The organism is Pseudomonas sp. H1_A03 (assembly GCF_054685145.1).
The window spans coordinates 1946714-2177399 of the sequence record NZ_CP162829.1 but is presented as its reverse complement, the minus strand read 5'-3'; the positions used below and the strand labels follow the sequence as shown (position 1 = coordinate 2177399).

The window sequence follows — 230686 nt, the reverse complement described above, 5'->3', positions numbered from 1 at the left end:
CGGTCCAAAGGCTCGCCGCCCTGGCGACGCAGCAAGGCAACTGCCACGGCAATCGCACCGCAACTGACAAACAAAGCCACTTCGGCCAGTGCCCAGAGCGGCTGGTGGGCCAGCGTCGATGACACCAGGCCCAGCCCAATAATCAGCGCCAGGCCCAGGGTGGTGGGCCGGTCTACCAACCGTTCAACGGGGGCGACCGACAGCCCATACAGCACCGCACAAGCCCCGATGGCAATCTGCATCGCCCGCTGTAGATCATGCCCACTGAACGGTGCACAAATCCCGACAACCAGCAGACACACCACTGCTACCAGAAAAATACTGCCACGCTGCTGTATGGATAAATACATCGGCCACCTCAACTTCCCTGTGGAGGGTCTAGCAGTTATGCACCGTCGGCGCCGCAGCCCTTGGCGATATATTTCGCGTCAGCAGTGGTGGTGCATTTCCAACCACTGGTGGCGTTGCGCGTCAGGCTGATGGTCTTGCCCAGTACCGGCGCGGGAGCGTCGAGTATTTCGCAACGGATGGAACCCGCGCCCGTCGCCACATCCCCTGCCACATCGATCTTGCAATTGGCGGTCGGGCTGGCGCCACCGATCAACGCCAGCGTGGGTACGGTGCCTTGGTTGAGGGTGTCTTCATACCCAGGCTTCAACGCGGTGATTTCAGCCAGGCCGGCGGTGAACTTGGCCTTGGCCTGGTGGGTGGTGTACATGGGCAAGCCGATGGTGGCCAAGATGCCGATGATTGCCACGACGATCAACAACTCGATCAAAGTAAAACCTTTCTGACGCATCACTTTCACTCTCCAGAATAGAACTCATGACAAGGCGCTTCCTGCGCCCCGTGTTGTGCAGCGGCGCCAGTGTACTCATCCGCAAGCGCTCAATCGCGCACTGGACGCACATTCTGACATTTTATCCTGCGTTGCCTGCCTGCCCGAATCCGTCACCTGACTAAGCTATAAATCTTCGACGACCTCTCTGCGGAACCCTGTCATGGATAACGCTTCAACGCTGTACGCCTGGGAAGGCATCAACCGTAAAGGACGTAAGGTGTTCGGGCAAACCGCAGGGCACAACCCCGCCTTGGTCAAGGCTCAGTTGCGCCGGCAAGGCATCAGCCCAGGCGTGGTACGCAAGCAATCTGCCGTGCTGCCAAGCTTGGCACCGTCGATCAGATCGACGGACATCACCCTACTCACTCGCCAACTGGCCACGCTGCTGAAGGCCGGCATTCCCCTTCTGCAAGCCTTCGACATCATCGGCGAAGGCTTCGACAACCGAGCTGTGCGTGAGCAGGTGCAAGGGTTGAAACAGGCGATCGCCGCCGGCTCCAGCCTGGCCGAAGCGTTGCGCAAACAACCGCGCTATTTCGATGAGCTGTATTGCAACCTGGTGGCAGCCGGCGAACAGGCCGGGGCACTGGAAACACTGCTGGAGCGCGTGGCAATCCATCGGGAAAAGAACGAGCAATTAAAGGCCAGGATCAAAAAGGCCATGACCTACCCGATCGCCGTGCTGGTAGTGGCCAGCGTTGTCACCAGCGTTCTATTGATCCACGTCGTGCCGCAGTTCCAGAACCTGTTTGCCGGGGTCGACGGCACGTTGCCCGGTTTTACCTTGCAGGTTATCGCGCTCTCCGAGTTCATGCAGAAAGCCTGGTGGATCATGGCGCTGGGCGCTCTTGCGGGGGCTCTGGGATTGCGCCACGCCTATCGTGCCTTGCCTGCTTTTCGTCTATGGCTGGACACCGGTTTGTTGAAAATGCCTCTGGCAGGCAAACTGCTGAGCAAATCAGCCGTGGCTCGCTATGCCCGCACGCTTTCCACCACCTTTGCCGCCGGTGTTCCGTTGGTACAGGCACTGGAGATCGGTGGCTGGTGCTGCCGGTTCAGGACCGTTCAAACAGGCAATCGAACATATGCGACACGATGTATCCACTGGCATGCAACTGAACCAATCCATGGTCGCCAGCGGACTGTTTCCCGCAATGGCAATCCAGATGACGGCCATCGGCGAAGAGTCGGGCACACTGGACCGCATGCTGGAAAAGGTCGCCAGCCATTACGAGGCCGATGTGGACAACTTGGTCGACAACCTCACCAGCCTGATGGAACCGCTGATCATGGTGGTGTTGGGGGGTATCGTTGGCGCGTTGGTGATCGCCATGTACCTGCCGGTATTCCAGTTGGGGAGTGCATTTTGAACCTGGTGCTGGGTGAACACCCATTGGCTTTTGTCGTGATGGCATGGGTATTGGGGCTGGTGATTGGCAGTTTTCTCAATGTGGTGGTGTGGCGCCTGCCGAAAATGCTCGAACGTGAATGGCGCGCCCAGGCCCACGAAGTGCTCGGTTTGCCCGCTGAACCTGCCGGGCCGACTTACAATTTGATGCATCCCAACTCCTGCTGTCCGCACTGCAATCATCCGATACGTCCCTGGGAAAACATTCCTCTACTCAGTTATCTGTTTCTCAGAGGCCGTTGCGCCCATTGCCAGGGCGCGATCAGCGCCCGCTATCCACTTACAGAACTGGGGTGCGGGCTGATCTCGGCCTGGGTGGCCTGGCATTTCGGTGTTGGCTGGCAGGCGGGAGCGGTGATGGTGCTGAGTTGGGGCTTGTTGGCGATGAGCCTGATCGATGCAGACCATCAACTGCTGCCCGATGTGCTGGTGATGCCGTTGTTATGGCTGGGTCTGATCGTCAACGGGTTGGGCCTGTTGACGACATTGCCGGACGCCCTGTTGGGCGCGGTGATCGGGTATATGAGCCTGTGGAGCGTGTTCTGGCTGTTCAAGTGGGTCACTGGCAAGGACGGCATGGGCCACGGCGACTTCAAGTTACTGGCGCTGCTCGGCGCCTGGGGTGGCTGGCAGATCCTGCCGATGACGCTGTTGATGTCGTCCCTGCTTGGGGTGTGCGTAGGCTTGATCCTGATGCGTCTGCGCAAGACCCAGGCATCGGCGCCCATGCCGTTTGGTCCGTATCTGGCAATTGCCGGCTGGATTGCATTGCTCTGGGGTGGTCAAATAACCGACTTCTATTTGCAGTCTGTCGGTTTCAGATGACCACTTCTGTTGCAGCACCTTGGATTCTCGGCCTCACCGGCGGTATCGGCAGCGGCAAAAGTGCGGCTGCCCAGCACTTTATCAACCTGGGTATTGACCTGGTGGACGCCGACCACGCCGCCCGTTGGGTGGTCGAGCCTGGCCGGCCGGCACTGGCACGCATCGCCGAGCACTTCGGTGCCGGCGTGCTGCAGCCTGACGGCCAGCTGGACCGCGCCGCATTGCGCAAGCTGATCTTTGAGGTACCCGAAGAGCGCCGCTGGCTTGAAGCCTTGCTACACCCGTTGATTGGCGAGGAGATTCGCAACCACCTGGCGCGCGCGCAGTCGCCTTACGCAATCCTGGTATCGCCGCTGCTGATTGAGTCAGGCCAGAACAGCATGACCCAACGCATCCTGGTGATCGACGTGCCGCAATCGCTGCAGATTCAGCGTACCCTGCAGCGCGACGGCATCACCGAACAACAGGTACAGGCAATCCTCAAGGCGCAGTCAAGCCGTGAAGACCGCCTGAACCATGCCGATGACATACTGGTCAACGACAAGGACCTCGCCTGGCTGCACAGCGAGGTCGAGCGACTGCACCACTTTTACCTTACTTTGCGTGGAGGCCGAACATGAGCCAACCCTTGACCGTCGATTGCCCAACCTGCGGCGCACCCGTGGAATGGAAAGCGACCAACCTCAACCGGCCGTTCTGCTCGGACCGTTGCAAGCTCATCGACCTCGGCGCCTGGGCGGCCGAGGAACACAAAATCCCGGTGGCTCCGGATGCCGAAGACGAGCTGTTTTCCGAAGACCTGCCGCCGCGCCATTAAGGGCGCATAAAGGCATATTCCTGCTGGTCGTCGAGGTTCTCTGCAAGGTATTGCAGCTCGTCGGCCAGGTCTTCAAAACTGCGCACACCCTTGCTCTGCTGCACCACCGCACTGAGCATGGCGCGCAGGGTCAAGCCTGGGTCAAAACCGATTTCCTGTGCCGCATCCTGGCTTCTGCGCAACTCCTGCCGTGCCCACTCATACACACTCATGATCGTGCCCCCGCCTTGCCCAGGACAATTTCGCAGAGCATGGGCCTGCTCGGCTACGCGGGATTTGATCTGGGTCAACGCTGTGAATCGTCGTCCTTCCAGGGCGCCGAGAGGTAGCGAGTACGGTTGAAGGTCTCCAGCCATTCCGGGCAAAACACCACCAAAGCGCTGATAACCATGCCGTTGATAAAGGCCTCTGGGAAGATGATCAACCACAGATAGCCGACGAAATCCTCCAGCCATTCCGGCATGGCAAAAAGACCGTCGAACCACAACAGCCCGAGCCCGAACAACAGGCAGAGCAACGCCGACAGCGCGGCGGCAAAAAAGCCGGAACAGAAGATATACACAAACGGATTGCGTGGTTGCGCACGCTCGACCAGCAGTGCGCAACCCTCGGTAACCAGCACTGGCAGCCCGACAAGCAGCAAGCCGTTGACACCAAGGGCAGCCAAGTCCTGGCGCCCCAACAACATCAGGCCCACCTGGGCAGCAAAGCCGCCGACGATCGCCAGTGGCCAATCCAGCAGCAGGGTGACGGCAGTCATGCCGATAAAGTGGTACGAGACCCCGGTATCGAAATCCCGCCGTACCAACCACAGCATGAACAACGCGAACACCGTGCCGAACAGCAAATGCTGACGCCGCCGGTCGGCAAACAACTCGACCCATGGCGAACGCAAGATTGCCCACAGCACCACCGGCGCGTACAACAGCCAGCCGATGCCAAGGGTTTGCGGCGCCAACACGGCCGCACTGATCACGGCTTCACCTGCTCCAGGGCTTGGCGCAGCTCAGCGCCAGAGCTGTATTCGCGTTGCGCGACCAGCTTGCCGTTATCCAGTTGCAGCCACAGCACCTTATCCACAGGACCCGGATAACGCGGCGCAACGCGCGCGTCACGGTCCAGCATAACCCGGTAGTTATAGGACTGCATGGCCGGCACTGCGAACAGTTTGGCGATCAGTCGGGGCATGCGCTGGATATCGGCGACAAACACCCCGCGCCGTGACTCCAGATACCCCTTAGGCTGCCCTTGCAATGCCGTATCCACCCATTTGGCGGCGTCCATGCTGCGCGCCACCAGCAAGATCTGCGCTTGGTCATCCAGGGTGTAGGCCTGGTCGAATTGATCCAGCAACGTCCAGGGCGCCAGGCGTTCACCCACTTCAACGGCCTGGGACCACACGGGTAAAAGGCTGAGCATCAGCACCGCTAAAAACTTCACTACGCACTCCTCAAGTCCGGCTTGATGATCGAGTGACCAGTCTACACCGAGCTTTTACAGCGGGACTTCCTGCGGTCATGATTTGAGCGCTAAGCTGCTACCTATGGATGACTCAGATTACTTGCGCCTGCTCACCGTGGCGGCCGAGCAAGCCAACGCTTTCCTGTCCAATGCCCGCAAGTGGGAGCGTGAGCGTTGGGTCTGCCAGCGCCTGCTGCAAGGCTTGAACGTGCCTTACCGTGCCGAAGAGTTTCACGCCGCCGGGCAAGAACCGCCGGACGTGCTGTTCCGCGATGCCAGCTTCGAAGTGTTTTTCGTACTGGATGAAGGCCGTCGCCTGAACGACGAATGGCGTGACGAGTTGCTGCGCCGTCGCAGCGCCTTCTCCCTTAGCCAACTGGTACGACGTGAAGCCAAGCCGCGACGTATCCCGGCCCATGAATTTTTAATGCGCCTGGCGCCCACATTGCGCAAAAAGGCCCACAACTATAAAGAGCGCGGCATGGACCTGGGGGAGCTGGATATCGTCGCTTTCTCCAGCCTCAAGCGCGAAGTGCTAGACCTCAACAGCCACTTCCCGCCACCGACGGAATACCTGCGCCAAGGCTGGCGCTCGCTGTCACTGGTGGGGCCGACTTTTGCACGGGTGCTGTTCGCACACCCGGACGCGCCGGATTTCTTGCGCAACAACCTGGGCCGCAGCATAGTGTTCGACGTGGGCATCAGCCTCTGAGCCCCCGGACTGTAACGTGGCGCCCTTTTGCAACGTCTACCTGACGAGGCCTTTATGACCAGCCGCCTGAACCCCGATGACCAACAGCATGTCGAAGAGTACCTGCAACTCTCCCAACACCGAGTCGAGCGCAAGCCTTTCCGGCCGTGGCTGCTCCTCGGTGTGGTGCTTGTAGTGGTGATCGGCCTCGGCCTGTTGAGTCGCCTTTTGAGTTACCTGACGCTATGAGCTGCCTGGCGCTCGCGGGGGTAACTGCTCCGATTTCTTTTAGCCTTGCGAGATATCCCCATGACCCATCGTATTATTATCGTCGGCGGCGGCGCCGGCGGCCTGGAGTTGGCTACCCGCCTGGGTAAGACTCTGGGCAAGCGCGGCACCGCCAGCATCACGCTGGTGGACGCCAACCTGACCCATATCTGGAAGCCCTTGCTGCACGAAGTGGCCGCAGGTTCGCTGAACTCTTCGGAGGACGAACTCAATTATGTCGCCCAGGCCAAATGGAACCACTTCGAGTTCCAACTGGGGCGCATGAGCGGGCTTGACCGTGAACAAAAGAAGATCCAGCTCGCCGCCACGCTTGATGAAGAAGGCCGTGAGCTGGTGCCTGCGCGCGTGCTGGACTATGACAGCCTGGTCATCGCGGTCGGCAGCACCACCAACGATTTCGGCACCGAAGGCGCGGCGCAACACTGCCTGTTCCTCGACACCCGCAAGCAAGCCGAGCGCTTCCACCAGCAATTGCTCAACCACTATCTGCGCGCTCATGCCGGGCAGACCGACGTGGTGGAAAAAATCAGCGTCGCCATCGTCGGCGCCGGTGCAACCGGCGTCGAACTGGCCGCCGAGCTGCATAACGCCGCCCATGAGTTGGCCGCCTATGGCCTGGACCGCATCAAGCCGGAAAACATGCACATCACCCTGATCGAAGCCGGGCCACGGGTGTTGCCTGCCCTGCCGGAGCGTATCGGCGGGCCTGTGCATAAAACCCTGGAAAAGCTCGGAGTGACGGTGCTGACCAACTCGGCGGTCAGTGAAGTGACGGCCGACGCCCTGATCACCAGCAGCGGCCAAGTGATTCCAGCCAGCCTCAAGGTGTGGGCCGCCGGCATTCGCGCACCAGGTTTCCTCAAGGACATCGACGGCCTGGAAACCAACCGTATCAATCAGCTGCAGGTGTTGCCAACGCTGCAAACCACCCGCGACGAAAACATCTTCGCCTTTGGTGACTGCGCTGCTTGCCCACAAGTGGGCACCGACCGCAACGTACCGCCACGGGCCCAGGCGGCTCACCAACAGGCGTCGCTGCTGGCAAAATCGCTGAAGCTGCGTATTGAAGGCAAGGACCTGCCGTCGTACAAGTACACCGACTATGGATCGCTGATTTCGCTATCGCGGTTCTCGGCGGTGGGTAACTTGATGGGTAACCTCACTGGCAGCGTGATGCTGGAAGGCTGGTTGGCGCGGATGTTTTACGTGTCGCTGTACCGGATGCACCAGGTGGCGCTGTATGGGTTTTTCCGTACGGCGATGCTGATGCTGGGGAGCAAGATCGGCCGAGGCACCGAGCCGCGTCTGAAATTGCACTAACAACGCTTATTAATGTGGGAGCGGGCTTGCCCGCGATAGCGGTGGAACAGCAGCACATAGGCTGGCTGACAATCCGCTATCGCAGGCAAGCCCGCTCCCACATTTTTTTGCGTTGCATTTGAGATTTTCAGCACAAAAAAAATCCCCGTATCTTTCGATACGAGGATTTTTAATATGGTCGGGGTAAGGGGATTCGAACTCCTGACATCCTGCTCCCAAAGCAGGCGCGCTACCGGACTGCGCTATACCCCGGTAATAAAAAGGCGACCTTTCAGTCGCCTTCTTCGATCAGTGCTTTTGGCCTCTGATCTTAAGATCTGATTCCAGCGTTAACTGGTCTCAAAAATGGTGGGTCGTGTGGGATTCGAACCTACGACCAATTGGTTAAAAGCCAACTGCTCTACCAACTGAGCTAACGACCCAAATATGGTCGGGGTAAGGGGATTCGAACTCCTGACATCCTGCTCCCAAAGCAGGCGCGCTACCGGACTGCGCTATACCCCGGTTTTGAAATTGGCTCCGTGACCAGGACTCGAACCTGGGACCCAATGATTAACAGTCATTTGCTCTACCGACTGAGCTATCACGGAACTACATATTTCAAATGTACAACTTTTACTGCTGTGTAACCCTCTCTTCTACTTGCCCGTATCGCTACGTTCATGTGTCTGAGGCGCGCTATTCTACAATCTTAAAAACCCCTGTCAACCCTTTAAATTGCTTTTAAGACAATGATTTGCGCTTGTTTCTGATTTCTTCTTGGGGAGAAGAAACCCGTGGGCTGACGTTGCTGCGGGGCGCACTTTACAAGCCTTTGCCTTACAGTTCAACGCCCTATCGAAAAAAAAGGCCCCGTAATGCGGGGCCTTGTCTTATCCGCCTACAGCCTGGGCTCAGTGGAAGACGATTTCGTCGTTTTCCACGGTCGCCGTGACGCTGGTGCCCGGCATGAAACTGCCCGACAAAATCAACTGGGCCAGCGGGTTTTCGATCCAGCGCTGGATCGCACGTTTCAACGGCCGTGCGCCATACACCGGGTCATAACCGACCGCGATCAATTTCTCCAACGCGTCACTGCCCAGCTCCAGCGACAGTTCGCGTTCGGCCAGACGACTGCGCAGACGGCCCAGCTGGATCTCGGTGATACCCGCGATCTGGTCACGTGCCAGAGGCTCAAAGATCACCACTTCGTCGACCCGGTTAATGAATTCTGGACGGAAGTGCGTGGTCAACGCATCCATTACAGCAGCACGCTGGCCCTCACGATCACCTACCAGCTCCTGGATCTGCGCCGAGCCCAGGTTGGAGGTCATCACGATCACCGTGTTGCGGAAGTCCACGGTGCGCCCGTGACTGTCCGTCAGGCGGCCATCTTCCAGCACTTGCAACAGGATGTTGAACACATCCGGATGCGCCTTCTCGACCTCATCCAGCAAGATCACCGAGTAAGGCTTACGCCGCACGGCTTCGGTCAGGTAACCGCCCTCCTCGTAGCCCACATAGCCTGGTGGCGCGCCGATCAAGCGAGCCACCGAGTGTTTCTCCATGAATTCGGACATATCGATCCGCACCATGGCCTCTTCAGTATCAAAGAGGAACTCGGCCAAGGCTTTGCACAGCTCGGTCTTACCCACTCCGGTCGGGCCGAGGAACATGAACGAACCACTTGGGCGATTCGGGTCGGACAAACCGGCACGGGAACGCCGTACTGCGTTGGACACCGCCACCACAGCCTCTTCTTGGCCAATGACGCGCTGGTGCAACAGGCTTTCCATCTTCAGCAGCTTGTCGCGCTCACCTTCGAGCATTTTCGACACCGGAATGCCGGTCCACTTGGAAACAACTTCGGCAATTTCTTCCTCGGTCACTTTGCTGCGCAACAACTGGTTCTCGCTTTTACCGTGCTGATCGACCATCTGCAGGCTGCGCTCCAAGTCCGGGATCACCCCGTATTGCAACTCGGCCATGCGGTTCAGGTCGCCTTTGCGGCGTGCGGCTTCCAGTTCCTGGCGGGACTGCTCGATCTTTTGCTGGATCTGCGCAGAACCCTGCACTTCAGCTTTCTCCGAGGTCCAGATTTCTTCCAGGTCGGAATACTCGCGCTCCAGACGGACGATTTCTTCCTGGAGTTTTTCCAGACGTTTCTTCGCCGCTTCGTCTTCTTCTTTCTTAAGGGCCTGGGACTCAACTTTCAGTTGAATCAGGCGCCGATCCAGACGGTCGAGTACTTCCGGCTTGGAATCGATTTCCATGCGGATACGGCTGGCCGCTTCGTCGATCAAGTCGATGGCCTTGTCCGGCAACTGACGGTCAGTGATATAGCGATGGCTCAACTTGGCCGCCGCAATGATCGCACCGTCGGTGATCGCCACCTTGTGGTGGACCTCATAACGTTCTTTCAAGCCTCGCAGGATCGCGATGGTGTCTTCTTCGCTCGGCTCCTCCACCAGCACTTTCTGGAAGCGACGCTCAAGGGCGGCGTCTTTTTCGATGTACTGGCGATATTCGTTGAGCGTGGTAGCACCGACGCAGTGCAACTCACCCCGCGCCAAGGCTGGCTTGAGCATGTTGCCGGCGTCCATGGAGCCCTCGCCTTTGCCGGCGCCTACCATGGTGTGCAGTTCGTCGATAAACAGAATGATCTGCCCTTCCTGCTTGGACAATTCATTCAGCAGGGATTTCAGACGCTCTTCGAACTCACCGCGGAACTTGGCACCTGCAATCAACGAGCCCATGTCCAGGGAGAGCAGACGCTTGCCCTTCAGGCCGTCCGGCACCTCACCATTGATGATGCGTTGGGCCAGGCCTTCGGCAATCGCGGTTTTACCCACACCAGGCTCACCGATCAGCACCGGGTTGTTCTTGGTGCGACGTTGCAGCACCTGAATCGTGCGACGAATTTCATCGTCACGGCCGATCACCGGGTCAAGCTTGCCCTCTTCGGCGCGCTTGGTCAGGTCGACCGTGTATTTATCCAGTGCTTGACGCGACTCCTCATGGTTGGGGTCGTTTACCGCGTCACCGCCACGCAGGTTGTTGATGGCGTTTTCCAGGGCTTTCTTGCTCACGCCCTGGCCCAGCAACAATTTGCCAAGCTTACTGTTCTCGTCCATCGCGGCGAGCAGTACCAGTTCACTGGAAATGAACTGGTCACCCTTCTGCTGGGCCAGACGGTCAGCCTGATTCAGCAGGCGCGCCAAATCCTGCGACATATTCACGTCGCCGGTCGGGTTTTGGATTTTCGGCAGTTGGTCGAGCTCTTTGCTCAACTCCTTGCGCAGGCTGTTGACGTCAAAGCCCACCTGCATCAGCAAGGGTTTGATAGAACCACCTTGCTGTTCCAGGAGCGCCTGCATCAAGTGCGCAGGCTCGATGGCCGGGTGGTCAAGGCCCACCGCCAAGGATTGGGAGTCCGATAAGGCCAACTGCAACTTGCTGGTTAAACGATCAATACGCATTAGTCACCTTCCTTTTGAGCAGGCCGGAGCTATAAAACATCCTGAATGAAGAAACCTGCCAGATACCCCTATAGATGTGGTCAATTCTGGGAGATTCAAGCTACGGATAGTTGACGCAGATCAGAAGAGTCTAGCGCTCGAGCCAGATAAGGGAGGCGAACCGACCGGTGCGAGAGCTGCGGCGGTAAGAAAAGAAGCGTGGATCGGTCACGGTGCAGAAACCGCCACCATAAACAGCCGTGACACCCCGCGCGGCAAGGCGCAAACGGGCCAACTGATAGATGTCGGCCATGAACTTGCCGGGATTGCGGCTGGGCACAAAGGCTTCGGCAGTAATCGGCAGTTGCTGCATGAAGGCTTCACGCACCTCCGGGCCGACTTCGAAGGCCTGTGGGCCAATGGCCGGGCCGAGCCAGACCAGCACATCGGCAGGTTCAGCGTTGAGGCTTTCGAAAGCGGCTTCCAACACACCTGCCGCCAGCCCGCGCCAACCGGCATGGGCGGCGGCCACACGGGTGCCGGCGCGGTTGCAGAACAACACGGGTAGGCAATCGGCGGTCATTGAGGTACAGGCAATGCCTGGAGTGCTGGTCCAACTGCCATCGGCTTCGACAGTCTGGCCAGGATCGGCCTCGACCACCTTGATACCGTGGACTTGGCGCAGCCAGGCCGGCTGAATAACGAAGGCATCGGTAAGCCGACGGCGATTTTCCAGGACGGCGTCCAGGCTGTCCTCGACATGATCGCCCAGGTTGAGGCTGTCGAACGGCGCCAGACTGACGCCGCCCGCACGGGTGGTGACGCAGGCTTTCACCTGAGCCGGCGCAGGCCAGTCAGGAATCAGCCAGTCACTCATCCGATAAATGCCTCGCGATCCTGCTTGAGCAGCGACAACAACCAGACCAAATCGTCTGGAAGAGGCGATTCCCAGCTCATCCGCTTACCGCTCGTCGGATGATCCAGCTCCAGGAAGCGTGCATGCAGTGCCTGGCGCGGGAAGGATTTCAGCGATTCAACCATGGTCACACTGGCCGCCGGCGGAATACGGAAGCGACCGCCGTAGGCCGGATCTCCGACCAACGGGAAGTTAATGTGCGCCATGTGCACGCGAATCTGGTGCGTACGGCCGGTTTCCAGCTTGACCCGCACATGCGTGTGGGAGCGGAAACGCTCGAGTACACGGTAGTGGCTGACGGCTTGCTTACCGCCCTCCATCACCGCCATACGCTGGCGCTGCTGGCCGTGACGACCGATCGGGGCGTTGATCTTGCCACCTGCCACCACCACGCCAATCACGATGCATTCGTAGATCCGGCTGACGCTGCGGCTTTGCAATTGTGTGACCAACTGCGTCTGCGCCTGAATGGTCTTGGCCACCACCATCAAGCCGGTGGTGTCCTTGTCCAGACGGTGCACGATGCCGCAGCGCGGGACGTTGATGATGTCCGGCACGTGGTGCAGCAAGGCATTAAGCAAAGTGCCATCAGCGTGCCCGGCGGCCGGGTGAACCACCAGGCCTGCGGGTTTGTTGATGACCAGGATGTCGTCGTCTTCATAGACGATGTCCAGCTCAATGTCCTGGGCAACCCATTCTCCCTGGGCTTCCTGCTCGGCAGTCAGCTCAAGAATCGCACCGCCATGGACTGTGTCTCGCGGGCGGATAACCGCTCCATCCACAGTCAGGCGGCCGTCTTTGATCCAGGCGGAAAGGCGCGAGCGCGAGTGCTCAGCGAATAATTGTGCGGCGACTTGATCGAGGCGTTGGCCGCCCAATTCGGACGGCACCTCTGCGCGAAGTTCAATTTTATCGGACATGCTCAGACTAGGCGTGGCACAGCCTTTGGTTTCGGCTGCGCGCTTGTGGTTAAATACGGCGTCTTTTGCCCCGAGGCTTTCAACGGGGCGCTCATCATAACAGGACGGCCCCGCCCAAGACAGCGGCCGTCATAGGGACGCAAGCCGCCATGCAAGTGAAACACCTGCTGCTGATCGCCATCCTCGCCATGACTGCTGCTTGCTCGTCAACAAAGGAAGTCGTCGACGAAAACCTGAGCGAAGTCGAGTTGTACCAGCTGGCTCAGAAAGACTTGGACAATAATAGCTACACCAGCGCCACAGCGAAGCTGAAGGCACTGGAGTCGCGTTATCCGTTCGGGCGCTACGCCGACCAGGCCCAGCTCGAGCTGATCTACGCCAACTACAAGAACGCCGAACCGGAAGCTGCCAAGTCCGCCGCCGAGCGTTTCATCCGCCTGCATCCGCAGCACCCGAACGTCGACTACGCCTACTACATGAAGGGCCTGACCTCGTTCGACCAGGACGTTGGCCTGTTGGCGCGCTTCCTGCCGCTGGACATGACCAAGCGTGACCCGGGCGCTGCCCGCGACTCCTACAACGAGTTCGCGCAACTGACCAGCCGCTATCCCAACAGCCGCTACGCGCCGGACGCCAAGCAGCGCATGATCTACCTGCGCAACCTGCTGGCGTCCTACGAGATCCACGTGGCTCACTACTACCTGACCCGTCAGGCCTATGTAGCGGCCGCCAACCGTGGCCGTTATGTCGTCGAGAACTTCCAGGAAACCCCTTCCGTGGGTGACGGCCTGGCAGTGATGACCGAGGCTTACCAGCGTCTGCACCTGGACGACCTGGCCAGCACCAGCCTGGAAACCCTGAAGCTCAACTACCCTGACCACCCTAGCCTGAAAGATGGCCAGTTCGTGCCTCAGGTTGCCGAAGCCGACAACCGTTCGTGGCTGAGCAAGTACACCCTGGGCCTGATCGAGTCCCGTCCACCGCTGCCGCCGGGCGAAACCCGCGCCAACCAGGACGTGATCAAGCAGTACCAGGACGCCAAGGACGCTATCCCTTCGGACCTCAAGCCGCATGACGAGAACGGCGACGTGATCGAAGAGGAAGAGCCACAGGCCCTGGGCAACAACCAGGACCGTTCGTGGTTCAGCTACATGACCTTTGGTGTGTTTGACTGATTGCACCCTGCGTCATCAAGAAGGAGCCTTTCGAGGCTCCTTTTTTGTGAGCGGTATTATTGCGCTGTGCGCCTGGCACGTCCTTGGCTAAACTGGCGCATTCCTTGTCGAGAAACTGCCCATCATGCTTCGTCTACTGTTCTGGATTGCCGTCATTGCCGCTGCAGTATGGTTCTGGCGCAAATTCAAAAGCCCGGCCGCCAAACAGCAACGCGCCAGTGAGCCCGACGCCGCCTTGATGGTGCGTTGCGCCCACTGCGGCGTGCACCTACCGCAGGATCGTGCCTTGGGCTCGCGCCAGGAGTGGTATTGCACCCAGGCGCATCTGGAGCAGGGGCCGAAGTCTATCCAGCGTTGATCCGACCCTCGGGCGCATAAGGCGCCGGGTCGATAATTGGCGTACGCGCCAGCAGCAAGTCGGTAAATAATTGGCAGGACGCCGGCGCAAGCACCAGGCCATTGCGGTAATGCCCGCAATTGAGCCACAACCCTTTGAATCCCGGCACGCGGCCGATGTAAGGGATACCTTCCGGCGAACCTGGGCGCAATCCGGCCCAGTGCCCAACAACCTCGGCGTCCGCCAAGGCAGGAATCAACTCCACCGCTGACGCCTTGAGGCTTTCCAACGCTGTTTCAGTGGGAGTCTTGTCGAAGCCTTCATGCTCCAGCGTACTGCCGACCAGGATGTGCCCGTCACGCCGAGGGATCGCATAGCGCCCCTTGGCCAGGACCATGCTCGACAGGAAGTCAGAGGCGCATTTGTACAGGATCATCTGGCCTTTGACCGGCTCCACCGGTAGCGCCAAGCCGAGTGTGCCAAGCAACTCACCGCTCCAGGCGCCCGCCGCAAGAACGACATGATCGCCGTAGATCGGGCCGTCGGCCGTCTTCACGCCCACCACATTGCCAGCGTCCAGGGCAAACCCGGTCACTTCGCACTGTTCATGAATGGTCACACCGGGCAGCGCCAGCAGTGCAGCCTTGAGGGATTTGACCAAGCGCGGGTTGCGCACATTGGCGACGTTGGCCATATAGATCGCCTGGGAGTACCCACTGCCCAGCACCGGAACGGCATCATGGGCGGCTGACACGTCCACTTTGCTCAATGGCCGGCCTTCACGCACAGCCCAAGCCAGGGCTTCGACTTCGTCGTCCAGGTCCAGCCAGTACAGCCCTGTGGTGTGCACCTCAGGGTCGACACCCGTCGCAGCAAACAAGCGCTCTGCCAGCTGCGGATAAAAATCCTGGGACCAATGCGCCAGCGCGGTGACTGCCGGGCTATAGCGCCACGGATACAGCGGCGAAACAATCCCGCCGCCCGCCCAGGAAGACTCCTGCCCCAACCCCGCGCGCTCCAGCAGTACCACCGCTTGCCCTTGGGTCGCCAGGTTGAACGCCGTCAACAAACCGATGACCCCGCCACCGACTATCACTACCTGCTGTTGCTCTGCCATCATTTGATCCAGCCGATAAATAGGAACAAGCGCACCCGGCGCCCAATCATCCAGCACCCTCATTATTGCCCCCAGCACAGCTTGCGCGACATGTCTGGCGCCGCGCCCGGATTGGACCGCGCAGCGGTGCTGGTCAGGCTGAAGTCGCCGCAAGGGTCGCCGACCATTATCGAATCGACAGCAGGCGTAGCCACCAGCTGGAAATCCTGAGGGTTCAATGCAGCGCTGATTCTATAGCGATCATTGCCCGCACTGACGCCGCTTGCGTCAATAAAAGTGCCGTTCCTCGTATAAAAGCGCTCCAGGTGTTGAGCTTGCTCGGTCAACAACGCGACGATTTCAGCGCGATACACTTTTTTCATATGGCCGGTGTATCCGGGATAAGCGATCCCAGCGAGAACCGCGATAAGCGCTACAGCGATCAGTAACTCGATCAGGGTGAAACCCTGGCTATCCATGCCCATTACATTGCTCCTTATTGAAGTTGCCGCCATGCGACACGCCGAAAACGCGAGCCTCCCTCCTCGTCCACCCGTGCGTAAACGCTCTCCATCACCGTGCGCAGTTGGCCGCTCAGCCCGACAGCTGTCACTCGGTACAACGCAGCGTGGGTTTGCGGGGGTAAATGGGCCACCCCTACTGCGGGGCCCAGGAATTGAATGCCGTATACCCCGCCCTTAAGCACAACCCAGGTGACGCCAGAAACGGGGTCCACTCCCGCTCCGACCACTGAAAATGCTGCTTGCGGCGGCGCACAGGCAACCATCGACTGGCACAACGGCAACGTCGCGAATGACCGCTGTATGGCCTGTTCACCGCGCCTCAAGCCACTCTCGGCACTTTGCAGCGACTGATTGCGCTGCCAGAGACTACCGGCGATCTTTTGCTGGATGACTGCGCCTTGCATCGACGACAAACCGATCAGCGACACCAGCAACAGGAACACCAGGCTGATCAGCAGAACCAAGCCCGCCTGGCGCAAACGAATACCCTCCGTGAGCATCATGGCGGCTTATCCCAGACGGTTTCGCAGCGCCGCCACGACGCTGTAGGTTTGATCTTTAACCCGCTCGGTCGGATCTCGCAGCGTCATCAGAATGCGTACACTGCGTATCAGGGACACATCGGCGGGACTCGAGTCGTAGCGCACGACCTCTGTTGATGCGGCTTTGGCAGCCACGCCAAAGCTGATATCGAATGCCTGCACGTTATCCACCAGCACTGCCTTGGCAGGGGCCGCAGGCGTGCTGACCTTCAATTGGCCCGCTTCGAAGATGTACGTGAGTTGGCGCAGTGCAAAACGGATCTGTCCGGGTGCAGGCACAGGGGAATTTCCGGCATACGCTTGGGCGCTGCCTGTGCAGTCAGACAGCACCGTCCAATCGGGTTTGCCACTCTCATTGCCGACATCCGCGGTCACCAGCGTGAGCGACCTTGCACCCGCCCCAGCACTCCAACTGACAGGCCGATCAAAGGCCGGAGGAGCGTTGTCGATAAACTCCGTGGCCAAACAGCCAAACATGCCCGCCTGACGGATATCCTGGCTCATCTTGCCCAGCACGAACCGCGCATCATCCTGCAGCATCATGGCGGCCTGCTGGCTGTCGTGGGTGGTCCTGGAATTGACCGCCACCTGGCTGACCCCTAGCACCAGCACCAAGCCCATCGCCAAAGCCAACAGCAATTCCACCAAGCTGAAACCCCGAGTGCGACGCCTCATTGCGTCACCCCCGGCTCATCACTGACGCGACTGGTCAGAATGAATGTTTCCCGAGCACCCGGGCTGTTAGCGCCTCGACTGTCATCCCAACTGATACTGACAGTGGCTTCGTTTGCACTGATCGACACCGCGCCTTTGGCGCTCTCCCCGGCGAAGCCGAGAATATTCGCCTCGAAATCATGCAGGTCCTGGTCGCGCACGCTGCCGGTAGCGCTGCCCGCCGGGGCACGCTCGGACCGCTCCCATGCGTAGTCGGCAGCGGAATTGGCGCGGATTCGGTCGAGCATGTCGTAGGCAATGAAACTGGCCTGGCTGGTCATCCTGGCACTGTCGGTGTACTTCAGCGCATTGAGCTGGATCACCGCCGCACCCAACAGCCCGATGGCGAGAATAAGCACCGCGACCAACACCTCGATCAGCGTCATGCCGCGTTGGTGCCGGAGTAAGGCGTGGGGAGAACTGGTGTTGGGACAGGCAAGCATTACCGTCGTCATCCGTGTCGAAGGCCGAAAAGAAAGCAGCTGAAATCTGCTGTACGGCCCAAGACTAGCGTCGGTTTTTCGCCCGCGCTGCTCCCGGAACAAAGCGAAATACTTTGGACATAAAGGCCACCATCCAGCGCCACAGCACGGGCGCTATACCTATGGCTGTACTCAAATCCATGGAGGGATGGCATATGCAACAACGAGGTTTCACCCTGATTGAACTGCTACTCGGACTGATCGTGAGCAGCATCCTGGCTAACCTGGCAGTGCCCAGTTTCAAGAGCCTGCTGGAATCACAGCAACGACATAGCGCAGCGCAGTCCTTGGCGGGAGGGCTGCGCTACGCACGCACCGAAGCCGTCGCACGCAACCGGGCGGTGGTCATTCACGCGCTGGACGAAGACTGGAGCCGGGGTTGGCGGGTGATCGTGGATGAGAGCGGACGCGGCCACTTGGACGATAAAAACCCGGTATTGATGGAGCACCAGGACAGTGGGAAGGTCCCGATCGTGGGCAATGGGCCGCTCAAGAACCAGGTGCGCTTCAGCGGGCTGGGCGAGCCGATATTCTCAGGGGGAGGGTTTCGTGCCGGCACTGTGCATGTGTGTGCCTCGGACCAGGCACAGAGCCTGTATCAGGTCGTACTGGCGCCCAGCGGGCGCATCAGCCTGCGCAGCGACCGTGCCGAGCAGGCGTTGTGCCGGAGCTACTCCGGCACCCGGGCAATCAGAGCAGCGAGCGAACTCGCAGCTCCTTGGGCATGGAGAACGTGATGTTTTCTTCGCGACCCGCCAGTTCATCCGCACCGGTGGCGCCCCAGGCGTGCAACTGCTGGATAACGCCGCGCACCAGCACTTCCGGAGCCGAAGCACCCGCCGTGATACCAATGCGCTCGACGCCATCGAACCAGCTGCGCTGCATATCTTCGGCGCCATCGATCAGGTACGCCGGCGTTGCCATGCGCTCCGCCAATTCACGCAGGCGGTTGGAGTTGGAGCTGTTAGGGCTGCCGACCACCAGGACCACATCGCATTCATTCGCCAGTTGCTTGACCGCGTCCTGTCGGTTTTGGGTGGCGTAGCAGATGTCGTCCTTGCGCGGACCGCCGATGGCCGGAAAGCGACTGCGCAGCGCGTCGATAACGCGGCTGGTGTCGTCCATGGACAAGGTGGTTTGGGTCACGAACGCCAGGCGCTCAGGGTTTTGCACCTGAAGATTGGCAACGTCCTTTTCGTCTTCGACCAGGTAGATGGCCCCGCCATTGCTGGCGTCGTACTGGCCCATGGTGCCTTCGACTTCCGGGTGGCCGGCATGGCCGATCAGGATGCACTCTCGACCGTCACGGCTGTAGCGCGCGACTTCGATGTGCACCTTGGTAACCAACGGGCAGGTGGCATCGAAGACTTTCAGGCCACGGCCTGCCGCTTCGGTACGCACGGCCTGGGAAACACCGTGGGCGCTGAAGATGACGATGACGTCGTCCGGCACCTGGTCCAGCTCTTCGACAAAGATGGCACCGCGCGCGCGCAGGTCCTCGACCACGAATTTGTTGTGGACGACTTCATGGCGCACGTAAATCGGCGGCCCGAAGACTTCCAGGGCGCGATTGACGATTTCGATCGCCCGGTCCACACCGGCGCAGAAGCCACGGGGGTTGGCGAGTTTGATTTGCATGCTGTGCCTCGTGTCTTGCCCTGCAAGAAATTAGATCAACACAGCCCTTGGGGAAACCGACTCCTGTGGGAGCTGGCTTGCCTGCGATAGCATCACCGCGGTGTAGTCGATACACCGAGTCGTCTGCATCGCAGGCAAGCCAGCTCCCACACAAGCCAGCTCACACAGGAACCGCTTCTGTCAGTTTAAAGCGCTTTAACGCTGAAGATTTCAACGTCAAAGGTCAAGGTTTTACCGGACAGCGGGTGGTTGAAGTCGATGGTCACTTGCGCGTCATCAAAGGTTTTCACCACGCCGGGCAGCTCGGTATTCGCCGCATCGTTGAAGATCACCAGCAGGCCTTCCGACAGGTCCATGTCCTGGAACTGCGAACGCGGGATGATTTGCACGTTTTGCGGGTTGGGCTGGCCAAAGGCGTTTTCCGGCAGGATCTGCAGGGTACGCTTGTCACCCGCCTTGAAGCCGAACAGGGCCGCTTCGAAACCCGGTAGCAGGTTGCCGTCGCCCACCTTGAAGGTAGCCGGGGCTTTGTCGAACGTGCTGTCGACCGTGTCGCCGTTCTCAAGGCGCAGTGCGAAATGCAAGGTGACTTCCGTGTTCTGGCCGATGCGTTGCTCAGCCAATACCTGATCAGTCATTGACGGTCTCTCCGGTTTTCTTACTTTTGAACATGTCCAACGCCAGCATGATTGCACCGACGGTGATGGCACTGTCGGCAAAATTGAACGCCGGGAAATACCAACGGTTCTGCCAATGCACCAGAATGAAGTCGATCACATGGCCCAAGGCAATGCGGTCGTACAGGTTGCCCAGCGCGCCACCCAACACCAGAGCCAAGGCAATCGCCAACCAGGTGTCATCGCGACCCAGACGCTTGAGCCACACGACCAGCACTGCACTGACCACCAACGCGATCACGGCGAACAGCCAGCGCTGCCAGCCGCCACCATCAGCGAGGAAGCTGAAGGCGGCGCCAGTGTTGTAGGCCAGGGTCCAGCTGAAGTAATCCGGGATGACTACGATCTGCTGGAACATTTCCAGGGTACCCTCGAAATGAGCCTTGCTGACCTGGTCAATGACCAGCACCAGCAAGCTCAGTACGAGCCAACCCAGACGTCCGAAACGGCCGGTTGCGTTAGGCATAGTGGCGAACCTCACCAGCACCGCTGATGTTGTCGACACAACGACCGCAGATTTCCGGATGCTCAGGATTCACGCCAACGTCTTCACGGCAGTGCCAGCAACGGGCGCACTTCGCGAAAGCCGACTTGACCACTTTGAGCTTGAGGCCCGGGACTTCGGTGGCAACCGCGTCTGCCGGAGCCTGGGCAAACGGTGCCAGGCTCGCGGTGGAGGTGATCAGCACGAAGCGCAGTTCGTTGCTCAGCTTGGCCAGGTCGGCGGTCAAGCCTTCCTCGGCAAACAGGGTGACTTCGGCTTGCAGGTTGCCACCGACGGCCTTGGCCGCACGTTGCACTTCCAGCTCCTTGTTCACCGCAACTTTGACGGCCATTACGCCTTCCCAGTACTCGCGGCCCAGTTCGAAGTCGGCCGGCAGTTCGGTCAGGCCTTCGTACCAGGTGTTGAGCATCACGGACTCGTTACGCTCGCCCGGCAGGTATTCCCACAGTTCGTCGGCGGTGAACGCCAGGATCGGCGCGATCCAGCGCACCAGCGCTTCGCTGATGTGGTACAGCGCAGTCTGCGCCGAGCGGCGTGCCTTGCTGTTGGCGCCGGTGGTGTACTGGCGATCCTTGATGATGTCGAGGTAGAAACCACCCAGCTCCTGCACGCAGAAGTTGTGGATCTTCGAGTAGACGTTCCAGAAGCGGTATTCGCCGTAGCTCTCCTGCAACTCACGCTGCAGCAACAGGGTACGGTCCACAGCCCAACGGTCCAGGGCGAGCATGTCCTCGGCCGGCAGGATGTCGGTGGCCGGGTTGAAGCCGGTCAGGTTCGACAGCAGGAAGCGTGCGGTATTTCGGATACGGCGGTAGGCATCGGCGCTACGAGCCAGGATCTGGTCCGACACAGCGATCTCGCCCGAATAATCGGTCGACGCTACCCACAGGCGCATGATGTCGGCGCCCAAGGTGTCGTTGATCTTTTTCGGTTCGATCACGTTTTTCAGCGACTTGGACATCTTGCGGCCCGTCTCATCGACGGTGAAGCCGTGGGTCAGCAGTTCGCGGTACGGCGCGTGGTCGTCGATGGCGCAACCGGTCAGCAGCGACGAGTGGAACCAGCCACGGTGTTGGTCCGAACCTTCCAGGTACAAGTCGGCACGCGGGCCGGTCTCGTGGCCCATCGGGTGCGAACCGCGCAGGACGTGCCAATGGGTGGTGCCGGAGTCGAACCACACGTCGAGGGTGTCGCTGATCTTGTCGTACTGCGGCGCTTCATCGCCCAGCAGTTCGGCGGCGTCCATTTTGAACCAGGCTTCGATGCCTTCCTGTTCAACGCGCTGGGCAACGATTTCCATCAGTTCAACGGTACGTGGGTGCAGCTCGCCGCTTTCCTTGTTCAGGAAGAACGGGATTGGCACGCCCCAGTTACGCTGGCGGGAGATGCACCAGTCCGGACGATTGGCGATCATCGAGTGCAGGCGCGCCTGGCCCCAGGCCGGGACGAACTTGGTTTCTTCGATAGCCTTGATCGCGCGATTACGCAGGGTGTCGCCGCGGGTCGGCTCTTTGTCCATGCCGATGAACCACTGCGCGGTGGCGCGGTAGATCAGCGGAGTCTTGTGGCGCCAGCAATGCATATAGCTGTGCTGGATGGTGGCGGTTTGCATCAGCGCACCGACTTCACGCAGCTTTTCGATGATCGCTTGGTCGGCCTTGAAGATAAACTGGCCGCCGAAGAACTCCAGCGACGGCACGTAGACGCCGTTGCTTTGCACCGGGTTGATGATGTCGTCGTTGACCAGGCCGTACTTCTTGCAGATCACGAAGTCGTCCACGCCGTAGGCAGGCGAGCAGTGAACAACGCCCGTACCCGAACCCAGTTCGACGTAGTCAGCCAGGTACACCGGCGACAGGCGGTCATAGAACGGGTGACGGAAGTTGATCAGTTCCAGCGCTGCGCCGGTGGTGGTGGCGATCACCGAACCTTGCAGTTCGTAACGCGCCAGGCAGGCTTCGACCATTTCTTCAGCCAGCACGAGCAGGCGGTCACCGACATCTACCAGGGCGTAGGTAAATTCCGGGTGCACGTTCAGCGCCTGGTTAGCCGGGATGGTCCACGGGGTGGTGGTCCAGATCACGATGGCAGCCGGCTTGCTCAGGCTTGCCAGGCCGAAAGCCTGGGCCAACTTGGCGTCGTCGGCGATCGGGAAGGCCACGTCGATGGTCGAGGACTTCTTGTCTTCGTACTCGACTTCCGCCTCAGCCAGGGCCGAACCGCAATCGAAGCACCAGTTCACGGGCTTGAGGCCCTTGAACACGAAACCGCCCTTGACGATTTCGGCCAAGGCGCGGATTTCACCGGCCTCGTTCTTGAAGTTCATGGTCTTGTACGGGTTGTCCCACTCGCCCAACACGCCCAGGCGGATGAATTCGGACTTCTGCCCTTCGATCTGCTCGGTGGCGTAGGCACGGCACAGTTCACGGGTTTTATCCGCGCCCAGGTTCTTGCCGTAGGTCACTTCGACTTTGTGTTCGATCGGCAGGCCGTGGCAGTCCCAACCCGGAACATACGGCGCATCGAAGCCCGACAGGGTCTTCGAGCGCAGGATCATGTCCTTGAGAATTTTGTTCAGCGCATGACCGATGTGAATCGTGCCGTTGGCATAAGGAGGGCCGTCGTGCAGGACGAACTTCGGACGATCCTTGCCAATTTCGCGCAACTTTCCGTACAGGCCAATACTGTCCCAGCGCTGCAGGATCTGCGGTTCGCGCTGTGGCAGGCCGGCCTTCATTGGGAAGGCGGTGTCCGGAAGGTTTAGCGTGGCTTTATAGTCGGTCATTTAAGGCTCTTCGGTTAGCGATGGGCGCTAGGTGCGGCTAGTGCACGGGCGGCGGCGACATCCGCATTGATCGCCGTTTTCAACGCCTCAAGGGAGGCGAAACGCTGCTCTTCACGCAGCTTCTGGTGGAAAACCACCGTCAAACGCCGGTCATACAGATCACCGGCAAAATCCAGCAGGTGTACTTCCAGGTGGGCCTTGCCATCACCTGCAACCGTGGGCCTGACGCCTATGTTGGCGACTCCCGGCCACGCTTGGCCATCAATGTCGACACTCACCAGATACACCCCGGTCAGTGGCACACGACGACGCTTGAGTTGCACGTTGGCGGTTGGCGTGCCCAATTGGCGCGCCAGCTTCTGGCCGTGCAGGACCCGTCCGGCAATGCGGAACGGACGGCCGAGCAAACGCTCGGCCAAGGCGAAGTCGGCAGCAGCCAGGGCGTTACGCACCTGGGTGCTGCTCACGCGCAGGCCGTCCAGTTCGACGGTTTGCGCGGCTTCGACGGTAAACCCCTGGTTGGCACCGGCCTGTAGCAGGAAATCGAAATCCCCGACGCGGTCGCAACCAAAGCGGAAGTCGTCACCGACCTCCAAATGCTGCACACCCAGGCCATCGACGAGGATGCGGTCGACGAACTCGGCAGCGCTCAGGCTTTGCAAGCGCTGGTTGAAAGCCAGGCAGAGGACGCGGTCTACACCCTCTTCCGCCAGCAGTTGCAGCTTGTCCCGCAGGCGGGCAAGACGCGCCGGCGCTGTCTCGGGCGTGAAGTATTCCCGCGGCTGCGGTTCGAAAATCACCACGCAGCTGGGCACGCCCAACTCGACTGCGCGCTCGCGCAGCCGGGCCAGGATAGCCTGGTGGCCACGGTGAACACCGTCAAAGTTGCCAATAGTGGCGACGCAGCCCCGATGTTCAGGGCGCAGGTTGTGGAGACCTCGAACCAGCTGCATAACGCGCTTCTTGCTCATAAAGTGGTCGATTATAACCACACCCGGCCCCGGACGACAGGCAACAGCACAGGCCAAATGGATCGAATCGATAAAACAACCGTTTTATCGCGGCAAACTCTCTAGCTCAATGACTTGCGATTGAAATCCCGCAAGCGGAAGCCTTGCAGCAGCAACATCCCGAAGTACACCACCACGCCGGCGACTACCAGCACGCCAAGGCGCATAAAGCGCTGCAGCATGTGGCCCTCGTCCCAGGCGGGCATATAGTGCATCAAGCCCAGCAGCACGGCCGACATCACCGCCACCGCTACCAGCAGCTTGAGGGCAAACAGGCCCCAACCGGGCTGCGGCTGAAACATTTGCTGCTTGCGCAACTGGTAAAACAACAGTCCGGCGTTGATGCACGCACCGACGCTGATCGCCAGCGCCAGGCCGGCATGGGCCAACGGGCCGATAAACACCAAGTTGAGCAGTTGCGTGACGACCAAGGTGAAAATGGCGATTTTCACCGGTGTACGAATGTTTTGCTGGGCGTAGAAGCCTGGTGCCAGCACCTTGATCACGATAATGCCAAGCAACCCGACGGAATAGGCGACCAGTGCGTACTGCGTCATCAATGCATCATGGGCGTCGAATTGGCCGTATTGAAACAGCGACACGGTCAACGGCTCGGCCAGGATCCCCAAGGCCAGGGCACACGGCAGCACCAGCACAAAGCACAGGCGCAGGCCCCAATCGAGGATGCGCGAGTACTCCTGACGGTCCTTGCTGGCATAAGTGCGCGCCAGGGTCGGCAACAAAATCGTGCCCAGCGCCACACCCAGCACGCCGGACGGCAATTCCATCAAGCGATCGGCGTAGTACATCCACGACACCGAACCGGACACCAGCAGCGAAGCGAACGCCGTGTTGATAATCAGGGAAATCTGGCTGACCGACACACCGAGAATCGCCGGCAACATATTGCGCATCACACGCCAGACGCCGGTGTCCCTGAGGTTCAGGCGTGGCAATACGAGCATGCCGATCTTTTTCAGGTGCGGCAGCTGGTAGAGCAATTGCACCAGGCCGCCGGCCAGTACTGCCCAACCCAGTGCCATTACCGGAGGATCGAAGTACGGCGTGAGGAACAGCGCAAAGATGATCATGCTGACATTCAGCAGGGTCGGCACGAAGGCCGGCACCGAGAAGCGGTTCCAGGTATTGAGGATCGCCCCGGCCAGCGATGAAAGGGAGATCAGCAATATATAAGGAAAGGTCACCCGCAGCAGGTCAGTGGTCAGCGCGAATTTTTCTGGTGTATTGGCGAAACCCGGGGCTGTGGCCCAGATGACCCAGGGAGCAGCAAGCATGCCGAGCACGGTCACCAGCATCAGCACCAGGGTCAACAGGCCCGAGACATAGGCGATAAAAGTGCGCGTCGCTTCCTCACCCTGCTGGGTCTTGTATTCCGCCAGGATGGGCACGAACGCTTGGGAAAACGCGCCCTCGGCGAAGATCCGCCGCAGCAGGTTGGGCAATTTAAAGGCAATAAAGAAGGCATCCGTGGCCATGCTGGCGCCGAAAATGCGCGCCAGCAGGGTGTCACGCACAAACCCCAAAACCCGGGAGATCATTGTGATAGAGCTGACGGCGGCCAGCGATTTGAGCAGATTCATTGAAAGAGTTTGCGCCTATAGATAAACAGCAGGCGAAAGAAGCGCCCACTTATGCGATACTGCGCGCCTGCAACAGCACAGAGCCAAAGCTCGCGAGTTTACAGGTCAAGCGCCGGAAATAAATCACCCGCCTCTTCAGATCGACCACTCAGCAGTTCGCATCAGCCGCTCTTGACAACACATCAAGTCATCGGCATGATTCGCGGCCTATTTTGTTTGCTATTTCCTAAAAAGTCTTTCGAGGAGCTCGACGGTGGCCAACACACCTTCCGCCAAAAAACGTGCAAAACAGGCTGAGAAGCGTCGCAGCCACAACGCCAGCCTGCGTTCCATGGTTCGTACCTACATCAAGAATGTAGTTAAGGCCATCGACACCAAAGACGCTGAAAAAGCCCAAGCTGCTTACGTTCTGGCTGTGCCAGTTATCGACCGTATGGCCGATAAAGGCATCATCCACAAGAACAAGGCCGCTCGTCATAAGAGCCGCCTGAATGGCCACATCAAGGCTCTGAGCGTTCCTGCTGCAGCCTAAGTGGTAACAACTGCAACGCAACCCAGGTTGTGAAACAGTTAAGAAATGCCCCGTACCGAAAGGTCCGGGGCATTTTTGTTTGCGCCCGATATGTGGAGTGCGCAGATCAAAATGTGGGAGCAGTGTATTTTCGAGCACAAAAAAAACGCCCCGAACCAGTCGGGGCGTTTTTGCTACCAGCTGATCAATGCATCAATCAGTGGTGATGACCACCTTCACCGTGGACATGGCCGTGAGCCACTTCTTCCTGGGAAGCGTCGCGGATGGCAACGATCTTCACTTGGAAGTTCAGGCGCTGGCCAGCCAGAGGGTGGTTGCCGTCGACGGTAACGTCGTCGCCGTCCAGGTCACGGATGGTGACGATCTGCATTTGGCCGTCCGGCGCGGAGGCGTGGAACTGCATGCCTACTTCCAGTTCGTCAACGCCTTCGAACATGCTGCGGCTCAGCGTGCTGACCAACTCGGCCGAGTATTCGCCGTAGGCATCTTCAGGTTCTACGGCAACGGTCAGCTCATCACCAACTTGTTTGCCTTCCAGGGCCTTTTCCAGGCCTGGGATGATGTTACCTGCGCCTTGCAGGTAGACCAGCGGCGCGCCGCCGGCGGAGCTGTCGATGACCTCACCAGCGTCGTTGGTCAGGGTATAGTCGATGGAGACAGCCTTGTTAGCGGCGATCGTCATGGGGCGAGACCTTTTGCATAAGAATGAAGAACGGACAAGTCTAAACAAGGATTTGCCCGAAAGCGAACAGAACCCGGACGGACGGGGTCAGACAAGCCACTCGACGATCACCGGTTTTCATCAGGATGAAGACCGGCACTGGGTTGCCGAGCTGTCCTGCGGCCACACCCAGCACCTGCGCCACCAGCCGCCCTGGCAGTCGCGCGCGTGGGTGCTTGACCGCGCGCAACGTATTGAAAAAATAGGCCAGCCCTTTGCCTGCGGCTGGTGTGCGCAAGCGCACGAATAACGATAACCTTGGCATCTGATTCCCGGTAGACGCTCAGCCATAGAGCGCCACCCAAGCCATGCAACTCCAGAGAATTCGCATGCAAACTTTTTTTATCGCGCCCACCGATTTTGGTGTGGGTCTGACCTCCATCAGCCTTGGGCTGGTGCGCACCCTTGAGCGAGCCGGGCTGAAAGTCGGCTTTTTCAAACCGATTGCCCAACCACACCCGGGCGACACTGGCCCTGAGCGCTCCACCGAACTGATAGCGCGCACCCACGGCCTCAAGCCACCACAACCCCTGGGCCTGGCCCATGTCGAGCGGATGCTCGGCGACGGCCAGCTCGACGAGTTGCTGGAAGAAATCATCACGCTGTACCAACAGGCCGCAGTGGGCAAGGACGTGCTGATCGTCGAAGGCATGGTGCCGACCCGCAGCGCCAGCTATGCCGCGCGGGTCAACCTGCACCTGGCCAAGAGCCTGGATGCGGAAGTGATCCTGGTCTCCGCCCCGGAAAACGAAGTGCTCACCGAACTCTCCGGCCGCGTGGAATTGCAGGCCCAACTGTTCGGCGGCCCGAAAGACCCGAAAGTACTCGGCGTGATCCTTAACAAGGTGCGCACCGACGAAAGCATGCAAGCCTTCTCCGCGCGCCTCAAGGAACATTCGCCCCTGCTGCGCAGCGGTGATTTCCGCCTGCTCGGCTGCATCCCCTACCAGCCGGAACTCAACGCCCCACGCACCCGCGACGTGGCCGACCTGATGGGCGCGCAGATCCTCAACGCCGGCGACTACGAAACCCGCCGCATGACCAAGATCATCATCTGCGCCCGCACCATGCGAAATACCGTGGAGCTGCTCAAGCCCGGCGTGCTGGTGGTAACCCCCGGCGACCGCGACGACATCATCCTCGCCGTCAGCCTGGCCGCAATCAACGGCGTGCCGCTGGCCGGCCTGTTGCTCACCAGCGACACCCTGCCCGACCCGCGCATCATGGATTTATGCCGAGGCGCGTTCCAGGCCGGCCTGCCGGTGCTGTCGGTGAGCACCGGCTCCTACGACACTGCCAACCAGCTCAACAGCCTCAATAAAGAAATCCCCATCGATGACCGCGAGCGCGCGGAAATCATCACCGATTTCGTCGCCAGCCACCTCGATGCGCGCTGGCTGCACCAGCGTTGCGGCACGCCGCGGGAGATGCGCCTGTCGCCGGCGGTGTTCCGCTACCAGTTGATCCAGCGCGCCCAGGCCGCCAACAAACGCATTGTGTTGCCGGAAGGCAGCGAACCGCTGACCGTACAAGCCGCCGCTATCTGCCAGGCACGCGGCATTGCTCGCTGCGTGTTGCTGGCCAAGCCGGCGGATGTGGAAGCGGTCGCCCGCGCCCAAGGCATCGAATTGCCCGAAGGCCTGGAGATTCTCGACCCGGACCTGATCCGCCAGCGCTACGTGGAACCGATGGTCGCGCTACGCAAGAGCAAGAGCCTCAACGCGCCGATGGCCGAGCAGCAACTGGAAGACACCGTGGTGATCGCTACCATGATGCTCGCTCTGGATGAAGTGGACGGCCTGGTTTCCGGCGTTATCCACTCCACCGCCAATACCATCCGCCCTGCCCTGCAGTTGATCAAGACCGCACCGGGTTGCACGCTGGTGTCGTCGGTGTTTTTCATGCTGTTCCCTGAGCAGGTGCTGGTGTACGGCGACTGTGTGATGAACCCGCACCCGAGCGCTGCCGAACTGGCGGAGATCGCCCTGCAAAGCGCTGATTCGGCCGCTGCTTTTGGCATCACGCCGCGCGTGGCGATGATCAGCTATTCCAGCGGCGACTCCGCCAGCGGCGAGGAAGTGGAGAAAGTCCGTGAAGCCACCCTGCTCGCCCATGAGCAACAAAGCTCGCTGCTGATCGACGGCCCACTGCAATACGATGCCGCGGCTAACGAAACCGTGGCCCGCCAACTGGCCCCCGACAGCCTGGTTGCCGGCAAGGCCACGGTGTTCGTGTTCCCCGACCTGAACACCGGCAACACCACCCACAAAGCGGTACAACGCAGCGCCGATTGCGTGAGCCTGGGGCCGATGCTCCAAGGCCTGCGCAAACCGGTCAACGACCTGCCGCGTGGCGCTCAGGTGGACGACATTGTGTACACCATCGCGCTCACCGCGATCCAAGCCGCCAACCGACCTATGGATATCTAAATGCTGGATTTTCTACCTGCCGCCGTGCGCGGGGTGATCGCATCGCTGTTGCTGGCGCTGAACACGATCCTGCTGTGCTCGTTCTTGTTTATCGTCGCGCTGTTCAAGGCGCTGCCGTTTGCCAAGGGTTTCAGCGAATGGCTGATGAACCACACGCATGAGGCCTGGGTCACCAACAACAAGGGCTGGATGAACCTGGTCCGGCGCACGCGCTGGCACCTTAAAGGCCTGGAAAGCTTGGATTACCAGCACTCGTACCTGGTGACCAGCAACCACCAGAGCTGGGTCGACATCATGGTGCTGCAATATGTGCTGAACCGTCGGATCCGCCCGCTGAAGTTCTTCCTCAAGCAGGAGCTGATCTGGGTGCCGGTAATCGGCCTGGCGTGGTGGGCGCTGGGCTTTCCGTTCATGAAGCGCTACACCAAGGCTTATCTGGAAAAACACCCGGAGAAAAAGGGCAAGGACCTGGAAACTACGCGCAAGACCTGTGCGAAGTTTCGCGACAACTCGGTGGGAATTTTCAACTTTGCCGAAGGCACGCGGTTTACCCCCGGCAAGCATGCGCAGCAGAACTCGCCGTTTCGCTACCTGCTCAAACCCAAGGCCGGTGGTATCGCGTTTGTGCTGGATGCGATGGGTGAGCAGTTGAAGTCATTGGTCAACGTGACCATTCACTACCCTGCCGGACGCCCTGGGTATTGGGATTTGCTGTGCGGGAATGTGAAGGACGTGGTGGTGCAGTTTGAAGAGGTGCAGATCCCGGCTGAGTTCATTGGAAAGAATTATGAGCAGGATGGGGAGTATCGGTTGGCGTTCCAGGGGTGGATCAATCGGTTGTGGGAAGAGAAGGATCAGTTGCTCGCTAAATTGCACACAGATTTCCCAGACAACCGATGATCAAAATGTGGGAGCGGGCTTGCTCGCGAAGGCGGTGGATCAGTTACCTATGTATTGGCTGACACTCCGCATTCGCGAGCAAGCCCGCTCCCACATTTTTGACCGCACTCCGACTGAAGAATGTAAAAAGCCCGCCACCGATTGCTCGGTGGCGGGCTTTTTTGTGGCGGCGAGGCTTAGATCGCGCCGCGCTGACGCAACAACTCCAGCACTTGCTTGACGCTGTCTTCCAGCGACAGGGCCTGGGTGTCGATGACCAGATCGGCATTCAACGGCACGTCATACGGGAACGACTCGCCAGGGATGTTATCCCCGCCCGCCGCGTACAAGCCTTGCGGGTCACGCTCGGCGCACACCAGCGGTGACGCTTGCACGTAGACCGTCAGCAGACGGTCGCCGCCGATCAGCGCCTTGGCCTGTTCACGGCCTTCGGCATCCGGTGCCACAAACGCGGCCAGGGTCAGCAGGCCCGCTTCGTTGAACTGACGCGCCACGTGAGCGGCACGACGCCAGTTCTCGGTGCGCCCGGCACGGTCCTGCGGCAAGCCCTTGTTCAGGTCGTGACGCAGGTTCTGGCCGTCCAGTACAAACACCGCACGGCCCATGTCGAACAGCTTGCGCTCAACCGCGTAGGCCAAGGTGCTCTTGCCTGCGCCGGACAGGCCGCTGAACAACACGGTGGCCGGCTGCTGGCCGAAGCGCAGGGCACGCTCTTCGGTGGCCACGTGGGCCAGCTTGCCGTGCTGCGACGCGCTGCCGTGAGTGACTGGCGGTGCGATGATCATGCCCGCGGCCACAGTGCCGTTGGTCAAGCGGTCGATGACGATGAACGCACCGGTCGTGCGGTTGCTGTCGTAACCGTCCAGGGCGATGGCCGCGTCGAGGCTGACCTTGACCCGGCCAATCTCGTTCAACTGCAGCGAACTCGCCGGGCCTTCGGCCAGGGTGTTCACATCCACACGGTGCACGATGCTGGTGATGGAACCCGGCACGTAGCTGGTGGCGCGCTTGATGTCGTATTTCTTGCCCGGCAGCATCGGTTCTTCGGCCATCCACACCAGCATGGCGTCGAAAGCGTCGGTCACTTGCGGCACGTTGTCGGCATGTACCAGCAGGTCGCCACGGGAGATATCGATCTCGTCTTCCATGGTCAGCGTCACCGCTTGACCAGGGCCGGCGTGTTCCAGCTCACCTTCAAAGGTGACGATGGATTTGACGCGGCTGCTCTTGCCCGACGGCAACACCACGACTTCGTCGCCCTTGTGCACGATGCCGCTGGCCAGGGTGCCGGCGAAACCACGGAAGTTCAGGTTCGGCCGGTTGACGTACTGCACCGGGAAACGCAGGTCGGTGTAGTTGCGGTCGTTGGCGATCTCGACGGTTTCGAGGATCTCCATCAGCGACTGCCCGGTGTACCAGGGCGAACGCTCGCTCTTGTTGACCACGTTATCGCCCTTGAGCGCCGACATCGGCACGAAGGCCATGGTGCTCGGCTTGAAGGCGATGCCATCGGCAAACTTCAGGTAATCGGCCTTGATCGACTCGAATACGCTTTGGTCAAAGCCATTGATGTCCATCTTGTTGACGGCGATCACGATGTGCTTGATGCCCAGCAACGAGGCGATATAGCTATGGCGACGGGTCTGGGTCTGCACGCCGTAGCGGGCGTCGATCAGGATGATCGCCAAGTCACAGGTGGACGCACCGGTGGCCATGTTGCGGGTGTACTGCTCATGGCCGGGGGTGTCGGCGATGATGAATTTGCGCTTGGCGGTAGAGAAGTAGCGGTAGGCGACATCAATGGTGATGCCTTGCTCACGCTCAGCCTGCAGGCCGTCGACCAGCAACGCCAGGTCGACGTCGTCACCGGTGGTGCCGGACTTCTTCGAATCGCGGGTGATGGCTTCCAGGTGATCTTCGTAGATCATCTTGGAGTCGTGCAGCAGGCGCCCGATCAGGGTGCTCTTGCCGTCGTCGACGTTGCCGCAGGTCAGGAAGCGCAACATTTCCTTGCGCTCGTGCTGGCCCAGGTAAGCGAGGATGTCCTCGCTGATCAAATCAGATTGATGCGACATGACAGCCCCTTAGAAATAGCCTTGACGTTTTTTATCTTCCATCGAGCCTGCGCCATCGTGGTCGATGACACGGCCCTGGCGCTCGGAAGTTCGCGTCAGGAGCATTTCCTGAATGATGTCCGTCAGCGTCTCGGCTTCGGATTCCACCGCGCCCGTCAACGGGTAGCAGCCAAGGGTACGGAAACGGACTTTCTTTTTGACGATTCGGGCTTTGTCTTCGTCGGACAGGTGCTCGAGGATGCGGTCGTCGTCGATCATGATCAACGTGCCGTTCTTCTCGATCACGTCGCGCTCGGCGGCGAAGTACAGCGGTACGATCGGGATGCCTTCCAGGTAGATGTACTGCCAGATGTCCAGCTCGGTCCAGTTGGACAGCGGGAACACGCGGATGGACTCGCCCTTGTTGACGTTGCCGTTGTAGACGTTCCACAGCTCCGGGCGCTGGTTTTTCGGGTCCCAGCGGTGCTTGCTGTCGCGGAACGAGTACACGCGCTCTTTGGCACGGGATTTCTCTTCATCGCGACGGGCACCGCCGAACGCTGCGTCGAAACCATGCTTGTCCAGGGCCTGCTTGAGGCCTTCGGTCTTCATGATGTCGGTGTGCTTGGCGCTGCCGTGGGTGAACGGGTTGATGCCCTGCGCCACGCCATCCGGGTTGATGTGGGTGATCAGGTCCAGGCCAAGCTCTTCGACCATTTTGTCGCGGAACGTGTACATTTCCTGGAATTTCCAGCGGGTGTCGACGTGCATCACTGGGAATGGCAGTTTGCCCGGGAAGAAGGCCTTGCGTGCCAGGTGCAGCATCACGGCGGAGTCTTTACCGATCGAGTAGAGCATCACCGGGTTGTCGAACTCGGCGGCGACCTCGCGGATGATGTGGATGCTTTCCGCCTCCAGCTGTTTCAGATGCGTCAGTTTGTCGACCATGGTTACTCACGGAAAAACGATCTTGTGGACGGCCAGCGGGCCGTGTTCGAGCGGGGCATGCTAGCACAGCACCTGCTTCTATTCAGGGCGCCAGCTAGATCGAAACGGTATATGAATATGCCCCATAGTTTGGCTTGGAATGCGGCCAAGTGTGGGAGCTGGCTTGCCTGCGATGCGGGCACCGCGGTCAGTCAGGTAAACCGCAGCGATGCTATCGCAGGCCCGCCAGCTCCCACATTTGTTTAGCGGCATTCTTCAGATCGGATTGGGGCAATCGATGAAGAGATGTTCCAACGCGAAGCGCCGCGCCAGGTAATCGCCCAGCGCCTGTACACCATAGCGCTCAGTCGCATGGTGGCCCGCGGCGATGAAGCTGATGTCGTTTTCGCGGGCGCTGTGGAAGGTTTGTTCCGAGGCCTCGCCGCTCAGGAACAGATCGACGCCGACAGCAATCGCGTTGTCGATATAGCCCTGGCCACCACCGGTGCACCAGCCGACGCGGCGGATCATTTCGCTGCCTTCGATCAACAGCGGCTCGCGCCCCATGACTTCTTGCACCCGGCGGGCAAAGTCGCGGGCCGACAGGGGCTCGGCAAGGGAGCCGACCAGGCCGACGACTTTGGGGTTGTTCGGGTCCAGTGGGCCTTCGACGGTGATGTCGAGCTGACGCGCCAACTGCACGTTGTTGCCGACGTCGGGGTGCAGGTCCAGTGGCAGGTGGTAGGCCAACAGGCTGATATCGTGCTTGAGCAGCGTCTTCAAGCGGCGCTGTTTCATGCCGGTGATACAAGGGTTTTCGCCTTTCCAGAAATAGCCGTGATGCACCAGGATCAGGTCGGCTTGGGCTTCGACCGCCGCGTCCAGCAGGGCTTGGCTTGCGGTCACGCCGCTGACGATGCGCATCACCTGCGGGCGGCCCTCGACCTGGAGGCCATTGGGGCAATAATCGGCAATTTTTGCGCTGCCGAGGTAGCGGTCTGCTTCCTCGACGAGGGTGGTAAGGGGGACGGCCATAAAAGACTCCTAAATATCCCGTTCGAAGGCGCTCGCAGCCTCGTATAATGCGCGACATTATGGGCGCTCTCCCGCCCCCTGCAACCTGTCAGGACTTACTTGATGCTCAAGGCGCTGCGTTTTTTTGGATGGCCATTGTTGGCTGGCGTGCTGATCGCGATGCTGATTATTCAGCGTTTCCCCGAGCTGGTGGGTCTACCCAGCCTTGATGTGAACCTGCAACAGGCGCCGCAAACCAACGCGGTTGTGCAAGGTCCGGTGACTTATGCCGATGCGGTGGTTATTGCCGCCCCTGCCGTGGTTAACCTGTACACCACCAAGGTCATCAACAAACCGGCGCATCCACTGTTTGAAGACCCACAGTTCCGCCGCTATTTCGGTGACAACGGGCCCAAGCAACGCCGCATGGAATCCAGCCTGGGTTCCGGGGTGATCATGAGCCCGGAAGGCTACATCCTCACCAACAACCACGTGACCACCGGCGCCGACCAGATCGTCGTGGCCCTGCGTGACGGCCGTGAAACCCTGGCGCGCGTGGTGGGCAGCGACCCGGAAACCGACCTCGCGGTCCTGAAGATCGATTTGAAAAGCCTGCCCTCCATCACCCTCGGCCGTTCCGACGGCTTGCGGGTAGGTGACGTGGCGCTGGCCATCGGCAACCCGTTCGGGGTGGGCCAGACCGTGACCATGGGCATTATCAGCGCCACCGGGCGAAACCAGTTGGGGCTTAACAGTTACGAAGACTTCATCCAGACCGACGCCGCGATCAACCCGGGCAACTCCGGCGGTGCACTGGTGGATGCCAATGGCAACCTGACCGGCATCAACACGGCGATTTTCTCCAAGTCTGGCGGTTCACAGGGCATCGGGTTTGCGATCCCGGTGAAGCTGGCGATGGAAGTGATGAAGTCAATCATCGAACACGGCCAAGTGATTCGCGGGTGGTTGGGCATTGAAGTACAGCCATTGACCAAGGAACTGGCCGAGTCGTTTGGCTTGACCGGGCGCCCAGGCATCGTGGTCGCGGGGATCTTCCGCGATGGCCCGGCGCAGAAAGCCGGCCTGCAGCTGGGCGATGTGATCCTCAGCATCAACGGCGAACCGGCAGGCGATGGCCGCAAGTCGATGAACCAGGTCGCGCGGATCAAACCGACCGACAAGGTGGCGATCCAGGTGATGCGCAACGGCAAAGAGATCAAGCTGCTGGCAGAAATAGGCCTGCGCCCACCGCCCGCGCCGGTTAAAGAAGAGGAATAAGCCGACTCATCCGGGTGTCCGTTCGCGGGCACCTGTAAGCTTATGTTTCAAAGCAATCCATTCTCATTGGTCATGTTATATTGTTTCAATATCGCTATTGGAACGCTCTATCATGCCGTCTCGAAAAATCGTGCCCTTGGCTGGCCTGGCCTTAGGCTTGCTGCTCGACCCCGCTTTCGCTGAAGAAAACACCCTGGAACTCGACACCATCAGTGTCACCACCGACGCCTATGAATCCGCCACCGGCCCGGTCAAAGGCTACCGCGCCACCCGCTCCGCCAGCGCGACAAAAACCGACACTGCCATTCGTGACATCCCACAATCCATCAGTGTGATTCCCGCCACAGTGCTCAAGGACCTGGGCAGTAACAACGTGGAACGCGCCTTGGAATTCGCCGGCGGCGTGTCCAAGCAAAACAACTTCGGCGGCCTCACCCTCTACGAATACAGCGTGCGCGGCTTCACCACGTCAGAGTTCTACCAGGACGGCTTCAGCGCCAATCGCGGCTACCCGAGCACACCGGATACGGCCAATATCGAACGCATTGAAGTGCTCAAGGGTCCCGCCGCCAGCCTGTATGGGCGTGGCGACCCCGGCGGCACAGTGAATATCGTCACCAAGAAGCCCCAACCGGAAGCCTTCACCACCGTGCAAACCAGCGCCGGCAGTTGGGACCGCTACCGCACCGCCGTGGATGTGAACACCCCGCTGGACAGCGAAGCCAACGTGCTATCGCGGGTCAACCTGGCCGTGGAAGACAACCACAGCTTCCGCGATCACGTGCAGAGCAAGCGGGTATTCGTCGCGCCCTCGTTCAGTTGGCAACTGGACCCGGACACGAGCTTGCTGGTGGAAAGCGAATTCGTCCGCCACAGCTCTACCTTCGACCGCGGCATCGTCGACGCCAGTGGCGTATCACGCTCCACCTTCCTCGGCGAGCCCAACGATGGCGACATCGACAACCACAACAACCGCATCCAGGCCACGCTGGAACATCACCTCAGCGATGCCTGGAAACTGCGCCTGGCCAGCCACTACAAACAAGGCAGCCTGTGGGGCGACGCTTCGGAAAACCGCACACTGAATCCCGACGGCCACACTATCAACCGCCGCTATCGCGAACGCTCCATGGGTTGGCACGACAGCATTACCCAGCTTGAACTGCGTGGGTTGTTCGACATTGGCAGCTGGCAGCATGAGCTGCTGGTCGGCACTGAATACGAGGACTACCGCAAGAAGGAGCGCGTGACGGCTATCGGCGGCAGCGACTATGCCATCGATATCTATAACCCGGTCTACGGCAAGGCCAAACCCAACGGCGTGCGCTCCGGCACCGACTTCTTCGAGCAGACCAAAAGCCAGGCATTGAACCTGCAAGATCAGATCATCTTCACCGATCGCTTGCGCGGTATGGTTGGCGCGCGCTTCGAGCATTTCGAACAAAGCACCGACGACTTCACACGCAATCACGCCAAGAGCCGGCAAACCCACGACGCATTTACCCAACGCGCTGGCCTGCTCTACCAGCTAACGCCCGAAGTCGGCGTGTTCGCCAACGCCTCTACCTCGTTCAAACCCAACAGCGGCCTGGATGCCAACGGCAGAACCTTCAAGCCGGAAGAAGGCGTGGGTTATGAAGTGGGGATCAAGAGCGAGCTGTTCGACGACCGCCTCAGCGCCACCCTCGCCGCGTTCCATATCGAAAAGGAAAACGTGCTGGCCCTGGACCCTGCCACCAACCTGAATCGCGCCATGGGCAAAGCGCGCAGCCAGGGCCTTGACCTGCAACTGACCGGGCAGGTGACCGATGCCGTACGCGTGATCGGCGCCTTTGCCTACATCGACGCCGAAGTCACCAAGGGCGACAAAGCCATTCCAGCCGGCAGCCGGATTCTCGGCGTGGCCAAGCGCAGCGGCAGTTTGTTGGGGGTGTATGAGTTTCAGGATGGCGCGTTGCGGGGTTCGGACCTTGGTGCGGCGTTCACTTATGTAGGGGATCGCTCTGGTGAGGCAGGTACGCGTTTCGAGCTACCCGCCTACCACACCGTCGATTTGCTGGCCCATTACAAGGCTACGAAGAACGTCACCGTGGGCTTGAACCTCAACAACTTGTTTGATGAAAAGTACTACGAGCGGTCCTACAGCAGCTATTGGATCAACCCCGGTGAACCGCGCAATCTCACGGTTAGCCTGACCCTTAACCTGTAAACACGGTAAAAAATGTGGGAGCGGCGGTGCGACGATTCGACTTGCTCGCGAATGCGGTGTGTCAGTCAACACATCTGTAACTGAAGCACAGCATTCGCGAGCAAGTCGAATCGTCGCACCGCCGCTCCCACACTTAGACCGCGTCAGGTTCAGTTACAGCGCAACCGGGGCTCTTTCACACAAGGTATTGAGCGCCTTCGCCCACCGCGGATCATCATTCAAGCACGGTACCAGCACCAACTCCTCGCCCCCGGCCTCGCGGAACTGCTCCAGCCCGCGATCGCCGATCTCTTCCAGCGTCTCGATGCAATCGGCGACAAACGCTGGGCACATCACCAGCAGCTTTTTCACACCTTGCTGGGCCAAGGCTTCCAGGCGCGCTTCGGTGTAGGGTTCGATCCACTTCGCCCGGCCCAGGCGCGATTGGAAGGCCACCGACCATTTGCCCTCCGGCAAGCCCAGCCGTTCGGCGAAATCGCGGGCGACGCTGAAGCATTGCGCGCGGTAGCACGTCTTCAGCACCTCAGCCGATGCGTTCTTGCAGCAATCGGCGTCCTTGAAGCAATGCTGGCCCGTCGGGTCGAGCTTGGTCAGATGGCGCTCAGGCAGGCCGTGGAAACTCAGCAGCAGGTGATCGTAATCCTGCTCCACATAGGAGCGGACGCTCGCCGCGAGAGCATCAAGGTATTCCGGCTGATCGTAGAACGGCGGCAAGATCGAGAATTGCACGTCCAACTTTTTATCGCGCACAACCCGCTTGGCCTCTTCAATCACCGTGGTCACGGTGCTGTCGGCAAACTGCGGATACAACGGCGCCAAGGTCACTTTGCGGATGCCTTGGGCGGCGAGGCGCGTCAGCACCGTTTCAATGGACGGCTCGCCGTAGCGCATCGCCAACTCCACCGGGCCTTGGGTCCACTGCGTGGTCATCTGCTGTTGCAGACGGCGGCTGAGCACCACCAGCGGCGAGCCCTCGTCCCACCAGATGGAGGCGTAGGCGTGCGCCGACTGCTCGGGGCGCTTGATCAGGATCAGCGACACCAGCAAGCGCCGCACCGGCCACGGCAGGTCGATCACATAAGGGTCCATCAGGAACTGATTGAGGTAGCTGCGCACATCGGCCACCGAAGTGGACTTTGGCGAGCCCAGATTGACCAGTAACAACGCGTGATCCGTCATGCAACATCCTATCTCTAGAGGCGGCTGGACAAGTCGTCCAAAGCCGCGCGCAACTCAGTGAACTGGAAAGTGAAACCAGCGGCCAGTAACCGTTCGGGCACCGCCTTCTGCCCACCCAGCAACAGGCCGGACAACTCGCCCAGGCCCACCTTCAACGCAAAGGCCGGCATCGGCATGAACGCCGGGCGGTGCAGCACCTGGCCCAGGGTTTTCGCAAACTCGCGATTGCGCACCGGGTGTGGCGCGCAGGCATTATAAGGACCGCTCGCGTCAGGCTTGTGCAGAAGAAAATCAATCAGGGCGATTTGATCCTTTATATGGACCCACGGCATCCACTGCCGACCATTACCGATAGGCCCGCCCAGCGCCAGTTTGAACGGCAGCAACAGCCGCGACAAAAAGCCGCCCTCAGCCGCCAGCACCAGCCCGGTACGCACCAGCACTACGCGAATGCCCAAGGCTTCAGCGCGCTGGGCGGTTTCTTCCCAGGCGATGCACAGCTGGCTGGGGAAATCGTCCTGCACCGGGCCGCTGGCTTCGGTCAATTCGCGTTCACCGCCATCGCCATACCAGCCCACCGCCGAACCGGAAATCAACACCGCTGGTTTTTGCGCCAGGCCTTCAAGCCACGCCAGCAAGGTTTCGGTGAGGCTGATACGACTGCTCCACAGCAACGCCTTGCGCTTGTGGGTCCAGGGGCGATCGGCGATGGCGGCGCCGGCGAGATTAATGACCGCATCCACCGGGCCGATAACCTCTTGCAGGCGACCAACCCCAGACACTTGGTCGCCACATAACTTGGCGACCTGGTCCGGATGACGACTCCACACGGTCAGGCGATGGCCCTGTGCAAGCCAGTGTTGGCAGAGTTGGCGGCCGATCAGGCCAGTACCGCCGGTCAGCAAAATATGCATGGGACGCTCCTCATGTAACGTTCGCCGCCGATCACTGGTCTATTTTATAAGCAGGGATCAATTTGAACGGGCGTAACGTTGGATTAAGCCTCTGGTTTAACCATAGGTCACGCCGTAAGAACAGGTAAGCCAAAACTTATACCAAAAAACAATATTGTACAGCTATTGGTGTCGGCGTAGTCTGTACCCAACGGTAAAACGAGGCCTCCCATGACTGTTCCCATCGCGATCATCGGCACCGGCATCGCCGGTCTCTCCGCCGCCCGAGCGTTACAAGACGCGGGGCACGTTGTGCAACTCTTCGATAAAAGCCGCGGCAGCGGTGGCCGCATGTCCAGCAAGCGCAGCGATGCCGGTGCCCTGGACATGGGTGCGCAGTACTTCACCGCCCGCGACCGGCGCTTCGTCAACGAAGTCCAGCGCTGGCAAAGTAACGGTTGGGCCGAGCAATGGAAGCCCCAGCTGTACAACTTCAAGTCCGGCCAACTCACACCCTCCCCCGATGAACAGATCCGCTGGGTCGGCACACCCCGCATGAGCGCGATCACCCGCGCGCTGCTCGACGACCTGCCGGTGGAGTTTGGTTGCCGCATCACCGAAGTGTTCCAGGGCAAACAACACTGGAACCTGTTGGACGCCGACGGCGAGAACCACGGCCCGTTCAGCCACGTGATCATCGCCACCCCGGCTCCGCAAGCCACCGCGCTGCTGGCCGCCGCTCCCAAGCTGGCGAGCGCCGCCGCCGGGGTGAAAATGGACCCGACCTGGGCCATCGCCCTGGCGTTCGACAAACCCCTGGATACGCCCATGGAAGGCTGCTTTGTACAAGACAGCCCCCTCGATTGGCTGGCGCGCAACCGCAGCAAACCAGGGCGCGACGCCACACTCGACACCTGGGTACTGCACGCCACCAGTGCCTGGAGCAAGGCCCACCTGGACCTGTCCAAAGAGGACGTGATCGAGCACCTGCACGGTGCTTTCGCCGAACTGTTGCACAGTGCCATGCCCGCGCCGTCGTTCAGCCTGGCGCACCGCTGGCTCTACGCACGACCGTCCAGCAGCCACGAATTCGGCGTGCTGGCGGATGCAGACCTGGGCCTGTATGTGTGTGGCGACTGGTGCCTGTCGGGCCGCGTCGAGGGCGCATGGCTCAGCGGCCAGGAAGCCGCGCGACGCTTGATCGAACACCTGCAATGAACCGTATCAATCCCGCCAAATTGCTGCTGTCGAAGTGGACAGCAGCGCGCCCCCGAAACAAAGAAAAACACTTTCTGGTCACCGAGTTGTTTCGCGACGATGAGGGCACCGTACTGGAAATCGAACTGCAAGCCGTCATGACCCGGCGCAGCGAACGCCTGCCCTGGCAAACCCTGCAAGATATCGACGCCTGGAAAATCGGCTGGAAATAGACCGCACGCGAAACTTGTACAAATAATTTGTACTTGTACAGCATCGAACCTATGATGAAATTTAGTTGTACAAGATTTATATCTTGTACAGGAATCTTGCAGAGGGTTGGTTTATGTCCAGCACCACCAAACCGAAGATCGCCATCAGCGCCTGCCTGTTGGGCGAAAACGTGCGCTTCAACGGCGGCCATAAACAATCGCTGCTGTGCAGTCAGACCCTCGCTGACTATTTCGACTTTGTGCCGTTGTGCCCTGAAGTGGCGATCGGCCTGGGGATCCCCCGCGAACCGATCCGCCTGGTGGGCGACCCGGCCCATCCGGAAGCCGTCGGCACCGTTAATCGCGCACTGAACGTGACCCAACCGCTGGACGACTACGGCCAGCAAATGGCCGCGGAACACACCGACCTGTGTGGCTACATCTTTATGCAGAAGTCGCCGTCCTGTGGCCTGGAGCGGGTCAAGGTGTACCGCGACAACGGCACCCCGGTGGACGGCGGCGGGCGTGGCATCTACGCACAGGCATTTTGTGCACGCCACCCCGACCTGCCGGTGGAAGAAGACGGTCGGCTGAATGATCCCGTGCTGCGGGAAAATTTCCTGGCCCGTGTGTTCGTCTACGCCAGTTGGCAACAACTGCTGGCCGAAGGTCTGACCCGCCACCGTTTGCTGGCCTTCCATTCGCGCTATAAATACTTGTTGATGGCCCACAGCCCGGCGCATTACAAAAGCCTTGGGCACCTGCTGGGCAGCATGACCAAGGGCGCCAACCTCGACGAATTGGCCAGCTGTTACTTCAGCGACCTGATGACCGGCCTGAGCAAATGCGCGACCCGTGGCACCCACACCAATGTGTTGCAACACATCAGCGGCTACCTCAAGCAGGCCATCAGCGCCGATGACAAACAGGAAATGCAAACCGTCATCGGCCAATACCGCCACGGCATCGTACCGTTGGTGGTGCCGTTGACCCTGCTAAAGCACCACTTTCGCCAACACCCGGACCGCTACATCGCTCAGCAGGCCTACCTGCAACCGCACCCGGAAAACCTCAGCCTGCGAAATGCGATCTAGACCATGAGAGCTGCCCTGCTAGACGAACCCGGCGAAGACATCGCCCAAGCCCTCCAGGACGGCTGGCTGCCGATCCGCGAAGTGGCGCGCCAGACCGGCGTCAATGCCGTGACCCTTCGCGCCTGGGAGCGCCGCTACGGCCTGATCGTGCCTCAGCGCACGCCCAAGGGCCACCGGCTGTTCAGCGCCGAGCATGTGCAACGCATCCACACCATTCTCACCTGGCTCAATCGTGGCGTGCCGGTCAGCCAAGTCAAAGGCCTGATCGACTCCGCCCAGGCCAGTCCCGATGCCGTGGAAAATGAATGGCAAACCCTGCGCCAGAACCTGGTGCACGCAATCAGTGAATTGACTGAGCGCCGGGTCGACGACGCCTTCAACCAGGCCATGGCACTGTACCCGCCACGCACCTTGTGCGAGCAACTGCTGTTACCGCTGTTGCAGGAGCTGGAACAGCGTTGGCAAGGTCAATTCGGCGCGCAGATGGAACGGGTATTTTTCTTGTCCTGGCTGCGCAGCAAGTTTGGTGCGCGCATCTACCACAACAATCGCCAATTGCAGGGTGCGCCATTGCTGCTGGTCAACCAGTCCGCCCTGCCGCTGGAACCGCATTTGTGGCTCAGCGCCTGGCTGGCCAGCAGTGCCGACTGCCCGGTGGAAGTGTTCGATTGGCCACTGCCCGTCGGCGAGCTGGCCCTGGCGGTGGAACACCTGCGACCGCGCGCCGTGTTGCTGTATTCGAGCAAGGCGCTGCAGTTGTCGACGTTCGCGAAGCTGCTGGGCGGCATCAGTTGCCCTAAGTTGATCGTCGGACCAACGGTGTGCATCCACCAGGCGGAGTTGGCGGTATTAACCCATGACATCCCTGAGTTGCTCGTCGCCGAAGAGCCGTTGTCGGCCCATCAGCTACTGATCCAGCGTGGACTTCTTTAAATGCATCTGATCTGGCTGCGCACCGACTTGCGCCTACACGACAACACCGCCCTGACCGCCGCGAGCCAGCGGGGTCCGATGGCGGCCGTGTATCTGATTACACCCGAGCAGTGGCTGGCCCACGACGATGCGCCGTGCAAAGTGGATTTCTGGCTGCGCAACCTGCAGGCGCTTAGTAAAACGCTGGGCGAGTTGAACATTCCCCTGCTGATTCGCACCGCAGCCACCTGGGACCAGGCGCCCAGCGTGCTGAGCATGCTGTGCCGCGAACTCTCGGTGGAGTCGGTGCACGTCAACGAGGAATACGGCATTCATGAAAGCCGTCGCGATGCGGCAGTGTCCAAGGCATTGCAAGCGGCAGGCGTCACTTTCCACAGCTATCTGGATCAACTGTTCTTCCAGCCTGGCAGTGTGCTCACCAAGACCGGCACTTACTTTCAGGTCTACAGCCAGTTCCGCAAGGTCTGCTACACCCGCCTGCACAGCGCGTTACCGCAGATGGTGGCAGCGCCAAAGGCCCAGGCTGCGCTCAAGCTGAAAAGCGACCCCATCCCGAAGACGGTCGAAGGTTTCGAGCCGCCCAGCGACACGCTGCGCGCCCTCTGGCCCGCCTGTGAAGACGAAGCCCGGCGCCGCCTCGACGCCTTCGCCGACCAGCAGATCAGCTACTACAAGGACGAGCGTGACTTCCCGGCCAAGCCCGGCACCAGCCAGCTCTCTGCCTACCTCGCGGCGGGGGTCATTTCGCCGCGCCAATGCCTGCACGCCGCGTTACAAACCAACGGTGGCGAGTTCGAGAGTGGCGACATGGGCGCCATCACCTGGATCAATGAATTGCTGTGGCGCGAGTTCTACAAGCACATCCTGGTGGGTTACCCACGGGTGTCGCGCCACCGTGCGTTCCGCCCCGAAACCGAAGCCGTGGCCTGGCGCAACGCGCCCAAGGATCTCGCCGCGTGGCAGGAAGCGCGCACCGGCCTGCCGATCATCGACGCCGCCATGCGCCAACTGCTGGAGACCGGCTGGATGCACAACCGCCTGCGTATGGTCGTGGCGATGTTCCTGACCAAGAACCTGCTGATCGACTGGCGTGAAGGCGAGCGCTTCTTCATGCGTCACCTGATCGATGGCGACCTGGCCGCCAACAACGGCGGCTGGCAGTGGAGCTCATCCACCGGCACCGACTCGGCGCCGTACTTCCGGATTTTCAGCCCTCTGAGCCAGTCGGAAAAATTCGACAGCGAAGGCGTCTTTATCAAGCACTGGCTGCCGGAACTCGCCACGCTGAATAAAAAGGATGTGCACAACCCCGAAGCCGCCGGTGGTTTGTTCGGCGTGGCCGACTACCCACGCTCGATTGTCGACCTGAAGAAATCCCGCGAACGCGCCCTGGCCGCTTTCCGCAGCCTGCCCTCGCGACAAGCCGCAGGGGGTGAATATGAGTGACTTCCTGCGACGCTTCGCCCAGGCCTTCGCCACGCTGGACAAGCACAACCTGCACCTGCTCGACAGCTTGTACAGCAAGGACATCGCCTTTACCGACCCGCTCCACGAAGTGCATGGGCTGCCCGCCCTGCACCGCTACTTCGGCGAGTTGTACAGCAACGTCAGCCAGCTACGCTTCGACTTCCACGGTTTCGACCAAGTGGCCGAAGGCGAAGGTTACCTGCGCTGGAAGATGAGTTTCAGCCACCCGCGCCTGGCCAACGGCAAGGTGATTCGCGTGGAAGGCTGCTCGCACTTGATGTGGCGTGACAAGGTGTACCGCCACCGTGACTATTTCGATGCCGGCGCCATGCTGTACGAACACGTGCCCGTGCTGGGCAGCGTCGTGAGTTGGCTGAAAAGGAGAGTGGGATGAACGCAGTACCGCCCCGTCGTTATTGGCTGACCGGCGCCAGCAGTGGTATCGGTGCCGCGCTGGCCGTGGAGTTGCTCAACAGCGGCGCCCACGTCGCACTCAGCTCCCGCACCAAGGGGCCTTTGGAAGCGCTCGCGCAACGTTACCCCGGCCAAGTGCTGGTGGTGGCCGGCGACCTGACCAACAGCCAGACCGTGCGCGAGATCGGCGAGCACATCGGCGTGGTCTGGGGTTCCCTGGACACGGTGATCCTCAATGCCGGCACCTGTGAATATGTGGACGCCAAGCAGTTTGATTCATCGATCATCGAGCACGTGGTGCGCACCAACCTGCTGGCGAGCAGCTATTGCATCGAAGCAGCCCTGCCGCTTTTGCGGGCCGGGCGCACCCCCCACTTGGTGGGTGTCGCCAGCGCCGTGACTTATCTGCCGATGCCTCGCGCCGAAGCCTATGGCGCGTCCAAGGCCGGCTTGCGCTACCTGTTCGAGGCCCTGCGCATCAGCCTTTCGCCGGAAAACATCGACGTTACCGTGATCAGCCCAGGCTTTGTCGACACGCCGCTGACCGAACGCAACGACTTCCCCATGCCCCTCAGTTGGTCGGCGGACAAAGCCGCGCGGCACATCTTCGCCAAGCTGGAAAAACGCCCGCTGGAAATCGCCTTTCCTGCACTGTTTATCGCCACCCTCTGGCCGCTGTCGAAACTGCCAAACCGCGCGCAGCTGATCATCGGTAAACGCATGTTGCGCAGCCCGCCGCCGAAAAAGGACGACCTGTGAAGATCGCCATCATCGGCAGCGGCATCGCGGGACTGACCAGTGCTTACCTGCTCAGCCGCCAGCATGAAATTACGCTGTTCGAAGCGAGTGACCGTATTGGCGGGCATACCCACACGGTCAACGTGACCGTCGAGGGCAAAAGCTACGCGGTAGACACCGGCTTCATCGTGTTTAACGACTGGACCTACCCCAACTTCATCCGCCTGCTGGGGCAGATAGGAGTAACGTTCAAGCCCACCGAGATGAGCTTTTCGGTGTGCGATGAGCAGACGGGGTTCGAGTACAACGGCAACAACCTCAACAGCCTGTTTGCCCAGCGTCGCAATATCCTTTCGCCGGGCTTCTGGGGCATGTTGCGCGACATCTTGCGCTTCAATCGCCAGGCACCGCTGGACCTGCAAGACCAACGCATCAGCGCCGAAATGACCCTGGGTGACTATCTCAACGCCGGTCACTACGGCGAGCGGTTTATCCGGCACTACATCGTGCCCATGGGCGCGGCGATCTGGTCGATGTCCCTGGCCGACATGCTTGGCTTCCCGTTGCAGTTCTTTGTGCGCTTCTTCAAGAATCACGGCTTGCTCTCGGTGAGTAACCGCCCGCAATGGTGCGTGATCGAGGGAGGCTCCAGCCGTTATATCGAACCGCTGACCCGCAGCTTCCGCGAACAGATCCGCCTCAATTGCCCTGTGCATAACGTTGAGCGTACCGACGACGGCGTGGTTATCCACAGCCCGGCCGGCAGCGAGGCATTTGATCGGGTGGTCTTCGCCTGCCACAGCGACCAGGCCCTGGCGCTGCTGGCCGATCCAAGCCCAGCCGAACAAGCGGTCCTCGGCGCCCTGCCTTATGCCGATAACGAAGTGGTACTGCACACCGACACCCGCCTGCTTCCCGACCGCAAACTGGCCTGGGCCAGCTGGAATTATCGGCTGACCGGCAATGGGCAGGCGCCGGCGGCGGTGACTTATGACATGAACATCCTGCAAGGCATCGACAGCGCCACGACCTTTTGCGTGAGCCTGAACCAGACGTCGATGATCAACCCGCTGAAGGTGCTGGCCCGCTACACCTACGCCCATCCGCAATACAGCCTGGCAGCGGTCGCGGCCCAAGGCCGTTGGGAAGAAGTGTCTGGCGTGCGTAACACCTTCTATTGCGGTGCCTACTGGGCCAACGGTTTCCACGAAGACGGCGTGGTCAGCGCCTTGCGCGTGGCCCAAGCGTTTGGGGAAACCCTGTGAACAGCGCCCTGTACAGCGGCTGGATTGCCCATCGCCGATTTGCGCCCAAGGCCCACGCCTTTCGCTACCGCATCGGCCTGTTGTACCTGGATCTGAGCGAAGAACACGAAGTGCTAGGGCTGTCGCCCTTGGCCGGGCGCAGCTGGCTGGCGCCCTTTGGTTTTCGCCAACAGGATTACCTGCGTGAATTGACGCGTACCGGCATGAGCTTGAGCGATGCCGTGCGCCAGGAAGTCGGCAAGGCGCTGGGGCGTACGCCCCAGGGCGTTATCTGCCTACTGACCCAGGCCCGCAGTTGGGGCCTGGCTTTTAACCCTGTGAGTTTCTTCTACTGCTTCGAGGCCGACGGACGTCTGGCCGCGATCCTGTGTGAAGTGACCAACACCCCATGGCGCGAGCGCTATCACTACGTGCTGCCCGCCCAGGCCCTCGGCGCGGATGAACACCAGCACTTCGCCGTGGCCAAGGCCTTCCATGTGTCGCCGTTTTTGCCGCGCGACCTGGAATACCGCATGAGCTTCAGCCCACCCGCCGACAAACTCGGCGTGCACATGGCCGACTGGCAGGGCGAGTTGAAAGTGTTCGACGCCACCTTGAGCCTGCACAAGGAAACGCTGAACCGCACCAGTTTGCATCGATACCTATGGCGCTTCCCCTGGATGACTGCCAAGACTTGCTTGGCGATCTACTGGCAAGCCATGCGCCTGTTGCTCAAACGCACACCGATTTTTCCCCACCGGGCCGCCGATGGCGCCTCCCGCACCGCAGTCGGTTATTCCAAGGATCGCCGCCATGAAATCCCCTAACGTATCGGTCAAGGCCAACCGCCTGAACGTCAACGGCATGACCACCGCACTGTTGCGCAAAGGCGTGCTGCGCCAACTCAGCCAATTGCGCCATGGCCAATTGGTGGTGATCGAGGATGGCGAGCGGCAAGTATTCGGCGCACGCGAAGCGCACTTGTTGGGGGAGATCCAGATCCTCGACCCCGCCGTGTGGGGCCTGGTGGCGGCCAGCGGTTCTATTGGCGCTGGCGAGGCATTTATTCACGGTTACTGGAGCAGCCCGGACCTGACCGCCGTGGTGCGCGTGATGGTCAGCAACCTGGATGTGCTGGATGCGATGGAAGGCGGCCTGGCACGCTTGGCCCGGCCGTTCACCCAGGGCCTGCACTGGCTCAATCGCAACACACGCAAGGGTTCGCAAAAAAACATCGCCGCCCATTACGACCTCGGCAACGACCTGTTCGAAGAATTCCTCGACCCCACCATGATGTACTCGGCGGCGCAATTCCTGACCCCCGACGACACCCTGGAGCAAGCACAACTGAACAAGCTTGAGCGCATCTGCCAGAAGCTTGCGCTCAAACCCAGCGACCACCTGCTAGAAATCGGCACCGGCTGGGGCAGCATGGCGCTGTATGCGGCGCAGCATTACGGTTGCAAGGTCACCACCACGACCTTGTCCAAGGAACAGTTTGCCTACACCGAAAAACGCATAGAGGCCCTGGGGCTGCAAAGCCAGGTCACCCTGTTGCTGAAGGACTACCGCGACCTGACCGGCCAGTACGACAAGCTGGTGTCCATCGAGATGATCGAAGCAGTGGGCCATCGTTTTCTGCCGACCTACTTCAAACAGTGCGCGCACCTGCTCAAAAGTGACGGCCTGATGTTGCTGCAAGCCATCACCATTCGTGAGCAACGCTTTGAACAGGCCAAGCGCAGCGTGGATTTCATCCAGCGCTATATCTTCCCCGGCGGCGCTTTGCCCAGTGTGCAAAACATGCTGCACATCGTCAGCCGAGACACCGATATGAACCTGCTGCACATGGAGGATTTCGGCCTGCACTACGCGCGAACCTTGCGCCTGTGGCATGAGAATTTTCGCCGCGCCCATGGCCGCCTCGCCGAATTGGGCTACGACGAATACTTCCTGCGGCTGTGGGAGTTTTACCTGTGTTACTGCGAAGGCGGCTTTATGGAGCGCACCATTGGCACGGCGCAATTGCTGCTGGCCAAACCGTCAGCGATTAACCCGCCGCTGCTCGGACGCTTCAGTGCTTAAGACATTGGCCAATGCCGTGCTTTTTCAGTGCGGCTGGTTCGCCTGCGTGCTCGGCGGTGACAGCTTATGGTTACTGGTAGGGCTGGCTGTATTGGGCATTCATCTGCTGTGGATAAGTTCATGGGCCAGTGAGGGCAAGCTGATCCTCAGCGTTACAATCCTGGGCACACTACTGGATACCGCGTTGCGCGCGCTGGGGGTATTTCAGTTTACTGAGCCTGGCCCGCTGATTCCCCTCTGGCTAATCATGCTATGGGCCCTGCTGGCCACCACATTGCGCCACTGCCTGGCCTGGAGTGCACGCCCCTGGTGGCGGGCGGCCGTGCTCGGTGCAGGGGGCGGGCCGCTCTCTTATTACGCAGGCAGCCAATTGGCGGGCGTGCAGTTTGGTTTTAGTGTGGCGCCCACCCTGATTGCGTTGGCGCTGTTGTGGGCCTTGGTTTTCGTGGGGTTACACCGTTTGGCGCGTTGACGTCCGTCAGCCGTTTCACATCTGCGTGACCCGCTTGCCTTACACTGCGCACCTATGACCAACATCCCCCACACCCAAATCGCTGAACCCGCCGTCACCTGCTCGACGTGCGCGGCCTGCTGCTGCCAGCTGGAAGTCATGCTGATTACCGACACCGGCGTGCCGGAGCGCTATATCGATACCGACGATTGGGGCGGCGAAGTGATGCTGCGCCTGGACGACGGCTGGTGCGCAGCGCTGGATCGGGACACGATGATGTGCACGATCTATGAGCGACGGCCGTTGATTTGCCGGGAGTTCGAGATGGGCGCTCCGGAGTGCTTGACCGAACGCGAAGGGATTGCGACGGCGTATCGCTGATCGTGAAATGAGTGGGGATCTAAATGTGGGAGCGGGCTTGCTCGCTCCCACAGGGGATATCTTCAGCGGCCTGAAGACTACAGCGGCATGGTGTAATGCAGCGAGTAGCTCTCTACCCCATCGTTATTGCTGCTGATCCCGGCGTTGGAATAGTGCGTGGCACGAATGCCCACTTCATGCCCACCGGTAAACCGCAGACCAAAACCCAGGCGGTCTTCGAACTGAAAGGCCTGGCCAATGTTGTTGTCTTCCAACTTGGTACGGGAGAACACCGCTACGCCGATCCCGGCTTCGATGTAGGGTTTGACCGACTGCCCGGCAAACTCATACACAAACACGGGCGAGAACGACAGGCTACTGGCGCCAGCGCGATCGTCACCTTCCCAGTAAGTGTAAGCGCCGCTCCAATAGCCCGTCAGGCGACCGGTATCGCTCTGCATCCAGCTCTTGTCCCAATCCGACGTCAACCCCAACCGATAGGTCAGCGTTGAATCACTGGTTGCCCCCAGACCAAACTCCAACCCGGCGGCTTGCGCCGAAAAAGAGTGCCCCATTACCGCGGCCGCAAGCGCAGCCAAACAGAGAAAACGCTTCATATGAAACATCCCTTCAAACGACGTTGTAAGATTTTATGTACAGGCTAACGTGCTATAGAAGTCGCCATTAATGCAGAAGTTCAGTCAAAAACCGTGATTTTTTCACGATTTTTTCACAAACTGAAATTACTCACATTTCCGGAAGATTTCCATAGTGTAGGTAGGATGTTTCTGAAATGTTGCAGATCGCCACTGGTCCAGAACTGTGCAGGTGCAGGTTCAGGGTCGCCGACGGCCAGAAGATCGCGCTCACTCAGTAAACGCTTGAGCTGGCGGGCCACGGCGGCACCGGTGTCGATAAGGATGATGCTGGGGGGCAGCATCTGCGCCAGGAGCGGCTTGAGGAAGGGATAGTGGGTGCAGCCGAGGATGATGGTGTCGCAACCGGCGCTGAGCAGCGGTTCGATGTAACCCTGCAATAACTGGCGCAGGGCGGGGCTGTTCAGGTCGCCGGTTTCAATCAGCTCCACCAGGCCCGGGCAGGGTTGGGTGATGACCCGAACATCAGTGGCGAAGCGGTCCAGCAGCGCAGCGAACTTGGCGCTTTGCAGCGTGCCGGTGGTGGCAAGCACACCGACCACGCCGCTGCGGGTGGCGGCGGCAGCAGGTTTGACAGCGGGCTCCATGCCCACCAGTGGCCAGTCGGGATAGTCCTGGCGCAAGTCGGCGACGGCCGCGACGGTCGCGGTGTTGCAGGCAATCACAAATGCCTTGGCGCCCTTGTCGCGGAGAAACGCCGCGACCTGCCGCGAGCGCTCACGAATAAACGCCGGGGTTTTCTCGCCATAGGGGATATGCCCGCAGTCGGCCACGTACAGCAGCGACTCATGGGGCAGCAATTGCTGGATTTCGGCCAGTACCGACAAGCCGCCAACACCGGAATCGAACACACCGATTGGCGCGCCCTTAACCATGTTGGGTCCCGCACACGCTGCAGCCAGGGTCACGCTTGACGCGTAGCTCGCGAAAACGCGTGGTCAAGGCATCGATAAGCAACAGGCGGCCTACCAAGGGTTCGCCGAAACCGGCCAGCAGCTTCAAGGCCTCCAGCGCCTGCAGGCTGCCCACCACCCCCACCAGCGGGCCGGCCACGCCGGCTTCGCTGCAGGTAAGTTCGGTGTCGCTGCCGTGCCCATATAAACAGTGGTAACACGGGCTTTCGGCGCGACGCGGGTCGAACACAGACAATTGGCCTTCAAGGCGAATCGCCGCGCCGCTGATCAATGGCTTTCCGGCGGCAACGCAAGCAGCGTTGACCGCCTCGCGCGTGGAGAAGTTGTCGCTGCAATCGAGCACAACATCGACCGCACCTACCGCGGCAGCCAAGGAGTCGGCATCCAGCGCCGTGCGGTGGGCAATCAGCTTGATTTCGGGGTTGATGGCGCTCAGGCGGCGCAGGGCTGAATCGACCTTGGTCTGCCCGACGCTGTCGGTGTCATGGATAATCTGGCGTTGCAGGTTGGTCAGGTCGACCGTGTCGAAGTCCGCCAGATGCAACTCGCCCACGCCCGCGGCCGCCAGGTAAAGCGCAACGGGTGCGCCCAGGCCACCAAGCCCCACGATCAATGCACGGCCGTTTTTCAGGCGCAACTGGCCGTCGATGTCGACATGTTGCAACAGAATCTGTCGGCTATAGCGCAACAGCTCCTGATCGGTCAGCACGGCCGGCGTCCCAGCGTGATGCGCTCGTGTCCGCCGAGATCGATACGGCTGTGTACCTCTTCAAAGCCTTCACTCAGCAGCAGATCGCGCACAGCCGGGGCCTGGTCGTAACCGTGCTCCAGCAACAGCCGGCCACCGACGTTCAGGTGAGCGGGGGCTTCTTTGATGATCAAGCGCAGGTCGTCCAAGCCATCATGACCGGCCACCAATGCGCTGGCCGGCTCGAAGCGCACGTCACCGGCCACCAGGTGTGGATCATTGTCGGCAATATACGGCGGGTTACTGATGATCAGGTCATAGGTATGACCCTGCAACGCGCTGAACCAGTGGCTGTTCAGCACCGCTGCGTTATCGAGGTGCAGGCGCTGGCGATTGCGCTCGGCCAGGGCCACAGCTTCCAATACACGGTCGACAGCGGTGATCTGCCAGGCTGGGCGCTCGCTGGCCAGGGCTAACGCGATGGCCCCGCTGCCGGTCCCCAGGTCGAGGACCTTGGCGGGCGTGGCTGGCAACAATTCCAGGGCGGCTTCCACCAGCAGTTCGGTGTCCGGACGCGGGATCAGCGTGTGCGGCGCGACCTCCAGGTCCAGCTTCCAGAAGCCTTGCTGGCCGAGGATATACGCCACCGGCTCACCGCCGCGACGGCGTTGCAGGTAGCCGGCAAAGGTCAACGCGTCTTCACTGCTGACAATTTTTTCCGGCCAGGTGTGCAGGTAGCTGCGGGACTTGCCCAGCGCAGCCGCCAGCAGCAATTCGGCATCCAGGCGCGCGGTGGGCGAGTCGGGCAGATCAGCGGCGCGCAGCAGGCTGGCAATGATGGTCATTTATTCACCTATCGCCGCTAATTGATCGGCCTGATACTCGGCGAGTAACGGCTCGATCACCGCGTCGACGCCACCCGCGAGAATTTCGTCAAGGGAATAAAGGGTGAGGTTAACCCGGTGGTCGGTGACCCGGCCCTGGGCAAAGTTGTAGGTACGGATACGCTCGGAACGGTCGCCCGAACCCACGAGCAACTTGCGCTCGCTGGCAATCGCGTTCGCGGCGGCGCTGGTCTGCTGGTCATTGAGCTTGGCCGACAGCCACGACATCGCCCGCGCACGGTTTTTATGCTGGGAACGCTCTTCCTGGCACTCAACCACGATACCCGACGGCAAGTGGGTGATACGGATCGCCGAATCAGTCTTGTTGACGTGCTGACCACCGGCGCCCGACGAGCGGTAAGTATCGACACGCAAGTCAGCCGGGTTGATCTCGATGGCTTCCTGCTCGTCCGGCTCAGGCAACACGGCGACGGTGCACGCCGAGGTGTGGATGCGGCCTTGGGATTCAGTCGCCGGAACGCGCTGCACGCGGTGTGCACCGGACTCAAACTTGAGCTTTCCGTAGACGTTATCGCCTTCAACCCGCGCGATGACTTCTTTATAGCCGCCGTGTTCACCTTCGTTCTCGGAGAGGATTTCGACCCGCCAGCCGCGACGCTCGGCATAACGCGAATACATGCGGAACAGGTCGCCGGAAAAGATCGCCGCCTCGTCACCGCCAGTGCCGGCACGGATTTCAAGGAACACGTTGCGCCCATCGTTCGGGTCCTTGGGCAGCAACATGCGCTGCAGGTCGACTTCCAGCTCGGCCAGCTTTTCCTTGGCCTCGCGGACCTCCTCCACGGCCATTTCACGCATGTCCGGGTCGCTGTCCTTGAGCAGCGCCTGGGCGCCTTCAAGATCGGCCTGCACTTTCAGCAAGTTTTTATAGGTGGCCACAACCGGCTCAACTTCGGCGTATTCCTTGGAATAGGCGCGGAACTTGGTCTGATCGGAAATGACCTCGCCATCGCCGAGCAAGGCGGTCAGTTCTTCGAAACGGTCCTGGAGCACGTCCAGTTTATTGAGCAGTGACGCTTTCATTGCGGTTTTTTATCCGAAGAGCTTTCTGACGCGCCCTCACCGAGGGCAAAGAGTTCCTGGGCCATGGCCAGCGCATCGAGGCGGCCTTCGGCAGTAAGCTTTTTTAATTGTACGCTGGGGGCGTGGAGCAACTTGTTGGTGAGGCCCCGGGCCAGTTGCATCAGCACCTCTTCAGCGCTGCTGCCATTGGCCAGCAAGCGCTGGGCTTTGACCAGCTCCTCGTCGCGCAGGCGTTCGCCTTGCTGACGATACGCCTTGAGCACATCCACCGCCGCCAATTCACGCAGGCGCACCATGAAATCTTCGGCGCCGGTGCTGACCATTTCCTCAGCAGCCTGGGCTGCACCCTGGCGGCTCTTGAGATTTTCGGCGACCACTTCGTGCAGATCGTCAACGCTATAGAGGTAAACGTCGTCCAACTCGCCGACTTCGGGTTCGATATCGCGGGGAACGGCGATATCCACCATAAAGATCGGTTTGTGCTTGCGCAGCTTCAATGCGCTTTCGACCGCGCCCTTGCCAAGGATCGGCAACTGGCTGGCGGTAGAGCTGATGACGATATCGCTGCGCACCAGTTCGGCCGGGATGTCAGACAGCAACACGGCATGCGCGCCGAACTGTTCGGCGAGGATGCTGGCGCGCTCAAGCGTGCGGTTGGCGACCACGATCCGCTTGACCCCCAGGTCATGCAGGTGACGGGCGACCAGGGTAATGGTCTCCCCCGCGCCGATCAACAAGGCCTGGCTGCGTTGCAAATCACTGAAAATCTGCTTGGCCAGGCTGACCGCAGCAAACGCCACGGACACCGGGTTTTCACCAATGGCGGTGTCGGTGCGTACCTGCTTGGCGGAATTGAACGTGGCCTGGAACAAGCGCCCCAGCAGCGGGCCGACGGTTCCGGCCTCGCGCGCTACGGCGTAGGCGGACTTCATCTGGCCGAGGATCTGCGGTTCACCCAACACCAGCGAATCGAGACCGGACGCCACACGCATCATGTGACGAACTGCCGCATCCTCTTCATGCACATAAGCGCAGGCACGCAGGTCATCGAGGCTCAAATGGTGAAAATCGGCCAGCCAGCGCAGCACTACATCCGCTGAAAGATGTTCCTGCTCTATATAAAGCTCGGTGCGATTGCAGGTTGAAAGGATCGCAGCTTCGCGACTGTCGGTGAGCCGGCAGAGCTGCTGCAAGGCCTCAACCAACTGCTCTGGCGTAAACGCCACGCGCTCGCGCACGTCTACGGAGGCAGTCTTGTGGTTAATACCGAGTGCGAGGAAGGCCATTCAAGATCGCTGATGATGTCGGGAAGCCGACAATTGTCCTACTTCGAAAGATTCAGAACAACCACCGTCGTCTATTGTCCCTATATGTTGTGCCTATGAAAGGCGTCCGCTGAGTCTCGGTTATGTTTGGCCGAAGGCTTGTGTCATGATGATCCGACCGCAGGTTAGTCGTCCTCTTCCTATATGAATAGATCTTCCGCGTTGCTCCTTGCTTTTGTCTTCCTCAGCGGCTGCCAGGCCATGGCACCCGTGTCGCCGGACGGTACACCGCCCGTAGAAGACAGCACCCCCGCCCCTGAAAAGCCCAAGGTTTATTCCTCGTTCAGTGAAGAAACGGTGTTCAGCCTGCTGAGCGCGGAGCTGGCCGGCCAGCGCAATCGCTTCGATATTGCGCTGGACAATTACGTGACCCAGGCCATCAACACCCAGGATCCGGGGATTTCCGAGCGGGCGTTTCGCATCGCCGAGTACCTGGGCGCCGACCAGGCTGCGCTGGACACGTCGCTGATCTGGGCGAAAAACGCACCGGACGATCTGGAAGCACAGCGAGCCGCGGCGATCCAACTGGCGCGCGCCGGGCGCTATGACGACTCCATGGTCTACATGGAGAAAGTCCTGCAGGGCAAAGGCGACACCCATTTCGACTTCCTCGCGCTGTCAGCTGCCGACACCGACCAGGACACGCGCAATGGCCTGATGAAGAGTTTCGACCGCCTGCTGCAAAAACATCCAAAGAACAGCCAGCTGGTTTTCGGCAAGGCCTTGTTGCTGCAACAGGATGACGAAGCCGACGCAGCGCTGAAGCTGCTGGAGCAGAACCCGCCGGAAGAAGGCGAAATCGCCCCGATCCTGCTGCGCGCACGCCTGCTGCAGAACCTCAATCGCGGCAAGGAAGCCATTCCTCTGCTGGAAAAAAGTATCAAGAAGTATCCGGATGACAAGCGCCTGCGCCTGACCTACGCACGCATGCTGGTCGAACAGGACCGCATGGAAGACGCCAAGGTGCAGTTCGCCAACCTGGTGCAGCAATACCCGGACGACGACGAGCTGCGTTACTCCCTGGCGCTGGTATGCCTGGAAGCCAAGGCGTGGGACGAGGCCAAGGGTTATCTGGAAGAGCTGATCCAGCGCGAAAGCCATGTGGATTCGGCGCACCTGAACCTCGGCCGTATCGCCGAAGAACGCAACGACCCACAGGCCGCCTTGCTCGAATATGCCCAGGTCGGCCCCGGCAATGACTACCTGCCAGCCCAATTGCGCCAGGCCGATATCCTGATGAGCAACGGCCGCACCGATGAGGCGGAAAAACGCCTGACCGCCGCCCGCGATGCCGAGCCGGACTATGCGATCCAGCTGTACCTGATCCAGGCCGAGACTTTGTCGGCCAACAATCAGGGTGAGCGCGCCTGGAAATTGCTGCAACAAGCGTTGCTGCAATTCCCTGACGATTTGAACCTGCTGTACACCCGCGCCATGCAAGCGGAAAAACGCAATGACTTGGCGCAGATGGAAAAAGACCTGCGCCTGATCATCAAGCGCGACCCGGACAATGCGATGGCCCTCAATGCCTTGGGCTACACCTTGTCCGACCGTACTACGCGTTACGACGAAGCCAAGGCACTGATCGAACAAGCCCACAAGCTCAACCCGGAAGACCCGGCCGTACTCGACAGCCTGGGCTGGGTGAATTACCGCCTGGGCAACCTGGACGAAGCCGAACGCTTGCTGCGCCTGGCGCTGGAACGCTTCCCCGACCAGGAAGTCGCCGCGCACCTGGGCGAAGTGCTGTGGGCCAATGGCAAACAGCGCGAAGCACGTCAAATCTGGGAAAAATTCCTCAAGGAACAACCCGAAAGCCCCATCCTGCGCAGCACCATCAAGCGCCTGACCGGTTCCGAGACCCTTTAAGCTTATGTTCTTGCGCCACATCGTAGTGTTCAGTTTTATCGCCCTGCTCGCCGGTTGCGCGGGTTTCGGTGCCCGTGAATCCGTTGAGGGCCAGGGCAACCCGGCGCAATGGAAACAACACAAAGACCAGCTCAGCAGCATCGATGGCTGGCAGATCGAAGGCAAAGTCGGGGTTCGCGCCCCCAAAGATTCCGGCAGCGGCACGTTGTTCTGGCTGCAACGCCAGGATTACTACGACATTCGTCTCTCCGGCCCGCTGGGCCGGGGTGCCGCACGCCTGACCGGCAGACCGGGGCAAGTCAGCCTTGAAGTGGCCAACCAGGGGCGCTATGAGGCGACCTCGCCGGAAGTACTGCTTGAAGAACAGATTGGCTGGAAGCTGCCGGTTTCCCACCTGGTATGGTGGGTACGCGGCCTGCCAGCGCCTGACAGCAAAAGCCGTCTGAGCCTGAATGGCGACAGCCGCCTGGCTACCCTGGAACAGGATGGCTGGCAAGTCGAATACCTAAGCTACGTAGAACAAAGCGGTTACTGGTTGCCCGAGCGCATCAAACTGCACGGTACCGACCTTGACGTCACGCTGGTGATCAAGGACTGGCAACCGCGCAAGCTGGGGCAATAACGTGACCGTACAAACGCTGACCTTGCCCTCCCCGGCCAAACTCAATTTGATGCTGCATATTCTGGGTCGCCGCGAAGACGGTTATCACGAGTTGCAGACGCTGTTTCAATTTCTCGACTACGGCGATGAGCTGACTTTTGCCGTGCGCGACGACGGCGTGATCCAGTTGCACACCGAGTTCGACGGCGTTCCTCACGACAGCAACCTGATTGTGAAGGCCGCCAAAAAAATAAAGGAACAATCCGGCTGCCCGCTCGGCATCGATATCTGGATCGATAAAATCCTGCCCATGGGCGGTGGTATCGGTGGCGGCAGCTCGAATGCCGCAACCACATTGCTGGGCCTGAATCATTTGTGGCAACTGGGTTGGGACCATGATCGCCTGGCTGCGCTGGGTTTGACGCTGGGTGCTGATGTCCCGGTTTTCGTGCGCGGGCACGCGGCTTTCGCCGAGGGTGTGGGGGAGAAACTCAGCCCGGAATACCCCGAAGAGCCGTGGTACGTTGTGCTTGTTCCGCAAGTATCTGTAAGTACAGCAGAAATTTTTTCAGATCCGCTGTTGACACGTAACTCTCCTCCCATTAAAGTGCGCCCCGTTCCCAAGGGAAACAGTCGAAATGACTGCTTACCGGTTGTAGCAAGGCGTTATCCAGAGGTACGTAACGCTTTGAATTTGTTAGGTAAATTTACCGAAGCAAAATTAACCGGAACTGGAAGTTGTGTGTTTGGGGGCTTCCCAAGCAAAGCTGAAGCTGATAAAGTCTCGGCCCTTCTTACAGAGACCCTTACAGGGTTTGTAGCAAAAGGAAGCAACGTTTCGATGTTGCATCGCAAGCTGCAAAGTCTGCTCTAAAAGGAATCGAGTGTTAGGCACTCGTTGCAACAGATACAGGGGCGTCGCCAAGCGGTAAGGCAGCAGGTTTTGATCCTGCCATGCGTTGGTTCGAATCCAGCCGCCCCTGCCATTTTCCTATACTCATCCAGGTTACCCTCAGCCTCTAGGTACTGCGCGTGTCCAAGATGATGGTCTTTACGGGGAACGCCAACCCCGATCTGGCTCGACGTGTCGTACGTCAGCTGCATATCCCTCTCGGTGACATCTCTGTCGGTAAATTCTCCGACGGCGAAATTACAGCCGAGATCAATGAAAATGTCCGCGGTAAAGACGTCTTCATTATTCAGCCGACCTGCGCTCCGACCAACGATAACCTGATGGAACTCGTCGTGATGGCTGATGCCTTCCGCCGCTCCTCAGCGACTCGAATCACAGCTGTAATCCCTTACTTTGGTTATGCCCGTCAGGATCGCCGTCCGCGTTCCGCACGTGTGGCTATCAGCGCGAAAGTCGTTGCTGACATGCTGACCGTGGTAGGTATCGACCGTGTTCTCACGGTTGACCTGCACGCTGACCAAATCCAGGGGTTCTTCGATATTCCGGTAGATAACATCTACGGCTCCCCAGTATTGGTGGATGACATTGAAGACCAGCGCTTTGAAAACCTGATGATCGTGTCCCCGGACATTGGTGGCGTCGTGCGCGCACGGGCTGTTGCCAAATCCCTGGGCGTTGACCTCGGGATCATCGACAAACGCCGCGAGAAAGCCAATCACTCTGAAGTGATGCATATCATCGGTGATGTCGAAGGGCGTACCTGTATTCTGGTTGATGACATGGTCGACACCGCCGGCACCCTGTGCCACGCGGCCAAAGCCTTGAAAGAGCACGGTGCAGCTAAAGTCTTCGCCTACTGCACACACCCTGTGCTGTCGGGCCGAGCGATCGAGAACATCGAGAATTCCATGCTGGACGAACTGGTGGTGACTAACACCATCCCGTTGTCCGCTGCTGCTCAAGCCTGTTCGCGTATCCGTCAACTGGATATCGCACCGGTAGTTGCCGAAGCGGTTCGCCGTATCAGCAACGAAGAATCGATCAGCGCGATGTTCCGTTAAGGGTCAAACCTTCGGTACACCTCACTGACGAAAAGCGCCCCGCCCCAGCATACTGTTGGGGCGGGGCTTTTTTTGCCCATATCGCCTTTAGCGCTGGTCGCAAACGCTGGGGCGAATGTGGTTATTTTGGAGATACAACATGAACGATTTTACTCTGAATGCTGAAGTGCGTTCCGACCTGGGGAAAGGTGCGAGCCGCCGCCTGCGTCGTCTCGCAAGCCTGGTTCCAGCTGTAGTTTACGGTGGCGAAAAAGCCCCTGAATCCATCAGCATGTTGGCTAAAGAAATTGCCAAACTGCTCGAAAACGATGCGGCCTACAGCCACATCATCGAGCTGAACGTCGGTGGCAAAAAGCAGAACGTCATCATCAAGGCTCTGCAACGCCACCCAGCCAAAGGCCACGTGCTGCACGCTGACTTCATCCGCGTTGTAGCCGGTCAAAAGCTGACCGCTATCGTGCCTGTGCACTTCATCGGTGAAGAAGCTCCAGTCAAGAAAGGCGGCGTTGTTTCCCACACCGCCACCGAGCTGGAAGTAAGCTGCCTGCCGAAAGACCTGCCTGAGTTCATCGAAGTCGACCTGTCGGCTGCTGAAATCGGCACCATCATCCACCTGTCCGACCTCAAAGCCCCTAAAGGCGTTGAGTTCGTAGCACTGGCTCACGACGACGACAAGGCTGTTGCCAACGTCCACGCGCCACGTGTAGTAGCAGAAGATGAAGAAGGCGAAACCGCTGCAGAGTAATTTGCTCTGTAACGTCGGAGCTTGAGGAAACATCGCGGACCGAAACGTAGCGAGAAAGCGGGCGATAACGCGAAGTTTATCTCTGGATAAGTTAGCTTCTGTCGTCCACTTTCGCCGCAACCAGGTTGCGGCGATGTTATCCACAACTCCAAAGGAAGGGCCCCTGTCGTGACTGCCATTAAACTGATCGTTGGCCTGGGAAATCCAGGCGCCGAATACGAACAGACCCGGCATAACGCGGGGGCCCTTTTTGTTGAGCGCATCGCCCACGCACAAGGTGTAAACCTTGCGGCCGATCGCAAATATTTTGGCCTGACCGGGCGCTTCTCGCATCAGGGTCAGGATGTTCGTCTGCTGATTCCCACCACCTACATGAACCGCAGCGGCCAGTCTGTCGCGGCGCTTGCGGGCTTCTTCCGGATCAAACCCGAGGAAATCCTGGTGGCCCATGACGAACTGGACCTGCCACCCGGCGTTGCCAAGCTCAAGCTCGGCGGCGGGCATGGCGGGCACAATGGCCTGCGCGACATCATCGCGCAGCTGGGTAATCAGAATAATTTCTACCGTCTGCGGCTCGGCATTGGCCACCCAGGCGTTGCCAGTATGGTTTCAAATTTCGTCCTGGGTCGTGCGCCACGCGCCGAACAGGAAAAACTCGATGCCAGCATCGATTTTGCCCTCGGCGTGCTGCCGGATATCTTCGCCGGTGAATGGAACCGCGCGATGAAAAACCTGCACAGCCAGAAGGCTTGACTCTTACCGAGGGGAAACACCATGGGATTCAATTGCGGCATCGTCGGCCTGCCCAACGTCGGCAAATCCACCCTGTTCAACGCCCTGACCAAGTCCGGTATTGCAGCGGAGAACTTCCCCTTCTGCACCATCGAGCCCAACAGCGGCATCGTGGCTATGCCGGACCCGCGCCTGGCGGCATTGGCGGCCATCGTCAATCCCAAGCGCATCCTGCCGACCACCATGGAATTCGTCGACATCGCCGGCCTGGTAGCCGGTGCGTCGAAAGGTGAAGGCCTGGGTAACAAGTTCCTGGCCAACATCCGCGAAACCGATGCGATCGCCCACGTGGTCCGCTGCTTCGAAGACGAGAACGTGATTCACGTCTCCAACAGCGTTGACCCGAAGCGTGACATCGAGATCATCGACCTGGAACTGATCTTCGCCGACCTCGACAGCTGCGAAAAGCAACTGCAAAAAGTCGCGCGTAACGCCAAGGGCGGCGACAAGGACGCAGTGGTCCAGAAAGGCCTGCTGGAGCAGTTGATTGCTCACTTCACCGAAGGCAAGCCTGCGCGCAGCCTGATGAAGAACATGAGCACCGACGAAAAAGCGATGATCAAGGGCTTCCATTTGCTGACGACCAAGCCTGTGATGTACATCGCCAACGTTGCTGAAGACGGCTTCGAGAACAACCCGCTGCTGGACGTGGTCAAGGCCATTGCCGACGAAGAAGGCGCGATCGTGGTTCCGGTGTGCAACAAGATCGAAGCAGAAATCGCCGAGCTGGATGACGGCGAAGAAAAAGACATGTTCCTCGAGGCCCTGGGCCTGGAAGAGCCTGGCCTGAACCGAGTGATCCGCGCTGGCTACGAAATGCTGCACCTGCAGACTTACTTCACCGCCGGTGTCGAAGAAGTCCGCGCCTGGACCGTCAAAGTCGGCGCCACCGCGCCACAGGCTGCCGGCGTGATCCACACCGACTTCGAGAAGGGCTTCATCCGCGCCGAAGTGATCGCCTACAACGACTTCATCCAGTACAAGGGCGAAGCCGGTACCAAGGAAGCCGGTAAGTGGCGCTTGGAAGGTAAGGAATACATCGTTAAAGATGGCGATGTGATGCACTTCCGTTTCAACGTGTAAGTGCTGCCTGCGGTTTATACCGAGCTAAAAAAAGCCGATGCATTGCATCGGCTTTTTTGTGGGCGCTTGAACGAACTCGAATGTCGGGAAATTTGAAACTGCTAGATAAAATGACAAAATTCCTGAGCGTGAAACTTGCTCTAACACTTTAAAAACACAAAAAACTTATAACTAATTACGGCACTCAGAAAAATACCAAGCCGCTAAAAACTACTTACTATAATTTTAAGATTTCTCTTACGCAAAACTTAAAAAAAAACACAAATCAACACTTGTAATTTTTTAATTTTTTCAAATTACACACTTCACCTCCCCCAAAGTTTTGCCCCCATCATGACAACATAAAAAAATCCTGATTAACTAAGAACATAGGGAGATAGCCCTCTGAAAGCGGCCTCTGCATTGGAGCAAATTGCTATGTCGACGATTAGCCAGAACAGGCTCATAACAGATATAACCTTTCCTGATTGCCCGAGCATCCAAACAACTATAAACAATACCGCCACTCTTGATATAGATATTCTCTTGCTGGGAGAAACAGGTACCGGTAAAGATACACTGGCACAACACATCCACTACCTCTCCCACCGCAAGGGAAACTTCATTGCGGTTAACTGTGCCGCCATCCCGGAAAGCTTGGCCGAAAGCCAACTGTTCGGCGTCAATAGCGGCGCGTACACCGGTGCAGTACAGTCACGAGCAGGCGTCATCGAGGCCGCACACCTGGGCACCTTGTACTTGGACGAGATCGATAGCATGCCACTCGCATTGCAAGCCAAGCTGTTACGGGCGCTGGAGTCGCGGGGTGTTGAGCGCTTGGGCTCAACCCGGTTCATACCGGTGGACATGCGTGTCATCGCGTCCGCCCAACAATCACTGCATGAGATGGTCGAGCAAGGTAGGTTCAGACGGGACCTGTATTTCCGCCTTAATGTTGTCAATATTAGTCTTCCCCCACTGCGTCATCGGCGCGAACGCATCATCCCTTTATTTCTGAACATGACTCGGCAGGAAGCCGCCTACTATCACTGCACTACTCCCTGCCCCTCCAGCGAACTACTCCAGCAACTGCTATGCCATTCATGGCAGGGCAATGTGCGCGAACTACGCTCTACGGCTAAACGCTTTGTATTGGGCTTGACGCCCCTGGCGGCGGCTGAGGTGGGCATTCCGCGAATCAAGTCGAGTCTTAAAGAGCGAATGCAACAAATCGAAAAAGTACTGATCGAGGAATCTCTACACCGCAACGCTCACTGTGTGGATGGCGCAGCGAAGGAATTGGGAGTGGCCAAGCGGACGCTATATTACCGAATGAAACAACTGGACATATTATTGAGTTAAGGCCGCAGGCTCATCCACTGAAAACCATGACTTTCCACCAACAATGACACACTCTAAACGGCGCGTTTACGCTCGCCAAGAACTATACATGAAAGCCATGATTGTTCAAAAAGATGCCGCAACATTGTGCAAGTATTACATCGAGAGCAAAGCTGGAAGACCGTGCAATATTTTGAAATGCCATGGTGTAAATATCTGGAACTAATTAATTTCGAGCACCACTCATTTTGTGGTCCTAGACGGATGACCATGTACTCCTGACATCCGAATATCGGCCCACGTGATGCGAACACTCAAATTGAAAATTGGAGATATACCTATGATTCCAAGTTCCAGCAATTCGCCGTACAGCGGATATAACGCATACCAAAACGCTGACACTCAAATGGAGGGAGAAAAGCAGCGAGCCAAAGAGGACCAACTTATAGCCGCTAAAGACATGAATGACGCAAAAAAAGATTCATACGACAAAGCCACCATTCAAGCGCGAAACTAATAAAGCTCATCTCCCCGACTCATGGTCGGGGAGATGGCAATAAACGATAAACAGACAACGTTTACTCCTGATCGCCGGACGGGCGCCAATCCATCACTCTTCATACGCCAGGCTCTCTATGAAAACTACAGAAGCTGTAAGATCAACGCGTAGTGGTTTCGCCGCTAATGAGGCAGACCTCGCCTCTCTGGCATCCCATTCGGATGTGGACTTCTTCAAATCGGCACTTGCACACTCAAGCCAGCCGATTACTGCCCTCTTGCAAAACTCAAATATATTAACTGTCGCGTCCTCAGAGCTTTCTAGTACAACAGACCAACTCAAAAAGACCCTGAAGGGTATAAGCAAGAAGGGCAATGAAGAACTGCTCGGCAAATTCCCGAACCAACTGTCCAATGCGTTGTTTCAGTCGCAAATCCTGGTGAAGAGCCTTGGCAAAACAACCCAATGTATCGACAAGATTTGTAATTTGCAGTAGGTAGGTATGAATCATTTTCTGCCCGTAGTGTTGCTCGTGTTCCTGACATTTGTGCTGAACGGTTGCGGCGACCGTGTCGAACTCCACAGCAAACTGACCGAACAAGAAGCAAATGAAGTCATTGCAGAACTTGCAGACAAAAATATTCGCGCCCAAAAAGTCGCAGCCAAAGATGGCGTTGTCGTTGCTGTCGATGCGCGAGACATTGGGCGCGCAGTACGCACGCTCGAAGCGGCAGGCCTACCCAGATTGGCGCGAACCACGCTAGGCGATACGTTTCGCAAGGAAGGCGTTATTTCAACGCCCCTTGAAGAGCGTGCTCGCTACATCTATGCCCTATCACAAGAGCTTGAATCCACCTTATCCAACGTTGACGGTGTCATTGTCGCTCGAGTGCATGTGGTACTCCCCGAACGCATAGCCCCAGGCGAACCGGTCCAGCCCGCCTCGGCTTCAGTCTTTATAAAGCACGATGCACGTCTCGACCCCGACCACATCCGGGCACGTGTTCGCAGACTCGTGGCGAGCAGCCTCCCCGGTATGACTTCAGCCGTGGACAATCCGCAAAAGCTCACCGTGATATTCGTGCCAGCGACCGCGTATCAGGAACAGCAACATATGGCTTACTTCGGTCCGTTTCTCGTCCCCGAGAGTGACATCGGATTCTGGCAAGTCAGCGTTACGTCCTTGCTGATCGGCTTAGTGCTAGCGGCTTCTACCCTATTGTTCTTACGCCATAAGCGACAGCAAGCATTCTTGGCGCCACTGCCAGTTGACCATTCAGCCTCATGATGCCTGGTAACGACGACCTGATTAAAGAGGGTTTGACGTGGGCTCAGTGGTGGGCGCTCCCATGGCGATACGCCCACGAAGACTGGAGATCTGTCGATAAGTACGCGGCCATAGAAACGCTTTATCGCAATGGCATTTCAATGAACCTCAACGCTGTTGGTATCGCTCCCTGCTTGCCCCCGCCCCCTACTCCCACTCTACTTCGACTGGTTCTTGCCTCGTCCGAGCAGCTCAACTTAATACTCTTGCTGATTCACTGTACGTTCAATCCTGTGCCAGTAACCCCGTTGAGCAAAGATCATCAGCTGTGGTGCATGCGTCTTTCCAGGGCCCTTCCTCCGGACATACTGTTACCCAACGATGATCCGCTGCAACTGCTCCATAACTGGGTTGAGCCCGCCATTTGGCAGCGTCTAAGACTGCGTTTCCCCTATGAACGCGTGCTTGAGATGGAGAAAAAATATTCTCCACTTGAAAGTGGACACGGCCGCCTGGACACACTCTGGCAAGCGTTCGTTTGGCGTGCTACGACCATGGCACGCGTTAACACTCATTCTGACTCGAACGAGCAAGGAGCATAGCGATGTTCTGCCGACGCACAATTGAAGTTCAAAAGGACAACCTTGAGTTGGCGCAAACCCTCATCTCGCGCCAGACGCTTGCTGACTTCTCGCAGGGCAGCCAACTACTGAGCCACGCCACGGCACAAGCCAATAAGCTGCTGACTGAAGCTAATGAAGAACGTGAAGCAATGCTGGAGAGGGCTGCGTTTGAAATATGGCAACGCGCGGACGCCCAGTTCAAGCGCTGGGAAAGTGAACGTCAGAGAATGTGCGACGACTTGGAAAGGTACGCCACCTCAGTCGTCAATCAAGCCATCAACAGACTGCTTGACGATACCGCAGAACCGAAACGTCTGGCAGCTCTGCTCAGGCATCTTATAGCGGTTCAGCTCCCAGAAGTCAGCGCGACACTACTCTGCCATCCCCTTGAAACAGAGATCGTAAAACGATGCTTCGCCCACCAGAGGTCCACGCTCTGGAAGCTTCAACCTGACGAAACTGTCGAGCCTCAAACGCTAGTGCTTAAAACAGATGAGGGAGACTTCCGTATCAGCTGGAGTTCAATGCTTGAAGCGCTTGGACAACATTAGAGCGCGTAGTCAAAAAAACAAACTCACGTAAGATTTTTTTCAAAGTCGTATAAAAAAGGAACTGATCACTGGAGGAAAGCCACAACCACAGCATCAGCAAACACATCAGGAAAGAAAATATGGACTTCTATAAATTAGCACCGCAACTTTTAAGCAGTCGAAACGCTGTCAAGAAACAGTTTGACAATGCCATGGACGACGCCATGCAAGATCCTGGTGACCTAAGCGAACTCTCAGCGATATTCGGAAAATTATCGAGGGATACTTTTTACACTCAGTTGGCACAGCATGAACATGGCCGTGCCACCCACATGATGTACAAAACGACATTTGATAGCTTTCAGTAAATTGAACAGTTTACTTATTAAATGGTTTAACAGCGGCGAAAAACAAATTAGCTTGTCCGAAGACGATTTTGAAATAGTCTTGCAACGTCATGCTTGCACTTTGCACTTAAGTGTCCAACTGACCCGCCAAGCACCCGATAACTCGCAACTGCAAACATGGATACGGCTGGGAGGCGCGAGCCTGAATCGCTTCCACGGCGCGCTCGCTCAAGCACCCACCAATGGTGCGCTCTGGCTAATCCAGTGTCTGCACGCAGATCAAGGCGAACAAACCCTGATCGATTCTCTCGAAGCCCTGCTCAACCAACGCGACACCTGGCGAGCTGTTGCCGCACGCCTTTCCCGCCCCCGCAAGAGCGTGACTCCCACCTTGCTACGATCAATGACGCACTAATCAGAGAACTCTCCATGTATTCACCACCTTTCAAGCCTGAGTACTTGCAAACGGACTCATCTGGTGCACCATCAAAACGAGCCCGTTGGGGTTGCTTGATAGTGATGCCTTGGTTGCTTAGCCCAATGGAGACCACACTTGCTGCCATTCCACCCGAATGGAAAAACACCGCCTACGCCTATGAGGCCGAACACAAACCTCTACGGGAAGTGCTCGAAGACTTCGCCCAGACCTTCGGCACGCAATTGCAAATCGAGGGCCTGCTGGAAGGCGACGTCAACGGCAAGATCCGCGCGAATACCCCGCAATCCATGCTGGACAGGCTGGGCGTCGAGCACCGTTTTCAGTGGTACCTCTACAACAACACCCTCTTCATCAGCACACTGGACCAGCAGGAGTCCGCGCGCCTGGAAGTTTCCTCGGAAACGATTGCCGACCTCAAGCAGGCGCTGACCGATATCGGATTGCTCGACAGCCGTTTCGGTTGGGGCGAGTTGCCCGAAGACGGCGTGGTACTCGTCTCCGGCCCCAAGCGCTATATCGATCAGATCAAGCAGTTCAGCAGTCAGCGCCGCTCGCCGGATGAGAAGCAGAGCGTGCTGAGTTACCCGCTGAAGTTCGCCAGCGCGGCGGACCGTCATGTGGATTATCGCGGAGAGAAGCTCACCGTACCTGGCGTCGCCACTATTCTGCGGGGGCTGCTGGAACCACGTTCTGCTCCTGCGCTCACTGGACTGAGCCAGCGCCCGACGTCCCAGCCTGCCCCGCTCCCCCCCAACATCCCTCGGCTGGGTAACCCATTGCTAGGCCAAATGCTCGGTGCAAATGGCAATAGCGGTCAGTTCGACGCAGCCCCCGCATTGACCCCGCGCGCGCCCGTCTCCAACAGCCGGATACGCGTCGAAGCCGATCTGCGCAACAACGCGGTGCTGATCTACGACTTGCCGGAACGCCAGGCCATGTACCGTGAGTTGATCACGCAACTTGACGTCGCGCGCAAGCTGATCGAAATCGATGCGATCATTCTGGATATCGAGCGCACGCAATTGCGCGAATTCGGGGTGAACTGGGGCTTCCAGAACAGTCGTTTCCGGGGTGGCGTGAACATGGCACCCGGCACCTCGTCGCAGTTATCGATCGAGAACCGTGATCGTTTCTACGCAGATATCCGCGCGCTGGAAGCCAAAGGGCTGGCAACCATGGTCTCAAACCCCTCGGTGCTCACCCTGGAAAACCAACCCGCGGTGATTGACTTCAACCGCACCCAATACCTGACCCCCGGCAGCGAATACGCAACTATCTTACCGGTCACCGTGGGCACCAGCTTTCAGGTCGTACCCAGGGTCACCACCAGCCGCGGCGTTCACCAGATCCATTTGGCAGTGGATATTGAGGATGGCAATTTCGACGAGACCAACCCCGACCCCAATCACTTGGACGTGCGCCGGGGCAAGGTCAGTACCCAGGCCGTCATGGAGGAAAAGCGCTCGCTGGTGGTCGGCGGTTTCCACGTCACTGAAAGTTCTGACAGGCAAAAAAAGATCCCCCTGCTGGGGGATATTCCACTGTTGGGCAAGGCGCTGTTTTCATCGACCGAACGCCAGAATAATCGGCGTGAGCGCTTGTTTATCCTCACACCACGCGTTATCGGCGACCAGGACGACCCGTCCCGCTACTTGCCGCAAGCCGACCAGGCCGAGCTACAAGCCGCTCTCACACCACTGGCCAGGCGCTACTCCCCCCATGAGCCGGTGATCAAGCGCAGTGACATCATCGGCACCCTGGCACGCCTCGTCAGCGGGGAAGTGCCCAAGGCGTTCAAAACCGCGCCGATGCCTCTGGGGCTGAACACCTTGTGCAGCACCCGAGACTTGCTGGCATTGAATACCGAACGCAGCCAGTGGTACGCCGGCCCGGAATACAACGTGGCGGTCGTGGTGTTGCGCAACCAGTTCAAGCGCAACGTGCGTATCGATGAAAAGGAATGCAGCAACTCGCAGACCCTCGCGGTCACCGTATGGCCACGTGCCTGGCTCAAGCCAGGTGAAGAAGCCGAGGTATTTATCGCCATGCGCCCCGTGTTGAAGGATGAACATATCAGTGTGCCCCGTCCGTCCTTGATCACTTCCGATAAAAAGGCTACGCCATGAAACTTAGACTTTTGTGCATAACCCTGATCGGCGCAGCGGTGCTCATCACCGGCTGTACGCCCACCTGCAAAGGTGATTCGTGCTCACGCCCGCAATCGACCAAGGACAAGATGGTGATCTGGTGGCCGCCGCAGATGCGCGTCGAACCTGGCCCCGCCGGTGAGCGGGCGGATTACCAGACTGTGTCGCTGGAACGATGAGGTCTCAGGAAATGCCCGACTATAAGCGCCAGGTATTTTTGGAAAATCTGGTGAGCGGCGCTGCCGCTCACTTGTCCCTCGCGCCCGGTATCAAGGTGTGCACACTGCCCGCCGGAAATCGCCCAGGGCTGGCCCTGCAAGTCGCTCGCGAAGCGTTGCAGGCCGGGCAATTGCAGCGAGCGTTGGAGCGACGTTTTGAACAGGCGGTGGCGTTCGATGGCTGTTTTATCTACCTCGACGCCAAAGGCCATTTGGTGATCTGGCATGCATTGCCGGCAACGAACGCCACCCTCGACAGGATCCTCAGCCGAATGCTGTCGCTGGCCAATCTGCAAGCCTTGGACAGGTGATCAGCGCTGCTCGAGCTCCGGCAGTTCCAGGGTTTCGCGCTTGGCTTCATCATCGAGTTCGCGCAAGGTACGGTAAATCAGCGCCACAGCCTGCAAGGTTTCGCGGGGTATGCTGGCTCCCAGTTTTTTCGTGTAGAGCGTGCGGGCCAGCCAGACGCACTGGATCACCGGCACATCGGCCGCCTTGGCGCGCCGGATCAATTTGCGCGCGTCGTCATCTGTGCCCTTGCTGACCAGCAGGGGCAGCGCCGTTTTACCGGGCCGGTAGTAAAGGGCCACGGCAAAGTGAGTCGGGTTGACCACCAGCATATCGGCCTCTTCCAGCTTGGGCAGCTTGACCTTTGGTTCTTCCTGAGCCATCTGATGCGCCAGTGCCCGTCGCTGCCCCTTTACGTGAGGGTCACCTTCCATGTCCTTGTACTCTTTGACGACCTCCACTTGGGTCATGCGCATGCGCTTGGCAAAGAAGTGCTTGACCATCACCAGGTCGATAAGCGCCAGCACCAGCAGCATGCCCAGGCAGGCATGCAGCAGGTGACGAAACAGCGCAATCAACGCCAGGATGTAACTTTGCAGATCGCTGGTGGCCAGGTTGATCAGCGTGCCCAATGAGGGTCGGATCACCACGTACAAAATCAAAGCGATAAGAATTGCTTTCGCAACGCTCATCAATAGGTTCATCAATTGCTGGGCTGAGAACATTTGCTTGATTTGGCTGATCGGGTTGAGGCGGTTGAAATCCAGCTTCAGGGTCTCCGGAGCAAACAGCAACCCGAACTGCATCCAACTGCTGATGAGCTTGGCGGCAATCGCCACCCCGACCATCAACAGAGCAAATGAGAAAAACACCACCAAACCCTCGAACAGCACTTCTTCCAGTGCTCGCGCAAAGGGTTGAGTCAGGCGTGACATCGGCAAGAGCATCAATTGCTGGAAGCGTTGCAGGCTGGTCTCGGCGGTGAACAAGGCAATCTCGCTGATGGCGGTCAGCACCAGTAACTTTGCGACATCCTGGCTTTGGGCGACCTGGCCTTTCTTGCGTTGGTCACGCAGTTTTTTGGCTGAGGCCGGGTGTTTTTTTTCGCCTGAATCACTCATGGGATCGCGACCTTTATCAAGAGACCGAGTGAGTGTTTCAAGTCGCCCAGCAGGCTCATGCGCCCGACGATCAGGTCCTGCAGCAGTGCAAAGTACAGCAACAAAATACCGATACCTGCCAGGCATTTGACCGGTGGCGCAAGCGTGCTCACTTGTAACTGTTGGCTGTAGACCCCCAGCAGCGCGATGCCGAATTCCAGTAACAGCAACACCGCAATAAATGGCGCGGCGTAGAGCATCATATGCGTGAAGGTATCGCCCAGCAGGCCGACGAATACGCCCATGCCGTTCACCGCCGGTAGCGGAAACCACGCGGTGGGAGGCCAGATCAGGTAACTGTCCCAGATCACCTGGGTCAAGGTACCCAACCCGAGGCTCGCCATCAGCAGAAACACCGCCAGTTGCTTGAACAGGTGCCCAATCGGTGTCGCATCCGGCCCCAGCGAAGGGTTGAGCTGGCCCCCCGCCAAGGCTCCGCGCTGGTTATCCAGCAGCGCCCCCACCGACTCGAACATCCAGAAGGGCATTGCCAGCAACACCCCCAGTAAAAACCCCAAGGCCAGCTCCTTGAACACCAAAGCACTGAGCATGATTGCGGAGTGGTCCTGGCCTGCCAATGCCGCATGGATACCCGGCGCGGGCAGCAGTGCCATGACCATCACAATGGTGTGCCGTGGCATGCCGCGTATATGTTGAAAGCAAAACGCCGCTACCAGGATGCCGCAGGGGTAGATACGCGCCATGCCAATCACCAGGCTGGGCAGAAATTCGAGATAGAGCAGCACGGGCAGCGCCTCAGCTCAGGGCCGAACGGCTGATCATGTCGAAGGTCAGGTTGATCAATTGGATCAACTCCACACCGATCCAACGGCCGGTCATGATCAGCGTGATGCCCACCGCCACCAATTTGATACCAAAGGGCAACGTCTGGTCTTGCACCTGCATCAACGCCTGCACCAACGACGTCAACACCCCCACCGTCACCGCCACGATCAACGGGGGCGCCGACAGCACTACCACCAGCAACATGCCCTGCTTGAACAGCACGATGGGTTCCATAAGTTACTCAGAGATAGGAGAGGAACAAGCTGTCGAGCAACCGCGACCAACCAGACACCATGACAAACAACAGCAATTTGAGCGGCAGGGAAATGGTCATCGGCGAGACCATTTGCATACCCAGCGCCAGCAGCAGGTTGGAGACGATAAGATCGATGACGATGAAAGGGATGTAGATCAGGAAACCAATCTCGAACCCCGCCTGCAGTTGCGACAGGACAAACGCCGGGATCAGCAGGATCAGGTCTTCGCGCCGTACCTCCTGAGCCATCTGCGCTGGCCACAGGCGCGCGGTGTTTTCCAGCAGGTGCGTCAGCACGTCCGGATCGATATTGCGCAGCATGAAGGCACGCAGCGGTTTGATAGCCTCATTGCCTGTCTGCAGGAGTGTTTGCACGTTACTCAAGTCCAGAGGCGATACTTTGACGCTCTCGGCGATTTCGTAACCCACCGGGGCCATGATAAACAGCGTGGCTGCCAATGCGATGCCATTGATGGCCATGCTCGGTGGCACCTGCTGCACGCCGATGGCGTTACGAGTGATCATCAGCACAATCACTATCTTCAAGAACGCCGTACAGACGACCAACAGCATGGGCATCAGCGACAATGCCCCAAGAAATACCGCCAGGACTAACGGGTCCAGCCCCTGAAGTATCATCGGCCGAACATCACGCGGGACAACTGCAACCCCAGGCGACCGTCGATTTCCACCAGTTGTCCCTGGCCAATCGGACGGTCGCCATAATAAAGGCCGGCCATACCGGGAGAATAACCGGTGACCCCCAGCACCGCGCCGGGCGCGAGATTACGCAACTCACCCAGGGTCAGGTCCAACGTGCCGCAACGTACGTTCAACGCCATGCTGAGCTCGTCGAACGGCTCATGACCGAATACATCCACCACGGGCTCATCCTCTTCATAACCCGAGTAGTGCGGCGCTTCAAAATCTTCGTCCACCGATGTGCCCTCAATAGAAGTAAGTGTCAGGCACAACGCCCCTGTGCCATCGTCAATGCACCCATGCAGCCGCTGCCTGCCAACCTGAACATGACCTACGCCCTGGGTTTGAAAAAAGTTCTGCTCAAGCATCAGCACATCCCCGACCCGCAGGCTGCGCGCTTGTGCAATCGGCAACTGCAGGCGCCCTAGCGTCACGGCAATTGCCAGTTGAAACGACGCAGGTACCGGTGCAGCATTGGCGCGCCAAGACCCGGCGTCGCACAACGCAATCAACGTCTCGGGCGCCAGCCACACATAGCCCATCACCCGGGCTGCCCCCAGCGTGACGCTGAGTCGGCAACCAAGCCCTTCGGGCCGATCAACCTCCAGTAGCCGCACATAGCCCAACAGCGCTTTCACCTGAGGACTCAAGTGGTGCTGGAATAAAGCCCAGAACCAGGAATCCGGATCGTTGCCTGCGTTGGCCAATGTCACCGGACATTCGCCTAGCAGACTGAGCAGCGGTCCCGCCTCCGCAAGCGCCAACACCCCACATGCCGTTTCGAAGCACAGCGGTTGCACTCCAGCGGGGGCACGGCCCGGTTCAAGACATAACTCACCGCGCCGCCCGGCAACTTCAAACGGCAGACGCAAACCACGCCCCAGGCGACGGCGAGCAACAGCCGTGTCGCCTCTGACCAGAGGCAGCGTCACCTGCGGCATCATCATGCCGACCCAACAACGGCCAACTGCAGGCTGACCGTGCGCCCCATTGTTTGCGTAAACCGGTCCTCAACCTGTTGCCGCACGCCGCTGAGCCAGCGCGCCGTAGCCTCTTCCTCCGCTTCCAGGTCGATACTCCAGGCACCCTGCTCGCGGCGCACACTGGCGTTGATCCGCCCCAGGCGAGGCAGGTACAACACTGCCTGAAGCGGCCACTGCGAAGCGGCCTGCAGACGAGGTGCCAGTTGTTCGGCAAGCGCCTCGATCATGGCTGCACCCTCCACGCCCTTCGTGCCCGACAGAGAAGTTCCCGCACCCCAGCCGTCACCGTCATCGGCCCAAAACTGGGCAAATAACCGCGTCAACTCCGCGGGCACTACGCCTGCAATTCCCGACTCTCGCTCCTCGCGTGTCTCCCGCAGGCGCGGGCGTTCTGCGGGTTTATCTGAAACCTGGGTCATATCGGCTCCTGCGCCAGTAAAAGGGATAACTCCTGAAGTTTTTCCACCTGCCGCAGGCATTCCGTGACCTGTTTCTGGGCACTGCCAACGCGGGTCTGCTTTTCTTCCCGCTGGCCCCGCAAGGCTTCCAACTGCCCCATGTCTCGTCGGGTGCTGGCCGACAACGAGCGCTCCTGGGTTCCCCAGGATTTCAGGGCCTGCAGGGTCAGTACCTGCCCCTGGTGCTGGCTGAGTAACTGAGCACTTTGCAGGGCCTCCTCCTGCCGGGTTTGCTCAAGCGCATCCTGGGCCTGCTGGATATGCGCGAGCAGGGCCTGCTGGGCTCGCTTCGCCTCACGCAAGGCACGTTCGGCACGGTCTGCCCGGTGCCGACGCAGGCGCCGCAACGTCTCGACTTCACCGAGCAACACATCAGAAAGGGACATAGGCCGTCAGCTCCTTGAGTTGCGCCAGCGTCGCCGCCATCGGTGCGGGCTCACGCAAGTCCTGGCGCAAGAAATTGTCGACCGCCTGGCGACTGTCCACCGCCAGGTCAGTCAAGGCATCGCTGCCCGCTTGGTATTCACCTAGCTTGAGCATCAGTTCGATTTGCTGATAGGCCGACAACAAACGCCGCAACGCCGTACCCGCTTGGATATCCGCAGGCTCGGCGACGTTACTCAAGATCCGCGACAGGCTCGCCAGCACATCCACTGCGGGGTAGTGCCCGCGCTCGGCCAACTTGCGGGACAGCACGATATGACCGTCGAGCAGCGAGCGAACCTCATCAGCCACCGGGTCGTTCATGGAGTCTTGCTCGATCAACACGGTATAGATCGCCGTGATCACCCCCTCACGCGTCAACCCGGCGCGCTCCACCAGCCGCGGCAACAGGCTATACACCGAAGGCGGCAGGCCGCCACGACCGAGGGGTTCGCCAGCGGCCAGGCCGATTTCGCGCTGGGCCCTGGCGAATCGGGTCAGGGAGTCGATCAGCAGCAACACGCGAAGCCCCTTGCGCCGATACCCTTCAGCCAATGCAGTCGCCGTGAAGGCCGCACGGGCGCGCTCCATGCTGGAACGATCGGACGTGGCACACACCAGTACCGCTTTGGAACGCAGTTGCTCATCAAGCTCATGATCGAGGAACTCACGCAGCTCCCGACCCCGCTCGCCGATCAGGCCGAACACGATGACATCGCACTCAACGTTACGGGCGATCTCGGCCAACAAGGTGGTCTTGCCGCAGCCCGCCCCCGCGAACAGGCCCACGCGCTGCCCCTCGCCCAGCGTCAGCAGGCCATCGATAGAGCGCACCCCGGTGGCCAGCGCGCGGTTGATCCGCGGGCGCTCGGTGGGCAACGGCGCCTCACACAACACCGCACTCGTGTCCGGTAAGTCGGCCTCGACAAACGCACTGGGGCCTTCTCCCGTGATCGGCCGTCCGAAGCCATCCAGCACCTGGCCCAGCAATGCCTCGCTGACCTGGACCCGATGCGCTACCCCAAGACGCTCCACGCCAGCGCCCACCCGCACCCCTTCCAGGTTGCCCAAGGCACTGAGCACGGCATCCTGCTGATCAAAACCAATGATCTCGGCCAGCATGTAGTCGCCAGGCTTTTTCTCCACCCGACACAAATCACCGATACGCGCCTGAGGCAGCCGGCACTGCAGCAACATGCCATTGACTCGCTGGATGCGACCTCGCATCGTCACAGGCGCAAAAGTGGTCAACGACTGGGCCTGGCGCTGCTGCCAGGCGTCGAGGCGTGCTTGCAGTTCAGCGTTCACCAGCGCACCTCATAACGCTGTACGCCATCGAAGACCACCTTGCTGTTGTCGATCAGCACCAGACGCAGGCCATCCACCTCATCCCCGACAAAAAGTCGGCTGCCCTCCTCCAGGACCACATGACCATTGGGCCCGCCTACGATCTGCACGATCTTGAACGGCAACGTCCCATCGCGTACGCGCACACGGCTGATCACCGGCACCGCGCTGTCGAATTGCTCGCCAAAACGGCTGAGCATGCGCGCGACCAGGTCCACTTCATCCTGTGAGACATCTCCACTGAGCGCGACCTGCCCATTGATCACTTGCAAACCGACTCGCTGGTTCAATTCACGTTCGCTGAGCATCTTCAACAACTGCTGGCGTACCTCAAACGGTGAGGCCAGTTCCTGTTTCTGCACCACAGGCGGCATCAAGGAAGCCAGGGCCTCGGGGTTCCCGGTGGACGCCATGCCCACCACAACAAAGATGACCGTCACCACCAGCACCAGCGTAATCAGACGCTTCTGCTGCGAATGCGAGATGGCCGATAACTTAAGCGCCCGTGCCGGCTCATTGACCCGTGGCGACGCTGGCGCTACGGGGGCGGGCGCCTGGGGCCAGGGTTCATCGGCCAAGGTCACACACAGCCGCACACTGCCGACCCAAAACGTGACGTTGAGCGCCAGGCGTGCGATCTGTGCCAACACCTGACCATCGGCATCCTGCAAAAGCCCCGCTTCAGCCTGCACCGACCAGTTCGAGTCGATGAGTCGCAGCCGCGCATGCTGCTCGGCGATGCCCGGGTCGTTCAGCACCAAGTCAGCATCGGCGTGTGCACCGATGCTCCACTGCTCCCCAAACAATGGCAACGCAGCGCCTTGATGCAGCCCATCAAGCACTCGCAGCTCGAACATCATCGAGCCCTCCGTACTGAACCCAGGCCAACCCTCATGCCACCGCACCGCGCATCAATTCATTCTGGCCCAGGTCGAAACGCCCCAGTACTTTGACCTTGGACGTGCTGCTCAGCTCGGCAAAGGACAGCACCGGCACGTGGTTGAATTCTTCCAGCAACAAGGTACGCAGCGGGCTGCGCAAATCCTGCGCCACCAACATCACGCTCTTGAGTTTCGGGCGCACCGAGAAGGCCTGGTTGAGCAGCCCGACCAACGCCGCGCTATGTTCGTCGTCGAGTGCGAAGAACACCCCGGTCTGCGTCTGGCGTAGCGCTTCACGCAGGATGTTTTCGGTCTGCGGCGACAGCAACCAGGCATGCAGACCGTCGGCTTCGCTGTACTGATGGTAGATCTGTGCCTTAAGCGCAATGCGCGCGTAGTCGGCCAGCGCGTCCGGCTCACGTTCATGCTGGCCGTACTCGATCAGTGACTCGACAATCAGTCGTACAGCCCGCAACGGCACACCTTCGCTGGCCAAGCGTTGCAACACCGCTGAAAAACGCGACAGCGGCATGATCCGCTGCAGCTCCTGAACCAATTCCGGCTGGTTGTGCTCCAGCCAACTAAGGATCGACTTGCTCTCCTGAATCCCCAGGAACTGCGGCCCGCTGAGCATCATTGCCTGCTTCATGCGCTCAACGATCAGACTCGCTGCGGTGAAGCGTTCCACCTGTGGATCATCGAGCAGCGGATCATTCGGCGCCAACCAGACCCAATGCTGTTCATCGCGATCTGCCAAACCCGGTATCGCGTGTGCAGGCTCGACCGTCAGCGCCTTACGCTCAACCGCCACATGAGTGACCACCGAGGCCTTGACCATCGGTACCTCATGCACACAGAAGCGCATTTCATCATCGGCGAGCGAATCATCGAGCTCCACCTCGAACGGTGGCAGTGTCAGGCCGATATTGGCGACCAGTGCGTTCCGGGCCTGGCGAATCGAGTGGACAAGGTCCGTCACCTCAGGCGTCCCTCGCAGTACCGGAGAGAACTGCAACAGGTACGGCCTTGACGGATCAAACCCACGCAAGTCCTCATGACCGTTTTCTTCGGGACGCACCGCTTCCGCGGCTTCAGCTTCGGGTTGCTCCTGCCGTTGACGCTGGCGCATCAGGTAGTACCCCAAGCTACCGGTTATCGTCGCGATGAGGATAAACACCCCGGTAGGCATGCCGGGTACTGCAGCAAATGCAAGCATCCCCACCGAGGCGATCATCCAACTCTTGGGTTCGCTGGTCATTTGCCGGGCAATTTCGGCGCCCATGTTGCTGACACCCTTGCGCCCGTCCGGCGCCACACGGGTGATGATCATGCCGGCGGTGAGGGAGATCAGCAGCGCGGGAATCTGCGCAATCAGGCCATCGCCGATGGTCAGCACCGAGTACAGCGCCATTGAATCGGCGGCACTCAATCCGTGCTGGAACATGCCCGTGGAGAAGCCGCCCAACAGGTTGACCACAACGATAATCAAGCCCGCGATGGCGTCACCCTTGACGAACTTCATGGCCCCGTCCATGGCCCCGAACAATTGGCTCTCGCGCGACAACTGCTCGCGTTTGTCCCGTGCCTGCATGCCGTCAATCAGGCCAGCACGCAGGTCGCTGTCGATGGACATCTGCTTGCCGGGCATCGCATCCAGGCTGAACCGCGCCGCGACTTCCGCCACCCGCTCCGAGCCCTTAGTGATCACCAGGAAGTTGACCAGGGTCAGGATCAGGAAGATCACCATCCCCACGGCCAGGTTGCCGCCGACCACAAAATTGCCGAAGGCTTCGACGATGTCACCGGCGTCTTGCTCCAGCAGGATCAGGCGCGTGGTCGCGATCGATAGCGCCAGGCGAAACATGGTGGTCAACAGCAGGATCGACGGGAACGAAGAGAACGCCAGAGGACCTGGCAGGTACAGTGCCAACACGATCAGCAGGCACGAGATGCAGATGTTGAGCGCGATCAGGATGTCCACCAACCAGGTGGGCAACGGCACGATAAAAATGAAGACGATGGCCAGCACTACCACAGCGCCCAGCACTTCGGCGCGCTGCGCTACCTTGAGCAAAAAGCGGTTGATGGCCGAAAGCGCTGTCACGCCAAGGCCCCCAGTTCACTTGGAAAACGTGCAGGGCCACGCGCGATCCGTTCCAGTTCCCCCATCACCGCCAGGAAGCCACGAAGGGTTTCTTCACGCACTCGACTGTCGAGCCATAACGCTAATGGCAATTGCTGGACCAAGGGGTAAAGGGCATTGAGCGACACCAATTGCTGGGCATTCGGACCACCCGCCAGTTCATCGCCGATCCGAAGAATCTCAGCAGCGGTGATACCAGTACCGGCGAAACTCAGCATGCGCTGCAGCAAGCTCACTGCGTCGTGATTGATGCCCAGGCGCTGGAGCAGCGCATGACAACCCGCCAGCACCCCGCTCAACTGCCCACAGCTTTGCAGGCCCAGTAACAAAGTGCGCAACAGCGGTGTCGGCATTGATGAGACCTTGGCCGCTATATCGTCAGCCAGCGCTTTGCGCATCACGTTGAGCCCGTCCGCAAACCGTTCGCCGCCGTACACGCCGAGCAGCGCCTGCATCATCGTCGACAACGATTGGCGCGTGACCACACTGGCGTAGTAGAGCGAACGCAGCGCCTGGCGCTCCTGCGGATCGACACTGGCCGCCTGCAGTGCCACGGCGATGTTCAGGCCGGCCTGAATCTCCCCTTTGAAGCGGACCTGCAGCTTGGCCATGGCATCACGCGCCAATGCCGCTTCGGACGGGCGCACTTCCGTGTCTGCCTGGGCCGCCACATATTTGAGCACGACGAACGCGCGCGCGGGGTCTCCCTCGGAAAGCCTCAGCAATTCGCCCACATCAGCCCGCTGCCGTAACGCGTCCCTGACCAGCAAAGCGATCATTGCCAGGGTCTTCTTGGCCGGATGACCTAGCTGACGATAAAGCTCCGCCATATGCTCGATCGGAGGCACGTGCACGCTCACCTTCCGCTGACTCAAGGGCTGGCTATTGTTTACCACTTCCAGGTTGAACAGGTAGGCGAGCTCATCCACGCCATTGACGGGCGCAGGCGTAGAGGTCTGGATGACAGCAGGTTGATCCAGGGGACGGACCGTTTGCACATCGGGGGAGGATTCGACTTTCATGGACAGACCTGAACAGGAAGAGTGTTTCCCTGTGTGGCAAGACCTGCTCAAACGGTTCCATCCAGCCGGATCCCGCGACAAATTTGAAAAGACTTGCACAGATCTTCAGAGCTCTGCGCAACGCACTGCACAAAAACGCCTCATTTCAAAATATTTATCTATATAAATTAATGGGTTAGAAAAGATTTTTTCTTGGCACAGCCAGTGCAAAAGGGGTTCCCGTCGACACACTTTCGACTGCGTCTATCCCAAGGAAACAATCATGAATATCCCTATTGAAGCTTTAGCGCACCTCGTTGGCAGCTCGCCTCAATTCATGCTTCACCTGACAGACGATCAGCAAAAAAAACTGCGGCGCTTTATTCACAAGCGCGTCCTCAACCCGGAAGATGCAGACGATCTTCTGCAATTGACGTACCTGGAAGCCTGGCGCAACCGAGAGCGTTTCAGCGGCAATGCCACACTCAGCACTTGGATGTGTGGTATCGCGCAAAACCTTATCCGCAATCACTTCAGGCGCCTGTACGCCAAGCCTGTGCATTGCGAATTTGATGAGTCGCTGTGGCATGGCCAGGAAGACAACCACAACCTGGACTGGGAATTTGAGGTGAACCGGCGCCTGGAAAAAACCCTGAGCGCCATCGACCACCTGCCGATGGAAATGCGCAAGACGCTATACGCCTCACTGGAAACCGACGGTAGCTACCAGGACACAGCTGACGCACTGGACATTCCTATCGGCACTGTTCGCTCGCGCCTTTCAAGGGCGCGCGAACAGCTTAAACGCGCCACTCACAACTCGCAGTTTCCTTAAAGCCAGACCACGCGTTGGGCGGCAGGGATATCTGCCCAACGCGATCAGGCTTTTCGGGTACTCGACAGGGTGAATCACGAACCACTCGTCGCTAGATCCGGTGATTTCGCTTAAACAGTTGAAAGCGTAGATAAAAATTCAAAATAAATGCTTGACGCATTTCTGTTCTACGCGAATAATGCGCGCCACTTGGCTACATAGCTCAGTTGGTTAGAGCATAGCATTCATAATGCTGGGGTCCGGGGTTCAAGTCCCTGTGTAGCCACCAAGTACTAAAAACGGCTTACCGAAAGGTAGGCCGTTTTTTTATGCCTCGCGAAAACTGCTGGGGCCGCCAGCCGCAGCACCTCGGCGCCGCGCTCACACGTCGAAGTGATTCAGATGATCGGCCGGTTTTGCGTCCTCACCCGCTGATCTGCCAGGTCAATAGTCAGATCATGCCTGGGCAGACTGCCCAGCGTATCGTTCAGGTTCATGCGCAACGGTTTATCGGGATCCATTCCGTATTCAAGATCAGCATTGACGCGTTTCTGCGTGAGACTCAGCCCAGCGCTGCTGGAAAAACTGAGATTCATAGTGGGTATCGACATGCCATGGGATTGCGTCGTGGTGTAGCTCAGGCTCATGTTTTTGACACGCAGGTTGGTACGGTCACTCAGGGCACGCCGGATCAGCGGTTCGGTACTTTCACCGGCGAGGTGGCTACGCTCTATTGCGCGCAATACCTGCGGCTTGAGCTCCATGCCGAGCTTCACTGAAGTGCCCTCACCCTGGCGCCACTGATCAAGTACCTGGGCAAACTGGGGGTCATCCTTCAACCACTGTTCAATGGCCGCCTTGTTGGCCGGCGCCACATCATCCAGCCACGCATGGCGCCCGTCATCCCGTAACTCCACACGCGTGACGGAAGACTCGACCGACGCCAGTTGGCGCAGCCCGTTCTTCACCAGGTCCTGCTGGGTGATCAACTTATCCAGTGACTGGCTGATGGCGTGATAAGCGTCCGGCTTCGTTGCCATGGGCGGATGAGTCGTGAGAAACCGTTGCACCGTGGCCAACTGTTGATCGATGGTGCTCCCCGACAGCCCGATCGCTGCCAGCTCCCGCCTGAAAGTCGGCGAGTAAAGCGACACGCTGCGGGTGAGTTCATCCATCTGAGACTGCGTAACCGGTTGCGGATGCTTGAACGAAAAACTGAAAGCCTGCGATTCGCCGCGATCAAACTTCACCATGACCGACAGTTCCGGCAACAAGGCCGCCGCCGCGCTGGGCCCGTCACTGTCGGCCCGGCCTAACGCCAACGCGTTGAGCGGCGCGATGTTGGCGCCAACCCCGCCCTGCCTGAATAATTGAGCACTGGTTGTCGTACCTTGGCTGGTACCTGTTGCGGTGTACGTGGTCGACTGGCTCTTATCTGCATGCGCGAGATTGAGGTTGCCCACCACACCGACGCCAGCGCGTATCACTGAGTCCAACTCGGCGATGTTTTCCCGCGGGCTGTACATCAAGCGCAATTGGGTGAGTACGTCCAGATTGACGTCACCACTGATCTTGGAGCTCTTGCCTGTCGCGTGCTCCTCACCCAACGCCAGCAAGTCATAGACGGTACCGTTCTCGCCGGTAAGGATCGACATCATCTTGCCAAAGTCTGCTTCTTTCACGTCAAAGCCGATGCTCGACCCTGTGTTTTTCGCCACCGCTGCTGTCAGTTCCGCAGCGACCCTCAAGGCCGGCCCCACCGCCTCCGGTCCTCGCCCCAGCGTCAAGCCAGAGGCCACCGAACCGGCCAGCCGCCGCATATCGTCCGTACTGATCTCAACCCGCGCGCCTTTGTCGGTGCGGCTGATACTCACACCGTGGGTATGCGACTTGGAGGCGCCCAAGAAGAACTCCAGGGGGGCTATGGGTTTTACCTCCGTCACCATCAACCCCACGCTTTTACCTTGGGTCCGGCTCGGCGCGAGGGTCTGGCCACTGCCCAGTCGCTGTACCTGCTGCGTCATTGCCTCCTTGATGGAAGCACCGGTGGGCAATCCCAGCAGGCTCGAAAGATGCCAGTGCAGCGCAGAACCAGGTGTTCCAAGGTCCTTGGCCAACAGTTTGAAGTTGCCATACAACGACTCCGCCTGCTCATAGCTGGCAATACCTTGGCTGGCCAATGTGTGGACAGGGCTGGTTTTATACGCCTGCATCGTCTCGCGCAGAGCGGTTCCTATGCGCTCCAGGCCGCTTGGGCTAACGCCTGACGTATCGTCGAGCGCACGTGCCAGATCCGCCAGTTGCTTGAGCGTGCTTGCATGATGAATCAGGTCGCCCTCAATGAGTGCCGAGGGGTGGTCACGGTTGCGCTTGCGCTCGGGCGTCCAAGCAGGAAGCGCCAAGCCTTGGCCTTCAAGGTTGGCCAATAGCGCAGCGGTCGATTTTTGCGCCGAGGGGGAGACTCTTTTAAACACGTCATACAGTTGATGCAGCGTCGAACCGGGGTCGATCGCCGCCCTGCTCAACGTGGGCCGAGCGTCAAATGCCATGCCATGCACGTCTGCCAGGCGGCGCGCGCTTGACTGGCTACTGTGTTCGACGTCGGTCAGCGCTTGGCGGATCTGCTCGGCCAACGCCTGACGCGGCCCCGGCTTGCTCAGGGCGGCGAGCCGCACGCCCAGGTCAGCAGGAACCGGCCGACTCTGCGCCAGAGGCTTGAGCTGTTCATGCAGGCGTTTATCGTCAGCATAGATCCCTTCCAGCCCCTTGCGGCCTTTGAAATGGTGCTGAATATCCTTACCCATCTGGCTAAGGCCTTCCAGCGGGTGGAAGTGCGCCTTGATCCCTTTGATAAAATTGCGCTTGAGCGGCACCCCCTCACGGGTTTGCCCCATCACATTGCTGCTGACGGTCAGCGCGCCCCCATTGAACTGTGCACGCATCGAAGTATCCACCAACGTATCAGCCAGTGACGGTGCCTGACTCGTCGATTGCACCGGGCCCCACTTCATCGTACTGGCGGTGGCATTCTCCAGCCGATGGAACTGCTTGTCCCACCCGCCAACCAGGTGCTTATCGGCGCCCATCCGCAGGGATTCCAAGGGCTGGCGATCCGGTAGTTCAACCTTGCTCCAGCTTTGCGCCTGCTCGGTTTTGCCCTGCCAGGCCTGGCGATCCAACCTGAACAAATCGCCTTCCTGGGTATGTGCATACAGATTTCCCACGTGATCCAGGGCGAGTGTCTTTATGTCAATCGTGGGGCTCAGTTCCAACGCCCTGGCGACGCCGTCCTGATGGACCTGCAGCTGGTTATCCTGATTGACGGTCACAAAATTTCGGCCGTCCGCTACAGCGAATCCGGTCACGGGCTTTTGACTATCCCCGGCGAGCACCTCGCCAAGGGACACGTGCGGGCGCGGCGCGGGAAGTGCGACCAGATCGTGACTGGCGCCCTCAATCAACGGGTCGCGCACTTGACTGATGGCTACCGCCTTCAATTGCCCCTCTTGCAGCACATAGGCGCGACCATCCAGCCCACACGCCAGATGTTCGATACCAGGCTGCCCAGCGTTTTCCCAACGTTGTGCCGTCGCATCCCAGGTCAACAGGTTGCCTGCATCGAGTGCAATCTTGCCCCGTTGTCCGAGATCCACCGCCGACGCCAGCGCCTGCAGGCTGGGCAGGGGCAGCCCTTTCTCGATGTGTTTGACCAGCACATCGCTGAGGTTCCATTGCGGGCTTAGTGCATGTCCGTCACTCAAGGGCACGCTGTGCAATTGAAGGCGTGCGTCGCGCACCTGGGCATTGAGTTGCCCGGCGTCATCATGAAAGAAGCCTTCCACATTGACGGCGCCCTTCAGCGCCCGCTCCAGCGCGTCGACCGTTTGCCTGACCATGGGCAGCTTGTCATCTCGTGCCATGCGCAGGTCGGCACGGACTAACTCACCGTCGGTGGTCGCACCAAACAAGGCGTTTCCCGACACCCCGATACGCATGAGTTGCACCGGCAAACCTGACTCATCGACCGGGCGCACAGTCTGTGCGCCAACCCCTTGGAGATGCACAACAGAAATATCCCGGTCCTGACTTAGCAGCACCGTAGTGCGCCCTTGGGCGCTGCTGTCTGCAAACGCTTCGGGCGTCTTCAGCAACTCACCTTCTTTGCTCAGGCCAATGCGGCTGAATGCGCGAGCATCCGCGTCTGGCTTCCAGGAAAGCGTGAGGGGCTCGAACCGAAACAGTCGTGCGCCATCCAGGCGAAACTGCTGGCCCTCTGCAGTGGTTTGAATGGCGCTGACGCTACCCAAATGCGCGCGCCCCGGGCCGTCACCTGCGCCGTCGGCAGCATCGGGAAAGCTGCTTTTGAACACCGCTGCGACAGCGGGTGTGGACTGAATATGAAACAGGTACCGACGTTCATCCTTCATCCGCAACGTATGGGTACCCGCTGCAGAAGGACCATCGGCCACATAGTGTTTATTCGGCTGGTTGAGGTGTTGGGCGATTTCACGCCCCGCAAGCGTCGTATCAGCCTGCACCTTCCCGTTGATAAGTCGGGCATCGAACTGCATTGAGGTCGGTTGAAGTGTTTGATAGTGGAGCAACGACACTGGCGGTAACAACGGCGGGCTTTTACGCGGAGGGGTTTCCTCGTGCCATTGCGTCACGCAATTGGCAAGGGCACGCTGTAATTTGAGAAGCGGATCTAATCCTGTGTGCATGGTAATGCTCCTAAACATAATGAATCACAGCTGTCTAGTGGGCACTCGCTGTTTTTGGTTCCATTTATGCCTAATCACAACGGCGACTTCATGCGCCCGAAAAAACCTTCCATCTGTATTTTGACGCTCGCCTGACCCACTGTTAGTGTCCGGCTCCCCCCTCAACGGAGTGCGCTCGATGAAACTGGATATCTATCAAGTCGACGCTTTCAGCCAAACCGTCTTCGGCGGCAACCCGGCGGCGGTCTGCCCGCTGGCCGAGTGGCTGAGCGATGAGCAACTGCAGAACATTGCAGCGGAAAACAATCTCTCCGAAACCGCCTACTTCGTCCCTCGTGAGGGGTTCTATGAGTTGCGCTGGTTTACCCCGCAAGTCGAAGTGGACCTGTGTGGCCATGCCACGCTCGCGGCGGCGTGGGTGCTGATCCATCAGATGGGGGATGCGCCAGACGTGTTGCGCTTTGCTACCCGTAGCGGCGAGCTACGGGTAACGCGTCAGGGCGATGAACTGGCGATGGACTTCCCCGCCAAGCAACCTCAAGGCTGCGAACCGCCCGCGGGCATGTTGAGCGCGCTGGGCATTGAACAGGCCGAAGTGTTCAGCACCGATGACTACATCGTGCTGCTCGAAGACGAAGCCCAAGTTGCCGCATTGACGCCAGATTTCGCAGGCCTCAAGGGCCTGCCCAAGCGCGGGATTGCGGTAACGGCCAAAAGCACGCAGTTTGATTTTATCTCCCGTTGGTTCGGCCCGAATGTGGGCGTGAATGAAGACCCGGTTACCGGATCGGCCCACACGTCATTGGCGCCGTTCTGGGCCGAACGCTTGGGCAAGGTGCAACTCACCGCAGAACAAGGCGGCAAGCGCCGTGGCCAATTGCGCTGCGAACTCATGGGGGACCGCGTGATCATTTCCGGTCATGCGGTGCTCTACCTGCAAGGCACGATTTACCTGTAAAAAAGCAGTACCCCAAGGACAACAGATCATTCTCAAAATGAACGGAGTTCAGCGCGTGTTTTCGATTTCCCGCCGTCAATTGTCAGTGGTTGCCGCAGCCCTCGCCCTGGCAGCCTGCCACACGCCTGTCACCGAACAGCCGCCGGCACCGGAGCTGGGTTCGGGCTATCGCACCGGCCTCACGACCCAACACGCCGAGCGTCATATGGCCGCTGCCGCCAACCCCCTGGCGGCCGAGGCCGGACGCGACATGTTGCGCCTGGGCGGTTCGGCGATTGATGCAGCGATTGCGATGCAAGCGGTGTTGACCCTGGTGGAGCCGCAATCATCGGGCATCGGCGGGGGTGCATTTATCATGCTGTGGGACGGCAAAAACGTGCAGGCGTATGACGGCCGTGAAACCGCACCGGCCGGGGCAACCGAGCGGTTGTTCCTGAAGGCAGACGGCAAGCCGATGACCTTTCCCGAGGCGCAGATCGGTGGGCGCTCGGTCGGTACGCCTGGCGTCTTGCGTGCACTCGAAATGGCACACAAAAAGACCGGCCACCTGCCGTGGGCCAAGCTGTTCGAACCGGCGATCAGGCTGTCGGAACAGGGCTTCGCGATTTCTCCGCGCCTGCACAGTTTGATCGCGGCCGATCGCTACATCGCGCAATCGCCAGACATGGCGGCGTACTTCCTGAACGCCGATGGCACGCCGAAAGCCATCGGCACCGTGTTGAAAAACCCGGCACTGGCAGACGTGTTCAAGCGCATCGCCAAGGAAGGGCCGGATGCGCTGTACCACGGGCCGATTGCCGATGAGATCGCCCGCACAGTGCAGGGCAATCGTAATGCGGGCAGCCTGTCCCTGGCAGACCTGAAGGGCTACACCGCCAAGGAACGCACGCCACTGTGCACTGACTACAAACAATGGAAGGTGTGTGGGATGCCGCCGCCGTCATCGGGTGGGATCGCCATCGCGCAAATCCTCGGCACCTTGCAGGCGCTGGAAGCCCACGACCCAGGGCTGGCCATCGCAGCGATGCAACCGGTGAAAAGCCCATCGCACGACGGCCTTGAGCCGACACCCGAAGCCGTGCACCTGCTGGCCGAAGCCGGTCGCCTGGCCTTTGCTGATCGCGCGTTATACGTTGCCGACGCCGACTTTGTCCCGGTGCCGGTGGCAGGCCTTGTCGCACCGGACTACCTGGCCAGGCGCGCCACCTTGATCGGCGAGCGCAGCATGGGCATCGCCAAGCCGGGCTTGCCTGCGGGCATTCAGGTGGCTTACGCACCCGATCGCTCGCCGCTGCGCATCTCTACCTCGCAAGTGGTGGCAGTGGATGACCAGGGCGGCGCCGTGTCGATGACCACCACGGTGGAAGCGGCGTTTGGCTCGCATGTCATGGTCCAGGGCTTCTTGCTTAACAACCAGCTGACCGACTTTTCGTTTATTCCCGAAGAAAATGGCCAGCCTGTTGCGAACCGTGTCGAGCCCGGCAAACGCCCGCGTTCGGCCATGGCGCCGACGCTGGTGTTCGACCGCAAAAGCGGCGAGTTACTGGCCACGGTCGGCTCGCCCGGCGGATCGCAGATCATCGAATACGTGAGCAAGTCCCTGGTCGCGATGCTTGACTGGAAGCTCGACCCGCAAACCGCCATCAGCCTGCCCAACTTTGGCAGCCGCAACGGTGCGACCGAGCTGGAAGCCGGTATGTTCAGCCCCGCATTGAAACAGGCGCTCAAGGAGAAGGGCCATGCAGTGAGCGAGATCGATATGACCAGCGGCATCCAGGCCATCGTTCGCACGCGGGATGCCCAGGGCAAGGTGTCACTGAACGGCGGCGCCGACCCACGGCGCGAAGGCCAGGCGGTCGGCGACTGAACATTTCAATCAACGGAGAAAGCGCCCGTGCAGCAGGCAGATAATCTCGACACCATCCCGGGTGTAGCCCACGGTTTTTGTTCGATCAATGATCCGCTGCGCCCGGCAGAGGTGTTCATCTGCAAGCAGGTGCACAGTGCGTCGGTGATTGAATGGCAAGCCGAGCAGGTGACCAACACCGTGGAGGCGGATGGCGTGTACACGGGTGAGCATCAGCCAATCGCCGTGATCACTGCCGATTGCTTGCCCCTTCTGATTGCCTCGGAAAATGGCGAGAAGGTGGCGGCCGTGCATGGTGGCTGGAAGGGGCTGCAAGGCGGAATTATCGCCAATGCCGTGAAACGTTTTGCCGATGAAGGGATTAACGTCGACCAATTGCGAGTCGCGATCGGACCGGCGATCAAACCTTGCTGTTATGAGGTGAGCGAGGCGTTTGTCGCCCAACTTCAGGCTGACCAGGGGCACTTGTGGCACAGCGCTCAGGCGCCTTGGAGCACCGTGCAGCCTGCACCGCTGTTGCCACCACAGATCGCGCCGCCGCAAGCCAGGCAAGCGGGAAGCGCGTGGTTTGATTTGAGTGGGTATGGAGGAATGTTGCTGCAAGCGGCAGGCGTTCGACCAGAGCAGATCGAGGTGAGTGAGGTATGTACTTACTGCACCTCACCCACGTTTGCGAGCTATCGCCGCAGGACACATCACCCGGAGGAGGCGAAGACGTTGATCTATTCGTGGATTGCTCCCTCGCCGCAAACCGCTGGCCTCACCGACTGATCTTCAGCCCCTTACGCCCCGCATGCCGCTCCAGCGCCAGCTCAATCAACCGGCTCACCAGCTCGCTGTAACTCATCCCCGCCGCCTGCCACAACTTGGGGTACATGCTGATGCGGGTGAAGCCGGGCAGTGAATTGATTTCGTTGATCAACACTTCGCCGGCATCGGTGAGGAACACGTCGACCCGCGCCAGGCCGGAACAGCCCAGCACCTCAAACGCCTCAATGGCCAGCCCGCGAATGCGCTCGCTGGCTTCGTGGCTGATATCGGCCGGTACCACCACTTTGGCAGCCTGGTCGTCGATGTATTTGCTGTCATAGGAATAGAAACCGTTGCTCACCACGATTTCGCCACAACCACTGGCAATAGGATGTTCGTTGCCCAGCACGGCGCATTCGATTTCACGGCCTTGGACGGCGGATTCAACCAGCACTTTTTCATCAAAGCCCAGGGCCAATTCGACGCCAGCCTGGTATTCGGCCTCGTCGCCGACCTTGCTCACACCCACCGAGGAGCCTTGATTGGCGGGCTTGACGAACATCGGCAAGCCGAGCTTGCTCACCGCCGTCTCAAAGGACGTACGCGACGCATTGCTCCGTGTCAGGGTGATGAACGGCGTAACGGCAATCCCGGCATCGCGCAGCAGGCGCTTGCTGATGTCCTTGTCCATGCACACCGCCGAACCGAGTACATCCGAGCCGACGAAAGGCAGGTCAGCCATGCGCAACAGGCCTTGCAGGCAACCGTCTTCGCCGAGGCTGCCGTGGACAATAGGGAAGATCACATCGACATGTTCCAGCAGGCCGGTGCCAGAGGTCTCCACCAGTTGCTGGCTGGCCTTGCCGGGCACTACAGCCAGTTCGCGGTTGGACTGGTTCAGGGCAATCAGGGCCGGGTTTTCCTGGTTGAGCAAGAAGTTCGACGTATCGTTGAGGTGCCAGTGGCCGGCCTTGTCGATGCCGATCAGCACCGGCTCGAAACGTGAGCGATCCAGCGCATCGACGATATTGCGCGCCGATTGCAATGAGACTTCGTGCTCGGCCGAACGGCCACCAAAAATAATACCTACCCGCACCTTGCTCATGACCCTGCCTCACTGTTGAAAGTAAGGCTTCTTACCACGTGCGGTCAGCGATTCGCTACCAGATGCGCGCCAAACAACAGGTAGCAGCCGCCGGCAAAGCGGTCGAGCCACTTACGCGAGCGGCTGTACACGTTAGCCATACGCTCGCTGGAAAACACCAAGGCCACGCAGGAATACCAACTGAACGACAAGGTCGCCATGGTGATCACCGCCAGCGTCAACAGCATCGGCGATGGCGAAGGCGGCATGGTCGAGGCGAAGATGGTCGCCACAAACAGTGCGGCCTTCGGGTTGGACAGATTACCCAGCAACCCCAGGCGCCATGCAGAGAACAGCGAACGACGCGCCTCAGCCGGCAGCACGTTCTGGCTCATGCTCGGTGCCGAGCGCTTGAAGAGTTTCAAGCCAAGGTAAATCAGATAGCAGCCGCCGATGATCTTGAACGCCATGTACAGCATCGGCGCGGCGGTAAACAGCGACTTGATGCCCAGGCCTCCCGCCAACCCCCACATGATGGTGCCCGTCGCCACACCGGCGGACGCCACCACACCATGGCGGCGCGAACAACTGGCGGCCAATTGCGCGGTGTTGAAGAAGTTAGGCCCCGGCGTCACCACCGCGACAGTCCAGAGCAACGCCAGCGACAACAACGGAGCAGCGTACGGCAGGTGGGTGAGCAGCATCGAATGATCCTTCTTCGCGGTGTGGACAAGCCCCTACGGGTCGGCAGCCGGCTCTGCCATATGTACAAGCAAATCACCGGGCTGGCAATCCAGATAGGCGCAGATGGCATCCAGCTTGCACAATCGTTCAAGACCCGACAGACAAGCCGCCGCAGACTGGGTTAACGTGTTTCCACCTCTTTTTTGTGACCACTCACCATGGGCAATCCCTCCGTCACCCTCGATTGGCTACACCGCGCCCCGCACGCCAGTGGCCTGGACCGTATCGAGGCGTACTTCGCCGGCTTTGCCTTTGACCCGCATCGCCACGACACCTACGCCATCGGGCGTACGTTGACTGGCGTGCAAAGCTTTCACTATCGCGGCGCCATGATCCACAGCCTGCCTGGCACGACCATGGTGCTTCACCCCGATGAGACCCATGACGGTCACGCCGGCAGTGACGAAGGTTTCAAATACCGGATGATTTACATCGAGCCATCGCTGATCCAGCAGATTCTCGGTGGCAAGCCGCTGCCCTTTATCCCCAGTGGTTTATCCACAGACCCAAGGCTGTTCCGCGCCAGCGAAGTGCTGCTGCAAAACCTGGATAACCCCATCGACCCGTTGCAGGAGCAGGACGCCCTGTTCGATTTGGCCCATGCGCTGAACAACCTCTCGGGCGGTATCGTCAGCCGCAAGACCTTCGATTACCTCGCCGCCGAGCGCGCCCGGGAGTTTATCCACAGCGCCTTGGGCCGCAGCATCACCCTGGATGAAATGGCCGAACACGCCGGCCGGGACCGCTGGGCGCTATCGCGGGATTTTCGCCTGTTGTTCGGCACCAGCCCCTACCGCTACCTGACCATGCGTCGGCTGGACCTGGTGCGCAGCCTGTTGACCCAGGGCCAGTCGCTGGTAGACGCGGCGTTGACCGCGGGGTTCACCGACCAGAGCCACATGACTCGGCAATTTCGCAGCACCTACGGCATGCCACCGTCGCGTTGGGTGAAGATGCTCGGGCGCTGAAACCCCGATTTGAAATGCAACCCGCTCCCACATTTTGATTTATGTTGCGTCCAAAAACGTGATCGCCCCAGGGCTGCTTTCTCTCAAGCGCAGCGCCAACACCGCCCCCGCCAGCGCAATCGCCGCACTCCACCACAACGCCAGCTCAATCCCTCCCGCACTCGCCACCGACACCAATACCGCCAACCCCAGCGCCCCGCCGATCTGCTGGCTGGTGGACGCCATCCCCGCTGCCACGCCCTGCTCACCCGGCCGGATACCCAGACCCGCCGCTACCCACATCGCGGTCCAAGTCATGCCCTGGCCGATGCTCAAGATGAAAATCCCTGGCAGCAGCGACCAGAACCCCACACCGGTCGGCAACGCCCAGCACACCAGCGCGATTCCGACCGCGCCGGCTAGCTGCCCAATGACCAACGTATTACGCAACCCAATCCTGGCCAACGAGCGCTCCGCCAGCCAGATGCCGAACGTGCACACCAACGTCGCCGGCAAAAATGCCAACCCCGCCTGCAACACGCTGTAGCCGTAGACTTGCTGGTAATACAACGCCAGAAAGTAGTACTGCACACCAAAACTGCTCATGAACACCGCCGTCAGCACCATCGCCATGCGCAGCTCACGGTAGGCCAACAAACGCAGCGGCATCAGCGGGTCGCGGCCGCGATGTTCGATCCAGGTGAACAGCCCGAGCAGGGCCACCGCCAACGCCAGGCAACCGAGGGTGGACGTTGCTGCCCAACCCCACTCCGGACCTTGTACCAACGAGAACACCAGCAAAGTACCGCCGACGGTCACGGTCAACGCGCCGCTGATATCAAAGTTGCGCCCCCGCGCACGCTCACCATCGGCGGGTATCCAGTAACGCGCCGCCCAGGCGCAGCCACCGGCCAAAGGCACATTCACCAAGAACACTGCTTCCCAGCCCCACACCTGGGTCAGTACACCACCGAGCAACGCGCCCAGCGCCAGGCCCGCCGCCGACGCCGCACTCCACACGGCGAACGCACGGTTGCGTGCTGGCCCTTCGGCGTAGTGGGTATTGATCAGCGCCAAGGTGGCCGGGAACAACATCGCGCCACCCACGCCCTGCACCGCTCGCGCCAGCACCAGCAATACCGCGCTGCCGCCGAGCACGGCCGCCAGGGAAGCCAATGCGTAGAGTGACTGCCCCACCCGGTACAAGCGGCGCTTGCCGAGCAAGTCCGTGGCCCTGCCGCCCAGCAGCAGGAAACCGCCAAACGCCACGCTGTAGGCGCTCACCACCCATTGCAATTGCTGGGCGGAGAAATCCAGGTGCGTGCCGATCTGCGGCAACGCGACAAACACAATGGTGGCATCCAGCGCGATGATCAGTTGCGCCGTGGCCAGCAACGTCAGCATCCAGCCTGAGGGTCGAGAGGAAGGCATCACAGCGTCCTGTCCGGAATGAGAGGTCGTCAGTGTCTTTCATGCCGGATAGATGATAAATAGCGCTATCACTCTTTCAGTAATGACTTTAATCATGGATCTGAACGCCGTTCGCTTGCTGGTCCGCGTGGCCGAAACCCGCAGTTTCACGCGCGCGGCCAGCGACCTGGGTCTGACTCAATCCGGCTTGTCCCGCGCCATTTCGCGCCTGGAAAACGAACTGGGCGTGCGCCTGCTGCAACGCAACACGCGCAGCGTCAGCCTCACCCCCGACGGGCAGATGTTGTACGAGCGCAGCGCGCCGTTACTGGCGGAATTGGCTGAAGCCGAGAAGCTGATGCTCGACCGGCGCAGCAGCCCTTCGGGCCTGTTAAAGATCAGTACGCCGTCGTTGTTCGGGCGCAAAGTGGTGATGCCGGTCATCGGCGAATTGACCTTGCGTTACCCCGAGTTGCGTATCGAAGCGGTGATGACTGACCGTCTGGTGGACATCATCGACGAAGGCTTCGATGCGTTGCTGCGTACCGGCGAGATCCAGGACCAACGCCTGATCGCCCGCGCCCTGCCGCCATTACGCTGGGTCACGGTCGCCGCCCCCGCCTACCTAGCGCGCTTTGGCACTCCGCAAAGCGTTGATGATCTCAAGGACCACCACTGCCTCACCGTGCGCAATTTGCGCAGCGGGCGCATGGTGGATTGGCAATTCATGATCGAGGGCAAGGTGCGGGACGTGAGCGTCGAAGGACGGCTGATCTTTGATATCGGCGATGCCTTGGTCGACGGTGCCGTGGGCGGTTTCGGCATCGCCCAGGTGATGGATTTTGCCGTGCGCGACGACCTCGCAGCCGGGCGCCTGGTGCGTATCTTGGAAGACGTTGCCGGACGCAGTCGGGCGATCTCGCTGGTCTATCCGCCGTCGCGGCAATATTCACCGAAGCTGATGGCGTTTGCCGAAGCGCTGGCAAACGCACGCTGGTAAGGCTTAGAGCTGGCGCCCATCAATCGGCTGGCCGATGGTGAGGAAATGCCCGCCCGCCACATGGTGCAACGTGCGCAGTTCATCATGCCCTTCGAAGTGCCACCGGCCGTCGCTGAACACGCGGTCGTCGGCATAGGCCGCGACGACTTCACCCAGGAAAAGATCGTAAGTCTGCTGATTGTGAGGCTCGGGCAGCAGGCGGCATTCCAGCCACGCCACGCAGCCTTCCAGCAGCGGCGCTTCGGTGTGTTCACCCTTGAACGCTTGCACACCGTAAGCAGCAAACTTGTCAGTCTCGGAGCCGGTGGTGTTGCCGACCGTCTGCACGAGATCCGCCTGCGCCGCGCAAGGCACCTGAAGCACAAAGGTGCCGGCGCCTTCCAGCAGTTGGCGGGTCCATGTTGCCTTGTCCAACACCACGGCGACTTTCGGCGGCTCAAAATCCAGCGGCATCGCCCAAGCGGCGGCCATGATATTGCGCTGGCCGTTGTGTGCGGCGCTCACCAACACGGTCGGGCCGTGGTTGAGCAAACGGTAGGCCTTGGACAGCGGAACGGGGCGACAGTGGGTAGGGCTCATGGAAGGTCGACTCTTCATGCAAGAAAGCACCTACGATACCTGAAGCCCTACGCTCAACTCGACAGTGGGTTGGCGAACGGCTCCACTGCGCTGACCACTTCCTGCGCGCCGTCCTGGCGTTTCCACGATCACCGTGCCTGCCTCGGCCGCCAGGGCCAGGCCGTGCTCGACTTGCAGGCGGCCACCGGTCATCAGGGTGACCGCATCGCGAGCCTTGTCCTGGTTCTGACGCAAGGCGCGCATCAGCTTCCCGTTAAATTCAACGCACCAAAGCGGCTCATGAATGCTACGCGGCAGTTCTATCAGGTATGCTTTTCAAGCAGAAACAAAAAGAAACAATTTAGCCAGCCTGCTCGATAAGGAGTCCCGTTTTGGAGTTATCGACCGCCGCGTGGATGGTTCACGACACCCGTCTTATGCTCTGCGTACTGCTGGCCATCGCCAGCATCATCGTGCTGATCAGCGCGACCAAACTGCCGCCATTTCTGTCGATCCTGATCGGCACCTTTATCGCCGGCGTCGGCGCTGGCCTGCCGCCGGAAGAAGTGGCCAAGGCATTCAGCAAAGGCGCTGGGGCGATCCTGGGTGAAGCCGGGATCATCATTGCCCTGGGCTCGATGCTTGGCGCATTGATGGCGGAATCCGGTGCGGCCGACCGCATCGCCACTACCCTGCTCGGGCTGGGCAAGGGCAAGTCATTGCCTTGGGTGATGGCGCTGGTGGCCATGGTGATCGGCCTACCACTGTTCTTCGAAGTGGGCCTGGTGATGATGGTGCCGATCATCTTTGTGATGGCTAAGCGTTCGAACCAGCCCCTGCTGAAAATCGCCATTCCCGCCTTGGCCGGCATGACCACCCTGCACGCCCTGATGCCACCGCATCCGGGACCACTGATTGCGGTGGGCGCGCTGCACGCCGACCTGGGCCTGACCATGTTGCTGGGCTTCTGCCTGGCGGTGCCGGCAGTGATTCTTGCTGGCCCGATCTATGGCAACTGGCTGTCCAAGCGCCTGCACGTGGATGAGCCGGCCGACATCGGGGCACTGTTCAGCGCACCGCCCAAGGCGCCGCGGCAGCCGAGCTTTGGTGTGTCGTTGCTGATCATTCTGTTGCCGGTGATCCTGATGCTGGGCAGCACCTTGGCCAAGGTCGCCCTGCCGGCCGAAAGCACCGTCGGCCTGACCTTGAAGTTCCTCGGTGAACCGCTGATCGCCCTCGGCCTGGCCGTGATCGCCGCCGTGATCTGCCTGGGCTGGGCCGCCGGCATGCCGCGTGCGGAAGTCGGCAATACCCTGCGCAAAGCCCTCGCGCCCATCGCCGTGTTGCTGCTGACCATCGGCGCCGGCGGTGGCCTCAAGCAAACCCTGCTGGACGCTGGCGTAAGCCAGACCATCAGCAAGGTCGCCGAAGGTGCGCACATGCCGTACCTGTTGCTGGCTTGGTTGATCGCCGTGGCGTTGCGCCAAGCCACTGGCTCGGCGACTGTCGCCACCACCACGACTGCGGGCATTCTCGCGCCGATGATGGCGGGGTTGGCAGCGACGCAAAGCTCGTTGGTGGCGCTGGCGATTGGTGCGGGCTCGGTGTTCTTCTGCCACGTCAACGACGCAGGGTTCTGGATGGTGCGTGAGTATTTTGGCTTGCAGTTGAAGCAGACGATTTGGGTGTGGTCGGTGTTGCAGACGATTGTGTCCGTCGTCGGCCTGGTGGGTACGTTGCTGTTCTGGCACTTCTTGACCTGATAACTAGGCGGCCAAGGTGTGGCGCCTGCCAAACAGCGCCACACTCAACACCCCCACCGCGCCCATCACCACGCAATACCCCACGCAAATCCACGGGCTGGTCGGCATCAATGCAATCAGCAATAACGGCGTGGTACTCGCCCACAGCGCATACGCAATGTTGTAGGTAAAGGAAATCCCCGACACCCGCACCGGCGCCGGGAACAACCCGACCATCACCGATGGCACCGCGCCCACCACTCCGCAACTCAAGCCCGCCACGGCATAGGCCGCACCTAACCAGATGCCGCCGTTGATCAGGCTCGCGTACAGAACCGCAATCCCCGCTGGCAGCAACAGGCTGTAGACCAGCACGGCACGCCAGGCGCCGATGCGGTCTACGAGCAAGCCCGCCAATACGCAGCCAATGTTGAGGAAGACGATGCCCAAGGCACTCAAGGCGAAGGTGTGGCTGGGGCTCATGCCGAAGGTTTTTTGCATCATGGTTGGGGTGATGACCACGAGGACGACCACGGCTGACGTCAGGACGCAGGTGAGGATCATCGCCGGCAGCAACACGGCGCGGTGGTCGCGCAATACAGTGCGCAGCGGCATCTCGGCGGCGGCTAGGCGGCGAGCCTGCATTTCGAGGAACACTGGGGTTTCGCTGAGCCAGCGACGCAGCCATACGCCGATCACACCGAATACGCCGCCGAGCAGGAACGGGAAGCGCCAGGCGTAATCGAGGATTTCAGCCGGGGTGAAGACTTGTGCCAGCAATGTGGCAGTGAGTGCGCCAAGCAGGTAGCCGAAGGTCAGGCCGGCTTGCAGGAAACCCAGGGCGTAGCCACGATGATGGGGCGGCGCGTGTTCGGCAACGAAGGTCCAGGCGCTAGGGACTTCACCGCCCACCGCTGCGCCTTGCAGCACGCGCAGCGCCAGCAGGATCAAGGGTGCGAAATAGCCGATTTGCGCGTAGGTCGGCATGATCCCGATCAGCAGGCAGGGCAAGGCCATCATCAGGATGCTCAGGCTGAACACGCGCTTGCGTCCCAGGTGATCGGCGAAATGGGCCATCAGGATGCCGCCCAACGGGCGCGCAAGGTAACCCGTGACGAAGATGCCGAAGCTTTGCAGCAGGCGCAGCCACTCGGGCATTTCCGGGGGGAAGAACAGCTGGCTCAAGGTCAGCGCAAAAAAAACGAAGATGATGAAATCGTAGATTTCCAGGGCACCGCCCAGGGCGGCCAGGCCCAGGGTTTTGTAGTCGGAGCGGGAAAAACGCTGCGCCTGTGAGGAAAAGGTGGCAGTCATGTGAAGGCTCGGCAGACAAACAAAATGGCGTGCAGGTTATGAGCTGAGTCCAATGATGGCAATCGCGACAGATATATTTGTTTTCCTCATGGATCGATGAAGATAACTGCATTCCCATATCAATGACCGTAGCGGAACATGCCGGAAAACTGCCGCCCCCCCTAATAAATACAAGAGGAATGCCCCGTGGCCGATGCTATCGAAGAAAGCCGCTATGCCCGATTTGCCCTGCGCTGTTCCAACTTCGCCGAACGCTGGTTTCCAGACTCCTGGGTGTTTGCCGCCCTCGCCGTGATCATTGTCGCCGTGGCGGCCCTGGGCATGGGCGCCGCGCCGACCGATGCTGCCAAAGCCTTTGGTGATGGGTTCTGGAGCCTGATCCCCTTTACGATGCAGATGGCCTTTGTAGTGATCGGTGGTTATGTGGTGGCCAGCTCGCCGCCTGCGGTAAAACTGATCGACCGCCTGGCGCGTATCCCCAAGAACGGTCGCTCGGCCGTGGCCTGGGTGGCGTTGATCTCGATGGTCGCCTCATTGTTGAACTGGGGCTTGTCCCTGGTGTTTGGTGGGTTGCTGGTGCGGGCGTTGGCGCGTCGTACCGATTTGCGCATGGATTATCGCGCGGCCGGTGCTGCGGCTTACTTGGGGCTCGGTGCCGTGTGGGCGTTGGGGCTGTCGTCGTCGGCCGCGCAGTTGCAGGCCAACCCGGCGAGCCTGCCGCCGTCGATTTTGTCGATCACTGGGGTGATCCCGTTCACCGACACGATTTTCCTGTGGCAATCCGGCGTGCTGTTGCTGGCGCTGATCGTGGTGTCGCTGATCATCGCCTATGCCACCGCGCCCGGCCCGAACAGCGCGCGCGATGCCAAGGCCTGCGGCGTCGACCCGGCGTTCAATCTGCCGAAGCTACAAGCACCGACCCGACCGGGCGAATGGCTGGAACACAGCCCGTTGCTGACTATCCTGTTGGCGTTGCTGGCTGCCGGCTGGCTGTTCCATGAGTTCTCGACCAAGCCGGCGATCAGCGCCATCTCGGGGCTGAACACCTATAACTTCCTGTTCATCATGGTTGGCGCCCTGCTGCACTGGCGCCCGCGCAGCTTCCTCGATGCAGTGGCCCGTGCGGTGCCGACCACCACCGGTGTACTGATCCAGTTCCCGCTGTACGGCTCGATCGCGGCACTGATGACCGTGGTCAAAGGCGGCGACGGCCAGACGCTGGCACACCATATCTCGACCTTCTTCACCTCCATCGCCTCCCATGACACCTACGCGCTGCTGATGGGCGTGTACTCGGCGGTGCTGGGCTTCTTTATCCCGTCAGGCGGTGGCAAGTGGATCATCGAAGCGCCCTATGTGATGCAAGTGGCCAATGACCTGCAGTACCACTTGGGCTGGGCGGTGCAGATTTATAACGCCGCTGAAGCGTTGCCGAACCTGATCAACCCGTTCTACATGCTGCCGCTGCTGGGGGTATTGGGGTTGAAGGCGCGGGATTTGATCGGCTTTTCGTTCGTGCAGTTGCTGGTGCACACGCCGCTGGTGTTGTTCCTGTTGTGGGCGTTGGGGACGACGTTGAAATATTTGCCTCCGGTGATGCCTTAACGACAGTGGTCAGCTTGTCGATTGAGGCCTGTTTCTGATGAATCGCGTGGGGTTGTCCCACCCCACGCGATGGCAATACCTGACTCCTCCCGCCAACCTCTTTGATTAACCTGACTCGGATTCCCACTCACAAAACACCAAGGAAAATCCGATGACGCCCCTATCCAAATCGTTGGAAGAGTTGATCACTGATATTTATAAGGACGACAACGTTTCGGTCACGGAGTACCGCGCTTTGCGTGACGATGCCGACCGTCGTATGGCGACCGTTATCAAGGAGTTTGGCCTGCATAACAACGTCACAGCCTTCCAGAAATCGATCGACGTGGCGATGCAGCTATTGCAGACCACTGTTATCGATTCGAAAAAAGCCAAGCTGACTGACACGGGCGAGGCCATCGTCAAGGATGCGCTGACGGCGCAGGTAGAGTACTTGCGAGCCGGCAGCCAGTTGGCATTGCGCCTGTTGTGAGCCTCTGACTCCATAATTGTCTTCGTTCCGTCATATTGCATTGCTACCGTCCTGGCGAAATATCTTGCAACAACTCGCCAGGGATTCCCCGCTATGAGTGACGATCACGAAGACCACCCTTCCGCCGATTCCGTAGCCCAGCCGCCGGTAGACACCAGCCGCCGGCGCTTCCTGGGGGGTGCGGCGGTGTTGGGGGTTGGCGCCACCTTGAGTGCCTGCGGCAACACCAGCGAAGCGCCAGGCAAACCTGTGACGCGGCCGCTCACGCCGCAGGAGCTCGACAAAGCGCTGCGTGATCAGGTGAAAACCGTGGTGGTCATCTACGCAGAGAATCGCAGCTTCAACAATTTGTTTGCCGATTTCCCCGGGGTGGAGAAACCGCTGTCGGCACTTTCTGCCGCCGACACCCAGCAACGCGACCGCGACGGCAGCGTACTGAGCACGCTGCCCCCGGTTTGGGGTGGCGTATTGCAAGTGGGCCCGCAGACTGTAGATGGGGTGACCTACCCCAGCGAAGTGCAATTCCAGGAAAACCTGCCTAACGCGCCATTTGCCCTCAAGGGCCCCAACGCTGAAGACTTGCCCTTGAGCCTGGTCACCCGCGACTTGTGGCATGTGTTTTATCAAAACCAGATGCAGATCAACGGCGGCAAGAACGATAACTTCGTCGCCTGGGCGGACTCCGGCGGCTTGGTGATGGGCCACTACGCCCAGACCCGTTATTCGCTACGCCTGTGGGACGTGGCCAAGGCGTTTGTGCTCTGCGATAACTTTTTCCAGGGGGCTTTCGGTGGCTCGTTCCTCAACCACCAGTACCTGGTCAGCGCCACCGCGCCGTTTTACCCGAATGCGGCTCAATCGGTAGCCAAGGCGCAGATCGCCACGCTGCAAAGTGAAGACCCCACCGACCCGCGCCTCAAGCCGCTGGACAAGTCCCCGGCCAGCGCCATGACTGGCCCCCCGCAGTTCGGCCCCAGCGCCCTCACCCCGGATGGCTACGGCGTGAACACCCTGGCCCCGCCCTACTGGCCGACCTGGATTCGGGACCCGGAAAATCCGGATTACGCCAAGCCCGACCTGCCCAACGTGCTAGTGCCGCAAACCCACGAACACATCGGCGACAAGCTGTCGAAAAAGAACGTCGACTGGGCGTGGTACGCCGGCGCGTGGCAAGCGACGTTGGACCAGTTCAAGGATTCGGGCGGGATTCCGAAGATTCCGAACTTCCAGTATCACCACCAACCGTTCAACTACTTCAAAAAACAAGGCCCCGAGAACCGCGCCGAACGTGACAAACGCCTGCGCGACGGTGGTTTGGGTGATGAGTCGAGCACCAACAGGTTCTTCGCCGACGCCCAAGCCGGCAAGCTACCCGCCGTGACCTTCTACAAGCCTCAGGGCAACCTGAACATGCATGCGGGCTATGCCGACGTGGCCTCGGGCGACCGCCACATCGTCCGCGCCTTGAAAGTCCTGCAAGACAGCCCGCAGTGGAAAAATATGGTGGTGGTGGTGACCGTCGACGAAAACGGCGGCTGGTGGGACCACGTGGCTCCGCCCAAGGGCGACCGCTGGGGCCCTGGCACGCGGGTGCCGGCGCTCGTGGTGTCACCGTTCGCGCGCAAAGGCACGGTGGACCATACGGTGTACGACACGGCATCGATCCTGCGGTTGATCACCCGAGTGTTCCAGCTGGAGACCTTGGACGGCCTGAAGCAACGTGATGACGCGATGATCGCCCGCGGCCAAAAGCCGATGGGCGACTTGAGTAACGCTTTGCAATTCAGCCTGTAGGTTTCGTATCCAATAACGACACACCGGTTGATTTAGCACGCGGTTTTCCTGGTCAGACGCTACTGTGTGGAGGTGGGCTTTCGCTGACAAGGAAACAACCATGTTTAAACCGACCAGGCTGTCCTTCACCCTGGCCGCACTGATGGCGAGTGCGGTCGTACAGGCCGACATCGAGGTACCGCTGGGGAGCACGCAGCGTGTGACCCAACTGTTCGCCTACCCCAATAACTGCAATGTGATCTGTTTTCGGCCATGGACGCTGGAGCAGACCGCCGAGCATTATCTGAGCCAGAGCCTGCAACGGGATGGGTACAGCCGCGCTAAAGTCAGCGTCAAGACCCATGACGGGCAGGTAGCAGCGACGTTCAGTGGCGTCCCTGACAGTTATGGCCAACCCCTGACCACCCTGCTCAATACCGCCGACCTGGCCTATCAAGGCGCCAGCAAACTCAACAGTGACGGCAAGTGGGCCTACAACTGGTACCTGTTCCTGCCGCTGGGCATGGCCCTGGAAAATCGCAAAAGCATCGAGCTGCTGCACTTCCCGCCGGATTACTCGCTGACTCAGGCCCAGGATTACCTGGAATCGGCCACCACTGACCGTTGGGCAGCCCTGCTCGTCGACAATGGCATCCCGGCCACTGAAACACCGGCTTACCAGACCATCATCGACATCGCGCCCATCGCCGCGCCTTCCAACGCCGGCAAGGACCTGGAAGCCGTCTACAGCTACTTCACTGATTACCAGATGCGCATGGTCCAGGAACTGAGCCTGCCCGCCAAAGGGGCATTGCCGATGGTGGCGTTTGGCGCGCCCGTGCGCAGCTGGATCAAGCAGCAATACGGGCAGACCGTGGGTGTATTGGGCCTGGCGCAGATCAGCCCGGGGGCCGGCCAGACCGTGCCGGTGCTGGGCGCCAACCATCCGAGTTACATCTGGTATGCCGCAAGCCCGGACACCTACGAGGGCAACGAACAGAAAGCCGACGAGGCCGGCTTGAAGGTGATGGGCCAGGACTTGAGCGCCGCCTGCTGGCAGGCCGGAATGGGGCAGAAACCGGCGAGTGACCCGAATGTGATGCTTAAAGCGTGCATGAACACCTGGCAGGTCACGCGCAAGGAGCAGACGTGTGAGTTGTTCTACAGCTCGGTGCGCAACCTGCCCTCGGAGCAGGCAAACGCAAAATGCGCCACGCCCGCCATCAAGGCACAGTTGAAGCAGCTGAAGAACGCCGCCCCATCCCCCGCTATTGCAACCCCGGCGCTATAAGCTGCACAAAAACCAACCGATTTCTACTGTCAACAATGACAGTAGAAATCGGCGCCCTGTTCAGCGAGTCTTGAACCGCGTCCATCCGCTGCAAGACTGGTAGTCAGACACCACCTGCAGGTCGATGCAGCCTACCCGAGGAGAGTGATGAAAACTCTGACCATGGATAAGGCTAAAACCGTCGAGAGCGAATGCCTTTACCCCTTCAAGTCACACCTTGAGAAGGGCTACCCCTCTACCGCGCAGTTCGAGGTGGTGCAGGTGGCTAATGGCCTGAGCGCAGGGATCAAGGCGCTTGTCGACTTCAATAGCCGCGTGTGCATCGCCAAGATCTCCGGCTACGCGGTGGGCGAGCAACGCCCCTGTACCGTGCAATTGTCGCCGCGCGTCCACCTGTACGACTGCTGGTTCAGCGGGCTGTTTTCACCCTCCAGCGATCCGAACGTATGTGTCGACAAGCACTACCTGGAGGTCTGGTCCTTGCGTGAAATCCGTGCCGGTGAGCTGCTGACCATCGATCATGCCGAGACTAGACTTCACCCAACGGACGCAGACGATATTGCGGCGGCAGTTGCTCAAAGCCACTGATGGTCGTGTTCAAACTCTTCCAGCGACCATCCTTGATGCCGTAGATGCAACCATGGATCGACAGACTCTGCCCACGGTGCCAAGCGTTTTGCACAATGCTGGTGTGACCAACGTTGGCCACTTGCTGGATCACATTCAGCTCGCACATACGGTCCACACGTTCTTCTTCGGTCGGCAACTCGGCCAACACCTCACGGTTTTCGTAGTAGAGGTCGCGAATGGTGCGCAGCCAGCCGTCGATCAGGCCGAACTGCCGGTCCTGCATCGAAGCGCGCACGCCGCCGCAGCCATAGTGGCCGGTGACGAGGATGTGTTTGACCTTGAGCACGTCCACGGCGTACTGGATCACCGACAGGCAATTGAGGTCGGTGTGCAGCACCACATTGGCCACGTTGCGGTGCACAAACAGATCACCGGGCAGCATGCCGACGATCTCGTTGGCCGGTACGCGTGCATCGGAGCAGCCGATCCACAGGTATTCCGGGGTTTGCTGACGGGCGAGCTTGGCGAAGAATTCGGGATCTTCCTGTTTGATCGCGTCCGCCCAGCGTTCATTGTTATCAAGCAGGTCTTGTAGTTCGTTCATCAGGGAAAGCCTCAGGAATGTTGCGCAGTTTTGTGACTGACAACCTCGCTTGCGGGTCACGCCTAGCGCAAATTAGCTTGAATCTTTGGGGCGCACGGCCTGTCCACACACTATAAGCCCCACAGTATGAGGATTGGCCATGACTGAATCACGACGTCCCTACGGCGCTACACAGCCCGAACCGATTGATGATAACGAAGATCGCATGGGTTCTATGCGCGAGCTGGATTTTGACGAGCCCGATCAAACGGCTGAGATTGGCGATGAAATCCCGCCTCGCGAGCGCGAGCACCTGATACCTGACGAACGGGTACGTGAAGCAGGGATGACCGGAGCGTCCACCGACGATCATGAGTCAACGGATGACGACATGAGCCCGGAAACATTGATCCGCGAGGATGGTGCGCGGGATGCTCGAGAGGAAGGTGACGATAATCCGGCGGATTTCGACTTGAGCATCGTGGACGAGGATGAGATTGGCGGCGGGAATGGGTTGGATGAGGCCGAACTGGCTGATATTGATCCTGTAGACGGTAACCGCTGAAAAAACGCGGTTCAAATGTGGGAGCGAGCAAGCCCGCTCCCACATTTGGATTTTTGGTTAATCCACCAAGGTGCAGGCCATGACGACCGCATCCTCGCGCCCCCCCACAGCAGGGTAGTAATCCCGACGCCGTCCGATCTCGTTGAAGCCGTAGCGCTCATACAAGCGAAATGCGCCGGTATTGCTATCCCGCACTTCCAGGAAGCACTCACGCGCATTGGCGGCATAGGCACGGGACATCAAGTGCTCCAACAGCGCCAAACCCAGGCCACGGCCCTGGTTCTCCGGCTTGACGGTGATATTCAGCAAATGCGCTTCATCAAGGATGATCTGCACCACACCGTGCCCCACCTGCTGCTCACCTTCAAACATCAACCAGATCTGATACTTGCCCAGCCCGTCGAGAAAAATCCCGCGGGTCCAGGGGTGGCTGAAAGCCGCGTATTCAATTTTCAGCACGGCGTCGAGGTCGGCCTCGGTCATCGGGCGGAAGGATAAAGCCTCACTCATCGGTTGTTTTCCAGCGCGCCATCAGCCGGCGCATGGCTTGCCAGACATCAGCCTTACGCTGTGGCTCTTCCATTAATAATTCCAGGCCCGGCAGGGCCCACACCGAACCCAGGCCTTCGACTTGCAGTTCGCGGTACCAGGCCTCGGCGTTGGCTTCGCCGGCAAACCGCACGGCGGGCAGGCCGATCAGCCACAGGCATACACAGGGTTCGTCTTCCAGGCGCGCCGACACAAAGCCTTGCACAAAATCCCGCGCCGCTTCCGGGCCCTGGTCCATGGTGCCGCGCACCAGCAACGGCCAGCGCACCGGGTCGCCGACAATCTGTGGGCTATCGGGCAGGCCGGCGGCGCGCAGCATGTCCTTGAGCAGCATGTAGGCCGGGTCGCGGGTCTGGAAACGCTCGCCGGTCGGTAACTCGACCAGCAGCAGGCAACGCCCGGCCCGCAGCAATTGCAGGGCGAAGCGCGGTGGCGGCACCACCGGAGCCTTGGCCACCGGCGCGGCCTCTTCGACGACCACGGCTTTGACTACCGGCGATGGGCGCGGCACTTCGATCTTCGCCCGCTCGACCACGGGGCGCGCCTCGGGCACAGGCTTGACCACCGCAACCGGCGCGGCCGCCTCCTCGCCCGAAGACTCGAACGCCTCATAGGGCTCAAGCGCCTGCAACAGCTCAGGCCGCGACGGTGCGGCAAACGGCAGTTCGGTGCGGGGCAGCCAGTTGACCACCTGCATGGCGGTCAAGTAAGCGCGACGTCGGGACTCGATAAGCACAGCTCGGCCACTTGTGGATAACTAAAGAGCGGCGATTCTACCGCTGTTCGGTAACAATCGCCCACTGCACACTGACCGGCTGTGGATAAATCCCGCGTCCGATGCAGTACAATCGCGACTTTTAATCGCCAACCAGCCGGCCATTCCCATGATCGAACCCAAGCGCGTCCTGCGCGCCCTCGCCGAACACTGGGCCTTACTTGAGCCACTGTGCGAACACTTCGACCAAGGCACCCTGAGCCTTAGCGAACTGCGTGCGCAACTGGCCGCCCAACAACTGGACAGCACGCCCCAGGACATCACCAGCCTGCTGGACGTGTGGATTCGCCTGGATATCCTGGTGCCTGTCGCCAAGAGCCCGAACCGTTTCGAGCTCAACGCGCAGATCCACGACTTCCTGGCTTATCTTCGCAAGGAGCACCGGCTTGGCCTGTGCCTGGAAATCGAAGCCTACCTGCGCCACCTCGAACGCCTGGCCGGGTATATCCAGGACGCCTTCGACATTCGTGATGGCCACGACCTGGCCCGCCAGCTGCGCCTGCTCGACATGCGCGTGCGCGACGTGTTGAAAAAACTCGCCAACGACGAACAGGCCCTCGCCGCCGTGGCCGACCGCGCCAAGACCAGCGACCGCCAGATCCCGTTGCGCCAGCGCTACGCCGAAGTCCTGGCGACCTGGGACGAATACGTCGAACCGATGATCCAACTGGTGAACGCCGACGGCGCCTTCGAGCAAGGCGTGCGCAAGGTGGAGAATGTGCTGCTGCGCATGCTCACTGAGCAACAGCGCCTCGGCCACCTGGTGGACGACGACATGCTGCTGCGCACCCACGCGCGCATCCTCGAAATGCAGACTAGCGCCCAACTGACTTTGCGTCATGCGCGGGAACTGCTGTTGCCTCTGCGCGAAGAAGCGCGCCGGCACAACGCCGTGACCCGTGGCGCGGCGCTGGCGCTGTCGGCGATCCGCCGCAAAGGCCTGGACGCGGTACCGCAAGCAGCGATGCCGATGTTTACCCGGCCGCAAAGCACCTTCCTCGGCAGTGCCAGCCAGGTGGAAGCTTATGTGTATGCCCTGGCGAATTTCGAGCCGAAACCGGCGCGGTTCCCCAAGGCGCACAAATCCCACAAGGGCGAAGCCCAGCGCGCACCGCGTACGGTCAAGGAAATGCTCGAGCGCTGCGAAGACGCGCTGCCGATGCCGGACTTGATGACTTGGCTGCTGGAGCAGGAACCGGACGGCGCGACCGACGAGTTGCTGTACTGGTTCTCGCGCCTCTCGCGTGAAAAACGCTTCAAGCGCGAGCGCCTGGAACGCCGCGATTACCACACACACGAGCACCAGGTCAGCCTGCGCTCATTCGCCCTGCTCCCGGCCACGCCTGACGCGGCCGAGAATTCCGCGAGCACACCTTATGCATCTTGATCTATCCGAACTGTCCCAACTGGCGCCGATCTTTCGCGAGCTGTTCAAGGGTTACCACGTCAGCCGCCGCGATCCGGAGCTGTACGCGCAACTGTCGAACTTCCAGGACCAGTACCGCACGCTGTTCAAGGCCCTGGGCTTTGAGCTGGTGTGCGATACGCGGGGCTTCTACTACTTCGTGCCGGACACCGCCGTGGCTGCCGCGCAGGTAAACAAGACCGCGCAGCGCCTGGCGTTGTTCACGTTCATCATCGTCGAGCACTTGGCCGACCAGGGTCGTGACCCGATTGCAGTGCTGGATGGCGGCAGCCTGGGCCGCGATGAACTGCCGTCGTTGCTGGAGAAGTACCGCGACCTGTTTATCCAGGCCGAAGTGCAGACCCAGGAAGAGCTCGAAGAAAAAATCATGCGCCGCATGACCCAGCTGGGTTTTGCCAGCGAAGACAACGGCATTTACCGCTTCCTGCCGCCGATGCACCGTTTCCTCGATGTGTGCCTGTCGGTGCAGCAGGACCGCGACCTCGCTGCCAGCGTGCACAGCGTGTTGCCACTGCCGGCGCCGGTGATCATCGACGAAGACAGCGATGAGAAATTGCTGAAAACCGATGACCCTCTCGACTTGAGCGACTTCGCGGATGAAAGCGAAGAAGACGCCCTGGCCCGCGCCATTGCCGAAGAACAGGAGACCGACGCATGAGTAAGGAACGCTACGGCATCCGCCGCTTCGCCCTATTGAACACCGCCGGTTACAGCCTGGGTTTGTTCCCGCTGGAAGAACCGCTGTCGGTTTACGGCGCAAACAACCTGGGTAAATCCGCGTCGATCAACGCCTTGCAGTTCCCGATCCTGGCGCGCATGTCGGACATGAGTTTCGGCAAGTACACCCTGGAACAATCGCGGCGCTTCTACTTCGCTACCGACACCAGCTACATCCTCGTGGAAGTCTCCCTGCCCCACGGCCCGCATGTAATCGGCGTGGTCGGGCGCGGCCCGGGTGGCGGTTTCGGGCACCAGTTCTTTGCCTATGCCGGCAAGCTGGACCTGGCCCACTATCAGAAGAATGACACCTGCCTGCGTCAGAAAGAGCTGTTCACCAACCTTGAGCGCGAGGGCCTCAAAGCCTACGAGCTGAAGCCGGATGAGCTGCGCCGTTTGCTGGTGGGTGGCCATACATCGATCCCGCTGGACCTGACGTTGATTCCGCTGCGCTCTACCAGCGAACAGAGCCTCAAGACGTTCCGCGCGCTGTTTATCAACCTGCTGCACATGCGCGAAATCACCGCGGCCAAGCTCAAGCAATTGTTCCTGGATGCCTTCGAACACAGCCTGCGTTCCGGCAGTGTTGATTACATCGCGGCGTGCGAAGAAGCCTTCCGCGACGTACGACGCATGGAGCAGGACTACAACGCGTTGGTTGCTGCCGGGCCGTTGGTGGAAGCCCTGGCGAATGGCGTGAAACAACGCGATATTTTGCGCGGCAAATTGCATCGCCTGTCGCCATTGCTGGATTCGTTGCTGGGCACTTGGTCCGACTACGCCAGTGCACGCAAGGAAGAGCTGACGATCCAGGCCGAGCATTACCGTAACGAGCAGGATGCCCTGCAGAACGACCAACGCGGTGGCACCCAGGAGTTGATGCGACTGGAACGTGAGATCAGCGGTATTCAGCGTTGGCTGGGCGAGCTGTCGGTGCTCAAGCATCGCTTTGCGCTGGTCGATGACGTCAAGGTGCTGGAGCAGCAACTGCTGGCGGCCAAGGATGCTCACGATGAGTTGGCGGGTGCCTTGGCGCAATCCCGACAGTTCAGTGCCGAGGACCTGGACGAGCGTCTACGGGACCTGGAAAAACGCTTGAAGTCGGTAAAGCAGCAGCTGGATCACGCGGACAACAACAGCTACGCCAAGCTGCGCGAAGAATTCTCACAGCCGGATGTCGAGCGTCTGATGCGCCTGTTCAACAGTTCGTTGTTCAGCCTTCCGTTGGGCGCGCATGGCATCACGCTGGACGAGGAAGGCCTGTGGGTCAAATCCCTGGAGCAGATCCTCGATGGTTTCAAGGGCGAGCGTTTTGAAGTGCCAGGGCTGTCCATCGACATCTCTCACATTGAACCACCGGCATTGCAGGCTTTGGCGGATCGCGCGGCGTTGCGCGACCAGAAAGAGCGCCTGGAAAAAGAACTCAAGCAGCTGAAAACCCAGCAGGCTGTGGCGTCTGACCGCGCCGCCAGTAAGACCCAGACCGAAGCGCTGTACCAGCAGGTACTCGACGCGCAGAAGGCCTTGGAAGACTTCCGTCGCGCACAAACCCTGAGCGCAGAAGAAGGCGAGAAACTCGAAAACCTCGCGCAGATGGAAGCGGCGCAGGATGAGTTGAAGCGTTCCAGTGATGCGTTTACCGAGCGCGTCCAGCAGTTGTCGGCCAAGCTGCAATTGGTCGGCCGTCAGATCGGCGACATGGAAGCCAAGCAGCGCACGCTGGATGACGCCTTGCGCCGTCGTCAGTTGCTGCCGGCGGACTTGCCGTTCGGCACGCCGTTCATGGACCCGGTCGACGATTCCATGGACAACCTGCTGCCGCTGCTCAATGACTATCAGGACAGCTGGCAAGGTTTGTTGCGCGCCGATGGCCAGATCGAAGCGCTGTATGCGCAGGTGCGCCTCAAGGGCGTGGCCAAGTTCGACAGCGAGGACGACGTTGAGCGTCGCCTGCAACTGCTGATCAACGCTTATGCACACCGTACCGATGAAGCCCTGACCCTGGGCAAGGCGCGCCGTGCAGCCGTCACCGATATCGCCCGGACCCTGCGCAATATCCGTAGCGACTACGACAGCCTTGAGCACCAGTTGGCGTTGTTCAACCGCGAGATCAACAAGCGCCAGGTGTCCAACCTGCAAAGCTTCCGTATCGTGCTGGCGCCGAACAAGGAAGCGCTCAAGCATATCGACCAGATCATCCACAGTGCCGGTCAGTATGAAGAAGGCGAGACGCTGTCGGTGTTCGACCTAAGCCATAGCGCCGAGCAGGACAACAAGAACGAAGAAGCCAAGGAGTACCTGGCGCGCCTGGTAGCTGCCAACCATAACCAGTTGGGCCTAAAGGATTTGTTCGAACTGGCGTTCGAGATCACCAAGGTAAACGGTCAGCCGGTGATTCATACCGATATCGATGGTGCGGCGTCCAACGGCACCACCATGACCATCAAGGCGCTGACCAACATGTACTTGTTGCTGCACTTGATGGATCGCGACCAGGCCGGGCGTGTGCGTTTGCCGTACTACCTCGACGAGGCAGCGGACATCGATGAGAAGAACCAGGCCGCATTGCTGGAGACGAGCTTGCAGCTGGGCTTCGTGCCTATTTTGGCCAGTGTGAAGCCGCAGGTATCCGCCCAGGTGGCGATTGACCTGGAAGGCGGTAGCGGGCCGAACGGGATCTATATCGATGAGGCGGATTGGAAGTACATCCGTCGTCACGATGTAGTGAAGGCGACGGTGAACGTGCAGGCGGATGAGCCGGAGTTGGATGAGGTCTGACTTGAATAGCTGAAACGCACAAGGCCGCGATCTTATGGATCGCGGCCTTTTTTATGGCTGGTTTTTTTGTGTCGAATGGAAGGGCCTCATCGCGGACAAGCCCGGCTCCCACATTTGGTATGCATTCTTACTGACGATGCATATCCCCTGTGGGAGCCGGGCTTGCCCGCGATGGACGCACCTCGGTTTACTTGCCGAGTTGAATCTTAGGCGCCCAGGTCAGCCACTCATCCTCAAACTTGTCGAACAGCGGGAAGGTTTGCTGTGGCCGCGCCGCGTTGCCCATGCGTTCGCCGTCTGGCGTGGCAAAGGCGATACCGCCAGCGACCAAGGTCTCCAGGGATTCAGTACGTACGGAGGCACCTTTGAACAGCCCGAAGTCGAAGCCGAAGCCGCTGGTGTTCCAGAAACGACTGCCGCTGCGCACGAGGGCGGCGTACTTGGGCTCAATCAGGATATGGATGAGGACACGGTCAGCGGTCTGGCCCAGCTCATAGCCGGTGACTTTGCCCACGGTGACTTCGCGATAGGTGACCGGAACGCCTTCCTTCAGCGAACCACGGCGGGCGGCGCTGAGTGTCAGGCTCAGGCCCTCTTCCTTATGAGCAGCCTCAGGCGGCTGTTCCAGGGCGACGAAGTTTTTTTGTGGCCCGCCATTTCTGGCTGCCGGTTGCACTTCGATGTATTGGCCGGTGACCAGAGTTTCCAGGTTAGAGGTTTTCATCAGGCCCAACTCGGGCTTGACCACCCAGAACTGACTGCCAACCCGTGCGATGCGGTCCGCTACCTGAGTGATACGCGCGCTGAGCAACACCGACTGCATGTCGGCGCTGAGGTCGACGCTTTCAATCTTGCCCACATCCAGGCCCTTGAAACGCACCGGTGTGCCAGGCCGCATGCCGTCGGCGCGGTCAACTTTGATGGTCACCAATGTGCCGTGCTGGTTGGCGGCCTCGCGGTCGGCGAACAAGCGGAAACGCGGGATGCGCTTTTTCAACGGCACGTTCGGCTCCGGCGTTTCGAAAGCGATACCGCCGGCCATCAAGCTGGCCAAGGATTCACTTTTTACCTGGATGCCACCTGTAAGGCCGCCTGTGAGGGTCACACCGCTGGCATTCCAGAAGCGCGTCGAACCGTTAACCAGGTTTTCGTATTCCTTCTCGATATGAACGCCGATCACGAGCTGTTTTTTCTTGCGCGAAAACTGATAGCTCTGAACCGAACCGACCTTGACCTGTTTGTAAAGGATCGGGCTGCCGACATCCAGCGAGCCCAGGGTGTCGGTGAGCAGCACCATGTGCAGGCCGGGGGAGCGCAGGTCCAACGGCGGCGCCTTGGCGCGAGCCTCATATTCACGCTGCGGCGGGGTGCCTTTGTCACCGGGCCGAATGGCGATGTAGTTACCTTTGACCAATGCCTCAAGCCCGGTGATACCGGCAAGGGAAATGGAAGGTTTGACCACCCAGAACTGGGTGTCCTGGACCAGGTAGTCTTCCGCCAGGGGGTCGAGTGTCAGCTCGGCATTAGCGCTAGACAGGTCCGGGTTGATCTTCAAGGTCTTCAGACTGCCGACCTGGATGCCTTTGTACATCACCGGCGTGCGGCCGGCCTGCAGGCCCTCAAAGTCAGAGAGTTTGACCTTGACCTTGATACCGGCTGCGGCGGCGTCGAAATCCTCATACAAGCGGAACGGCAGGCTCGGATCGGTCGGCGGACTGTCCTTGCGGTTCTCTGGCGTGGCGAAGGCGATACCGCCAGCGACAATGCTCGAGAGGGATTCGCTGCGCACCTTCACGCCGGAGAGATTGGCGTCAATGCTGATGCCGCTGGCGTTCCAGAAACGCGTGTGTTTGCGCACCAGGTTGGCGTAGGTCGGCTCGATGTAGACCTTGATCTCGACGGTGCTCTGGTCCTCGGAGAGCAGGTAGCTTTTAACCTGGCCGACCTGGATCTGCTTGTAGAACACGGGGCTGCCACGGTCCAGTGAACCGAGGCGATCGGCCTTGATGGTCAGGTGCAGGCCGGGCTTGGCGTCAGACAAGGGCGGCTCTTCGGAGAGTGCCTTGAATTTGCGTGTGGGCTCACCGTCGCCAGGGCTGGCAGCAATGTAGTTACCCGAGACCAGGGTTTCGAGGCCAGTGATACCCGCCAAAGTAACGCTTGGCTTGACCAGCCAGAAACGGGTGTTGGTCCTGAGGTATTGCTCGACGTCCTTGTTCATCTCGATGGTGGCAATCACCCCGCGATTGTTGCCTTCGTCGTCAAGGGCCAGGGTTTTGACCTTGCCCACGGGCATGCCTTTGTAGACCACTTCTGTCTTATTGGCCTGGATCCCTTCCCCGCTTTCAAAGCGCACCTGAATTTCGAGACCTTGCTGGGAGTAGGCACGCCATCCCAACCAGCCGCCGATGATCAGGGCAATCAGAGGCAACACCCAGATAGCCGACCAATTGGAGGCCGGGCGGGTTTTAGCTTTAGGCAAATCACTCATTGTCGTCGTCCGACTCCGTGTTATCCCAAATCAGTCGGGGATCAAAGGTTACTGCGGCGAACATCGTCAAGATCACCACACTGGCGAACGCCGCAGCACCGAGATTGGCCTCGACACTGGCAAGTCGCCCAAAGTTTACGACCGCCACCAGAATGGCGATCACGAAGATATCCAGCATGGACCAGCGGCCAATGAACTCGATAAAGCGGTACATCACAATGCGTTGTTGGGCAGACAGCGGCTGGTGGCGCTGCACTGAGAACAGTAGCAGCCCAATGCCCACCAACTTGAATGTGGGGACCAGAATACTGGCGATGAACACGACTGCTGCGATGGGGTACATGCCGTGCTGCATCAGTTGGATCACGCCTGCCATGATAGTACTGGGCTCGCCCTGCCCTAACGAGTTGACGGTCATGATGGGCAGCAGATTGGCGGGGATATACAGGATTGCCGCCGTGATCAGCAACGCCCAGGTGCGTGTGAGGCTGTTCGGGCGTCGGGCATGAATCAGCGCACCGCAACGGGTACAGAGTTGCTCGTCGGAGTCAGCGTCTTGTTTATTCAGTTCGTGGCATTCAGTACAAATCAGAATGCCCGCATCAATCGCCCGCATGATCATCCTCTCCTGACAACGCTTGCCAGATCTGGTGGGGCGACATCACCACCTCAAGCAGCACCTGAACCATTAATAGGCTGATAAAGCAGACCAAACCAAGGCCGACCGTGATGGAGGCCATGTCGGCGAGTTTTACAATCGCCACCAGCACGCCCATCAAGTAGACCTCCAACATTCCCCAATCTTTCATGTGATGGTAGATGCGGTACAACAGCAGCCCATAACTGCGGCCGATATTCCAGCGGATGCTGAGCAACACAGCCAATTGGCAGAGTAATTTGAGCAGCGGAATGGCCATGCTGCAAAGAAACACAACGGCGGCGACCCCCTGCATACCGGTATTGAACAGACCGACAACGCCACTCCATACGGTGTCTTCCGAGGACTGCCCGAGTAGATTGAGCTGCATGATCGGCAAAAAGTTCGCAGGGATATACAGCAGCAGCGCGGCCAGCACCAGGGCGAGGCTTCGCTCAACGACGTTGTGGCGATGAGCATAAAGCTCATAACCGCACCGTGGGCATTGGGCTTTTTCACCGACGGCCAGCACCGGCTTGCGCATCAGCAAGTCGCACTCATGGCATGCCGCCAGGTCGTCCAGTGGTAAATCCGATACCTCAAGGGCATCAACCGGCTCGGGCATAAGTAGGGCTCGGACTCTAAAAAAGGTTAGGTGCCTATTCTAGTGGTCTGGTTCAGAAATAACTGTGCATATTTGTTTGACGAGTTCGGGTGCGCTTGGCTACGCAGACGACTGCTGTTTACAGCCGGCGCATTGTCTTTCTGGCCCTACGCGAACACCCCATGTGCTTTTCGACCGCCCAAAACAAAACCCCTGTTCGCGTTAGCAAACAGGGGTTCTGGAATTTAATCTTGACGATGACCTACTCTCACATGGGGAAACCCCACACTACCATCGGCGATGCATCGTTTCACTACTGAGTTCGGGATGGGATCAGGTGGTTCCAATGCTCTATGGTCGTCAAGAAATTCGGGTACTGAGTCGTGGCCAGATGGCCTCGCTTCAGCAAATTGGGTATGTGACAGCTTTCGGTGTTTTCGTGAGATCGAACTTTCGGTTCTATCGTCTTCACACACCGCAATCTGATGCTCGTTAGAGTAGTCAAATTGCTTGGGTGTTATATGGTCAAGCCTCACGGGCAATTAGTATTGGTTAGCTCAACGCCTCACAGCGCTTACACACCCAACCTATCAACGTCGTAGTCTTCGACGGCCCTTCAGGGGACTCAAGGTCCCAGTGAGATCTCATCTTGAGGCTAGTTTCCCGCTTAGATGCTTTCAGCGGTTATCTATTCCGAACATAGCTACCCGGCAATGCCACTGGCGTGACAACCGGAACACCAGAGGTTCGTCCACTCCGGTCCTCTCGTACTAGGAGCAGCCCCTCTCAAATCTCAAACGTCCACGGCAGATAGGGACCGAACTGTCTCACGACGTTCTAAACCCAGCTCGCGTACCACTTTAAATGGCGAACAGCCATACCCTTGGGACCGGCTTCAGCCCCAGGATGTGATGAGCCGACATCGAGGTGCCAAACACCGCCGTCGATATGAACTCTTGGGCGGTATCAGCCTGTTATCCCCGGAGTACCTTTTATCCGTTGAGCGATGGCCCTTCCATACAGAACCACCGGATCACTAAGACCTACTTTCGTACCTGCTCGACGTGTCTGTCTCGCAGTCAAGCGCGCTTTTGCCTTTATACTCTACGACCGATTTCCGACCGGTCTGAGCGCACCTTCGTACTCCTCCGTTACTCTTTAGGAGGAGACCGCCCCAGTCAAACTACCCACCATACACTGTCCTCGATCCGGATAACGGACCTGAGTTAGAACCTCAAAGTTGCCAGGGTGGTATTTCAAGGTTGGCTCCACGCAGACTGGCGTCCACGCTTCAAAGCCTCCCACCTATCCTACACAAGCAAATTCAAAGTCCAGTGCAAAGCTATAGTAAAGGTTCACGGGGTCTTTCCGTCTAGCCGCGGATACACTGCATCTTCACAGCGATTTCAATTTCACTGAGTCTCGGGTGGAGACAGCGCCGCCATCGTTACGCCATTCGTGCAGGTCGGAACTTACCCGACAAGGAATTTCGCTACCTTAGGACCGTTATAGTTACGGCCGCCGTTTACCGGGGCTTCGATCAAGAGCTTCGCGTTAGCTAACCCCATCAATTAACCTTCCGGCACCGGGCAGGCGTCACACCCTATACGTCCACTTTCGTGTTTGCAGAGTGCTGTGTTTTTAATAAACAGTCGCAGCGGCCTGGTATCTTCGACCGGCATGAGCTTACGGAGCAAGTCCTTCACCCTCACCGGCGCACCTTCTCCCGAAGTTACGGTGCCATTTTGCCTAGTTCCTTCACCCGAGTTCTCTCAAGCGCCTTGGTATTCTCTACCCAACCACCTGTGTCGGTTTGGGGTACGGTTCCTGGTTACCTGAAGCTTAGAAGCTTTTCTTGGAAGCATGGCATCAACCACTTCGTTAACTAAAAGTTAACTCGTCATCAGCTCTCGGCCTTAAGATCCCGGATTTACCTAAGATCTCAGCCTACCACCTTAAACTTGGACAACCAACGCCAAGCTGGCCTAGCCTTCTCCGTCCCTCCATCGCAATAACCAGAAGTACAGGAATATTAACCTGTTTTCCATCGACTACGCTTTTCAGCCTCGCCTTAGGGACCGACTAACCCTGCGTCGATTAACGTTGCGCAGGAAACCTTGGTCTTTCGGCGTGGGTGTTTTTCACACCCATTGTCGTTACTCATGTCAGCATTCGCACTTCTGATACCTCCAGCAAGCTTCTCAACTCACCTTCACAGGCTTACAGAACGCTCCTCTACCGCATCACTTACGTGATACCCGTAGCTTCGGTGTATGGTTTGAGCCCCGTTACATCTTCCGCGCAGGCCGACTCGACTAGTGAGCTATTACGCTTTCTTTAAAGGGTGGCTGCTTCTAAGCCAACCTCCTAGCTGTCTAAGCCTTCCCACATCGTTTCCCACTTAACCATAACTTTGGGACCTTAGCTGACGGTCTGGGTTGTTTCCCTTTTCACGACGGACGTTAGCACCCGCCGTGTGTCTCCCATGCTCGGCACTTGTAGGTATTCGGAGTTTGCATCGGTTTGGTAAGTCGGGATGACCCCCTAGCCGAAACAGTGCTCTACCCCCTACAGTGATACATGAGGCGCTACCTAAATAGCTTTCGAGGAGAACCAGCTATCTCCGAGCTTGATTAGCCTTTCACTCCGATCCACAGGTCATCCGCTAACTTTTCAACGGTAGTCGGTTCGGTCCTCCAGTTAGTGTTACCCAACCTTCAACCTGCCCATGGATAGATCGCCCGGTTTCGGGTCTATTCCCAGCGACTAGACGCCCTATTAAGACTCGCTTTCGCTACGCCTCCCCTATTCGGTTAAGCTCGCCACTGAAAATAAGTCGCTGACCCATTATACAAAAGGTACGCAGTCACCCAACAAAGTGGGCTCCCACTGCTTGTACGCATACGGTTTCAGGATCTATTTCACTCCCCTCTCCGGGGTTCTTTTCGCCTTTCCCTCACGGTACTAGTTCACTATCGGTCAGTCAGTAGTATTTAGCCTTGGAGGATGGTCCCCCCATATTCAGACAAAGTTTCTCGTGCTCCGTCCTACTCGATTTCATGACTAAGAGATTTTCGCGTACAGGGCTATCACCCACTATGGCCGCACTTTCCAGAGCGTTCCGCTAATCTCAAAGCCACTTAAGGGCTAGTCCCCGTTCGCTCGCCACTACTAAGGGAATCTCGGTTGATTTCTTTTCCTCAGGGTACTTAGATGTTTCAGTTCCCCTGGTTCGCTCCATACACCTATGTATTCAGTGTAAGGTAACCATCTTATGATGGCTGGGTTCCCCCATTCAGACATCTCCGGATCAAAGTCTGTTTGCCGACTCCCCGAAGCTTTTCGCAGGCTACCACGTCTTTCATCGCCTCTGACTGCCAAGGCATCCACCGTATGCGCTTCTTCACTTGACCATATAACCCCAAGCAATCTGGTTATACTGTGAAGACAACATTCGCCGAAAATTCGATAATACTCAAAACTGAGTAACTCACAAATTTTACCTTAGCCTGATCCGTTACCAGTGAAAGTAACGTTCAGTCTATCTTTCTATCACATACCCAAATTTTTAAAGAACGATCTAATCAAAGACTAGAAATCAACATTCACCATCATAACGATGGAATGCTCATTTCTAAGCTTTCATAACGTAGAAGCAGTAGTGGTGGAGCCAAACGGGATCGAACCGTTGACCTCCTGCGTGCAAGGCAGGCGCTCTCCCAGCTGAGCTATGGCCCCGTATTTCTACAGGCGTTTCCCACACAAAATTGGTGGGTCTGGGCAGATTCGAACTGCCGACCTCACCCTTATCAGGGGTGCGCTCTAACCAACTGAGCTACAGACCCAATTTCGGGCTGCTTCTTATCGTCTTCTTCAATGAATCAAGCAATTCGTGTGGGAACTTATGGAGCAGCTGATGTCGTCGATTAAGGAGGTGATCCAGCCGCAGGTTCCCCTACGGCTACCTTGTTACGACTTCACCCCAGTCATGAATCACACCGTGGTAACCGTCCTCCCGAAGGTTAGACTAGCTACTTCTGGTGCAACCCACTCCCATGGTGTGACGGGCGGTGTGTACAAGGCCCGGGAACGTATTCACCGCGACATTCTGATTCGCGATTACTAGCGATTCCGACTTCACGCAGTCGAGTTGCAGACTGCGATCCGGACTACGATCGGTTTTCTGGGATTAGCTCCACCTCGCGGCTTGGCAACCCTCTGTACCGACCATTGTAGCACGTGTGTAGCCCAGGCCGTAAGGGCCATGATGACTTGACGTCATCCCCACCTTCCTCCGGTTTGTCACCGGCAGTCTCCTTAGAGTGCCCACCATTATGTGCTGGTAACTAAGGACAAGGGTTGCGCTCGTTACGGGACTTAACCCAACATCTCACGACACGAGCTGACGACAGCCATGCAGCACCTGTCTCAATGTTCCCGAAGGCACCAATCTATCTCTAGAAAGTTCATTGGATGTCAAGGCCTGGTAAGGTTCTTCGCGTTGCTTCGAATTAAACCACATGCTCCACCGCTTGTGCGGGCCCCCGTCAATTCATTTGAGTTTTAACCTTGCGGCCGTACTCCCCAGGCGGTCAACTTAATGCGTTAGCTGCGCCACTAAAAGCTCAAGGCTTCCAACGGCTAGTTGACATCGTTTACGGCGTGGACTACCAGGGTATCTAATCCTGTTTGCTCCCCACGCTTTCGCACCTCAGTGTCAGTATTAGTCCAGGTGGTCGCCTTCGCCACTGGTGTTCCTTCCTATATCTACGCATTTCACCGCTACACAGGAAATTCCACCACCCTCTACCATACTCTAGTCAGTCAGTTTTGAATGCAGTTCCCAGGTTGAGCCCGGGGATTTCACATCCAACTTAACAAACCACCTACGCGCGCTTTACGCCCAGTAATTCCGATTAACGCTTGCACCCTCTGTATTACCGCGGCTGCTGGCACAGAGTTAGCCGGTGCTTATTCTGTCGGTAACGTCAAAACAATCACGTATTAGGTAACTGCCCTTCCTCCCAACTTAAAGTGCTTTACAATCCGAAGACCTTCTTCACACACGCGGCATGGCTGGATCAGGCTTTCGCCCATTGTCCAATATTCCCCACTGCTGCCTCCCGTAGGAGTCTGGACCGTGTCTCAGTTCCAGTGTGACTGATCATCCTCTCAGACCAGTTACGGATCGTCGCCTTGGTGAGCCATTACCTCACCAACTAGCTAATCCGACCTAGGCTCATCTGATAGCGCAAGGCCCGAAGGTCCCCTGCTTTCTCCCGTAGGACGTATGCGGTATTAGCGTCCGTTTCCGAACGTTATCCCCCACTACCAGGCAGATTCCTAGGCATTACTCACCCGTCCGCCGCTCTCAAGAGAAGCAAGCTTCTCTCTACCGCTCGACTTGCATGTGTTAGGCCTGCCGCCAGCGTTCAATCTGAGCCATGATCAAACTCTTCAGTTCAAACATCTTTGGGTTTTTAAGAAACCCTAAACTTGGCTCAGCAATCGTTGGTTACATCTTTGATTTCTCGCGGAGTAACTTGTGATGCTGATAATCTTGTTGACTATCAGTCTGACTCCACAAGCACCCACACGAATTGCTTGATTCAGTTGTTAAAGAGCGGTTGGTTAAGATCTTTCGTCTCAACCGAGGCGCGCATTCTACAGCAGCCTCATTTGCTGTCAAGTGATTATTTTCAGAAGTTTTCGAAGAATTCTTCAACAACTTCAACCACTTGCGCTTCCGATCTCTCGTTAGCGGGAGGCGAATTCTACAGCGTTACACGCTGCTGTCAACACCTCTTTTTCTCCGCTTTCGACCGAGAGGATCGAAACGTTAATAGAGCCAAACAACGCTGCTCTACCAACTCCTTCTGGGCTTCGATCAACTGAAGCAACTCGCTGTCGAATCTCGCATAACTCTTTGTTTACCAAGGAGTTTTCCGTTTCGACTGCGCCGGAAGTGGGGCGAATTATAGACTTCCAGGATCTGCCGTCAACCCCTTTTTTTCACATTTCTGTCATATAGGTCAAAAAGCCCCCAGAAACGCAAAAGCCGGCCCCAAGGGGCCGGCTTTCTTCCTACCGAGCCTTAAAGACTAGGAAAGGCAAACTGCGACGCTTCATGGCTCGCCCGTTGCGGCCAGCGCTGTGTAATCGCCTTGCGACGTGTGTAGAAGCGCACCCCATCCGGACCGTACGCATGCAAGTCGCCGAACAGCGATCGCTTCCAGCCACCAAAGCTGTGATAAGCCACCGGCACTGGCAGGGGAACGTTAACGCCGACCATGCCCACTTCGATCTCATCGCAGAACAGCCGTGCCGCTTCACCGTCACGCGTGAAGATACAGGTACCGTTACCGTATTCATGATCGTTGATCAGTTGCATCGCCGTTTCCAGGCTATCCACCCGCACCACGCACAACACCGGTCCGAAGATCTCTTCTTTATAGATACGCATCTCAGGCGTCACACGATCAAACAAACTCCCCCCCAGGAAGAAGCCCTCTTCGTGCCCGGCAACACTCAAGCCGCGACCATCGACAACCAGCTCAGCCCCCGCCGCCACTCCGTCTTCTATATAGCCACTGACTTTGTCACGCGCCTGGCCAGTCACCAACGGCCCCATATCCAGCCCGCAAGAAGTGCCCGCGCCAATTTTCAGCGCCTTGACCTGCGGCACCAGCTTGGCAATCAACGCATCCGCCACTTGGTCGCCCACGCACACAGCCACCGAAATCGCCATGCAACGCTCACCACAGGAACCATACGCCGCGCCCATCAAGGCACTCACCGCGTTATCCAGGTCCGCGTCCGGCATCAGTACCGCGTGGTTCTTCGCCCCACCCAGTGCCTGCACGCGTTTGCCACGTTTGGTCGCTTCGGAATAAATGTATTCGGCAATCGGCGTCGAGCCCACGAAACTCAGTGCTTTCACTTCCGGTGCTTCGATCAGTGCATCCACCGCACCCTTGTCACCGTGCACCACACTCAGCACGCCTTTAGGCAAACCGGCCTCTTGCAGCAATTGCGCGATCAACAGCGTCGAGCTCGGATCACGCTCCGATGGTTTCAGGATGAAACAGTTACCGCAGACTATCGCCAACGGGTACATCCACAACGGCACCATCGCCGGGAAGTTGAACGGCGTAATACCGGCAACCACGCCCAGCGGCTGGAAGTCCGACCAGGCATCGATGTTCGGTCCTACGTTACGACTGTATTCGCCCTTCAGAATCTCCGGCGCCGAGCACGCGTACTCCACGTTTTCGATCCCGCGCTTCAACTCACCGGCCGCGTCTTCCAGCGTCTTGCCATGCTCTTCGCTGATTAACTGCGAGATGCGTGCTTCGTTCTGCTCCAGCAACTGCTTGAAACGAAACATCACCTGGGCGCGCTTGGCTGGCGGGGTATTACGCCACGCCGGGAACGCAGCCTTGGCCGAGTCGATCGCTTGTTGAATGGTTTCACGGCTGGCCAACGGCACCTGGTGGATCACCTGGCCGGTCGACGGGTTATACACGTCGGCACTGCGGCCACTGTCGTTGACCATCTCACCGTTGATCAAATGCTGGATAAGGCTCATGCAGGGCTCCTGAAAAATTGTTCTATATAGAAGGAGAAATCAGTCGATCTTGTTCAGCACTTCGCCGACCGCATCGAACAAGCGATCCAGGTCCTGCGGCTTGCTGTTGAAGGTTGGTCCGAACTGCAGGGTGTCACCGCCAAAACGCACGTAGAAACCGGCCTTCCACAAGGCCATGCCGGCCTCGAATGGACGCACGATGGCATCACCGTCACGCGGGGCAATCTGGATCGCACCGGCCAAGCCATAGTTGCGAATATCGATTACGTTCTTGCTGCCCTTCAAACCGTGCAGCGCATTCTCAAAGTGCGGTGCGACTTCGGCTACGCTCTGCACCAGGTTTTCCTTCTGCAGCAGGTCCAATGCCGCCAGGCCAGCTGCGCACGCCACCGGATGCGCCGAGTAGGTGTAGCCGTGGGGGAATTCCACCGCATACTCCGGCGTCGCCTGGTTCATGAAGGTCTGATAGATCTCGCTGCTGGCAATCACCGCGCCCATCGGGATCGCGCCGTTGGTGACTTGCTTGGCGATGCACATCAGGTCTGGGGTCACGCCGAAGCTGTCGGCCCCGAACATCGAACCGGTACGGCCAAACCCGGTGATCACTTCGTCGAACACCAACAGGATATTGTGCTGGTCACAGATATCACGCAGACGCTTGAGGTAACCCTGTGGCGGCACCAGCACGCCCGCAGAGCCGGCCATTGGCTCGACAAATACAGCCGCGATATTCGATGCATCGTGCAACTCGATCAGCTTGAGCAATTCATCAGCCAGCGCGATACCGCCCTGCTCCGGCATCCCACGGGAGAATGCATTGCTCGCCAGCAGGGTGTGCGGCAGATGATCAACATCCATCATCGCCTGACCAAACATTTTACGGTTGCCGTTGACGCCGCCCAGGCTGGTGCCGGCGATGTTCACACCGTGATAACCACGGGCGCGACCGATCATCTTGGTCTTGGTGGCCTGACCTTTCAGGCGCCAGTACGCACGCACCATCTTCACCGCCGTGTCGGCGCACTCGGAGCCGGAGTCGGTGAAGAACACATGGTTAAGGTTGCCAGGGGTCAGGGCCGTAATCTTTTCCGCCAGTTGGAAGGACAACGGGTGACCGTATTGGAAGCCCGGCGAGTAGTCCAAAGTCCCCAGTTGTTTGGACACCGCTTCCTGGATTTCCTTACGCGTGTGCCCGGCGCCACAGGTCCACAGGCCCGACAGCGAGTCATACACCTTGCGGCCTTTGTCATCCGTCAACCAGCTGCCTTCGGCGGCCACGATCAGCCGCGGGTCACGCTGGAAGTTACGGTTGGCGGTGTAAGGCATCCAGTGTGCGTCCAGCTTCAGTTGGCTGGCCAGGGACGATGGGGCGTTTTCGGGCATGTTCATCAGCAAAACCTCGCAAGGCAGAAGGCAGCGTCGGGATTGAAACGCGTGGTTGCAGCTAAATTGCCATGGCGATAAAGTCGGTGAAATCCAACTCTTCTAACCTTCAGTCAGACCGTCACTAAACTATGAGCAGCCGTCGACCCGATCCCCTGGCCCAAGTCAGCGACTTCGATATCCGCCTGCTGCGCATTTTTCGCAGTGTGGTGGAGTGCGGTGGTTTTTCAGCGGCAGAAACCGTGCTGGGCATAGGCCGTTCGGCCATCAGCCAGCAAATGAGCGATCTTGAGCAACGCCTCGGGCTAAGGCTGTGCCAACGCGGCCGCGCCGGTTTCTCCCTGACCGAAGAAGGCCGCGAGGTCTACCAATCGGCCCTGCAACTCTTGAGTGCCCTGGAAAGCTTTCGCACCGAGGTCAACGGCCTGCACCAGCATCTGCGCGGCGAGCTGATCATCGGTCTCACCGACAACCTCGTCACCCTGCCCCACATGCGCATCACCCACGCGCTCGCACAATTGAAGGAACGCGGCCCGGATGTGCAAATCCAGATCCGCATGATCGCCCCCAACGAAGTCGAACAAGGCGTGCTCGACGGTCGCCTGCATGTCGGCGTGGTGCCCCAGGCAAGCGCCCTGTCGGGATTGGAATATCAACCGCTGTACAGCGAGCGTTCGCTGCTCTACTGCGCGGTCGGCCACCCGTTGTTCTATGCCGACGACAAGCAGTTGGACGACGCTCGCATCGATGACCAGGACGCCATCGCACCGACGTTCCGCCTGCCCGCCGAGATCCAGGCCCATTACCAGGCACTCAACTGCACCGCCAGCGCCTCCGACCGCGAAGGCATGGCGTTCCTGATCCTTACCGGACGCTATATTGGCTACCTGCCCGATCACTACGCCGGCCTGTGGGTACAACAAGGACGACTGCGCCCGCTGAAACCGGCTACACGTTTTTACGATTTGAGCCTCGCATCGGTCACGCGTAAGGGCCGTCGCCCCCATTTGGTGCTGGAAAGCTTCCTGGAAAGTCTGGCAGCAACGCGCTAACGCGGGCCTCGAGCAAAAAGCTGAGCACTTGGACAGTTTTTTGCAAGCCCACCAGGACCTAGAACTGTCCGACTCGAGTTTGCCCGCCATGCCACCAGAACCCTCCAGCTCCAGCGACCTCATCTACGGCCTCAACGACCGCCCGAAACCCGCTCCGGCCCTGCTCGCCGCACTGCAACATGTGCTGGCCGCCTTTGTCGGCATCATCACCCCGCCACTGATCATCGGCTCCTCCCTGGGCCTCACCGCCCATTTGCCCTACTTGATCAGCATGGCGTTGATGGTCTCCGGTGTCGGCACCTTCATCCAGGCACGTAGGCCATTTGGTATCGGCGCCGGGATGATCTGCCTGCAAGGCACCAGCTTTGCGTTTCTCGGCGCGGTGTTGTCGGCGGGCTTTTTGGTGAAGCAACGTGGCGGCAGCCAGGAAGACATCATGGCGATGATCTTTGGCGTGTGCTTTTTCGGCGCCGTGGTGCAGATCGTGCTGAGCCGCTTTATCGGCCAACTGCGCCGAGTCATCACGCCGTTGGTGACTGGAATTGTCATCACGTTGATCGGCATCAGTTTGATCAAGGTCGGCATCACCGACCTTGGCGGCGGTTTCAACGCCCCGGACTTCGGCGCGCCTATCAACTTGGCGCTGGGTGTGTTCGTGGTACTGACCATCATCCTGCTCAACCGCTCCAACACACCTTGGGTGCGCCTGTCGGCAATCATCATCGGCCTGGCCCTCGGTAGCCTGGCCGCGTGGTTCAGCGGCAAACTCATGCCTCAAGCCCTGCCCGACCTGCCGCTGGTCAGCCTGCCTATTCCGTTTCGCTTTGGTTTCAACTTCGACTGGAGCGCTTTCCTGCCGATCGCGCTGATTTATCTGATCAGCAGCATCGAAACGGTCGGTGACCTCACCGCCAACTGCATGATCGCCCGCCAGCCCATCAGCGGCCCTTCTTATATAAGCCGCCTCAAGGGTGGCGTCCTCGGCGATGGTGTCAGTTGCATGATCGCCGCCACCTTCAGCGCCTTCCCCAACACCACGTTCGCGCAGAACAACGGCGTGATTCAACTCACCGGCGTCGCCAGCCGATACGTCGGCTTATATATCGGCGTGGTGCTGTTTTGCCTCGGGTTGTTTCCATTGATTGGCGCAGTCCTGCAGCAAATCCCCAAGCCGGTCTTGGGCGGCGCGACCCTGGTGATGTTCGGCAGCGTGGCCGCCGCCGGTGTGCGCATCCTTGCTCAGGCACCGCTGGACCGACGCAGCATGCTGATCATCGCCACCTCGTTTGGTGTGGGCCTGGGTATCGCCGCCCAACCGAACCTGCTGCACTTGATGCCGACGCTGGTGCAGAACCTGTTCGACTCCGCTATCACCAGCGGCGGCCTGACTGCCATTGTGCTGTGCCTGCTATTACCGGAAGCCAAACCCACCCGCGTCGCCGCAAACCACACACCGGAAAGCGACACGCTGGAACCGCTTTGACAGTTTTATTGCATCAGGACTTGTCTGAGGCTTGAGGGTGGGTTATCTGTGCACACGTCGTCTCTATCGATCAGCACGGAAACCTCCATGAGCCTCGAAGTTCCTGCCCACAGCAACCAAGCCGGTAAACCCGCCAGCCGCATTCGGCAAAAGAACGAACAAGCGATTCTCCAGGCTGCTGAAGATGAGTTCGCGCGCCATGGCTACAAAGGCACCAGCATGAATACGATTGCTGCCAGTGCCGGGCTGCCAAAGGCCAACTTGCACTACTACTTCACCAACAAACTGGGCCTGTACATCGCGGTGCTCAGCAACATCCTCGAACTGTGGGACAGCACCTTCAACGCGCTGACCGCCGAGGACGACCCGGCCGTAGCCCTCACCCGCTACATTCGCACCAAGATGGAGTTCTCGCGGCGCCAACCCCAGGCCTCGCGGATCTTCGCCATGGAGATCATCAGCGGCGGCGAATGCCTCACCGAATATTTCAGCCAGGACTATCGTGCGTGGTTCAGTGGCCGCGCGGCGGTGTTCCAGGCCTGGATCGACGCCGGCAAGATGGACCCCATCGACCCCGTGCACCTGATCTTCCTGCTGTGGGGCAGCACCCAGCACTACGCCGACTTCGCCACCCAGATCTGCCGCGTCACCGGTCGCACCAAGCTGACCAAGCAGGACATGGACGACGCCGGCACCAACCTGATCCACATCATTCTCAAGGGCTGTGGCATCAAGCCCGTCCAATAAACGAAGCGACTTATGCCTTTCACGCTCACCGGCCTTTGCGAATTTCGCGAAGAAATACGCAAAAGCCGCTTCATCACGCTCGCCGCACCGATCACCAGCCCGCAGGACGCCCAGGCTTTTTTCGAGCAGCACAGCGACCTGAACGCCACGCACAATTGCTGGGCCTGGAAACTCGCCGATCAATACCGCAGCAACGACGATGGCGAACCCGGCGGCACAGCCGGGCGGCCGATCCTGGCGGCCATCGAGGCACAGGGTTTTGATCAGGTCGCGGTGCTGGTGATTCGCTGGTACGGCGGCATCCAACTGGGCACCGGCGGGCTCGCGCGTGCGTACGGCGGTGGCGCGAATAAATGCCTGCAGAATGCCGAACGCATCGAATTGATCAGCCGTGTGCCCTTAAGTTGCGCTTGCGGGTTCGCCGAGCTCAACCTGGTGAAACTGCGCGTGGCTGAACTGGGCGGGCTGGTGGTGGAAGAAACCTTCACCGCCAACGGCGTCGAACTACAACTGGCGGTGGGCGAAGCGCATATCGACACCCTGCAAATTCAACTCGCCGACCTCAGCCGTGGGCGTATCCTGCTACAACGCTGAACGCCCTGAACCGCAACGCTAAAGGAAGCTTTTCATGCCTACGCCAAAAACCGCATTGATCATCGGCGCATCGCGCGGGCTGGGCCTTGGCCTGGTCAAGCAACTGATCCAGGACGGCTGGGATGTGACCGCCACCGTGCGTGATCCGAGCAATGCCGATGCGCTGAAAGCCCTCGGCCCAACGCAGATCGAAAAGCTCGACATGGACGATCAACAAGCCGTGATCGCCCTGAGCAAGCGTCTCAAGGAACGCACCTTCGACCTGCTGTTCGTCAACGCCGGCGTCAAGGGACCCGCCAATCAAGAACCCGGCCACGCCACCCTGGCCGAAGTCGGCCAACTGTTCTTCACCAATGCCGTGGCGCCGATCAACCTGGCCCAGCGCTTTGTCGGGCAGATCCGCAAGGACAGCGGCGTACTGGCCTTCATGAGTTCGGTACTGGGCAGCGTGACCATCCCCGACGGCTCGGACCTGGCGCTGTACAAGGCCAGCAAGGCTGCGCTCAACTCCATGACCAACAGTTTTGTCACCCAACTGGGCGACCCTAAACTCACGGTGTTGTCGCTGCATCCAGGCTGGGTGAAGACCGACATGGGCGGCGATAATGCGCACATCGATGTCGACACCAGCGTGCGCGGCCTGGTGGACCAAGTGAACGCCTACACCGGTAAAGGCGGCCATCACTTCATCGATTACAAGGGCGACACCATCGCCTGGTAAATGCCCATCCTCTGTGGGAGCGGGGTTGCCCGCGATGACCTCAAGAGCACCGCGCTCCTACAGATAGACCCGAACATAGACTACAAGTAAACTCCCCCTTCGCCTTCACCGGCGACCCTGGATCAGCAGACAGGGCAACACTGAGCTGGCAAACCTGAACCCATCATTCAGAGGAGCCGGCCAATGCCTGCGACCCGTATCTGGTTAAAAAACCCCCTCGCGATTTTCACTGCCAATGGTCTCGATGGCCGTGGCGGCCTGGTGCTGCAAGACGGTGTGATCACCGAAGTACTGGGCTGGGGAAGAGAGCCTGCCGTGCCTTGCGGGCATGTCTTCGACGCGCGCGAACATGTGATCCTTCCCGGCCTGATCAACACCCACCACCACTTCTATCAAACCCTGACCCGCGCCTGGGCGCCGGTGGTCAATCAGCCATTGTTCCCTTGGTTGAAAACCCTCTACCCGGTCTGGGCGCGGCTGACCCCGGAAAAACTCGCCCTGGCGTCGAAGGTGGCACTCGCGGAGTTGCTGCTTTCTGGCTGCACCACGGCGGCAGACCACCATTACCTGTTCCCTGACGGCCTGGAAAACGCGATCGACGTGCAAGTTGAAAGCGTGCGCGAATTGGGCATGCGCGCCATGCTAACCCGCGGCTCCATGAGCCTCGGCGAAGCCGATGGCGGCCTGCCTCCGCAGCAGACCGTGCAACAGGGCCAAGTCATCCTTGAAGACAGCCAACGCCTGATCCGCGACTATCACCAGCGCGGCGACGGCGCACAGATCCAGATTGCCCTGGCCCCCTGCTCGCCGTTTTCCGTCACCCCGGAAATCATGCAAGCCAGCGCCGAACTGGCCAACAGCCTCGACGTACGCCTGCACACCCACCTGGCGGAAACCCTCGACGAAGAAGACTTCTGCCTGCAACGCTTCGGCCTGCGCACCGTGGATTATCTGGACAGCGTCGGCTGGCTCGGCCCGCGCACCTGGCTGGCGCATGGCATTCACTTCAACCCGGATGAGATTGCGCGCCTGGGCGCCGCCGGCACCGGCATCTGCCACTGCCCAAGCTCGAACATGCGTCTGGCGTCCGGCATCTGCCCGACGCTGGACCTGCTGGCAGCAGGCGCACCGATCGGCCTGGGCGTGGATGGCTCCGCCTCCAACGATGCGTCAAACATGATCCTTGAAGCACGCCAAGCCCTGTACATCCAGCGCTTGCGTTACGGCGCGGAAAAGATCACCCCGCAAGGCGTGCTGGGCTGGGCGACCAAAGGTTCAGCGCAGTTGCTCGGGCGTACAGACATTGGCGAATTGGCGGTAGGAAAGCAGGCCGACCTGGCGTTGTTCAAGCTGGATGAGCTGCGTTTCTCCGGCAGCCACGACCCAATCTCGGCACTGCTGCTGTGCGGTGCGGATCGGGCGGATCGAGTGATGATCGGCGGCAAGTGGCGTGTGATTGACGGCCAAGTGGAAGGCCTGGACCTGAAAGGCTTGATCGCCGATCACACCCAGGCGGCACGGCAGTTGATCGCCGGAACCTAATCCAAACAAAGCTCCCACATTAGTTTTGGGGTGTGCCGAAGACCCTTACAACCCCAACAACGACAACATAATGAAGGTCGCAAACAACACAAAATGCGTCATCCCTTCGATGGCATTGGTTTCGCCATCGTTGAGGTTGATCGCGCTCACAATGAGCGTGATCAACACCATCACGGTCTGCACCGGCGTCATCGCCATCTGGAACGGCTGGCCGGTGTAGAGCGCCATGGCTTCCATCACCGGCACCGTCAGGATCACCGTCGACAACGAAGCACCCAACGCAATATTCACCACCGACTGCATGCGGTTCGCCAACGCGGCGCGCAACGCCGTCAAAATTTCCGGCGCTGCCGAAATGGCCGCGACCACAATCGCCGTGATCACCGGCGGCGCGCCAGTGCCTTCCAGGCCAAGGTCCAGGGTCTTAGACATCACTTCGGCCAATGCACCGATCACCACCACCCCAAACACCAGCGTGCCGATGGAAAATGCCAGGTTAACCGACGGCGCTTCCTGTTCTTCCGGCTGCTTCTTGCGGCGTTTTTCCGGGTAGCTGTAGCTGAAGAAATAACTGTGCGGCCCCACCTGCATGCGCAGGAACAGGGTGTACAACACCACCATCGCGCCAATGGTGAAGGCCGAGTAAATTTTCCAGTCGGCTTCGGGGATGAATTCCGGCACCACCATCGACACGCCCATGGCGGTGAGGATCATCACGCTGTAAGTACGCGCCGAATCGTCGTTGTAGGACTGTTCACCGTGCTTGATACCGCCCATCAGCGCAGCCAGGCCGAGAATCCCGTTGATGTCGAGCATCACCGCCGAGTAAATGGTGTCGCGCACCAGGGTGGGCGAAGGCTCGTTGCTCATCATGATCGCCAGGATCACCACCTCCACGAGCACGGCGGCCAGGGTGAGGATCATGGTGCCGTAGGGGTCGCCGACTTTTTCCGCGAGTTGCTCGGCGTGATGGGCAACGCGCATCGACGCCATCACAATAAAGCCAATGAGTGCCGCGCCAGCCAGCAGCGCCACCATTTGTCCGCTGTGCAGCATCCAGTGCTCCAGCGGGTAGGCGGAGATGGCGGCAATCAGCGCCAGCAGCATGAATTTTTCTTGCTTGAGTGAGGTGAGCATTTCGGGCCTTTTAGTACCGCAAATCTGTCATTGATGGGGTACAGACTGCGCGATGTCGCTAACGTTTCGTTACATCTTAATTGAGAGGGTTCTTGCATGAATAAAGCCAAAACTCTCCTGCTGGTCAGGTTTTACCGATTATTTCAGCCATGGCCTGTAGAATGCCGCCATTGCACCTGATGAGAATTTAGAAAATGTACGATTGGCTCAACGCCCTGCCCAAGGCTGAATTGCACCTGCATCTGGAGGGCTCGCTGGAGCCTGAGTTGCTGTTCGCCCTGGCCGAGCGCAACAAGATTGCTCTGCCGTGGAACGACGTCGACACCCTGCGCAAGGCCTACGCGTTCAACAACCTGCAAGAGTTTCTTGACCTGTACTACAAGGGCGCCGATGTGCTGCGCACCTCCCAGGATTTCTACGACCTGACCTGGGCCTACCTGCTGCGCTGCAAAGCGCAGAACGTGATCCACACCGAACCCTTCTTCGACCCGCAGACCCACACCGACCGTGGCGTGCCGTTCGAAGTGGTGCTCAACGGCATCGCCGCTGCCCTTAAAGATGGCGAGCAACAACTGGGCATCACCAGCGGTTTGATCCTCAGCTTCCTGCGCCACTTGAGCGAAGCCGAAGCCGAGAAAACCCTGGACCAGGCCTTGCCGTTCCGTGACGCGTTTGTGGCCGTGGGCCTGGACAGTTCGGAAATGGGTCACCCGCCGAGCAAGTTCCAGCGCGTGTTCGACCGCGCCCGTCACGAAGGCTTCCTCACCGTGGCCCACGCCGGTGAAGAAGGCCCGCCCGAATACATCTGGGAAGCCCTCGACCTGTTGAAGATCGAGCGTATCGACCATGGCGTGCGCGCTATCGAAGACGAGCGCTTGATGCAGCGCATCATCGACGAGCAGATCCCGCTGACCGTGTGCCCATTGTCCAACACCAAACTGTGTGTGTTCGACGACATGGCCCAACACAACATCCTCGACATGCTCGAGCGTGGCGTGAAGGTGACGGTGAATTCGGATGACCCGGCGTACTTCGGCGGCTATGTCACCGAGAACTTCCACGCGCTGTACACCTCGCTGGGCATGACCCAGGACCAGGCCAAGCGCCTGGCGCAAAACAGCCTGGATGCCAGACTGGTCAAGCCATAATTGACTGAACGCAGTCCAACATGTGGGAGCTGGCTTGCCTGCGATAGAGGTGTATCAGTGAGCAATTTATTGCCTGGCACACCGCTATCGCGGCGGTTCGACGGTTCGACAAGCCCGGCTCCCACATTGAACTCATCGTTCTCACATCACCACCTCACCCAGCCAGGGTGAATCGGGCGATTTCCCGCTGCCCGATAGCGTGCACCTGCAAGGCCTGCGACTCGTTGATCACACTGATCCAGTTCGACTGCAAAAACAGTTGCAACAACCCTGCCCCCAACGCACCGCCCAGGTGCGGTTGCTGCTGGCTCCAGTCAAAACAGCTACACACCAGCGGCGATGCCAATGCCTGAATGAAAATACCCAGGCCGGCCAAGTGCTGCGCGCCTTTGACCGTAATGTCGGTACGCAACTCATAGCGCTCGATCCACCCCGCCTCCAACAGATGTTGATACAACTGCGCCCCCAGCTCCCCGCCGAGGTGGCCGTGGCACAACCGGGCATGGCGTAACAGCGGCGGTGCAACCAGGGCCGCCGCTGTTACGCCCGGCGCGCTGCGTGCAACACACGCCATGGTGGTTCTGGCCAAGGCATCGATGGCAGCGCTGACATCAGGTGCCGCAACACGAAACAAACGCTTGCCACGCCGGGCCTCAACCCGCAGCAAACCACCTGCGGTCATTCGCGCCAAGTGCGCATTGGCGGATGTCGGAGACAACCCGGCGAGCGTTGCCAACTCAACCGGCGATTTGGCCGAGCCATCCATCAAGGCCCACAGCATGGCGGTGCGTTTGGGCTCGGCGAGCAAGCTGGCGATCTGACTGATGCAAGGTGCCACTTCCATCTTTTCACTCCCTGTCGATTTATTTTTCTACTGAGGTTGGCGCCAAAGTATAGGGCCGTAAATCGCCGGTTCCACGGCGTCTGACAGCGTAGATAGGGACGGTATCTGAGTGAAATTTCCTGCTTTGATGGAGGCCGTTACGTCGCGCTCAATGGCTCCGGTAATTGGGCAGTCAACATCGCACAACGGGACACGAGCATTTCCCGCAACAGGTTGATGGGTTTGCTCAGTTGCGCGCGATGAGCACACAGCAGATTGAGTGGCGTACGCTCACCGCGCAGCTCAGGCAGGATCAAGCGCAGGCGCCCGGCCAGCACGTCAGTACTCACATCCAGCCAGGACTTGTAGGCAATGCCTACACCCGCCACCGCCCAGCGGCGGACTACGTCGGCATCGTCACTGAAACGGTCGCCGGAGACGGTCAGGCTGACGTCGCGTTTACCGTCGTGAAAAGTCCAGTGGTCGTGGACCCGGCTACCGAGCATGTACAGCAGGCAATTGTGCTGGGCCAGTTGATCCAACTGCCGAGGCTCGCCAAACCGCGTGAGATAGCTGGGGGAAGCGCATAACACGCGAACGTTTTCCGGCGCGACGGGGAGCGCGACGAGGCTGGAATCCTCGGGTTCACCGTAGCGTAGGGCGATGTCCACCGGCTGGCGGAACAAGTCGGCAATTCGATCACCCAACAACAGGCGCACGCTCAGTTGCGGGTGCTCATGCTGGAATTCATCCAGCCACGGCAGCAATTGGTTACGCCCGAAATCGGAAGGCGCCGACAGCTGGAGCACGCCACTGACATGGTCCTGGCCGCTGGCCAATAAGCGCCGCCCTTCATCCAGCGAGCTCAACGCGGCGCGAGCATATTCCAGGAAACCGTCGCCTTCAGCCGTCAAGCGCAGGCTGCGGGTAGAGCGCGCCAGCAAGCGCGTGCCCAGTTGCTGTTCGATGCGCTTGAGCGCGGCACTGGCTACCGCAGGCGACAGGTCCATCACCCGTGCGGCAGCGGACAGGCTACCCAGGTCCGCCGCACGCACAAACAACTGCAAATCATCAAAACGCAGCATGCATTCCCGCTCATTATCAAAATTTGGTTGAAACAGACCTTTGTTTTAGCGGCTTTTATCTCCTGGGGAAATAGCCAATCATCCGTGCATCCCGTTCATTACGTATCTGGAGTTGAATATGTCCACTGCCTTTAACGTCATCGCCACGCTGATCGCCAAACCCGGCCAGCAGGCCACCTTGGAAACCTTGCTGCGCGGCCTGCTGGAACCCACCCGCCTTGAGGCCGGTTGTGAGCAGTACGACCTGCACCAGGACCTGCAACACCCCGAAACCTTCTACATGCTCGAACGCTGGAGCGACGACGCAGCACTGGCCGACCACGACCAGAGCGCGCACATCCAGAGCTTTCGCGCCAAGGCCGCTGATGTGATCGAACACTTCGACCTCAAGCGCCTGAAGTTTCTTGCCTGATCACCCGCCCTTTTCCTGGAGCCATCATGAAAGCCATTGCCTACTACGCCTCGCTGCCGATCAACGACCCGAACGCCCTGCAAGACATTGAGTTGCCAGCGCCCGTCGCCGGCCCGCGTGACCTGCTGGTGGAAGTCAAAGCCATCTCGGTCAACCCGGTGGACACCAAAGTGCGCCAGAACGTCGCCCCGGAAAACGGCGCCGCCAAGGTGCTGGGCTGGGACGTGGCTGGCGTGGTCAAGGCTGTCGGCAGCGAAGTGACGCTGTTCAAGGCCGGTGACAAGGTGTTCTACGCCGGCTCTCTGGTACGCCCGGGGGGCAACAGCGAATTGCACACCGTGGACGAACGCATCGTCGGGCACATGCCGAAAAGCCTGGGTTTTGCCGACGCTGCCGCCCTGCCACTGACCGCCATCACCGCCTGGGAACTGCTGTTCGAACGCCTGCAAGTGCGTGAAGGCAAACAGGATGAAGGCCAGAGCCTGCTGATCGTCGGCGCCGCGGGTGGCGTAGGATCGATCCTGACCCAGTTGGCCAGCCAGCTCACCGCCTTGAAAGTGATCGGCACCGCTTCGCGCCCGGAAACCCAGGAATGGGCCAAGGCCCTCGGCGCCGACCTGGTGATCGATCACAGCCAACCGCTGAGCGAAGCGCTGAAAGCAGCCGGCCACGCGCAAGTGACCCACGTCGCCAGCCTGACCCAGACCGACCATCACCTGGACCAACTGGTCGAAGCCCTGCAACCCCAGGGCAAGCTCGCGCTGATCGACGATCCCAAGGCACTGGACGTCAGTAAGCTCAAGCGCAAGAGCCTGTCACTGCATTGGGAGTTCATGTACACGCGCTCGATGTTCGAAACCCCGGACATGATCGAACAGCACAACCTGCTCAATCGCGTGGCCGAACTGATCGACGCAGGCACCCTGAAAACCACAGTGGGTGAGCACTTCGGTGTGATTAATGCGGCGAACCTGCGGCGTGCCCATGCGCTGCTGGAAAGCGGCAAGGCCAAGGGCAAGATCGTGCTGGAAGGGTTCTGAAAAACGTCTGTCAGTGTTGTCCATTATTCCTGTGAGTAATGGACGACACCGCTAGTCTGAGAGTTGATCTTTGTCATATGTGTGAGCGTATTCGGGTTTATATTGGCCGCCTTTGCCACGATTCTTTTACGTGAGGAAGTCAGCAATGAAGATCCTGATAAAAGCGTTAGCAAAATCCGCAGGCAATAAATGGCAGGTTCGTCTCGACGGCGACGCGTTCACCTTCCGCACCGAGGCCGAAGCCCGTGCCTTTGCCGACACCCTGCAAGCCCGTATCCAAGCCCCCCACCGCTTTCCGAACAGCCAGCAACGCTCCGCCGCTGGCTGATCCGCGCTTCAGCCCTGCGCCTGCTCGGCCCTCGCCCGTTGCAGGCGCTGGGTCGACATCGCAATCGTTACCGCCAATACACCGCACAGGCTGATGACGATGGCCATCGGCATCGCCGTGCCGTCGTGCAGCACACCCACTAATGAAGCAGCGCCCGCCGCCACGCCAAACTGAATGCACCCGAGCAGCGCCGACGCGCTACCGGCGCGTGCACCCTGCCCGCTCATGGCACACGCCGAGGTATTGGGCAAAATGCAGCCCAGGCTCGCGATGCAGATAAACAGCGGCACCAGCAACGGCCACAGCGCTTCGGTGCGTAAGGCCGCGATGCCGAGCAGCGTCAACGCCGCCAACAGGTAAACCCACACACTGCGCGACAGCAGGTACGCCGGGCCACGCTTGGCCAGCAACCGCGCATTCACCTGTGCCACCAGGATAAAGCCTGCGGCATTGGAGCCAAACAGCCAGCCGTAATGCTCGGCTGGCACGCCGTAGAGTTGGATAAACACGAACGGTGAACCGGCAATGTAGGCAAACATCCCGGCAATCGAAATACCGCCAGTGAGCGCGTACCCCAGGTAAACCCGATCGGACAACAGCGAGCCGTAGCGACGTAACGACCCGGACAACGGCTGGCGCGGCTGATGGGCCGGAAAGGTTTCCGGCAGCCCGATCGCCACGGCGATTGCCGCCATCACGCTGAATATCGACAGCGCCAGGAAAATCGACTGCCAGCCCCATAATCCCACCATCACCCCGCCAGCCAGCGGCGCGAGGATCGGCGCCAGGCCGGTGACCAGCATCAATTGGGAAAACACTTTGGCCGAGCCCACCGCATCGCATTTGTCGCTGACCACCGCGCGGGAAATCACCATGCCGGCGCAGCCACCGAGGGCCTGCACGAAACGCGCGCCGATCAGCCATTCCAGGGACGGCGCGAAGGCGCAGGCAAAGGAGGCCAGCGTAAACAGAGTGACACCACTGAGCAGCGGGCCGCGTCGACCAAAGCGGTCCGCGAGTGGGCCATAGATCAACTGGCCGATGGCCAGGCCAGCGAAGTACACCGCCAGGGTCAGCTGGATGTGTTTTTCATCGGTGGCAAAGGCCTTGGCCATTGCCGGGAAGCCCGGCAGGTAAAAATCGATCGCCAACGGAGCGAAGGCGCTCAAGGCGCCCAGAATCAGGATTATGCGAAGGTTCATCGGGCACCCAAGTCAAACGGCAGCCCAACAGTCTAGCCGCGCTTGGGCGCATTGAACACGATAGCTCGCTAACTATTTTTACCCGTCAGGCAAGCTTGGCGCTGTAGCCTTCTTCCGTGATCAGGCTGATCACCTGTTCGGCAGACAGGCGGCTCTCGACGCCGACCTCCTTTGCCGCCAGGTCGACCTTTACGCTGGCCGCCGGGTCCTGGCTCTGCAGCGCCTGGGTCACCGCTCGAACGCAATGGCCGCAGGTCATTCCTTCAACGCTGAATACTTGCATGACATGACTCCTTTGATGAGGTTGAACCCAGTCTCGACCTTGCCACGATGGCAAGGTCAAGTTCTGAAAACTTCTGCCGGGCTGGTATTTGGCGGCCTCAAAGGCCAAGCTTCATTCCTCTTCGATTCAAACCACGGAGCATTCGCCATGCGCTGGTCTTTTTTTGCCCTTGCCGGCCTGATGAGCTTGTCTGCCGCTGCGCCCCAGGCCGTTGCCGCAGAAGACTATGCGGTGCTGATCATTTCCCGGGAACGCCTGGAAGTGCCGACCAACTGCGAGATCGGCCTATACCTGAATGATCAACTGGCCGGCCGGTTGTTCCAGGAGCAAGCCACGTCGTTCAACCTGCCGGCGGGCAACCTGTCGTTGCGCTTGAAGCTGCTACCGGGCCAATCCCCAGGTTGCCTGCCAGGCCTGCTCGCGCCACCCGCGCAGAACATCACGCTCAAGGTCGGTGACGTGCGCAAATTGCGTATCGCCCAGGGCCCGGACGGCATGTACCTCAAACCCGCCGCACTGGAATATTAACGGCGCTTGACCTTCCCCACAGGTCAAGGTTGATCCTAGGGGCAACTTCTCCTGGAGGACTGCCCCATGAATGGATCCACCACCTTTGACCTGCCCATCAGCGGCATGACCTGCGCCAGCTGTGCCGGCCGGGTCGAGCGCGCGCTGGGCAAAGTGCCGGGGGTGCAAAGCGTCAGCGTCAACCTGGCCAACGAACGTGCCCATGTTGAAGTGCTTGGCCAAATGGACGCCAGCGTGCTGATCGCCGCCGTCGACAAGGCCGGCTACACCGCCACCCTGCCCCAAAGCGAAACGGCCACCGAAGCCAATCAAGCCCAGCGCCTGCATCGCGAGCGTTGGGCGTTGCTGCTGGCGATCCTGCTGGCACTGCCGTTGGTGCTGCCCATGTTGGTGGAACCTTTTGGCCTGCACTGGATGTTGCCCGCCTGGGCGCAGTTCGCCCTGGCCACACCGGTGCAATTCATCTTTGGCGCGCGCTTCTATATCGCCGCCTGGAAAGCCGTGCGGGCCGGCGCTGGCAATATGGACCTGCTGGTGGCCATCGGCACCAGCGCCGGGTACGGCCTGAGCATTTATGAATGGCTCACGGCCCACCCAGGCATGGCGCCGCACCTGTACTTCGAAGCCTCGGCGGTGGTGATCGCGCTGGTGCTGCTGGGTAAATACCTGGAGAGCCGTGCCAAACGCCAGACCGCCAGCGCCATCCGCGCCCTGGAAGCCCTGCGTCCCGAACGGGCGATTCGAGTGCTCGACGGTCGCGAAGAAGACGTCGCCATCAGCGCTTTGAAGCTCAATGACCTGGTGCTGGTCAAACCCGGCGAACGCTTCCCGGTGGACGGCGAAGTGGTGGACGGTCAAAGCCATGCCGATGAAGCCTTGATCAGCGGCGAAAGCCTGCCGGTGCCCAAGCAGACCGGCGATAAAGTCACCGGCGGCGCCATCAACGGTGAAGGCCGCCTGTTGGTGCGCACGCTGGCCCTCGGCGCCGAAAGCGTGCTGGCGCGGATCATCCGCCTGGTGGAAGACGCACAAGCCGCCAAGGCGCCGATCCAGAAACTGGTGGATAAAGTCAGCCAGGTGTTCGTCCCTGCCGTGCTGGTGCTGGCCTCCATCACCTTGATCGGCTGGTGGCTGTATGGCGCGTCCCTGGAGACCGCGATCATCAATGCCGTAGCGGTACTGGTGATCGCCTGCCCGTGCGCCCTGGGCCTGGCCACTCCCACCGCGATCATGGCCGGTACAGGCGTCGCTGCACGCCACGGCATCCTGATCAAGGACGCTGAAGCCCTGGAACGCGCCCATGAAGTCAGCGCCGTGGTCTTTGACAAGACCGGCACCCTCACCTCAGGCACGCCGAAAATCGCCCACTTGGCGGCAGTGGATGGCAATGAAGCGCTGCTGCTGCAAAAAGCCGGCGCGTTGCAACGCGGCAGCGAACACCCGTTGGCCAAGGCCGTGCTGGATGCGTGCCATGAACAAGGCTTGAACGTGACCGACGTGAGCGCCAGCCAATCCCTGACCGGGCGCGGTATCGCCGGCACGCTTGAGGGGCAACCGCTGGCCTTGGGCAATCGTCGGCTGCTGGAAGAAAGCGGCTTGCGCATGGGCGACCTTGCCGACTCCGCCAAGGCGTGGGAAGCCGAGGGGCGTACCTTGTCCTGGTTGATCGAGCAAGGTGCGCAACCGCGTGTGCTGGGGCTGTTCGCGTTTGGCGATACCCTCAAGCCCGGTGCGCTGGAGGCTGTGCAGCAACTCAAGGCCCAGCACATCAGCAGCCATTTGCTCACCGGTGACAATCGCGGCAGCGCCCGCGTGGTCGCCGAGGCCTTGGGCATCGATGATGTGCATGCCGAAGTGCTGCCCGCCGACAAAGCCGCCGCCGTCGCCGAACTAAAGAAAACCGACGTCGTCGCGATGGTCGGCGACGGCATCAACGACGCCCCGGCCCTGGCCGCCGCCGATATCGGCATCGCCATGGGCGGTGGCACCGACGTGGCCATGCACGCGGCCGGTATCACCCTGATGCGCGGCGATCCGCGCCTGGTGCCGGCCGCGCTGGAGATCAGCCGCAAGACCTACGCAAAAATCCGCCAGAACCTGTTTTGGGCCTTTGTGTATAACTTAATTGGCATTCCCCTGGCAGCGTTTGGCCTGCTCAATCCAGTGCTGGCGGGGGCCGCGATGGCCTTGTCCAGCGTCAGCGTGGTAAGCAATGCGTTACTGTTGAAGACTTGGAAACCCAAGGATCTGGAGGATCAACGCCCATGAACATCGGCCAAGCCGCACGCCAGAGCGGGCTCAGCGCCAAGATGATTCGCTATTACGAATCCATCGGCCTGCTCAAAGCCGCCCACCGCACCGACAGTGGCTATCGCGTGTACGGCCAGGATGACTTGCACACCCTGGCGTTTATCAAGCGTTCGCGGGATTTGGGGTTTTCATTGGAGGAAGTCGGCAAGTTGCTCACCCTGTGGCAGGACCGGCAACGGGCCAGCGCTGACGTGAAGGCGCTCGCGCGCCAACACATCGAAGAGTTGAACCAGAAGATTCTGGAACTGGGACAACTGCGCGATACATTGCAGGACCTGGTGGAGCACTGTCAGGGCGATCATCGGCCGGATTGTCCGATTCTCAAGGAGTTGGCATCGGGCAGCTGTTGCGCCTGACTAGGCGTACACAAAACAACTGTGGGAGCTGGCTTGTGTGGGAGCCGGGCTTGCCCGCGATGCAGACACCTCGGTATGTCAGTCACACCGAGTTGATGCTATCGCAGGCAAGCCAGCTCCCACATTCGATCGCAGTTGCTCTGACTACTGCATCCACGGCGGTGGCGGTGGCTCGTCCGACACTTTGCTCTGCGGCGCATCATCCGCCGCGCGAATCGCCTGACGACGTTCATCATCCAGCCGCGCTGCTTCGATTTCGCGGATCACACCGCCCACGTCCGCCAACTCCTCCGGCTCGTCGAACTCGCCGGTCAAGACGCTGGCCGGGTGCAAGGTGCCGGCTTCGTACAGCGCCCACATTTCCTTGGCGTACTTGGTCTTCTTCAACTCGGGAGCAAAACGCCCGAAATAGGAAGCCATGTTGCCCACGTCCCGCTCCAGCATGCTGAACGCGTGGTTGTTGCCCGCCGCATCCACCGCCTGGGGCAGGTCGATGATCACCGGGCCGGTTGGCGTCAGCAGTACGTTGAACTCGGACAAGTCACCGTGCACTAGGCCGGTACACAGCATCAGCACGATCTGCGAGATCAGGAAGGCGTGGTATTCGCGCGCCTGGTCCGGATCCAGCGTCACGTCGTTCAGACGTGGCGCGGCGTCGCCATACTCGTCGGCCACCAGCTCCATCAACAGCACGCCTTCCAGGAAGTCGTAAGGCTTGGGCACGCGAACGCCCGCGCCGGCCAAGCGGAACAACGCCGCCACTTCGGCATTCTGCCAGGCATCTTCGGTTTCTTTCTTGCCGAACTTGGAGCCTTTGGCCATGGCCCGGGCCTGGCGACTGTTACGGACCTTACGGCCTTCCTGGTATTCGGACGCTTGACGAAAACTTCGTTTGTTCGCCTCCTTGTAAACCTTGGCGCAACGCAATTCGTTGCCGCAGCGCACCACATAAACAGCTGCTTCTTTACCACTCATGAGTGGGCGCAGCACTTCGTCGACCAGACCGTCTTCGATCAGGGGTTCAATGCGTTTAGGAGTCTTCATCAGCTTTTATTGTGGGTCCTGTATTACCAAACACGCGTGTGGAACTCGTTATACGGCAATCGGCTCGCCGGTGGGAGAGGCTACCGACCTCTGACCACTTCAGAATGCATTCAATATGCCAATTTGTGGCGCAATCAACGCTCGATGATCGCCGTCACGCCTTGACCGCCGGCGGCACAGATCGAAATCAGGCCACGCCCCTTACCTGCTGCGTCGAGCAACTTGGCCAGATTGGCGACGATACGCCCACCTGTGGCGGCAAACGGATGCCCGGCGGCCAGGGAACTGCCTTTTACATTAAGCCGGCTGCGGTCGATGGCCCCCAACGGCGCGTCAAGCCCAAGGCGCGTCTTGCAGTAGTCCGCATCTTCCCAGGCCTTGAGTGTGCACAAAACCTGGGCAGCGAAGGCTTCGTGGATCTCGTAGTAATCGAAGTCTTGCAGCGTCAGGCCATTCCTCGCCAGCAGCCGCGGCACGGCATATACCGGTGCCATCAGCAGGCCTTCGGCGCCGTTGACGAAATCCACCGCCGCCGCCTCACCATCGCGCAGATACGCCAGGATTGGCAAGCCGCGTTCCTTGGCCCAGGCTTCGCTGCCCAGCAGTACCAACGACGCGCCGTCCGTGAGGGGCGTGGAGTTGCCGGCAGTCAGCGTGCCCTTCTCGCTGCGCTCGAAGGCGGGTTTAAGCGCGGCGAGTTTTTCCAGGGTCAGGTCGGGGCGCAGGTTGTTGTCGCGGGTCAGGCCCAGGAACGGTGTGAGTAAATCGTTGTGCCAGCCTTCAGCGTAGGCGGCGGCCATTTTCTGGTGGCTTTCCAGGGCCAACTGGTCCTGTTCGGCGCGGGGGATTTGCCACGTCTGCGCCATCAATTCGCAATGTTGGCCCATGGACAGGCCTGTGCGCGGCTCGCCATTACGTGGCAGTTCGGGCTTGAGGTGATGGGGACGAAGTTGTAACAGGACTTTTAATTTATCCGCCATGGATTTGCTGCGGTTGGCTTGCAGCAGAATCTTGCGCAGGCCCTCATTTACACCGATGGGCGCATCGGAAGTGGTGTCCACCCCGCCGGCAATCCCGCATTCGATCTGGCCCAGGGCAATCTTGTTGGCCACCAGCAATGCGGCTTCCAGCCCGGTGCCGCAGGCCTGTTGAATGTCATAGGCCGGTGTCTGCGGCGACAAGCGCGAGCCCAGCACACATTCGCGGGTAAGGTTGAAGTCGCGCGAATGCTTGAGCACCGCGCCGGCCGCCACTTCGCCCATGCGCAGGCCGTGCAGCTTGTAGCGTTCGATCAGGCCTTCCAGCGCAGCCGTCAGCATCGCCTGGTTGCTCGCGGTGGCATACGGACCATTGGAGCGAGCGAAAGGAATGCGGTTACCGCCAATGATCGCTACACGGCGCAATTGAGTCATGGAAAGCTCCCTGATGGTTGTGGGTGGAATCATCAAGCCTAGCCTAGGCTCAATCGAACGACTGCCACCCCGGGGTGGTCAACCCTTTGAACCCCAGCCTTCGGAGAGCGTTCCATGTCTGACCGTTATATCGACTTCGCCAACTCAAGCCTCGGCCATCGCCTGGTCGCCGCCATTGGCCTGCCGTCACCGGTACGCCTGGAACGCTGGCAAGCCGGGCGCCTGCGTCCGGTGGAAGGCGCGTTGCTGCTGGGCGGTGGTGCGCTGGCAACCAACGTGCAAGCGTTTGCTCACAAATTCACCGACGCTATCTACACCTACGGCAGCCAAGCCTCGACGTGGATTCCCGGCCATGGCCCCAAACTCAAGGCGGTGGTATTCGATGCCAGCGATCTGCAGCACACCGACACGCTCAAGCAACTGCGCGAGTTCTTCCAGCCGTTGCTGAAAAACCTGGATAACAGCGCCCACGTGGTGATCCTCGGCCGCGCGCCGGAGAGCCTCCGCGACCCGTTCGCCGCCAGCGCCCAGCGCGCCTTGGAAGGTTTCAGCCGCTCGTTGGCCAAAGAGTTGCGCAATGGCGGCGTGTTGCAATTGCTCTACGTCGGCGAGGGTGCCGAAGACCAACTGGAAGGCGCGCTGCGCTTTTTCCTCTCGCCGAAAAGTGCGTATATCTCCGGCCAGGTGATTCGCCTGGAAGCCTGCGCCACCCCCGTTGAGGATTGGACGCGACCACTGGCCGGGCACAAGGCGCTGGTCACCGGCGCCGCCCGAGGCATTGGCGCGTCTATCGCTGAAACCCTGGCCCGCGACGGCGCCGAGATCATCCTGCTCGACGTGCCGCAGGCCAAGGCCGACCTCGAAGCCCTGGCCGCGCGCCTGGGTGCCCGCACCGTGGTGCTGGATATCTGCGCCGAAGACGCCGCCAGCCAATTGATCGAACAACTGCCCGATGGCCTCGACATCCTGGTGCACAACGCCGGTATCACCCGCGATAAAACCCTGGCGAATATGACCCCGGAATACTGGGACGCGGTGCTGGCGGTCAATCTAAACGCACCGCAACTATTGACCAAGGCCTTGCTCGACAGCGGCACCCTGCACGACAACGCCCGCGTGGTGCTGCTGGCATCGATCAGCGGCATCGCCGGTAACCGTGGGCAAACCAACTATGCCGCGAGCAAGGCCGGGTTGATCGGCCTCGCGCAAGCCTGGGCGCCATTGCTCAAGGAACGCGGCATCACCATTAACGCCGTGGCCCCCGGTTTTATCGAAACCCAGATGACCGCGCATATTCCGTTCGCGCTGCGTGAGGCCGGGCGGCGCATGAGTTCGCTGGGCCAGGGTGGCTTGCCGCAAGACGTCGCCGAAGCGGTGGCCTGGCTTGGCCAACCGGGTTCCGGTGCGGTCAGCGGGCAAGCGCTGCGGGTGTGTGGGCAAAGTATCCTGGGAGCATAGGCATGCAATGGAAGACATTAGGCGCTACGCCGTTTCTGCCGCCGCTGTATTGGCGCGCGGCGCTTAAGCGCAAGATTACCGGCAACACCCTGCCCGAACAGGGGTTGCGCTGTCGGGTGAGCATCGACCCCAAGCAGGTGGCGGCGTATCGCAAGGTCTGTGGCTTTACCGACAGCCCGATTCTGCCGGCAACTTATCCGCATATCCTGGCGTTTGGTTTGCAGATGCAGCTGCTGACGGAGAGCAACTTTCCCTTCCCACTGCTGGGGTTGATTCACCTGAATAATCGCATCCGCATTCACCGTCCTCTGGGCGGCGTCAGCGAGCTGTCCATCAGCGTGCACACACAAAACCTCAAGCCCCACCCCAAAGGCGCGACCTTTGAATTAGTGACCAGCGTCGAGGATTCCCTCGGCCTGCTCTGGGAAGCTGAGAGCCGCATGCTGTGCCGGGGCGTGAAACTGGAAGGTGACGCAGAGGATCACGCCCAGCCTTCCCCGACCCATGTCAACGAACTGACCCGCTGGAAAGCCCCTGCCGACATCGGCCGCCGTTATGCACGGGTCTCCGGTGACTACAACCCGATCCACCTCAGCGCCCTGACCGCCAAGCTGTTCGGCTTCCCCCAGGCCATTGCTCACGGGTTATGGAACAAGGCGCGCACGCTCGCCGCCCTCAGCGAACACCTGCCCGCCGCCAATATCGAAATAGACGTCGAGTTCAAGAAACCCGTGCGCCTGCCCGGTGATGTGACGTTATTAACCAGCGCCGCCGGTTCCACCGGTGAGTTGTGGTTGAAAGGCGCTGGCGACATTGAACATATGGTAGGTAAGTGGCGGCCGATAGCCTGAAATAAACTGATTAATTGTATATATACACCTTAAGTAATAGCGGACTTTTTTAAGTCCGCTTTTTTTATTCAACTCTTTGATTTCAAAAACATATACATCTTGATACACCCTCCCCCTATACCCTTGGCATTAGTCGCTTAACCGGTTCATTGCAGCGGTATATAAATCGTTAATACCAAAGAGATAATTGAGAGAGCGCGCCGCCGGGGCTGTTATAGCCACACGGACAAACGCATCGCTATCCCAAGAAATAGCGAGCGTTTGAAGACAACCAAGGTTGTACAGGTGCAGGGAACTCAATCATGAAAACTCAAATCGTGTTTTGGAAAGCAAGTACCGCGCTGGCCCTGGCAGTAGCACTGGCACTCGGCGGCTGCAGCAGCGGTGGTGGCGGGCATAAAAGCGGTGGTTCCTCCGGCGGTTCCTCCGATGCCGGCGGTGGCGGGACTGGCGGCGGCACCGATCCAGGCGTCAGCTCAGCCTCACTGGTCACTGCCGACGTGGTCGATACCGGCGGCGATACCATGACCGACCTCAGCAACACCTTCAGGAGCCTGGGCACTACCCTTGGCAGCCTGCCGATCGTTGGCGCAACCGCTGGCGACCTGGTAACGGCGACCGGCAACGCAGTAGACACCATCGGACGCGGCTTGTCGGATGGCCTGGGGACGCTGGGTACCGACAGTAACGCACTGGGCAAAACCGTCGCTGGCGTGGCCAATGGTGTGTCCGACCTGGGAGATGGCGTGACCGTGACCGGTGCCAACGTCGCCACCCTGCTCGGGAACGTGCCGGTGGTCGGCGGCGCCGCACCGGCGGTGGGCAATGTGGTGGGCAAGGTCGGCTATGCCGTGACCATGCTTGGTGACACCCTGAGTACCGCGAGCACCAGCGGCCCACTGGGTTCGGTTACCCACGCGGCAGGTGCGAAAGTCCTGGTGCCGGTTGTATCCCTGGTGGAAAACACCACCGCTAAAGTCGGCAACGCGACGGGCCTTGATAAGCCGGTGAGCGGCCTGCTGGAAAAAGTCGGCGATACCGTCGATGGCCTGGGCGATAAAGTCGCCAGCGCAGGCGGCACGGGCAACCCCGTGACTGGCGCCGTGGGCCACGTGTTCAATGGCGTTGGCGGCGTGGTCGACAAGGCCCGCGGTTATGTCGACCCTGATGCGGACACCAGCGGCGGCAGCGACGACAGCGGTACAGGCAGCACCGATAAACTGGGCCTCGCCGAACTCATCGGTGGCGTGATCGCCGGTGCCGGCGGTGGCCTGGATGCTGGCAACACCAATGGCGTGGTCAGCGCAGCAGGCGTCACCAGTGTCAAAACGGGCATCACCGTGGCCGCCCTCGGTGGTGGCACGCCAAGCACTAAAACCAGCGTTCCGGTCGCAGGGCTGACCGGCCCCATCGGCAATGCACTCAACCCTGTGACCAGCGGCGTGCAGAGCCTGACCCAAACCATTGGCGGCTCCACTGGCCTGGGCGCCCCGGTCAACGGCCTGGTCACCCATGTGGGCAACGCGGTTGGCAGCCTCGGCGGCAAAATCAGCGGCACTACTGCCAACCCGGTCACCAACGCCCTGGGCGGCACCGTGACTGCCGTGGGCGGCACCGTCGCGTCGATCGGCGGCCTGGTCACCGGCGGCACCAATACCGGTGGTGGCTTGCTCGGTGGAGGCCTGAACCTCGGCGCCGGTGCCTCTGCGGGTGCAGGAGCAGGCGCCGGTGCAAATGGGGGCCTGCTGGGTGGGCTGTTGGGTGGCCTGACCGGCAAAAATTAGAATTGCACCTGGCCGATTAGACGGCCTCACCTACAGCGCCTACGCTTGGTTGAGACGAGAGACCCACTAAGTCTCTCGTCTTTTTTTAGGGGTCAATGATCGACCCCTGAAAACACCCGAACCGCGCCCCCAGAGCCCGGCGGGCATCTGCGAAACGCTGCAGCAATTTTGACCATGGAGTGTCCTATGCGCGCTTTGACACCGTTGTTATTGCTCACCCTCAGTGCTTACGCCCACGCCGATACCCTACCCAGCTTCCTCAACAGCAACGACACCATCCGTAACCTTCCGGTGCCCAACCTGCCCGCCGATGCCTACCGACCGGCCGCGACGCCCACCCAGGTGCCGGTGCCAGCCCCCACCGCCGGGCAGCCGTTGCTGATGGACACCAAAGTGACCATTCGAAAACTGCAGATCGACGGCGGAACGGTTTACCCACTCAAGGACATCGCCCAGGTATTCGAGCCGCTGATTGGCCATGAAACCAACCTGGCGCAATTGATCGAAGCCACCCGCAACATCACCCGGCGCTACCAGGAAGACGGCTACCTGCTGTCCTACGCCTTCCTGCCGGAACAACGCTTCGAAGGCGGCCTGGTGCAGGTGGTGCTGGTCGAAGGCTACATCCGCGATTACCAGCTGCAAGGCGACATCGGCGCCGTCTCGTCCTACGTCGACAAACTGGCGGGAAAACTCACGGCCGAGCGCCCACTCACGCGCAAGACCTTCGAGCGCTACACCACCCTGATGAGCGCCATCCCAGGCGTGACCTTGCAGGCGCAAGTGCCTCCGCCAAGCACGACAGACGGCGGCACTCACATGCAGATCACCGCCAGCCGCAAGCCCTTCACCACCAGCATGAGCCTCAACGAGGCCAGCCGCGGCGGAACCCAGGCGCTGCTGACCGGCACCAGCAACTCATGGACGTCCATGGGCGAACAACTGAGCCTCAGCGGCCTGTTTCCACCTGGCGAAGACAAAGAACATTACTACCGCGCCAGCTACAGCCAATTCATCAATGCCGAGGGCACCCAGGTGGTGCTCTCGGGCGAACGCTACCGCGCCGACCCCAGCACCCGCCTGCAACTGGGTGATGGCTTCGAGCTCAAGCCGCACCAGGAAATCGACCGTTACTCAATCGGCCTCAACCACCCCTTTATCGCCTCGCCCACGGAGTCGTTGAGCCTCGGTACGCGCCTCTATGCCGTCGACCAGACCACCCGTTACACACTGGACGGCTTCCCCCAGCGCTTTGAACTGCAAACCGACCTGCGCGCCCTGGCCTTCGAAGGAGACTGGCGCAAGGCAGACACCACGTCGCTGCGCATCATCAGCGGCGGTGTGTACCAAGGCATCAATGGCATGGGCGCCACGACTCACACGGACTTCGGCGGTCTTAAACCCGACCTTGACTTCTTCCGCCTGCGCCTGTCCGGCGTGCAAAGCAACAAGCTGCTCGACAACTGGCAAGGCGTACTGTCCGGTGCGCTCTACTGGAGTAACGACAACCTGCCCGACAGCGAACGCGCCACCTTCGGCGGGCAAAGCTTCGGGCGCGGCTACCCCGACGACCAGGGCACGGGCGACAAAGGCTGGGGCGTGGCGTACGAGGTCAACTACAGCTACAACCGCGCCGGCGACTGGGTGAGGATCCTGCAACCCTACGTGGTGTTCGACCGCGCCAAGACCTGGTTCAACGACCTGCCGGTCAAGGGTAACGACATGTCATCGGCAGCGGTGGGGCTGCGCTTTGGCGACGCCAAGTACTACAACATCGCGCTGGAAGTCGCCAAGCCGATGTCCGACGTAGCGCTGGACAGCTTCGATCGACGCCCGCGCTACTCGTTAAGCTTCAGTTATCAGCTCTGACTGTAGTGAGCGGGCTTGCCCCGCGCGGGGCTGCGCAGCAGCCCACTATTCAGCCGCCTCCGTTCCAACTGGGGAAACTCAGCGCCGCCAATGGGGCTGCTGCGCAGCCCAGCGCGGGGCAAGCCCGCTCACTACGATTTAGCGTTGGGAAGGGGAAACAGGTTGTTCAACGTGTCGATCAGCCGCACCAGGTAGATCGGCTTGCGGAACAGGTCCAACACCTGCAAACGCAGCATGTCGCTCACATCATCCATTTCGGCATGGCCCGACATCACAATCACGGGCAGATGAGAACGTGAGGTGTGTTCGCGCAGGCGCTTGATCAAGGAAATGCCACTTTCCTCGGGCATACGCAGGTCGGTGATGACCAGGGCGATGTCGGGATGGAGTGTCAATTCTTGCAGGGCGAAGGTGACGGAGTTGGCGGTAAAACAGACAAACCCCTCGTTTTCGAGGGACTCGGCGAGTTCGATGAGGGCGTCCTCTTCATCATCCACCAAAAGAATTTGTTGGCGGGAAGAAAAAGAGGCGCTCATGGCTGTACCTGGACAGAAAGAACGTTAATGAGTGTTTCTCACAGTTATCAGCAGACTATCAAGTCGTCATTTTAGTAGCGACGCTATCAAAGATGGACTTGATCTTAGTTCCAAGGCCTGTACCTGCACCGACGATCACCAGTGCAACCATGGCCACGATAATCGCGTATTCAATACCCGACGCGCCGTCTTTGCGTTGAAAAAACAACTGCGTCTGGACATAAAGTTTCAACATCATGTCAAGGAACATAATACTTCTCCCTAAAACGCCACTGAAAGCCGGAAGGGCTCTATCACCAGATGATCACGGCGTGCCACTAAAGCATTGTCAACAAACCTCAGACTCACAACTGTAAGAACGGATTAATCACAAAGTATTAGTCGCAACGTTGGCGCCATAAACGTAGGGTTTAAAAGGCGAGGTTTAAAGGACCGATAATTTTTTCCTGGGTTAATGGCTTTTTGTCCTAGCTGAGCTACCTTCAAATAGCCAAATCGTTAGATGTTCATCACAGCCAGGTTGCGGATTAACTCGTTTGGATTAGACGGGTGTGTAGTGCAACGGGGAAAGGGAGAGCCGTCATGAACAGTCGCATCAGCATGGTCCTGGCCGGCTTGTTGCTGATCGGGGCATTGATCGCCGGGTACTGGGGGCTTGTTTTGAGCCGCGCACCGGAACCTGTCGCAGCCCCCGCCGCACCTGTCGTTTCCGTGGAAAACACCGTCGCCACCGCTGAAGACCAAACCCGCCAACCGGTAGTGGTCCTGGTGCATGACGTGCCCGCCTTTATTCCCCTGACCGCCGCCGACCTCGCGGTGGAAAAACTGCGCACCGTGCCTGCCGGCAGCCTGACCCAACTCGACCAGGCCCTCGGCCGCATGCCGCTGCGCGCCCTGGGTGCAGGCACCTGGCTCACCGAGGACAGCTTCAGCGGCGGTGGCCCGCTGGCGCGCATGATTCGTCCCAATGAACGCGCGCTGGCCGTCGCCGTGGATGAGGTGATCGGCGCGGGCGGCCAGTTGACCCCCGGGGATTACGTGGATGTGTTGCTGTTCCTGCGCCAGGATGCCAGCAACAGCGAGCAATCGGCCCAGGTTGCCCTTCCGGCGATGCGCCTGCTCAGCGTCGGCGATCAGTTGGGTTTGGCCAACGATGGCCAGCCCGCACTGCCACCGCCGGCCACGGCCGAAGAGCGCGTCCAAGCCGCCCAACGCCGCGCCGCCGCACGCACCGTGGTGCTGGCCGTGCCAGAGCCTTTATTAAGCCGCCTGATGCTCGCGGCGCAAGCCGGCACCTTGCGCCTGGCCGTACGCAGCGCCGAGGAGCAACTGCTCAGCCGCTACTGGGCCGGCGAAAACGACGCGCCGGAGAAACTCGACAGCGCCAACCGCGACCTTTACCAATTCACCCAATTAGCCCTGACCGGCCCGCCAAAACGAATCGCGCCGGCCGGTGGCGGGCCTGGCGTGCGCCGTGGCATTGAAGTGATTCGCGGTGCCCAAGCGGCGCCACAAACTCCGTGATCGAGCAAGGATGCCTTGAATGAGCCATCGCTACGCACCCATGTTCACGCAAATGGCTTGGGCTTTGATGCTGTCGTGCCTGCCGGTCGGCATGGCCTTGGCGGCGCCGGGCAACTGCAGCGCCCTGGGTCAACTGCCGGCCGTGGTCGAAGTGGGAGAAGGCCTGCAACAAGAGCTGCAATCGCCAGTGGCGATCACGCGCCTGGCAATCGGCGACCCGAAAATTGCCGATGTGCGCGTCAATGGCGACCGTCACTTCCTGCTGACCGGCGTCACCAGCGGCGCCACCAGCCTGATGGTGTGGACCGCCTGTGCCAGCGCGCCGCGCCAGAGCATGGTGTTCGTCAAGGGCAAAGCCACCTCGGCGCTGACCAGCCTATCATTGTCGCCATCGCAAGACCCACTGCTGCCCAGCCAGGTGCAGACCGATATCCGCTTTGTGGAAGTCAGCCGCACCAAGCTCAAGGAAGCCAGCACGAAGTTTTTGGGCATTGGCACAAACTTCTTCCTTGGCAGCCCCAATCTCCTGTCCCCCGCGGAGAGCGTCTTCAAGCTGCCGGTGAGCACTGAGAGTTTCAACATCGGGTTTGGCGGGGGCCGGGTCAAAGCCATGATCAACGCGCTGGAACGCAGCGGTTTCGCCTACACCCTGGCACGCCCAAGCCTGGTGGCCATGAGCGGTCAGAGCGCGTCCTTCCTGGCCGGTGGCGAGGTACCGATCCCGGTGCCCAGCGCCGGCAGCGACACCATCTCCATCGAGTACAAGGAGTTCGGCATTCGCCTGACCCTGACCCCCACCGTGATTGACCGCAACCGCATCACCCTCAAGGTGGCGCCGGAAGTCAGTGAGCTGGACTACAGCAACGCGGTGCAGATCCAAGGCATCCAGGTGCCGGCCCTGACCGTGCGCCGCACCGACACCAGCGTGTCCCTGGCCGATGGCGAAAGTTTCGTGATCAGTGGCCTGATCAGTACCAATAACCGCTCCACCATCAGCAAGTTTCCCGGGCTGGGCGATATCCCGGTCCTCGGGGCATTTTTCCGCGACTCCAACATCAGCCGCGAAGAAAAAGAACTGCTGATGATCGTCACGCCGCACCTGGTGCAGCCGTTGGCCGCCAACGCCCAACTGCCGTCGCTGCCTGGTGAAAAACTGCGCGGCTACGACCCGAACTGGTACCGGATGTTCTTCCTGGAAAACGGTAATTTCGACCGTCGCAGTGGACTTTCCCAATGAGCGATAGCCTGAGCCAGACCTTCCTCGCCATCACGCGCAACACCACCGACCTGGAGTGGCTGCAGGGTGCCCTCGCGCCCCTTGGCCAAGTCGTCAGCGCCGGCACCGGCAGCCTGGACGAACTGCTGGCGCTGGTGGACGTGACGTTCGCCAACCTGGTGTTCGTCGGCCTCGACCGGGAAAACGTCGTGGCCCAGAGCGCGCTCATCGAAGGTGCCCTGGAAGCCAAGCCGATGCTCGCCGTGGTCGCCCTCGGCGATGGCATGGACAACCAGCTGGTACTCAACGCCATGCGCGCCGGTGCCCGCGACTTTGTAGCCTACGGCTCGCGTTCCAGCGAAGTGGCGGGGCTGGTGCGACGCCTGAGCAAGCGCCTGCCAACCGTCGCCCACAATGCACAGCTGGGGGGCCTGACCGTACTGTTTGGCACTCAGAGCAACGCTGACGGCGCAATGCTGGCAACCCACCTGGCCATGGTCGTGCAGAAAAGCGGGCAGCAGACCTTACTGCTCGACCTGGGCCTGCCCCGCAGCGACAGCCTGGCCTTGCTGGGCCTGGAGAGCACGTTCAATTTCGGTGATGCGTTGCGGCATTTACGCCGCCTTGATACCACGTTGATCAACAGTGCCTTTACCACCGCCCTGGATGGCCTGCGCATCCTGGCGTACGCCACCGGTGACGAGCCACTCAAACTGACCAGCGCCGCCGAGCTGTACATGTTACTCAGCGCACTGCGCCAACACTTCCAGCACATCGTCGTGAACATCACCGGCCAGCCAGACAGTGAAGCGCTGCGCACCTTTGTCAGCCATTGCGACAAGCTGCTGTGGTGCACCGACCAAAACGTACTGGACTGTCGCCGCAACCTCGCGGTGCTCAGCCGCTGGCGCGAAAAAGGCATGAAGCTCGATCACGCCAGGCTGGTGATCGACCGGTACATCAAGGCCTGTGCGCCGGACACCGACGCCCTGGAAAAAAGCTTCGGCCTTGAGTGCGTCGCCGTGCTGCCCCTGAGCGCTGAGCTGCGCCTGAACGTGAAAAACCAAGGCCAGACCCTGTTCGCCCTGGCCCCACGTGAACCCCTGACCCAAGCCGTACGCACCTTGGGCGAGCGCCTGGCAAAACGCTCCGAGGGCCTTGCTAAGCCCTCAATGCGCTGGTTTGAACGCATCCTGGGGGGCGGGACGATGAGCGGCGAAAAACTGTTTGGCGGTCCGGCCCGCAGCGTCAGCGGCAACAGCGATCACGATGGGCTGAAACTGGTGCTGCATCGCTACATCATCGACGCCATCGAGGAGTCGGGCAAAAACCTGCTCGAAGGCACGCGCCAGTCGCTGGCGCAATTTGTCATCGACAAGGTGTCGGAATACATCACGCGCATGCGCCTGGCGATTTCGCGCTATGAGATGGAGCGCCTGGCCGAAGAGATCGTCGACGAACTCACCGGTTTCGGCCCGCTGGAAGTGCTGTTGCGCGACCCGTCGGTCACCGAAATCCTGGTCAACGGGCCGCACCGGGTGTTTATCGAACGTGATGGCCTGCTGCACCAGAGTGACTTGCGCTTCATCGACGACCACCACGTGGAACGCGTGATGCAACGTATCCTCGCGCCGCTGGGCCGACGCCTGGATGAGTCCTCGCCGATGGTGGATGCACGCTTGCCCGACGGCAGCCGGGTGAACGCGATCATCCCGCCGATTGCCCTGGACGGCCCGTGCCTGTCGATTCGAAAGTTTCGCAAAGACATGCTCAAGAGCAGCGATCTGGTGGCCATGCAGACTATCGACCAGAGCATTTTCGAGTTCTTCCAGGAGGCCGTGGGCAGGCGCTGCAACATCCTGATCAGCGGCGGTACGGGTACCGGCAAGACCACCTTGCTGAATATCCTCAGTCAGTTGATCAACCCCCACGAGCGCTTGGTAACGATCGAAGACGTCGCCGAGCTGCAACTGGGCCACCCGCACGTGGTCCGCCTGGAAACCCGTCCGCCCAACGCTGAGGGACACGGTGAGGTCAGGTCCAGCGACCTGATCCGCAACGCTTTGCGGATGCGCCCGGACCGCATCATCCTCGGGGAAATCCGTGGTGTGGAAGTGCTCGACGTGATGACTGCGATGAACACCGGTCACGACGGCTCCATGAGCACGGTGCACGCCAACAATGCCCAGGATGCGTTGCTGCGCCTGGAAACCCTGGTGGGCCTGACCGGTCGCGTGATCGCGGAAAAAACCTTGCGCCAGATGATCTGCGCCGCACTGGACGTGATTATCCAACTGACGCGTATGCCCGATGGCCGTCGCTGCGTGAGCGAGGTGGTGGAGGTGGTCGGCGTGCGCGATGACGTGTATGTCACCAACACCCTGTTCCGCCTGGACCGGCGCACCGGCGTTGGTTTCTTGCGCGAAGCCCTCAACCCGGCCGGCGACAAACTGCGCCGCGAATCGGCCTTGCCACCCTAGGGAGCGCGTGATGACTGGACCGGTGTTGCTGCTTGTCTGCCTGCTGCTGATCGGCTTGTCGTTCTGGCAGCTTCAACATGCCCTGCGCAAGGCACAGACGGACCGCGTGTTGGAACGCCTCGGCGATGGCCAGCCCGAGGCCCAGGAACCGAGTACCAGATGGACCGGCCTTGAACGCATGTTCCTGCGCGCGGGGCTGGGCAAACCCACGGACCGTTTGGGCCTGTGGCTGAGCGCCTGGGTCATCGGCGCACTGCTGGGCTGGTTGCTCGCCGACGGGCTGGGCCTGATCGCCATGATCGTGGGGCCGCCCCTGGCATTGCGCATATTTATCAGCTGGCGTTATCAACAGCGCGTGCAGCGCATGGTCGAGCAATTGCCACAGTTGTTGGACCATAGCGTACGCAGCCTCAAATCCGGCAGAACCCTGGCAGACGCCGTACTGGGCGGGGTCGAGAGCGTTGAAAACCCACTGAAGGACGCCATGGGTCGCGTGCAACGCAATGTGCGCATGGGGATCAGTCTGCCGGATTCGGTCAGCGACTTCGCCGAGTTTTACGAACAGGACGAATTCCGCCTGTTTGCCCTTGGCTTGAAGGTCAACCATCGCTATGGCGGCAATGCCAGCGAATTGCTGGAAAACCTGATCAACATGATTCGCGAGCGGGAACAAGGCGCCCGTCAACTCAAAGCCATGACCGGCGAAACGCGCATGACGGCCTATGTGCTGGGCGGCCTGCCCGTGTTGATCGTGGGTTACTTCATGGTGGTCAACCCCGGCTATTTGATGACCATGTGGAACGACGGCACGGGGCGCATGATGCTGTTCACCGCGCTGGCAATGGACCTCGGCGGCACCTTTATCATGTGGCGCATGCTGAGGAGTGTCTGAGATGGCACTTTTGGCCTGCGCCTTGTTGTTGCTCGCCGCCGCGGTATTGGTGGGCGGCCAAGTGCTCGAGAATCGACGTCGCAGACGCCGGGTGGCTGAACGCTTGCAGGGGCGGATGAGCGGCGATGCAAGGATCGGCACGCTCATACGTCAATTGGGCGCGAGCACCCTGGCGCAGCGCTCGGTCAGCCTGGACAACGAGACGCAGATCCTGCTCAACCGGGTCGGCTGGCGCAAGGCTAGCCAGCGCTCGCTGTTTGCTGCCTTCCAGATTGGTTTGCCTATCGTGCTGCTGGGTCTGACGCTCATCGGCCAGCAACTGCTGTTTCCTCACGCAGAACCTGCATGGATTGCCCCGATGTTTGCGCTGGGCATCGGCTACCTGCTCCCAAAACGCGTGTTGGCTGCGGCGGCCAAACATCGCCAGCAGGCCATCGCCAAAGAAATCTCAACGTTCATTCCGCTGCTGCGCATCTTGTTCGAGTCGGGCATGGCGGTCGAGCAGTCGCTGCGGGTGCTGGGCAACGAAGCCGAACGCCTGCTACCCGCGCTTACCCATGAATTGCGGCTGATCCTGGCGCGTGTCGATTCCGGCCTGGAGCTGAGCGAAGAACTGGGCAAGACCGCGCGCTTGCTGGAAGTGGATGAGTTCACCGACACCTGCATCATCCTGCAGCAATTGATCCATCAGGGTGGCGGCGCGATGAAGTCCTTGCTGGCGCTCAAGCAGTTGCTCGACGACCGACGCCTGACTCGCCTGCAGGAGTACATCTCGAAGATGTCGGCAAAAATGTCAGTGGTGATGATGGTGTTTCTGTTCCCCGCGTTGCTGATCGTGCTCGGTGGCCCGGCGTTTATCGGCATCGCCAGCGCTTTGAATCACTTTTGAGGAGACGTTGATGAAAGTACTGATTGCCGGCGTGGCCCTGCTGATGCTCGGCGGCTGCGCCACCAACGGCCAATCACCCTGGGCCGCGATGACCTCATCCGGCAGTTGCGCCAAGCCGAGTTCAGACCAGGAATTGGCGCTCAACCTGTCGGACGACCTGGCCAACGAAGGCAAGCTGCACGCCAGCCTCGCCAACCTGCAAAGCCAGCCCGAGTCCTTGCCCCAGGTGCGCCAGCGCAAGGCCCGCAATTACCGCTTGCTGGGGCGCAGCGAGGCCGAGCCGTTGTACCGCAGTCTGCTCGGCACCTGCATGACCGCTGAAGGCGAACACGGCCTGGGGCAATTGGCCGCGGCCAAGGGCGACAACGACCAAGCGATGGCCCATATGCAACGAGCGGCGCGGCTGGCGCCCACGGACGAAAAGATCCGCAATGACTTGGGCGTGGTGTACCTCAACCAGTTGCGCCTGGAAGACGCTCGCTTTGAATTCATGACCGCCATCGAGCTCAAGCAGGGCGATCCTTTGGCCGCCGTCAACCTGGTGACGCTGTTGATCTATCAGGACGACTGGGGGCAAGCGGCGAAAGTGGTCAGCCAGTTGGGCCTGAACCCCGAGCAAGTCACCGTTGCCCAGGCACGCGCGGAAAAACTCAAGGGCTCCCGCGCGGCGACGCGCAAAGTAGCGGCGGTGAGCGATGCCCTGCCGGTGACCCTCAAGTAAGGAGTGATTGATGAAAGCACATTACCTTATTGGCCTGGCGCTGCTGCCGCTGAGCGCACTGGCTCTCGAACCTGGCCCGTCGTCCCCGCAACAAGCGGAGACGGAAAACTGGCTGGCCTTGCAGGTCAATGGTCGGGCCGCTTCGGCGACACCGCAAAGGACCACTCCCGCAGAACGGGAGCAAGCCTTTCAGCGCTGGCTGGACAGCAATAAGCATCCGATTCCGGAGTTCTTTGAATCGGAGTCGGGAGGGTCTTCCCAAGGCGGGAAGAGCCAGTGACACCCTAGTGGGCGGTGACCCGTTGGCGCATCGCCGAGTTATTCGGTGACAAGGCCAACGCCAGCTGGGTGCGGTTGTGCATGTGGGTGAGGCGCAGCACCTGGGACACGTACAGCTTGACGGTGTTCTCGGTGATCCCCAGCTCACAGGCAATCTGGTAGTTGGTCTGGCCCTTGCCCACCAGACGAGCCACATCGAGCTGGCGCGGTGACAGCTGGTTGAAGATGGTCGGAATCTCCACTGGTCCAGCCTCTTCGGCGACCGGCTCGCCATCGTCCACCAAGCCGGGGCTTGGGCTGCGGCGCACTTTATCGAGGTCCTGGTACAGGTCATTGATGGATTCGGAGAGGTATTGCAGCTTCTGGTTCAAGTGCCCCAGTTGCAGCTCTTTTTGCCGTTCTTCCAACGCCGCTTCCTGGCGTTGCAGGCCTTCGAGCAACTCATCGAGGTTGATCGGCTTCTGGTAGTAATCCGAGATTCCTGCGCGCAAGGCCTTGATCACGTCCTGCTTGTCGGCACGTCCGGTCAGCATGATCGCTTCGAACGCCCGCTGCTTGCCCGCCACCTTCTGCATGGCCTGCACCAGCTCGATGCCATCCATGTCCGGCATATGCAGGTCGCACAGGACCAAGCCGATGTCGGCATCCTCGCCGAAGCGTTGCAACGCATGCCGACTGGATTCACAAGGGACGCAGCGGTAACCACTGCCTTCAAGAAATTCGCAGAGCTCTTCCACGATCATCGGCTGATCGTCGACCACGAGCACTTTCACCGCTGAGGTAAGCTTGTTCACGCGCCACTCCATGCCTGGAAAGCCAAAAGATTGATCGATCCCTTTTGACAAAAAATCCTATACATCCAGTTAATAAACGTAGACCTACTTTCCGACTCTGTACACCGCGATAGAGACCTCGTCAGCCTAATGGATCCAAAACCAATATAGTCCAAACCCAGTCAATACAAAGGGCGCAAAAGGCTGTTTTGTTGACGCTCCCGTAGCCGCACCTTGAAGAGGCGCGCTAAGCCTTTGACGGAAAAGCACCCAGCCACTTTGGAACAGCGCTGCGCCGATCAAAGACCACAATAAATAGTCCAGCGTACTGGCCAGCGCCAGGGCGGCCAGCAGCTTCACATCACCCGCGCCAAAGCGGCCCAGCGCATAGCCGGGCAAGGTCAGCAGCAGCGCCACGGCAAAGGCCCAGCCACCTTCGCCGGCGGGCGCTCCGAGCCAGGTGGTGCCCGTCCATAACAGGTAGAACAGCGCCAGCAGCGCCGCCCCCAGGGTCAAGCCGTTGGCGATTTGCCGTTGACGCATGTCCTGCCATGCACAGAGCCCCAACCAGAGCAGTATCACCACGCCATGGATCACGTAAAAAACATCCCTTTTTGCCGAATGATTCTATGCTGATATCAAGTAGTAGCCGTCAGGGTAGACGCAGTCATGAAAACAAGCCTCCCTAGAAAGCAAAAAGGTGCGGCGGCGATTGAGTTCGCGCTGGTCTTCGGGATCTTTTTTGCGGTGTTCTATGGATTGATCAGCTATAGCCTGCCAATGCTGTTAATGCAGTCGTTCAACCAGGCGGCAGCGGAGGCCGTACGCCAGGCCATGGCGGTGGACCCGGTAGCCGCGGGCACCGCTTATGGCACGCAGGTGACTGATCGCGCCAAAACCACGGCGATCCAGCAGTTGAACTGGATTCCACCCAGCTTCCAATTTACCGACGATTTAATCACCGCCGCCTACAACGGCACCACGCTGACTGTGACGATTAAATACCCCACCAGCCGTCTCTATTCAGTGTTTCCGACATTGGTAGTGCCGGGCATAGGCCCCGTGCCAAATCTGCCGGCCAACCTGACGGCCATGTCGAGTCTGCAGTTTTGACCTCGGGGGATAACCTCTTCGGGCGCCTGCTCGGCCGCACCAGCGCCACGCCGCTCGACACGCCCGCCGTACCCACGCCAGGGTTGCATCTGCAACTGGATCCCCAGGGCCACGTATTGAGCATCAGCGGCACTCTGCGGCCGCAGCTCGCGTCGCATGAGGTGGGCGAAACCCGACCACTGTTGCGTGACCTGTTGTGCGCCACCAGCGCGTTGAGCATTGAAGGCCGTCCGGAAGACTGGCAGCACCAGAACCTGGACCTGGACTTCCAGGGTGCTACCGGCCAGGTCCTGCACACTCGCGGCTGGATCGAAGCCGAGGGTGACGGCTGGAGCCTGCGCCTGCTGGACGTCGGCGACTTGCTGGCTGGCTCGCAACTGGCCCAACACCGTGAGCAGAATCATCAACTGGCCTGCCAGATAAGCAGCCAGTTGCGGGTGTGCAGCCTGGCCCGACTGCCCGAGGTGTTCAACGAGCACCTGCGGAGCGTGGCGCAGCGCTGGCGAATTCCCTGCCTCGCGCTGGCGTTGCTCGATGAAGAAGACCAGGACTGGCGGATCTACAGCCACTACGCCGCCCACGATGCCCCCGCCTTGTGGCGGACCGGCCAACACCTGGGCACCAGCCTCGACAGTGTGAGTGGCAACACGCCGTTGAGCCTGGCCCAGGAGCGTAGCGACAACCCACGCCTGCAGAGCATTTTCGGCAATGCCGATGGATTCCTGGTGCCCTACCGTGACAGCCAGGGCATCGCCGCGTGGTTACTCTGCGGCCTCTACAACGGCCAGCAACACGCCCGCGAACAGGACTGGCTGAACCTCACCGCCGCCCTCGCCGCCCCCTTGCTGAGCCGCTTGCGCGAGCAACGCTATCATCAACAGCTCGACCGCATGGAAGCCCTGCAAGGCCTGCTCGGCACCGGCTGGTGGGAGCTGCTGCCGGCTACCCAGGAAATCCAGCTCGCCCCGCAGTTGCTGCACAGCCTCAGCCCGGAGGACGGCCCCACCCACCAACCGCTGGGCCTGTGGCTGGAGCTGATCCACCCCGCCGACCGCCAGGAACTCAACAGCCGCTTGCACGATCTGCAGGCACTGGGCAAACCGCTGCTGACCAGCGTACGCCTGCAACGCACCGACGCCGAGCACAACCCCCTCTGGTACCGCGTACAGGGCCAGGTGCTGGGCATGGGCGATGACCGCCGCTGGGTCGGCTTCATGCTCGACATCAGCGACATAAAGAACCAACAACTGCAAGCCGCCGCCGCCCATGCGCGCCTGGACAACCTCATCGCCAGTTCACCGGCCGTGATCTATGTGCAGCGCTATGTCAGCGGCGCCCTGCACCCGGCGTTCTTCAGCGATAGCCTGCTGCCGCTGCTGGGCTGGACGTTGGCCGAGTGTAACCACGACAGCCTGGCGTCGCTGATTCACCCCGAAGACCGTGACCTGTACTTCGAACGCACCCGCCAACTGTTGCGCGAAGGCGCAGTGCGCAGCCGCTACCGCCTGCGCGACAAACAAGGCCAATACCATTGGCTGCTCGATGAAGCCAAATTACTGCGCGATGACCTAGGATTGCCGCTGGAAGCCGTCGGGCTGTGGCTGGACGTCACCGAGACAACCCAGGCTGCCGAGCAGATCAAACAAAGCGAAGAGCGCTATCGCATCCTCGTCGAAGACTCCCCGGCAATGATCTGCCGCTACCGCCCGGACCTGACCCTGACCTTTGGCAACACGCCGCTGGCCAATTACCTGGAATGCTTGCCCGCACAGCTGCCGGGGCAGAACCTGGGGCACTGGCTGTCGGAAGAACAGCGCCAGGCCTTTGTGCAACGTATCGGCCAATTAAGCGCGGAATTTCCGGTCAGCACCGCCGAAATCAGCCTGGAATTGCCCGGCCGCGAACACGCCTGGTGGGTATGGTCAGACCGTGGCGTGTTCGATGAACAGGGCACGCTGGTGGAAGTGCAAGCGGTGGGCCGCGACAACACCGAAGTGCGCCGCTCCCAGCAGCAACTGACCCAGAGCGCAAAGATGGCCACCCTTGGCGAAATGGCCACGGGCCTGGCCCATGAGATCAACCAGCCGCTGAACGTGATGCGCATGGCGATCGTTAATGTGCTCAAGCGCCTGCGCACTGGCGATGCGCAAATCGACTACCTCACTGACAAGCTCCAGCGCATCGACACCCAGGTGCAGCGCGCGGCGCGGGTGGTGGACCATATGCGCGTGTTTGGCCGCCGCTCGGAAATCGAACAACAGCCCTTCGACCCGTCACAGGCGGTGGAAGGCACGCTGTCACTGCTCGGTGAAGGCTTGCGCGGCAAAGGTGTGGAGGTGCGCGTCACGCCAGCGGACGCTGCGATGCAGGTCAAAGGTTACGTCGACCAGCTTGAGCAGGTGCTGATCAACCTGGTGGTAAATGCCCGCGATGCGCTGTTGAGCAAACAGGAAAAGGACCCGGCGTTCCGCCCCTGGATCGCAGTGCATTGCGAGCACGACAGTCGGCATTTGCGGATCTGGGTGGAAGACAACGCTGGTGGCATTGACCCTCGGTTGCTGGAGCGGATTTTCGAGCCGTTCTTTACCACCAAGCCGATTGGCGTGGGCACGGGGTTGGGGTTGTCGGTGAGCTACGGGATTGTGGAAAACATGGGCGGACGGTTGAGCGTTGCCAATGGGGAGCACGGTGCGCGGTTTTGTGTGGAATTGCCGATCAGTTAGATCACCAAGTAGGCGCGGCCCATATGGCAACTGAGGTTGGCGCCGACTTCGGCGTTGCCAGCAGTGATGCCTAGTGCACTGAGCAACCCGTTCACGATCGGGTCCAGCACCGGCGACAAGACGTCTTTGACAGCAGTGATCAATGTGTTGGTGATGGTCGCGAGCAAACCCGAGACACTAGACAATGGGCCGCTCGTTGGATTCCCAGGAGGGGGAACGTATATCACCTGAATCCCGCCCAGCGTATTGACCAAGCTTTTAACTACATCTGAAGCAGGAACAACGGGTTGATAGGTGGGTGTCAGGTTCATTTCATTGACCGGTGAAAACGTAAGCTTCTGAGTACTGCCTCCAACCGTCGCGTGTACAACCGATAGCAATAAACTGCCCCCCAAACCGGCTTTACGTGGGGCACATCCAAAAATCCCTGCGCACGTCTGTACACCAATATCCACTAGAGCGACGGGCTGAACAGTGGCAGCCGCTGCCGAGGAGAATGCCTGCACCGGGTCAACCTTTCCGACTGACACGTCCGCCAGCGCTGTACTCGCCTGAACGGTCAGTGACTTCGTTGCATTGCTCGCGCAACTAAAGTCAGTGACATAGGCATTTGCACTGGCCATTTCGATGTTGATATCCAGGCCGCTAAGCAATTGCACATCCGTACGGTCACACGGTTTCAACACTAGACACAGAAGCGGATCCAGCATGCCCACAAGATTCAGGTGCAACAGGTTATTGACCACTCCTGTTACCGGGGTCGTCAACGCTGAAACCGCAGACGTCAACTGACTCAGTCCGTTGAGCACAGGAAGTTGAATAGACACCAACGTGCGGACTTGCGCCGTACGCACAAAAATCTGATCTGTCGGAGGGGTCTTCAACAAGCCCGCTTTGGCCTTTGCAGGGTTACCAATAGCCGACAGCTGGGGAGGTACGATCACTTTGGTTTGGACCGAAACGTTTCCTATCAAGGGAATATTCAACTGAGTTGCAGCACTCACCGCACTCTTGCTACTGGAAAGCTGCGCCACGGTCTGTAGGAGTTGAAACACCTGCACGCTGGTATTCAAGGCTGCGGCCGGTGTTCCAGTAGCGACCTTCAGCAGGTCTCCGACCTTCAACAGTTGTGTGTTGGGCGCGATTGCTTTCACTGAAATCACGTCGTTAATGATCGCCGTGGCCACCGAGCCATTTTTTTGCAGCACCTTTACCGCGGCGTCGATCAACTGGCTGGCGGATGCAGCGGTGTTGAGCAACGCATCGTAGTCACCTGCCTTGACATTCAATTGAATCGCCAGCTGATCCAAGTAGCTGAGTAGGTTCACGTTCGTCGTCAGCAAGCCGTTCCAGCCCGCAGCCGTCAGGGACAGGTTGCCGCCCAACAGATTGCCGATGAGCATGTTCAATAGAGGAGATTTGCTGGCGTCGACCGTTCCTAGGCCGCTGCGAATCGTCAACTGCGCCACCGGCGGCGCATACGCAGCCACGGCAGTGGCACTCAGGATCATCTGCGTGGATGTTGGCCCGCCGCTGAACATGCTCCAGATCCCGCCGGCAATGCTGGTCATCACGCTGCGCGTGGCCACCACTCGCACGGCATCGTTTTTGGTGGCGTCTGCGGTGAATACACGGATATTGCTGGCATTGGTGGTCAACGTTCCGCAGGTCACGGCCAGGCCACGGCTGTTGTCACCGGCGACCACGGTGAAGCCGTTGCGCGTGGCGTTTTCCTTGGCGTAGTCGTTGGCGGTGGTGGTGGGCGTGCACAGGCCGCCACGGCCGGCGGCTTCCAGGGCCGAGGTGTCGGCGATGGATTGCAATTTGCGCTTTTCCAGGTGGAGGCGGCCGCTGTCTACCGCGAGCAGCATGAACACCAGGGCCACTGCGAGGGTGCCCGCAGCCATCAGGCCAATCGCACCACGCTGACGGGAACCAAGTCGGGGAGACATCAGGCACTCCTTAGCGCTTACTCTCCTTAGTTGGTTTTGAGTGTAGACAAGGGCTGGCCAGTCGCCAGATGAATGATTGACAGAGACTTATTGGCTGACCGAGTTCCAATGTGGGAGCGGGCTTGCTCGCGAATGCGGTGGGTCAATCGGTACATGTGTGACTGACACACTGCATTCGCGAGCAAGCCCGCTCCCACACTGGATTTCCCACACTGAATCTGTGCTGGGTTTTAGTGGGGTGGGTAGCTGGAGAGGATTCGGGTGATCGTGGTGCGGATGGCGTTGTTGCGGTCCTGCGGGTTGGGCGAGCTGGCCATCATTTGTTCGTCGCTGCCGCGCCAGACCAGTTTGCCGTCTTTGCCGTCAAGCAGGTCGATCTGGAGGGTGGCGACTTTGTAGGTGATGTTGCGGGTTTCGTTGTACATCGGCGCGCCCCAATAGCCGTTCCATGGGCCGCCCCATGCACCACCATAATTGGTGGTGACTTGTTGCTGGCGGTCTTCGACGATCAGGTAGGCCTGTACACTCAAGTCGGCCTTGCTGCCCGGTGCCGCGGGGCGCAGGCCGCGTTGGTCGAGTTGTTCGCCCACTGCCTGACGGATGCGTTGTTCGGTGAGGTCGCTCTTGATACGTGGGTCATCCGGGCGATATTGCAGGGCCGGGTCTTTCCAGGCCCAACTGCGGTAGGCGCCGAAGTCCCGGCTGGCATCAAAATCGTGGTTGACCTGGCTGGTCTGGCAACCGCCCAGCAACATGACAACTGCGAGCAAAGCGATACGACAAAACATGGTTTTTCTCCAAAAAGCGACCCGCGCTCAAGATGAGAATAGCTGTTAACTCGGAGGATACGCCGTCATTGCCTTTTGCACCGCCTGGCGCAAGGCATCTCCCCGTTCACTGAGGCTGCCCTGGCTGCTGGTTTCCGCGCTGGCACTCCACACCGGCTGGCCCGTGCGGGCATCGAATAGATTGACGCGCACCACCACGACCTGGACTTCATAGGTGCGTACGATCGGCACCGAGTTGTACATGCCGTAGCCATTGCCATAGCGGTTGTAGCCGCCGTAACCGTAGCCATAGTCATCCTGGACTTGCTTGAGGCGCTTCTCCTGACGCACATCGGCGCTCACCAGCAGGTCTGCCGGGCGGTTGTCGTGCAAGGGACGCAGGCCGCGCTGGTCAAGCGCGCCGCTGACCGCTTCGGCAATTTGCGCCGAATCCGCCCAGGCCGTGCCCGCCGGGAGCTGGCCATTGCGCCACGCCCAGTTACGGTAGGCGCCGTAGTCGCGCACGGGCGCGGGATAGGCGCTGGCATCAAAGGTATTGGCTGCCTGCGGCGGCGCCGGTGGAATCGGCGCCGAAGCGGAGACATAAGGGTTGGGGCTCGAACACGCCCCCAAGCCGAGAGGTAACAGGATCAAACAGAGACGACGCATTTCGACCTCCGCAGACTGGGCCGTTTAAACCGGACGGCAGACCCAGTGCAAATAACGCCCAAGTCCGGCAAAGCTTGGGTGACGACGGTGAGCGAGTTCCATCTCCAAAAGGTCCTGCAAATCCGCGCGGGCCTGGAATTCCACCGGCATATAGTCATGGAATACGCGAACGCCACTTTGGCTTTCGACCTGCCAAAGGCCTTCGAGTTGCGCCGCCAACTCACGTGGATCGAGCGGCTGCTGCGGGGTGAGACTCTGCTTTTCGCCGGCCATGTCGTTCTTGCGCATTTTGCGGAAGTGGCCTTTAAGCAGGTTGCGGTAAATCAGCGCATCGCGGTTGTAGAACGCCAACGACAACCAGCCGCCAGGCACCGTGAGCTGGTGCAGCATCGGCAGGATCGCATGAGGTTCGGCCAGCCATTCCAGCACGGCGTGGCACAGCACCAGGTCGTAGGGTTCGGTGAGTTGGCCGAGCAGGTCTTGCCAGGGCGCATGGATAAAGGTCCCGGTCTGCCCGGCGTCGGCAAAACGTTGGCGGGCGCCGTCGAGCATCGGTTCAGCAGGTTCCGCCAAGGTAACCTGATGACCTTGCTCGGCCAGCCACAGCGACATGTGGCCCAGGCCCGCGCCGATATCCAGGACTCGCAAGGGGCGTTTGGGCAGGGCTTCGGTGAGGTCAGCCTGAAGCACCGCCAGGCGAATCGCGCCTTTGGCACCGCCGTAGATTTTTTCGGCAAAGCGCGTGGCCAGTTGGTCGAAATGACGATCACTCATGGGCAAACCGCCGTTCGCTGTCGGCCAATTTGGCGCGCACCACCTCGTTCATGTCCAGGCCCAGTTCGCTGCACAGCAACAGCAGGTACAACACGATATCGCCGACTTCCTGGCCGGCGTGGGCGAGTTTCTCAGCCGGGAGCTGGCGCGATTGGTCTTCGCTCAGCCATTGGAAGATTTCCACTAGCTCGGCCATTTCTACGCTGGCGGCCATGGCCAGGTTTTTTGGGCTGTGGAATTGTTTCCAATTATTTGTATCGCGAATGCGGTGCAGGCGTTCGGTGAGGTGTTCGAGGTTCATGCGGGGGCTCCTGAAGGTGGGTAGCTTCGGGGGGATTGGCGGTTAAGGCAAGTGAATCTCTGGTGTGCTTGAGGACGCCTTCGCAGGCAAGCCAGCTCCCACATTGGAATGGGTTTGCAAATCAAAATGTAGGCTTGCCTGCGATAAGGCTCTAGTCGATGACGCTGAATTCCAGGCGGGCGGTTTGGCCGGCTTCGTCGAGGACGCTGAGTTGGTAGCGGCCCAGGTGTTCGAAGCTGGCGTTGATGAAGTCCTGGTTGGCGCTGTCGCCCAGTGGCGCGCCGTTGAGGAACCACCAGCGCCGGCCACTGCCGCCGAGGGCGGAGATTTTCAGGCGCAAGGTTTGCTGGCTGGCGGCGGGCAGGCGCAGTTGGTCGCCCTCGCGTACGCCAACGATCGACAGCGGTGAAGACGCGGCCAGCGCCGGTGGCGGGCAATCGGCGTCAGCGGGCGGGATGCGTGCTTCGCGGCGTTCGGCCCTTGGCAGCCAGGGTTCCAGGGGCGCAGGCCACAGGGCGATGTTTTTCGGCTCCGCACCCGGGCAATGGGCGTCGACCCGCAAGCCTTTGGCATTGACCCATACGCTTTCCATCAGGCCCACGCTCAACGGTTGGTCCAGTGCCTGCAAGGTCGGCGGCGTGGTGTTGTCCAGCGTCCAGGCGAAGCGCTGGCGGCGGCAATTGGGGTCGCTGCGGCTCATGGGCTGGCCTAGTGGCCAACAGATCGCTGCCACGCCGACATTGGCGGGCACCGGTTTGACCGGCGCGCTGATGCCGCGCTGGCTGTCGCGGTTGCTCAGTACGTCGTGCACCTGCAACATCAACGGCGCCGCCGAGGCCAGCCCGAACTGGCCCGGCACCGGCGTGCCGTCCGGGCGGCCGATCCACACGCCGATCAAGTAACGCGGCCCCACGCCAATCGCCCAGGCATCACGAAAGCCGTAGCTGGTGCCGGTCTTCCAGGCCAGGACCGGGCGTTGCACCAGCTCGGCACGCGGGTCGCGGTCGGGACGCGCCTGGCCGCTGAGTATGCGCCGCACAATCCAGGCGGACCCTGGCGACAGTAATGGCCGCTCCCTAAGCGCATCGTCCGGCTGTAATCGAATAGTTGCACTCCTGCCGTCACGGGCGAAGGCGCTATAGCCGCTCACCAGATCTTCCAGACGGCTGCCTGCGCCGCCCAGGATCAAGGCCAGGTTCGGCTCGGCCAACGCCGGCAACGCCAAAGGCACCCCCCCGATACGCATCTCGGCGGCGAACCGCTTCGGCCCATAGGCTTCCAGCAACTGTACCGCCGGCAGGTTGAGCGAACTGGACAGCGCCGTACTCGCCGGCACTGCGCCGGTAAAACCCATGGAGAAGTTGCCCGGCCGGTAATCCCCGTAACGCCGCGGCACGTCCTGCAGCAGGGACTCAGAATGAATCAGCCCGTCATCAAGGGCCATGCCGTAGAGAAAGGGTTTCAAGGTGGAGCCCGGCGAACGCAGTGCGCTGATCATGTCCACATGGCCAAAACGCTTGGCATCATTGATGTCCACCGAGCCGAGGTAGGCGCGTACCGCCATGGTTTCTTCCTCCACCACCAGGATCGCGGCGGAGGTGTGCTCCGGCAAGCGTGCACGCCAACCCAACAGCAGGTCTTCGAGGCGGCGTTGCAGGGTGGCATCCAGGGTGGTGCGGATCAGCGGCGGGCTGTCGGGGCGGTTCAGGCGGCGCGCGAGCAGGGGCGCCAAGCTCGGCTCCAGGCGCGGGGCGAGCAGCAGCGGTTCCTGCAGGGCTTCATCGACGGCGGCTTGCGGCCACACCTTGAACTCGCCAAGACGACGCAGCACTTTGTCGCGCGCTTCCTGGGCACGCTGCGGGTGACGGTCCGGGCGCAATCGGCTGGGCGCCTGGGGCAAAACCGCGAGCAAGGCGGCTTCGGCATGGGTCAATTGTGATGGAGACTTGCCCAGATACGCCCAACTGGCCGCCGCCACGCCCTGCAATGTTCCGCCAAACGGTGCGCGATTCAGGTAGAGGTTGAGGATTTCCTCCTTGGACAGGTGCCATTCCAACTGCGCCGTGCGCCACAACTGGCGCAACTTGCCGTGGAAGGTGCGCGAATGCGGATCCAACAACCGCGCCACCTGCATCGACAACGTACTGCCCCCCGACACCACACGCGCCCCGGTCAGGTTCTGCCAAGTCGCCCGTACCAGCGCCAGCGGGTTTACGCCAGGATGCTGATAGAACCAACGGTCTTCATAGGAGAGCAACGCATCCAGGTAATACGGCGACACTTCGCTGGTTTGCACGGGATAGCGCCACACCCCATTCGCATCGGCAAACCGCCATAACGGCGTGCCATCCTCAGCCAACACCACCCGCGCCAAATCATCCTGGGGCAACGGCAACGGCCAAACCCGATCCGCCCCCCACAACAACACCACCACCAACACCACTGCCCCCAAAGCCCAGCGCAGTAAATGTGGGAGCGTACACCCGCAAATGACGCAACTTAATCGCAAATTCAACCGAGCAAACCTCTATGCTTGTAGGGAACTAGCCTCTCGCAATAACAACCAAAGACACAGATACGCCCACCTCTTCATCAGGACACACACATGCAGGTAGAAAGCTTTTTCGAATGGCTGGGCCAGGCGCTCGGTTCCATCATCCGCTTTATCGTCGACGGCCTCAGCGGCCTGTTCGGTGCCCTGACCAACGCCGGCGGCAACTTCGTCGAAGGCCTGTCCCGCACCTTGGGCATGGACACCTCGATCATCAGCATCATCACCCTGATCATCGGCCTGCTGTTCCTGTATTCCGCCGTACGCGCCTTCATGCGCGCCTCGGTCATCATGGGCATCATCTGGCTACTGCTCGGCCTATGGCTCCTGAGCTGGGTCGTCCACTAACCCTACAAACACCTCAACCCCCCTGTGGGAGCCAGTCCTGCCAGTTAGGTTATCAGCGCCCCTTGATCACCAAATCCGCCGGCGTCTCCCCCACCGCCTGCCAATTCGGCCGGTACATCGACTCCACCTGCGGCGGTGGTACGCGATAAGTCCCCGGTGTCACCGCCCGCGCCAGATACAGCAGGTGCGTGGTGCCAGACCCCTCCAGATTAATCGCCGCCACATACCGATCATCCCTGAACTCCTGATGCTTGAGCGACGCGTTCTGCATCGACTCACGCCACTCCTTCACTTGGCTGCTGGCGTTCTCCAGGCTGGCAGCACTCTGCGCCAGGTTCTGGTTTTCAAGCTCCAGGCCAGCGGGCAGCAAATCCACCACCAAGGCATCCGGCACACGTTGCTTGGCACCGACCGCCAGATGCACCAGCACCAGATCCCCACTGTTGAGGCTACGAAGATTCAACGGCTGGCCATTCATGCCCAGGTACTCACGGCGAATGCTCAGGTTGTCGCCGCCGGCAGCCGGTGGCAGCTGTGGATAACCCGAGATCGTCAGTTGCTGATACACCGGCGTTTCGCCCTGATTGCTCAAGGTCAAATCACTGGAAAGCAGCTTGCCTTCCAGCGCCAGCGTCGATTGCTGATTATTCAACTCTTGCACACCGCCACTGCCGGTCAGCGACACCTGCCAGTTCGAATCCGGCTTGGCGAAACCGAGGCGCCCCGCCAGGAACAACGAATTACGCTCCTGGGTCGACAGATACGGACTGGCCGCCAGTTGATCCGACAGCGTAAACAAGCGCTCCTCACGCTTGCCCTTGGCCAAATCATTTTCTTCCAGCAACGCCAGGATCATTGCCTGGTCGCGCAGCGGGCTGCCGTAATCGGCCAGCCATTCATTGGCATTGCGCTGCGCCGCCAACCCGGCCAGCAAGGCTTGATCGGCACGCGGTTGGTCGCCCATCTTCTGCAACGCGATAGCCAACTGCACCAGCGGCAACCCGGAGCGGGCGTCGCTGCGTCGTTCAAAGATGCTGCGCAACGCGCCCAACGGTGCCTGCTGACTGCGCGCCAAGACCATGCCGGCGTAGGCCTGCACGGCAAAGCGCGTGTGATCGGCGTTATCGCTGTAGTCGACATCGATCAGGTTGCGCTCCTGCACATAACGCAGCAGGCGCTCGCTGGCCTTTTTCAAGGCTTCAGGTGGTACCGCAAAACCCTGATCTCGGGCGCGCAACAGGAAGTCGGTGACATAGGCCGTCAGCCAATATTCTTCTTCACCATCCGCGCCCCACAAACCAAAGCTGCCGTTGTAGCGCTGCATACCCAGCAAACGCTCAATGCCCAGCTCGATCTTGCGTTTGCGCTCGCTGTCCGATTCGCCCTTGATGGACAGGCGTTTGAGCAAGGCATCGTCGGCATACAACGACGGGTACAGGCCACTCGCGGTCTGTTCCAGGCAACCGTAAGGGTAAGCCTTGAGTGCACTGATCTGCGCACCGAGGTTCAACGGCGGCCGGCTCGACAGGCTCAGCAGGGCCTGGCGCCCCGAGGTATCGAATTGATCCAGGGTACCCGGTGGCAGGCTCCACGGCTGATCCTTGAGAACCGCGCGATAATGTTTGAGCAGTGCCGGATACGCCGGCCGCACGCCCAAGGTCCATTCACGGGTGAACGGCGGCAGGTGCTCACCTGGCAAGTCCAGCCCATTCACGGTCACCTTGACCTTGCCCTGCCCCAACCCGCCCCAGGCTTTTACGGGGATGCGCAAGGTGGTGCGTTGGCCTTGTGTCAGCTCGACGGTTTGCGCGCCGCTGTTGACCAATTCCAACTGCCCCTCGGCAGTCAGTTGCACATCAAGCTTCTGCGCCTTGCCCGACAGGTTGGACAGGTCCAGCGCTAACGTTGTCTGGTCACCACCGGCCAGGAAGCGTGGCGCCGACAGTTCGGCAATCAGCGGTGCAGCAATGACCGTCTTGGCTTCAGCCATGCCGTAGCGGTCATCGCTCCAGGCCTGGGCCATCAGGCGCAGTTCGCCGTTGAAGTCGGGAATATTGACGCTGACTTCGCCTTCGCCCTGCTCATTCAACGTCACCGGCGCGCTTTGCAGGGCGACGATGGTCACACTGGTATCCGGGCGTTTGCCGCCCTTGGCCAGCGCCGCATCACCACCAAACGCCAGGCTGGCCAGGCGACCCTGGCCGGCCTCGATCAACTGGCCGTAGATATCGAACTGGTCCACGCCATACGCCTTGCGGCCGAACAGGCTGGAATACGGGTCCGGCGTCGGGTATTCGGTGATGTTGAGGATGCCCACGTCCACCGCCGCCACCAGTACGTGCACCTGTTTCGGCACGCTGCCATCGGCATTTTTAGCCGAGATCTTCACCGCCAGCGGTTGTTTGGGGCGCATTTTTTCCGGCGCAGTGAGGGTCACGCCCAGTTTGCGCTGGGTGCGATCCAGCGGCAGGTGCAGCAGGCCCACTGCACGTTTGGGGGTGATATTGGCTTTACGCTCGCCTGGGCGAATCACCAGGGCACTCACGTACAAGTCATGCCGCGACCATTTCGGGTCGAGCTTCACGGCGAAGCTTTTGCCCTCGGCAGGCACGTCGATTTCCTGCCACCACAGCGGCCCTTCGGCGGACTCCACCAGCAGGTAGCCTTTACCGGCTGCCGGTGGCGTGACGGTGACATTGGCGGTGTCACCATCGCCATACGCGGGTTTGTCCAGCGCCAGCTTGACCTGATCGGGGCGCACAGCACCGCCTTCGGTATTGTCCTGGGCCTGGTAGCCGGCCCAGAAGCGCAAGCTGCTGACCAACCCCGTCTGCGGGTCTTCGACCTCGACGCGGTACGGGCCCCACTCCACCTGGAAGCTGACCTTGGCGGTGTCGCCAGCCTTGATAGTCAGGGTCTGCTCGTCAAGGTTGAGGAATTTCTCGTTGAAGTGATAGCTCCAGCCATCGTTCTCGGAGTAGTTCCAGTAGTAGTCACGGCGCTCGCGCACCAGGCGTACCTTGAGGTTTTGCGCGGCGAGTTTCTGCCCATCCTGATTGGCCAGCAGTACTTCAAATTCCGCCGGGCCATCGCCATTGGTTTCGGTGCCGTCAAACAACCCACGCAGGCCCGGAAGCTGCTCGGCGGGCCAGATCGGCTGCACCAGACGCCGCGTGATCGGGCGCCCGCCGGACTCTTGCAGGCTGGCTTGCACGATCAATTGCAACGGCGACTTCGCGTCGGCCCACTTGCTTTCCAGGGTCAGCGCTTCCTGGCCCTTGGCGTCGAGCACGCTTTCATCCAGTTCGAAATCCTGGCTCAACTCTTCTTCGGTAACAGAGCCGAACTGGTAGCCCGGCAATGACTTGACCGCTTCGCGCAACGGGCGCACATAAACCTGACCACTGACGCGGTTGCCCGATGCTGGCGCACCGTACAGGTAACGGCCGTTAACCTGAATGACCGGGTTGTCCGCGGGGCTCAGCGCGGTGTCGCTGCCCTTGAGTTCCAGCGCCAGGCGCTCGGGCAAGAAGTCTTCAACGAGGAACTCATACAACTGCGGTTTGCCATCGCCCAGGTCGAATACCAGCTGCCAGCGCCCAGTCGGCGCTTCGCCGGCCAGTTGCAGCTGGTATTGATAAAGACCGGAGGCATCCGCATCCCAGACGAATTTGCGGCTCACCTGCTCGTCCGGGCGACGCACTTCGACGCTCACCGGCTGCGGTTTGACGACATTGCCGTCCTTGTCCCGCAACAGTGCATTGAGCAGTACCGTTTCACCGGGGCGATACAGATCACGCGGGCCGAACACAAAGAACTGCAAGGGGTGGGAAGGCTGGCCGCCAATGTCGAATTCGGCCAGGTCCAGTGCAGCGCTGTCGAGGCGCAACAGACTGGTCTGTTCACCCTGCTTGGCCAGGAGCACCTGGGCCTTTTTCGGCAGCGGCAATTCAGCGTGGCCGCCCTTCTCGGTCTTGCCCTGGCCCAACACACGGCCCTCGGCGTCGAGTACTTCAAGGTCAACCCCATCCAGTGCCTTGCCGCCTTCCAGCGCCTGGGTAAACACATCCAATCGGTTGGCGTAGCGGTGCACCGACAGGCCAATGTCACTCAAGGTGAACAGCGTGGCCGGTTGCGAATAGTTGTAGGTGCCCGACGCACGCATCACCGCCAGGTACACGCCCGGCTGCTGCAGTTGCTTGAGGCCGGCGATCGGCAGTAAAAGGGTTTCGCGAGTGTTGCGCGCCGGGTTCAAGTCGAAACGGCCACCGTAGACCAGGTCGGCCAGCGGCAGCAGTTCGCGGGACTCATAACTTTGCAGGCTGGTATTACGCCCCCACTGCGCCAGGAATGACGGCAAGGACTCGGGCTTGATGCGGAAGAACTCGACGTCGATCTTGTCGACGTTCAGCGCAATCACCGGCAGGCCTTCTGCCAGGCGCGTCGGCAACAAGGTGCCACGGCTGGCGAAGCCGACAGTGGCTTGCAGGTCGCGGGTTTCCAGACGGGCGATGTACTCGGCGGCGAGCGTTTTGTCGTTGACCGCCTTCACCCCGGCATCCACCGTGAGCACCAGTTTGCGCTGTGGCTCCAGGTGGCGAAGGCGCAGCTCCATGAGGTTGTCGGAGATTTCCCAGGCGCCATCGACCTTGCCGGACTTGCTGTCCACCAAGTGCAATTTGTCAGCGAATTTCTGATCGGGGTCCAGCGGAATGGAAAAGCTCACCGACAAGGTACTGGCCCCATCGAGCTGCACTTCAGACACGTCCACCACGCTCAACTCACGCCCGGCGTAGCGTTGCTTCAGCGCCGCCACATCCACCGCCGCTTTAGCCGGCTTGGGTACAACCGTTGCCGCCGCAGGCGCGGTCGGGGCAGTCGGTTTATCGGAAGAATCGCAGGCGCTCAGCAGGGCCAGCGCGCAGGCCAGGAACAATCCTTTGTTAAGCATGAGGCACTCGTAGTGGGAGGGACCGAAGGACTCACTATATATCAGCCCGAGTGGGGCCGATGAGGTGCTGGTCACATTGACCGACGGGAGGATGGTTTGGCTCTAAGGGCCTTCCAGACCAAGCCAAATCCCACAAACAACAGAGATCTAAATGTGGGAGCTGGCTTGCCAGCTCCCACATTGGTTCCGCGGTGTCATGGAGGGACAGTTACAATACCCCTCCCCAAAGGAGCCCTCATGACCACCCTGCTCACCGACTGGCGCCACCGCCCCACCCACCGCCGCGTCTGGGCCCTGGCTGCGCCGATGATCCTGTCGAACATCTCGGTGCCGCTCGTAGCGCTGGTCGACAGCATGGTCATCGGCCACCTGCCCCACGCCCACCAACTGGGTGCCGTAGCCGTCGGCGCCAGCCTGTATACCTTCCTCGCCTGGGCCATGGGTTTCCTGCGCATGGGCTCCACCGGTTTCGCCGCCCAAGCTGCCGGGCGCAATGATGGGGCAGCGCTGCGGCAAATCCTGCTGCAAGGTTTGCTGTTGGCACTGGGCCTGGCGATGCTGCTCGGCACCGTGGGCATCCCGCTGAGCCATCTGGCGCTGGAGTGGATGCAGCCCTCCCCCGAGCTCAATCAACTGACGCAGGATTTCTTCCACACCCGCCTCTTCGGCCTGCCCGCCGCGCTGGCCAGCTACGCGCTGGTCGGCTGGTTCCTCGGCACACAAAACGCCCGCGCGCCGCTGGCGATTCTGCTGACCACCAACCTGGTCAACATCGCCCTCAACCTGTGGTTCGTACTGGGCCTGGATTGGGGGGTGGTCGGCTCCGCCCGCGCCTCGGTCATTGCCGAATGGACCGGCGCCCTGCTGGGCCTCGCGCTGACGCAAAAAGCCCTGCGCGCCTACCCCGGTCACATCGCCTGGGCGGCACTGAAGCTGTGGGAAAGCTGGCGCCCGCTATTGGCGGTCAACCGCGACATCTTCATCCGCAGCCTCGCGCTGCAATCGGTGTTTTTCATGATCACCGTACAAGGCGCCCGCCTGGGCGACGCTACCGTGGCCGCCAACGCGCTGCTGCTCAACGGCCTGTTGCTGACCGCCCACGCCCTGGATGGGTTGGCTCACGCCGTCGAGGCCCTGTGCGGCCACGCCATCGGCGCCCATGACCGCCCAGCGCTGCGCCGTTCGCTGGTAGTGGCCGGCGGCTGGTCGCTGATCGCCAGCGTCGGTTTCGCGCTGCTGTTCACCGTCGCTGGCCACTTGTTTATCGCCATGCAGACCGATATTCCCAGCGTGCGCGAAACCGCCGACATCTACCTGCCTTACCTCGCGGTATTGCCGTTGATTGCGGTGTGGAGTTACTTGCTGGATGGTTTGTTTATCGGCGCGACACGCGCGCGGGAGATGCGCAATGGGATGCTGCTGACAGTAGTCGTGGTGCTGCCCATTGCCTGGGCGTTGCAAGGGTTGGGTAACCACGGGCTGTGGATAACCTTCCTGGTGTTTATGGCGGTGCGCAGTCTCACCCTTTGGGCGATTGCCTGGCGCCTGAACCGGCGTGGGCTTTGGCTAGGTAACAACTGAAGGAATGAGATCCAAATGTGGGAGCGGCGGTGCGACGATTCGACTTGCTCGCGAAAGCGGTGGGTCAGTCAACATTTTCGGTGACTGACACTCCGCTTTCGCGAGCAAGCCCGCTCCCACAGGGGACTGATGTCAATCCAGCTTAAGAGGACAAGTACGAAGAACGGGTCAGGCCCAGGCGCAGCGCATCCAGGAACTGGGTACGCTCAGATGCAGAGATCTTCGCACTTGCACACTTGTCGCGGTAATGCGTCATCAACTCTTCCGGCGACAAGTGCACATACCGCAGCATGTCTTCGATTGTGTCGTGGGTCTCGATACCCGCGCTGTACACCGACCCATCTTCACGCTGGTAGATGTTCACCGAATCGGTGTCACCAAACAGGTTGTGCATGTCACCGAGGATTTCCTGGTAAGCACCCACCAGGAAGATCCCCAGCAAGTAGTCCTCACCTTCGTTCAAGCCGTGAACCGGCAGGCTGGTCTCGATGCTCTGCTCATCGACGTACTGCTTGATCTTGCCGTCGGAGTCGCAGGTCAGGTCTTGTAGCACGGCACGGCGCAGCGGCTCTTCGTCGAGGCGATGCAGCGGCAGGATCGGCAACACCTGGCCGATGGCCCAGGTGTCCGGCAGGCTCTGGAACACCGAGAAGTTGCAGATGTACTTGTCGGCCAGCTTGTCGTTGAGTTCGTCCAGCACTTGGCGGTGTGAGCGCTGGCGGGCTTTCAACGAGTTGTGCAGGCGACGGCACACGGCGAAGTAGCACTGCTCGGCCAGGGCTTTTTCGGCCAGGGTCAGCTTGCCGTCGGCGTACTGGGTGGCCACGTCGCTCATGTAGTGAGTGGCGCGCCAGTAGGTCTCGGTGACCATCTCGATGTCGGTCGGGCCGAGCAGGTCCACCAGCCATTGCACGGTTTCCGGCAGGCTTTCTTTGTTTTCGATGGTCGGGATTTCGTCGTTGTGTTTCTCGACGTCGGTGACCTGCACCACCAGCATGGCGTGGTGAGCGGTCAGGGAGCGGCCGCTTTCAGAGAAGATGTTCGGGTGCGGCAGGCTCTGCGCATCGCAGAATTCCTTGAGCATGCCCACGACCACGCCGGCGTAGTCGTCCATGTCGTAGTTGATCGAGCTGGCGTTACGCGAGTGCGTACCGTCGTAGTCCACGCCCAGACCACCGCCCACGTCGATGTGGTCCACCGGCAAGCCGAGGTTGCGCAGTTCGCCGTAGTAACGAATGGCCTCCTTGAACCCGTGCTGGTAGTCGGCCAGGTTGGCGATCTGCGAGCCCATGTGGAAGTGCAGCAAGCGAATGCCCTGGTCCAGGCCCGCCGCGCGGAAGCGCTCGACCACAGACAGCAGTTGCGCCGCCGACAAACCGAACTTGGACTTCTCGCCACCGGTGTCTGCCCACTTGCTCGACGCCAGGGACGACAAGCGCACGCGCAGGCCGACCTGTGGCTTGACCTTGAGGCTGGCGGCCTCTTCGATCACCAGCTCAACTTCGGATTCTTTCTCAATCACGATGAACACGTTGTGGCCGAGCTTTTGGCCCATCAGCGCGAGGCGGATGAACTCACGGTCTTTGTAACCGTTGCAGACGATGGTGCCGCCCTTCGGCGCCAGGGCCAGTACGGCCAGCAGCTCAGGCTTGGAGCCGGCTTCCAGGCCGATGGACACATTCTGGGTGGCGATGATGTTCTCGATCACCGCTTCCTGCTGGTTCACCTTGATCGGGTACAGCGCGGTGTACTTGCTCTGGTATTCCAGGCGCTCGATGTTCGAATCGAAGGCGCCGGTCAGCTGGCGTACACGGTCTTGCAGAATGTCGGGGAAGCGCACCAGCAACGGCAGCGACAGGCCGCTTTTACGCAATTCGTCGACTTGCTCGTACAGGTCCACGGGCGTGCTGTTCGGGCCGTTCGGACGGACTTCAACGCGACCGGCTTCATTGATCGCGAAATACCCGGCCCCCCAATGGCGGATCCCGTAAACACTGCGGCTGTCCGCAACTGTCCATTGGCTGCCATCGTCTTTGCGTGTGCGTCGTACGGACATCGAAGTCCCCTATAAATGAAGGCGAAGGCGCCACCTCTCGCAGAGGCTGGCGCAGTCTAAAGAATAAAAATGACGATTTGCCTGTGAGGGAGGTAGACCTCATTCGCAGGACAGAGTTTAGACACAGGTCGGGAAGAGGCTTTCAGCCGCCGGACTTCTTGGCCTTGTACCCGAGCTTGATCAGCTCGGCCAACAGCAATTCGACGTGATCGCCCTGGATCTCGATGACGCCGTCTTTCAACGCGCCGCCGGTGCCACAGCGCTTCTTCAGCGTGGTGGCGAGCTCCTTCAGCGCGTCTTCTGCCAGCGGCACGCCGGTGATGGTGGTCACCGTCTTGCCGCCACGGCCCTTGCTCTCGCGTCGCACGCGGGCAATACCGTCGCCTTCGGGGATCAGGGTCTGTTTACAGGTACACGCGTCCACGGGCTGGCGACAGTCCGGGCAGTGTCGACCTGCGTCGGTGGAAAATACCAGGCCGCCCAGGGCGGCGAAGGATGCGGCTTTTTTGGCCACCGGCAATCCTCTTGGGGGATGAAAAGTGGCGCAGTGTAACGACAAAAAGCCCACTTGCTAAGGGCCAAATGGCGCCATTTCATGCAACTTTAGCGACGTGACGCCAGATAGCGTCGCAAGCCTTCCTGGGCGTCCGGGCAGTAAGGCTTTTGTTCAGCCTCCTGCAGGACTGCTTCAATCGGTAAAAAGCGCGCTTCCATGACCTCTTCGGGCTGCAGGCGCAGCGGCCCGTCCCAGACAGCGGAGTAGGATTTGCACCAGAGTTTGCTGTCACCGTCTTCGAAGTAGAAATGATCGTGTTCGGTCAGCTCCACACCGCTGACGCCCAATTCTTCCTCCAACTCGCGGGCCGCCGATAAGGCGTAGGACTCGCCCGCCGCCACCATCCCACCCGCTGCCGTGTCCCAGAAACCGGGATACATGGCTTTGCTCAGGGTGCGTCGATGCACACACAGCTCACCACGGGCGTTAAACAGGAAGATAAAGGTGCACCGGCCGATCAGGCCACGCTGGCGCAGGTCGGACCTGACAAGGGTGCCGAGCAGGTTGTCCTGCTCGTCGACCCAGCAGATCAGTTCAGCATCGGAAGCCGCGCGGTGCGCGGCCTCCTTTTGAGGAGCGTCCATCATCAACCCTGGTTGAGGAGCTGACGCAAGTCGATCACTGCAGCGTTGGCCCGGGAAATGTAGTTGGCCATGACGAGCGAGTGGTTCGCCAGTACGCCGAAGCCACTGCCATTAAGGATCATAGGACTCCAAACCGGCTCCTGCGAGGCTTCCAGCTCACGGATGATCTGGCGCACGCTGACGGTGGCGTTTTTCTTGGCCAGCACGTCGGCGAAGTCGACTTCGATGGCGCGCAGCAGGTGGGACAGGGCCCAAGCTTGACCGCGAGCCTCGTAGAACACGTTATCGATCTGCATCCATGGGGTTTCCACCACTTCTTCATCGACCTGCGGTACTTCACCCGGCGCCAGCGTCTCGGTTTTCAGAGCGGTGTTCAATTTCACCCGACCTACACTGGCCGACAGGCGTTGCGACAGCGAACCCAAACGGGTGGCGACGTCGCCCAGCCAGTTGTTCAGGTTGTCGGCGCGGGCATAGAACAGCGCACCGCGCTGATTCGGGTCGGACAGACGTGCTTCATAGCGGCTCAGGGAGTTGATGCCTTCTTGGTACTCCGACTCACTGGACGGCAGCACCCAGCTTTTGTTGTCGAAGTTGAAGCGCGGCTCGGCCTTGGCCAAATCAGCGTCTTCGGCCGACTGCGACTGGGAACGGGCGAAGTCCTTACGCAGGGCGCGCGTCAGGTCGCGCACCTGCACCAGCACGCCATATTCCCAACTCGGCATGTTGTCCATCCACAGACCCGGCGGGAAGCGGTCATTGGAAATGTAGCCACCCGGCTTGTTCAGCAAGGTGCCGACCACGGTCTTGAGGGTTTCGACGGTAGTGAACCCTACCACCATCTGCTTGCCGTCTTTTTCGGCGGCGATCTGCGCATTTTGCTGGACCGGAAACAGCGCCGGCTCTTCGCTCCAGTACCAGCCGAGCGCGCCGGTGACCAACAGGTACAGGCCGAGGACGCTCAGCAATGCCCGACTCATCAGCAGCGTACGGAAGTAGCTGCGGTTGGCCGACTTGGGCTCAGGCGCAGGGCCTTTGGCACTGCCTGCACGGTTTTTCCAGTCCAGCATGGCGATATCCTTTCAATCACTTGAGTTCATGCACTTGAATTGATGGCGTGCGTTCAAACACTCCGACCACAACCCTACCCCATCGTGCCCGCCCATGCGGGGCTTTTCGCCAAACTGGCGCACAGGGAGCGTTCGACTATAAAGGATGCACGCTTTTTCCGCTGCGCGACCACCGGGTCAGCAACTGAATAACAAGGAAGAGCAGTTTATTGACGCAAGACACTCATCCCATCGGAAAGATGGTGCTAGCATAGAGCCACCACTCGACCTCAGCATGCACCCTAACTAGTAGTCAGGATATGACCGAGCCAGAAGACCCCAGCCGTGAGCGTCTCAAGCAGCATTTTGCCCAGCGGGTAATTCATCAGGCACGTCAAATTCTTGAGATCTGGCAGCGCCTGCAACGCAGCGAATGGTCCGGCGCCGACCTCTCCGAACTCAGCGAAGCCAATTTGCGCCTGCTGCGCTTTGCCGAGCGCTTCGAACAACCCGAGCACGGCCAGTTGGCGCGGCATATCGGCGAATCACTCAAAGCAGTGGACGACAACCGTGGCCGCCTGAGCAGCCAACTGATCACCGAACTCAACCGCTTGATGCAGCGCCTGTCCCGCACCGGCCTGCGCCAGGGCGACCAGTTCGAACACACCTTTCTGCCGCCGATGCGCAAGCCGATCTACGTGATGCTGGCCGATCACGATCGCGCCGAGCGCCTGGCCAAGCAACTGGAATTCTTTGGCATGAGCGCCCAATCCCTCGACAGTGTGGCGGCATTTCGCGCGTCGATGGCCGAACGCTTGCCTTCGGCGATTGTGATGGATGTGGATTTCTGCGGCACAGGGCTGGGGCTCAAGCTCGCCGCCGAAGCCCAGGAGGGCCTGGAGCACAAGTTGCCGCTGCTGTTTTTCAGCCTCCACGAAACCGATACGCCAACTCGCTTGGCCGCCGTGCGCGCCGGGGGCCAGGAATTCCTCACCGGCACCCTGGAAGCCTCCAGCCTGCTGGAAAAAATCGAAGTACTGACCTGCGTCGCCCAGTACGAGCCGTATAAAGTGCTGATCATCGATGACTCGCGGGCCCAGGCGCTGCACACCGAGCGGCTGCTCAACAGCGCCGGCATCGTCACCCGCACGCTGATCGAACCGATCCAGGCCATGGCCGAGCTGGCGGATTTCCAGCCGGACCTGATCATCCTCGACATGTACATGCCCGCCTGTACCGGTACCGAACTGGCCAAGGTCATCCGCCATAACGACCGTTACGTCAGCGTGCCGATCATCTACCTGTCGGCCGAAGACGATCTGGACAAGCAACTGGACGCCATGAGCGAAGGCGGCGACGACTTCCTCACCAAGCCGATCAAGCCGCGCCACCTGATCACCACCGTGCGCAACCGCGCGGCCCGTGCGCGCAACCTCAAGGCGCGGATGGTGCGCGACAGCCTGACCGGGCTGTACAACCACACCCACATCCTGCAATTGCTCGAAGACTGCAGCTTTCGCGCACGCCGCGAGAACAAGCCGTTGAGCTTTGCCATGCTCGATATCGACCACTTCAAGCGGGTCAATGACAGCCACGGCCACCCCATGGGCGACCGCGTGATCAAGAGCCTGGCGCTGTTTCTCAAGCAGCGACTGCGCAAGACTGACTATATCGGGCGCTACGGCGGCGAAGAATTCGCCATCGTGATGCCTGACACCGACCTGGAATCGGCCTGCAAGGTCCTGGATGATATCCGTGGGCGCTTTGCGGAAATCCACTACCCGGCCCAGCCCGAGGATTTGTGGTGCACCTTCAGCGCCGGGCTGGTGGAACTGTGCGACGGTTCCGACAGCCTGATGATGGCCGCCCAGGCCGATGAAGCGCTGTACCGTGCCAAGCATGCCGGGCGTAACCGCGTGCAAGCGGCGCGCACATCAAAGCAAAGTGCCATCTTTTCACCTGAATTCACCGATTCGGTCATAACGCTGTAATGGAAACGCAATAACTTCAGGCACTTATCTTTTGCTGTCGGTTGAAACCACGCATGCGCCTGAAGCTGCTGACCAATCTCAACACCCTCCTTCTTGTGGCCGTGTGCCTGGCGCTCGGGGCGACGCTGTGGTGGTCGCAGCGCGCTCTGGAACGGCCGTATTTGCTGATGGAGCGCTACTTGGGCCTGTCGCAGGCTTTTCAGAACCAGGCCGCGCGCAATATTGACGACTACCTGGCCAGCGGCGACGCGCTGCGCCTGAGCAGCGCCAGCCAGAGCCTGGAAAGCCTGTTGCAAGACCTGGATCAACTGCCCGCCGACCTAGCGCAAAGCCTGCGCCCCAGCCTGGTGGACCTGGATGCCTTCAGCAAGACTGACCTGCTCGCCGCCGGCAAATTAGCGGGTGACCCACAGGCCCTGCTGCTGCAAGCCGAGCGCGAACTCGGCGCGAACCTGGAGCAACTGGGCCAGTACGCCATCGGCGTCAATTCTGCAGAGGCCGCACGTTACCTGCCGCCACTGCTGGCGGCGTCCCAGCATCTGGCCAAACTGTCCCTGGCCCGCGACAAACTGGTGAGCAGCGGGCGCGCGGAACTGGCTGATGATGTGGAGCGCGAAGTCGGCAATATCCGCAGCCAGGCGGATGTGCTGGAACAACTGCCGCTGTTGGGCGTAAAGGCCAGCGCCGAATCCAGCGCGGATGATTTTTCCGCGCTGATGGGCCTGGAAAACACTGAGAAAACCGAGGCCCAAGACACCGGCGTCGACCTCAAGCGCGAACTCAACAGCTTATTGACCCGCTACCCTGCCGAACTCAAGCGCACCCGCGAACAGATCCAGCAACGCGCCGGACTGGCCGCCGCTACCCACCTGAAAATCAAGGCCGTGCAGGAAGCCATCGCCGGCCTGGAGCCGGTGGTGCGCGCGCAGCACGGCACGATCCAGGGCGAAGTTCGCCTGATGCAAGGGGTGATGATCGGCCTGATCCTGCTGATCGCGCTGTTGATCGACACCTTGCAACGGCGCCTGGCACGCGTGCTGACCAATCTCGCGCCGGCCCTGTCGACTTGGGCCGAGGGCGACTTCAGCCAGCCGATTGCCCTGGGCAAGACCAACCGTGAGCTGCACGATATCGAAGCCTCGCTGAACCGCCTGCGTGCCTATCTGGTGGACTTGGTGGGCACTATTCGCGGCAATGCCGAGGAAGTCGCCGGCAGCAGTCGGGCATTGGCCGAACTGAGCAGCGGCCTGCACGACGGTGCCAAACGCCAGGCTGGGGATACCGCGCAGATCCGCGATTCGCTGGGGGAACTGGAAGCGACCATCCAGCAAGTCGCCGGCGATGCCAGCCAGGCCGCGGGCGCCAGTCGCAGTGCCGGCCAGGCGGTAGAGCAAGGCCAACGCGTGATCGGCCTGAGCCTGACCGGGCTGCACGCCCTGGTGGGCGAAGTGCAGCAAAACGCGCAGATGATCGAAAAACTCGCCGAAGAATCCGCCACCATCGGCGGCGTGCTCACCGTGATTCGCGCGATTGCCGAGCAGACCAATCTGCTGGCCCTCAACGCTGCCATCGAGGCTGCCCGTGCCGGTGAAGCCGGACGTGGTTTTGCCGTGGTCGCCGACGAAGTCCGCTCCCTGGCCCAACGCACCGCTGGCGCCACGGCGGAGATCCAGACCCTGATTGCGGGCCTGCAAAGCGCCGCCCACCAATCCGTGCAAGGCATGCGCGCCCAGGTCGAACACGCCGAAGCCACCGCCCAACAGGCCCAGGCGGCGGACGGTGCGCTGGATGAGATCGTCGGCGCGATCCAGACCATTTCCGACACGGCCGTGCGCATTGCCGATGTGACGGCGCAGCAGAGTGGGGCCGTGAGTGAGATTCGCGATAACAGTGAGCGGATTCATCAGCTGGGTGAGGATAACTTGCTGCGCATTGGTCAGGGGCGCAGCCAGGGTGAGCATCTGCTGGTACTCGGTGGGCAGCTCAACACCGCGGTGCAGGCGTTCCGCGTCTAATCCGATCTACCGCCTCATCAAGATCACGGGCTATGCGCAGATCAAAGCTGTGGGAGCTGGCTTGCCTGCGATAGCGGTGGGCCAGTTAACACATCCGGTACTGACACACCGCCATCGCAGGCAAGCCAGCGCCCACATTGAATCTCCATCAACTTCGAAGACGTACCACCAATGACCAGATCCTACGACTTGGTCACATACTTTGCGCTATCCTCGCTAATCGTGCTGCCTACTGCATAGAACTGGACAGTCACAAAGGCTTTGCGGCATAGTCGCCGGGTTCTGCCGTACTCACATCAATAACAAGGAACAGCCGATGGCGACCTTACTGGTTCTTCACGGACCCAACCTGAACCTGCTCGGCACCCGTGAACCGGGCGTCTACGGGGCAGTTACCCTGGATCAGATCAACCTCGATCTTGAGCGCAGGGCGCGTGAAGCCGGCCACCATCTGCTCTACCTGCAAAGCAATGCCGAGTACGAATTGATTGATCGCATCCATGCCGCGCGCGGCGAAGGCGTGGACTTTATCCTGATCAATCCCGCCGCTTTTACGCACACAAGCGTTGCATTACGTGACGCGCTGCTGGCGGTGAGCATCCCATTCATCGAAGTGCATCTGTCGAACGTGCACAAACGTGAACCTTTCCGCCATCACTCTTACTTCTCCGACGTAGCGGTAGGAGTGATCTGCGGCCTTGGCGCCAGCGGTTACCGACTGGCCCTGGAGGCCGCCCTGGAACAGCTTGAACAACCGGCCAAGCGCCCCTGACCGACCCTTGGGAGTTGATGATTCATGGATATCCGTAAAGTTAAGAAACTGATCGAGCTGCTGGAAGAATCCGGTATCGACGAGCTGGAAATCAAGGAAGGCGAAGAGTCCGTACGGATCAGCCGTCACAGCAAGACTCCGGCCCAACAGTTCTACGCGCCACAGATGCAAGCGCCGGCTCCGGCCGCTGCTGCTCCGGCCGCCGCACCTGCTGTCGCTGCACCTGCAGCACCCGCAGCGCCTGCGCTGAACGGTTTCGTGGTCAAGTCGCCAATGGTCGGTACGTTCTACCGCACCCCGGCACCGACTTCGCCAGCCTTCGTTGAAGTCGGCAAGACGGTGAAAGTGGGCGACACCATCTGCATCGTTGAAGCGATGAAGATGATGAACCACATCACCGCTGAGAAAGCCGGCGTCATCGAATCCATCCTGGTAGAAAACGGTCAGCCGGTTGAGTACGACCAGCCGCTGTTCACCATCGTTTGAACCGCGGAGCGCCTTCGATGTTGAAACCTGCGAAGAAACTGCAAAAAGTCCTGATCGCTAACCGCGGCGAGATCGCGCTGCGTATCCTGCGCGCCTGTAAGGAAGAGGGCATCAAGACCGTCGCTGTTTACTCGACGGCCGATACCGAATTGATGCACGTGAAACTGGCGGACGAAAGCATCTGCATCGGCCCGCCACTGGCCACGAACTCGTACCTGAAAGTCTCGAACATCATCGCCGCGGCAGAAGTGACCGGCGCTGACGGCATCCACCCGGGCTACGGTTTCCTTGCGGAAAACGCCGATTTCGCCGAACAGGTGGAAAAATCCGGGTTCGCCTTCATCGGCCCGAAAGCCGAAACCATTCGCCTGATGGGCGACAAGGTGTCGGCCAAGGACGCTATGATCGCGGCCGGCGTGCCCACCGTTCCTGGCTCCGACGGCCCGCTGCCGGAAGACGAAGAAACCGCTCTGCGCATTGGTCGCGAAGTCGGTTACCCGGTGATCATCAAGGCCGCCGGTGGCGGTGGTGGTCGCGGGATGCGCGTAGTGCACAAGGAAGAAGACCTGATCGAAGCCGCCAAGCAGACGCGCTCCGAAGCGGGCGCCTGGTTCGGCAACCCGATGGTCTACCTGGAAAAGTACCTGACCAACCCACGTCACGTGGAAGTGCAAGTATTGTCCGACGGCCAAGGCCACGCCATCCATCTCGGCGATCGCGATTGCTCGCTGCAACGTCGTCACCAGAAGGTGTTGGAAGAAGCACCGGCACCCGGCCTGGACGAAAAAGCGCGCCAGGAAGTACTGGCTCGTTGCGTCAAGGCGTGCATCGACATCAACTACCGTGGCGCCGGTACCTTTGAGTTCCTCTACGAGAACGGCCGTTTCTACTTCATCGAGATGAACACTCGTGTGCAGGTAGAGCACCCGGTTTCGGAGATGGTCACCGGTATCGACATCGTCAAGGAGATGCTGAGCATCGCCGCTGGCAACGTGTTGTCCTTTACCCAGGACGACGTGAAGATGCACGGCCACTCCCTGGAGTGCCGGATCAACGCCGAAGACCCGAAAACCTTTATCCCGAGTCCAGGCCTGGTCAAGCACTTCCATGCGCCAGGCGGCAACGGCGTTCGCGTCGATTCGCACCTGTACAGCGGCTACAAGGTTCCGTCCAACTACGACTCGCTGATCGGCAAGCTGATCACCTGGGGCGCCACCCGCGACGAGGCCATGGCCCGTATGCGCAATGCCCTGGACGAAATCGTGGTCGACGGCATCAAGACCAATATCCCGCTGCACCGGGACCTGGTTCGTGATGAAGGCTTCTGCGAGGGTGGTGTGAACATTCACTACCTGGAACACAAGCTGGCCAACCAGTAAGTGCTCCACTCAACAAAGCCGCCTTCGGGCGGCTTTGTTGTTTCTACTCCCCCCGGTTTCTGTGGAAAAACACCATCCCCTGTGGGAGCGGGCTTGCTCGCGAAGGCGGTGTGTCAAGTCATACATGTGCTGACTGATACACCGCCTTCGCGAGCAAGCCCGCTCCCACATTTTGTTGTGTGTGTATCCCCTGCACCGCATATCGTCGGCACAGTCGTCTTCTGCCCTCCGCTCGCGTAAACTTGCGCCCTTTCGCAGCCCAACCCCGCTGCACACTCATTTTTTCAAAGGTGCCCGCCATGCCTTGGCTGCAAGTCCGTCTCGCCATCAGCCCAGAACAAGCCGAAACCTATGAAGACGCGTTCCTCGAAGTGGGCGCTGTCTCGGTCACCTTCATGGACGCCGAAGACCAACCGATCTTCGAACCTGAACTCAACACCACCCCGCTGTGGTCCCACACCCATTTGCTGGCCCTGTTCGAAGACGGCACCGACGCTGCCGCCGTGCTGGCCCACATGGAATTGCTCACCGGCGGCCCATTGCCGGAGCATCACAGCGAAGTGATCGAAGACCAGGACTGGGAACGCAGCTGGATGGACAACTTCCAGCCGATGCGTTTCGGCCAGCGCCTGTGGATCGTGCCAAGCTGGCACGCCGCGCCTGAGCCGGATGCCGTCAACCTGCTGCTGGACCCGGGCCTCGCGTTCGGCACCGGCACCCACCCGACCACCGCCCTGTGCCTGGAATGGCTGGACGGCCAGGACCTGACCGACAGCCACGTGCTGGACTTCGGCTGCGGCTCGGGCATCCTGGCAATTGCCGCCCTGCTGCTCGGCGCAAAGGAAGCCGTGGGCACCGATATCGACGTACAGGCCCTGGAAGCCTCCCGCGATAACGCCGGACGCAACAACATTCCTGAAAGCAAATTCCCACTCTACCTGCCAGAGCAATTGCCCCAGGTGCAGGCCGATGTGCTCGTGGCGAACATTCTCGCCGGGCCGCTGGTGTCCCTGGCGCCGCAGCTGTCCAGCCTGGTCAAGCCGGGCGGCCGTTTGGCGCTGTCGGGCATCCTCGCAGAGCAAGGCGAAGACGTCGCCGCTGCCTACGCGCAGGATTTCGAGCTGGACCCCATCGCTAACCGTGATGGCTGGGTACGCATCAGCGGTCGTCGGCGCTAGAATGAGCGCTTGCCTGAATCGGATGGCCGCATGACCGACAGTTTCGTCACCCAGTGCCCGCATTGCCAAGCGCGCTTTCGCGTCAACCACGCCCAATTGAGCGTGGCCCGCGGCGTGGTGCGCTGCGGCTCGTGCCTGCAAGTGTTCAATGCAGCTCGCCAGTTGCTGGAGCAGCGTGGCCAAGTGCCGGCGCCGCAGCCTGATCTGCCTGATCTGCCTGCTGCCGAGCCTGTTCCAGAGATCACACTTGAGGCACCGCGGGCAATCAGCCAGAAGCAGTGGACCGCCGAAGAGCTGGACCTGGACAACCTTGACTTGGACGAAGAGCTGGCCAAGCTGGAACGTCGCGAGATTCAGCACACGCTGCCGGCGGGTGCAGAACGTCGCCAGCCCGGCGCCGAGCGTCGCCAAAAAGAAGAATCCTTCAGCGCCAGCCGCGACACGGTTAAAGCCGAAGAAGAAAAATGGGCCGCCAGCCTGTTCAGCGAACCGCCTGAAGAGCGTGCCCAAAGCACTGAAGCCGAACCCGAGCCGACGAACGCACCTGCGACCAAGCAGCGCACCGAACCGTCCATGTCGTTCCACACCGACGATATCGACGATGAACCGCCACTGCGTTCAACGCCAGAAGATGACGACACCGATCCGCCATTCACGCCATTGACCCAGTCGGCCGATGACGTTGAACCCGAAGAACGCCCCAAACCCCGGCGCAAGCGCCCGCGCGCCGAAACGAATGTGCACGACGACCAACTGCTGGATCTCGAAGACGACCCGCTGCACCTCTACGCGCAAAAGCGTCCGGCCAGCCTGGGCCGTCGCCTGATCTGGCTGTTGCTGGTACTGATCGCCGCCGCCGGTCTCGCAGGCCAGTACATCGCCTACCAATTCGACGAGCTGGCCCGCCAGGACGCCTATCGCCCCTGGTTCCAGGAACTGTGCCCTACACTGGGCTGCACCGTGCCGTCACGGGTCGATATTGCCCATATCAAGAGCAGCAACCTGGTAGTGCGCAGCCACCCGGACTTCGCCGGGGCGCTGGTAGTGGACGCGATCATCTATAACCGCGCGACCTTCTCCCAGCCCTTCCCGCTGTTGGAGCTGCGTTTTGCCGACTTGAACGGCGGCCTGATTGCCAGTCGTCGCTTCAAACCCGCCGAATACCTCAGCGGCGAACTGGCCGGCGTTAGCGAAATGCCATCACAGGTCCCGATCCACATCTCCCTGGACATCCTCGATCCGGGCAATAAAGCGGTGAATTACAGCCTGAGCTTTCACTCGCCCGAGTAAATCAAGGCCCGCATCGCGGATTGAATGGCTGGACCATCGGCAACCAAACCGGTGGCGATAAGAAAATAACTGTTCAGATTTTATCCAATTCAGCCTTTATCCAGTCATCGAGAGCGGGTATCATGCCAACCCTTTTTCGAACTCTAATGATCCGGCCCCACAACAGGGAAGTCCTATGTCGGCGGTACGCATCGGCCCATACACATTGCAGAACGGCTTGATTCTCGCCCCGATGGCGGGCGTCACCGACCAGCCCTTTCGTCAGCTGTGCAAGCGTTTGGGCGCGGGTCTAGTAGTCTCGGAAATGGTCACCAGCGACATGAGCTTGTGGAACACCCGCAAATCGCGGATGCGCATGATCCACGAAGGTGATCCCGAGCCCCGCTCGGTACAGATCGCCGGCGGTGATGCGCAAATGCTGGCGGATGCGGCCCGGGCCAACGTGGAGTTGGGGGCGCAGATCATCGATATCAACATGGGCTGCCCGGCCAAGAAGGTCTGCAACAAGGCCGCCGGTTCCGCCCTGTTGAAAGATGAGCAGTTGGTTGCCGAGATCCTGCAGGCCGTTGTCGCCGCAGTGGATGTGCCGGTCACCCTGAAGATTCGCACCGGTTGGGACCGGGAGAACAAGAACGGCCTGGTGGTGGCGAAGATCGCCGAACAGGCAGGCATTACAGCGCTGGCGGTGCATGGCCGCACCCGCGCCGACCTTTACACCGGTGAAGCCGAGTACGACACCATTGCTGCGATCAAGCAGGCGGTGTCGATGCCGGTGTTTGCCAATGGCGACATCGACTCAGCCGAGAAAGCCCGGCGCGTACTGCACGCAACCGGCGCCGATGGTTTGTTGATTGGCCGGGCCGCCCAGGGGCGGCCGTGGATTTTTCGTGAGATCGAGCATTTCCTGCGTACCGGCGAAATGTTACCGGCGCCAGGGTTGGTCGAGGTGGAACGTATTCTGCTAGAGCATTTGAATGCCCTGCACGTTTTCTACGGAGATGTGATGGGCGTGCGCATTGCTCGCAAGCATGTCGGCTGGTATCTCGCAACCTTGCCGGGCGCCAAGGAGTTTCGCGCCCAGTTCAATCGTTTGGATGAAACGCAGGCACAGGTCGCCACCGTTCGTGAGTTCTTCGCCGAACGTGACAACAGCCTGGGAACAGGGGATGCAAAGGGGGTGGCCGCATGACGATGATGACCGAGACTTTAGTGAGTGGAACAGCACCCGTGAGCGACAACGTCAATTTGAAACAGCACCTCAACACGCCGAGCGAAGAAGGCCAAACCCTTCGCGGGAGTGTCGAGAAGGCGCTGCACAATTATTTCGCCCACCTTGAGGGCGCTTCCGTCACGGACGTGTACAACCTGGTGCTCTCCGAAGTCGAGGCGCCCTTGCTCGAAAGCGTGATGAACTACGTCAAGGGCAACCAGACCAAAGCCAGTGAGCTGCTGGGCCTCAACCGTGGCACCTTGCGCAAAAAGCTCAAGCAATACGATTTGCTGTAAGCATTCAATCAAACCAGAAAGGCGCCCGCGTAAAACCGGTCGCCTTTTTTGCTGACTCCTTTGCTTTTGATGGAAATTGAAATGACCGACCAGACTACCCGCCTGCCGATCCGCCGCGCCTTGATCAGTGTTTCCGACAAGACCGGGATCCTCGAATTTGCCCGGGAGCTGGAAGCCCTGGGTGTGGAAATCCTCTCCACGGGCGGGACCTTCAAACTGCTGCAGGACAACGGCGTGGCCGCAGTGGAAGTGGCGGACTACACCGGTTTCGCAGAAATGATGGACGGCCGGGTCAAGACCCTGCACCCGAAAATCCACGGCGGCATCCTCGGCCGTCGCGGCATCGACGACGCGATCATGACCGAACACGGCATCAAGCCGATCGACCTGGTGGCCGTTAACCTCTACCCGTTCGAAGCCACCATCAACAAGCCGGGCTGCGACCTGCCGACCGCTATCGAAAACATCGATATCGGCGGCCCAACCATGGTTCGCTCGGCGGCCAAGAACCACAAAGACGTGGCCATCGTGGTTAACGCCAGCGATTACGCCAACGTGCTCGAAAGCCTGAAAGCCGGTGGCCTGACCTACGCCCAGCGTTTCGACCTGATGCTCAAGGCGTTCGAACACACCGCCGCCTACGACGGCATGATCGCCAACTACATGGGCACCGTTAACCAAACGGCCGAGACCCTGAGCACCGAAGGCCGCAGCCAGTTCCCGCGCACCTTCAACAGCCAGTTCATCAAGGCCCAGGAAATGCGCTACGGCGAGAACCCGCACCAGAGCGCGGCGTTCTACGTTGAGGCAAAACCGGCCGAAGTCGGCATCGCCACCGCGACCCAACTGCAAGGTAAAGAGCTGTCCTACAACAACGTGGCCGACACCGACGCCGCGCTGGAATGCGTGAAAAGCTTCGTCAAGCCGGCCTGCGTCATCGTCAAGCACGCCAACCCGTGCGGCGTGGCCGTGAGCCCGGACGCAGAAGGCGGTATCCGCCAGGCCTACGAACTGGCCTACGCCACTGACACCGAATCGGCGTTCGGCGGCATCATCGCCTTCAACCGTGAGCTGGATGCCGAGACCGCCAAGGCGATCGTCGAACGTCAGTTCGTTGAAGTGATCATCGCGCCAAGCGTCAGCGAAGAAGCCCGCGCCATCGTCGCCGCCAAGGCCAATGTGCGCCTGCTGGCGTGCGGCGAGTGGTCGGCTGACCGCGCCGCTGCCTGGGACTACAAGCGCGTCAACGGCGGCTTGCTGGTACAGAGCCGCGACATCGGCATGATCGGCAGCGAAGACCTGAAAGTGGTGACCAAGCGCGCACCGACCGAGCAAGAGATCAACGACCTGATCTTCGCCTGGAAAGTGGCCAAGTACGTTAAATCCAACGCCATCGTCTACGCCAAGAACCGCCAGACCATCGGTGTCGGTGCCGGCCAGATGAGCCGCGTGAACTCGGCGCGTATCGCCGCGATCAAGGCTGAACACGCCGGTTTGCAGGTCGTGGGTTCGGTAATGGCTTCCGATGCGTTCTTCCCGTTCCGTGATGGCTTGGACAATGCCGCGAAAGCCGGCGTGACCGCCGTGATCCAACCGGGCGGTTCGATGCGTGATGCCGAGGTGATCGCCGCTGCTGATGAAGCCGGCATTGCCATGGTATTCACCGGCATGCGCCACTTCCGTCACTAAACACCACTGCTTTCGACTGTAGGAGCGAGCTTGCTCGCGAAAAGCCCGAGAGCGCCACGGGGTGTCAGGTTTCCCCCGTTATCGTTGACGATCTTCGCGAGCAAGCTCGCTCCTACAGTGAAGCACAGCGTTTCCCAGAGGTTTTTGAAATGAATGTTTTGATCATTGGCAGCGGTGGCCGTGAACACGCCCTGGCCTGGAAAGTTGCCCAAGACCCGCGCGTCCAGAAAGTTTTCGTTGCACCCGGCAACGCCGGCACCGCCATTGAAGCCAAGTGCGAGAACGTTGCTATCGACGTGCTCGCCCTTGAACAACTGGCCGACTTTGCTGAAAAGAATGTGTCCCTGACCATCGTCGGTCCGGAAGTCCCATTGGTTGCCGGCGTGGTGGACCTGTTCCGCAGCCGCAACCTGGACTGCTTCGGCCCAACCGCCGGCGCTGCCCAGCTGGAAGGTTCCAAGGCGTTCACCAAGGATTTCCTGGCGCGCCACAAGATCCCGACCGCCGACTACCAGAACTTCACCGAGATCGAGCCGGCCCTGGCTTACCTGCGTGAAAAAGGTGCGCCCATCGTGATCAAGGCCGACGGCCTGGCCGCCGGCAAAGGCGTGATCGTCGCCATGACCCTGCAAGAAGCCGAAGACGCCGTGCGCGATATGCTCGCCGGCAACGCTTTCGGTGACGCAGGTTCCCGCGTGGTGATCGAGGAGTTCCTCGACGGCGAAGAAGCCAGCTTTATCGTGATGGTCGACGGCAAGAACGTATTGCCGATGGCCACCAGCCAGGACCATAAACGCGTCGGCGACGGCGACAGCGGCCCGAACACCGGCGGCATGGGTGCCTACTCCCCTGCCCCGGTCGTCACCGCCGACGTGCACAAGCGCGTGATGGACCTGGTGATCTGGCCGACCGTGCGCGGCATGGCCGATGAGGGCAATGTGTACACCGGTTTCCTGTACGCCGGTTTGATGATCGACAAAGCCGGTAACCCGAAAGTCATCGAGTTCAACTGCCGCTTTGGCGACCCGGAAACCCAACCAGTGATGCTGCGCCTGCAATCGAGCCTGGTGCTGCTGGTGGAAGCCGCCCTGGCACAGGCCTTGGACAAGGTTGAAGCGCAGTGGGACCCACGTCCGAGCGTTGGCATTGTGCTGGCGGCCGGTGGTTACCCTGCCGACTACGCCAAGGGCGACGTCATCGAAGGCCTCGACGCTGCCGCGACGCTGGAAGGCAAGGTCTTCCATGCGGGCACCGCGCTGAAGGATGGCCAGGTCGTGACCGCCGGTGGCCGTGTGTTGTGCGCCACCGCCATGGGCGCCAGTGTCGACGCCGCGCAGCAGCAAGCGTACAAGCTGGCCGCGAAAATCGATTGGAAAGGCTGCTTCTACCGCAAAGACATCGGCTACCGCGCCATCGCCCGCGAACGTGGCGAAAACAGCTAAGCCGCCGACGTCAGTAGCTATCCGTTCGGCTAGGCAAGGGCCTCTGGCCCTTGCCGTATACGGGCCTCCCCGCGCATAGTTACCCCGTGCATCAACCTACGAAGGGATTTCGCCGTGCGCTGGCTCAGGATCGCCATAGGTTTTACTGTCAGCCTGCTGACGCTGCTCTGCCTGTTCCCGGCCCAGGCTGCCGCGCAAGGCAGTGGCTGGGCAGTATTGCTTGATGAACAGGCCGACCTGCAGTTGAGCGACATCCGCTCTTCACGCTACACCAATCAATTCAGCCCCATCGAACTGGACCGCATCAGCGCCGCGGAACCGAACGGCGCGCTGTGGATACGGTTTAAGTTGCAACCCGGCAAACACGAGCAAGTGTTGCGGGTATTTGCCCCGGATTTGTCCCACCTGAGCCTCTATGTACTGGACGGCGATACCCTGGTGGAACAACAGAGCACCGGCACGCGCCAGCCCCAGACTGAGCGGCCGTTGCCCAGCAGCGACTTCATGCTGCCGATGCCCCAGAGCCAGAAACCGTTAGAGGTTTACCTGCGCCTGGTCTCGGAACACGAACTGCGCCCGTATATCACCCTGGAACCGGCTGTGCTCGCCGCCGCCGACCAGACCCAGACGCTGATCTACGGCCTATTGTTCGGCTGCCTGCTGATGCTGATCCTGCACAACCTCACGCGCTTCGCCTACCACCGCTCGCGCAGCAGCCTGTGGCTGGCGGCCTGCGAAGCGCTGTTGATGCTCAGCCTGGCGCTATTGCTGAACCTAGTGGGCCCATGGCTGCCGAACTGGCATGCGATCCAGACACCGGGCGCCTACCTGGCGTTGCTGCTGACCGCGCCCTGCGGGCTGATGTTTGCCTACCGTTTCTTCATGCCTCTGGGCCCACATCCACTGAACAAGCTGTTGATGGCCGACATCCTGGTCATCGTGCTGTGCGGCCTGCTGCTGTTGTTCGTCAACACCCTGCCGCTGAACATCATCACGTACGCGCTGGTGGCCCTGGCTGGCTTGAGCATGCTGTTTATCTCGGCCTGTCACTGGCAGAAAGGCTACCGCCCGGCACGCTTGTTCGTGGCGGCAATGGTGGTATTCAACATCGGTACGCTGATCATCCTGCCGGCGCTGCTTGGCCTGACGATGATTTCGCCCCAGGGCCTGATCGTCACGCTGCTGGCGTTCATCTGCCTCAGCGGCTTGTTGATGAGCCTGGCGTTGGGCGAACGCCAGCGCGCGATTGTCGAGGCACGTTTCAGCCTCAGTCGCGACCTGGCAGCGAGCAATGCCGAGATCGCCGCCAAGGCCGAGTTCCTGGCCAAGATCAGCCACGAAATCCGTACCCCCATGAACGGCGTGCTCGGCATGACCGAGCTGCTGCTCGGCACGCCGCTGTCGGTGAAACAGCGCGACTACGTGCAAACCATCCACAGCGCAGGTAATGAACTGCTTACCCTGATCAACGAAATCCTCGACATCTCCAAGCTGGAGTCCGGCCAGATAGAACTGGACGACGTGCAGTTCGACCTCAATGCGCTGATCGAAGATTGCCTGAGCATCTTCCGCGCCAAGGCCGAACAGCAGAACGTCGAACTGATCAGTTTTATCCAGCCCCAGGTGCCCCGCGTGATCAGCGGCGACCCGACGCGCCTGCGTCAGGCCATGTTGAGCCTGCTGGAAAATGCCCTGCAAAAAACCGACGAAGGCGAAGTGCTGATCGTGGTTGCCCTGGACGACCGCAGCACCAAGCCACGCCTGCGCATTGCCGTCCAGGACAGCGGCCTGCCGATGGAAGCGGCCGAGCGCGACGCCCTGCTGCACAGCGAACTGCACAGCAAGAATTTCTTCTCGGCTACCCGCTTGAACGGCCACTTGGGCCTGGTTATCGCCCGCCAGTTGATCCTGCTGATGAACGGCGAGTTCGGCATTAAGAGCGGCAGCCATCAGGGCAGCACCCTGTGGCTGACCTTGCCGCTGGACCCGGAACGCCTGGAACACCCGACCTCCGACCTCGACGGCCCGCTCAAGGGCGCGCGGGTGCTGGTGGTGGACGACAACGACACCTGCCGCAAAGTGCTGGTGCAGCAATGCTCGGCCTGGGGCCTTAACGTCAGCGCCGTGCCATCGGGCAAGGAAGCCCTGGCGTTACTGCGCACCAAGGCGCACCTGCGTGACTACTTCGACGTGGTGCTGCTGGACCAGAACATGCCCGGCATGACCGGCATGCAACTGGCGGCGAAGATCAAGGAAGACCCAAGCCTGAACCACGACATCCTGCTGATCATGCTCACTGGCATCAGCAATGCGCCGAGCAAGATCATCGCGCGCAACTGCGGGATCAAACGCATCCTCGCCAAGCCCGTCGCCGGTTACACACTCAAGACTACCTTGGCGGATGAACTGACCCAGCGCAGCAAGGGCAACGTGCAACCGCGCGCGGTGCTCAGCACGCCAGCCGCCGTCACCGTACCCAGCGATTTCCGCATCCTGGTGGCCGAAGACAACAGCATTTCCACTAAAGTGATCCGTGGCATGCTCGGTAAGCTCAACCTCAACCCGGACACCGCCAGCAACGGCGAAGAAGCGCTGGAGGCGATGAAAGCCCAGCGTTATGACCTGGTGTTGATGGACTGTGAAATGCCGATCCTCGATGGCTTCTCGGCGACTCAGCAACTGCGTGCGTGGGAAGTCAGCCACCAGCGTATTCGCACACCGGTGGTGGCGCTGACGGCGCATATCCTTTCGGAACATAAAGAGCGCGCACGCCAGGCCGGTATGGACGGGCATATGGCCAAGCCGGTGGAGTTGTCGCAGTTGCGCGAGCTGGTGGAGTTCTGGGTGGCGCAGCGTCAGCAGCGCCCGGAGCACGCGCCCTCCTGACTTGAAAGACAGTCCCCATGTGGGAGCGGGCTTGCTCGCGAATGCGGTGGATCAGTTAAAGATGCATTGACTGACACACCGCATTCGCGAGCAAGCCCGCTCCCACATTTGGTCTCTGTCGCCTGATAGACTTCCCCAACTCTTTCTCTGCCGCGAGCCACTCACATGCTCCACGTGTTATTCAGCGTCTACCTGAAAATGCTGGTGCTTTACAGCCCGTTCTTCGTGCTGTCCTGCTTTATCAGCCTCACTCGCGGCTACTCCAGCAAAGAGCGGCGGCGCCTGGCCTGGAAAGTGGCGCTGGCGACCCTGGTCTCGAGCGTGTTGCTCTACCTGTTCGGCCGAGTGATTTTCAGCGTGTTCGGCATCACCGTCGACGCCTTCCGCATCGGCGCCGGCAGTGTGCTGTTTATCTCGGCCCTGGGCATGGCCCAAGGCAAATCGGCTGTGCAGACCGACAACGTGCAGCAGGACGTGACCATCGTACCGCTGACCATTCCCCTCACCGTCGGCCCCGGCACCATTGGCGCACTGTTGGTGATGGGTGTGAGCCAGCCGCACTGGGATGACAAGCTCACCGCCATCGTCAGCATCGCCCTGGCCAGCCTCACGGTCGGCGTGGTGCTTTACCTGTCCAACCGTATCGAACGCATCCTCGGTGACCAGGGCTTGCAGATTGTCAGTCGGTTGATGGGATTGTTTGTGTGCGCCTTGGCCGCGCAAATCATCTTTACCGGGGTGCGCGGCTACCTGGTGCCCTAGATCCGGTACTTGGCGATCGCCAGTTGCACCTTGTCACCCGCGCTCTCGCGCATCAATTGGATAGTCTTTTCGTTGACCACCGAGGTATTCAGCACCAGGCACGTCTGCCCGCTGAAGGCCTCGAACGAGGAACTGTCCCACTCCAGGAATGGCAGCCCTACCTGTTTACTCACGCTGTGAGTGCTGTAGGTCACCAGCACCATCATCAATTCACCCTCTGTTTCGGCACAGGACGCCAGGCCGAAATCACCGCCCTGGTGTACCGCGCTGTTGCGTTTGAACAGCTCGAAATTCGCAGGCGCCTGCTTCAATGCCTCCAATGCATCGGCGGCCAATTTAGGCAAAGCCGTGAGCAACGCTGCCGACAATGACGTCGACGCCAGCATGGCGGCGATGATATTCAACACCGCCAACTGCACGGTCAGCCCCTTGCCCGAACGTGAGACCCGCTCGAAACGGCTGCGTACCGGCAGCCAGCCCAAACCGACCATCACCTTGATAAATTCCTCGTACCAGACCTCGGTACCGCGCTGGATTTTCAACACATCGCTGACGTAGCTGCTGGCCAGCAGATAGCTCTTTCGAATGTATTCCCGGTTCAAGCCCGACAGGCCATCGGCAAACGAAATCACGCTGTTGTTGACCACCGCCGCATTGAAATCGTCCTCAGTGTCCATCGGCAACGCCTTCAGCGCTCCTGGCGCTCCCGGCAGTTTGTAGGCGGCAATCAATTTGCGCCTTTGTTTACTGTTGATCCTTCTGTGATGTCGCTCCATTTTGACTCTCCACAAGCACCCCAACTCGGGGCTTATGTCCACCCTAGTCCACCCACCGACGGGCTTACCAGACGACAAACATCCCTTGGCGCGTCACGTAAAACTACCGCGCCCAGCAATCGCGTGGCGTAACGGGTGAGCCTCCAGACTTCGTCGCAAAAAAAAGAAAAAGCCCCGAACAACGCCAGGAATATCCCTGGATCATTCGGAGCTTTCCGGCAACCTGCAGGCCGTTTTCAGCAGGCAGGTTTCTCGCCATACCAGCGCGGTGTGTATACCCATTCACCGCCACTGGCACGGGGGAATGTGCAGGTGGTGGACGAGCCGATCAGCACCATGGTGCGCATGTCCACCTGGTCCGGCGTCAGTTGCCCCAACGTGGTGACACGCAAGGTCTGCCCCGGACGGCCAATATCGCGGCCCAGCACCACCGGTGTGTGCGGCGTGCGATGCAGCGCGACGATTTCCAGGGCACGCCCCAGTTGCCACGGCCGCGAACGGGAAATCGGGTTGTAGAACGCCAGGGCGAGATCGGCCTGGGACGCCAGGTCCAGGCGCTTCTCGATGATCGACCAGGGCTTGAGGTTGTCCGACAGCGACATCACGCAGAAGTCATGGCCCAACGGTGCACCGGCCTGGGCCGCAGTGGCCAGGGAGGCCGAGACGCCGGGCAGGATTTGCAGGTCGACCTGATGCCAGGCCGGGTCGCTGGACTCGTGCAAGGCCTCGATCACGGCGGCAGCCATGGCAAACACGCCTGGGTCGCCGGACGACACCACCACCACCGACCGGCCCTGCGCGGCCAGCTCGAAGGCGTGACGGGCGCGCTGCATTTCTTCGCGGTTGTCAGTGCAGTGCTGCACCTGATCGTCGCGAAACGGCCCGGCCATGCGCACGTAGGTTTCGTAGCCGAGCACGTCGGTGCAACGCGCCAGTTCGGCTTTCACCGCGGGCACCATCAATTCGGCAGCGCCGGGGCCCAGGCCGATCACGGCCAGTCGGCCACGGGGGCGACCGATTTGCGCCAGGTCCAGCGGTTGCTCGGCAACGTTGATGAGGATGTCGGCGTCCTGGGTAACACTGGCAAACCGCAGCGGTACGCCGAGTTCCAGAGCCGCTTCATGCAACGATGCTTCGGCCATTTGCGTATCACTGGCCAGCAAGCAGGCCAGGGATTGCACGGCGATACCCGCCTTATGCAAGGCCGTGCGCACACGCTCAGCCAATTGCACGCCTGGTTTGCACGTAACACATACATTCTTCGGGTAGATCAACAATTCATTGGCCGCAGGCATGCGCTCGGCGCTGCCCACATGAATCGCCAGGCGCGCCTGTTGATCCTGAGGCAAGTTGGCCTGCTCCAGCCACGGCGCCGCGCCTTCGATGCGCACGCTTTCGCCGGCCAGCAAGTCCGAGACAAACCGCTTGCCCAGCTCCAGATCAGCCAGCTCATAACCCATCGGTGGATTAAGCAGGCAGGTGCCAAAACGCAGCTCGCCACTGGTGGTGATTGCAGCGGCAACGTTCAAGGCAGCGGCGATTTCGCGCGCCATGACATTCACACCGCCAAGGCCACCGAGCAACGGCACCACTGCGCTGCCGTCTTCGGCCACGGCCAGCACGGCGGGTTCTTCGCCTTTCTCCAGCAGCAACGGCGCCAGGGTGCGTATGACGATGCCGGCGGCGCACAGGGCAATCAGCGGCGTGCCGTGTTGATAGAGCTGGCGCAGGGTCGCGCCGAACTCGCTGTAGGCCTGGTCAGCCCCTTCAACACGTCCGGCCAAGCCGTGGATCACCGCGCCTGGGTAAACCTGCTGGATCTGGCGCGCAGTCGCCAGGCTGCCCTGCCCCAGGATGACAATCGCCGGGCGCATCAACCTTGCCACCGTTCGCCAGGCACGATGATCAGCGAGAAATACGGCGACGACATCGGTTCCACCTGATCCAGCGGCACGATTTTCTGGTTGGCCATGGTCGCGCGCTCCACATACAGCGCACGCCCGGTCAGGCCGAGTTCTTCGAGTACCTGGCGCACTTTGGGGAAGTTACGGCCCAGCTTCATGATCACTGCCGCGTCGGCATCCGCCAGGCGGCGCTTGAGATCTTCATGTGGCAGCACGCCCGACAACACCGACAGGCTCTGGTTGCGATACACCAACGGCGCGCCCAGCACCGAGGCGCCGCCAAGCATCGAGCACACGCCGGGGATGACTTGCGCTTCATAGCGTTCGGCGAGGCGGTCGTGCAGGTACATGTAGGAACCGTAGAAGAACGGGTCGCCTTCGCAGATCACCGCCACATCGCGGCCAGCGTCCAAATGCGCGGCGACGTCGACACTGGCGGCGTCGTAGAAATCGCTGATCACTTGCTCATAGGACATCGGCGCCGGCAGCGCTTCGGTGGTCACCGGGTACACCAGCGGCATCAGGGTCTGTTGCGGCACCAAGTGGTCTTCGATGATGCCGAAGGCGTTGCCCTTCTTGCCCTTGGCCACGAAGTACGCCACAACAGGCGATTCGCGCAGCAGGCGCAGGGCCTTGAGGGTTATCAGTTCGGGATCACCGGGGCCAACGCCCAAGCCGATCAAGCGTCCGCGTGCCTGCATTATTCGACCTCCGTGGCCAGGGCATTCACCGCTGCGGCGGCCATCGCGCTGCCGCCCAGGCGGCCTTGCATGATCACGAATGGCACGCCGCGGCTGTCGGCGGCCAGCATCGCCTTGGATTCGGCGGCGCCCACAAAGCCGACCGGGAAGCCGAGGATCAACGCCGGTTTTGGTGCGCCAGCATCAAGCATCTCCAGCAGGTAGAACAACGCGGTCGGCGCGTTGCCGATCACCACCACGCTGCCTTCCAGGTGCGGGCGCCAGAGTTCCAGGGCGGCAGCGGAACGGGTGTTGCCCAACGCCCGTGCCAGCTCCGGCACGCTGTCGTCACGCAGGGTGCAGATCACTTGATTGTTAGCCGGCAGGCGTGTGCGGGTCACGCCTTCGGACACCATCCGCGCATCACACAGAATCGGCGCGCCAGCGGCCAACGCATCGCGCCCGGCCTTGCCTGCGCCTTCGGAGAACTGCAGGCCGTCGATGGCATCGACCATGCCGCAGGCATGAATCACGCGCACCGCGAGTTTTTCCAGGTCGGCCGGGATGCGGTCCAACTTGGCTTCCGCGCGAATAATGGCGAAGGAGTTGCGATAGATCTCCTGACCATCGCGGATGTAATCAATCATCGGTGTTGCTCCGTGGGCGAGCGCGCAGCAAGGCGCCCGTCGCTTCAATAGAAAGGTTGCGCGCGTGCAACCGGCCGAAACCGGGATGGGCTGCTTCGCGGAAATAGAGGTCGTAGTGGCCGGGGCTCACGGCCAGCAATGTCACCGGCGCAACGTGTGCGGCGGCGCAGGAACGTGGGCAGCCGGACAGGTGCACGTCGTGATCGGGTTTCAGCGCGGCGAGTTGCACCGCATCAGCCTTGGTGTCGGCCAGCGCTTTGCCGCAGCCCCTGGAACCGGTGCAGGCAGTCATGCGCGCCAGGGGTTGGTCAACTGAGCAGAGGAAGCCCAGCTGCGCTAGGCGCTCGGTCACGGCGTGAGGCTTTTCGACGTTGGGCAGCAGCACGCCCTGCCAAGGGGTGAAACGCAAGGTGCCGTCGCCGTACTCGCTGGCGAGTTGTGCGACGCCCGCAAGCATCGCCGAATCCAGGCGACCCAAGGGTGCGATGGCAGCGACATAGAACTGATTTTTTTGCGTCTGTGGATAAGTCCCAAGGTGCAGCAAAGCACCACTGGGCGGGCGATTGAAGCCGTCGACCGGCAGTAGCTTCAGGTGCAAGCGGCTCAGCAGGTTATCCACAGGCAGATGACGCATGCGGGTTTGTTCCGGAGTGGCGAGGTCAAGAAACGCCTCCAGCACCGCCACCACCAGCGCATGGCCCTGCTCCAATGGCACAGCCGCCAACGGTGCATCCAGCCCAGGGCAACCGGCCAGGCCGAATGCGAGGAGCGTCTCACCATCGCGTACAAACGCCGAAAGCCACAGATCATGATGATGTTCGAGCATCGCCAGCGCTTCACCGCCATCCAACTGCACAGCGAACTTTGCCGACAGCTCATGGAAACGTGGGTGGTTTTGCAGGGTGGCGAGGATCTGATCGGCCAGCGGGCGGGTGTCGAACAGCATCTGCGGGTCGATACCGGCGCTGGGGCTGAGCATCAGGTTGCGCACATCGTCGCCAGCGGCGTTGCTGGGGCCTAGGCCTGCGGCCAGCAGCATGGCGATCAAGGCGTGCTCTTCGGCACCGATCCCGCGAATCTGCAGGTTGGCGCGGTTGGTCGCCTCAATCACCCCACCGGCATAGGCCTGGGCCGCGTCCGCCACCGCATGGGCCTGCACTGCGGTGATCGAACCACCGGCCAATTTGATCCGGCAAATGCCACCGTCCAGCGCCTGGACAATACGCAGCAACCCCGGACAAGCCGAGGGGCGCAAGGTATTCACAGCGGGCGTCTGGTTCACGGGGCTACCGGTTCGCGGGTAAAGGCGCGGTATTATGCCTGCTTTGTCCGGCGGCATGAAAAGCCTGCCCGTCGGATGTCGTTCAAGGAATTCATATGTCGCCCTGGCTGACGGTTGTAGGCATCGGTGAAGACGGCTTCAAGGGGCTGGGCAGGAATGCCCGGCATGCCCTGTTGCGCGCCTCGCGGATTATAGGGGGTCAGCGTCAGTTGGACCTGTTGCCCGTGTGTATTCGTGGCGAGCGCGAGTTGTGGCCGAGTCCGTTTTCGCTGGAACCGTTGCTGGCGCGGCGCGGGGAACCTGTGTGTGTGCTGGCAAGCGGCGACCCGATGTTTTATGGCGTGGGAGCGAGTTTGGCGCGACAGGTGGCGGTGGATGAGTTGCTGATATTGCCGGCGCCTTCGTCGGTGTCCCTGGCGGCGGCGCGGCTGGGCTGGCCGTTGCAGGAGGTGGTGACGTTATCCGTGGTGGCGCGGCCGTTGGCGGCGCTGAATGCGCATCTGGCCAGTGGTGTGCGGTTGTTGGTGTTGAGTAATGACGGTCGCAGCCCTGCGTTGATTGCCTCGTTGCTGGCTGAGTCCGGGTTCGGGCCGAGCCGGTTGAGCGTGTTTGAACACTTGGGCGGCACGGATGAGCGGCGTCTCGACGGGCTGGCGCAGGCGTGGGGCCACAGCTTGGTCGCTGATTTGAATCTGGTCGCCATCGACTGCCTGGCCGACGCGAATACTGCGCGCCTGTCGCGCCTCGCCGGCCTGCCGGATTCGGCGTTCAAACATGACGGCCAACTGACCAAACGCGACGTGCGCGCCATGACCCTCGCCCGCCTCGCCCCGATGCCCGGCGAACTGCTGTGGGATGTGGGCGCGGGCAGCGGCTCCATTGGGATTGAATGGATGCGCGCTCATCCGAGCTGCCGTGCAGTGGCGATTGAAGGCGATGCGGGCCGCCAAGGCCTGATCGAACACAACCGCGACGCCCTTGGCGTGCCTGGCTTGCAACTGGTTCGCGGCAAGGCGCCCGATGCGCTTCTCGGCCTGGAAGCACCGGACGCGATCTTCATCGGCGGCGGCGTTACTCGCGAAGGCGTGCTCGACACCTGCTGGCAACACCTGCGGCCTGGGGGGCGATTGGTCGCCAACGCAGTGACCCTGCAAAGTGAAATGACCCTGACGGCTTGGCGCGCGCAGCACGGCGGCGAACTGACGCGCATCCATGTGGCTCAGGCTCAGCCGCTGGGGGAATTCGATACCTGGCGCCAGGCGTTGCCGATCACCTTGCTGGAAGTGGTCAAGCCGCTATGAAGCGCATCCTGCTGCTGGGCGGCGTGACTGAAGCGCTGGCTATCGCACGGACCTTGGGGCCGGAGCATATCTACAGCTTGGCCGGCGTTGGCCGCGTGCCTACTGATCTGACCTGCCAAGTGCGGGTCGACGGTTACGGTGGCGCTGAGGGTTTGGCGCAGTTTGTTCGGGATGAGGCGATTAGCTTGATTCTCGATGCGACTCATCCGTATGCGGCGCAGATCAGCCGCAATGCCGCCGAGGCTGCGCAGTTAAGCCATGTGCCGTGCTGGGCGTTACGCCGACCGGCATGGCAGCCGCAGGCGGGGGATGATTGGCGCGAGGTGGGTGATTGGACCTCGTTGATCGAAGCGCTCAAACCCTTCAAACGCCCATTGTTCACGTTGGGGCGTGAGCCGTTGCAGCACCTTGATGAAATCCCGCCGGAACAGTTCTGGACGTTGCGTGCGCTGGATGTGTATCCGGGGAATGAGCGGTGTGAAGTGATCGGCGCACGCGGACCGTTTCTGATTGAAGACGAACGGGCGCTATTTGAAAGACGGCAGATCGATGTGTTGATCAGCAAGAACAGCGGCAGCAGCGCAACCGAGCCGAAGTTGGAGGTGGCGCGGGAGCGCGGAGTACCGGTGTTGGTGTTGAAGCGGCCCGTGTTGGCTCAAGTAGATCGGGAACTCTTGTCGCCTGATGAAACACTCATCGCGTTGGCAAATTTCATTCGGTAAGTCAGGATCGCTCGCTTGCTTGATTAGTAACCTATTTGTTACCTTCAGGACGGCTAATGATTGAGATTGAAGAATACCGACGCGATAACCAGTCCAGCCCGTTCGATGAGTGGTTTTCATCCTTGAGTGTGCCGGCAGCCACCAGAGTTTCCACCGCTTTGGTTCGACTTGAAATGGGCAACACCAGCAACATCAAGTGGTTCGATGGGTTGGGCGAATACCGCATCGACTGGGGACCAGGCCTGCGAATCTATCTGATACAAGAAGCCCACCGACTAATCATCCTTTTCGGTGGTGGCGACAAGTCCAGTCAAAAGCGCGATATCAAAGTCGTGAAGTCGCTGATCAATGAACATCAGCGTGACAAGAAATTGAAACAACAGAGGTAACCGACATGGCGCTCACCCGCAGCTACAAACACACCATCGCCGAACGTGCTCAGCGCGACCCTGAATTTGCCCAGGCTCTCCTTGATGAGGCTGCTACGTTGTTTCTAAATGGTGAGCCGGAAGTTTCACGTGTCATTCTGCGTGATCTGGTCAACGCCACAGTAGGCTTTGAAGGCCTTGCGAAAGAAACGGCCAAACCGAGTAAAAGCCTGCACCGAATGCTGTCGGCCAGTGGCAATCCAAGCATGGATAACCTCGCGGCAATTTTTGCGGTGATTAGAAAAGCCCTGGGTGTTGATATGCAGGTCCACGGAGTTCCCACTGCATAATTTGCGGCCCTACGTCACCCATTGTGTCGACGCTGTCGACACAATGTAGTGAGCGGGCTTGTCCCGCGCTGGGCTGCGAAGCGGCCCCAATAAGGCCACCGCGCTTTTCAGGTAACACGCGATGCCAGGTTTTAGGGCCGCTTCGCAGCCCAGCGCGGGACAAGCCCGCTCACTACAAATTGCTCTTAAGCCATTAAAAAATGCGCAGATCCCGATGCCATCGCAGGCAAGCAAGCTCCCACAGGTTTGCGCAGCACCTTGAGCATCGCGCCCAATCTGCAAAAATTGGCAATCCGTGGTTCCCGTCTATCCTGTAACCAGTCACTGCGACACCAAACCACACCCACCCTTTTTACTTATCCCCACCGATCAGGCTAAATACCCCCCTGATCGTTTAACCCTACGGATTGTCCGCCATGGCCCGTCAACGCTTTGCAATCGCCTGGATCGCCTGCCTTGCAGTGCTGTTCAACGCCTTTGCCATGCCGATGGCCAGTGCGATGCAGCAAGCCGATGATCCGGTCAAGAGACTGCTCTGGGGCAGTTTCTGTTCCTCCAATGGCGCCAGCCTGAAGACCATTGCCCTGGGCACGCTGGAAATTCCGGCGCCACAACAGGACGATCACTCCACCATGCAGCATTGCTGGTGTTGCTCAGGCTCGGCGCCGTTGGTGGCGTTGCCGGGGCATGTGCCGCAGTTGTATGTCACGCGGTTCGAGGCGGTGCAAAACCTGCCGCAGCCCCCACTGCAAAACCCTACCCCGCGCCAGCAATGGCCGAGCCTCAACCCCCGTGCCTCTCCAACGGTCTGATCTTCTTCGCAAGTGAACTGCGTTTAGAACCGTTCTGGAGAACTGCCATGCTCAAATCTTCCCTGCTTCTGGCTGCGTTGTTGCTGCCGGTGTTCAGTGCTGCCAATGCCGATGACTACAAGGCCGGCGACCTGTTGGTCAGCGATCCCTGGTCCCAGGAATTGCCGCCCAACGCGCCGACTGTTGCGGCGTACTTCGTGATTCATAACACCGGTGCTACCCCGGACCGTCTGCTCAGCGTCGAGACGCCAGTGGCCGACAAGGCCGAGCTGCATGAGCATGTGATGCAGGGCGACCTGATGAAGATGCAGCAGGTGCCCAGCGTCGCCGTACCTGCAAAAGGCGAGCTGACCTTTGCGCCGATGGCGTATCACGTGATGCTGCTCGGCCTCAAAGACCGCAGCCTGTTGGCCGACGGCAAGCAATTCCCGCTGACCCTCACCTTCGAAAAGGCCGGCAAGGTCGAGGTGGAAGTGTCGGTGCAGAAGGTGCCGCCAATGGCCACACACGAGCATAAACACGCCCAATAGGCAGACTCCAGATGGGCGCCCCTCGCGCCAGGCTGTCTCCACGCCACCGCGTAATGCGCGGCAGTTGGATCAGCCTGTTCGCCATGCTGATGATCTTTATCGGTCCGCTGATTTCCCAAGCGATGCCGATGGATCATCACGCCGGCATGTCGATGGAAATGCCGATGGACCATGGCGATTCCCATCACAAAAAGGCCGCTGACGAACACCACGCCCTCTGGTCCAAGTGCGGCTATTGCGACCTGCTCTACAGCTGCCCCGCCCTGCCTGGCGGCATTTCAACGTTCACCCTAAGCAGCCCGGCACCTGCCAACGCCCTCACCGCCGCCACGCGCCTGGGCCACGCCCGGCAGAGCATCTTCCCCGGCGCCCGCAGTCGCGCGCCGCCCATCGCCTCGTAAGCACTTAGCACCGTTACTTCACCCCGGCCGACTTTAGACAGACAGCCGCAGGCTGCTGGCCGTGTTGTTTACGATTGATTGATGGAATTTGTCATGTCCAGGTTTTCTGCTGACACCCGTTTGGGAAGCACTCCTGTGTTCGCCGTTCTATGCGGCGCTCTTCTGGTTCCACAGGCGCATGCCGATGAGCACGCCGAGCACGAGCTCACCCCCACCGTCATCACCGCGATCGCCCCCAGCTCGCCGCTGACCGTGGTCACCAACCCCAAGGACCCGCGTCAACCGGTGCCCGCCAGTGACGGCGGTGACTACCTCAAGACCATCCCGGGCTTTGCGCTGGTGCGCAACGGCGGCACCAACGGCGACCCGGTGCTGCGCGGGATGTTCGGCTCACGCCTGAATATCCTCACCAATGGCAGCATGATGCTCGGCGCCTGCCCCGGCCGTATGGATGCGCCCACCTCGTACATCTCGCCGGAAACCTACGACAAACTGACCGTGATCAAAGGCCCGCAAACCGTGCTCTGGGGCCCCGGCGCATCCGCTGGCACCGTGTTGTTCGAGCGCGAGCCGGAGCAGTTCGGCGAGTTGGGCACGCGCCTCAACGCCAGTGTGCTGGCCGGTTCCAACGGACGCTTCGACAAGGTCATCGATGCCGCCGCCGGTGGGCCGCTGGGCTATGTACGTGTAATTGGCAACCAGGCGCATGCCGATGACTACAAGGACGGCAACAACGACACCGTCGCCTCGCGCTACGACAAGTGGAACGGTGATGTAGCCGTCGGTTTCACCCCCGACGCCGACACCCTGCTGGAACTCACCGCCGGCCGTGGCGATGGCGAGGCACGCTACGCCGGGCGCGGTATGGACGGCTCGCAGTTCCTGCGTGAAAGCCTGGGGCTGCGCTTCGAAAAGTCCAACATCGGCGACGTGCTGGATAAGGTCGAGGCCCAGGTCTACTACAACTACGCCGACCACGTGATGGACAACTACAGCCTGCGCACGCCCTCCGGCACCGGCATGATGGCTGGGCCGATGGCCTCCAACGTCGACCGCCGTACCCTCGGTGCACGGATCAAGGCCACTTGGCGCTGGGCCGATGTGCAACTGATCAGCGGCCTGGACGCGCAGACCAACGAACACCGCCAGCGCAGCAGCATGGGCATCGACACCTACAAGGATCTCCCCAAGGTCAAGGACGCCAACTTCCACAACTACGGCGTGTTCGGCGAACTCACCTGGTACGCCGCCGACCGTGACCGCCTGATCACAGGCGCACGCCTGGATCGCGCCTCGGCCAAGGACTTCAGGCAAACCACCGGTTCCGGCATGAGCGCCCGCGCCAACCCAACCGCCGATGACACCCGCGCCGATACCCTGCCGTCCGGCTTTATGCGCTATGAACACGACCTGGCCGACAGCCCTACCACCCTCTACGCGGGCCTGGGCCACTCGGAGCGTTTCCCGGATTACTGGGAGCTGTTTTCCCCCAACACCGGCGCGGCGGGTTCGGTGAATGCCTTTGACGGCGTAAAGCCAGAGAAAACCACCCAGCTCGACTTCGGCGCGCAATACAAAGCCGAGGCGCTTGAAGCCTGGGCCTCGGGCTACATCGGCCGGGTGCAGGACTTCATCCTGTTCGACTACAGGCCAGGGATGATGGGCACCACCTCACAGGCGCGTAACGTCGACGCTCGCATCATGGGCGGCGAACTGGGCGCGGCGTACAAACTGACGCGCCATTGGAAGGCCGACGCCACCCTCGCCTACGCCTGGGGCAAGAACAGCAGCGACGGCAGGGCGCTACCGCAAATGCCGCCGCTGGACGCACGCCTGGGCCTCACCTACAGCGAGGACGACTGGAGTGCTGGCGCCTTGTGGCGCGTGGTCGCCGCGCAGAACCGCATCGATCAGAACAAGGGCAACGTGGTCGGCAAGGACTTCGACAAGAGCGGCGGCTTTGGCGTGTTCTCGTTGAACGCGGCGTACCGCATCAACAAGCACTTCAAGGTCAGCAGCGGCGTCGACAACCTGTTTGGCAAGGCCTACGCCGAGCACTTGAACCTGGCCGGCAATGCCGGGTTCGGCTACCCGGCCAATGACCCGCAGGCCATCAAGGAGCCTGGTCGCACCCTGTGGACCAAGGTGGACATGAGCTTCTAAAAGCATCGCAGGCAAGCCTGCTCCCACAGGCGAAATGCATCCACCTGTGGGAGCGGGCTGGCCCGCGATAGCGGCATACCTGACGACAAAAATTAAAGCCTTTGCGGAGCACCTGATGACCACTCAAAAAATTTCCTTCTACAACCTGGCCTGGCGCTGGCACTTCTACGCCGGCCTCTTCGTCGCGCCTTTCATGGTGCTGCTGGCCCTCACCGGCATCATCTACCTGTTCAAACCCCAGCTCGACCCGCTGATGTACGGCAACCTGCTCACCGTACCCGCCGCCGAACACGCCCTGAGCGCCGACGAACAACTGCAACGCGCCAAGGCCGCTTACCCTCAGGGCGCCATCAGCAAATACCTGCCGCCGGCCAACGCCACCAGCAGCGCGCAGTTCGTGATGCATAACGGCGGCCACGAAGTAACGGTCTTCGTCGACCCGTATCGCGGCACCGTGCTCGGTGAGCAGGACGCCAAATACAACCTGCAAGCCATCGCCCGCGCGCTGCACGGTGAGCTGATGATCGGTACCGTCGGCGACCGCCTGGTGGAACTCGCCGCCGGTTGGGGCGTGATGCTGGTGGTGTCGGGCCTGTACCTGTGGTGGCCGCGCGGCAAGTCTTCGGCAGGCGTTTTGTGGCCGCGGTTCAGCAGTCGTGGCCGGGTGTTCTGGCGCGACATGCATGCGGTCACCGGCTTCTGGGGCGCGTCACTGTTGCTGGTGATGCTGCTCAGCGGCATGACCTGGACCGGCTTCTGGGGCAAGCAATACGCCGACCTGTGGAACAGGTTCCCGGCGGCCATGTGGAACAACGTGCCGCAGTCCGACCAGCAGGCGCGAGCACTCAATACCGCAACGCAACAGACCGTGCCCTGGGCCATGGAAAACACCCCGATGCCGATGTCCGGCGACCACGCCGAGCACATGAATCACGGCGCGATGCACTCCGCGCCGGCCGCGCCCACCTTGCGCCTGCAACAGGTGGTCGACCTGGCCACCGCGAGCAAGGTCGAGCCCGGCTACAGCATCACCTTCCCCACCACCGCCGAAGGCGTGTTCACCGTTGCGGTGTTCGCCAACGATCCGCGCAACGACGCCACCCTGCATGTGGACCAGTACACCGGCAAGGTGCTCGCCGATGTGCGTTGGGAGCACTACAACCTGGTCGCCCGCGCCACCGAAACCGGCGTGATGCTGCACGAAGGCAAGATGTTCGGGCCGATCAACCAGATCATCGTGTTGCTGATCTGCCTGATGATCCTGCTCAGTGCCGTCAGCGGTGTAGTGATCTGGTGGAAGCGCCGGCCACAGGGCGGCCTGGGGGTTCCGCCGTTACGCCATGACCTGCCGAGATGGAAAACCGCGATGGTGATCATGCTCGGGCTGGCGATCATTTTTCCGCTGGTGGGTGCATCGCTGATCGTCGTGTGGGCGCTGGATCGCCTGGTGCTGTCACGCTTTTTTGGCCAGCATCAATCGGTCTCAGGTTCACGATGAAGCGCACAAACGCCGTCATCAAAGCTCATCTTTTTGATGGCCATACCAGGGCTCGCCTACATCCGGATCTATCGCGGCCCATTCATCACCCAACGGCCCACGTTTTCTCCAGAACGTATCAGTGACCAGCACCGACAGGCTGCCCAGTTGCCTCAAACGACTGACCAGCGCACTCGGGGAAGGCGCTGGCCGGGCACTGAGTATCGTCGACTCGGCCGCCGTCAGCGCCGGTATGTACTTGAGCAGGGCACCATGCTGGCAGGACAGGTAAATACGCTCGGCGTCGGGCTGGTTACTCAGCACCACAGACAGGTAGCGGTTCAGTACGTCGCTGGAGATAAAATTAGGTAACAGGACGAGGTCAAGCGGCTTGAGATTGGGCTTCGACGGGATGGACTTGTAGAAGGCATGCACCGCCGCAACTTTGTAATTGCGCAGCACATTCTCAGCCGGTACGTCGAACCCGGCATGCCCCATCCAGAACAGCAACTCCAGCGTACTGTTACCAAAACCGGGGCTGTCCTCCACGGGATCGATCGCGACAAACCCGGTCATTTTCGGAGGCATCAGCACCGCGCCTAGGTACGTTTTACCGGCAAAGGGCGCGATCAATCGCTGAGCGTAACGGGCTGCGTCATCGGCATAAAAAAACAACGGCCCGCAAAATGAATGGAAATGGGGGTCGGCAGTGAACGAATGCGGCGGCCGCTTGGGCCACCATAGCGTCGTGACCTGCTCCTTGCGCCCCCATATTTCACTGGTGACCCGGATGCGCAAATCCCCCATGGCTGCCAGCCGGCGCACATAGTCGAGTACGGTTAACGAGCCCTCGCGCAGTCGCGCCGAATCGTGGCTCACATTGCTTGCCCATTCGGACACGGGCGCGCTCTTGGGCACGGTATACCAAAGCAGTGCACGGTCAGCGCATAGCAGGTACAGCGGCAATGCCTCGCCGTTGCGTGGCGTCGTCATGAATGACAACGCTTTGGAGATGGCCGGCGGCGCAAAGAAGTGCTGGGCCATTTCATCGTCAGCGGCAGCGATGGTTTCGGTCGACGCGCACAAGTACAAACCCGCCAACACATAGCCTTGGGGTAGTTGGCCCTTGACAAAGACCGGTTTCAAATCGTCATAACGGTCTCTGACAAGCGGCAGGGTCGTCATGTACAGCTCCTTGCCAAACGCCTTGAGCACATAACCGACGGCAACCTGAGCCTGTGCGTTCCAATTACGGTAGACATGCCGAACCGCATCGAGTGCGCGGGTAAAGATCGGGCCGCACGGTGAGTCGGCTTCAGCATCGCGCACCTCCAATGGGCCAGCGCGGTACTGATTCGGCACAAACCCGATTTGTATCCGTCTGGGACTGCCCCACACTGCATTGCCTTCCACCACACGCAAATTGCCGGCCCGTGCCACTTGATCGATAAATGCCTGCGGTAGCAGTGCTCCACTGCGCAGTTGTCGTTCGATGGGGTTATCACTCAAGTCGCCAGCGCCAGGGGTTGTAGCGACCAACTTGTTTCTCAACAGCGCTTCCTCGACATCGCCCGTCAACTGATAACTGAGGATCGTGCCATTTGGCCCGAACACATACTGGCGTTTAACGTGCGCTTCACGGGTCAGCAGCCTGCCCAAAACCGCCGTGGGGATCATGCTTTGATAAAGGACTTTTTGAGAAGCCGACAACAGTATCTGCACCTCCTGTTCCATCCGGGACTGGTAGAAAGCCGCAAGGGTCGCGCCCCCTGGATAGAGGCCAGTCGCAATCACGGGGTCAGGGTAGATCCACTCCAGTGTTGGGCCTTGAGCCGGGACCAGCAACGGTTCAGTTGCCACAAACAGGCCATTGGTCAGCCTGAGGATGACGCCACCGTAGGTCCGGCGCTGCCTGCTGCCGACCGCAACCGCGGCATGGCGTGCCGCATCATCCGGTGAGGCAAACGCCGGGCTCAGGCGTCGAGGCGTCAGCGTTTCATAGCCACTCCACGTCGGCTTGACCTGCCCGCTCCTATCCCAGAGCTGACTGCCGCGCACCACGTAAAGCATGCCCTTGGCGATCCATTCCTGAACAAACTCCAACGCCGTTTTCTTGCCGGACTCCAACTGCGTGCTTGCGATCCCCAGCACGTTGTCCGCCAGGCCTCCGGCTTTCACGTCGATCAATGATGGCTGATAGCGCAAAAGCGCACCGTCAAGGTTGGAAAAGTAAACCGGCAGACTCTGCGCTCTACCGCGCAGGCCTTCGGTCAACGCGACCAGCAACACTTCCGGCGTAACAAAATACTGCGTCAACCACGCATTCGCCCCCTTCAGCCACGGCGGCGACCAATGCTGCGACCGGAACAAGGCGTGCATCTCATAGCCCTCGGGCAATATCGGTTCATTACGTAGGTTGCGAGCGAACAAGCGATTGAACTCAAACAGCGCACCTGCGTTGACGGCGCCCACCGCTTCGGTCGCAATGTACTGCGGCAGGTCTTTATGCTTAAGGATGTACGCATAGCAGGCCGGCTCGGGAACTGTGCGTTCCTGCAAACGCGCATGCAGGTTACGCGCAGCATCATCGCCACTGGAGAACACCGCACTATAGAGGACGTAATCGAGTGGTCCGAACCTGGGTGCATAGGTGAAGTTAGGCGACCAATCACTGTAGACAACCCCACGTGGGCCCCACAACGTGTTGCCCTGGATGATTTTGAACTCCCCTGCAACCGCCAGTCGCCGCACCCAATCAGCCGGCCTGATCACACCGCGATCGAGTCGCCGCCCGAGTCGGTTCTCCCCGGCCGGAGGGCCAATATTGGCCAGCAGCAACTGTTCCTGAGGCGAATTGGTCGGCGCGTACTCCAACAAACAATCCTGCGCCCCGGACAGGTAGGCCACCCGTTCATCCGAGATGATCGAGTACATCTCGTCATCGGAAAACACTTGCAGGTTGATCAGCGCTTCTTCCTGCGTCCAGCCACGTTGCATGACCCAGTTCGGATGGACCATCGACAGCGCCGTATGCGAGCCGTAGCGTGCGTGCAGCTCATAATCCTCCATCGGGATCAGCGCCCCTTGGTCACCCACGGGAAAAAACAGCGTGGACGAAAACGGATGTCCCATGCTTTGCAGGGGCGGCGTGACCACGAAACGGCCGTCTGCCCCCTTGAGCACATACCCGCCGTAATAGAGGCTGCGTCGGCTGCCGATTTGTTCATGGGCGTGCAGAGCCGCATCACGAGCGCTGAGAAACGAGCGCCCAAAGGCCTGCGGATACTTCGGGGCCAACAGCGGCGAGTGCGTATCCACGCGCCCAACATCACGCCATAAGTTACCCGCCTGCACCACCCACAGCTCAGTGGCTTGGATCACCCTGCGTAAATAGTTGCGCGGTGTCAGCGTACCGGCGACCAGTGCAGCCTGGGCGCCGTTGTCACTGATTAGGCCGTCGCTATCTGGCTTGAACAGCTCGGTGACCAGTGCTGTCGACGGCACCTTGAGCTTGAGCAACGCGTCGTCATGGGCACGCATGTAGAGGTCAAGACCGCGGCTGGGGTTTTGCAGGGCCAGCGTACTTTGCCCCTGACGAATAGCGGCCACCACTTGTGCAGGAGAAAAGAACGCGCTGGCCAGCCAGCGCTCTTTCGCCGCCACGGCATCCTTCTCGTACCAGTCTTTGAAGTAAATGGCCTCCAGACGATACTGGGCAGGCAACACCAACACGCCGCCAGGCCCCTTTGGAAACAATGCATCCAGCGCAAACAAAGGCTCACGCTTGGGCGACGCGATGGTCGCGATAAAACGGTCTTCGCTGATGTGCTTGAGCACAACGCCAACGCGCGGCTCCGTAGGCTGTGCCGACGGTGAAGAGAGCGCTGCCGCCAGCGCCAACGGCGCCTGGGCAAAGACGGCAGTGAACAGTGGCTGCTCGGTCAGCGCTGACGACGAAAAAGGTTCGAATACCACCCAATCGGCCGGTACTCGGCCAACGGAGCCGCCCCACAACGCGGTGGGCACAATCAAGCTCAAGGAGCCGAACGTGGCTATTTTTTTGACGAACTCATCAAACCCGCCATACACCCCCACCGGGCTATTGGGCGGCTTCCCAGCCTGCACCCACAAGGCAAAACTGAATTCTGCCGGCGTACCGGAGGGGGTATGGCGGATCAGCGAGCCATCCGGCCCGGACAAGTAGGACGATGGGAAAAAGTCGCGATCATGCACATCCCGGTAAAAGTCCGTGCTAGACAAAAAGCCCAGAAACGCTTTGGCCATGCGCTCATCAAAACTGGCGTTTCTTTGGAGAATCAACTCATGCTGCGCAGGGTGTGAGTGGTAGCTGGCGACACAGGTATAGCCCGCTGGCTGAAGATAGTAGCCATCGGCGCTGATGCCCAATACCGCGCGCAGATCAAACTGCATACCCGCCCCCGCCACCGGCTGGGTCGCGAAATAGTCACCGGCGGAACTGCGCACAATCACCCCACCGTACTCGACATCGCGCCGGTCGCCGATTGCCTGGTGTGCCCAGTAGGCGGCGTCCGCTTCATTCACAAACGCAGGGCTCAGCGGCGGCAGCTTGGCCGCCCCCCGGTTCGAACTCGCAGCGCGTTCTTCACGTGACAATCTGATAGCCATTTCAACTCCTTGAAAGAATGCCTGGGCATAGCGCCCGGCCCCTCATTCTTAGGGCGGGGCGCGTCTTTCAATCGGTAGATAAGTAGCCTGCGGGATCAGCGCTCACCGTTGTCCGGCGTTGGCAGCACGCACCATTACGGCACAGACCCGTGCCCACCCGCTGCAACCGGGAGCCACATTGGTGCGCTAGCAACCTTGCGCTACCCCGCCACGCCATCTGTTCAAGGCTTTTGCGACTTCGGCACACCCCTTGCTATCACCTCTGCAACGTCCCTCATCTGCCACCCATAAAAATATCGGTCACGGAGATCGCACCATGAAGCGTCGCAGCTTGATCAAGGCTTTCACTCTTTCGGCATCCATCGCCGCCATGGGCATGACCTGGACGATCCAGGCTGCCGAGACCATCAAGGTCGGCATCCTGCATTCGCTGTCCGGCACCATGGCGATCTCCGAAACGTCGCTCAAAGACATGGCATTGATGACCATCGACGAGATCAACGCCAAGGGTGGGGTAAACGGAAAGATGCTCGAACCTGTGGTCGTCGACCCGGCGTCGAACTGGCCGCTGTTCGCCGAGAAAGGCCGACAGTTGCTGACCCAGGACAAGGTCGCCGTGGTGTTCGGTTGCTGGACCTCGGTGTCGCGTAAATCGGTATTGCCGGTGTTCGAAGAGCTCAACGGCCTGCTGTTCTACCCGGTTCAATACGAGGGCGAAGAGATGTCGCCAAACGTGTTCTATACCGGTGCGGCGCCGAACCAGCAGGCGATTCCGGCAGTGGAATACCTAATGAGTGAAGAAGGCGGCAGCGCCAAACGCTTCTTCCTGCTGGGCACCGACTACGTGTACCCACGCACCACCAATAAAATCCTGCGCTCGTTCCTGCATTCCAAAGGCGTAGCGGATAAAGATATCGAAGAGGTCTACACCCCGTTCGGCCATGCCGATTACCAAACCATCGTGGCCAACATCAAAAAATTCTCGGCGGGCGGCAAGACCGCTGTGATCTCCACCGTAAACGGCGACTCCAACGTGCCGTTCTATAAGGAACTGGCCAACCAGGGTTTGAAAGCCACCGACGTACCCGTGGTGGCGTTCTCGGTGGGTGAAGAAGAACTGCGCGGCATCGACACCAAGCCGCTGGTGGGCAACCTCGCTGCCTGGAACTACTTCCAGTCGGTGGAGAACCCGGTCAACAAGAAATTTGTCGCCGACTGGAAAGCCTACGCGAAGAAACACAACCTGCCGGGCGCCGACAAAGCCGTGACCAACGACCCGATGGAAGCCACCTACGTGGGCATCCATATGTGGGCGCAGGCGGCTGAAAAAGCCAAGTCCACCGACGTCGACAAAGTGCGTGAAGCACTGGCCGGGCAGACCTTTGCTGCGCCGTCCGGCTTCACCCTGACCATGGACAAGACCAACCATCACCTGCACAAGCCAGTGATGATCGGCGAGATCCAGGCTGACGGGCAGTTCTCGGTGGTGTGGCAGACCCAGGAACCGATCCGGGCGCAGCCGTGGAGCCCGTACATTCCGGGGAATGACAAGAAGCCGGATTATGCCGTGAAGAGCAACTGATCCGAGGGGTGTCGGCACTTGAGTGCAGACACACACCCTGTGGGAGCTGGCTTGCCTGCGATGCAGACGACTCGGTTTGTCTGATGTACCGCTATCGCAGGCAAGCCAGGCTCCCACATTAGTTCGAGCAAGGCCCACGAATATGCCCACTGCCTTCTACCGCTTCATCCTGGCTACCCTGCTGTTGCTGCCTTTCGCCGCACACGCCAGCGACGCCGAAGACTTCCTGTCTGCCAACCCGACCCAACAAGCCAAGCTCCTGCAGGACTGGGCTGCGCAGCCTGACCCGGCGCGTATCGAGTTGGTGGACGCCTTGCAACAAGGCCAACTCACCGTCAACGGCGAGACCAAAACCGTCCGCCTGAACAACCGTCTGCGCGGCTTGATCGACAACGTACGGGCCAGCCAGCAACTGCTCGCCGCCGACCCCAAGGTGCGCCTCGCCGCCGCGCAAACCCTGCAAAAAAGCGCGCAACCTGCGCAGCTGAAATTCCTCGACCAGCAGGTCGCCGCCGAAACAGATGAGGACGTGCACACGGCACTCAGCCTGGCGTTGGCCAATCTGCAACTGGTCGACCCTGATCCCGTGGTGCGCCTTGCCGCTGTGCGCTTACTCGGCAACACCGGCGACCCACTGGCCCGCACCCGCCTTGAGGCGCTGCTGGCACCAGGCGTCGAAACCGATGCCGCCGTGCACACCGCCGCCGAAACCAGCCTGGCCCAGGTCAAACGCAAGTTGATGGTCGGCGAGCTCCTCGGCCAGGCCTTCAGCGGCATGTCCCTGGGCTCGATTCTGTTGCTGGCGGCCCTGGGCCTGGCGATCACCTTCGGCCTGCTCGGCGTGATCAATATGGCCCACGGCGAGATGCTGATGCTCGGCGCCTACTCCACGTATGTGGTGCAAATGCTGATGCAGCGCTACGTGCCGCAAGCCATTGAGTTCTACCCGCTGATCGCGCTGCCGGTGGCGTTTTTTGTCACCGCTGCCATCGGCATGGCGCTGGAGCGCACGGTGATTCGTCACCTGTACGGTCGGCCGCTGGAAACCCTGCTGGCCACCTGGGGCATCAGCCTGATGCTGATCCAGTTGGTGCGCCTGGTGTTCGGCGCGCAGAACGTCGAAGTGTCCAACCCCGAATGGCTGTCGGGCGGGATTCAAGTGCTGCCCAACCTCGTGCTGCCGTACAACCGCATTGTGATCATCGCTTTCGCATTGTGCGTGGTGGTGCTGACCTGGCTGCTGCTGAACAAGACTCGCCTGGGCCTCAACGTGCGTGCCGTGACCCAGAACCGCAACATGGCCGCGTGCTGCGGCGTACCGACAGGCCGCGTGGACATGCTCGCGTTTGGCCTGGGTTCCGGCATTGCCGGGTTGGGCGGTGTGGCGCTGAGTCAGATCGGCAACGTCGGCCCGGACCTGGGCCAGAGCTACATCATCGACTCGTTCCTCGTCGTGGTGCTCGGCGGCGTCGGCCAGTTGGCCGGGAGTGTCATGGCCGCCTTCGGGCTGGGCATCGCCAACAAGATTCTGGAACCACAGATCGGTGCCGTGCTCGGCAAAATCCTGATCCTCGCGCTGATCATTCTGTTTATCCAGAAACGCCCGCAGGGACTCTTCGCACTGAAAGGACGGGTGATCGACTGATGAACCAGCCATTGATGCTTACGGCCGCGCAAAAGGCCGGCCCCAAGGTGACGATTGCCGTCGGCGCAGTGATCCTGATCCTGCTGCTGGCGCTGCCGTTGTGTTCCTTGCTGTCACCGGAAAACCCGCTGCATGTGTCGGCCTACACCCTGACGCTGGTGGGCAAGATCCTCTGCTACGCCATCGTCGCCCTCGCGCTGGACCTGGTGTGGGGCTATGCCGGTATGTTGTCTCTCGGCCACGGTTTGTTCTTTGCCCTGGGCGGCTATGCGATGGGCATGTACTTGATGCGCCAGGCGTCCGGCGATGAGTTGCCGGCGTTCATGACCTTCCTCTCGTGGACGGAATTGCCCTGGTACTGGGTCGGCACCGAGCACTTCCTCTGGGCCATGTGCCTGGTGGTGCTGGCGCCTGGTCTGCTGGCACTGGTCTTTGGTTTCTTCGCCTTCCGCTCGCGGATCAAGGGCGTGTATTTCTCGATCATGACCCAGGCCCTGACCTTCGCCGGGATGCTCCTGTTTTTCCGCAACGAGACTGGTTTTGGCGGCAACAACGGCTTCACCAATTTCCGCAGCATTCTCGGCTTTGGGATTACCGAGCCGGGCACGCGGGCAGTGTTGTTTGTGGCAACGGTGCTGCTGCTGGTGGCGAGCCTGTACATCGGCTGGCGCCTGGCCAAGAGCAAGTTCGGTCGGGTGCTGACCGCCTTGCGCGACGCCGAGAACCGCCTGATGTTCTGCGGCTACGACCCACGTGGCTTCAAGCTGTTCGTGTGGGTGTTGAGCGCGGTGTTGTGTGGGTTGGCCGGGGCGCTGTATGTGCCACAAGTGGGCATCATCAACCCCAGTGAAATGTCGCCGACCAACTCGATTGAAGCGGCGGTGTGGGTGGCCTTGGGCGGGCGAGGGACGTTGATCGGCCCGCTGCTGGGCGCAGGGATGGTGAATGGCATGAAGAGCTGGTTCACCGTGGCCTTCCCGGAATATTGGCTGTTCTTCCTCGGGGCGCTGTTCATCATCGTCACCCTGTACCTGCCCAAGGGCGTTATCGGTCTGCTGAAGAAATGAGGAACGTAATGCTTGAACCTATTTTCGACGCAGGCAGCGGCCGCGATGCCATCGGCATTGGCCAGGCCGCCGGCAAGGGCCTGAACACCCGCCACGGCACCATCCTGACCCTGGAAGACATCAGCGTCAGCTTCGATGGCTTCAAGGCTCTCAACGATTTGAACCTGTACATCGGCGTCGGCGAATTGCGCTGCATCATCGGCCCCAACGGCGCGGGCAAGACCACGCTGATGGACGTGATCACCGGCAAGACCCGCCCCAGCCATGGCACCGCCTGGTTTGGCGAAAACCTCGACCTCACCGGTATGAGCGAAGTGCAGATCGCCCAGGCTGGCATTGGGCGCAAGTTCCAGAAGCCCACGGTATTCGAAGCCCTGAGCGTGTTTGAAAACCTGGAGCTGGCGCAGAAGACCGATAAATCGGTGTGGGCCAGCCTGCGCGCACGCCTGAGCGGTGAGCAGAAGGACCGTATCGATGAAGTGCTCGACATCATTCGTCTCACCGCTTCGGCACAGCGCCCGGCCGGCTTGCTGTCCCACGGCCAGAAGCAGTTCCTGGAGATCGGCATGCTCCTGATGCAAGACCCGCAACTGCTGCTGTTGGACGAGCCGGTAGCGGGCATGACCGACGCCGAAACCGAATTCACCGCCGAACTGTTCAAGCGCCTGGCGGGCAAGCACTCGCTGATGGTGGTGGAACATGACATGGGGTTTGTCGGCTCGATTGCCGACCACGTGACCGTGTTGCACCAAGGCAGCGTGCTGGCCGAAGGGTCGCTGGAGCAGGTGCAGGAAAATGAGCGGGTGATCGAGGTCTATCTCGGTCGCTGAGGAGAGTTGAATATGCTGCAAGTCGATAAGTTGCACCAGTATTACGGCGGTAGCCACATCCTGCGCGGGCTGTCCTTTGATGTGAAAGTCGGCGAAGTCACCTGCCTGCTCGGCCGTAACGGCGTAGGCAAGACCACCCTGCTCAAATGCCTGATGGGTCTGCTGCCCTCCAAGGAAGGCGTGGTGAATTGGGAAGGCAAGGCCATCACCGGGTTCAAGCCGCATCAGCGCGTGCATGCTGGGATTGCCTACGTGCCCCAGGGCCGGGAGATTTTTGGTCGGCTGACCGTGGAAGAAAACCTGCTGATGGGGCTCTCGCGTTTTCCGGGTTCAGAAGCCAAGGAAGTGCCCGCCTTCATCTACGAATTGTTCCCGGTGTTGCTGCAAATGAAGCATCGCCGTGGCGGTGACCTGTCCGGCGGCCAGCAACAACAACTTGCCATCGGCCGGGCCCTGGCCAGCCGTCCGCGCCTGTTGATCCTCGATGAGCCCACCGAAGGCATCCAGCCGTCGGTGATCAAGGAGATCGGCGCGGTGATCAAGAAACTCGCTGAGCGTGGCGATATGGCAATCCTGCTGGTCGAGCAGTTCTACGACTTTGCCGCGGAACTGGCCGATCAATACCTGGTGATGTCCCGGGGTGAAATCGTGCAGCAGGGCCGTGGTGAAAATATGGAAAGCGAGGGTGTACGCGGCCTGGTTACGATCTAACCTGTAGCGTCCTGACGATAAGCACACAACATGAACCTGCCCATTACTTCCGCCCTGTTCACCCCCAGCTGGCACGCCGAGCTGGAACTCGGCTACGCGCGTTTCGGCGACACCACGCGCCCGGTGATGCGTCGCCACCTCGGCCCGCTGTGCGTGCAAAAACACCTGTATGCCGAAGGCCCCGAGGTGTGCCAGCACATCATCGTGCACCCGCCGGGCGGGATTGCCGGTGGCGATCGCCTGGACATCAGCGCCCACGTCGGTGCCGGTGCCTGGGCACAGTTGACCAGCCCCGGCGCGGCCAAGTGGTACCGCGCCAACGGGCCGGCGTTTCAGCAGCTCGACCTCAGGGTCGAAGCCGGCGCGACGCTGGAATGGCTACCCCAGGAAACCATTGTATTCAGCGCCGCCCAGGCCGAACTCACCACGCGCATTGAGCTGCAAGGCGATGCGCGACTGTTCTACTGGGACGTGGTCGCCCTCGGTCGCCCGGCCAGTGGCGAGCGTTTTGACCTGGGCCACTTCCAGTCGCACCTGGATATCCGCCGCGACGGTCAGTTGCTCTGGCATGAGCGCCAGCGCATTGTGGGCGCCGACGGTTTGCTCGATTCACCTATCGGCCTGGACGGACAACCGGTGTTTGCCACGCTGTTGCTGACCGCTGATATTGACCCTGAATTACTGGAAACCTGCCGCGCCCTGCCCCACGCGGTGCGTGGCGATCTCACCCAATTGCCCGGCTTGCTGGTGGCCCGTTGTTTGGCCAGCGAAGCGCTGCTGGCACGGGGGTGGTTGATTGATTTATGGCGCGTGTTGCGCCCGGCCGTATTAGGCAGGGAAGCGGTATCACCGAGAATCTGGAGCACATGAAGATCCCACACTGGATCTCCATTGTTGATAAGAATGCTGTCTAAGAGAGACCTTGAACCATGGACCTGACCCCACGGGAAAAAGACAAACTGCTGATCTTCACCGCCGGCCTGGTAGCCGAGCGCCGCCTGGCGCGCGGGGTGAAGCTCAACTACCCGGAAACCATCGCCTACATCTCCGCCGCCTTGATGGAAGGTGCCCGCGACGGCCGCACCGTGGCCGACCTGATGCACTACGGCACCACCCTGCTCAGCCGCGAGCAGGTGATGGAAGGCATCCCGGAAATGATCCCGGATATCCAGGTAGAAGCCACCTTCCCCGACGGCACCAAGCTGGTCACCGTCCACCAACCCATCGCGTGAGGCCCGGCCATGATTCGTGATGCAACCGAGCAGGACCTGCCTGCGATCCGCGACATCTACAACGATGCGGTGCTGAACACGACGGCGATCTGGAACGAACAACCGGTGGACCTGGCCAACCGTCAGGCCTGGTTCAGCGCGCGCCAGGCTTTGGGGTATCCGATCCTGGTGGCGGTGGAAAACGGCGAAGTCACGGGCTACGCCGCGTTTGGCGACTGGCGCCCGTTCGAGGGCTTCCGCTACAGCGTCGAACACTCGGTGTACGTGCGCAACGACCAACGCGGCAAGGGCCTGGGCCCGCGCTTGATGGAAGCGCTGATCGAACGCGCGCGCACCTGCGGCAAACACGTGATGGTCGCCGCCATCGAAAGTGGCAACCAGGCCTCTATCCGCCTGCATGAACGCCTGGGGTTCATCACCACCGGGCAGATGCCGCGAGTGGGGATCAAGTTTGGCCGCTGGCTCGACCTCACCTTTATGCAGCTTGCCTTGAATCCGGGCGCAGAACCGCCCCAGGAGTGACACCGATGAACGCTGCTCAACTGCGTCGAGTCCATGCTGAAAGTTTTGCCCACTACCGCCTGGGCTTGATCGAGCTGTTGCTGGACGCGGTCAAGCATGGCGCTTCAGTGGGTTTCATGGCCGATTTCGATGAGGCTCAAGCGCGTGCTTATCTGAACGGCGTGCAGGCGAGTATTGAAGACGCCAGCCTGCTGCTGTGGGTGGTGGTGCGCGACGAAGAGGTGATCGCCAGCGTGCAGTTGGCGCTGTGCCAGAAGGCCAACGGCCTGAACCGCGCCGAGGTGCAAAAACTGCTGGTGCACAGCCGCGCTCGGCGCCATGGCCTGGGCCAGCAATTGATGAACGCCCTGGAACTCGCCGCGCGCCAGCACAAACGTGGCCTGCTGTACCTGGACACCGAGGCTGGCTCCGGCGCCGAAGCCTTCTACCAGTCGCTGCGCTACACCAAGGTCGGCGAACTGCCCGACTACTGCCAAAGCCCGGACGGGCGCTACAGCCCGACCGCTATCTACTTCAAGACCCTGGGGCAACCTGCATGATTCCTGGCGAATATCAGATCCAGCCTGGCGAGATCGAACTCAACGTCGGCCGCCGTACCGTCACCCTTGGCGTAGCCAACAGCGGCGATCGGCCGATCCAGGTGGGCTCGCATTATCATTTTTTCGAGACGAATGACGCGCTGACGTTTGACCGTGCGGCGAGCCGTGGCATGCGTTTGAATATTCCGGCGGGGACAGCGGTGCGGTTTGAGCCGGGGCAGAGTCGTGAGGTCGAGTTGGTGGATTTGAGCGGTGGGCGGCGGGTGTTCGGTTTTGCCGGACGCATTATGGGTGATCTCTAGGGCCTCATCGCAGGCAAGCCAGCTCCCACATGGGACTGTATTCACAAATCCAAATGTGTGAACACAGTCCCATGTGGGAGCTGGCTTGCCTGCGATAGCTATTTCACATTCAACACAAATATTTCAGGGCAGACACATGAAGATCTCCAGACAAGCCTACGCCGACATGTACGGCCCCACCGTCGGTGACAAAGTCCGCCTGGCCGACACTGACCTGTTTCTCGAAGTCGAACAGGACTTCACCGTCTACGGCGAAGAAGTCAAATTCGGCGGCGGCAAGGTCATCCGCGACGGTCAGGGTCAAAGCCAATTACTCGCCCATGAAGTCGTCGACACGCTGATCACCAACGCGCTGATCATCGACCACTGGGGCATCGTCAAGGCCGATGTCGGCCTGAAGAACGGGCGCATCCACGCCATCGGCAAAGCCGGCAACCCGGACATCCAGCCCGGCGTGACCATGGCCATCGGCGCCAGTACCGAAGTGATCGCCGGTGAGGGCATGATCCTCACCGCCGGCGGCATCGACAGCCACGTGCATTTCATCTGCCCGCAGCAGATCGAAGAAGCGCTGACCAGCGGCGTCACCACCATGATCGGCGGCGGCACGGGGCCGGCCACGGGCACAAACGCCACCACCTGCACCTCCGGCCCCTGGCACTTGGCGCGCATGCTCCAGGCCAGCGATTCGTTCCCGATGAACATCGGTTTTACCGGCAAGGGCAACGCCAGCCTGCCGGAGCCGTTGATCGAACAGGTCAAGGCCGGCGCCATCGGTTTGAAGCTGCACGAAGACTGGGGCACCACACCCGCGAGCATCGACAACTGCCTGAGCGTCGCCGACCAATACGACGTGCAGGTGGCGATCCACAGCGACACCCTCAACGAGTCCGGCTTCGTTGAAACCACCCTGGCCGCGCTCAAGGGCCGCACCATCCACACCTACCACACCGAGGGTGCCGGTGGCGGCCACGCGCCGGATATCATCAAGGCCTGCGGCTTCGCCAACGTGCTCCCCAGCTCCACCAACCCGACGCGGCCGTTCACACGCAATACCATCGACGAACACCTGGACATGCTGATGGTCTGCCATCACCTGGACCCGAGCATTGCCGAAGACGTAGCCTTCGCGGAAAGCCGCATCCGCCGCGAAACCATCGCCGCCGAAGACATCCTGCACGACCTCGGCGCGTTCTCGATGATCAGCTCCGACAGCCAGGCCATGGGCCGTGTCGGCGAGGTGATCACGCGCACCTGGCAGACCGCCGACAAGATGAAACGCCAGCGCGGCGCCCTGCCTGGCGATGGCCCGGGCAACGACAATTTCCGCATCAAGCGCTACATCGCCAAGTACACCATCAACCCGGCGATCACCCACGGCGTGAGCCATATCGTCGGGTCTATCGAAGTCGGCAAATGGGCCGACCTGGTGCTGTGGCGCCCAGCTTTTTTCGGGGTCAAGCCGACACTGATCCTCAAGGGCGGCGCGATTGCCTCCAGCCTGATGGGCGACGCCAACGCCTCGATCCCGACACCACAACCGGTGCACTACCGCCCGATGTTCGCCAGCTTCGGCAGCTCCCTGCACGCTACCAGCCTGACCTTTATCAGCCAGGCCGCCCAGGACGCCGGATTGCCCGAAGCCCTGGGCCTGAAAAAGCAGATCGCCGTGGTCAAGGGTTGCCGCTCGGTGCAGAAAACCGACCTGATCCACAACGATTACTTGCCTGACATCGAGGTCGACCCGCAGACCTATCAGGTCAAGGCCGACGGCGTACTGCTGTGGTGCGAACCGGCCGAGGTGCTGCCGATGGCGCAGCGTTACTTCCTGTTCTGAGCCCCCCATGAGCGGGTGGATAACGGAGCACAGGGTGTTGATGCGCCCCTCGCCGAGGGCGTACATGTGCGAGTGACACTCACCGTTGCCCATCATCTGCTCAGGAGAATTGGTTTTTTATCATGCCGTCGGTGTACTGATAATCCCAGCGCAGTTCGACGCCCGCCGGAATGTCTTCGGTCGCAAACGCGGCATTCAACGAAAACGCCTCGCGGGCACCGGAGCGGCTGGTTGCATACACCGCTTCGGCCCGGAAAGGCACCACTTCGACGTTATATCCCCCTTCTGCCTGGCGTATGGGTTTGCCGTCGGCGTCGTATTCAAAGTGGGTGTTCATCCTGGAAATAATGTTGTCACCCACCAGCGTGATCGGCTCGACTTCCGGTGCCTTGGTGTGGCCAACGACCATGCCAAAGGTGCTGCTTGCGTCCGCAACGAGCCCACGAGGGAGAATCGTCCCCCCGTAAACCCCGAGGATTTCACCTTTTGCAATTCGCCGATTCGCCACCACCATGGACTGGCCGATCAACCCCCGTTCACCGGGCACCTTCACATCCTCGGCGGTAAAGGTGCGCAATTGCAGCTTTTCGTCATACAGCGCCGCGACGCGCTCATAGCCTTCGAATTGGATGTAGGGTTTGATTTGCGCCGAGCTATAGCGATGGCCCTCAGCGGTTGTAACCCGACTCTCCAAGCCTCGAATGCGAATCGGCCGGCCCTGGTAATCCCTTAAAGGGTACTTGCCGTTATTGGCACGGTTATACGTGCCCAGGCGGTTGTCCAGGTTGATGAAGTGGGTTTCATGCCGCATGAAATCCAACTCGGCACGGGTGTAGGGTTTGACCTGCATTGATTCCGAAGCCAATTCGAACTCGTCGTCGGGAACGTCCGCTTTCATTCCCCCCGACAAGCCCCTGCGCTTCCAGGCACCGGCTATGTCCGGCTTGGCGACGATACCGGCGCTGACCAATACAAACGGATTCTTCGGGTCCTGGACGCGCAACACATAGTGCAGCCCATCACCGGCATCAGGCAGACTGGCGATGAAGTAAGGCTTGCCCTCGTACTCGATCTTCTCGGCCTCGGAAAGCCGCAACACCAGCGAGGGTTCGGCCAAGGTTTGAATCTCGCCATGGGGCATCAGGTATTCGGCGATTTCCTGGCGACTCAGGCGCTCCATCAAGCTCGCTTCCTCGATCGCCAGTTGCGCCTGCATGTCCTTGGCCCGGGCCTCGTAGTTGCCCTCGGACAGCGTGCCCGCATCGACCCTGTCACGCAGCTGCGCTAAACGTTCCTGGTATGGCAGGCTCTGGGCACCGAATTGCGTACGGTATTTGTGGGTCACGTAGTCCTGCCAGAACTCCCGCGACATCAAGGCCTGGAATTCCTGCGGCGACTCGTTGAGCTGGATGATCCGGTCGTAGGTGGCATCTAGCGTCGCCTGGCTGACCCCGACCATGTTGGTAAACCGTGCGATGTGCGGCTGGCCAGGCAGGTCCAGTTGCTTGGCGCCGGGCGCCTCCGGCCCCTTGAGCCCCATGCGATAGGCCAGTCGAATTTCCACCTCTTCGAGCAGGTCGATCTGGCGTTGCTTCTGGCTGGCGGACAAGCCCTTTGCGTTGTTGATGCGCGCCTTGCGTGCCTCGATATCGGCCAGGGCGGTTTTTTCCACTTCGTCCAGGCGCAACAGGCCCCTGGACAACTTGATCAGCGCCGCCCCCTGGGTTTCATCGGTCGCCAAGGCGCGTGCCCGATACACCATGGCCCTGATTTCCAGGTTGCTGAACGACAAGGCCGCACGATCACAACACGCAGCGCGCCCGGCCCAGTCGAACATCTCCTGGCGCAGTGCATGGGATTCAGCCGTGTTCTCGGTGATGGTATCGATCACCTCCCACACCCGCTGTTGCAGCTCATCGCCGTCACCCTCGGGCCTGATCAGGTCGTCGAGCATCTGGAAAAATCCATCCGAACCTTCTTGCTCGCGCAACGCCAGCCACTGCTGCTGGCGCGCCGCGATTTGCTCGGCGGACAGCCCACGGGTCCAACGCTGGATCCGTGCATCCACGGTCGGCGCCATACGGAAACTTGCGCCCGAGGTCCTGGCAGTCATCACCAATAAGTTGATGTCACTACCTTGCGTGATCCCGGCCTCGTGCAGGCGCTCGCTATAGGTGTTCACGCGCGCCAACGTCTCGGCAGTGAAGGCGTTATCGGTGACATTGGTGATGTTGTTGAGGCGTGCCGATTGCGCCAACTGATCGTCCGGTGGCGCGATCACCGAGTCGGGAATGTTGGTGAGCCTATTACTGCGCAGGTTGATCTTATCCAGCGCCGGTTGCGCCCCCAGGCCGGTGGGCCAGGTGTCAATGCCGGTAGCGTCCAGACTCAGGGAGCGCATATCGGTTATCAAGCTGAAATCCGGGGTCAGGCCCAGTGGATTGTTGTCCATCCATAACGCACGCAGCGTGGTGCGCTGCGCCAGGATCTGCGCGCTCTCAGGGGTCAGGCGGATCAGGTTTTTCTGCAGGAACAACCGCGTCAACCCATGCATCTCGCCCAAGGCCGGCGGCAGTTCGCGAAGGCGGTTGTTGGACAGGTCCAACCAGCGCACGCCGCGAAAGCGCGACAGGAACTGCTCAGGAGAAACGGTCAGGTTCATGTTGTTCAGCTTCAGCGACCCCACATGACCGAAATCGGCTTCCAGCTCCGGCAGGGCCGGCAGGTTCAAGCCGCTGAGGTCGAGCTCCAGGCCGATGGGGGTGCCGTCACTCGCCAGTTTCTGCGCGGTTGCCCGCCGCCAGCAGTTGAGGATACGACTCTTGGCTTCGAAACGATCGATCTGTACATCGGCGTTGAGCCGGCGTTGATAGGCCCGCACATAGGTATTGGGCGCGCGGGCATTTTCATTGGTGCCGGAAAACGCCCAACCGTTGAGTTGCTGGTTCAAGCCGATGAACTCGACTTCGCGTTGTTGCAACTGCTGCGCGGCGTCTTCCCCCAAGGCCCAGATATAGTCCCGGGCCTGGGCAATGCTGTAGTGGGGGTACATGCGCCGCACCTGGGCGATCTGCGGCGTCTCGATGGCAAATGCATCGTCGATGCCGCTGTCAGGCAGTGCCGGTTCACGTCGCTTGAGGCGGCGCCAATACTGGTCGAGTTCGGCAGCCGTCTCGAGGGAAAACGGATTGCCGAGCATCACGGTCACGCCGTTGATGCGGGCAATGCGCTCGAGGTCCTCAGCGGGCGGGTTCAAGTGCTCGGGTGGTATGTTCCTCAACCAATTGTGGCTCAGGTCCAGGCGTTGCAAGGCCGCCTGATCGCGCAGGCCCCGGGGCCACTGGGTGATGCTGGTATGGCTCAGGTCGAGGTTTTTCAAATGCGGCATGCCGCTGACATCCGGCGTGATGCCCAGCGGGTTGCCGGATAGGTCGAGGGTTTCCAACGCACGCATGCCAGCCAGTCTCTGCGCACTTTCAACGGTCAGGCACACGTTATTGGATCGCAACCATAAGTGGGTCAGGTCACCCATGGCCGTGATCGACTCAGGCAGTTCGTTGAGGCTGGCCTCGGCCATACGCAGATGCTTGAGCCGGGGGAAATTGGCCAGGAACCGCTGCCCTGAGGGTGCCCAGGCGATACGGGTCAGTTCGAGTTCGTCGACATGGCTGAAATCGGCGCTCAAGGCCGGCAGCGGCAGGCCTTCACTGCCGCTGATGTGCAGGCTGCGTCCGGTTTCCCGGCGCCAGCAGCGCTTGATCTGGTTCGCCAGGTTGCCCACATACCCTCCCCGTCGATCAAAGGCCGTGGCCGTCATTTGCGGGGCGTGGGTACGCACCCAGCTTTTGAGGTCGTGCTCAAGGCTGGCATATTCGCTTTCCAGGCGCGACAGGCTGCCACGTACATCAGGCCCCAGGTTCTGGATGAAGGCCCCTACATCGGCGTCGCCGAAGGTCGGATACAGGCGCCGTACCCGCACCTCGGGGGTGCGAAACACGTTGGTGGTCGAGGTCACCAGT

General features: G+C 60.3%; 206 protein-coding genes, 8 tRNA genes, 3 rRNA genes and 4 pseudogenes (2 of these 221 cut by a window edge). 124 read left to right on the top strand and 97 right to left on the bottom strand.

All coding sequences use genetic code 11. From position 1 onward, the window contains the following. Positions 1-350 carry the 5' end (the start) of an O-antigen ligase family protein gene (locus AB4O35_RS09990; protein ID WP_065875153.1) on the bottom strand. The gene continues 1051 nt to the left of window position 1, outside the view, so the window shows 350 of its 1401 coding nt (coding positions 1-350); its start codon is at positions 348-350; its stop codon lies beyond the left edge, outside the window. Between the two features lie 35 nt (positions 351-385). Then, positions 386-799, bottom strand: coding sequence for a pilin (locus AB4O35_RS09985; RefSeq protein ID WP_065879638.1), 414 nt, complete (start codon positions 797-799; stop codon positions 386-388). 202 nt (positions 800-1001) lie between these two features. Here AB4O35_RS09985 and AB4O35_RS09980 point away from each other — a divergent pair. The 4 genes and pseudogenes from AB4O35_RS09980 to yacG all read left to right on the top strand — a co-directional run bounded on the left by AB4O35_RS09980 (position 1002) and on the right by yacG (position 3891). Further along, positions 1002-2211, top strand: a pseudogene (locus tag AB4O35_RS09980) (type II secretion system F family protein). Beyond that, complete coding sequence (locus tag AB4O35_RS09975) at positions 2208-3074, top strand: prepilin peptidase (protein WP_065875156.1); 867 nt, start codon at positions 2208-2210, stop codon at positions 3072-3074. The pseudogene AB4O35_RS09980 and the gene AB4O35_RS09975 overlap by 4 nt, the downstream one beginning before the upstream one ends. Further along, positions 3071-3694 (top strand): dephospho-CoA kinase, encoded by a 624-nt coding sequence (gene coaE, locus AB4O35_RS09970; protein ID WP_065875157.1) that lies wholly within the window; start codon positions 3071-3073, stop codon positions 3692-3694. The genes AB4O35_RS09975 and coaE overlap by 4 nt, the downstream gene beginning before the upstream one ends. Continuing rightward, positions 3691-3891 (top strand): DNA gyrase inhibitor YacG, encoded by a 201-nt coding sequence (gene yacG / locus AB4O35_RS09965; RefSeq protein ID WP_003188437.1) that lies wholly within the window; start codon positions 3691-3693, stop codon positions 3889-3891. Before coaE ends, yacG begins: the two co-directional genes overlap by 4 nt. On the opposite strand, the gene AB4O35_RS09960 is transcribed toward yacG, so the two are convergent. From AB4O35_RS09960 to AB4O35_RS09950, 3 genes are all read right to left on the bottom strand, one after another. Continuing rightward, complete coding sequence (locus AB4O35_RS09960) at positions 3888-4103, bottom strand: hypothetical protein (RefSeq protein ID WP_003171680.1); 216 nt, start codon at positions 4101-4103, stop codon at positions 3888-3890. The genes yacG and AB4O35_RS09960 overlap by 4 nt on opposite strands. Positions 4104-4177: 74 nt before the next feature. Next, positions 4178-4867: an energy-coupling factor ABC transporter permease gene (locus AB4O35_RS09955; protein ID WP_065875158.1), complete on the bottom strand. Its 690-nt coding sequence runs from the start codon at positions 4865-4867 to the stop codon at positions 4178-4180. After that, positions 4864-5331: an FAD/FMN-containing dehydrogenase gene (locus AB4O35_RS09950; protein WP_065875159.1), complete on the bottom strand. Its 468-nt coding sequence runs from the start codon at positions 5329-5331 to the stop codon at positions 4864-4866. The genes AB4O35_RS09955 and AB4O35_RS09950 overlap by 4 nt, the downstream gene beginning before the upstream one ends. A 103-nt stretch (positions 5332-5434) precedes the next feature. On the opposite strand from AB4O35_RS09950, the gene AB4O35_RS09945 reads away from it, so the two are divergent. The 3 genes from AB4O35_RS09945 to AB4O35_RS09935 are packed head-to-tail and all read left to right on the top strand — an operon-like array spanning position 5435 to position 7651. Further along, positions 5435-6064: a DUF1780 domain-containing protein gene (locus tag AB4O35_RS09945; protein ID WP_049710060.1), complete on the top strand. Its 630-nt coding sequence runs from the start codon at positions 5435-5437 to the stop codon at positions 6062-6064. Positions 6065-6118: 54 nt separating this feature from the next. After that, positions 6119-6292: a DUF3094 family protein gene (locus tag AB4O35_RS09940; protein ID WP_044286631.1), complete on the top strand. Its 174-nt coding sequence runs from the start codon at positions 6119-6121 to the stop codon at positions 6290-6292. Between the two features lie 60 nt (positions 6293-6352). Then, on the top strand, positions 6353-7651 hold the full coding sequence (locus tag AB4O35_RS09935) for an NAD(P)/FAD-dependent oxidoreductase (protein ID WP_065875160.1): 1299 nt from the start codon (positions 6353-6355) through the stop codon (positions 7649-7651). Positions 7652-7826: 175 nt separating this feature from the next. Here AB4O35_RS09935 and AB4O35_RS09930 read toward each other — a convergent pair. The 7 genes from AB4O35_RS09930 to rluD all read right to left on the bottom strand — a co-directional run bounded on the left by AB4O35_RS09930 (position 7827) and on the right by rluD (position 12924). Continuing rightward, positions 7827-7903: transfer RNA gene (locus AB4O35_RS09930), tRNA-Pro, on the bottom strand. A 94-nt stretch (positions 7904-7997) separates the two neighbouring features. Then, a tRNA-Lys gene (locus tag AB4O35_RS09925) sits at positions 7998-8073 on the bottom strand. 5 nt (positions 8074-8078) lie between these two features. Next, positions 8079-8155: transfer RNA gene (locus AB4O35_RS09920), tRNA-Pro, on the bottom strand. A 10-nt stretch (positions 8156-8165) separates the two neighbouring features. Continuing rightward, a tRNA-Asn gene (locus AB4O35_RS09915) sits at positions 8166-8241 on the bottom strand. Positions 8242-8544: 303 nt separating this feature from the next. Further along, complete coding sequence (gene clpB / locus AB4O35_RS09910; protein ID WP_065875161.1) at positions 8545-11109, bottom strand: ATP-dependent chaperone ClpB; 2565 nt, start codon at positions 11107-11109, stop codon at positions 8545-8547. Positions 11110-11239: 130 nt separating this feature from the next. Next, a complete protein-coding gene (gene pgeF, locus AB4O35_RS09905) occupies positions 11240-11965 on the bottom strand; it encodes a peptidoglycan editing factor PgeF (RefSeq protein WP_049710063.1) in 726 nt (241 codons plus the stop codon). Then, on the bottom strand, positions 11962-12924 hold the full coding sequence (gene rluD, locus AB4O35_RS09900; protein ID WP_049710064.1) for a 23S rRNA pseudouridine(1911/1915/1917) synthase RluD: 963 nt from the start codon (positions 12922-12924) through the stop codon (positions 11962-11964). Before rluD ends, pgeF (AB4O35_RS09905) begins: the two co-directional genes overlap by 4 nt. 149 nt (positions 12925-13073) lie before the next feature. On the opposite strand from rluD, the gene AB4O35_RS09895 reads away from it, so the two are divergent. Then, a complete protein-coding gene (locus tag AB4O35_RS09895) occupies positions 13074-14099 on the top strand; it encodes an outer membrane protein assembly factor BamD (protein WP_049710065.1) in 1026 nt (341 codons plus the stop codon). A gap of 124 nt (positions 14100-14223) precedes the next feature. Continuing rightward, positions 14224-14457, top strand: a complete 234-nt coding sequence (locus tag AB4O35_RS09890) for a PP0621 family protein (RefSeq protein WP_065875164.1) — start codon at positions 14224-14226, stop codon at positions 14455-14457. Here AB4O35_RS09890 and thiO read toward each other — a convergent pair. From thiO to pilV, 5 genes are all read right to left on the bottom strand, one after another. Beyond that, entirely contained in the window at positions 14444-15553 is a 1110-nt protein-coding gene (gene thiO, locus AB4O35_RS09885; protein WP_065946187.1) for a glycine oxidase ThiO, read from the bottom strand. The two genes, AB4O35_RS09890 and thiO, sit on opposite strands and share 14 nt — an antisense overlap. 62 nt (positions 15554-15615) lie before the next feature. Next, the gene (locus AB4O35_RS09880; protein ID WP_065875166.1) at positions 15616-16017 is read right to left on the bottom strand and encodes a type IV pilin protein; all 402 of its coding nucleotides are present in this window, start codon (positions 16015-16017) and stop codon (positions 15616-15618) included. 11 nt (positions 16018-16028) lie between these two features. Then, entirely contained in the window at positions 16029-16559 is a 531-nt protein-coding gene (locus AB4O35_RS09875; protein ID WP_065875167.1) for a pilus assembly PilX family protein, read from the bottom strand. 6 nt (positions 16560-16565) lie between these two features. Then, positions 16566-17273 (bottom strand): PilW family protein, encoded by a 708-nt coding sequence (locus tag AB4O35_RS09870; protein WP_065879641.1) that lies wholly within the window; start codon positions 17271-17273, stop codon positions 16566-16568. Next, on the bottom strand, positions 17270-17755 hold the full coding sequence (pilV, locus tag AB4O35_RS09865; protein ID WP_065946188.1) for a type IV pilus modification protein PilV: 486 nt from the start codon (positions 17753-17755) through the stop codon (positions 17270-17272). The genes AB4O35_RS09870 and pilV overlap by 4 nt, the downstream gene beginning before the upstream one ends. Positions 17756-17949: 194 nt before the next feature. Here pilV and AB4O35_RS09860 point away from each other — a divergent pair, with 194 nt between their 5' ends. Continuing rightward, positions 17950-18531, top strand: coding sequence for a GspH/FimT family pseudopilin (locus AB4O35_RS09860; protein WP_065946189.1), 582 nt, complete (start codon positions 17950-17952; stop codon positions 18529-18531). Here AB4O35_RS09860 and ispH read toward each other — a convergent pair. The 6 genes from ispH to murJ all read right to left on the bottom strand — a co-directional run bounded on the left by ispH (position 18485) and on the right by murJ (position 26010). Next, positions 18485-19432, bottom strand: coding sequence for a 4-hydroxy-3-methylbut-2-enyl diphosphate reductase (gene ispH / locus AB4O35_RS09855; RefSeq protein WP_049710073.1), 948 nt, complete (start codon positions 19430-19432; stop codon positions 18485-18487). The genes AB4O35_RS09860 and ispH overlap by 47 nt on opposite strands. Before the next feature lie 185 nt (positions 19433-19617). Then, a complete protein-coding gene (locus tag AB4O35_RS09850; RefSeq protein WP_175403053.1) occupies positions 19618-20055 on the bottom strand; it encodes an FKBP-type peptidyl-prolyl cis-trans isomerase in 438 nt (145 codons plus the stop codon). A 7-nt stretch (positions 20056-20062) separates the two neighbouring features. Then, entirely contained in the window at positions 20063-20575 is a 513-nt protein-coding gene (gene lspA / locus AB4O35_RS09845; RefSeq protein ID WP_049710075.1) for a signal peptidase II, read from the bottom strand. Next, positions 20568-23399 (bottom strand): isoleucine--tRNA ligase, encoded by a 2832-nt coding sequence (ileS, locus tag AB4O35_RS09840; RefSeq protein WP_065875171.1) that lies wholly within the window; start codon positions 23397-23399, stop codon positions 20568-20570. The genes lspA and ileS overlap by 8 nt, the downstream gene beginning before the upstream one ends. Before the next feature lie 14 nt (positions 23400-23413). After that, the gene (gene ribF / locus AB4O35_RS09835; RefSeq protein WP_065875172.1) at positions 23414-24352 is read right to left on the bottom strand and encodes a bifunctional riboflavin kinase/FAD synthetase; all 939 of its coding nucleotides are present in this window, start codon (positions 24350-24352) and stop codon (positions 23414-23416) included. A 119-nt stretch (positions 24353-24471) separates the two neighbouring features. After that, complete coding sequence (gene murJ / locus AB4O35_RS09830; protein WP_065946190.1) at positions 24472-26010, bottom strand: murein biosynthesis integral membrane protein MurJ; 1539 nt, start codon at positions 26008-26010, stop codon at positions 24472-24474. A gap of 253 nt (positions 26011-26263) precedes the next feature. On the opposite strand from murJ, the gene rpsT reads away from it, so the two are divergent. Further along, on the top strand, positions 26264-26542 hold the full coding sequence (rpsT, locus tag AB4O35_RS09825; protein ID WP_003188401.1) for a 30S ribosomal protein S20: 279 nt from the start codon (positions 26264-26266) through the stop codon (positions 26540-26542). A gap of 196 nt (positions 26543-26738) precedes the next feature. On the opposite strand, the gene AB4O35_RS09820 is transcribed toward rpsT, so the two are convergent. Next, positions 26739-27224 carry an FKBP-type peptidyl-prolyl cis-trans isomerase gene (locus AB4O35_RS09820; RefSeq protein ID WP_012722137.1) on the bottom strand — a complete coding sequence of 162 codons (486 nt, stop codon included), beginning with the start codon at positions 27222-27224 and terminating at the stop codon, positions 26739-26741. Between AB4O35_RS09820 and AB4O35_RS09815 the strand changes: the two genes are divergently transcribed. The 3 genes from AB4O35_RS09815 to AB4O35_RS09805 all read left to right on the top strand — a co-directional run bounded on the left by AB4O35_RS09815 (position 27223) and on the right by AB4O35_RS09805 (position 30592). Continuing rightward, on the top strand, positions 27223-27513 hold the full coding sequence (locus AB4O35_RS09815) for a DUF3565 domain-containing protein (protein WP_139113245.1): 291 nt from the start codon (positions 27223-27225) through the stop codon (positions 27511-27513). The genes AB4O35_RS09820 and AB4O35_RS09815 overlap by 2 nt on opposite strands. Positions 27514-27592: 79 nt before the next feature. Continuing rightward, positions 27593-29692 carry a phosphate acetyltransferase gene (gene pta, locus AB4O35_RS09810; RefSeq protein WP_065875175.1) on the top strand — a complete coding sequence of 700 codons (2100 nt, stop codon included), beginning with the start codon at positions 27593-27595 and terminating at the stop codon, positions 29690-29692. After that, positions 29693-30592: an acyltransferase gene (locus AB4O35_RS09805; protein WP_065875176.1), complete on the top strand. Its 900-nt coding sequence runs from the start codon at positions 29693-29695 to the stop codon at positions 30590-30592. A gap of 176 nt (positions 30593-30768) precedes the next feature. Here AB4O35_RS09805 and cysN read toward each other — a convergent pair whose 3' ends face one another. The 3 genes from cysN to AB4O35_RS09790 form a co-directional block, all read right to left on the bottom strand. Further along, a complete protein-coding gene (gene cysN, locus AB4O35_RS09800) occupies positions 30769-32667 on the bottom strand; it encodes a sulfate adenylyltransferase subunit CysN (RefSeq protein WP_065875177.1) in 1899 nt (632 codons plus the stop codon). A 9-nt stretch (positions 32668-32676) separates the two neighbouring features. After that, a complete protein-coding gene (gene cysD, locus AB4O35_RS09795; protein ID WP_065875178.1) occupies positions 32677-33594 on the bottom strand; it encodes a sulfate adenylyltransferase subunit CysD in 918 nt (305 codons plus the stop codon). A gap of 255 nt (positions 33595-33849) precedes the next feature. Then, positions 33850-34608, bottom strand: coding sequence for a Nif3-like dinuclear metal center hexameric protein (locus AB4O35_RS09790; protein WP_065875179.1), 759 nt, complete (start codon positions 34606-34608; stop codon positions 33850-33852). 102 nt (positions 34609-34710) lie between these two features. Here AB4O35_RS09790 and algW point away from each other — a divergent pair, with 102 nt between their 5' ends. Next, on the top strand, positions 34711-35865 hold the full coding sequence (algW, locus tag AB4O35_RS09785; protein WP_065875180.1) for a Do family serine endopeptidase AlgW: 1155 nt from the start codon (positions 34711-34713) through the stop codon (positions 35863-35865). Positions 35866-35977: 112 nt separating this feature from the next. After that, positions 35978-38074 carry a TonB-dependent siderophore receptor gene (locus tag AB4O35_RS09780; protein ID WP_065946191.1) on the top strand — a complete coding sequence of 699 codons (2097 nt, stop codon included), beginning with the start codon at positions 35978-35980 and terminating at the stop codon, positions 38072-38074. Positions 38075-38227: 153 nt separating this feature from the next. On the opposite strand, the gene hemH is transcribed toward AB4O35_RS09780, so the two are convergent. Together hemH and AB4O35_RS09770 are read right to left on the bottom strand one after the other, a co-directional pair. Then, positions 38228-39253 carry a ferrochelatase gene (gene hemH, locus AB4O35_RS09775; RefSeq protein ID WP_065879648.1) on the bottom strand — a complete coding sequence of 342 codons (1026 nt, stop codon included), beginning with the start codon at positions 39251-39253 and terminating at the stop codon, positions 38228-38230. 14 nt (positions 39254-39267) lie between these two features. Continuing rightward, positions 39268-40167 carry a TIGR01777 family oxidoreductase gene (locus AB4O35_RS09770; protein WP_065875183.1) on the bottom strand — a complete coding sequence of 300 codons (900 nt, stop codon included), beginning with the start codon at positions 40165-40167 and terminating at the stop codon, positions 39268-39270. Positions 40168-40377: 210 nt separating this feature from the next. Here AB4O35_RS09770 and AB4O35_RS09765 point away from each other — a divergent pair, with 210 nt between their 5' ends. The 12 genes from AB4O35_RS09765 to AB4O35_RS09710 all read left to right on the top strand — a co-directional run bounded on the left by AB4O35_RS09765 (position 40378) and on the right by AB4O35_RS09710 (position 50362). Further along, the gene (locus AB4O35_RS09765) at positions 40378-41364 is read left to right on the top strand and encodes an NAD(P)/FAD-dependent oxidoreductase (protein WP_065879649.1); all 987 of its coding nucleotides are present in this window, start codon (positions 40378-40380) and stop codon (positions 41362-41364) included. Next, positions 41361-41576, top strand: a complete 216-nt coding sequence (locus AB4O35_RS09760; protein WP_049710090.1) for a TIGR02450 family Trp-rich protein — start codon at positions 41361-41363, stop codon at positions 41574-41576. Before AB4O35_RS09765 ends, AB4O35_RS09760 begins: the two co-directional genes overlap by 4 nt. A gap of 113 nt (positions 41577-41689) precedes the next feature. Then, entirely contained in the window at positions 41690-42649 is a 960-nt protein-coding gene (locus AB4O35_RS09755; protein WP_065875185.1) for a YbgA family protein, read from the top strand. A 3-nt stretch (positions 42650-42652) separates the two neighbouring features. Then, positions 42653-43582 (top strand): MerR family transcriptional regulator, encoded by a 930-nt coding sequence (locus tag AB4O35_RS09750; RefSeq protein ID WP_065875186.1) that lies wholly within the window; start codon positions 42653-42655, stop codon positions 43580-43582. Beyond that, the gene (phrB, locus tag AB4O35_RS09745; protein ID WP_065946193.1) at positions 43583-45028 is read left to right on the top strand and encodes a deoxyribodipyrimidine photo-lyase; all 1446 of its coding nucleotides are present in this window, start codon (positions 43583-43585) and stop codon (positions 45026-45028) included. It abuts the gene before it with no gap. Then, entirely contained in the window at positions 45021-45443 is a 423-nt protein-coding gene (locus tag AB4O35_RS09740) for a nuclear transport factor 2 family protein (RefSeq protein ID WP_065875188.1), read from the top strand. Before phrB ends, AB4O35_RS09740 begins: the two co-directional genes overlap by 8 nt. Continuing rightward, on the top strand, positions 45440-46222 hold the full coding sequence (locus tag AB4O35_RS09735; RefSeq protein WP_065875189.1) for an SDR family NAD(P)-dependent oxidoreductase: 783 nt from the start codon (positions 45440-45442) through the stop codon (positions 46220-46222). Before AB4O35_RS09740 ends, AB4O35_RS09735 begins: the two co-directional genes overlap by 4 nt. Next, a complete protein-coding gene (locus tag AB4O35_RS09730) occupies positions 46219-47466 on the top strand; it encodes an NAD(P)/FAD-dependent oxidoreductase (RefSeq protein WP_065875190.1) in 1248 nt (415 codons plus the stop codon). The genes AB4O35_RS09735 and AB4O35_RS09730 overlap by 4 nt, the downstream gene beginning before the upstream one ends. After that, positions 47463-48272, top strand: a complete 810-nt coding sequence (locus AB4O35_RS09725) for a DUF1365 domain-containing protein (RefSeq protein WP_065875191.1) — start codon at positions 47463-47465, stop codon at positions 48270-48272. Before AB4O35_RS09730 ends, AB4O35_RS09725 begins: the two co-directional genes overlap by 4 nt. Then, on the top strand, positions 48259-49530 hold the full coding sequence (locus tag AB4O35_RS09720) for an SAM-dependent methyltransferase (RefSeq protein WP_065909054.1): 1272 nt from the start codon (positions 48259-48261) through the stop codon (positions 49528-49530). The genes AB4O35_RS09725 and AB4O35_RS09720 overlap by 14 nt, the downstream gene beginning before the upstream one ends. Beyond that, a complete protein-coding gene (locus AB4O35_RS09715; protein ID WP_065875193.1) occupies positions 49523-50002 on the top strand; it encodes a DUF2878 domain-containing protein in 480 nt (159 codons plus the stop codon). Before AB4O35_RS09720 ends, AB4O35_RS09715 begins: the two co-directional genes overlap by 8 nt. Positions 50003-50056: 54 nt before the next feature. Further along, positions 50057-50362, top strand: coding sequence for a YkgJ family cysteine cluster protein (locus AB4O35_RS09710; RefSeq protein ID WP_065875194.1), 306 nt, complete (start codon positions 50057-50059; stop codon positions 50360-50362). A 77-nt stretch (positions 50363-50439) separates the two neighbouring features. On the opposite strand, the gene AB4O35_RS09705 is transcribed toward AB4O35_RS09710, so the two are convergent. The 6 genes from AB4O35_RS09705 to hemA all read right to left on the bottom strand — a co-directional run bounded on the left by AB4O35_RS09705 (position 50440) and on the right by hemA (position 55813). Next, the gene (locus tag AB4O35_RS09705; protein WP_065875195.1) at positions 50440-50958 is read right to left on the bottom strand and encodes an acyloxyacyl hydrolase; all 519 of its coding nucleotides are present in this window, start codon (positions 50956-50958) and stop codon (positions 50440-50442) included. 113 nt (positions 50959-51071) lie between these two features. Next, on the bottom strand, positions 51072-51872 hold the full coding sequence (murI, locus tag AB4O35_RS09700) for a glutamate racemase (protein WP_065875196.1): 801 nt from the start codon (positions 51870-51872) through the stop codon (positions 51072-51074). Then, complete coding sequence (locus tag AB4O35_RS09695; protein WP_065875197.1) at positions 51865-52620, bottom strand: molybdopterin-synthase adenylyltransferase MoeB; 756 nt, start codon at positions 52618-52620, stop codon at positions 51865-51867. The genes murI and AB4O35_RS09695 overlap by 8 nt, the downstream gene beginning before the upstream one ends. After that, a complete protein-coding gene (gene prmC / locus AB4O35_RS09690) occupies positions 52614-53444 on the bottom strand; it encodes a peptide chain release factor N(5)-glutamine methyltransferase (protein WP_065875198.1) in 831 nt (276 codons plus the stop codon). Before prmC ends, AB4O35_RS09695 begins: the two co-directional genes overlap by 7 nt. Continuing rightward, entirely contained in the window at positions 53445-54527 is a 1083-nt protein-coding gene (gene prfA, locus AB4O35_RS09685; RefSeq protein ID WP_065879658.1) for a peptide chain release factor 1, read from the bottom strand. After that, positions 54524-55813: a glutamyl-tRNA reductase gene (gene hemA, locus AB4O35_RS09680; RefSeq protein ID WP_065875200.1), complete on the bottom strand. Its 1290-nt coding sequence runs from the start codon at positions 55811-55813 to the stop codon at positions 54524-54526. The genes prfA and hemA overlap by 4 nt, the downstream gene beginning before the upstream one ends. A gap of 183 nt (positions 55814-55996) precedes the next feature. Between hemA and AB4O35_RS09675 the strand changes: the two genes are divergently transcribed. The 17 genes from AB4O35_RS09675 (at position 55997) to AB4O35_RS09595 (ending at position 70617) form a co-directional block, all read left to right on the top strand. Next, on the top strand, positions 55997-57721 hold the full coding sequence (locus AB4O35_RS09675; protein WP_065879659.1) for a tetratricopeptide repeat protein: 1725 nt from the start codon (positions 55997-55999) through the stop codon (positions 57719-57721). A gap of 4 nt (positions 57722-57725) precedes the next feature. After that, positions 57726-58343: a lipoprotein insertase outer membrane protein LolB gene (gene lolB / locus AB4O35_RS09670; RefSeq protein ID WP_049710107.1), complete on the top strand. Its 618-nt coding sequence runs from the start codon at positions 57726-57728 to the stop codon at positions 58341-58343. 49 nt (positions 58344-58392) lie between these two features. Beyond that, entirely contained in the window at positions 58393-59196 is an 804-nt protein-coding gene (gene ispE / locus AB4O35_RS09665; RefSeq protein WP_189683732.1) for a 4-(cytidine 5'-diphospho)-2-C-methyl-D-erythritol kinase, read from the top strand. A gap of 37 nt (positions 59197-59233) precedes the next feature. Beyond that, positions 59234-59308, top strand: a tRNA-Gln gene (locus tag AB4O35_RS09660). 46 nt (positions 59309-59354) lie between these two features. Beyond that, on the top strand, positions 59355-60296 hold the full coding sequence (locus AB4O35_RS09655; protein ID WP_003208392.1) for a ribose-phosphate pyrophosphokinase: 942 nt from the start codon (positions 59355-59357) through the stop codon (positions 60294-60296). A gap of 139 nt (positions 60297-60435) precedes the next feature. Continuing rightward, positions 60436-61041 (top strand): 50S ribosomal protein L25/general stress protein Ctc, encoded by a 606-nt coding sequence (locus tag AB4O35_RS09650; protein ID WP_065875203.1) that lies wholly within the window; start codon positions 60436-60438, stop codon positions 61039-61041. A gap of 168 nt (positions 61042-61209) precedes the next feature. Further along, the gene (gene pth, locus AB4O35_RS09645; RefSeq protein WP_017529915.1) at positions 61210-61794 is read left to right on the top strand and encodes an aminoacyl-tRNA hydrolase; all 585 of its coding nucleotides are present in this window, start codon (positions 61210-61212) and stop codon (positions 61792-61794) included. A gap of 21 nt (positions 61795-61815) precedes the next feature. Beyond that, positions 61816-62916: a redox-regulated ATPase YchF gene (gene ychF / locus AB4O35_RS09640; protein ID WP_065946194.1), complete on the top strand. Its 1101-nt coding sequence runs from the start codon at positions 61816-61818 to the stop codon at positions 62914-62916. A gap of 417 nt (positions 62917-63333) precedes the next feature. Beyond that, on the top strand, positions 63334-64257 hold the full coding sequence (locus AB4O35_RS09635; RefSeq protein ID WP_065875205.1) for a sigma 54-interacting transcriptional regulator: 924 nt from the start codon (positions 63334-63336) through the stop codon (positions 64255-64257). 614 nt (positions 64258-64871) lie between these two features. Continuing rightward, positions 64872-65231 (top strand): EscI/YscI/HrpB family type III secretion system inner rod protein, encoded by a 360-nt coding sequence (locus AB4O35_RS09630; protein ID WP_225930677.1) that lies wholly within the window; start codon positions 64872-64874, stop codon positions 65229-65231. Between the two features lie 6 nt (positions 65232-65237). After that, a complete protein-coding gene (gene sctJ, locus AB4O35_RS09625; protein ID WP_065875206.1) occupies positions 65238-66023 on the top strand; it encodes a type III secretion system inner membrane ring lipoprotein SctJ in 786 nt (261 codons plus the stop codon). A 583-nt stretch (positions 66024-66606) separates the two neighbouring features. Beyond that, the gene (sctL, locus tag AB4O35_RS09620; RefSeq protein ID WP_065875208.1) at positions 66607-67176 is read left to right on the top strand and encodes a type III secretion system stator protein SctL; all 570 of its coding nucleotides are present in this window, start codon (positions 66607-66609) and stop codon (positions 67174-67176) included. 119 nt (positions 67177-67295) lie between these two features. Next, positions 67296-67523: a hypothetical protein gene (locus AB4O35_RS09615; RefSeq protein ID WP_065875209.1), complete on the top strand. Its 228-nt coding sequence runs from the start codon at positions 67296-67298 to the stop codon at positions 67521-67523. Position 67524: 1 nt separating this feature from the next. Then, positions 67525-67917, top strand: a complete 393-nt coding sequence (locus AB4O35_RS09610; protein ID WP_083207171.1) for a type III secretion protein — start codon at positions 67525-67527, stop codon at positions 67915-67917. A gap of 104 nt (positions 67918-68021) precedes the next feature. Next, positions 68022-70067, top strand: coding sequence for a type III secretion system outer membrane ring subunit SctC (gene sctC, locus AB4O35_RS09605; protein WP_371915022.1), 2046 nt, complete (start codon positions 68022-68024; stop codon positions 70065-70067). Further along, on the top strand, positions 70064-70267 hold the full coding sequence (gene hrpT, locus AB4O35_RS09600) for an HrpT family type III secretion system protein (RefSeq protein WP_065879661.1): 204 nt from the start codon (positions 70064-70066) through the stop codon (positions 70265-70267). The genes sctC and hrpT overlap by 4 nt, the downstream gene beginning before the upstream one ends. 11 nt (positions 70268-70278) lie before the next feature. Next, entirely contained in the window at positions 70279-70617 is a 339-nt protein-coding gene (locus AB4O35_RS09595; protein WP_065879662.1) for a transcriptional regulator, read from the top strand. Here the strand turns inward: AB4O35_RS09595 and sctU are convergent, their stop codons facing one another. From sctU to sctW, 11 genes are all read right to left on the bottom strand, one after another. Then, a complete protein-coding gene (sctU, locus tag AB4O35_RS09590; RefSeq protein ID WP_065879663.1) occupies positions 70618-71715 on the bottom strand; it encodes a type III secretion system export apparatus subunit SctU in 1098 nt (365 codons plus the stop codon). It lies immediately after the preceding gene. Beyond that, entirely contained in the window at positions 71712-72500 is a 789-nt protein-coding gene (gene sctT, locus AB4O35_RS09585; protein WP_065879664.1) for a type III secretion system export apparatus subunit SctT, read from the bottom strand. The genes sctU and sctT overlap by 4 nt, the downstream gene beginning before the upstream one ends. A gap of 10 nt (positions 72501-72510) precedes the next feature. Continuing rightward, positions 72511-72774: a type III secretion system export apparatus subunit SctS gene (sctS, locus tag AB4O35_RS09580; protein ID WP_065879665.1), complete on the bottom strand. Its 264-nt coding sequence runs from the start codon at positions 72772-72774 to the stop codon at positions 72511-72513. Positions 72775-72781: 7 nt separating this feature from the next. After that, on the bottom strand, positions 72782-73435 hold the full coding sequence (gene sctR / locus AB4O35_RS09575; RefSeq protein WP_065879666.1) for a type III secretion system export apparatus subunit SctR: 654 nt from the start codon (positions 73433-73435) through the stop codon (positions 72782-72784). Next, positions 73432-74445: a FliM/FliN family flagellar motor switch protein gene (locus AB4O35_RS09570; protein WP_065879667.1), complete on the bottom strand. Its 1014-nt coding sequence runs from the start codon at positions 74443-74445 to the stop codon at positions 73432-73434. The genes sctR and AB4O35_RS09570 overlap by 4 nt, the downstream gene beginning before the upstream one ends. Then, a complete protein-coding gene (locus tag AB4O35_RS09565; RefSeq protein WP_309304234.1) occupies positions 74442-74708 on the bottom strand; it encodes a type III secretion system HrpP C-terminal domain-containing protein in 267 nt (88 codons plus the stop codon). Before AB4O35_RS09565 ends, AB4O35_RS09570 begins: the two co-directional genes overlap by 4 nt. 188 nt (positions 74709-74896) lie before the next feature. Then, a complete protein-coding gene (sctO, locus tag AB4O35_RS09560) occupies positions 74897-75325 on the bottom strand; it encodes a type III secretion system stalk subunit SctO (protein WP_065879669.1) in 429 nt (142 codons plus the stop codon). Continuing rightward, complete coding sequence (locus tag AB4O35_RS09555) at positions 75312-76670, bottom strand: FliI/YscN family ATPase (protein WP_065879670.1); 1359 nt, start codon at positions 76668-76670, stop codon at positions 75312-75314. The genes sctO and AB4O35_RS09555 overlap by 14 nt, the downstream gene beginning before the upstream one ends. Then, positions 76667-77566, bottom strand: coding sequence for an FHA domain-containing protein (locus AB4O35_RS09550; RefSeq protein ID WP_065879684.1), 900 nt, complete (start codon positions 77564-77566; stop codon positions 76667-76669). The genes AB4O35_RS09555 and AB4O35_RS09550 overlap by 4 nt, the downstream gene beginning before the upstream one ends. A 34-nt stretch (positions 77567-77600) precedes the next feature. Then, on the bottom strand, positions 77601-79694 hold the full coding sequence (sctV, locus tag AB4O35_RS09545; protein WP_065890577.1) for a type III secretion system export apparatus subunit SctV: 2094 nt from the start codon (positions 79692-79694) through the stop codon (positions 77601-77603). Then, a complete protein-coding gene (gene sctW / locus AB4O35_RS09540) occupies positions 79691-80755 on the bottom strand; it encodes a type III secretion system gatekeeper subunit SctW (RefSeq protein WP_065879672.1) in 1065 nt (354 codons plus the stop codon). Before sctW ends, sctV begins: the two co-directional genes overlap by 4 nt. 262 nt (positions 80756-81017) lie before the next feature. On the opposite strand from sctW, the gene AB4O35_RS09535 reads away from it, so the two are divergent. Then, complete coding sequence (locus AB4O35_RS09535) at positions 81018-81569, top strand: RNA polymerase sigma factor (RefSeq protein WP_065875213.1); 552 nt, start codon at positions 81018-81020, stop codon at positions 81567-81569. Positions 81570-81760: 191 nt separating this feature from the next. Next, positions 81761-81837, top strand: a tRNA-Met gene (locus AB4O35_RS09530). Positions 81838-81946: 109 nt separating this feature from the next. On the opposite strand, the gene AB4O35_RS09525 is transcribed toward AB4O35_RS09530, so the two are convergent. Beyond that, the gene (locus AB4O35_RS09525) at positions 81947-86269 is read right to left on the bottom strand and encodes an AvrE-family type 3 secretion system effector (RefSeq protein ID WP_460149582.1); all 4323 of its coding nucleotides are present in this window, start codon (positions 86267-86269) and stop codon (positions 81947-81949) included. Positions 86270-86447: 178 nt separating this feature from the next. Here AB4O35_RS09525 and AB4O35_RS09520 point away from each other — a divergent pair, with 178 nt between their 5' ends. The 3 genes from AB4O35_RS09520 to pgeF (AB4O35_RS09510) are packed head-to-tail and all read left to right on the top strand — an operon-like array spanning position 86448 to position 89865. Then, positions 86448-87227, top strand: a complete 780-nt coding sequence (locus AB4O35_RS09520; RefSeq protein ID WP_065875215.1) for a PhzF family phenazine biosynthesis protein — start codon at positions 86448-86450, stop codon at positions 87225-87227. Positions 87228-87264: 37 nt separating this feature from the next. Continuing rightward, positions 87265-89094: a gamma-glutamyltransferase gene (gene ggt, locus AB4O35_RS09515; RefSeq protein ID WP_065875216.1), complete on the top strand. Its 1830-nt coding sequence runs from the start codon at positions 87265-87267 to the stop codon at positions 89092-89094. 27 nt (positions 89095-89121) lie between these two features. Further along, complete coding sequence (pgeF, locus tag AB4O35_RS09510; RefSeq protein WP_065879674.1) at positions 89122-89865, top strand: peptidoglycan editing factor PgeF; 744 nt, start codon at positions 89122-89124, stop codon at positions 89863-89865. Here pgeF (AB4O35_RS09510) and ddlA read toward each other — a convergent pair. The 3 genes from ddlA to AB4O35_RS09495 are packed head-to-tail and all read right to left on the bottom strand — an operon-like array spanning position 89855 to position 91755. Continuing rightward, entirely contained in the window at positions 89855-90949 is a 1095-nt protein-coding gene (gene ddlA, locus AB4O35_RS09505; RefSeq protein ID WP_065890578.1) for a D-alanine--D-alanine ligase, read from the bottom strand. The genes pgeF (AB4O35_RS09510) and ddlA overlap by 11 nt on opposite strands. Before the next feature lie 44 nt (positions 90950-90993). Continuing rightward, positions 90994-91632, bottom strand: coding sequence for a LysE family transporter (locus AB4O35_RS09500; RefSeq protein ID WP_065875219.1), 639 nt, complete (start codon positions 91630-91632; stop codon positions 90994-90996). Positions 91633-91665: 33 nt separating this feature from the next. Further along, positions 91666-91755: a helix-turn-helix domain-containing protein gene (locus tag AB4O35_RS09495; RefSeq protein WP_225930676.1), complete on the bottom strand. Its 90-nt coding sequence runs from the start codon at positions 91753-91755 to the stop codon at positions 91666-91668. 75 nt (positions 91756-91830) lie between these two features. Here AB4O35_RS09495 and AB4O35_RS09490 point away from each other — a divergent pair, with 75 nt between their 5' ends. Next, the gene (locus AB4O35_RS09490; RefSeq protein ID WP_065890579.1) at positions 91831-92640 is read left to right on the top strand and encodes an AraC family transcriptional regulator; all 810 of its coding nucleotides are present in this window, start codon (positions 91831-91833) and stop codon (positions 92638-92640) included. A 39-nt stretch (positions 92641-92679) separates the two neighbouring features. On the opposite strand, the gene AB4O35_RS09485 is transcribed toward AB4O35_RS09490, so the two are convergent. Then, positions 92680-94023, bottom strand: coding sequence for an MFS transporter (locus AB4O35_RS09485; protein ID WP_083207173.1), 1344 nt, complete (start codon positions 94021-94023; stop codon positions 92680-92682). 121 nt (positions 94024-94144) lie between these two features. Here AB4O35_RS09485 and AB4O35_RS09480 point away from each other — a divergent pair, with 121 nt between their 5' ends. Continuing rightward, a complete protein-coding gene (locus AB4O35_RS09480) occupies positions 94145-95029 on the top strand; it encodes a LysR family transcriptional regulator (protein ID WP_065875222.1) in 885 nt (294 codons plus the stop codon). Positions 95030-95032: 3 nt separating this feature from the next. Here the strand turns inward: AB4O35_RS09480 and AB4O35_RS09475 are convergent, their stop codons facing one another. After that, the gene (locus AB4O35_RS09475) at positions 95033-95608 is read right to left on the bottom strand and encodes a flavin reductase family protein (protein ID WP_065875223.1); all 576 of its coding nucleotides are present in this window, start codon (positions 95606-95608) and stop codon (positions 95033-95035) included. 53 nt (positions 95609-95661) lie between these two features. Then, positions 95662-95842 (bottom strand): annotated as a pseudogene (locus AB4O35_RS09470) (chemotaxis protein); the annotation flags it as partial. A 137-nt stretch (positions 95843-95979) separates the two neighbouring features. On the opposite strand from AB4O35_RS09470, the gene AB4O35_RS09465 reads away from it, so the two are divergent. Beyond that, positions 95980-97350 carry a GntT/GntP/DsdX family permease gene (locus tag AB4O35_RS09465; protein WP_065875225.1) on the top strand — a complete coding sequence of 457 codons (1371 nt, stop codon included), beginning with the start codon at positions 95980-95982 and terminating at the stop codon, positions 97348-97350. Positions 97351-97353: 3 nt separating this feature from the next. Here the strand turns inward: AB4O35_RS09465 and AB4O35_RS09460 are convergent, their stop codons facing one another. Then, a complete protein-coding gene (locus AB4O35_RS09460; RefSeq protein ID WP_065879678.1) occupies positions 97354-98643 on the bottom strand; it encodes an MFS transporter in 1290 nt (429 codons plus the stop codon). A 186-nt stretch (positions 98644-98829) separates the two neighbouring features. On the opposite strand from AB4O35_RS09460, the gene AB4O35_RS09455 reads away from it, so the two are divergent. The 5 genes from AB4O35_RS09455 (at position 98830) to AB4O35_RS09435 (ending at position 104372) form a co-directional block, all read left to right on the top strand. Then, entirely contained in the window at positions 98830-100248 is a 1419-nt protein-coding gene (locus AB4O35_RS09455; protein WP_065879679.1) for a short-chain fatty acid transporter, read from the top strand. A gap of 151 nt (positions 100249-100399) precedes the next feature. Beyond that, positions 100400-100720 carry a hypothetical protein gene (locus tag AB4O35_RS09450; protein ID WP_065875228.1) on the top strand — a complete coding sequence of 107 codons (321 nt, stop codon included), beginning with the start codon at positions 100400-100402 and terminating at the stop codon, positions 100718-100720. 93 nt (positions 100721-100813) lie between these two features. Beyond that, positions 100814-102514 (top strand): acid phosphatase, encoded by a 1701-nt coding sequence (gene acpA, locus AB4O35_RS09445; protein ID WP_065946199.1) that lies wholly within the window; start codon positions 100814-100816, stop codon positions 102512-102514. A gap of 100 nt (positions 102515-102614) precedes the next feature. After that, positions 102615-103784 carry a hypothetical protein gene (locus AB4O35_RS09440; protein WP_065875230.1) on the top strand — a complete coding sequence of 390 codons (1170 nt, stop codon included), beginning with the start codon at positions 102615-102617 and terminating at the stop codon, positions 103782-103784. Positions 103785-103931: 147 nt separating this feature from the next. Beyond that, a complete protein-coding gene (locus tag AB4O35_RS09435) occupies positions 103932-104372 on the top strand; it encodes a hypothetical protein (protein ID WP_065875231.1) in 441 nt (146 codons plus the stop codon). Here the strand turns inward: AB4O35_RS09435 and can are convergent. Further along, positions 104314-104958 (bottom strand): carbonate dehydratase, encoded by a 645-nt coding sequence (gene can / locus AB4O35_RS09430; RefSeq protein WP_065879680.1) that lies wholly within the window; start codon positions 104956-104958, stop codon positions 104314-104316. The two genes, AB4O35_RS09435 and can, sit on opposite strands and share 59 nt — an antisense overlap. 139 nt (positions 104959-105097) lie before the next feature. Between can and AB4O35_RS09425 the strand changes: the two genes are divergently transcribed. Continuing rightward, positions 105098-105502, top strand: a complete 405-nt coding sequence (locus AB4O35_RS09425; RefSeq protein ID WP_065879681.1) for a serine kinase/phosphatase — start codon at positions 105098-105100, stop codon at positions 105500-105502. A 57-nt stretch (positions 105503-105559) separates the two neighbouring features. On the opposite strand, the gene rimI is transcribed toward AB4O35_RS09425, so the two are convergent. Both rimI and AB4O35_RS09415 read right to left on the bottom strand, forming a co-directional pair. After that, positions 105560-106012 (bottom strand): ribosomal protein S18-alanine N-acetyltransferase, encoded by a 453-nt coding sequence (gene rimI / locus AB4O35_RS09420; RefSeq protein ID WP_003188286.1) that lies wholly within the window; start codon positions 106010-106012, stop codon positions 105560-105562. Next, positions 106005-106748 carry an energy transducer TonB gene (locus AB4O35_RS09415; RefSeq protein ID WP_065875234.1) on the bottom strand — a complete coding sequence of 248 codons (744 nt, stop codon included), beginning with the start codon at positions 106746-106748 and terminating at the stop codon, positions 106005-106007. The genes rimI and AB4O35_RS09415 overlap by 8 nt, the downstream gene beginning before the upstream one ends. 187 nt (positions 106749-106935) lie before the next feature. Between AB4O35_RS09415 and mksB the strand changes: the two genes are divergently transcribed. Genes mksB through mksF form a run of 3 tightly spaced genes read left to right on the top strand, consistent with a single transcriptional unit; the run spans position 106936 to position 111747 of the window. Then, a complete protein-coding gene (gene mksB / locus AB4O35_RS09410; protein WP_049710159.1) occupies positions 106936-108213 on the top strand; it encodes an Mks condensin complex protein MksB in 1278 nt (425 codons plus the stop codon). Continuing rightward, a complete protein-coding gene (mksE, locus tag AB4O35_RS09405; RefSeq protein ID WP_016974932.1) occupies positions 108203-108910 on the top strand; it encodes an Mks condensin complex protein MksE in 708 nt (235 codons plus the stop codon). Before mksB ends, mksE begins: the two co-directional genes overlap by 11 nt. Beyond that, positions 108907-111747: an Mks condensin complex protein MksF gene (mksF, locus tag AB4O35_RS09400; RefSeq protein WP_065875235.1), complete on the top strand. Its 2841-nt coding sequence runs from the start codon at positions 108907-108909 to the stop codon at positions 111745-111747. Before mksE ends, mksF begins: the two co-directional genes overlap by 4 nt. A 187-nt stretch (positions 111748-111934) precedes the next feature. On the opposite strand, the gene AB4O35_RS09395 is transcribed toward mksF, so the two are convergent. From AB4O35_RS09395 to aptA, 10 genes are all read right to left on the bottom strand, one after another. Further along, positions 111935-114238 carry a PqiB family protein gene (locus tag AB4O35_RS09395; protein ID WP_065875236.1) on the bottom strand — a complete coding sequence of 768 codons (2304 nt, stop codon included), beginning with the start codon at positions 114236-114238 and terminating at the stop codon, positions 111935-111937. Continuing rightward, entirely contained in the window at positions 114231-114854 is a 624-nt protein-coding gene (locus tag AB4O35_RS09390; RefSeq protein WP_049710163.1) for a paraquat-inducible protein A, read from the bottom strand. Before AB4O35_RS09390 ends, AB4O35_RS09395 begins: the two co-directional genes overlap by 8 nt. Next, entirely contained in the window at positions 114841-115500 is a 660-nt protein-coding gene (locus AB4O35_RS09385; RefSeq protein WP_065875237.1) for a paraquat-inducible protein A, read from the bottom strand. Before AB4O35_RS09385 ends, AB4O35_RS09390 begins: the two co-directional genes overlap by 14 nt. Before the next feature lie 228 nt (positions 115501-115728). Further along, positions 115729-115844: ribosomal RNA gene (rrf, locus tag AB4O35_RS09380) — 5S ribosomal RNA — on the bottom strand. 156 nt (positions 115845-116000) lie between these two features. Beyond that, a 23S ribosomal RNA gene (locus tag AB4O35_RS09375) occupies positions 116001-118892 on the bottom strand. A gap of 249 nt (positions 118893-119141) precedes the next feature. Beyond that, positions 119142-119217: transfer RNA gene (locus AB4O35_RS09370), tRNA-Ala, on the bottom strand. Positions 119218-119247: 30 nt separating this feature from the next. After that, positions 119248-119324: transfer RNA gene (locus AB4O35_RS09365), tRNA-Ile, on the bottom strand. Between the two features lie 82 nt (positions 119325-119406). Beyond that, positions 119407-120943 (bottom strand): 16S ribosomal RNA (locus AB4O35_RS09360). The 16S, 23S and 5S rRNA genes sit together here with 2 tRNA genes alongside, the layout of an rRNA operon. 630 nt (positions 120944-121573) lie before the next feature. After that, a complete protein-coding gene (locus AB4O35_RS09355) occupies positions 121574-123067 on the bottom strand; it encodes a CoA-acylating methylmalonate-semialdehyde dehydrogenase (protein ID WP_065879960.1) in 1494 nt (497 codons plus the stop codon). 39 nt (positions 123068-123106) lie between these two features. Continuing rightward, entirely contained in the window at positions 123107-124456 is a 1350-nt protein-coding gene (gene aptA / locus AB4O35_RS09350; protein ID WP_065945513.1) for an omega-aminotransferase AptA, read from the bottom strand. A gap of 125 nt (positions 124457-124581) precedes the next feature. On the opposite strand from aptA, the gene AB4O35_RS09345 reads away from it, so the two are divergent. The 6 genes from AB4O35_RS09345 to AB4O35_RS09320 all read left to right on the top strand — a co-directional run bounded on the left by AB4O35_RS09345 (position 124582) and on the right by AB4O35_RS09320 (position 130589). Continuing rightward, positions 124582-125502 (top strand): LysR family transcriptional regulator, encoded by a 921-nt coding sequence (locus AB4O35_RS09345; protein WP_065945514.1) that lies wholly within the window; start codon positions 124582-124584, stop codon positions 125500-125502. Positions 125503-125590: 88 nt separating this feature from the next. Then, positions 125591-126985 carry a uracil-xanthine permease family protein gene (locus AB4O35_RS09340; protein WP_065945626.1) on the top strand — a complete coding sequence of 465 codons (1395 nt, stop codon included), beginning with the start codon at positions 125591-125593 and terminating at the stop codon, positions 126983-126985. 87 nt (positions 126986-127072) lie between these two features. Further along, positions 127073-127732, top strand: a complete 660-nt coding sequence (locus AB4O35_RS09335; RefSeq protein ID WP_049710168.1) for a TetR/AcrR family transcriptional regulator — start codon at positions 127073-127075, stop codon at positions 127730-127732. Positions 127733-127744: 12 nt separating this feature from the next. Further along, the gene (locus AB4O35_RS09330) at positions 127745-128326 is read left to right on the top strand and encodes an IMPACT family protein (RefSeq protein WP_065874244.1); all 582 of its coding nucleotides are present in this window, start codon (positions 127745-127747) and stop codon (positions 128324-128326) included. Between the two features lie 34 nt (positions 128327-128360). Further along, positions 128361-129047 carry an SDR family oxidoreductase gene (locus tag AB4O35_RS09325; protein WP_065945515.1) on the top strand — a complete coding sequence of 229 codons (687 nt, stop codon included), beginning with the start codon at positions 128361-128363 and terminating at the stop codon, positions 129045-129047. A gap of 183 nt (positions 129048-129230) precedes the next feature. Further along, complete coding sequence (locus tag AB4O35_RS09320) at positions 129231-130589, top strand: 8-oxoguanine deaminase (RefSeq protein WP_065874246.1); 1359 nt, start codon at positions 129231-129233, stop codon at positions 130587-130589. Positions 130590-130634: 45 nt separating this feature from the next. Here the strand turns inward: AB4O35_RS09320 and AB4O35_RS09315 are convergent, their stop codons facing one another. Beyond that, positions 130635-131726, bottom strand: coding sequence for a calcium:cation antiporter (locus AB4O35_RS09315; protein WP_065945516.1), 1092 nt, complete (start codon positions 131724-131726; stop codon positions 130635-130637). Positions 131727-131920: 194 nt separating this feature from the next. On the opposite strand from AB4O35_RS09315, the gene AB4O35_RS09310 reads away from it, so the two are divergent. Further along, positions 131921-132874 (top strand): adenosine deaminase, encoded by a 954-nt coding sequence (locus tag AB4O35_RS09310; protein ID WP_065874248.1) that lies wholly within the window; start codon positions 131921-131923, stop codon positions 132872-132874. 154 nt (positions 132875-133028) lie between these two features. Here AB4O35_RS09310 and AB4O35_RS09305 read toward each other — a convergent pair whose 3' ends face one another. Together AB4O35_RS09305 and AB4O35_RS09300 are read right to left on the bottom strand one after the other, a co-directional pair. Beyond that, a complete protein-coding gene (locus tag AB4O35_RS09305; protein ID WP_065874249.1) occupies positions 133029-133718 on the bottom strand; it encodes an ArsR/SmtB family transcription factor in 690 nt (229 codons plus the stop codon). A gap of 137 nt (positions 133719-133855) precedes the next feature. Next, complete coding sequence (locus tag AB4O35_RS09300) at positions 133856-134782, bottom strand: LysR family transcriptional regulator (RefSeq protein ID WP_065879955.1); 927 nt, start codon at positions 134780-134782, stop codon at positions 133856-133858. A gap of 118 nt (positions 134783-134900) precedes the next feature. Here AB4O35_RS09300 and AB4O35_RS09295 point away from each other — a divergent pair, with 118 nt between their 5' ends. The 3 genes from AB4O35_RS09295 (at position 134901) to AB4O35_RS09285 (ending at position 136562) form a co-directional block, all read left to right on the top strand. After that, a complete protein-coding gene (locus AB4O35_RS09295) occupies positions 134901-135194 on the top strand; it encodes a putative quinol monooxygenase (RefSeq protein WP_065874251.1) in 294 nt (97 codons plus the stop codon). 26 nt (positions 135195-135220) lie between these two features. Further along, entirely contained in the window at positions 135221-136234 is a 1014-nt protein-coding gene (locus AB4O35_RS09290; protein ID WP_065889023.1) for a zinc-binding alcohol dehydrogenase family protein, read from the top strand. 145 nt (positions 136235-136379) lie between these two features. Then, positions 136380-136562 carry a hypothetical protein gene (locus tag AB4O35_RS09285; RefSeq protein WP_049710180.1) on the top strand — a complete coding sequence of 61 codons (183 nt, stop codon included), beginning with the start codon at positions 136380-136382 and terminating at the stop codon, positions 136560-136562. Between the two features lie 8 nt (positions 136563-136570). On the opposite strand, the gene AB4O35_RS09280 is transcribed toward AB4O35_RS09285, so the two are convergent. Both AB4O35_RS09280 and AB4O35_RS09275 read right to left on the bottom strand, forming a co-directional pair. Next, positions 136571-137764 (bottom strand): Bcr/CflA family multidrug efflux MFS transporter, encoded by a 1194-nt coding sequence (locus AB4O35_RS09280; RefSeq protein WP_065945517.1) that lies wholly within the window; start codon positions 137762-137764, stop codon positions 136571-136573. An 85-nt stretch (positions 137765-137849) separates the two neighbouring features. After that, a complete protein-coding gene (locus tag AB4O35_RS09275; RefSeq protein ID WP_065874254.1) occupies positions 137850-138047 on the bottom strand; it encodes a heavy-metal-associated domain-containing protein in 198 nt (65 codons plus the stop codon). A 147-nt stretch (positions 138048-138194) separates the two neighbouring features. Between AB4O35_RS09275 and AB4O35_RS09270 the strand changes: the two genes are divergently transcribed. The 3 genes from AB4O35_RS09270 (at position 138195) to cueR (ending at position 141241) form a co-directional block, all read left to right on the top strand. After that, positions 138195-138575, top strand: a complete 381-nt coding sequence (locus AB4O35_RS09270) for a hypothetical protein (protein WP_065874255.1) — start codon at positions 138195-138197, stop codon at positions 138573-138575. Positions 138576-138641: 66 nt separating this feature from the next. After that, the gene (locus AB4O35_RS09265; protein ID WP_065879952.1) at positions 138642-140843 is read left to right on the top strand and encodes a heavy metal translocating P-type ATPase; all 2202 of its coding nucleotides are present in this window, start codon (positions 138642-138644) and stop codon (positions 140841-140843) included. Next, the gene (gene cueR / locus AB4O35_RS09260; protein ID WP_010213432.1) at positions 140840-141241 is read left to right on the top strand and encodes a Cu(I)-responsive transcriptional regulator; all 402 of its coding nucleotides are present in this window, start codon (positions 140840-140842) and stop codon (positions 141239-141241) included. Before AB4O35_RS09265 ends, cueR begins: the two co-directional genes overlap by 4 nt. Positions 141242-141385: 144 nt before the next feature. On the opposite strand, the gene AB4O35_RS09255 is transcribed toward cueR, so the two are convergent. Then, positions 141386-142285 carry a PA4780 family RIO1-like protein kinase gene (locus AB4O35_RS09255; protein WP_065874257.1) on the bottom strand — a complete coding sequence of 300 codons (900 nt, stop codon included), beginning with the start codon at positions 142283-142285 and terminating at the stop codon, positions 141386-141388. A gap of 134 nt (positions 142286-142419) precedes the next feature. Beyond that, positions 142420-143697: an acetyl-CoA C-acetyltransferase gene (locus AB4O35_RS09250; protein ID WP_065874258.1), complete on the bottom strand. Its 1278-nt coding sequence runs from the start codon at positions 143695-143697 to the stop codon at positions 142420-142422. A 114-nt stretch (positions 143698-143811) separates the two neighbouring features. Here AB4O35_RS09250 and AB4O35_RS09245 point away from each other — a divergent pair, with 114 nt between their 5' ends. The 4 genes from AB4O35_RS09245 (at position 143812) to AB4O35_RS09230 (ending at position 149659) form a co-directional block, all read left to right on the top strand. Beyond that, positions 143812-145155 (top strand): 3-oxoacyl-ACP reductase, encoded by a 1344-nt coding sequence (locus AB4O35_RS09245; RefSeq protein ID WP_065945518.1) that lies wholly within the window; start codon positions 143812-143814, stop codon positions 145153-145155. A gap of 2 nt (positions 145156-145157) precedes the next feature. Beyond that, entirely contained in the window at positions 145158-146006 is an 849-nt protein-coding gene (locus AB4O35_RS09240; protein ID WP_065945519.1) for a MaoC family dehydratase, read from the top strand. Positions 146007-146308: 302 nt separating this feature from the next. Further along, positions 146309-147790 carry a collagen-like triple helix repeat-containing protein gene (locus AB4O35_RS09235; protein WP_065879948.1) on the top strand — a complete coding sequence of 494 codons (1482 nt, stop codon included), beginning with the start codon at positions 146309-146311 and terminating at the stop codon, positions 147788-147790. Positions 147791-147976: 186 nt separating this feature from the next. Further along, entirely contained in the window at positions 147977-149659 is a 1683-nt protein-coding gene (locus AB4O35_RS09230) for a ShlB/FhaC/HecB family hemolysin secretion/activation protein (protein WP_065945520.1), read from the top strand. A 131-nt stretch (positions 149660-149790) separates the two neighbouring features. Here AB4O35_RS09230 and AB4O35_RS09225 read toward each other — a convergent pair whose 3' ends face one another. Together AB4O35_RS09225 and AB4O35_RS09220 are read right to left on the bottom strand one after the other, a co-directional pair. Then, positions 149791-150195 (bottom strand): response regulator, encoded by a 405-nt coding sequence (locus AB4O35_RS09225; protein WP_065874263.1) that lies wholly within the window; start codon positions 150193-150195, stop codon positions 149791-149793. 58 nt (positions 150196-150253) lie between these two features. Beyond that, the gene (locus tag AB4O35_RS09220) at positions 150254-150445 is read right to left on the bottom strand and encodes a Flp family type IVb pilin (protein ID WP_065874264.1); all 192 of its coding nucleotides are present in this window, start codon (positions 150443-150445) and stop codon (positions 150254-150256) included. 332 nt (positions 150446-150777) lie between these two features. Between AB4O35_RS09220 and cpaB the strand changes: the two genes are divergently transcribed. The 8 genes and pseudogenes from cpaB to AB4O35_RS09180 all read left to right on the top strand — a co-directional run bounded on the left by cpaB (position 150778) and on the right by AB4O35_RS09180 (position 158197). Beyond that, positions 150778-151719: a Flp pilus assembly protein CpaB gene (gene cpaB / locus AB4O35_RS09215; RefSeq protein ID WP_065889029.1), complete on the top strand. Its 942-nt coding sequence runs from the start codon at positions 150778-150780 to the stop codon at positions 151717-151719. A gap of 19 nt (positions 151720-151738) precedes the next feature. Further along, a complete protein-coding gene (locus AB4O35_RS09210) occupies positions 151739-152956 on the top strand; it encodes a type II and III secretion system protein family protein (RefSeq protein WP_065889031.1) in 1218 nt (405 codons plus the stop codon). Next, positions 152953-154134 (top strand): annotated as a pseudogene (locus AB4O35_RS09205) (pilus assembly protein); the annotation flags it as partial. The gene AB4O35_RS09210 and the pseudogene AB4O35_RS09205, both read left to right, overlap by 4 nt. 9 nt (positions 154135-154143) lie before the next feature. After that, positions 154144-155415, top strand: coding sequence for a CpaF family protein (locus AB4O35_RS09200; protein WP_065874268.1), 1272 nt, complete (start codon positions 154144-154146; stop codon positions 155413-155415). 10 nt (positions 155416-155425) lie between these two features. Then, positions 155426-156307: a type II secretion system F family protein gene (locus AB4O35_RS09195; protein ID WP_065874269.1), complete on the top strand. Its 882-nt coding sequence runs from the start codon at positions 155426-155428 to the stop codon at positions 156305-156307. 1 nt (position 156308) lies between these two features. Then, a complete protein-coding gene (locus tag AB4O35_RS09190) occupies positions 156309-157196 on the top strand; it encodes a type II secretion system F family protein (RefSeq protein WP_065874270.1) in 888 nt (295 codons plus the stop codon). A gap of 10 nt (positions 157197-157206) precedes the next feature. After that, entirely contained in the window at positions 157207-157917 is a 711-nt protein-coding gene (locus tag AB4O35_RS09185) for a tetratricopeptide repeat protein (RefSeq protein WP_065874271.1), read from the top strand. Between the two features lie 10 nt (positions 157918-157927). Then, on the top strand, positions 157928-158197 hold the full coding sequence (locus AB4O35_RS09180) for a DUF3613 domain-containing protein (RefSeq protein ID WP_065874272.1): 270 nt from the start codon (positions 157928-157930) through the stop codon (positions 158195-158197). Positions 158198-158201: 4 nt separating this feature from the next. Here AB4O35_RS09180 and AB4O35_RS09175 read toward each other — a convergent pair whose 3' ends face one another. Next, complete coding sequence (locus AB4O35_RS09175; protein WP_065889032.1) at positions 158202-158990, bottom strand: response regulator transcription factor; 789 nt, start codon at positions 158988-158990, stop codon at positions 158202-158204. A gap of 126 nt (positions 158991-159116) precedes the next feature. Continuing rightward, positions 159117-159566 (bottom strand): prepilin peptidase, encoded by a 450-nt coding sequence (locus AB4O35_RS09170; protein ID WP_083207077.1) that lies wholly within the window; start codon positions 159564-159566, stop codon positions 159117-159119. Between the two features lie 72 nt (positions 159567-159638). Here AB4O35_RS09170 and AB4O35_RS09165 point away from each other — a divergent pair, with 72 nt between their 5' ends. Both AB4O35_RS09165 and AB4O35_RS09160 read left to right on the top strand, forming a co-directional pair. After that, on the top strand, positions 159639-160082 hold the full coding sequence (locus tag AB4O35_RS09165) for a TadE/TadG family type IV pilus assembly protein (protein ID WP_065874274.1): 444 nt from the start codon (positions 159639-159641) through the stop codon (positions 160080-160082). Next, entirely contained in the window at positions 160079-162805 is a 2727-nt protein-coding gene (locus AB4O35_RS09160) for a PAS domain-containing sensor histidine kinase (RefSeq protein WP_065945521.1), read from the top strand. The genes AB4O35_RS09165 and AB4O35_RS09160 overlap by 4 nt, the downstream gene beginning before the upstream one ends. Here AB4O35_RS09160 and AB4O35_RS09155 read toward each other — a convergent pair. The 6 genes from AB4O35_RS09155 to pbpC form a co-directional block, all read right to left on the bottom strand. Further along, positions 162802-164757, bottom strand: a complete 1956-nt coding sequence (locus tag AB4O35_RS09155) for a pilus assembly protein TadG-related protein (RefSeq protein WP_065879941.1) — start codon at positions 164755-164757, stop codon at positions 162802-162804. The two genes, AB4O35_RS09160 and AB4O35_RS09155, sit on opposite strands and share 4 nt — an antisense overlap. A 230-nt stretch (positions 164758-164987) precedes the next feature. Beyond that, entirely contained in the window at positions 164988-165545 is a 558-nt protein-coding gene (locus AB4O35_RS09150; RefSeq protein WP_065874277.1) for a DUF4136 domain-containing protein, read from the bottom strand. A 45-nt stretch (positions 165546-165590) separates the two neighbouring features. Beyond that, a complete protein-coding gene (locus AB4O35_RS09145) occupies positions 165591-166193 on the bottom strand; it encodes a DUF4136 domain-containing protein (protein ID WP_065879940.1) in 603 nt (200 codons plus the stop codon). 24 nt (positions 166194-166217) lie between these two features. Beyond that, positions 166218-166967 (bottom strand): methyltransferase domain-containing protein, encoded by a 750-nt coding sequence (locus AB4O35_RS09140; RefSeq protein WP_065879939.1) that lies wholly within the window; start codon positions 166965-166967, stop codon positions 166218-166220. Beyond that, entirely contained in the window at positions 166960-167268 is a 309-nt protein-coding gene (locus AB4O35_RS09135; protein ID WP_010567659.1) for a MazG-like family protein, read from the bottom strand. Before AB4O35_RS09135 ends, AB4O35_RS09140 begins: the two co-directional genes overlap by 8 nt. A gap of 151 nt (positions 167269-167419) precedes the next feature. Then, complete coding sequence (pbpC, locus tag AB4O35_RS09130; protein ID WP_083207089.1) at positions 167420-169732, bottom strand: peptidoglycan glycosyltransferase PbpC; 2313 nt, start codon at positions 169730-169732, stop codon at positions 167420-167422. Positions 169733-169873: 141 nt separating this feature from the next. On the opposite strand from pbpC, the gene AB4O35_RS09125 reads away from it, so the two are divergent. Beyond that, the gene (locus AB4O35_RS09125; RefSeq protein ID WP_049710209.1) at positions 169874-170167 is read left to right on the top strand and encodes a hypothetical protein; all 294 of its coding nucleotides are present in this window, start codon (positions 169874-169876) and stop codon (positions 170165-170167) included. Positions 170168-170219: 52 nt separating this feature from the next. Here the strand turns inward: AB4O35_RS09125 and AB4O35_RS09120 are convergent, their stop codons facing one another. Then, positions 170220-175118 (bottom strand): alpha-2-macroglobulin family protein, encoded by a 4899-nt coding sequence (locus tag AB4O35_RS09120; RefSeq protein ID WP_065945522.1) that lies wholly within the window; start codon positions 175116-175118, stop codon positions 170220-170222. Between the two features lie 237 nt (positions 175119-175355). Here AB4O35_RS09120 and AB4O35_RS09115 point away from each other — a divergent pair, with 237 nt between their 5' ends. Then, complete coding sequence (locus AB4O35_RS09115) at positions 175356-176699, top strand: MATE family efflux transporter (protein WP_065945523.1); 1344 nt, start codon at positions 175356-175358, stop codon at positions 176697-176699. A gap of 142 nt (positions 176700-176841) precedes the next feature. On the opposite strand, the gene speA is transcribed toward AB4O35_RS09115, so the two are convergent. The 4 genes from speA to AB4O35_RS09095 all read right to left on the bottom strand — a co-directional run bounded on the left by speA (position 176842) and on the right by AB4O35_RS09095 (position 180965). Beyond that, positions 176842-178755 (bottom strand): arginine decarboxylase, encoded by a 1914-nt coding sequence (gene speA, locus AB4O35_RS09110; RefSeq protein ID WP_065945524.1) that lies wholly within the window; start codon positions 178753-178755, stop codon positions 176842-176844. Positions 178756-178897: 142 nt separating this feature from the next. Next, a complete protein-coding gene (locus AB4O35_RS09105) occupies positions 178898-179269 on the bottom strand; it encodes a translation initiation factor Sui1 (RefSeq protein ID WP_017849660.1) in 372 nt (123 codons plus the stop codon). An 89-nt stretch (positions 179270-179358) separates the two neighbouring features. After that, entirely contained in the window at positions 179359-179895 is a 537-nt protein-coding gene (locus AB4O35_RS09100; protein ID WP_065879936.1) for an NUDIX hydrolase, read from the bottom strand. 2 nt (positions 179896-179897) lie between these two features. After that, positions 179898-180965, bottom strand: coding sequence for a DUF2333 family protein (locus AB4O35_RS09095; protein ID WP_065945525.1), 1068 nt, complete (start codon positions 180963-180965; stop codon positions 179898-179900). Between the two features lie 299 nt (positions 180966-181264). On the opposite strand from AB4O35_RS09095, the gene AB4O35_RS09090 reads away from it, so the two are divergent. The 10 genes from AB4O35_RS09090 (at position 181265) to purH (ending at position 193250) form a co-directional block, all read left to right on the top strand. Next, positions 181265-182935 carry a response regulator gene (locus AB4O35_RS09090; protein WP_065874285.1) on the top strand — a complete coding sequence of 557 codons (1671 nt, stop codon included), beginning with the start codon at positions 181265-181267 and terminating at the stop codon, positions 182933-182935. 53 nt (positions 182936-182988) lie between these two features. Beyond that, on the top strand, positions 182989-184950 hold the full coding sequence (locus tag AB4O35_RS09085) for a methyl-accepting chemotaxis protein (protein ID WP_065874286.1): 1962 nt from the start codon (positions 182989-182991) through the stop codon (positions 184948-184950). Between the two features lie 316 nt (positions 184951-185266). Next, on the top strand, positions 185267-185722 hold the full coding sequence (gene aroQ, locus AB4O35_RS09080) for a type II 3-dehydroquinate dehydratase (protein WP_012721999.1): 456 nt from the start codon (positions 185267-185269) through the stop codon (positions 185720-185722). Between the two features lie 24 nt (positions 185723-185746). Next, positions 185747-186208, top strand: a complete 462-nt coding sequence (accB, locus tag AB4O35_RS09075) for an acetyl-CoA carboxylase biotin carboxyl carrier protein (protein WP_065874287.1) — start codon at positions 185747-185749, stop codon at positions 186206-186208. A 17-nt stretch (positions 186209-186225) separates the two neighbouring features. After that, complete coding sequence (accC, locus tag AB4O35_RS09070) at positions 186226-187587, top strand: acetyl-CoA carboxylase biotin carboxylase subunit (protein WP_003188188.1); 1362 nt, start codon at positions 186226-186228, stop codon at positions 187585-187587. A gap of 299 nt (positions 187588-187886) precedes the next feature. Further along, positions 187887-188765: a 50S ribosomal protein L11 methyltransferase gene (gene prmA / locus AB4O35_RS09065; RefSeq protein WP_065874288.1), complete on the top strand. Its 879-nt coding sequence runs from the start codon at positions 187887-187889 to the stop codon at positions 188763-188765. A 30-nt stretch (positions 188766-188795) separates the two neighbouring features. Beyond that, the gene (locus tag AB4O35_RS09060; RefSeq protein WP_065879934.1) at positions 188796-190055 is read left to right on the top strand and encodes a DUF3426 domain-containing protein; all 1260 of its coding nucleotides are present in this window, start codon (positions 188796-188798) and stop codon (positions 190053-190055) included. 175 nt (positions 190056-190230) lie between these two features. After that, a complete protein-coding gene (gene dusB, locus AB4O35_RS09055; protein ID WP_065879933.1) occupies positions 190231-191244 on the top strand; it encodes a tRNA dihydrouridine synthase DusB in 1014 nt (337 codons plus the stop codon). Then, on the top strand, positions 191241-191561 hold the full coding sequence (gene fis, locus AB4O35_RS09050; protein WP_003221275.1) for a DNA-binding transcriptional regulator Fis: 321 nt from the start codon (positions 191241-191243) through the stop codon (positions 191559-191561). Before dusB ends, fis begins: the two co-directional genes overlap by 4 nt. 81 nt (positions 191562-191642) lie before the next feature. After that, positions 191643-193250, top strand: coding sequence for a bifunctional phosphoribosylaminoimidazolecarboxamide formyltransferase/IMP cyclohydrolase (gene purH, locus AB4O35_RS09045; RefSeq protein ID WP_065874291.1), 1608 nt, complete (start codon positions 191643-191645; stop codon positions 193248-193250). A gap of 14 nt (positions 193251-193264) precedes the next feature. On the opposite strand, the pseudogene AB4O35_RS09040 reads toward purH, so the two are convergent. Next, positions 193265-193378 (bottom strand): annotated as a pseudogene (locus AB4O35_RS09040) (outer membrane lipoprotein carrier protein LolA); the annotation flags it as partial. A gap of 21 nt (positions 193379-193399) precedes the next feature. Here AB4O35_RS09040 and purD point away from each other — a divergent pair. The 3 genes from purD (at position 193400) to AB4O35_RS09025 (ending at position 198340) form a co-directional block, all read left to right on the top strand. After that, the gene (purD, locus tag AB4O35_RS09035; protein ID WP_065874292.1) at positions 193400-194692 is read left to right on the top strand and encodes a phosphoribosylamine--glycine ligase; all 1293 of its coding nucleotides are present in this window, start codon (positions 193400-193402) and stop codon (positions 194690-194692) included. A gap of 114 nt (positions 194693-194806) precedes the next feature. After that, entirely contained in the window at positions 194807-197578 is a 2772-nt protein-coding gene (locus tag AB4O35_RS09030) for a hybrid sensor histidine kinase/response regulator (RefSeq protein ID WP_065874293.1), read from the top strand. Between the two features lie 165 nt (positions 197579-197743). Then, positions 197744-198340, top strand: coding sequence for a MarC family protein (locus tag AB4O35_RS09025; protein ID WP_065874294.1), 597 nt, complete (start codon positions 197744-197746; stop codon positions 198338-198340). On the opposite strand, the gene AB4O35_RS09020 is transcribed toward AB4O35_RS09025, so the two are convergent. The 5 genes from AB4O35_RS09020 to cobG form a co-directional block, all read right to left on the bottom strand. Continuing rightward, positions 198337-199116 (bottom strand): hypothetical protein, encoded by a 780-nt coding sequence (locus AB4O35_RS09020; protein ID WP_065874295.1) that lies wholly within the window; start codon positions 199114-199116, stop codon positions 198337-198339. The two genes, AB4O35_RS09025 and AB4O35_RS09020, sit on opposite strands and share 4 nt — an antisense overlap. A gap of 236 nt (positions 199117-199352) precedes the next feature. Then, entirely contained in the window at positions 199353-200990 is a 1638-nt protein-coding gene (gene cobJ, locus AB4O35_RS09015; protein ID WP_065945526.1) for a precorrin-3B C(17)-methyltransferase, read from the bottom strand. Continuing rightward, positions 200990-201721: a precorrin-2 C(20)-methyltransferase gene (locus AB4O35_RS09010; RefSeq protein ID WP_065945527.1), complete on the bottom strand. Its 732-nt coding sequence runs from the start codon at positions 201719-201721 to the stop codon at positions 200990-200992. Before AB4O35_RS09010 ends, cobJ begins: the two co-directional genes overlap by 1 nt. Beyond that, positions 201721-202347, bottom strand: coding sequence for a precorrin-8X methylmutase (locus AB4O35_RS09005; protein ID WP_065874298.1), 627 nt, complete (start codon positions 202345-202347; stop codon positions 201721-201723). The genes AB4O35_RS09010 and AB4O35_RS09005 overlap by 1 nt, the downstream gene beginning before the upstream one ends. Continuing rightward, positions 202340-203686 carry a precorrin-3B synthase gene (cobG, locus tag AB4O35_RS09000; RefSeq protein ID WP_065874299.1) on the bottom strand — a complete coding sequence of 449 codons (1347 nt, stop codon included), beginning with the start codon at positions 203684-203686 and terminating at the stop codon, positions 202340-202342. The genes AB4O35_RS09005 and cobG overlap by 8 nt, the downstream gene beginning before the upstream one ends. A gap of 38 nt (positions 203687-203724) precedes the next feature. On the opposite strand from cobG, the gene AB4O35_RS08995 reads away from it, so the two are divergent. From AB4O35_RS08995 to AB4O35_RS08955, 9 genes are all read left to right on the top strand, one after another. Continuing rightward, positions 203725-204930: a bifunctional cobalt-precorrin-7 (C(5))-methyltransferase/cobalt-precorrin-6B (C(15))-methyltransferase gene (locus AB4O35_RS08995; RefSeq protein ID WP_065945528.1), complete on the top strand. Its 1206-nt coding sequence runs from the start codon at positions 203725-203727 to the stop codon at positions 204928-204930. Next, positions 204927-205652 carry a cobalt-precorrin-6A reductase gene (locus AB4O35_RS08990; protein WP_065945529.1) on the top strand — a complete coding sequence of 242 codons (726 nt, stop codon included), beginning with the start codon at positions 204927-204929 and terminating at the stop codon, positions 205650-205652. Before AB4O35_RS08995 ends, AB4O35_RS08990 begins: the two co-directional genes overlap by 4 nt. Before the next feature lie 56 nt (positions 205653-205708). Then, complete coding sequence (locus AB4O35_RS08985) at positions 205709-206041, top strand: type II toxin-antitoxin system RelE/ParE family toxin (protein WP_058423566.1); 333 nt, start codon at positions 205709-205711, stop codon at positions 206039-206041. Positions 206042-206046: 5 nt separating this feature from the next. Then, positions 206047-206370: a helix-turn-helix domain-containing transcriptional regulator gene (locus tag AB4O35_RS08980; RefSeq protein WP_049710234.1), complete on the top strand. Its 324-nt coding sequence runs from the start codon at positions 206047-206049 to the stop codon at positions 206368-206370. 416 nt (positions 206371-206786) lie between these two features. After that, the gene (locus AB4O35_RS08975; protein WP_065874302.1) at positions 206787-207182 is read left to right on the top strand and encodes a DUF2946 domain-containing protein; all 396 of its coding nucleotides are present in this window, start codon (positions 206787-206789) and stop codon (positions 207180-207182) included. A 47-nt stretch (positions 207183-207229) separates the two neighbouring features. Beyond that, a complete protein-coding gene (locus AB4O35_RS08970; RefSeq protein ID WP_049710236.1) occupies positions 207230-207712 on the top strand; it encodes a copper chaperone PCu(A)C in 483 nt (160 codons plus the stop codon). A gap of 11 nt (positions 207713-207723) precedes the next feature. Continuing rightward, complete coding sequence (locus tag AB4O35_RS08965; RefSeq protein WP_065909658.1) at positions 207724-208113, top strand: DUF2946 domain-containing protein; 390 nt, start codon at positions 207724-207726, stop codon at positions 208111-208113. A gap of 93 nt (positions 208114-208206) precedes the next feature. Beyond that, a complete protein-coding gene (locus AB4O35_RS08960; protein ID WP_065945530.1) occupies positions 208207-210276 on the top strand; it encodes a TonB-dependent copper receptor in 2070 nt (689 codons plus the stop codon). A gap of 115 nt (positions 210277-210391) precedes the next feature. Continuing rightward, the gene (locus AB4O35_RS08955; protein WP_065945531.1) at positions 210392-211774 is read left to right on the top strand and encodes a PepSY-associated TM helix domain-containing protein; all 1383 of its coding nucleotides are present in this window, start codon (positions 210392-210394) and stop codon (positions 211772-211774) included. An 18-nt stretch (positions 211775-211792) separates the two neighbouring features. On the opposite strand, the gene AB4O35_RS08950 is transcribed toward AB4O35_RS08955, so the two are convergent. Next, positions 211793-216400 (bottom strand): DUF4329 domain-containing protein, encoded by a 4608-nt coding sequence (locus AB4O35_RS08950; protein ID WP_065889068.1) that lies wholly within the window; start codon positions 216398-216400, stop codon positions 211793-211795. Between the two features lie 316 nt (positions 216401-216716). Here AB4O35_RS08950 and urtA point away from each other — a divergent pair, with 316 nt between their 5' ends. The 11 genes from urtA (at position 216717) to ureC (ending at position 226667) form a co-directional block, all read left to right on the top strand. Continuing rightward, positions 216717-217982, top strand: a complete 1266-nt coding sequence (urtA, locus tag AB4O35_RS08945) for an urea ABC transporter substrate-binding protein (RefSeq protein WP_065874307.1) — start codon at positions 216717-216719, stop codon at positions 217980-217982. Positions 217983-218124: 142 nt separating this feature from the next. Further along, positions 218125-219627 carry an urea ABC transporter permease subunit UrtB gene (urtB, locus tag AB4O35_RS08940; RefSeq protein ID WP_065879924.1) on the top strand — a complete coding sequence of 501 codons (1503 nt, stop codon included), beginning with the start codon at positions 218125-218127 and terminating at the stop codon, positions 219625-219627. After that, a complete protein-coding gene (urtC, locus tag AB4O35_RS08935) occupies positions 219627-220694 on the top strand; it encodes an urea ABC transporter permease subunit UrtC (protein ID WP_065945532.1) in 1068 nt (355 codons plus the stop codon). The genes urtB and urtC overlap by 1 nt, the downstream gene beginning before the upstream one ends. Next, positions 220691-221524 carry an urea ABC transporter ATP-binding protein UrtD gene (gene urtD / locus AB4O35_RS08930; protein WP_175402997.1) on the top strand — a complete coding sequence of 278 codons (834 nt, stop codon included), beginning with the start codon at positions 220691-220693 and terminating at the stop codon, positions 221522-221524. The genes urtC and urtD overlap by 4 nt, the downstream gene beginning before the upstream one ends. Before the next feature lie 12 nt (positions 221525-221536). Next, the gene (urtE, locus tag AB4O35_RS08925) at positions 221537-222235 is read left to right on the top strand and encodes an urea ABC transporter ATP-binding subunit UrtE (RefSeq protein ID WP_049710245.1); all 699 of its coding nucleotides are present in this window, start codon (positions 221537-221539) and stop codon (positions 222233-222235) included. A gap of 30 nt (positions 222236-222265) precedes the next feature. Then, a complete protein-coding gene (locus tag AB4O35_RS08920; protein ID WP_065945534.1) occupies positions 222266-223105 on the top strand; it encodes an urease accessory protein UreD in 840 nt (279 codons plus the stop codon). 59 nt (positions 223106-223164) lie between these two features. Then, entirely contained in the window at positions 223165-223467 is a 303-nt protein-coding gene (ureA, locus tag AB4O35_RS08915) for an urease subunit gamma (protein ID WP_003171437.1), read from the top strand. Positions 223468-223476: 9 nt separating this feature from the next. Next, the gene (locus AB4O35_RS08910; RefSeq protein WP_065945535.1) at positions 223477-223989 is read left to right on the top strand and encodes a GNAT family N-acetyltransferase; all 513 of its coding nucleotides are present in this window, start codon (positions 223477-223479) and stop codon (positions 223987-223989) included. 5 nt (positions 223990-223994) lie between these two features. Further along, entirely contained in the window at positions 223995-224528 is a 534-nt protein-coding gene (locus AB4O35_RS08905) for a GNAT family N-acetyltransferase (RefSeq protein WP_065874312.1), read from the top strand. Then, on the top strand, positions 224525-224830 hold the full coding sequence (locus tag AB4O35_RS08900; protein ID WP_065874313.1) for an urease subunit beta: 306 nt from the start codon (positions 224525-224527) through the stop codon (positions 224828-224830). The genes AB4O35_RS08905 and AB4O35_RS08900 overlap by 4 nt, the downstream gene beginning before the upstream one ends. Positions 224831-224966: 136 nt before the next feature. Further along, a complete protein-coding gene (ureC, locus tag AB4O35_RS08895) occupies positions 224967-226667 on the top strand; it encodes an urease subunit alpha (RefSeq protein ID WP_065874314.1) in 1701 nt (566 codons plus the stop codon). Between the two features lie 100 nt (positions 226668-226767). Here the strand turns inward: ureC and AB4O35_RS08890 are convergent, their stop codons facing one another. Further along, positions 226768-230686, bottom strand: partial view of an NEL-type E3 ubiquitin ligase domain-containing protein gene (locus tag AB4O35_RS08890; protein ID WP_065945536.1) — the 3' portion only. The gene runs 3092 nt beyond the window's last position; only the last 3919 of its 7011 coding nucleotides appear in the window; the start codon falls outside the window, past its right edge; it ends in the stop codon at positions 226768-226770.

What these genes read in the sequence shown, in the direction of transcription:
- cobJ (WP_065945526.1), bottom strand. Translation starts at nt 200,990, where the DNA reads ATGCGCCCGGCGATTGTCATCCTGGGGCAGGGCAGCCTGGCGACTGCG.
- AB4O35_RS09565 (WP_309304234.1), bottom strand. Translation starts at nt 74,708, where the DNA reads ATGATCGAGGCGCTTGCCGAACAACTGGCACCTCGTCTGCAGGCCGCT.
- AB4O35_RS09250 (WP_065874258.1), bottom strand. Translation starts at nt 143,697, where the DNA reads ATGACTCAATTGCGCCGTGTAGCGATCATTGGCGGTAACCGCATTCCT.
- cysN (WP_065875177.1), bottom strand. Translation starts at nt 32,667, where the DNA reads ATGTCGCATCAATCTGATTTGATCAGCGAGGACATCCTCGCTTACCTG.
- dusB (WP_065879933.1), top strand. Translation starts at nt 190,231, where the DNA reads ATGTCGGCGGTACGCATCGGCCCATACACATTGCAGAACGGCTTGATT.
- accB (WP_065874287.1), top strand. Translation starts at nt 185,747, where the DNA reads ATGGATATCCGTAAAGTTAAGAAACTGATCGAGCTGCTGGAAGAATCC.
- AB4O35_RS08995 (WP_065945528.1), top strand. Translation starts at nt 203,725, where the DNA reads ATGTCGCCCTGGCTGACGGTTGTAGGCATCGGTGAAGACGGCTTCAAG.
- urtA (WP_065874307.1), top strand. Translation starts at nt 216,717, where the DNA reads ATGAAGCGTCGCAGCTTGATCAAGGCTTTCACTCTTTCGGCATCCATC.
- AB4O35_RS08910 (WP_065945535.1), top strand. Translation starts at nt 223,477, where the DNA reads ATGATTCGTGATGCAACCGAGCAGGACCTGCCTGCGATCCGCGACATC.
- urtE (WP_049710245.1), top strand. Translation starts at nt 221,537, where the DNA reads ATGCTGCAAGTCGATAAGTTGCACCAGTATTACGGCGGTAGCCACATC.
- AB4O35_RS08970 (WP_049710236.1), top strand. Translation starts at nt 207,230, where the DNA reads ATGCTCAAATCTTCCCTGCTTCTGGCTGCGTTGTTGCTGCCGGTGTTC.
- AB4O35_RS09125 (WP_049710209.1), top strand. Translation starts at nt 169,874, where the DNA reads ATGCAGGTAGAAAGCTTTTTCGAATGGCTGGGCCAGGCGCTCGGTTCC.
- AB4O35_RS09940 (WP_044286631.1), top strand. Translation starts at nt 6,119, where the DNA reads ATGACCAGCCGCCTGAACCCCGATGACCAACAGCATGTCGAAGAGTAC.
- AB4O35_RS09460 (WP_065879678.1), bottom strand. Translation starts at nt 98,643, where the DNA reads ATGACTGCCACCTTTTCCTCACAGGCGCAGCGTTTTTCCCGCTCCGAC.
- AB4O35_RS09490 (WP_065890579.1), top strand. Translation starts at nt 91,831, where the DNA reads ATGGGCAATCCCTCCGTCACCCTCGATTGGCTACACCGCGCCCCGCAC.
- AB4O35_RS09220 (WP_065874264.1), bottom strand. Translation starts at nt 150,445, where the DNA reads ATGTTCCTTGACATGATGTTGAAACTTTATGTCCAGACGCAGTTGTTT.
- AB4O35_RS09245 (WP_065945518.1), top strand. Translation starts at nt 143,812, where the DNA reads ATGTCTGACCGTTATATCGACTTCGCCAACTCAAGCCTCGGCCATCGC.
- AB4O35_RS09875 (WP_065875167.1), bottom strand. Translation starts at nt 16,559, where the DNA reads ATGATGCTCACGGAGGGTATTCGTTTGCGCCAGGCGGGCTTGGTTCTG.
- AB4O35_RS08975 (WP_065874302.1), top strand. Translation starts at nt 206,787, where the DNA reads ATGGCCCGTCAACGCTTTGCAATCGCCTGGATCGCCTGCCTTGCAGTG.
- AB4O35_RS09195 (WP_065874269.1), top strand. Translation starts at nt 155,426, where the DNA reads ATGACTGGACCGGTGTTGCTGCTTGTCTGCCTGCTGCTGATCGGCTTG.
- AB4O35_RS09320 (WP_065874246.1), top strand. Translation starts at nt 129,231, where the DNA reads ATGCCTGCGACCCGTATCTGGTTAAAAAACCCCCTCGCGATTTTCACT.
- AB4O35_RS09790 (WP_065875179.1), bottom strand. Translation starts at nt 34,608, where the DNA reads ATGGCCGTCCCCCTTACCACCCTCGTCGAGGAAGCAGACCGCTACCTC.
- lolB (WP_049710107.1), top strand. Translation starts at nt 57,726, where the DNA reads ATGTTCTTGCGCCACATCGTAGTGTTCAGTTTTATCGCCCTGCTCGCC.
- AB4O35_RS09570 (WP_065879667.1), bottom strand. Translation starts at nt 74,445, where the DNA reads ATGATGATGCCGCAGGTGACGCTGCCTCTGGTCAGAGGCGACACGGCT.
- AB4O35_RS09935 (WP_065875160.1), top strand. Translation starts at nt 6,353, where the DNA reads ATGACCCATCGTATTATTATCGTCGGCGGCGGCGCCGGCGGCCTGGAG.
- urtD (WP_175402997.1), top strand. Translation starts at nt 220,691, where the DNA reads ATGAGGAACGTAATGCTTGAACCTATTTTCGACGCAGGCAGCGGCCGC.
- purH (WP_065874291.1), top strand. Translation starts at nt 191,643, where the DNA reads ATGACCGACCAGACTACCCGCCTGCCGATCCGCCGCGCCTTGATCAGT.
- ribF (WP_065875172.1), bottom strand. Translation starts at nt 24,352, where the DNA reads ATGCAGCTGGTTCGAGGTCTCCACAACCTGCGCCCTGAACATCGGGGC.
- AB4O35_RS09280 (WP_065945517.1), bottom strand. Translation starts at nt 137,764, where the DNA reads ATGAACCTTCGCATAATCCTGATTCTGGGCGCCTTGAGCGCCTTCGCT.
- murI (WP_065875196.1), bottom strand. Translation starts at nt 51,872, where the DNA reads ATGGTTAAGGGCGCGCCAATCGGTGTGTTCGATTCCGGTGTTGGCGGC.
- urtB (WP_065879924.1), top strand. Translation starts at nt 218,125, where the DNA reads ATGCCCACTGCCTTCTACCGCTTCATCCTGGCTACCCTGCTGTTGCTG.
- AB4O35_RS09615 (WP_065875209.1), top strand. Translation starts at nt 67,296, where the DNA reads ATGGACTTCTATAAATTAGCACCGCAACTTTTAAGCAGTCGAAACGCT.
- ddlA (WP_065890578.1), bottom strand. Translation starts at nt 90,949, where the DNA reads ATGAGCAAGGTGCGGGTAGGTATTATTTTTGGTGGCCGTTCGGCCGAG.
- AB4O35_RS09235 (WP_065879948.1), top strand. Translation starts at nt 146,309, where the DNA reads ATGAAAACTCAAATCGTGTTTTGGAAAGCAAGTACCGCGCTGGCCCTG.
- AB4O35_RS09185 (WP_065874271.1), top strand. Translation starts at nt 157,207, where the DNA reads ATGAAAGTACTGATTGCCGGCGTGGCCCTGCTGATGCTCGGCGGCTGC.
- prfA (WP_065879658.1), bottom strand. Translation starts at nt 54,527, where the DNA reads ATGAAAGCGTCACTGCTCAATAAACTGGACGTGCTCCAGGACCGTTTC.
- AB4O35_RS09085 (WP_065874286.1), top strand. Translation starts at nt 182,989, where the DNA reads ATGCGCCTGAAGCTGCTGACCAATCTCAACACCCTCCTTCTTGTGGCC.
- AB4O35_RS09300 (WP_065879955.1), bottom strand. Translation starts at nt 134,782, where the DNA reads ATGCTGCGTTTTGATGATTTGCAGTTGTTTGTGCGTGCGGCGGACCTG.
- AB4O35_RS09720 (WP_065909054.1), top strand. Translation starts at nt 48,259, where the DNA reads ATGAAATCCCCTAACGTATCGGTCAAGGCCAACCGCCTGAACGTCAAC.
- AB4O35_RS09230 (WP_065945520.1), top strand. Translation starts at nt 147,977, where the DNA reads ATGCGCGCTTTGACACCGTTGTTATTGCTCACCCTCAGTGCTTACGCC.
- AB4O35_RS08965 (WP_065909658.1), top strand. Translation starts at nt 207,724, where the DNA reads ATGGGCGCCCCTCGCGCCAGGCTGTCTCCACGCCACCGCGTAATGCGC.
- AB4O35_RS09765 (WP_065879649.1), top strand. Translation starts at nt 40,378, where the DNA reads ATGACTGTTCCCATCGCGATCATCGGCACCGGCATCGCCGGTCTCTCC.
- AB4O35_RS09985 (WP_065879638.1), bottom strand. Translation starts at nt 799, where the DNA reads ATGCGTCAGAAAGGTTTTACTTTGATCGAGTTGTTGATCGTCGTGGCA.
- AB4O35_RS09535 (WP_065875213.1), top strand. Translation starts at nt 81,018, where the DNA reads ATGAATATCCCTATTGAAGCTTTAGCGCACCTCGTTGGCAGCTCGCCT.
- rluD (WP_049710064.1), bottom strand. Translation starts at nt 12,924, where the DNA reads ATGTCCGATAAAATTGAACTTCGCGCAGAGGTGCCGTCCGAATTGGGC.
- AB4O35_RS09805 (WP_065875176.1), top strand. Translation starts at nt 29,693, where the DNA reads ATGCTGGATTTTCTACCTGCCGCCGTGCGCGGGGTGATCGCATCGCTG.
- AB4O35_RS09760 (WP_049710090.1), top strand. Translation starts at nt 41,361, where the DNA reads ATGAACCGTATCAATCCCGCCAAATTGCTGCTGTCGAAGTGGACAGCA.
- AB4O35_RS08950 (WP_065889068.1), bottom strand. Translation starts at nt 216,400, where the DNA reads ATGGCTATCAGATTGTCACGTGAAGAACGCGCTGCGAGTTCGAACCGG.
- cysD (WP_065875178.1), bottom strand. Translation starts at nt 33,594, where the DNA reads ATGGTCGACAAACTGACGCATCTGAAACAGCTGGAGGCGGAAAGCATC.
- AB4O35_RS09425 (WP_065879681.1), top strand. Translation starts at nt 105,098, where the DNA reads ATGACTGAATCACGACGTCCCTACGGCGCTACACAGCCCGAACCGATT.
- AB4O35_RS09650 (WP_065875203.1), top strand. Translation starts at nt 60,436, where the DNA reads ATGAACGATTTTACTCTGAATGCTGAAGTGCGTTCCGACCTGGGGAAA.
- sctR (WP_065879666.1), bottom strand. Translation starts at nt 73,435, where the DNA reads ATGATACTTCAGGGGCTGGACCCGTTAGTCCTGGCGGTATTTCTTGGG.
- AB4O35_RS09325 (WP_065945515.1), top strand. Translation starts at nt 128,361, where the DNA reads ATGCCTACGCCAAAAACCGCATTGATCATCGGCGCATCGCGCGGGCTG.
- ileS (WP_065875171.1), bottom strand. Translation starts at nt 23,399, where the DNA reads ATGACCGACTATAAAGCCACGCTAAACCTTCCGGACACCGCCTTCCCA.
- sctJ (WP_065875206.1), top strand. Translation starts at nt 65,238, where the DNA reads ATGAATCATTTTCTGCCCGTAGTGTTGCTCGTGTTCCTGACATTTGTG.
- AB4O35_RS09820 (WP_012722137.1), bottom strand. Translation starts at nt 27,224, where the DNA reads ATGACGATCGCCGCTAACAAGGCTGTCTCCATCGACTATACCCTGACC.
- AB4O35_RS09005 (WP_065874298.1), bottom strand. Translation starts at nt 202,347, where the DNA reads ATGATTGATTACATCCGCGATGGTCAGGAGATCTATCGCAACTCCTTC.
- AB4O35_RS09115 (WP_065945523.1), top strand. Translation starts at nt 175,356, where the DNA reads ATGACCACCCTGCTCACCGACTGGCGCCACCGCCCCACCCACCGCCGC.
- ureA (WP_003171437.1), top strand. Translation starts at nt 223,165, where the DNA reads ATGGACCTGACCCCACGGGAAAAAGACAAACTGCTGATCTTCACCGCC.
- yacG (WP_003188437.1), top strand. Translation starts at nt 3,691, where the DNA reads ATGAGCCAACCCTTGACCGTCGATTGCCCAACCTGCGGCGCACCCGTG.
- AB4O35_RS09150 (WP_065874277.1), bottom strand. Translation starts at nt 165,545, where the DNA reads ATGTTTTGTCGTATCGCTTTGCTCGCAGTTGTCATGTTGCTGGGCGGT.
- aroQ (WP_012721999.1), top strand. Translation starts at nt 185,267, where the DNA reads ATGGCGACCTTACTGGTTCTTCACGGACCCAACCTGAACCTGCTCGGC.
- accC (WP_003188188.1), top strand. Translation starts at nt 186,226, where the DNA reads ATGTTGAAACCTGCGAAGAAACTGCAAAAAGTCCTGATCGCTAACCGC.
- ispH (WP_049710073.1), bottom strand. Translation starts at nt 19,432, where the DNA reads ATGCAAATCAAACTCGCCAACCCCCGTGGCTTCTGCGCCGGTGTGGAC.
- ychF (WP_065946194.1), top strand. Translation starts at nt 61,816, where the DNA reads ATGGGATTCAATTGCGGCATCGTCGGCCTGCCCAACGTCGGCAAATCC.
- AB4O35_RS09500 (WP_065875219.1), bottom strand. Translation starts at nt 91,632, where the DNA reads ATGCTGCTCACCCACCTGCCGTACGCTGCTCCGTTGTTGTCGCTGGCG.
- sctS (WP_065879665.1), bottom strand. Translation starts at nt 72,774, where the DNA reads ATGGAACCCATCGTGCTGTTCAAGCAGGGCATGTTGCTGGTGGTAGTG.
- AB4O35_RS09735 (WP_065875189.1), top strand. Translation starts at nt 45,440, where the DNA reads ATGAACGCAGTACCGCCCCGTCGTTATTGGCTGACCGGCGCCAGCAGT.
- AB4O35_RS09100 (WP_065879936.1), bottom strand. Translation starts at nt 179,895, where the DNA reads ATGGACGCTCCTCAAAAGGAGGCCGCGCACCGCGCGGCTTCCGATGCT.
- AB4O35_RS09290 (WP_065889023.1), top strand. Translation starts at nt 135,221, where the DNA reads ATGAAAGCCATTGCCTACTACGCCTCGCTGCCGATCAACGACCCGAAC.
- AB4O35_RS09945 (WP_049710060.1), top strand. Translation starts at nt 5,435, where the DNA reads ATGGATGACTCAGATTACTTGCGCCTGCTCACCGTGGCGGCCGAGCAA.
- sctC (WP_371915022.1), top strand. Translation starts at nt 68,022, where the DNA reads ATGCCTTGGTTGCTTAGCCCAATGGAGACCACACTTGCTGCCATTCCA.
- cpaB (WP_065889029.1), top strand. Translation starts at nt 150,778, where the DNA reads ATGAACAGTCGCATCAGCATGGTCCTGGCCGGCTTGTTGCTGATCGGG.
- AB4O35_RS09550 (WP_065879684.1), bottom strand. Translation starts at nt 77,566, where the DNA reads ATGTTCGAGCTGCGAGTGCTTGATGGGCTGCATCAAGGCGCTGCGTTG.
- AB4O35_RS09675 (WP_065879659.1), top strand. Translation starts at nt 55,997, where the DNA reads ATGAATAGATCTTCCGCGTTGCTCCTTGCTTTTGTCTTCCTCAGCGGC.
- AB4O35_RS09135 (WP_010567659.1), bottom strand. Translation starts at nt 167,268, where the DNA reads ATGAACCTCGAACACCTCACCGAACGCCTGCACCGCATTCGCGATACA.
- AB4O35_RS09750 (WP_065875186.1), top strand. Translation starts at nt 42,653, where the DNA reads ATGAGAGCTGCCCTGCTAGACGAACCCGGCGAAGACATCGCCCAAGCC.
- AB4O35_RS08920 (WP_065945534.1), top strand. Translation starts at nt 222,266, where the DNA reads ATGAACCTGCCCATTACTTCCGCCCTGTTCACCCCCAGCTGGCACGCC.
- AB4O35_RS09340 (WP_065945626.1), top strand. Translation starts at nt 125,591, where the DNA reads ATGCCACCAGAACCCTCCAGCTCCAGCGACCTCATCTACGGCCTCAAC.
- AB4O35_RS09010 (WP_065945527.1), bottom strand. Translation starts at nt 201,721, where the DNA reads ATGCAGGCACGCGGACGCTTGATCGGCTTGGGCGTTGGCCCCGGTGAT.
- cobG (WP_065874299.1), bottom strand. Translation starts at nt 203,686, where the DNA reads ATGCCGCCGGACAAAGCAGGCATAATACCGCGCCTTTACCCGCGAACC.
- AB4O35_RS08980 (WP_049710234.1), top strand. Translation starts at nt 206,047, where the DNA reads ATGGCGCTCACCCGCAGCTACAAACACACCATCGCCGAACGTGCTCAG.
- AB4O35_RS09755 (WP_065875185.1), top strand. Translation starts at nt 41,690, where the DNA reads ATGTCCAGCACCACCAAACCGAAGATCGCCATCAGCGCCTGCCTGTTG.
- AB4O35_RS09335 (WP_049710168.1), top strand. Translation starts at nt 127,073, where the DNA reads ATGAGCCTCGAAGTTCCTGCCCACAGCAACCAAGCCGGTAAACCCGCC.
- AB4O35_RS09240 (WP_065945519.1), top strand. Translation starts at nt 145,158, where the DNA reads ATGCAATGGAAGACATTAGGCGCTACGCCGTTTCTGCCGCCGCTGTAT.
- hemA (WP_065875200.1), bottom strand. Translation starts at nt 55,813, where the DNA reads ATGGCCTTCCTCGCACTCGGTATTAACCACAAGACTGCCTCCGTAGAC.
- AB4O35_RS09385 (WP_065875237.1), bottom strand. Translation starts at nt 115,500, where the DNA reads ATGCCCGAGCCGGTTGATGCCCTTGAGGTATCGGATTTACCACTGGAC.
- AB4O35_RS09960 (WP_003171680.1), bottom strand. Translation starts at nt 4,103, where the DNA reads ATGAGTGTGTATGAGTGGGCACGGCAGGAGTTGCGCAGAAGCCAGGAT.
- thiO (WP_065946187.1), bottom strand. Translation starts at nt 15,553, where the DNA reads ATGGCAGAGCAACAGCAGGTAGTGATAGTCGGTGGCGGGGTCATCGGT.
- AB4O35_RS09095 (WP_065945525.1), bottom strand. Translation starts at nt 180,965, where the DNA reads ATGCTGGACTGGAAAAACCGTGCAGGCAGTGCCAAAGGCCCTGCGCCT.
- AB4O35_RS09390 (WP_049710163.1), bottom strand. Translation starts at nt 114,854, where the DNA reads ATGCGGGCGATTGATGCGGGCATTCTGATTTGTACTGAATGCCACGAA.
- pilV (WP_065946188.1), bottom strand. Translation starts at nt 17,755, where the DNA reads ATGCTTGCCTGTCCCAACACCAGTTCTCCCCACGCCTTACTCCGGCAC.
- AB4O35_RS09355 (WP_065879960.1), bottom strand. Translation starts at nt 123,067, where the DNA reads ATGAGCCTTATCCAGCATTTGATCAACGGTGAGATGGTCAACGACAGT.
- AB4O35_RS09780 (WP_065946191.1), top strand. Translation starts at nt 35,978, where the DNA reads ATGCCGTCTCGAAAAATCGTGCCCTTGGCTGGCCTGGCCTTAGGCTTG.
- sctO (WP_065879669.1), bottom strand. Translation starts at nt 75,325, where the DNA reads ATGTCCCTTTCTGATGTGTTGCTCGGTGAAGTCGAGACGTTGCGGCGC.
- AB4O35_RS09140 (WP_065879939.1), bottom strand. Translation starts at nt 166,967, where the DNA reads ATGAGTGATCGTCATTTCGACCAACTGGCCACGCGCTTTGCCGAAAAA.
- ispE (WP_189683732.1), top strand. Translation starts at nt 58,393, where the DNA reads ATGCTGCATATTCTGGGTCGCCGCGAAGACGGTTATCACGAGTTGCAG.
- AB4O35_RS09315 (WP_065945516.1), bottom strand. Translation starts at nt 131,726, where the DNA reads ATGCTCACCTCACTCAAGCAAGAAAAATTCATGCTGCTGGCGCTGATT.
- AB4O35_RS09180 (WP_065874272.1), top strand. Translation starts at nt 157,928, where the DNA reads ATGAAAGCACATTACCTTATTGGCCTGGCGCTGCTGCCGCTGAGCGCA.
- AB4O35_RS09155 (WP_065879941.1), bottom strand. Translation starts at nt 164,757, where the DNA reads ATGTCTCCCCGACTTGGTTCCCGTCAGCGTGGTGCGATTGGCCTGATG.
- AB4O35_RS09895 (WP_049710065.1), top strand. Translation starts at nt 13,074, where the DNA reads ATGCAAGTGAAACACCTGCTGCTGATCGCCATCCTCGCCATGACTGCT.
- acpA (WP_065946199.1), top strand. Translation starts at nt 100,814, where the DNA reads ATGAGTGACGATCACGAAGACCACCCTTCCGCCGATTCCGTAGCCCAG.
- pta (WP_065875175.1), top strand. Translation starts at nt 27,593, where the DNA reads ATGCAAACTTTTTTTATCGCGCCCACCGATTTTGGTGTGGGTCTGACC.
- rimI (WP_003188286.1), bottom strand. Translation starts at nt 106,012, where the DNA reads ATGAGTGAGGCTTTATCCTTCCGCCCGATGACCGAGGCCGACCTCGAC.
- AB4O35_RS09485 (WP_083207173.1), bottom strand. Translation starts at nt 94,023, where the DNA reads ATGCTGACGTTGCTGGCCACGGCGCAACTGATCATCGCGCTGGATGCC.
- AB4O35_RS09860 (WP_065946189.1), top strand. Translation starts at nt 17,950, where the DNA reads ATGCAACAACGAGGTTTCACCCTGATTGAACTGCTACTCGGACTGATC.
- AB4O35_RS09770 (WP_065875183.1), bottom strand. Translation starts at nt 40,167, where the DNA reads ATGCATATTTTGCTGACCGGCGGTACTGGCCTGATCGGCCGCCAACTC.
- murJ (WP_065946190.1), bottom strand. Translation starts at nt 26,010, where the DNA reads ATGAATCTGCTCAAATCGCTGGCCGCCGTCAGCTCTATCACAATGATC.
- AB4O35_RS09395 (WP_065875236.1), bottom strand. Translation starts at nt 114,238, where the DNA reads ATGAGTGATTTGCCTAAAGCTAAAACCCGCCCGGCCTCCAATTGGTCG.
- lspA (WP_049710075.1), bottom strand. Translation starts at nt 20,575, where the DNA reads ATGCCTAACGCAACCGGCCGTTTCGGACGTCTGGGTTGGCTCGTACTG.
- AB4O35_RS09435 (WP_065875231.1), top strand. Translation starts at nt 103,932, where the DNA reads ATGAAAACTCTGACCATGGATAAGGCTAAAACCGTCGAGAGCGAATGC.
- hrpT (WP_065879661.1), top strand. Translation starts at nt 70,064, where the DNA reads ATGAAACTTAGACTTTTGTGCATAACCCTGATCGGCGCAGCGGTGCTC.
- AB4O35_RS09200 (WP_065874268.1), top strand. Translation starts at nt 154,144, where the DNA reads ATGAGCGGCGAAAAACTGTTTGGCGGTCCGGCCCGCAGCGTCAGCGGC.
- AB4O35_RS08905 (WP_065874312.1), top strand. Translation starts at nt 223,995, where the DNA reads ATGAACGCTGCTCAACTGCGTCGAGTCCATGCTGAAAGTTTTGCCCAC.
- AB4O35_RS09710 (WP_065875194.1), top strand. Translation starts at nt 50,057, where the DNA reads ATGACCAACATCCCCCACACCCAAATCGCTGAACCCGCCGTCACCTGC.
- aptA (WP_065945513.1), bottom strand. Translation starts at nt 124,456, where the DNA reads ATGAACATGCCCGAAAACGCCCCATCGTCCCTGGCCAGCCAACTGAAG.
- AB4O35_RS08985 (WP_058423566.1), top strand. Translation starts at nt 205,709, where the DNA reads ATGATTGAGATTGAAGAATACCGACGCGATAACCAGTCCAGCCCGTTC.
- AB4O35_RS09310 (WP_065874248.1), top strand. Translation starts at nt 131,921, where the DNA reads ATGTACGATTGGCTCAACGCCCTGCCCAAGGCTGAATTGCACCTGCAT.
- AB4O35_RS09480 (WP_065875222.1), top strand. Translation starts at nt 94,145, where the DNA reads ATGGATCTGAACGCCGTTCGCTTGCTGGTCCGCGTGGCCGAAACCCGC.
- AB4O35_RS08960 (WP_065945530.1), top strand. Translation starts at nt 208,207, where the DNA reads ATGTCCAGGTTTTCTGCTGACACCCGTTTGGGAAGCACTCCTGTGTTC.
- AB4O35_RS09440 (WP_065875230.1), top strand. Translation starts at nt 102,615, where the DNA reads ATGTTTAAACCGACCAGGCTGTCCTTCACCCTGGCCGCACTGATGGCG.
- algW (WP_065875180.1), top strand. Translation starts at nt 34,711, where the DNA reads ATGCTCAAGGCGCTGCGTTTTTTTGGATGGCCATTGTTGGCTGGCGTG.
- AB4O35_RS09415 (WP_065875234.1), bottom strand. Translation starts at nt 106,748, where the DNA reads ATGCAGGTGGTCAACTGGCTGCCCCGCACCGAACTGCCGTTTGCCGCA.
- AB4O35_RS09450 (WP_065875228.1), top strand. Translation starts at nt 100,400, where the DNA reads ATGACGCCCCTATCCAAATCGTTGGAAGAGTTGATCACTGATATTTAT.
- clpB (WP_065875161.1), bottom strand. Translation starts at nt 11,109, where the DNA reads ATGCGTATTGATCGTTTAACCAGCAAGTTGCAGTTGGCCTTATCGGAC.
- AB4O35_RS09295 (WP_065874251.1), top strand. Translation starts at nt 134,901, where the DNA reads ATGTCCACTGCCTTTAACGTCATCGCCACGCTGATCGCCAAACCCGGC.
- AB4O35_RS09285 (WP_049710180.1), top strand. Translation starts at nt 136,380, where the DNA reads ATGAAGATCCTGATAAAAGCGTTAGCAAAATCCGCAGGCAATAAATGG.
- AB4O35_RS08900 (WP_065874313.1), top strand. Translation starts at nt 224,525, where the DNA reads ATGATTCCTGGCGAATATCAGATCCAGCCTGGCGAGATCGAACTCAAC.
- AB4O35_RS09525 (WP_460149582.1), bottom strand. Translation starts at nt 86,269, where the DNA reads ATGCACACAGGATTAGATCCGCTTCTCAAATTACAGCGTGCCCTTGCC.
- AB4O35_RS09020 (WP_065874295.1), bottom strand. Translation starts at nt 199,116, where the DNA reads ATGGAGCGACATCACAGAAGGATCAACAGTAAACAAAGGCGCAAATTG.
- AB4O35_RS08990 (WP_065945529.1), top strand. Translation starts at nt 204,927, where the DNA reads ATGAAGCGCATCCTGCTGCTGGGCGGCGTGACTGAAGCGCTGGCTATC.
- phrB (WP_065946193.1), top strand. Translation starts at nt 43,583, where the DNA reads ATGCATCTGATCTGGCTGCGCACCGACTTGCGCCTACACGACAACACC.
- can (WP_065879680.1), bottom strand. Translation starts at nt 104,958, where the DNA reads ATGAACGAACTACAAGACCTGCTTGATAACAATGAACGCTGGGCGGAC.
- prmC (WP_065875198.1), bottom strand. Translation starts at nt 53,444, where the DNA reads ATGACCATCATTGCCAGCCTGCTGCGCGCCGCTGATCTGCCCGACTCG.
- AB4O35_RS09345 (WP_065945514.1), top strand. Translation starts at nt 124,582, where the DNA reads ATGAGCAGCCGTCGACCCGATCCCCTGGCCCAAGTCAGCGACTTCGAT.
- urtC (WP_065945532.1), top strand. Translation starts at nt 219,627, where the DNA reads ATGAACCAGCCATTGATGCTTACGGCCGCGCAAAAGGCCGGCCCCAAG.
- AB4O35_RS09330 (WP_065874244.1), top strand. Translation starts at nt 127,745, where the DNA reads ATGCCTTTCACGCTCACCGGCCTTTGCGAATTTCGCGAAGAAATACGC.
- AB4O35_RS09275 (WP_065874254.1), bottom strand. Translation starts at nt 138,047, where the DNA reads ATGCAAGTATTCAGCGTTGAAGGAATGACCTGCGGCCATTGCGTTCGA.
- AB4O35_RS09635 (WP_065875205.1), top strand. Translation starts at nt 63,334, where the DNA reads ATGTCGACGATTAGCCAGAACAGGCTCATAACAGATATAACCTTTCCT.
- mksF (WP_065875235.1), top strand. Translation starts at nt 108,907, where the DNA reads ATGAGTAAGGAACGCTACGGCATCCGCCGCTTCGCCCTATTGAACACC.
- fis (WP_003221275.1), top strand. Translation starts at nt 191,241, where the DNA reads ATGACGATGATGACCGAGACTTTAGTGAGTGGAACAGCACCCGTGAGC.
- AB4O35_RS09255 (WP_065874257.1), bottom strand. Translation starts at nt 142,285, where the DNA reads ATGAAGACTCCTAAACGCATTGAACCCCTGATCGAAGACGGTCTGGTC.
- speA (WP_065945524.1), bottom strand. Translation starts at nt 178,755, where the DNA reads ATGTCCGTACGACGCACACGCAAAGACGATGGCAGCCAATGGACAGTT.
- prmA (WP_065874288.1), top strand. Translation starts at nt 187,887, where the DNA reads ATGCCTTGGCTGCAAGTCCGTCTCGCCATCAGCCCAGAACAAGCCGAA.
- hemH (WP_065879648.1), bottom strand. Translation starts at nt 39,253, where the DNA reads ATGACGGATCACGCGTTGTTACTGGTCAATCTGGGCTCGCCAAAGTCC.
- AB4O35_RS09165 (WP_065874274.1), top strand. Translation starts at nt 159,639, where the DNA reads ATGAAAACAAGCCTCCCTAGAAAGCAAAAAGGTGCGGCGGCGATTGAG.
- AB4O35_RS09595 (WP_065879662.1), top strand. Translation starts at nt 70,279, where the DNA reads ATGCCCGACTATAAGCGCCAGGTATTTTTGGAAAATCTGGTGAGCGGC.
- AB4O35_RS08955 (WP_065945531.1), top strand. Translation starts at nt 210,392, where the DNA reads ATGACCACTCAAAAAATTTCCTTCTACAACCTGGCCTGGCGCTGGCAC.
- mksB (WP_049710159.1), top strand. Translation starts at nt 106,936, where the DNA reads ATGATCGAACCCAAGCGCGTCCTGCGCGCCCTCGCCGAACACTGGGCC.
- AB4O35_RS09265 (WP_065879952.1), top strand. Translation starts at nt 138,642, where the DNA reads ATGAATGGATCCACCACCTTTGACCTGCCCATCAGCGGCATGACCTGC.
- AB4O35_RS09890 (WP_065875164.1), top strand. Translation starts at nt 14,224, where the DNA reads ATGCTTCGTCTACTGTTCTGGATTGCCGTCATTGCCGCTGCAGTATGG.
- purD (WP_065874292.1), top strand. Translation starts at nt 193,400, where the DNA reads ATGAATGTTTTGATCATTGGCAGCGGTGGCCGTGAACACGCCCTGGCC.
- AB4O35_RS09025 (WP_065874294.1), top strand. Translation starts at nt 197,744, where the DNA reads ATGCTCCACGTGTTATTCAGCGTCTACCTGAAAATGCTGGTGCTTTAC.
- AB4O35_RS09210 (WP_065889031.1), top strand. Translation starts at nt 151,739, where the DNA reads ATGAGCCATCGCTACGCACCCATGTTCACGCAAATGGCTTGGGCTTTG.
- AB4O35_RS09145 (WP_065879940.1), bottom strand. Translation starts at nt 166,193, where the DNA reads ATGCGTCGTCTCTGTTTGATCCTGTTACCTCTCGGCTTGGGGGCGTGT.
- AB4O35_RS09060 (WP_065879934.1), top strand. Translation starts at nt 188,796, where the DNA reads ATGACCGACAGTTTCGTCACCCAGTGCCCGCATTGCCAAGCGCGCTTT.
- AB4O35_RS09270 (WP_065874255.1), top strand. Translation starts at nt 138,195, where the DNA reads ATGCGCTGGTCTTTTTTTGCCCTTGCCGGCCTGATGAGCTTGTCTGCC.
- AB4O35_RS09120 (WP_065945522.1), bottom strand. Translation starts at nt 175,118, where the DNA reads ATGCTTAACAAAGGATTGTTCCTGGCCTGCGCGCTGGCCCTGCTGAGC.
- AB4O35_RS09090 (WP_065874285.1), top strand. Translation starts at nt 181,265, where the DNA reads ATGACCGAGCCAGAAGACCCCAGCCGTGAGCGTCTCAAGCAGCATTTT.
- AB4O35_RS09630 (WP_225930677.1), top strand. Translation starts at nt 64,872, where the DNA reads ATGAAAACTACAGAAGCTGTAAGATCAACGCGTAGTGGTTTCGCCGCT.
- AB4O35_RS09740 (WP_065875188.1), top strand. Translation starts at nt 45,021, where the DNA reads ATGAGTGACTTCCTGCGACGCTTCGCCCAGGCCTTCGCCACGCTGGAC.
- AB4O35_RS09225 (WP_065874263.1), bottom strand. Translation starts at nt 150,195, where the DNA reads ATGAGCGCCTCTTTTTCTTCCCGCCAACAAATTCTTTTGGTGGATGAT.
- ggt (WP_065875216.1), top strand. Translation starts at nt 87,265, where the DNA reads ATGAACGGAGTTCAGCGCGTGTTTTCGATTTCCCGCCGTCAATTGTCA.
- sctW (WP_065879672.1), bottom strand. Translation starts at nt 80,755, where the DNA reads ATGAAAGTCGAATCCTCCCCCGATGTGCAAACGGTCCGTCCCCTGGAT.
- ureC (WP_065874314.1), top strand. Translation starts at nt 224,967, where the DNA reads ATGAAGATCTCCAGACAAGCCTACGCCGACATGTACGGCCCCACCGTC.
- AB4O35_RS09880 (WP_065875166.1), bottom strand. Translation starts at nt 16,017, where the DNA reads ATGGGCATGGATAGCCAGGGTTTCACCCTGATCGAGTTACTGATCGCT.
- sctL (WP_065875208.1), top strand. Translation starts at nt 66,607, where the DNA reads ATGTTCTGCCGACGCACAATTGAAGTTCAAAAGGACAACCTTGAGTTG.
- sctU (WP_065879663.1), bottom strand. Translation starts at nt 71,715, where the DNA reads ATGAGTGATTCAGGCGAAAAAAAACACCCGGCCTCAGCCAAAAAACTG.
- AB4O35_RS09705 (WP_065875195.1), bottom strand. Translation starts at nt 50,958, where the DNA reads ATGAAGCGTTTTCTCTGTTTGGCTGCGCTTGCGGCCGCGGTAATGGGG.
- AB4O35_RS09520 (WP_065875215.1), top strand. Translation starts at nt 86,448, where the DNA reads ATGAAACTGGATATCTATCAAGTCGACGCTTTCAGCCAAACCGTCTTC.
- AB4O35_RS09815 (WP_139113245.1), top strand. Translation starts at nt 27,223, where the DNA reads ATGGGGCGAGACCTTTTGCATAAGAATGAAGAACGGACAAGTCTAAAC.
- cueR (WP_010213432.1), top strand. Translation starts at nt 140,840, where the DNA reads ATGAACATCGGCCAAGCCGCACGCCAGAGCGGGCTCAGCGCCAAGATG.
- coaE (WP_065875157.1), top strand. Translation starts at nt 3,071, where the DNA reads ATGACCACTTCTGTTGCAGCACCTTGGATTCTCGGCCTCACCGGCGGT.
- AB4O35_RS09305 (WP_065874249.1), bottom strand. Translation starts at nt 133,718, where the DNA reads ATGGAAGTGGCACCTTGCATCAGTCAGATCGCCAGCTTGCTCGCCGAG.
- AB4O35_RS09475 (WP_065875223.1), bottom strand. Translation starts at nt 95,608, where the DNA reads ATGAGCCCTACCCACTGTCGCCCCGTTCCGCTGTCCAAGGCCTACCGT.
- AB4O35_RS09870 (WP_065879641.1), bottom strand. Translation starts at nt 17,273, where the DNA reads ATGAGGCGTCGCACTCGGGGTTTCAGCTTGGTGGAATTGCTGTTGGCT.
- AB4O35_RS09190 (WP_065874270.1), top strand. Translation starts at nt 156,309, where the DNA reads ATGGCACTTTTGGCCTGCGCCTTGTTGTTGCTCGCCGCCGCGGTATTG.
- pgeF (WP_049710063.1), bottom strand. Translation starts at nt 11,965, where the DNA reads ATGAGTGACTGGCTGATTCCTGACTGGCCTGCGCCGGCTCAGGTGAAA.
- mksE (WP_016974932.1), top strand. Translation starts at nt 108,203, where the DNA reads ATGCATCTTGATCTATCCGAACTGTCCCAACTGGCGCCGATCTTTCGC.